General features: G+C 63.9%; 242 protein-coding genes, 3 tRNA genes, 1 pseudogene and 2 riboswitches (2 of these 248 cut by a window edge). Of the genes and pseudogenes, 133 read left to right on the top strand and 113 right to left on the bottom strand.

The features are described from left to right. Window positions 1-2409: the end of a phage tail tape measure protein gene (locus DEIPE_RS07440; RefSeq protein ID WP_015235374.1), read on the top strand. 6294 nt of this gene lie to the left of the window's left edge; the window shows 2409 of its 8703 coding nt (coding positions 6295-8703); its start codon lies off the left edge, out of view; its stop codon occupies window positions 2407-2409. A 34-nt stretch (window positions 2410-2443) separates the two neighbouring features. Here the strand turns inward: DEIPE_RS07440 and DEIPE_RS07435 are convergent, their stop codons facing one another. After that, window positions 2444-2938 (bottom strand): hypothetical protein, encoded by a 495-nt coding sequence (locus DEIPE_RS07435; RefSeq protein WP_015235373.1) that lies wholly within the window; start codon window positions 2936-2938, stop codon window positions 2444-2446. 68 nt (window positions 2939-3006) lie between these two features. Between DEIPE_RS07435 and DEIPE_RS07430 the strand changes: the two genes are divergently transcribed. From DEIPE_RS07430 to DEIPE_RS07385, 10 genes are all read left to right on the top strand, one after another. After that, on the top strand, window positions 3007-4632 hold the full coding sequence (locus DEIPE_RS07430) for a hypothetical protein (protein ID WP_015235372.1): 1626 nt from the start codon (window positions 3007-3009) through the stop codon (window positions 4630-4632). Beyond that, entirely contained in the window at window positions 4633-5181 is a 549-nt protein-coding gene (locus tag DEIPE_RS07425; RefSeq protein WP_015235371.1) for a hypothetical protein, read from the top strand. It abuts the gene before it with no gap. A 15-nt stretch (window positions 5182-5196) separates the two neighbouring features. Next, complete coding sequence (locus tag DEIPE_RS07420; protein ID WP_015235370.1) at window positions 5197-6324, top strand: hypothetical protein; 1128 nt, start codon at window positions 5197-5199, stop codon at window positions 6322-6324. Between the two features lie 58 nt (window positions 6325-6382). Continuing rightward, a complete protein-coding gene (locus DEIPE_RS07415) occupies window positions 6383-8854 on the top strand; it encodes an Ig-like domain-containing protein (RefSeq protein WP_015235369.1) in 2472 nt (823 codons plus the stop codon). A 185-nt stretch (window positions 8855-9039) separates the two neighbouring features. Beyond that, on the top strand, window positions 9040-9828 hold the full coding sequence (locus DEIPE_RS07410; protein ID WP_015235368.1) for a C1 family peptidase: 789 nt from the start codon (window positions 9040-9042) through the stop codon (window positions 9826-9828). Between the two features lie 88 nt (window positions 9829-9916). Then, on the top strand, window positions 9917-10129 hold the full coding sequence (locus DEIPE_RS07405; RefSeq protein ID WP_015235367.1) for an LPXTG cell wall anchor domain-containing protein: 213 nt from the start codon (window positions 9917-9919) through the stop codon (window positions 10127-10129). Further along, window positions 10113-10580 (top strand): hypothetical protein, encoded by a 468-nt coding sequence (locus tag DEIPE_RS07400; protein WP_015235366.1) that lies wholly within the window; start codon window positions 10113-10115, stop codon window positions 10578-10580. Before DEIPE_RS07405 ends, DEIPE_RS07400 begins: the two co-directional genes overlap by 17 nt. After that, on the top strand, window positions 10573-10866 hold the full coding sequence (locus tag DEIPE_RS07395) for a hypothetical protein (RefSeq protein WP_015235365.1): 294 nt from the start codon (window positions 10573-10575) through the stop codon (window positions 10864-10866). The genes DEIPE_RS07400 and DEIPE_RS07395 overlap by 8 nt, the downstream gene beginning before the upstream one ends. Continuing rightward, the gene (locus DEIPE_RS07390; protein ID WP_015235364.1) at window positions 10863-11498 is read left to right on the top strand and encodes an N-acetylmuramoyl-L-alanine amidase; all 636 of its coding nucleotides are present in this window, start codon (window positions 10863-10865) and stop codon (window positions 11496-11498) included. Before DEIPE_RS07395 ends, DEIPE_RS07390 begins: the two co-directional genes overlap by 4 nt. 57 nt (window positions 11499-11555) lie before the next feature. Next, a complete protein-coding gene (locus tag DEIPE_RS07385; protein WP_015235363.1) occupies window positions 11556-13319 on the top strand; it encodes a discoidin domain-containing protein in 1764 nt (587 codons plus the stop codon). A gap of 25 nt (window positions 13320-13344) precedes the next feature. Here DEIPE_RS07385 and DEIPE_RS07380 read toward each other — a convergent pair whose 3' ends face one another. Further along, complete coding sequence (locus DEIPE_RS07380; RefSeq protein ID WP_157448797.1) at window positions 13345-13593, bottom strand: hypothetical protein; 249 nt, start codon at window positions 13591-13593, stop codon at window positions 13345-13347. Between the two features lie 130 nt (window positions 13594-13723). On the opposite strand from DEIPE_RS07380, the gene DEIPE_RS07375 reads away from it, so the two are divergent. Genes DEIPE_RS07375 through DEIPE_RS07365 form a run of 3 tightly spaced genes read left to right on the top strand, consistent with a single transcriptional unit; the run spans window position 13724 to window position 14900 of the window. Then, complete coding sequence (locus DEIPE_RS07375; RefSeq protein ID WP_015235361.1) at window positions 13724-14224, top strand: hypothetical protein; 501 nt, start codon at window positions 13724-13726, stop codon at window positions 14222-14224. Continuing rightward, the gene (locus DEIPE_RS07370; protein WP_015235360.1) at window positions 14221-14421 is read left to right on the top strand and encodes a hypothetical protein; all 201 of its coding nucleotides are present in this window, start codon (window positions 14221-14223) and stop codon (window positions 14419-14421) included. Before DEIPE_RS07375 ends, DEIPE_RS07370 begins: the two co-directional genes overlap by 4 nt. Beyond that, window positions 14418-14900, top strand: coding sequence for a hypothetical protein (locus DEIPE_RS07365; RefSeq protein ID WP_015235359.1), 483 nt, complete (start codon window positions 14418-14420; stop codon window positions 14898-14900). The genes DEIPE_RS07370 and DEIPE_RS07365 overlap by 4 nt, the downstream gene beginning before the upstream one ends. 274 nt (window positions 14901-15174) lie before the next feature. On the opposite strand, the gene DEIPE_RS07360 is transcribed toward DEIPE_RS07365, so the two are convergent. Next, window positions 15175-15690: a DUF2726 domain-containing protein gene (locus DEIPE_RS07360; RefSeq protein ID WP_015235357.1), complete on the bottom strand. Its 516-nt coding sequence runs from the start codon at window positions 15688-15690 to the stop codon at window positions 15175-15177. Between the two features lie 292 nt (window positions 15691-15982). Here DEIPE_RS07360 and DEIPE_RS07355 point away from each other — a divergent pair, with 292 nt between their 5' ends. Then, entirely contained in the window at window positions 15983-16942 is a 960-nt protein-coding gene (locus DEIPE_RS07355; protein WP_015235356.1) for a hypothetical protein, read from the top strand. A 203-nt stretch (window positions 16943-17145) separates the two neighbouring features. Here the strand turns inward: DEIPE_RS07355 and DEIPE_RS23845 are convergent, their stop codons facing one another. From DEIPE_RS23845 to DEIPE_RS07345, 3 genes are read right to left on the bottom strand one after another with little or no spacing between them, the layout of a single operon-like run. Continuing rightward, a complete protein-coding gene (locus DEIPE_RS23845; protein ID WP_015235355.1) occupies window positions 17146-17787 on the bottom strand; it encodes a hypothetical protein in 642 nt (213 codons plus the stop codon). 14 nt (window positions 17788-17801) lie between these two features. After that, window positions 17802-18041, bottom strand: coding sequence for a hypothetical protein (locus DEIPE_RS07350; RefSeq protein ID WP_015235354.1), 240 nt, complete (start codon window positions 18039-18041; stop codon window positions 17802-17804). Further along, window positions 18041-18658, bottom strand: coding sequence for an SOS response-associated peptidase (locus tag DEIPE_RS07345; RefSeq protein WP_052326654.1), 618 nt, complete (start codon window positions 18656-18658; stop codon window positions 18041-18043). The genes DEIPE_RS07350 and DEIPE_RS07345 overlap by 1 nt, the downstream gene beginning before the upstream one ends. A 109-nt stretch (window positions 18659-18767) precedes the next feature. On the opposite strand from DEIPE_RS07345, the gene DEIPE_RS25255 reads away from it, so the two are divergent. After that, window positions 18768-18890, top strand: coding sequence for a hypothetical protein (locus tag DEIPE_RS25255; protein WP_015235352.1), 123 nt, complete (start codon window positions 18768-18770; stop codon window positions 18888-18890). A gap of 183 nt (window positions 18891-19073) precedes the next feature. Here the strand turns inward: DEIPE_RS25255 and DEIPE_RS07340 are convergent, their stop codons facing one another. From DEIPE_RS07340 to DEIPE_RS07325, 4 genes are all read right to left on the bottom strand, one after another. Further along, entirely contained in the window at window positions 19074-19346 is a 273-nt protein-coding gene (locus DEIPE_RS07340) for a hypothetical protein (protein ID WP_245557601.1), read from the bottom strand. Window positions 19347-19447: 101 nt separating this feature from the next. Next, complete coding sequence (locus tag DEIPE_RS07335; protein WP_015235350.1) at window positions 19448-19657, bottom strand: hypothetical protein; 210 nt, start codon at window positions 19655-19657, stop codon at window positions 19448-19450. Between the two features lie 456 nt (window positions 19658-20113). Beyond that, entirely contained in the window at window positions 20114-20788 is a 675-nt protein-coding gene (locus DEIPE_RS07330; protein WP_015235349.1) for a response regulator transcription factor, read from the bottom strand. 796 nt (window positions 20789-21584) lie between these two features. Beyond that, window positions 21585-22025: a hypothetical protein gene (locus DEIPE_RS07325; protein ID WP_015235347.1), complete on the bottom strand. Its 441-nt coding sequence runs from the start codon at window positions 22023-22025 to the stop codon at window positions 21585-21587. A gap of 430 nt (window positions 22026-22455) precedes the next feature. On the opposite strand from DEIPE_RS07325, the gene DEIPE_RS07320 reads away from it, so the two are divergent. The 3 genes from DEIPE_RS07320 to DEIPE_RS22070 all read left to right on the top strand — a co-directional run bounded on the left by DEIPE_RS07320 (window position 22456) and on the right by DEIPE_RS22070 (window position 25446). Beyond that, a complete protein-coding gene (locus DEIPE_RS07320) occupies window positions 22456-22770 on the top strand; it encodes a hypothetical protein (RefSeq protein ID WP_015235346.1) in 315 nt (104 codons plus the stop codon). Window positions 22771-22808: 38 nt separating this feature from the next. Beyond that, the gene (locus DEIPE_RS25470) at window positions 22809-23300 is read left to right on the top strand and encodes a response regulator (protein ID WP_015235345.1); all 492 of its coding nucleotides are present in this window, start codon (window positions 22809-22811) and stop codon (window positions 23298-23300) included. 730 nt (window positions 23301-24030) lie between these two features. Beyond that, complete coding sequence (locus tag DEIPE_RS22070; RefSeq protein WP_015235344.1) at window positions 24031-25446, top strand: sensor histidine kinase; 1416 nt, start codon at window positions 24031-24033, stop codon at window positions 25444-25446. A gap of 33 nt (window positions 25447-25479) precedes the next feature. Here DEIPE_RS22070 and DEIPE_RS07305 read toward each other — a convergent pair whose 3' ends face one another. The 5 genes from DEIPE_RS07305 to DEIPE_RS07285 all read right to left on the bottom strand — a co-directional run bounded on the left by DEIPE_RS07305 (window position 25480) and on the right by DEIPE_RS07285 (window position 27434). After that, the gene (locus DEIPE_RS07305) at window positions 25480-25914 is read right to left on the bottom strand and encodes a response regulator (RefSeq protein ID WP_015235343.1); all 435 of its coding nucleotides are present in this window, start codon (window positions 25912-25914) and stop codon (window positions 25480-25482) included. Window positions 25915-26064: 150 nt separating this feature from the next. Further along, a complete protein-coding gene (locus tag DEIPE_RS07300; RefSeq protein WP_015235342.1) occupies window positions 26065-26295 on the bottom strand; it encodes a hypothetical protein in 231 nt (76 codons plus the stop codon). Between the two features lie 91 nt (window positions 26296-26386). Next, window positions 26387-26749 (bottom strand): hypothetical protein, encoded by a 363-nt coding sequence (locus DEIPE_RS07295; RefSeq protein WP_015235341.1) that lies wholly within the window; start codon window positions 26747-26749, stop codon window positions 26387-26389. Beyond that, window positions 26746-27081 (bottom strand): hypothetical protein, encoded by a 336-nt coding sequence (locus tag DEIPE_RS07290; RefSeq protein ID WP_015235340.1) that lies wholly within the window; start codon window positions 27079-27081, stop codon window positions 26746-26748. Before DEIPE_RS07290 ends, DEIPE_RS07295 begins: the two co-directional genes overlap by 4 nt. 50 nt (window positions 27082-27131) lie before the next feature. Then, on the bottom strand, window positions 27132-27434 hold the full coding sequence (locus tag DEIPE_RS07285) for a hypothetical protein (protein ID WP_015235339.1): 303 nt from the start codon (window positions 27432-27434) through the stop codon (window positions 27132-27134). A 136-nt stretch (window positions 27435-27570) separates the two neighbouring features. Between DEIPE_RS07285 and DEIPE_RS07280 the strand changes: the two genes are divergently transcribed. Beyond that, complete coding sequence (locus tag DEIPE_RS07280) at window positions 27571-27789, top strand: helix-turn-helix domain-containing protein (protein ID WP_245557599.1); 219 nt, start codon at window positions 27571-27573, stop codon at window positions 27787-27789. A 507-nt stretch (window positions 27790-28296) separates the two neighbouring features. Here DEIPE_RS07280 and DEIPE_RS07275 read toward each other — a convergent pair. Together DEIPE_RS07275 and DEIPE_RS07270 are read right to left on the bottom strand one after the other, a co-directional pair. After that, the gene (locus DEIPE_RS07275; RefSeq protein WP_015235337.1) at window positions 28297-28572 is read right to left on the bottom strand and encodes a hypothetical protein; all 276 of its coding nucleotides are present in this window, start codon (window positions 28570-28572) and stop codon (window positions 28297-28299) included. 2 nt (window positions 28573-28574) lie between these two features. Beyond that, a complete protein-coding gene (locus tag DEIPE_RS07270) occupies window positions 28575-28886 on the bottom strand; it encodes a hypothetical protein (RefSeq protein WP_015235336.1) in 312 nt (103 codons plus the stop codon). Between the two features lie 84 nt (window positions 28887-28970). Here DEIPE_RS07270 and DEIPE_RS24590 point away from each other — a divergent pair, with 84 nt between their 5' ends. Further along, the gene (locus DEIPE_RS24590; RefSeq protein ID WP_015235335.1) at window positions 28971-29198 is read left to right on the top strand and encodes a helix-turn-helix domain-containing protein; all 228 of its coding nucleotides are present in this window, start codon (window positions 28971-28973) and stop codon (window positions 29196-29198) included. 197 nt (window positions 29199-29395) lie between these two features. On the opposite strand, the gene DEIPE_RS07260 is transcribed toward DEIPE_RS24590, so the two are convergent. The 4 genes from DEIPE_RS07260 to DEIPE_RS07245 are packed head-to-tail and all read right to left on the bottom strand — an operon-like array spanning window position 29396 to window position 32663. Beyond that, window positions 29396-30634: a site-specific integrase gene (locus tag DEIPE_RS07260; protein WP_015235334.1), complete on the bottom strand. Its 1239-nt coding sequence runs from the start codon at window positions 30632-30634 to the stop codon at window positions 29396-29398. A gap of 22 nt (window positions 30635-30656) precedes the next feature. Beyond that, window positions 30657-31472 (bottom strand): DUF4393 domain-containing protein, encoded by an 816-nt coding sequence (locus tag DEIPE_RS07255; protein ID WP_015235333.1) that lies wholly within the window; start codon window positions 31470-31472, stop codon window positions 30657-30659. Window positions 31473-31510: 38 nt separating this feature from the next. Next, entirely contained in the window at window positions 31511-32152 is a 642-nt protein-coding gene (locus DEIPE_RS07250) for an ImmA/IrrE family metallo-endopeptidase (protein WP_015235332.1), read from the bottom strand. 7 nt (window positions 32153-32159) lie between these two features. Beyond that, complete coding sequence (locus DEIPE_RS07245; protein ID WP_157448795.1) at window positions 32160-32663, bottom strand: helix-turn-helix domain-containing protein; 504 nt, start codon at window positions 32661-32663, stop codon at window positions 32160-32162. Between the two features lie 160 nt (window positions 32664-32823). Here DEIPE_RS07245 and DEIPE_RS07240 point away from each other — a divergent pair, with 160 nt between their 5' ends. The 15 genes from DEIPE_RS07240 (at window position 32824) to DEIPE_RS07170 (ending at window position 38752) form a co-directional block, all read left to right on the top strand. Beyond that, window positions 32824-33084 carry a helix-turn-helix transcriptional regulator gene (locus tag DEIPE_RS07240; protein WP_157448794.1) on the top strand — a complete coding sequence of 87 codons (261 nt, stop codon included), beginning with the start codon at window positions 32824-32826 and terminating at the stop codon, window positions 33082-33084. Then, the gene (locus DEIPE_RS07235) at window positions 33081-33452 is read left to right on the top strand and encodes a helix-turn-helix domain-containing protein (protein WP_015235329.1); all 372 of its coding nucleotides are present in this window, start codon (window positions 33081-33083) and stop codon (window positions 33450-33452) included. The genes DEIPE_RS07240 and DEIPE_RS07235 overlap by 4 nt, the downstream gene beginning before the upstream one ends. Before the next feature lie 170 nt (window positions 33453-33622). After that, window positions 33623-33988 (top strand): hypothetical protein, encoded by a 366-nt coding sequence (locus DEIPE_RS07230; protein WP_041230750.1) that lies wholly within the window; start codon window positions 33623-33625, stop codon window positions 33986-33988. Beyond that, on the top strand, window positions 33985-34203 hold the full coding sequence (locus DEIPE_RS07225; RefSeq protein WP_015235327.1) for a hypothetical protein: 219 nt from the start codon (window positions 33985-33987) through the stop codon (window positions 34201-34203). Before DEIPE_RS07230 ends, DEIPE_RS07225 begins: the two co-directional genes overlap by 4 nt. Continuing rightward, a complete protein-coding gene (locus DEIPE_RS07220; protein ID WP_015235326.1) occupies window positions 34203-34382 on the top strand; it encodes a hypothetical protein in 180 nt (59 codons plus the stop codon). The genes DEIPE_RS07225 and DEIPE_RS07220 overlap by 1 nt, the downstream gene beginning before the upstream one ends. After that, on the top strand, window positions 34379-34603 hold the full coding sequence (locus tag DEIPE_RS07215; protein WP_015235325.1) for a hypothetical protein: 225 nt from the start codon (window positions 34379-34381) through the stop codon (window positions 34601-34603). Before DEIPE_RS07220 ends, DEIPE_RS07215 begins: the two co-directional genes overlap by 4 nt. Beyond that, on the top strand, window positions 34596-34775 hold the full coding sequence (locus tag DEIPE_RS07210; RefSeq protein WP_015235324.1) for a hypothetical protein: 180 nt from the start codon (window positions 34596-34598) through the stop codon (window positions 34773-34775). The genes DEIPE_RS07215 and DEIPE_RS07210 overlap by 8 nt, the downstream gene beginning before the upstream one ends. Beyond that, window positions 34772-35491: a single-stranded DNA-binding protein gene (locus tag DEIPE_RS22980; protein ID WP_015235323.1), complete on the top strand. Its 720-nt coding sequence runs from the start codon at window positions 34772-34774 to the stop codon at window positions 35489-35491. The genes DEIPE_RS07210 and DEIPE_RS22980 overlap by 4 nt, the downstream gene beginning before the upstream one ends. Then, on the top strand, window positions 35488-35724 hold the full coding sequence (locus tag DEIPE_RS07200) for a hypothetical protein (RefSeq protein WP_015235322.1): 237 nt from the start codon (window positions 35488-35490) through the stop codon (window positions 35722-35724). The genes DEIPE_RS22980 and DEIPE_RS07200 overlap by 4 nt, the downstream gene beginning before the upstream one ends. Further along, window positions 35721-36332: a hypothetical protein gene (locus tag DEIPE_RS07195; RefSeq protein ID WP_015235321.1), complete on the top strand. Its 612-nt coding sequence runs from the start codon at window positions 35721-35723 to the stop codon at window positions 36330-36332. The genes DEIPE_RS07200 and DEIPE_RS07195 overlap by 4 nt, the downstream gene beginning before the upstream one ends. Then, a complete protein-coding gene (locus DEIPE_RS07190) occupies window positions 36329-36547 on the top strand; it encodes a hypothetical protein (RefSeq protein WP_015235320.1) in 219 nt (72 codons plus the stop codon). The genes DEIPE_RS07195 and DEIPE_RS07190 overlap by 4 nt, the downstream gene beginning before the upstream one ends. A 13-nt stretch (window positions 36548-36560) precedes the next feature. Further along, on the top strand, window positions 36561-37682 hold the full coding sequence (locus DEIPE_RS07185) for a hypothetical protein (RefSeq protein ID WP_015235319.1): 1122 nt from the start codon (window positions 36561-36563) through the stop codon (window positions 37680-37682). After that, window positions 37679-38110, top strand: a complete 432-nt coding sequence (locus tag DEIPE_RS07180; RefSeq protein ID WP_015235318.1) for a hypothetical protein — start codon at window positions 37679-37681, stop codon at window positions 38108-38110. Before DEIPE_RS07185 ends, DEIPE_RS07180 begins: the two co-directional genes overlap by 4 nt. Further along, window positions 38107-38439 (top strand): hypothetical protein, encoded by a 333-nt coding sequence (locus DEIPE_RS07175; protein ID WP_015235317.1) that lies wholly within the window; start codon window positions 38107-38109, stop codon window positions 38437-38439. The genes DEIPE_RS07180 and DEIPE_RS07175 overlap by 4 nt, the downstream gene beginning before the upstream one ends. A gap of 16 nt (window positions 38440-38455) precedes the next feature. Then, window positions 38456-38752 carry a helix-turn-helix domain-containing protein gene (locus DEIPE_RS07170; protein ID WP_015235316.1) on the top strand — a complete coding sequence of 99 codons (297 nt, stop codon included), beginning with the start codon at window positions 38456-38458 and terminating at the stop codon, window positions 38750-38752. Between the two features lie 58 nt (window positions 38753-38810). On the opposite strand, the gene DEIPE_RS07165 is transcribed toward DEIPE_RS07170, so the two are convergent. Next, window positions 38811-39011 (bottom strand): hypothetical protein, encoded by a 201-nt coding sequence (locus DEIPE_RS07165; protein WP_015235315.1) that lies wholly within the window; start codon window positions 39009-39011, stop codon window positions 38811-38813. A 193-nt stretch (window positions 39012-39204) separates the two neighbouring features. Here DEIPE_RS07165 and DEIPE_RS07160 point away from each other — a divergent pair, with 193 nt between their 5' ends. From DEIPE_RS07160 to DEIPE_RS06985, 36 genes are all read left to right on the top strand, one after another. Next, on the top strand, window positions 39205-39603 hold the full coding sequence (locus tag DEIPE_RS07160) for a VRR-NUC domain-containing protein (protein WP_015235314.1): 399 nt from the start codon (window positions 39205-39207) through the stop codon (window positions 39601-39603). Further along, window positions 39600-40499 (top strand): hypothetical protein, encoded by a 900-nt coding sequence (locus DEIPE_RS07155; protein ID WP_015235313.1) that lies wholly within the window; start codon window positions 39600-39602, stop codon window positions 40497-40499. Before DEIPE_RS07160 ends, DEIPE_RS07155 begins: the two co-directional genes overlap by 4 nt. Window positions 40500-40729: 230 nt before the next feature. Beyond that, entirely contained in the window at window positions 40730-40924 is a 195-nt protein-coding gene (locus tag DEIPE_RS07150; RefSeq protein WP_015235312.1) for a hypothetical protein, read from the top strand. Next, window positions 40921-41124 (top strand): hypothetical protein, encoded by a 204-nt coding sequence (locus tag DEIPE_RS23840; RefSeq protein WP_015235311.1) that lies wholly within the window; start codon window positions 40921-40923, stop codon window positions 41122-41124. The genes DEIPE_RS07150 and DEIPE_RS23840 overlap by 4 nt, the downstream gene beginning before the upstream one ends. Continuing rightward, a complete protein-coding gene (locus tag DEIPE_RS07140; protein ID WP_015235310.1) occupies window positions 41096-41413 on the top strand; it encodes a hypothetical protein in 318 nt (105 codons plus the stop codon). The genes DEIPE_RS23840 and DEIPE_RS07140 overlap by 29 nt, the downstream gene beginning before the upstream one ends. A gap of 72 nt (window positions 41414-41485) precedes the next feature. Next, a complete protein-coding gene (locus DEIPE_RS07135) occupies window positions 41486-41731 on the top strand; it encodes a hypothetical protein (protein ID WP_041230748.1) in 246 nt (81 codons plus the stop codon). Window positions 41732-41819: 88 nt separating this feature from the next. Then, window positions 41820-42548: a hypothetical protein gene (locus DEIPE_RS07130; RefSeq protein WP_015235308.1), complete on the top strand. Its 729-nt coding sequence runs from the start codon at window positions 41820-41822 to the stop codon at window positions 42546-42548. Then, the gene (locus tag DEIPE_RS07125; protein ID WP_015235307.1) at window positions 42463-44160 is read left to right on the top strand and encodes a terminase large subunit domain-containing protein; all 1698 of its coding nucleotides are present in this window, start codon (window positions 42463-42465) and stop codon (window positions 44158-44160) included. The genes DEIPE_RS07130 and DEIPE_RS07125 overlap by 86 nt, the downstream gene beginning before the upstream one ends. A gap of 74 nt (window positions 44161-44234) precedes the next feature. Next, complete coding sequence (locus DEIPE_RS07120; RefSeq protein ID WP_015235306.1) at window positions 44235-46418, top strand: phage portal protein family protein; 2184 nt, start codon at window positions 44235-44237, stop codon at window positions 46416-46418. A gap of 226 nt (window positions 46419-46644) precedes the next feature. Next, window positions 46645-47808: a HEPN domain-containing protein gene (locus DEIPE_RS07115; protein ID WP_041230747.1), complete on the top strand. Its 1164-nt coding sequence runs from the start codon at window positions 46645-46647 to the stop codon at window positions 47806-47808. 40 nt (window positions 47809-47848) lie between these two features. After that, window positions 47849-48130: a hypothetical protein gene (locus tag DEIPE_RS07110; protein ID WP_015235304.1), complete on the top strand. Its 282-nt coding sequence runs from the start codon at window positions 47849-47851 to the stop codon at window positions 48128-48130. A gap of 1 nt (window position 48131) precedes the next feature. Further along, a complete protein-coding gene (locus DEIPE_RS07105; RefSeq protein WP_015235303.1) occupies window positions 48132-48386 on the top strand; it encodes a hypothetical protein in 255 nt (84 codons plus the stop codon). A gap of 3 nt (window positions 48387-48389) precedes the next feature. Next, window positions 48390-49631, top strand: coding sequence for a hypothetical protein (locus DEIPE_RS07100; protein WP_015235302.1), 1242 nt, complete (start codon window positions 48390-48392; stop codon window positions 49629-49631). Between the two features lie 7 nt (window positions 49632-49638). Further along, window positions 49639-49986 (top strand): hypothetical protein, encoded by a 348-nt coding sequence (locus DEIPE_RS07095; RefSeq protein ID WP_015235301.1) that lies wholly within the window; start codon window positions 49639-49641, stop codon window positions 49984-49986. 173 nt (window positions 49987-50159) lie between these two features. After that, the gene (locus DEIPE_RS07090; protein ID WP_015235299.1) at window positions 50160-51971 is read left to right on the top strand and encodes a phage protease; all 1812 of its coding nucleotides are present in this window, start codon (window positions 50160-50162) and stop codon (window positions 51969-51971) included. Window positions 51972-52010: 39 nt separating this feature from the next. Next, on the top strand, window positions 52011-52382 hold the full coding sequence (locus tag DEIPE_RS07085) for a capsid cement protein (protein ID WP_015235298.1): 372 nt from the start codon (window positions 52011-52013) through the stop codon (window positions 52380-52382). A gap of 71 nt (window positions 52383-52453) precedes the next feature. Beyond that, complete coding sequence (locus DEIPE_RS07080; RefSeq protein ID WP_015235297.1) at window positions 52454-53407, top strand: hypothetical protein; 954 nt, start codon at window positions 52454-52456, stop codon at window positions 53405-53407. 90 nt (window positions 53408-53497) lie between these two features. Continuing rightward, a complete protein-coding gene (locus DEIPE_RS07075; RefSeq protein WP_015235296.1) occupies window positions 53498-53815 on the top strand; it encodes a hypothetical protein in 318 nt (105 codons plus the stop codon). A gap of 3 nt (window positions 53816-53818) precedes the next feature. Next, window positions 53819-54391 (top strand): hypothetical protein, encoded by a 573-nt coding sequence (locus DEIPE_RS07070; protein WP_015235295.1) that lies wholly within the window; start codon window positions 53819-53821, stop codon window positions 54389-54391. Beyond that, window positions 54392-54922, top strand: a complete 531-nt coding sequence (locus DEIPE_RS07065; RefSeq protein ID WP_015235294.1) for a phage virion morphogenesis protein — start codon at window positions 54392-54394, stop codon at window positions 54920-54922. Then, window positions 54919-55347: a hypothetical protein gene (locus DEIPE_RS07060; protein ID WP_015235293.1), complete on the top strand. Its 429-nt coding sequence runs from the start codon at window positions 54919-54921 to the stop codon at window positions 55345-55347. Before DEIPE_RS07065 ends, DEIPE_RS07060 begins: the two co-directional genes overlap by 4 nt. An 11-nt stretch (window positions 55348-55358) precedes the next feature. After that, window positions 55359-55613: a hypothetical protein gene (locus tag DEIPE_RS07055; RefSeq protein WP_015235292.1), complete on the top strand. Its 255-nt coding sequence runs from the start codon at window positions 55359-55361 to the stop codon at window positions 55611-55613. After that, complete coding sequence (locus tag DEIPE_RS07050) at window positions 55610-56560, top strand: phage tail tube protein (protein WP_015235291.1); 951 nt, start codon at window positions 55610-55612, stop codon at window positions 56558-56560. Before DEIPE_RS07055 ends, DEIPE_RS07050 begins: the two co-directional genes overlap by 4 nt. Window positions 56561-56621: 61 nt before the next feature. Then, complete coding sequence (locus DEIPE_RS07045; RefSeq protein WP_015235290.1) at window positions 56622-57080, top strand: hypothetical protein; 459 nt, start codon at window positions 56622-56624, stop codon at window positions 57078-57080. Beyond that, window positions 57028-57327: a hypothetical protein gene (locus tag DEIPE_RS07040; protein ID WP_015235289.1), complete on the top strand. Its 300-nt coding sequence runs from the start codon at window positions 57028-57030 to the stop codon at window positions 57325-57327. The genes DEIPE_RS07045 and DEIPE_RS07040 overlap by 53 nt, the downstream gene beginning before the upstream one ends. Window positions 57328-57336: 9 nt before the next feature. Further along, window positions 57337-60303 (top strand): phage tail protein, encoded by a 2967-nt coding sequence (locus tag DEIPE_RS07035; RefSeq protein ID WP_015235288.1) that lies wholly within the window; start codon window positions 57337-57339, stop codon window positions 60301-60303. 3 nt (window positions 60304-60306) lie between these two features. Continuing rightward, entirely contained in the window at window positions 60307-61590 is a 1284-nt protein-coding gene (locus DEIPE_RS07030; RefSeq protein WP_015235287.1) for a hypothetical protein, read from the top strand. Next, window positions 61590-62009: a hypothetical protein gene (locus tag DEIPE_RS07025; RefSeq protein WP_015235286.1), complete on the top strand. Its 420-nt coding sequence runs from the start codon at window positions 61590-61592 to the stop codon at window positions 62007-62009. Before DEIPE_RS07030 ends, DEIPE_RS07025 begins: the two co-directional genes overlap by 1 nt. Continuing rightward, the gene (locus DEIPE_RS07020) at window positions 62006-62473 is read left to right on the top strand and encodes a hypothetical protein (RefSeq protein ID WP_015235285.1); all 468 of its coding nucleotides are present in this window, start codon (window positions 62006-62008) and stop codon (window positions 62471-62473) included. Before DEIPE_RS07025 ends, DEIPE_RS07020 begins: the two co-directional genes overlap by 4 nt. A 10-nt stretch (window positions 62474-62483) precedes the next feature. Beyond that, window positions 62484-63227 carry a hypothetical protein gene (locus DEIPE_RS07015; RefSeq protein WP_015235284.1) on the top strand — a complete coding sequence of 248 codons (744 nt, stop codon included), beginning with the start codon at window positions 62484-62486 and terminating at the stop codon, window positions 63225-63227. Window positions 63228-63437: 210 nt separating this feature from the next. Then, window positions 63438-64202, top strand: coding sequence for a hypothetical protein (locus DEIPE_RS07010; RefSeq protein ID WP_041230745.1), 765 nt, complete (start codon window positions 63438-63440; stop codon window positions 64200-64202). 30 nt (window positions 64203-64232) lie between these two features. Beyond that, window positions 64233-64652, top strand: a complete 420-nt coding sequence (locus tag DEIPE_RS07005) for a hypothetical protein (RefSeq protein ID WP_015235282.1) — start codon at window positions 64233-64235, stop codon at window positions 64650-64652. 106 nt (window positions 64653-64758) lie between these two features. Then, complete coding sequence (locus DEIPE_RS07000) at window positions 64759-65280, top strand: hypothetical protein (RefSeq protein WP_015235281.1); 522 nt, start codon at window positions 64759-64761, stop codon at window positions 65278-65280. Next, on the top strand, window positions 65249-65725 hold the full coding sequence (locus tag DEIPE_RS06995; protein WP_015235280.1) for a M15 family metallopeptidase: 477 nt from the start codon (window positions 65249-65251) through the stop codon (window positions 65723-65725). The genes DEIPE_RS07000 and DEIPE_RS06995 overlap by 32 nt, the downstream gene beginning before the upstream one ends. 89 nt (window positions 65726-65814) lie before the next feature. After that, on the top strand, window positions 65815-66231 hold the full coding sequence (locus DEIPE_RS06990; protein ID WP_015235279.1) for a hypothetical protein: 417 nt from the start codon (window positions 65815-65817) through the stop codon (window positions 66229-66231). Window positions 66232-66239: 8 nt separating this feature from the next. Further along, window positions 66240-66497: a hypothetical protein gene (locus DEIPE_RS06985; RefSeq protein WP_015235278.1), complete on the top strand. Its 258-nt coding sequence runs from the start codon at window positions 66240-66242 to the stop codon at window positions 66495-66497. 209 nt (window positions 66498-66706) lie between these two features. Here DEIPE_RS06985 and DEIPE_RS22975 read toward each other — a convergent pair whose 3' ends face one another. From DEIPE_RS22975 to DEIPE_RS06965, 5 genes are all read right to left on the bottom strand, one after another. Further along, the gene (locus DEIPE_RS22975; protein WP_015235277.1) at window positions 66707-67789 is read right to left on the bottom strand and encodes a Fic family protein; all 1083 of its coding nucleotides are present in this window, start codon (window positions 67787-67789) and stop codon (window positions 66707-66709) included. A gap of 586 nt (window positions 67790-68375) precedes the next feature. After that, complete coding sequence (locus tag DEIPE_RS06980; RefSeq protein WP_157448793.1) at window positions 68376-69044, bottom strand: hypothetical protein; 669 nt, start codon at window positions 69042-69044, stop codon at window positions 68376-68378. 333 nt (window positions 69045-69377) lie between these two features. Then, the gene (locus DEIPE_RS06975; RefSeq protein WP_015235275.1) at window positions 69378-69560 is read right to left on the bottom strand and encodes a hypothetical protein; all 183 of its coding nucleotides are present in this window, start codon (window positions 69558-69560) and stop codon (window positions 69378-69380) included. An 88-nt stretch (window positions 69561-69648) separates the two neighbouring features. Further along, a complete protein-coding gene (locus DEIPE_RS06970) occupies window positions 69649-70365 on the bottom strand; it encodes a PHP-associated domain-containing protein (RefSeq protein WP_015235274.1) in 717 nt (238 codons plus the stop codon). Then, window positions 70362-71366: a diacylglycerol/lipid kinase family protein gene (locus DEIPE_RS06965; RefSeq protein WP_015235273.1), complete on the bottom strand. Its 1005-nt coding sequence runs from the start codon at window positions 71364-71366 to the stop codon at window positions 70362-70364. Before DEIPE_RS06965 ends, DEIPE_RS06970 begins: the two co-directional genes overlap by 4 nt. A 93-nt stretch (window positions 71367-71459) precedes the next feature. Here DEIPE_RS06965 and DEIPE_RS25250 point away from each other — a divergent pair, with 93 nt between their 5' ends. The 4 genes from DEIPE_RS25250 to DEIPE_RS06950 all read left to right on the top strand — a co-directional run bounded on the left by DEIPE_RS25250 (window position 71460) and on the right by DEIPE_RS06950 (window position 75793). Next, window positions 71460-71582: a hypothetical protein gene (locus tag DEIPE_RS25250; RefSeq protein ID WP_281168006.1), complete on the top strand. Its 123-nt coding sequence runs from the start codon at window positions 71460-71462 to the stop codon at window positions 71580-71582. A gap of 125 nt (window positions 71583-71707) precedes the next feature. After that, window positions 71708-73789 (top strand): molybdopterin oxidoreductase family protein, encoded by a 2082-nt coding sequence (locus DEIPE_RS06960; RefSeq protein ID WP_015235272.1) that lies wholly within the window; start codon window positions 71708-71710, stop codon window positions 73787-73789. 131 nt (window positions 73790-73920) lie between these two features. After that, on the top strand, window positions 73921-74439 hold the full coding sequence (locus DEIPE_RS06955) for a putative pterin-binding protein (RefSeq protein ID WP_157448792.1): 519 nt from the start codon (window positions 73921-73923) through the stop codon (window positions 74437-74439). A 58-nt stretch (window positions 74440-74497) separates the two neighbouring features. Further along, on the top strand, window positions 74498-75793 hold the full coding sequence (locus DEIPE_RS06950; RefSeq protein ID WP_015235270.1) for a sensor histidine kinase: 1296 nt from the start codon (window positions 74498-74500) through the stop codon (window positions 75791-75793). Window positions 75794-75843: 50 nt separating this feature from the next. On the opposite strand, the gene rsfS is transcribed toward DEIPE_RS06950, so the two are convergent. From rsfS to DEIPE_RS06900, 10 genes are all read right to left on the bottom strand, one after another. Then, entirely contained in the window at window positions 75844-76236 is a 393-nt protein-coding gene (gene rsfS / locus DEIPE_RS06945; RefSeq protein ID WP_015235269.1) for a ribosome silencing factor, read from the bottom strand. An 18-nt stretch (window positions 76237-76254) separates the two neighbouring features. After that, complete coding sequence (locus tag DEIPE_RS06940) at window positions 76255-77547, bottom strand: LCP family protein (protein ID WP_015235268.1); 1293 nt, start codon at window positions 77545-77547, stop codon at window positions 76255-76257. 101 nt (window positions 77548-77648) lie between these two features. After that, entirely contained in the window at window positions 77649-78155 is a 507-nt protein-coding gene (gene yqeK, locus DEIPE_RS06935) for a bis(5'-nucleosyl)-tetraphosphatase (symmetrical) YqeK (RefSeq protein WP_052326772.1), read from the bottom strand. Between the two features lie 213 nt (window positions 78156-78368). Continuing rightward, a complete protein-coding gene (gene obgE / locus DEIPE_RS06930; RefSeq protein WP_015235266.1) occupies window positions 78369-79688 on the bottom strand; it encodes a GTPase ObgE in 1320 nt (439 codons plus the stop codon). A 68-nt stretch (window positions 79689-79756) separates the two neighbouring features. Continuing rightward, a complete protein-coding gene (gene rpmA, locus DEIPE_RS06925; protein WP_015235265.1) occupies window positions 79757-80029 on the bottom strand; it encodes a 50S ribosomal protein L27 in 273 nt (90 codons plus the stop codon). Window positions 80030-80063: 34 nt separating this feature from the next. After that, window positions 80064-80363 carry a 50S ribosomal protein L21 gene (gene rplU, locus DEIPE_RS06920; protein ID WP_015235264.1) on the bottom strand — a complete coding sequence of 100 codons (300 nt, stop codon included), beginning with the start codon at window positions 80361-80363 and terminating at the stop codon, window positions 80064-80066. Window positions 80364-80545: 182 nt separating this feature from the next. Next, the gene (xseB, locus tag DEIPE_RS06915) at window positions 80546-80755 is read right to left on the bottom strand and encodes an exodeoxyribonuclease VII small subunit (RefSeq protein WP_015235263.1); all 210 of its coding nucleotides are present in this window, start codon (window positions 80753-80755) and stop codon (window positions 80546-80548) included. Next, window positions 80727-81935: an exodeoxyribonuclease VII large subunit gene (xseA, locus tag DEIPE_RS06910; protein ID WP_015235262.1), complete on the bottom strand. Its 1209-nt coding sequence runs from the start codon at window positions 81933-81935 to the stop codon at window positions 80727-80729. The genes xseB and xseA overlap by 29 nt, the downstream gene beginning before the upstream one ends. A gap of 43 nt (window positions 81936-81978) precedes the next feature. After that, entirely contained in the window at window positions 81979-82335 is a 357-nt protein-coding gene (locus DEIPE_RS06905) for a hypothetical protein (protein WP_015235261.1), read from the bottom strand. Window positions 82336-82424: 89 nt separating this feature from the next. Continuing rightward, window positions 82425-82631, bottom strand: coding sequence for a hypothetical protein (locus tag DEIPE_RS06900; protein ID WP_041230742.1), 207 nt, complete (start codon window positions 82629-82631; stop codon window positions 82425-82427). 112 nt (window positions 82632-82743) lie between these two features. Here DEIPE_RS06900 and DEIPE_RS25465 point away from each other — a divergent pair, with 112 nt between their 5' ends. Next, the gene (locus tag DEIPE_RS25465; RefSeq protein ID WP_425387707.1) at window positions 82744-82983 is read left to right on the top strand and encodes an IS1/IS1595 family N-terminal zinc-binding domain-containing protein; all 240 of its coding nucleotides are present in this window, start codon (window positions 82744-82746) and stop codon (window positions 82981-82983) included. On the opposite strand, the gene DEIPE_RS06895 is transcribed toward DEIPE_RS25465, so the two are convergent. Then, on the bottom strand, window positions 82970-84208 hold the full coding sequence (locus DEIPE_RS06895; protein WP_015235259.1) for an NHL repeat-containing protein: 1239 nt from the start codon (window positions 84206-84208) through the stop codon (window positions 82970-82972). The genes DEIPE_RS25465 and DEIPE_RS06895 overlap by 14 nt on opposite strands. A 197-nt stretch (window positions 84209-84405) precedes the next feature. Between DEIPE_RS06895 and DEIPE_RS06890 the strand changes: the two genes are divergently transcribed. Continuing rightward, window positions 84406-85014, top strand: coding sequence for an HD domain-containing protein (locus DEIPE_RS06890; protein ID WP_015235258.1), 609 nt, complete (start codon window positions 84406-84408; stop codon window positions 85012-85014). Window positions 85015-85309: 295 nt separating this feature from the next. On the opposite strand, the gene DEIPE_RS06885 is transcribed toward DEIPE_RS06890, so the two are convergent. Continuing rightward, window positions 85310-86401: a vWA domain-containing protein gene (locus DEIPE_RS06885; RefSeq protein WP_015235257.1), complete on the bottom strand. Its 1092-nt coding sequence runs from the start codon at window positions 86399-86401 to the stop codon at window positions 85310-85312. Further along, on the bottom strand, window positions 86398-87402 hold the full coding sequence (locus DEIPE_RS06880; RefSeq protein ID WP_041230741.1) for an ATP-binding protein: 1005 nt from the start codon (window positions 87400-87402) through the stop codon (window positions 86398-86400). The genes DEIPE_RS06885 and DEIPE_RS06880 overlap by 4 nt, the downstream gene beginning before the upstream one ends. A gap of 112 nt (window positions 87403-87514) precedes the next feature. On the opposite strand from DEIPE_RS06880, the gene DEIPE_RS06875 reads away from it, so the two are divergent. After that, window positions 87515-88177 carry a hypothetical protein gene (locus DEIPE_RS06875; protein ID WP_083865744.1) on the top strand — a complete coding sequence of 221 codons (663 nt, stop codon included), beginning with the start codon at window positions 87515-87517 and terminating at the stop codon, window positions 88175-88177. A 54-nt stretch (window positions 88178-88231) separates the two neighbouring features. On the opposite strand, the gene DEIPE_RS06870 is transcribed toward DEIPE_RS06875, so the two are convergent. Then, on the bottom strand, window positions 88232-88837 hold the full coding sequence (locus DEIPE_RS06870) for a hypothetical protein (RefSeq protein WP_015235254.1): 606 nt from the start codon (window positions 88835-88837) through the stop codon (window positions 88232-88234). 119 nt (window positions 88838-88956) lie between these two features. Between DEIPE_RS06870 and DEIPE_RS06865 the strand changes: the two genes are divergently transcribed. Continuing rightward, entirely contained in the window at window positions 88957-91260 is a 2304-nt protein-coding gene (locus DEIPE_RS06865) for a 3'-5' exonuclease (protein WP_015235253.1), read from the top strand. A gap of 344 nt (window positions 91261-91604) precedes the next feature. On the opposite strand, the gene DEIPE_RS06860 is transcribed toward DEIPE_RS06865, so the two are convergent. The 3 genes from DEIPE_RS06860 to DEIPE_RS06850 all read right to left on the bottom strand — a co-directional run bounded on the left by DEIPE_RS06860 (window position 91605) and on the right by DEIPE_RS06850 (window position 95228). Then, window positions 91605-92099, bottom strand: a complete 495-nt coding sequence (locus DEIPE_RS06860) for a hypothetical protein (RefSeq protein WP_015235252.1) — start codon at window positions 92097-92099, stop codon at window positions 91605-91607. 450 nt (window positions 92100-92549) lie between these two features. Beyond that, window positions 92550-94319 (bottom strand): discoidin domain-containing protein, encoded by a 1770-nt coding sequence (locus tag DEIPE_RS06855; protein ID WP_015235251.1) that lies wholly within the window; start codon window positions 94317-94319, stop codon window positions 92550-92552. Between the two features lie 396 nt (window positions 94320-94715). Then, a complete protein-coding gene (locus DEIPE_RS06850) occupies window positions 94716-95228 on the bottom strand; it encodes a nucleoside deaminase (RefSeq protein ID WP_015235250.1) in 513 nt (170 codons plus the stop codon). A gap of 168 nt (window positions 95229-95396) precedes the next feature. Here DEIPE_RS06850 and DEIPE_RS06845 point away from each other — a divergent pair, with 168 nt between their 5' ends. Continuing rightward, window positions 95397-97766 carry an isoamylase gene (locus tag DEIPE_RS06845; RefSeq protein WP_015235249.1) on the top strand — a complete coding sequence of 790 codons (2370 nt, stop codon included), beginning with the start codon at window positions 95397-95399 and terminating at the stop codon, window positions 97764-97766. A 117-nt stretch (window positions 97767-97883) separates the two neighbouring features. Continuing rightward, a complete protein-coding gene (locus DEIPE_RS06840; protein WP_041230737.1) occupies window positions 97884-98642 on the top strand; it encodes a sulfite exporter TauE/SafE family protein in 759 nt (252 codons plus the stop codon). A gap of 34 nt (window positions 98643-98676) precedes the next feature. On the opposite strand, the gene DEIPE_RS06835 is transcribed toward DEIPE_RS06840, so the two are convergent. From DEIPE_RS06835 to DEIPE_RS06805, 7 genes are all read right to left on the bottom strand, one after another. Continuing rightward, window positions 98677-100002 carry a VWA domain-containing protein gene (locus DEIPE_RS06835; protein WP_015235247.1) on the bottom strand — a complete coding sequence of 442 codons (1326 nt, stop codon included), beginning with the start codon at window positions 100000-100002 and terminating at the stop codon, window positions 98677-98679. A gap of 51 nt (window positions 100003-100053) precedes the next feature. Then, window positions 100054-101301, bottom strand: coding sequence for a TerD family protein (locus tag DEIPE_RS06830; RefSeq protein ID WP_015235246.1), 1248 nt, complete (start codon window positions 101299-101301; stop codon window positions 100054-100056). Between the two features lie 123 nt (window positions 101302-101424). Next, the gene (locus DEIPE_RS06825; RefSeq protein ID WP_015235245.1) at window positions 101425-102000 is read right to left on the bottom strand and encodes a TerD family protein; all 576 of its coding nucleotides are present in this window, start codon (window positions 101998-102000) and stop codon (window positions 101425-101427) included. 199 nt (window positions 102001-102199) lie between these two features. Next, complete coding sequence (locus DEIPE_RS06820) at window positions 102200-102985, bottom strand: hypothetical protein (RefSeq protein WP_015235244.1); 786 nt, start codon at window positions 102983-102985, stop codon at window positions 102200-102202. Continuing rightward, window positions 102982-103272, bottom strand: coding sequence for an MDR/zinc-dependent alcohol dehydrogenase-like family protein (locus tag DEIPE_RS22065; protein WP_052326650.1), 291 nt, complete (start codon window positions 103270-103272; stop codon window positions 102982-102984). Before DEIPE_RS22065 ends, DEIPE_RS06820 begins: the two co-directional genes overlap by 4 nt. Before the next feature lie 189 nt (window positions 103273-103461). Continuing rightward, a complete protein-coding gene (locus DEIPE_RS06810; RefSeq protein ID WP_015235243.1) occupies window positions 103462-103764 on the bottom strand; it encodes a hypothetical protein in 303 nt (100 codons plus the stop codon). Between the two features lie 35 nt (window positions 103765-103799). Beyond that, window positions 103800-104015 (bottom strand): hypothetical protein, encoded by a 216-nt coding sequence (locus DEIPE_RS06805; RefSeq protein ID WP_041230735.1) that lies wholly within the window; start codon window positions 104013-104015, stop codon window positions 103800-103802. 125 nt (window positions 104016-104140) lie between these two features. On the opposite strand from DEIPE_RS06805, the gene DEIPE_RS06800 reads away from it, so the two are divergent. Beyond that, window positions 104141-104701 carry a TetR/AcrR family transcriptional regulator gene (locus DEIPE_RS06800; protein ID WP_015235242.1) on the top strand — a complete coding sequence of 187 codons (561 nt, stop codon included), beginning with the start codon at window positions 104141-104143 and terminating at the stop codon, window positions 104699-104701. A 134-nt stretch (window positions 104702-104835) separates the two neighbouring features. Here DEIPE_RS06800 and DEIPE_RS06795 read toward each other — a convergent pair whose 3' ends face one another. Together DEIPE_RS06795 and DEIPE_RS06790 are read right to left on the bottom strand one after the other, a co-directional pair. Then, entirely contained in the window at window positions 104836-105306 is a 471-nt protein-coding gene (locus DEIPE_RS06795; RefSeq protein WP_015235241.1) for a response regulator, read from the bottom strand. Between the two features lie 655 nt (window positions 105307-105961). Next, entirely contained in the window at window positions 105962-106576 is a 615-nt protein-coding gene (locus DEIPE_RS06790; RefSeq protein WP_015235240.1) for a hypothetical protein, read from the bottom strand. Window positions 106577-107031: 455 nt separating this feature from the next. Between DEIPE_RS06790 and DEIPE_RS06785 the strand changes: the two genes are divergently transcribed. After that, window positions 107032-108735, top strand: a complete 1704-nt coding sequence (locus tag DEIPE_RS06785) for a S8 family peptidase (RefSeq protein WP_015235239.1) — start codon at window positions 107032-107034, stop codon at window positions 108733-108735. A 60-nt stretch (window positions 108736-108795) separates the two neighbouring features. Next, the gene (gene bluB / locus DEIPE_RS06780; RefSeq protein WP_015235238.1) at window positions 108796-109491 is read left to right on the top strand and encodes a 5,6-dimethylbenzimidazole synthase; all 696 of its coding nucleotides are present in this window, start codon (window positions 108796-108798) and stop codon (window positions 109489-109491) included. Window positions 109492-109594: 103 nt separating this feature from the next. Here the strand turns inward: bluB and DEIPE_RS06775 are convergent, their stop codons facing one another. After that, window positions 109595-109858, bottom strand: a complete 264-nt coding sequence (locus tag DEIPE_RS06775) for a response regulator (protein ID WP_217218465.1) — start codon at window positions 109856-109858, stop codon at window positions 109595-109597. Window positions 109859-109948: 90 nt separating this feature from the next. Between DEIPE_RS06775 and DEIPE_RS06770 the strand changes: the two genes are divergently transcribed. Beyond that, a complete protein-coding gene (locus DEIPE_RS06770; RefSeq protein ID WP_041230734.1) occupies window positions 109949-110176 on the top strand; it encodes a hypothetical protein in 228 nt (75 codons plus the stop codon). A 92-nt stretch (window positions 110177-110268) separates the two neighbouring features. Here DEIPE_RS06770 and DEIPE_RS06765 read toward each other — a convergent pair whose 3' ends face one another. The 8 genes and pseudogenes from DEIPE_RS06765 to DEIPE_RS06730 all read right to left on the bottom strand — a co-directional run bounded on the left by DEIPE_RS06765 (window position 110269) and on the right by DEIPE_RS06730 (window position 114905). After that, a complete protein-coding gene (locus tag DEIPE_RS06765) occupies window positions 110269-110532 on the bottom strand; it encodes a hypothetical protein (RefSeq protein ID WP_015235236.1) in 264 nt (87 codons plus the stop codon). Next, window positions 110529-110819 carry a hypothetical protein gene (locus DEIPE_RS06760; protein WP_015235235.1) on the bottom strand — a complete coding sequence of 97 codons (291 nt, stop codon included), beginning with the start codon at window positions 110817-110819 and terminating at the stop codon, window positions 110529-110531. The genes DEIPE_RS06765 and DEIPE_RS06760 overlap by 4 nt, the downstream gene beginning before the upstream one ends. Window positions 110820-110975: 156 nt before the next feature. Continuing rightward, window positions 110976-111272 carry a hypothetical protein gene (locus tag DEIPE_RS06755; protein ID WP_015235234.1) on the bottom strand — a complete coding sequence of 99 codons (297 nt, stop codon included), beginning with the start codon at window positions 111270-111272 and terminating at the stop codon, window positions 110976-110978. Further along, window positions 111269-111535, bottom strand: a complete 267-nt coding sequence (locus tag DEIPE_RS06750; protein ID WP_015235233.1) for a hypothetical protein — start codon at window positions 111533-111535, stop codon at window positions 111269-111271. The genes DEIPE_RS06755 and DEIPE_RS06750 overlap by 4 nt, the downstream gene beginning before the upstream one ends. Window positions 111536-111959: 424 nt before the next feature. Continuing rightward, a pseudogene (locus DEIPE_RS24850) lies at window positions 111960-112378 on the bottom strand (Tn3 family transposase); the annotation flags it as partial. 224 nt (window positions 112379-112602) lie between these two features. Next, complete coding sequence (locus DEIPE_RS06740) at window positions 112603-113664, bottom strand: chemotaxis protein CheB (RefSeq protein ID WP_015235232.1); 1062 nt, start codon at window positions 113662-113664, stop codon at window positions 112603-112605. Between the two features lie 496 nt (window positions 113665-114160). Beyond that, window positions 114161-114547: a hypothetical protein gene (locus DEIPE_RS06735; RefSeq protein ID WP_015235231.1), complete on the bottom strand. Its 387-nt coding sequence runs from the start codon at window positions 114545-114547 to the stop codon at window positions 114161-114163. Window positions 114548-114602: 55 nt separating this feature from the next. Then, the gene (locus tag DEIPE_RS06730; protein WP_015235230.1) at window positions 114603-114905 is read right to left on the bottom strand and encodes a hypothetical protein; all 303 of its coding nucleotides are present in this window, start codon (window positions 114903-114905) and stop codon (window positions 114603-114605) included. A gap of 151 nt (window positions 114906-115056) precedes the next feature. Here DEIPE_RS06730 and DEIPE_RS06725 point away from each other — a divergent pair, with 151 nt between their 5' ends. From DEIPE_RS06725 to DEIPE_RS23830, 3 genes are all read left to right on the top strand, one after another. Next, window positions 115057-115260 carry a hypothetical protein gene (locus tag DEIPE_RS06725; RefSeq protein ID WP_157448788.1) on the top strand — a complete coding sequence of 68 codons (204 nt, stop codon included), beginning with the start codon at window positions 115057-115059 and terminating at the stop codon, window positions 115258-115260. Window positions 115261-115447: 187 nt separating this feature from the next. Continuing rightward, window positions 115448-116734, top strand: coding sequence for a tyrosine-type recombinase/integrase (locus DEIPE_RS06720; RefSeq protein WP_041230733.1), 1287 nt, complete (start codon window positions 115448-115450; stop codon window positions 116732-116734). 46 nt (window positions 116735-116780) lie between these two features. Beyond that, a complete protein-coding gene (locus DEIPE_RS23830; protein ID WP_157448787.1) occupies window positions 116781-116975 on the top strand; it encodes a hypothetical protein in 195 nt (64 codons plus the stop codon). A 341-nt stretch (window positions 116976-117316) separates the two neighbouring features. On the opposite strand, the gene DEIPE_RS06715 is transcribed toward DEIPE_RS23830, so the two are convergent. From DEIPE_RS06715 to pheS, 5 genes are all read right to left on the bottom strand, one after another. Beyond that, window positions 117317-117393, bottom strand: a tRNA-Arg gene (locus tag DEIPE_RS06715). A gap of 73 nt (window positions 117394-117466) precedes the next feature. Then, window positions 117467-117540, bottom strand: a tRNA-Gly gene (locus DEIPE_RS06710). A 31-nt stretch (window positions 117541-117571) separates the two neighbouring features. Then, window positions 117572-117648, bottom strand: a tRNA-Pro gene (locus DEIPE_RS06705). Window positions 117649-117713: 65 nt separating this feature from the next. Then, on the bottom strand, window positions 117714-120047 hold the full coding sequence (pheT, locus tag DEIPE_RS06700; RefSeq protein ID WP_015235227.1) for a phenylalanine--tRNA ligase subunit beta: 2334 nt from the start codon (window positions 120045-120047) through the stop codon (window positions 117714-117716). Continuing rightward, window positions 120044-121093 (bottom strand): phenylalanine--tRNA ligase subunit alpha, encoded by a 1050-nt coding sequence (pheS, locus tag DEIPE_RS06695; protein ID WP_015235226.1) that lies wholly within the window; start codon window positions 121091-121093, stop codon window positions 120044-120046. Before pheS ends, pheT begins: the two co-directional genes overlap by 4 nt. Window positions 121094-121380: 287 nt before the next feature. On the opposite strand from pheS, the gene DEIPE_RS06690 reads away from it, so the two are divergent. From DEIPE_RS06690 to ahbA, 3 genes are all read left to right on the top strand, one after another. After that, window positions 121381-122475 (top strand): Stp1/IreP family PP2C-type Ser/Thr phosphatase, encoded by a 1095-nt coding sequence (locus DEIPE_RS06690; protein WP_015235225.1) that lies wholly within the window; start codon window positions 121381-121383, stop codon window positions 122473-122475. A gap of 24 nt (window positions 122476-122499) precedes the next feature. Next, window positions 122500-122877, top strand: coding sequence for a RidA family protein (locus DEIPE_RS06685; RefSeq protein ID WP_015235224.1), 378 nt, complete (start codon window positions 122500-122502; stop codon window positions 122875-122877). Window positions 122878-123029: 152 nt separating this feature from the next. Beyond that, window positions 123030-124073 (top strand): siroheme decarboxylase subunit alpha, encoded by a 1044-nt coding sequence (ahbA, locus tag DEIPE_RS06680; protein WP_015235223.1) that lies wholly within the window; start codon window positions 123030-123032, stop codon window positions 124071-124073. Between the two features lie 72 nt (window positions 124074-124145). On the opposite strand, the gene DEIPE_RS06675 is transcribed toward ahbA, so the two are convergent. The 11 genes from DEIPE_RS06675 to DEIPE_RS06625 all read right to left on the bottom strand — a co-directional run bounded on the left by DEIPE_RS06675 (window position 124146) and on the right by DEIPE_RS06625 (window position 138813). Next, the gene (locus DEIPE_RS06675) at window positions 124146-125993 is read right to left on the bottom strand and encodes a glycoside hydrolase family 2 protein (protein ID WP_015235222.1); all 1848 of its coding nucleotides are present in this window, start codon (window positions 125991-125993) and stop codon (window positions 124146-124148) included. Between the two features lie 91 nt (window positions 125994-126084). After that, window positions 126085-127083, bottom strand: coding sequence for a Gfo/Idh/MocA family protein (locus DEIPE_RS06670; protein WP_015235221.1), 999 nt, complete (start codon window positions 127081-127083; stop codon window positions 126085-126087). Continuing rightward, complete coding sequence (locus DEIPE_RS06665) at window positions 127083-128141, bottom strand: zinc-binding dehydrogenase (protein WP_015235220.1); 1059 nt, start codon at window positions 128139-128141, stop codon at window positions 127083-127085. Before DEIPE_RS06665 ends, DEIPE_RS06670 begins: the two co-directional genes overlap by 1 nt. A gap of 137 nt (window positions 128142-128278) precedes the next feature. After that, window positions 128279-129667: a CehA/McbA family metallohydrolase gene (locus DEIPE_RS06660; protein WP_015235219.1), complete on the bottom strand. Its 1389-nt coding sequence runs from the start codon at window positions 129665-129667 to the stop codon at window positions 128279-128281. A gap of 171 nt (window positions 129668-129838) precedes the next feature. Then, window positions 129839-131332: an FGGY-family carbohydrate kinase gene (locus DEIPE_RS06655; RefSeq protein WP_015235218.1), complete on the bottom strand. Its 1494-nt coding sequence runs from the start codon at window positions 131330-131332 to the stop codon at window positions 129839-129841. Next, window positions 131329-132960, bottom strand: coding sequence for a helicase subunit of the DNA excision repair complex (locus tag DEIPE_RS06650; protein WP_015235217.1), 1632 nt, complete (start codon window positions 132958-132960; stop codon window positions 131329-131331). Before DEIPE_RS06650 ends, DEIPE_RS06655 begins: the two co-directional genes overlap by 4 nt. A gap of 227 nt (window positions 132961-133187) precedes the next feature. Then, window positions 133188-134363: a glycoside hydrolase family 172 protein gene (locus DEIPE_RS06645; RefSeq protein ID WP_015235216.1), complete on the bottom strand. Its 1176-nt coding sequence runs from the start codon at window positions 134361-134363 to the stop codon at window positions 133188-133190. Window positions 134364-134490: 127 nt separating this feature from the next. After that, entirely contained in the window at window positions 134491-135489 is a 999-nt protein-coding gene (locus tag DEIPE_RS06640; RefSeq protein ID WP_015235215.1) for a LacI family DNA-binding transcriptional regulator, read from the bottom strand. Between the two features lie 268 nt (window positions 135490-135757). Further along, window positions 135758-136972, bottom strand: a complete 1215-nt coding sequence (locus DEIPE_RS06635; protein ID WP_015235214.1) for an ABC transporter substrate-binding protein — start codon at window positions 136970-136972, stop codon at window positions 135758-135760. A gap of 69 nt (window positions 136973-137041) precedes the next feature. Beyond that, on the bottom strand, window positions 137042-137908 hold the full coding sequence (locus tag DEIPE_RS06630) for a carbohydrate ABC transporter permease (RefSeq protein ID WP_015235213.1): 867 nt from the start codon (window positions 137906-137908) through the stop codon (window positions 137042-137044). Next, window positions 137905-138813 carry a carbohydrate ABC transporter permease gene (locus DEIPE_RS06625; protein WP_015235212.1) on the bottom strand — a complete coding sequence of 303 codons (909 nt, stop codon included), beginning with the start codon at window positions 138811-138813 and terminating at the stop codon, window positions 137905-137907. Before DEIPE_RS06625 ends, DEIPE_RS06630 begins: the two co-directional genes overlap by 4 nt. A 563-nt stretch (window positions 138814-139376) precedes the next feature. Between DEIPE_RS06625 and DEIPE_RS06620 the strand changes: the two genes are divergently transcribed. Beyond that, window positions 139377-139799, top strand: a complete 423-nt coding sequence (locus tag DEIPE_RS06620; RefSeq protein ID WP_015235211.1) for a hypothetical protein — start codon at window positions 139377-139379, stop codon at window positions 139797-139799. Window positions 139800-139846: 47 nt separating this feature from the next. On the opposite strand, the gene DEIPE_RS22060 is transcribed toward DEIPE_RS06620, so the two are convergent. Further along, window positions 139847-140479: an acetoacetate decarboxylase family protein gene (locus tag DEIPE_RS22060; RefSeq protein WP_015235210.1), complete on the bottom strand. Its 633-nt coding sequence runs from the start codon at window positions 140477-140479 to the stop codon at window positions 139847-139849. A gap of 196 nt (window positions 140480-140675) precedes the next feature. Between DEIPE_RS22060 and DEIPE_RS06610 the strand changes: the two genes are divergently transcribed. The 4 genes from DEIPE_RS06610 (at window position 140676) to DEIPE_RS06595 (ending at window position 143995) form a co-directional block, all read left to right on the top strand. Beyond that, window positions 140676-141608 carry an SDR family oxidoreductase gene (locus DEIPE_RS06610; protein ID WP_015235209.1) on the top strand — a complete coding sequence of 311 codons (933 nt, stop codon included), beginning with the start codon at window positions 140676-140678 and terminating at the stop codon, window positions 141606-141608. Window positions 141609-141711: 103 nt separating this feature from the next. Next, on the top strand, window positions 141712-142581 hold the full coding sequence (locus DEIPE_RS06605; RefSeq protein WP_015235208.1) for an SRPBCC family protein: 870 nt from the start codon (window positions 141712-141714) through the stop codon (window positions 142579-142581). 61 nt (window positions 142582-142642) lie between these two features. Further along, complete coding sequence (locus DEIPE_RS06600) at window positions 142643-143173, top strand: hypothetical protein (protein WP_015235207.1); 531 nt, start codon at window positions 142643-142645, stop codon at window positions 143171-143173. Window positions 143174-143278: 105 nt separating this feature from the next. Then, window positions 143279-143995, top strand: coding sequence for an RNase H family protein (locus DEIPE_RS06595; RefSeq protein WP_015235206.1), 717 nt, complete (start codon window positions 143279-143281; stop codon window positions 143993-143995). Between the two features lie 37 nt (window positions 143996-144032). Here the strand turns inward: DEIPE_RS06595 and DEIPE_RS06590 are convergent, their stop codons facing one another. From DEIPE_RS06590 to DEIPE_RS06580, 3 genes are all read right to left on the bottom strand, one after another. Further along, window positions 144033-144767 (bottom strand): 3-keto-5-aminohexanoate cleavage protein, encoded by a 735-nt coding sequence (locus tag DEIPE_RS06590; protein WP_015235205.1) that lies wholly within the window; start codon window positions 144765-144767, stop codon window positions 144033-144035. 12 nt (window positions 144768-144779) lie between these two features. Next, on the bottom strand, window positions 144780-145289 hold the full coding sequence (locus DEIPE_RS06585; protein ID WP_015235204.1) for a hypothetical protein: 510 nt from the start codon (window positions 145287-145289) through the stop codon (window positions 144780-144782). A gap of 228 nt (window positions 145290-145517) precedes the next feature. Beyond that, on the bottom strand, window positions 145518-146648 hold the full coding sequence (locus tag DEIPE_RS06580) for a M42 family metallopeptidase (RefSeq protein WP_015235203.1): 1131 nt from the start codon (window positions 146646-146648) through the stop codon (window positions 145518-145520). 371 nt (window positions 146649-147019) lie between these two features. On the opposite strand from DEIPE_RS06580, the gene DEIPE_RS06575 reads away from it, so the two are divergent. Further along, entirely contained in the window at window positions 147020-148009 is a 990-nt protein-coding gene (locus DEIPE_RS06575) for an aldose epimerase family protein (RefSeq protein WP_245557598.1), read from the top strand. A 104-nt stretch (window positions 148010-148113) separates the two neighbouring features. On the opposite strand, the gene melA is transcribed toward DEIPE_RS06575, so the two are convergent. After that, window positions 148114-149442, bottom strand: a complete 1329-nt coding sequence (melA, locus tag DEIPE_RS06570) for an alpha-glucosidase/alpha-galactosidase (RefSeq protein ID WP_015235201.1) — start codon at window positions 149440-149442, stop codon at window positions 148114-148116. A 32-nt stretch (window positions 149443-149474) separates the two neighbouring features. Here melA and DEIPE_RS06565 point away from each other — a divergent pair, with 32 nt between their 5' ends. Beyond that, window positions 149475-149723 (top strand): hypothetical protein, encoded by a 249-nt coding sequence (locus tag DEIPE_RS06565; RefSeq protein WP_015235200.1) that lies wholly within the window; start codon window positions 149475-149477, stop codon window positions 149721-149723. Here DEIPE_RS06565 and DEIPE_RS06560 read toward each other — a convergent pair. The 8 genes from DEIPE_RS06560 to DEIPE_RS06525 form a co-directional block, all read right to left on the bottom strand. Beyond that, on the bottom strand, window positions 149720-150709 hold the full coding sequence (locus DEIPE_RS06560; RefSeq protein WP_015235199.1) for a LacI family DNA-binding transcriptional regulator: 990 nt from the start codon (window positions 150707-150709) through the stop codon (window positions 149720-149722). The genes DEIPE_RS06565 and DEIPE_RS06560 overlap by 4 nt on opposite strands. A 179-nt stretch (window positions 150710-150888) precedes the next feature. Next, window positions 150889-152724, bottom strand: a complete 1836-nt coding sequence (locus DEIPE_RS22055) for a sensor histidine kinase (RefSeq protein ID WP_015235198.1) — start codon at window positions 152722-152724, stop codon at window positions 150889-150891. A gap of 14 nt (window positions 152725-152738) precedes the next feature. Beyond that, a complete protein-coding gene (locus DEIPE_RS06550; RefSeq protein ID WP_015235197.1) occupies window positions 152739-153197 on the bottom strand; it encodes a response regulator in 459 nt (152 codons plus the stop codon). A 1-nt stretch (window position 153198) separates the two neighbouring features. Continuing rightward, a complete protein-coding gene (locus DEIPE_RS06545) occupies window positions 153199-153633 on the bottom strand; it encodes a response regulator (RefSeq protein WP_015235196.1) in 435 nt (144 codons plus the stop codon). Window positions 153634-153781: 148 nt separating this feature from the next. Beyond that, the gene (locus DEIPE_RS06540) at window positions 153782-154564 is read right to left on the bottom strand and encodes an SDR family oxidoreductase (RefSeq protein ID WP_015235195.1); all 783 of its coding nucleotides are present in this window, start codon (window positions 154562-154564) and stop codon (window positions 153782-153784) included. Between the two features lie 110 nt (window positions 154565-154674). Then, window positions 154675-155322 (bottom strand): hypothetical protein, encoded by a 648-nt coding sequence (locus tag DEIPE_RS06535; RefSeq protein ID WP_157448786.1) that lies wholly within the window; start codon window positions 155320-155322, stop codon window positions 154675-154677. Window positions 155323-155571: 249 nt separating this feature from the next. Then, on the bottom strand, window positions 155572-156501 hold the full coding sequence (locus tag DEIPE_RS06530) for a diacylglycerol/lipid kinase family protein (RefSeq protein WP_041230731.1): 930 nt from the start codon (window positions 156499-156501) through the stop codon (window positions 155572-155574). A 114-nt stretch (window positions 156502-156615) separates the two neighbouring features. Next, window positions 156616-157848 (bottom strand): aspartate aminotransferase type Ic, encoded by a 1233-nt coding sequence (locus tag DEIPE_RS06525; RefSeq protein ID WP_015235192.1) that lies wholly within the window; start codon window positions 157846-157848, stop codon window positions 156616-156618. Window positions 157849-157958: 110 nt separating this feature from the next. On the opposite strand from DEIPE_RS06525, the gene DEIPE_RS06520 reads away from it, so the two are divergent. From DEIPE_RS06520 to DEIPE_RS06500, 5 genes are all read left to right on the top strand, one after another. Beyond that, window positions 157959-159161, top strand: a complete 1203-nt coding sequence (locus tag DEIPE_RS06520; protein WP_015235191.1) for an MFS transporter — start codon at window positions 157959-157961, stop codon at window positions 159159-159161. Between the two features lie 97 nt (window positions 159162-159258). After that, on the top strand, window positions 159259-159441 hold the full coding sequence (locus tag DEIPE_RS06515) for a hypothetical protein (protein ID WP_015235190.1): 183 nt from the start codon (window positions 159259-159261) through the stop codon (window positions 159439-159441). After that, window positions 159438-159653: a hypothetical protein gene (locus DEIPE_RS06510; protein ID WP_015235189.1), complete on the top strand. Its 216-nt coding sequence runs from the start codon at window positions 159438-159440 to the stop codon at window positions 159651-159653. Before DEIPE_RS06515 ends, DEIPE_RS06510 begins: the two co-directional genes overlap by 4 nt. A gap of 203 nt (window positions 159654-159856) precedes the next feature. Continuing rightward, window positions 159857-160177 (top strand): hypothetical protein, encoded by a 321-nt coding sequence (locus DEIPE_RS06505; RefSeq protein WP_015235188.1) that lies wholly within the window; start codon window positions 159857-159859, stop codon window positions 160175-160177. 87 nt (window positions 160178-160264) lie between these two features. Continuing rightward, window positions 160265-160603, top strand: a complete 339-nt coding sequence (locus tag DEIPE_RS06500) for a hypothetical protein (RefSeq protein ID WP_015235187.1) — start codon at window positions 160265-160267, stop codon at window positions 160601-160603. 69 nt (window positions 160604-160672) lie between these two features. Here the strand turns inward: DEIPE_RS06500 and DEIPE_RS06495 are convergent, their stop codons facing one another. The 5 genes from DEIPE_RS06495 to DEIPE_RS06475 all read right to left on the bottom strand — a co-directional run bounded on the left by DEIPE_RS06495 (window position 160673) and on the right by DEIPE_RS06475 (window position 163861). Beyond that, complete coding sequence (locus DEIPE_RS06495; protein ID WP_015235186.1) at window positions 160673-161209, bottom strand: hypothetical protein; 537 nt, start codon at window positions 161207-161209, stop codon at window positions 160673-160675. A gap of 74 nt (window positions 161210-161283) precedes the next feature. Further along, the gene (gene surE, locus DEIPE_RS06490; RefSeq protein ID WP_015235185.1) at window positions 161284-162054 is read right to left on the bottom strand and encodes a 5'/3'-nucleotidase SurE; all 771 of its coding nucleotides are present in this window, start codon (window positions 162052-162054) and stop codon (window positions 161284-161286) included. A gap of 73 nt (window positions 162055-162127) precedes the next feature. Then, entirely contained in the window at window positions 162128-163030 is a 903-nt protein-coding gene (locus DEIPE_RS06485; protein ID WP_015235184.1) for an ROK family protein, read from the bottom strand. Between the two features lie 139 nt (window positions 163031-163169). Further along, window positions 163170-163439 carry a hypothetical protein gene (locus DEIPE_RS06480; RefSeq protein WP_015235183.1) on the bottom strand — a complete coding sequence of 90 codons (270 nt, stop codon included), beginning with the start codon at window positions 163437-163439 and terminating at the stop codon, window positions 163170-163172. Next, window positions 163436-163861 (bottom strand): acyl-CoA thioesterase, encoded by a 426-nt coding sequence (locus DEIPE_RS06475; RefSeq protein WP_015235182.1) that lies wholly within the window; start codon window positions 163859-163861, stop codon window positions 163436-163438. Before DEIPE_RS06475 ends, DEIPE_RS06480 begins: the two co-directional genes overlap by 4 nt. Window positions 163862-163961: 100 nt before the next feature. Here DEIPE_RS06475 and DEIPE_RS06470 point away from each other — a divergent pair, with 100 nt between their 5' ends. After that, window positions 163962-164282 (top strand): hypothetical protein, encoded by a 321-nt coding sequence (locus tag DEIPE_RS06470; RefSeq protein ID WP_015235181.1) that lies wholly within the window; start codon window positions 163962-163964, stop codon window positions 164280-164282. A gap of 51 nt (window positions 164283-164333) precedes the next feature. Here DEIPE_RS06470 and DEIPE_RS06465 read toward each other — a convergent pair whose 3' ends face one another. Continuing rightward, entirely contained in the window at window positions 164334-165302 is a 969-nt protein-coding gene (locus tag DEIPE_RS06465; RefSeq protein ID WP_015235180.1) for a CAP domain-containing protein, read from the bottom strand. Window positions 165303-165426: 124 nt separating this feature from the next. Beyond that, window positions 165427-165517: riboswitch (adenosylcobalamin-variant (AdoCbl-variant) riboswitch) on the top strand. A 111-nt stretch (window positions 165518-165628) separates the two neighbouring features. Between DEIPE_RS06465 and DEIPE_RS06460 the strand changes: the two genes are divergently transcribed. Genes DEIPE_RS06460 through DEIPE_RS06445 form a run of 4 tightly spaced genes read left to right on the top strand, consistent with a single transcriptional unit; the run spans window position 165629 to window position 168574 of the window. Beyond that, window positions 165629-166714, top strand: coding sequence for a FecCD family ABC transporter permease (locus DEIPE_RS06460; RefSeq protein WP_015235179.1), 1086 nt, complete (start codon window positions 165629-165631; stop codon window positions 166712-166714). Beyond that, window positions 166711-167499, top strand: coding sequence for an ABC transporter ATP-binding protein (locus tag DEIPE_RS06455; RefSeq protein WP_015235178.1), 789 nt, complete (start codon window positions 166711-166713; stop codon window positions 167497-167499). Before DEIPE_RS06460 ends, DEIPE_RS06455 begins: the two co-directional genes overlap by 4 nt. An 18-nt stretch (window positions 167500-167517) precedes the next feature. Continuing rightward, the gene (locus tag DEIPE_RS06450; RefSeq protein ID WP_015235177.1) at window positions 167518-167862 is read left to right on the top strand and encodes a (2Fe-2S) ferredoxin domain-containing protein; all 345 of its coding nucleotides are present in this window, start codon (window positions 167518-167520) and stop codon (window positions 167860-167862) included. Next, window positions 167843-168574, top strand: a complete 732-nt coding sequence (locus DEIPE_RS06445; protein WP_015235176.1) for a DNA-3-methyladenine glycosylase family protein — start codon at window positions 167843-167845, stop codon at window positions 168572-168574. The genes DEIPE_RS06450 and DEIPE_RS06445 overlap by 20 nt, the downstream gene beginning before the upstream one ends. 78 nt (window positions 168575-168652) lie before the next feature. Here the strand turns inward: DEIPE_RS06445 and DEIPE_RS06440 are convergent, their stop codons facing one another. Both DEIPE_RS06440 and chrA read right to left on the bottom strand, forming a co-directional pair. Further along, the gene (locus tag DEIPE_RS06440) at window positions 168653-169657 is read right to left on the bottom strand and encodes an SDR family NAD(P)-dependent oxidoreductase (protein WP_157448785.1); all 1005 of its coding nucleotides are present in this window, start codon (window positions 169655-169657) and stop codon (window positions 168653-168655) included. Window positions 169658-169749: 92 nt separating this feature from the next. Then, on the bottom strand, window positions 169750-171153 hold the full coding sequence (gene chrA / locus DEIPE_RS06435) for a chromate efflux transporter (protein ID WP_015235174.1): 1404 nt from the start codon (window positions 171151-171153) through the stop codon (window positions 169750-169752). Between the two features lie 299 nt (window positions 171154-171452). Between chrA and DEIPE_RS06430 the strand changes: the two genes are divergently transcribed. Together DEIPE_RS06430 and DEIPE_RS06425 are read left to right on the top strand one after the other, a co-directional pair. Beyond that, a complete protein-coding gene (locus tag DEIPE_RS06430; protein WP_015235173.1) occupies window positions 171453-171767 on the top strand; it encodes a hypothetical protein in 315 nt (104 codons plus the stop codon). Between the two features lie 209 nt (window positions 171768-171976). Then, window positions 171977-173020 carry a YibE/F family protein gene (locus DEIPE_RS06425; protein WP_015235172.1) on the top strand — a complete coding sequence of 348 codons (1044 nt, stop codon included), beginning with the start codon at window positions 171977-171979 and terminating at the stop codon, window positions 173018-173020. Between the two features lie 156 nt (window positions 173021-173176). Here the strand turns inward: DEIPE_RS06425 and DEIPE_RS06420 are convergent, their stop codons facing one another. From DEIPE_RS06420 to DEIPE_RS06375, 9 genes are all read right to left on the bottom strand, one after another. After that, a complete protein-coding gene (locus tag DEIPE_RS06420) occupies window positions 173177-174010 on the bottom strand; it encodes an alpha/beta fold hydrolase (protein WP_015235171.1) in 834 nt (277 codons plus the stop codon). A 144-nt stretch (window positions 174011-174154) separates the two neighbouring features. Continuing rightward, a complete protein-coding gene (locus tag DEIPE_RS06415) occupies window positions 174155-175771 on the bottom strand; it encodes an alpha-amylase family glycosyl hydrolase (RefSeq protein ID WP_015235170.1) in 1617 nt (538 codons plus the stop codon). Between the two features lie 243 nt (window positions 175772-176014). Continuing rightward, window positions 176015-176467 carry a response regulator gene (locus DEIPE_RS06410; protein WP_015235169.1) on the bottom strand — a complete coding sequence of 151 codons (453 nt, stop codon included), beginning with the start codon at window positions 176465-176467 and terminating at the stop codon, window positions 176015-176017. Then, window positions 176464-180966, bottom strand: a complete 4503-nt coding sequence (locus DEIPE_RS22050) for a GAF domain-containing protein (RefSeq protein ID WP_015235168.1) — start codon at window positions 180964-180966, stop codon at window positions 176464-176466. Before DEIPE_RS22050 ends, DEIPE_RS06410 begins: the two co-directional genes overlap by 4 nt. 254 nt (window positions 180967-181220) lie before the next feature. Then, entirely contained in the window at window positions 181221-182117 is an 897-nt protein-coding gene (locus DEIPE_RS06395) for a TIM barrel protein (RefSeq protein ID WP_015235167.1), read from the bottom strand. 44 nt (window positions 182118-182161) lie between these two features. Continuing rightward, on the bottom strand, window positions 182162-183013 hold the full coding sequence (iolB, locus tag DEIPE_RS06390) for a 5-deoxy-glucuronate isomerase (RefSeq protein ID WP_015235166.1): 852 nt from the start codon (window positions 183011-183013) through the stop codon (window positions 182162-182164). A 45-nt stretch (window positions 183014-183058) separates the two neighbouring features. Then, a complete protein-coding gene (iolC, locus tag DEIPE_RS06385; protein WP_015235165.1) occupies window positions 183059-184153 on the bottom strand; it encodes a 5-dehydro-2-deoxygluconokinase in 1095 nt (364 codons plus the stop codon). Next, a complete protein-coding gene (iolD, locus tag DEIPE_RS06380; protein WP_015235164.1) occupies window positions 184143-186044 on the bottom strand; it encodes a 3D-(3,5/4)-trihydroxycyclohexane-1,2-dione acylhydrolase (decyclizing) in 1902 nt (633 codons plus the stop codon). Before iolD ends, iolC begins: the two co-directional genes overlap by 11 nt. Before the next feature lie 20 nt (window positions 186045-186064). Continuing rightward, entirely contained in the window at window positions 186065-187111 is a 1047-nt protein-coding gene (locus DEIPE_RS06375; RefSeq protein ID WP_015235163.1) for a Gfo/Idh/MocA family oxidoreductase, read from the bottom strand. Between the two features lie 595 nt (window positions 187112-187706). Here DEIPE_RS06375 and DEIPE_RS06370 point away from each other — a divergent pair. From DEIPE_RS06370 to DEIPE_RS06345, 6 genes are all read left to right on the top strand, one after another. Beyond that, on the top strand, window positions 187707-188480 hold the full coding sequence (locus DEIPE_RS06370) for a DUF5602 domain-containing protein (RefSeq protein WP_015235162.1): 774 nt from the start codon (window positions 187707-187709) through the stop codon (window positions 188478-188480). Between the two features lie 161 nt (window positions 188481-188641). Continuing rightward, window positions 188642-189388 (top strand): cupin domain-containing protein, encoded by a 747-nt coding sequence (locus DEIPE_RS22045; protein WP_015235161.1) that lies wholly within the window; start codon window positions 188642-188644, stop codon window positions 189386-189388. Between the two features lie 113 nt (window positions 189389-189501). Continuing rightward, window positions 189502-190446, top strand: a complete 945-nt coding sequence (locus DEIPE_RS06360) for an aldo/keto reductase (protein WP_015235160.1) — start codon at window positions 189502-189504, stop codon at window positions 190444-190446. Next, a complete protein-coding gene (locus DEIPE_RS06355) occupies window positions 190443-191219 on the top strand; it encodes an SDR family oxidoreductase (protein WP_015235159.1) in 777 nt (258 codons plus the stop codon). The genes DEIPE_RS06360 and DEIPE_RS06355 overlap by 4 nt, the downstream gene beginning before the upstream one ends. 141 nt (window positions 191220-191360) lie before the next feature. Continuing rightward, entirely contained in the window at window positions 191361-191825 is a 465-nt protein-coding gene (locus tag DEIPE_RS06350) for an ATP-binding protein (RefSeq protein WP_041230729.1), read from the top strand. A 592-nt stretch (window positions 191826-192417) separates the two neighbouring features. After that, window positions 192418-192828 (top strand): rhodanese-like domain-containing protein, encoded by a 411-nt coding sequence (locus DEIPE_RS06345; protein ID WP_015235157.1) that lies wholly within the window; start codon window positions 192418-192420, stop codon window positions 192826-192828. A gap of 125 nt (window positions 192829-192953) precedes the next feature. On the opposite strand, the gene DEIPE_RS06340 is transcribed toward DEIPE_RS06345, so the two are convergent. Further along, window positions 192954-194051: an alkene reductase gene (locus DEIPE_RS06340; RefSeq protein WP_015235156.1), complete on the bottom strand. Its 1098-nt coding sequence runs from the start codon at window positions 194049-194051 to the stop codon at window positions 192954-192956. Window positions 194052-194387: 336 nt separating this feature from the next. Between DEIPE_RS06340 and DEIPE_RS06335 the strand changes: the two genes are divergently transcribed. The 7 genes from DEIPE_RS06335 (at window position 194388) to DEIPE_RS06305 (ending at window position 201172) form a co-directional block, all read left to right on the top strand. Then, complete coding sequence (locus DEIPE_RS06335; RefSeq protein WP_015235155.1) at window positions 194388-195092, top strand: FadR/GntR family transcriptional regulator; 705 nt, start codon at window positions 194388-194390, stop codon at window positions 195090-195092. A gap of 14 nt (window positions 195093-195106) precedes the next feature. Then, a complete protein-coding gene (locus tag DEIPE_RS06330; RefSeq protein ID WP_015235154.1) occupies window positions 195107-196579 on the top strand; it encodes an ABC transporter substrate-binding protein in 1473 nt (490 codons plus the stop codon). Between the two features lie 57 nt (window positions 196580-196636). After that, complete coding sequence (locus DEIPE_RS06325; RefSeq protein ID WP_015235153.1) at window positions 196637-197581, top strand: ABC transporter permease; 945 nt, start codon at window positions 196637-196639, stop codon at window positions 197579-197581. Next, the gene (locus tag DEIPE_RS06320) at window positions 197581-198456 is read left to right on the top strand and encodes an ABC transporter permease (RefSeq protein WP_015235152.1); all 876 of its coding nucleotides are present in this window, start codon (window positions 197581-197583) and stop codon (window positions 198454-198456) included. Before DEIPE_RS06325 ends, DEIPE_RS06320 begins: the two co-directional genes overlap by 1 nt. Before the next feature lie 72 nt (window positions 198457-198528). Continuing rightward, on the top strand, window positions 198529-200157 hold the full coding sequence (locus tag DEIPE_RS06315) for a gamma-glutamyltransferase family protein (protein WP_015235151.1): 1629 nt from the start codon (window positions 198529-198531) through the stop codon (window positions 200155-200157). Beyond that, complete coding sequence (locus DEIPE_RS06310; protein ID WP_015235150.1) at window positions 200157-200909, top strand: sulfite exporter TauE/SafE family protein; 753 nt, start codon at window positions 200157-200159, stop codon at window positions 200907-200909. The genes DEIPE_RS06315 and DEIPE_RS06310 overlap by 1 nt, the downstream gene beginning before the upstream one ends. A 2-nt stretch (window positions 200910-200911) precedes the next feature. Next, the gene (locus tag DEIPE_RS06305; protein ID WP_015235149.1) at window positions 200912-201172 is read left to right on the top strand and encodes a hypothetical protein; all 261 of its coding nucleotides are present in this window, start codon (window positions 200912-200914) and stop codon (window positions 201170-201172) included. Window positions 201173-201342: 170 nt separating this feature from the next. Here DEIPE_RS06305 and DEIPE_RS06300 read toward each other — a convergent pair whose 3' ends face one another. After that, window positions 201343-202590: a carbohydrate-binding domain-containing protein gene (locus DEIPE_RS06300; protein ID WP_245557597.1), complete on the bottom strand. Its 1248-nt coding sequence runs from the start codon at window positions 202588-202590 to the stop codon at window positions 201343-201345. A gap of 344 nt (window positions 202591-202934) precedes the next feature. Between DEIPE_RS06300 and DEIPE_RS06295 the strand changes: the two genes are divergently transcribed. Then, a complete protein-coding gene (locus tag DEIPE_RS06295) occupies window positions 202935-204296 on the top strand; it encodes a cytochrome P450 (protein WP_015235147.1) in 1362 nt (453 codons plus the stop codon). A gap of 59 nt (window positions 204297-204355) precedes the next feature. On the opposite strand, the gene DEIPE_RS06290 is transcribed toward DEIPE_RS06295, so the two are convergent. Beyond that, window positions 204356-205009 (bottom strand): hypothetical protein, encoded by a 654-nt coding sequence (locus DEIPE_RS06290; RefSeq protein WP_015235146.1) that lies wholly within the window; start codon window positions 205007-205009, stop codon window positions 204356-204358. 775 nt (window positions 205010-205784) lie between these two features. Then, a riboswitch (cyclic di-GMP riboswitch) is annotated at window positions 205785-205868 on the top strand. A 3-nt stretch (window positions 205869-205871) separates the two neighbouring features. Between DEIPE_RS06290 and DEIPE_RS24585 the strand changes: the two genes are divergently transcribed. The 7 genes from DEIPE_RS24585 (at window position 205872) to DEIPE_RS06255 (ending at window position 217154) form a co-directional block, all read left to right on the top strand. Next, entirely contained in the window at window positions 205872-206516 is a 645-nt protein-coding gene (locus DEIPE_RS24585; RefSeq protein ID WP_015235145.1) for a hypothetical protein, read from the top strand. A gap of 409 nt (window positions 206517-206925) precedes the next feature. Further along, on the top strand, window positions 206926-208686 hold the full coding sequence (locus DEIPE_RS22035) for a GGDEF domain-containing protein (protein ID WP_015235144.1): 1761 nt from the start codon (window positions 206926-206928) through the stop codon (window positions 208684-208686). A 153-nt stretch (window positions 208687-208839) separates the two neighbouring features. Continuing rightward, window positions 208840-209844 carry an MDR family oxidoreductase gene (locus DEIPE_RS06275; protein WP_015235143.1) on the top strand — a complete coding sequence of 335 codons (1005 nt, stop codon included), beginning with the start codon at window positions 208840-208842 and terminating at the stop codon, window positions 209842-209844. Between the two features lie 153 nt (window positions 209845-209997). Then, complete coding sequence (locus DEIPE_RS06270) at window positions 209998-212169, top strand: S8 family serine peptidase (RefSeq protein WP_015235142.1); 2172 nt, start codon at window positions 209998-210000, stop codon at window positions 212167-212169. A 417-nt stretch (window positions 212170-212586) separates the two neighbouring features. Continuing rightward, complete coding sequence (gene cphA, locus DEIPE_RS06265) at window positions 212587-215427, top strand: cyanophycin synthetase (protein ID WP_015235141.1); 2841 nt, start codon at window positions 212587-212589, stop codon at window positions 215425-215427. Continuing rightward, window positions 215420-216334, top strand: a complete 915-nt coding sequence (locus DEIPE_RS06260) for an isoaspartyl peptidase/L-asparaginase family protein (RefSeq protein ID WP_015235140.1) — start codon at window positions 215420-215422, stop codon at window positions 216332-216334. Before cphA ends, DEIPE_RS06260 begins: the two co-directional genes overlap by 8 nt. Then, window positions 216324-217154, top strand: coding sequence for a cyanophycinase (locus DEIPE_RS06255; protein ID WP_015235139.1), 831 nt, complete (start codon window positions 216324-216326; stop codon window positions 217152-217154). Before DEIPE_RS06260 ends, DEIPE_RS06255 begins: the two co-directional genes overlap by 11 nt. Here DEIPE_RS06255 and DEIPE_RS06250 read toward each other — a convergent pair. Next, complete coding sequence (locus DEIPE_RS06250; protein ID WP_015235138.1) at window positions 217138-218301, bottom strand: M28 family metallopeptidase; 1164 nt, start codon at window positions 218299-218301, stop codon at window positions 217138-217140. The genes DEIPE_RS06255 and DEIPE_RS06250 overlap by 17 nt on opposite strands. Window positions 218302-218650: 349 nt before the next feature. On the opposite strand from DEIPE_RS06250, the gene DEIPE_RS22030 reads away from it, so the two are divergent. Further along, the gene (locus DEIPE_RS22030; RefSeq protein ID WP_015235137.1) at window positions 218651-221311 is read left to right on the top strand and encodes an ATP-binding protein; all 2661 of its coding nucleotides are present in this window, start codon (window positions 218651-218653) and stop codon (window positions 221309-221311) included. A 70-nt stretch (window positions 221312-221381) separates the two neighbouring features. Here DEIPE_RS22030 and DEIPE_RS06240 read toward each other — a convergent pair whose 3' ends face one another. Then, window positions 221382-221773, bottom strand: the 3' portion of a protein-coding gene (locus DEIPE_RS06240; RefSeq protein ID WP_015235136.1) for a tripartite tricarboxylate transporter permease. Its footprint extends 1108 nt past the window's final position; the window shows 392 of its 1500 coding nt (coding positions 1109-1500); its start codon lies beyond the right edge, outside the window; it ends in the stop codon at window positions 221382-221384.

The raw sequence follows: 221773 nt of genomic DNA, 5'->3' as shown, positions 1-221773 counted from the left end.
ACGCAACTGCGCGTCGAAGCCGAGCAGCGCTACCAGAACGAAGTGAAACGCATCACCTCGCAAGGCCTCACGGCCCGGACGGAACTGGAACGCAAGCACCAGCAGACCCTGGCGTCACTCAACCGTGAGCGGCGCAGTGACGCCCTCGAAGCCCGCTTTCGTCAGCACCTGATCTCCGAGCGTGACTACCAGGCGCAACGCGAAGCCCTCGCCCTGGAGAGCGCGAGGGCGGAATACGAAGCCGCGGTGCAAGGAGGCACCGATGAACTCGAAGCGCGCGAGAAATTCGAGAATGAACGCCTGCGGATCACCCAGGAAGGCATCGAAGCCCGGCAGGCGCTGTACCTCAATGAATTCGACAGGATCATCCAGGGCTTCACGGCCGTCGCGAACGTCCTCGACAAAATCACCGGCGGTTCCCTGTCCAAACTGGCCGGAGCGGCCAGCAGCAGCTTCGACGCCTTCAAGTCCTTCGCGTCCGGTGACATCGTCGGCGGCATCACCAGCACCCTGAATGCCGTCGAACAACTTGGGGATTTCATCACCGACTCGCTCAACCCCGGGTTGCGTGAGTACCAGGAGCGCATGCGGTCCATCGCCAGTGACCAGCGGTCAGCCGCTGGTCTGTCCGGCGGGGCATTCGAGAATCCCTTCAAGAAAGCCTTGGAGGCCGAAGCCGCGAAACGCGATACCCTTGCCAACGCCGGGTTCTGGCAGCGTCTCGGCTGGCAGGCGTTCGGTGGAGCACCCCAGGTGCTCAGCGAAGAGGCGGCCAAACTGCAGATCAAAGCCGCCGAGATTTTCGCCAACTTGGGCACGACCATCAGCAATACCCTCGACAGTGCTTTGATGGACGGCTTTCTGACGGGAGACTTCTCCAAGGCCGAAGCGGCGTTTGACAAGTCCATCAATACCTTCATTGCCAAATTGCTGATCCAGACGATGATTACCCAATCGAAGCTGGCCGCTGAGATGAAACGCTTCAGCGAATGGCTTGCTCACGCCATGCAGGACGGTGTGCTGGACGCTTCGGAGCGTGCCAACGTCAAAGCATGGGGTCGCTACTTCAAGTCGCAGGGTCGTGTCATCAGTGACGCTTCCAAGGAGGTGCTGAGCGAGCTGGACGGCTTCGGATCAGAAGTCCAGCAGCAACTGTACGACGTGCAAGGCGAAGTCAGCGGAGCGCTGCAAAGCAGCATCACCAACGCCTTCGAGACGGGAGACTGGTCCGCTGCGACGGACACCTTCAAGAAATCCATCAACACCTTGGTCGCCAAGGTCATCACCGAAACCGTCGTCGCGCAAAGCAAACTCGCCGCGCGCCTGGAGGACTTCAAACACTGGTACGCCAGCGCGATGCGTGACGGTGTGCTCGACGAAGCCGAGCAACGCCAGATGGAAGGCTGGGGGGACCACTTCCAGGACCTCGGTGAGCAAGCGCTGAAGGACGCCCGCCTCGCGGTCGGGCAACTCGAAGGTGCCAAACGCACCTGGCAGACGAAAGCAGGGGAGATCTTCAATGACCTGAGCGGCAGCATCAAGAATTCACTCGAGTCCGCCCTCGTCGACGGGTTCTTCAAAGCGGACTTCAGCGAGGTGGGTGTGGCGTTCGAGAAGACCCTCAACTCCTTCCTGGCGAAGATGGCCATTCAGGCGCTCTTGGCGCAAAGTCAGATTCAGGAACTGATGGACGGGTACGCGCAGAATTACGCGTACGCCATGCGCGACGGCTTGATCGACGCGCAGGAACAAACCAACCTGGACGCCTGGGTGGACGCCATTCGCAGTGAAGGCAAGCGGGTGCTGAACCTCGGTGGGGGCCTGCTGAGCGGCCTGCCCGGGTACGGCAGCGAGAAACAGGAAACGGCAGGCGCGGACAGCATCGCCTACTGGCGTGAACAGGCCAGCCAGGCGCAAGGTCGGTTCGAGAAAGCCACCTCGGACGCGGAGCGTGACCGGGCCCGGCGTGACCTGCAGGACGCGCAGGACCGCATCAAACGCCTGGAAGGGGAGGAGCGTGACAGCCCCACACCCACCGACCTGTTCGGGGCCATGCCGGACCTCGGCATTTCCGCCATCGACTCTTCACTGCTGCGAGGCTTCGATGCCTTCGGCTCCGAGTACGTTCCGAAAGTCATCCGCAGCGCGGAACTGATGGAACGCGCCGCGGAGTACCTCAGCGGAGGAATCCGCGTGGCCGTTCCGGACGCTCCCGGTCGGGGGGTGTCGATGATGACCAGCATCGACGCGAGCGGGATGCGTTTCGAACGCGGCTCCGAACTCATCGAGCAGGCTGCGCGGTACCTCGCGGACAGCTTGCGAGGTGGGTTGCATGTCATCCTGTCCGACGGTGAAGGCGAACGGCGTTACGACGCCCGTCCGGCGCTGTCGGATGTCTACCGTGGGTGACGCCCAAGATGAACAGCCGGGGGACATCGACCGTTCAGTACTGCAGTTCTTCGGTGATGGCGAACAGGATGTCCGACAGCCCAAACCCCGGCCAGTTGGCGAGCTGCACCCAGTACTTGCGTCCCGCGTACCCCCGCAGGACCGTCAGTGTGTTGGAGTCGAGCATCGTCTGTACACCATCGGCGTTCAGCTTCTGCTGCGTTCCGGTGGCGAACAACAGCAACTCCACGTGCGCTTTGCTGGCGAAGTAATCCTGACCGAACGCCCGGTCCCCCACCCGGATGGCTTTCCCGCCTCGCCGGAGCACGTTGAGGTAATACGTCCCGGAATCACCGGGCACGTTGACGCGGTACATCTCCTCGACGTGCCCGGGCAGTGGGGTGGTGGAGAGCAGCACGCACTTGTTCACCTTGCAGAAGCTGATTCTCGGCAGGTTCAACGTGGAACCGAGGAACGGAGCGTCGGCATACGTGGCCGCTCCTGCTTGACTGACGCACATCGTGAAGGCGAGCAGCAGGATCTGGCGCATGGCCTCAGCTTCACCCTCGGGTGACCGGCGGGCGGCCTTGACGTGCCTTGCTGTTCCAGTGGAGGTTTATGACTTTTTCCTGGCGTTTACAGGTGTTCAGTCCGAATGGTCAACCCAAAGCCACCCGCACCATGCGTGAAGTACCCATTCCGCGCAGTGGACTGCGGATGGCTCTGGAAGGCAACGCGAATTGCCTGGAAGCCACCTTCAGCGGCATCTGGGCGAAACTCGGCATCGAACCGCACGACGGCGTGACCATCCAGGAATCCCTAGATGACTTCACGACGCCGCCCCGTTCGCTCTTCAGCGGGTACGCCGAAATCAGCGGCGCTCCCAGAAAGACGCGTTCGAGCGGCTTCACCCTCGTCGGCTACAAGGAGCGCTTCAAGAAACTCGACTGCTGGGTGCTGTCCTACCCGCAAGCGGACGCGGGCGTGACGGTGCGCGCGATCCTGACGGACCTCATCAACCAGGGTCGCGTGCCGTTCCTGAATCCCGACCTCAGCCTCATTCCAGTGAATACCGGCGTGACCGTCGGGGCGGTGTTCGGGAACTTCCAGAGCGTCGCGGTGATGCTCGATGAAGTCGTGCAGCGCCTCGGGAAACCCTGGTCGTGGGGCGTGGACGCCGAACGGCGCGCGTTCCTGAAACGCACGGACGTGGGCGTCATGACCGCCGACGAGAACGGTGCATCACCCACCGCGAGCATCGAGCGGCAGGATGTCGGCAGTGCCAACCTGGTGACGTCCGCGCGTTTCTTGCTGGGGCAGATGAGCAGCGCAGTGGACTTGACGTACTACAGCCGCCACCTGATCAGCGGTGACCTGATCGCCACGAAACGCGTGACCGCCCCGGCGAAGACCATGGTGGGTTTCCGCGCGGTGTCGAACAGCACGCTCGGTGAAGCGACCGCGTGGGTGCCGATTAAAGAGGAAAACTCGCGTGACCTGCTGTACGCGTCCAATATCGTGCCGGGCGGGAACAACGTCACGGCGCCCGGCAACGCCGCGGATGACGATCGTACCTCGCGGGCCAGCAACACCACGCTCACGACCACGACCTTCGACGTGTCGTACCTCGTGCAGGACGCGGCGCTGGTGCGCGATCTCGCGGCGCTCGAAGTGTCCGGCGTGGAAGGCGCGCGCCTGCTGAGTTGCAGCCTGCAGTACGGTTACCAGAACTCCCCGACCAGCGGGGTGGTCTACGAGACTACCATCGACCTTCCCTTGCGCGAAGGCGTCAATTTCGTGATGGGTGATTTGTTTCAGGCGTTCACCCACCAGCATCCCGGTCAGAACGCACCGTACGACCGTCTCAACATCCTTTTTTCCTTCAGGACGGACGACACGGACGTGCAGGGATACGTCGCCACCGCCCGGCCGCTGTTCGTGAACCGCGAGAAGCTCCTCCGGATCGCGCAGAGTGCGTACTTCCGGGATCCCGCACAGGACCCATCGCGAGCCACGGTGCGCGGGGCGTTCCTGGAGCCTGGTGGCATCACCCACCTGATCCCCAGAGGCGCCGTACGCGAAACACACCCGACGGCGCGCGTCGAGTACGTGCTGGACGAGAAGGGCCGCACGACGATCATCAGCACCGGGCAGCGTGACGACCCCAAGGACATCGCCACCAAGACCTTCATCGAGCAGCGCAACACCAGCACGCTGCTCGACAGCATGCGCGTGGGAGGGTGAATGTACGCGCTGAACATCCCGCCGTTCCCTCCCGACGCTCCGGACACCGCGACAGGGGAAGGGTGGAATCTCGACAAGCAGGACGGCACCACCGTCGCGCTGAACGACACCTTCGAACTGCAAGGTGACGAGCTCGGCTACGACAGCAACGACGAGCTGGAGCAAGCACCTTACAGCGACGTGACGTTCGTGGAAAGCGACGAAGCGCCCGTCGTGCGGCCACTGGTGCTGCGGGGGTTGGTGTACGCCGAAAGCAAACAGGCGGCACTCATCGCCGCACGAACGTTGATTTCACACCTCAAGACCACCGTGCGACTCCGGGAAGGCACCTGGCGGTCCATCCTGGTGCACCCGCGACCCTTCCCGAAAACACCGGTCACGAAAGCCTTCAACAACCCGAATTACTGGTACGTCACCTTGACGCTGCTGCCACGCGGCGCGGAGTGGTCGTTCGTGTACACCCCACCACCCGACGGCAGCGTGACGCCGGAGACGGGCACGGGTGATTTCGGCACCTTCGACTTCGGAACGCGTGACTTCGGTGCCTGAGCACCCAGGAGGATCATGACAAAAATCATCAACGCGACCGCCCTGGCGCAACTTGTCACCAGCGGCGAATTCCCCCTCACGCCCCTCGAAGCGGACGGCCCGACACCCGCCGATACCTGGCCGGTCAAATTTCAGAAGCTCTTCGAAGACCTCTTCGGAGACATCGCGCTGATCGCCACGCAACTCAGCGGCATGTACAGCGAAGTGGCGTCCATCGCGGCCTTGCAGGCCCTGACCGGCGCCGACCGGGTGGACAAGAAGCTGTACTTCGTGCCGCATGTGGGCTTCTTCCGGTACGACGCGGCGAATACGACAGGAGCCCTCACGAACCGCGTGATTGTCCCGAGTGACAACGTCGGCCGTTACGTGAACGCCCTCAACAGCGTGATCGGTGCGACCAGCGGCCTGGCGCGTCTCAACAGCAGCGGGCAGGTGGTGGACGCGGCGGGGAACGTCGTGGGAAGTGGCAGCACCTTCGACCCCACGAAGTACCAGTACTACGACTTCAGCGGTGGGGTCGTCTCAAGCGTTGTGTCCGGTTCGATCTTCCAGGGCGGCAGCAACGGCGCCACGGGCGCGGGCGTCGCCTCGATCGACGCCCGCAACGGCACTTACGACGGCGGGGTGGTGCTCAATTCCGGCACCACCACCACCGGACGCGGCTCCATCGCGGCGGGCCCTGGCGGGTCCACGCACGCCAACGTCATCCTCGGCACGCGCCGGCGGCGGGTCGGTTGGGTGGCGCGCATCCCCACGGCCTCGGACGGCACCGATACTTTCCGTGCACGCTTCGGGTGGATGGACACCGCCGACGGCGTCACCGACGGCTTGTGGGGCGAGTACAGCACCGCCGACGGCACGGCCAACTGGCGCCTCGTGGCGAGCGCGGGCGGGGTCACCGAAACGGTCACCAGCACCACGGCGGTGGCCATCGGCACCGACCTGTTGGTGGAAGTGGAGGTGAACGCCGACGGCTCGCAGGGACTGCTGTTCGTCAACGGCGTGCAAGTCGCTTCTGTCGGAGGCACGCGCATCCCGAAGGGGGCGGCGCAGGCCACAGGCTACGTCGTTACCATCCGCAAAAGTGCGGGCACCAACAACCGCACGATCGAGCTGTACGACGCGCGGGTCATTTCGTATTGAGCACAGGAGGCAACATGGACCGACGCTTTGTCGTGCCCCTCGTTTCACGGAAGAGCACGTGAAACGCTTTTTTTCGCAGGCCGGGTTTCGCCTGACCTGGCATCTGACACTCGGCGCGGCCCTCCTGGCGGGGGCCGCGCTCGCCGTTGACCCCATCCCGCTGGAAGCGCCCGGCATCCTCAGGCCCACCTTCGGTTTCCCCGCCGGGAACATGACCGACAACAACGAGAGCACCGTCTGGTACGCCCGTGGTCTGCCGCAGGAAGTCGTGATGGACACCAAAGCCGTGCGGCCCCTCGACGGCATCTGGCTGGGCTTGTGGGGCGCGCTGGGCCGCACCTACACCTTCGACGTGGAAGTCTCCAGCGACCGCAGCAGCTGGACGAAAGTGCTGCGCAACATCGAATCCACCGCGAGCGAACAACTCACCCGCTACACGTTCGCACGCACCGACGCACGCTACGTGCGCATCATCATCCACAAACTCGTCGATCCCAACAAGGGCCCCGCCCTGATCGGCATCCGGGAAGTCAAGCTGTTCACCGCGAGCGGCACCAACTTGCAGACCGGTGACGTGCTGGCGCCCGTCGTGAGCCTCGCGGCGGCCAGCACCAGCATCACCACCTCCAGCACCACCCGCCTGACTGCCACGGCGACCGACAACATCGGAGTGCAGAAAGTAGAGTTCTACCGGGACGGCAGCTTGGTGCACACCGAGAACTTCGCGCCGTACGAGCATGACGCGTCTTTCACCAGCAGCACCCAGAACGGCTCGTACAGTTACACTGCCCGGGCGTACGACGCGGCGGGCAACAGCACCCTCAGCGCGGCGGTGGCTCTGACCGTCAATATCGCCACAACTGAGGACACCAACCAGGTGAGCCTCGCGAACGCGGGTGGCACCACCCAGCGGTATTACGTGGACGCCAGCGCGGGCAGTGACAGCAACGACGGTCGCACGCCCTCGACTGCCTGGCGGACCCTCACGCCCGTCAACAACGCCGACCTCAATGCCGGAGACGGCGTGTACCTGCGGCGTGGGTACGCCTACGCGGGACCCTTGACGCTCGCCTCTGGCGATTCGGGTAGTACCAGCAGCAACGTCGTCATCGGCGCGTACGGCGCGCCCACCACCGGACCCGTCCGGCTCGGGCCGGTCATCGCCGGAAACAACCCGGTCATCGAGAACCGCGCCCTGGGCAGCGCCAACGAAGCCACCGTGAACAGCGCCGCTTCGGACGTCACCTTCGACAACGTCAGCGCACGAATCGCGGACAGCGGCCGGCCCGGCGCGTGGCAGATGCCCAGCAACTACGTCCCGAGCGGGTACACCTACATCCGCAGCTGCCAGAACCCGACCGGCTGGAAGACCGGGTTCACCCTGACCGGCGCGCGCAACACCTTGCAGTACGTCGAAGCGTCCCGCGCCACGGCAGGCGTGTACATGGCGGGCGGAGGATACCACCGGCTGCTGCACAGCTACGTCCACCACAACGACCTCGCCAGCACCAACACCCCGGCGCTGTACGAGAACGTCGACCGAGACGGGGACGGCAACGTGTACGACTCGCTGTACGGCGGGTACAACCCGGATGGGGACGTGAACTTCAACAACAAGTCCAACAGTCCCAGCACCAGCAAGTACGACGATGACTCCGGTGGGTTCGGCGTGAATCCCCGCTCGAACAACAACGAGGTCGGCTGGAGTCTCTTCGCGGAGAACAACGTGCCCTGCAGCGAGGATTACGGGCAGGAAGGCGCGGACATCGAGATCTTCTCGTCCTCGTACGGGTACTACCACCACAACATCAGCATCAACAGCGGCACCTTCGTCGAGATGGGCGGCACGTCGGTGCACAACGTGATGGCGTACAACGCCTTCGCTCCCATCAGCGGCCTGGCCACCGGCTCCGGGGAGTTCCTGGTGATGCGTGGGTACAAGGGCGGCAGCTCGTTCGGTGGGCAGGCGGGCGCGAAAGCGTTCAACAACGTCGCGTACGGCACGCAGGTGGGCGTGAGCTGCTCGGACACCTGCGAGGATGACGTGCTGGAATTCCGCAACAACATCCTGATCGGCTGGCACACCGCGCGCCTCAACGACGGGTACGGCTGCCGCATCTACACCCGCACCGCGCCGTGCGGCGGGAAAGGACAGAAAAGTGAATTCTGGGCGGACGTCACGCCCGCGACCAGCCACAACCTCGTCGGGCGTCTCAGCCTGGACTCCTCGGGGAACATCATCACCACCGGCACGGGCCTGACCGGCAACACCACCAACCTCAGCGGCACCGGGGACAGCCGCCTGAGCAACGCCGACATGGCGTCGCTGTTCGTCGATCCGCTGAACTTCAACTTCAACCTCAAATCCACTGCCGCGAAAGCGCTGAACAACGGCTCCAGCGTGCCGCTGTCCTTCTCGCGAGTCATCAACAGCAGTGGCGGCACCGAAACCGTCACCATCGCGCAAGACCTCGCCGGGAATCCCGTGCCGGCCGGCACGGTCGACCGAGGACCGTACGAACGACCGTGACCCGCCCGATGGGCACGAAAGGAATCCAAGACGGCCAAGACGACTGCTCAGGACGGTGGGGAGCCGCAAGCGCTGCCTGCCACGAGGTATGGGGCGAGGTACCGGCTGCAGGTCTTCGACCGCTCCGTCATCATCGTGGACACCACCTACCGGGTGCTGCCCGCCACCGCCCTCTAGGAGGACGTATGCTCAATGTTCTTTTCCGGGCACGCAAACGCGACAATCCCTTCGGCTGGATCCCAGACGTACCGGACTTCCGGGATTTCCGGCAATCGCTCCCCACCCAGCTGATGACCACTGACCTGCCACCCTCTGCGGACCTGCGGGCGTTCATGCCTCCGGTGTACGACCAGGGGCAACTGGGCAGCTGCACTGCGCAGACCATGGCCGCCGCGGTGGAGTACGACCGCATCAAACGCGGCAAGGCGTCACGACGACCCTCCACGCTGTTCTTGTACTACAACAGCCGCCTGATGGAAGGCACCGTGAACGAGGACGCCGGTGCGACCTTGCGCACCGCCGCGAAAGTCGTGAATGAGTACGGTGCTCCGCCCGAGTCGTACTGGCCGTACCGCATTCCCCGGTACGCCAGAAGGCCCTACGCGAGCGCGTACCGCTCCGGGCAGGTGAATCAGGCTTTGCGGTACGCTCGCGTCGATCAGACCGAGCAGGCCCTCAAAGCGACCCTCGCGAGTGGTCTGCCCATCGCGTTCGGCTTCGCGGTGTACGACTCGCTGATGACGCAACTCGTGGCCCGCACGGGCGTGGTCCCGATGCCCAGCGCGTCCGAGCGGATGCGGGGTGGACACGCGGTGCTGATGTGCGGGTACACCGACAGCGCGCAGCGCTTCTTGTGCCGCAACTCCTGGGGCGCGGACTGGGGACTCGACGGGTACTTCTGGCTGCCGTACGCCTACGTCACCCACCCTGACCTCGCGGCGGACTTCTGGACGGTCGAGGCCGTCGAACGGTGACTCCTTGCACTATACGGACCGGTGATTCCTCACGGACGCGCGGGCGGCACGCCGCGCGTCCGCTCCCCGCCGGGTGAGGGGAGGAACCGTGGGAAGCACCTTCTGGATCTTGATCTCATTCGCCGTCTGCGTCGGCGTGGCACTGCTGGCCGTCGTGTTTCGTTACGCCGTCACCGGCACGTTCGACCGTGAGATCGGCGTGCCGCTGTTCACGCTGGCCGGCACGCTGGTCACCGCCATCGCCGGGATGGTCAACAACCGAGCCAAGAAAGAAGAGGACGACGATGGCAGTCAGCCGTGAAGAATTTCTGGCGGTGCTGGCGCTCGCGTGGTTGGTGGGCAGCATCGGCGCGCTCTCCTTTCAGGTGATCCGCTGGGCCACCCGCGCGCACAACCCCGCCTTGTACGCCTGGGCGGTCGTGATGGTGCTCTGCGGACTCCTGTACGTCCTGATGGTCTCCGCGGACGTTCCTGGCGTGCTGGAAGTGCTGGTGTTCCTGGCGCCCAGCAGCGAAAGCCTGCCGTTGTTGTCATCGATTCGCACCATGACGCTCGCCGCGTTTCTCAGTGCCGGGTCGATCACGCTCGAACTGCTCGCCCGGCAGGCTGAGCGCACTTTCCGCGCGAATGACCGCATGCGCGTGGAGTATGCGCGGCTGGAAGTGCGCGCGAGCGAACTGCGCGAGGATTTCGAGGTGATGCGCGCCGCGCTCGCCCGATACGAAACCCCTCAGGAGGACCGCGATGAATGAAGCGCTCGCGTACGTGGAACTCACGACGCTGCTGCTGGCCTTCGCTCTCGGCGCGTCGACGACGCTGATCTGGCTGTTCAGACGAGAAAACGCCTTCAAAATATCCGGGCTGCTCTCCGCGTTGATGGTCGTCGGCCTCGCCGTGTGGCTGCCCGGGATGGGTATGGCGCTGCTGGTCCTGGCGGGCGGGGTGGCGCTGCACCTGCTGTTGATCACCCTGGTGACGCTCCGGCAACGCCCACGGCGCCTGCGGAAGCACCAGACCACCCGAAGGGAAAGCGCATGAGCATCGAACAACGACCTGCCCACGGTGGAAATTACGCGCGCGGTCGCGGGGTGCCCATCGACCGGGTGGTGATTCACGTGGCGGACGGTTCGTACGACGGCACCCTCAGCTGGTTCGCCAATCCCGACTGCAACGTCAGCGCGCACTACACCGTCGCAATGAACGGCCGGGTGGGGCAGAGCGTGCGGGAGGACGACACCGCCTGGCATGCCGGGGACACCTTGATGAACCGCCGCTCGATCGGCATCGAGCACGAGGGACGCCCCAGCGTGGAACCCTGGACGCCCAGCGACGCGCAACTGCGGGCCAGCGCGAGCCTCGTGGCCGGCTTGTGCCTGCGCTACGGCATTCCCGCGGACCGCACGCACCTGATCGGGCACAACGAAGTCAACCCGAAACGCACGGCCCGCAAGAACTGCCCGGGTCCCACCTGGCCGTGGGAGCGGTACGTGACCCTGGTTCGCTCGGCGTTGGTGTTGATTCAACCACCCCCGCTGGACGCCCTCGCGGAAGTGTTCTTCGAAGAGCCTGGCGGTGGGGAAGTCCGCATGACCGGGGAAGTCACCCGTTACGGCGGTTTGACGGTCACGCGGCGTGATGACGGCACGGTGCTCGTCTCCGGCAAGAAGTGAAGCTCAATCTGCCCAGTGGACTCCTCGGAGTCCACGCTGTTTTACGGAGGTTGCCCTATGCACCGCCTGTTTCCTTTGCTCGTCCTGACGGGTTCACTCGCGCTCGCCGCACCCCTCACCATCCGGGGTGTCACTGCGTCCGCACAGAAATCCACCAATCCCGCTTCCGCCGCGATCGACCGCAACCTCAACACCTGGTGGAGTGCCGACTGGACGCCCGGCCAGCCCTACCACACCTTCACAGTGGAAGTGCCCGCGAATTCGGTCGTGCGGCGCCTGAACGTCGCCTTCTACGCGGGTGACGCGCGCCGGGCAGCGTTTCTCGTCGAGACGTCCAGTGACGGTACGACGTGGCGGCAGGTGCTGCCGCTCGGCATCAGTTCCGGCCTGTCGCGTGAATTGCAACCCTTCGACCTCACGCCGAGCACCGCGCGTTTCGTGCGCGTCACGAGTTTCGGCAACACCCAGAACACCGCCAGCGCCATCACGGAAGTCACGGTGGAAGGCGACGCGCCCGTCGTGGTGCAACCTGCCCAGGTGACGCCCGCGTGGTACGTGGACGCCGTCAGCGGCAACGACACGAATCCCGGTACGCAGGCACGACCCTGGAAGAGTTTGGCGCGCGCCAGCCGGGAGGTCCTGCCGCCCGGAGCGACCTTGCGGCTGCGCAAGGGGCAGGTGTTCAAGGAGGTGCTGAACGCCACCTGGAAAGGCACGCGTGAAAAACCCATCGTGATCAGCGCGTACGGCACGAATGGTGACTCTCCTCTCGTGAAGGGCAGCAGCAACGGGCCGGTGGTGCAGATCCGCGGGGAGTGGTTGATCTTCGAGCATCTGCAGGTCAGTGCGGACCTGCCGAGCAGCTGGAAGGCCAAGAACCCCTCCTTCAGCGGCACCCTCCGGTGTCCCAATCAGCCGCAGGGCTGGACGACGGGTTTCACCTTCACCGCTTCCGCGCGAAACAATGTCGTGCGGCAAAGCACGGCCTACGGCATGACCGCCGGCGTGCACTTCCAGGAGGGCAGCGAACACAACGAGGTGCGCGACTCGCGGCTCGTGAAGAACACCGTCATCAGTACCAACACGCCCGCGAGCGTGAAGTACGACGACGACTCCGGCGCGTGGGGCGTGCTGCTCAACGGTAAAAACAACCGGGTCATCAACAACTACTTCAGCGGCAATTCCGGCTGCAGCGAGGACTACGGTGTCGAGGGCGCGTCGTTCGAGCTGTACAAGACCAGCGGCAATCTGATCCTCGAAAACACCCTGGTGGACGAAACGACCATGGCCGAACTGGGCGGTACGCCCACTTGCCGCAGCGAGAACAACACCTTCGCCTTCAATGCCTACAGCACCAGGGTGGGAGGGCAGACGCTGATCGTGCGTGGTCACGGCGCCAAGTGGGGCGGCAATCCCGGCACGCGCTTTTACAACAACACCGCCTGGGGCGTGCGGGACGGCATCCTCTGTTCGGACGGCTGCTCACCCGAGATTCTCAGCGCGCGTAACAACATCATCGTGCAGCAGCAGAGCCTTAACGACCGCAACCACGCGCTGTGGACGGACGGCACCTTCGATGACGGTCACAACCTCTTCTGGCGCGTCGGCGGGAATCCCAGCGTGCGCTACACGAACGGTGCCACGCGCCCCACGACGAACCGCACGGTCGATCCGCGCCTCGTGAACCCGGGCGCGAACGACCTGCGTCTCTCGGCGGGCAGTCCCGCCGTGTGGACAGGCACGGGCGCCCCATTGCGCCTGCTGGGCCTGCCGGTCATAGAAGGCCGCGTGCACATCGGCGCGCAAGACGTGGCTCGGTGAACTACCGTGTCCACCAGGGTGGACACTACGGCAGGTGCAGCGACTTCGTGATCAAGTACCGGGCCAACCGGTGCACGACCTCGAACGCTTCTCGGACGTTCGGTGCGCTTTCGACGAGTAGGATGTGAGGCTTCACGATGACTTCCAGCCGGGTGTGGTTTGGTTTGACGCACACGGCTTGCACTTCGCATTGATGCGCGGTGAGCCACTGCAGCTGCTGGCGTTGGGTGGGGGTGAGTTGGTCGATCCAGGACGAAGAGAGAGAGTTCGACACCCTTGCAGTCTGCTCTTCACGCGGTGAGGTCACCGCGTGATTTTTCATGGGCCAGGTGCGCTGGGTGGCGCAGAGGCAATTCGACCAGGGTCGCTCGTCAGGGCGACCCGCCTTGTTTGGAGGCAACACCATGAACAGTTTTGTGATGGCCCTGCGGTGCTTCAGTGCACTGCGCCTGCATTTCCTGCTGACGTTCGGTTTCGCGTTGCTGCTGATGCTGTTCGTGCCGTTCGTACTCGCGCAGGACGGCATGGTGGTCGTTGGGAAGTACAGCATTCCCCCGGAGCTCTGGGCGCTGATTTCCGCTGCGGTGGGTTGGCTCGTCAAGGAGATCGCGTCACCCATCACGGCGCTCGTGAAGCGGTACGGCGCTACGCATGGCACCGTGACCCGCGTCGTGTACATCCTCCTCGTCACGCTCATCACCGCCATTTTCGGCCTTGCCACCGGCGCGTTTGGGCAAGGCGTCGAAGGCTGGACGGCGGCTGGCATCGCGTTCGTCACGGCGGTCCTGAAGGGACTCGGTGATTACGTAAAGCTGCAGCAGTCCACCAAAAGCGGGGTGGAGGCTGCGGAACCCATCCGGTCAGTGGACACGCCCACGCCGAAAACAGGACGAGGGAGGATATGAGAGCGCAACTCCTGAAGATGGTGCTGGACCTGCTGCTGCAACGCTTCGGCCAGGCGGACCGCGTACCGGACGGCGCGACCGAAGCGGCCGGCCAGGTCCTCGACGACCTCTTCGAGGGCAGCGCGTACCTCAACGCCGACACCCGCCTGGATCTGCAGGTCCGCCTGGAGCGTGCCTTGCGGGAGCGTGGACTATGAAGCGGCTGTGGATGTTGACGTTGCTGGTAATACCGCTCGTGTCGTGTGCGCCCCGGCAGGCGCTGTCGCGGGGGCTCGAACGGGTGCAGGAGGAAAGCGCGCAACTGCTGCCCGCGCTGAAATGTCCGACCGCTGAGGGCTTCTGCGCGGCGGTGGACGCGGTGACCCTCACGAACCCGTCGGACGCGCCGGTCACGGGTGATCCGACCGATCCGCAGGATGGACCGGGTGTGCTGGTGGTGGGAAGCGCGGGACTCACCCCGGACGCCGGAGCCGCGAAGCTGTGCACGGCCGTCACAGAGGAATCGAACGGGCAACCGTTGCCGGTGCCGGGCTGGTGGCGCTGCACCATTCCGAACGTCGCGGCCAGATCCTACTTCACGCTGGCCTTCACCAATGGCCGGGTGGATACCGCGAGCGCGTCGTTTTACCGACCGGCCTCTGGAGTCAGGCCAATCCTGATTTACCTGAAGCGGTAACGAAAGCCCCTGCCGGGAATCGGCAGGGGCTTTTTTCGCTTGGGTATCGTCAGGGGTTTTGCGTAGGTTCCTTTAGGCTGCCCTGAGGCGGACAGTTACTCCTCGACCCAGCCTCCGGAGCCGGAAGGCTCGAAGCGTGTGCGTACGCGATCAGCAGCAATCCGACAAAGAACACGAGGGCGGCCAGCACGCTGCCCGTCACGTAGAACGCCATGCAACCCAGGGACTTTGGTCATTCCGTTTGTCGATCGGCTTCGAAATCGTCTTTCTTGGGTTACTTCAGATACTTGCCGAGGACCTCTCGCAGGCTTGCTGCTGTATGCGGCTGCCGGGCATCTAAGCGAACGAGAGCCAAACCGCCACTCTTGAAGACCAGGTCCTTCACAACGTCGCGCTGCTGTTGTGTGGCGCGCTCGTGCGATGCGCCGTCCAGTTCGATGGCGAAGAGCGGCTTGTAGTCACGGGCACTGACGACAAGGAAATCGACGTGCTTGTCACGCAGCCGGTTGTAGACGCTTGATCGCTGCGAACTGTCAGCAGTGATCTGGAAGAGGTCATTCAGCCGGACGTTTGGGAAGACGCGGTATGGCGTACCTTCCAGCATGGCAGTGAGCGATGTGTAGAAGGCATTTTCACTGCGCGAGAAGAAGTAGGTCTTTGCTTTGACGGGCAGGTGGTCGGGCAGGGTCTTGCTCGATGGTCGTTCGTTCCTACCGATGGCGCCTTGACGGCGTGTGAGAACGAAGATGATGACAATGGCCAGCACGGCGATGACGAGCAGGAATTCCATACATCACTCTAACGCTAAATGAGTAAATGTTAAGAAGAAAGATCTTATTCCCAGCCGGGATCGATATTGACCGGTCAGATGAGGTGTCGTGTCTTCAACTCTTGGACGATCTCGCGCAACACCAAGCCGCAGTGGAGCAGCTGCGTCAGTAGTTGAGCATCAAAGTGCTGGAAAGGTGGGATCTTTTTTATATTGCAGTTAAACAGCTCCTTAAGTGATGATTTTGAACAGATAAATGTGAATACGGGAACGATGAGGCTACGCTGAGCGAGCCTTATTGAAAGGGGAATAAATGAAAAAGCAATTTGCACTGACCCTGCTGCTCGTCCCAGCCCTGGCCGCGTGTGGAGGCGGCGCCCCCACCGCCCCCACGACCAGCAGCGTCAGCATCAACAGCGCCTCACAACTCGAGATCAACGCCCCCACCAAAGCCACCGCCGCCGCCAAAGACGCCAACGGTAACACGCTCAACGGAAAAACCATCACCTGGACGTCCAGCGACCCCACCATTGTGGCCGTGGCAGCCGACGGCGCCCTCACCGCCAAGAAGCTCAGTGCTAGCCCAGTGCAAATCACTGCTACCGTCGACGGAAAAAGCGTGTCAGCCAACGTCACCACCTACGGCCTGGAGGTGACCGGTGGAACGTACAACAACACCATCAGCAAGCTCGTCGGTACCCACTTCCTGATCCGCTTCCGTGAAGCCGATCAGACGGGCCCTGACGCTGCTGCCCCGGTCACCATCCAAGGACCCGCAGCGTTCAATGGTGGTCAGGCCTTCACCGGGACGCAAACCCTCCCTCTGAAGACGAACGTGACGGAAGTACGCTTTGGGGGCGCCTACTACTCCGCGGTCACGCCAGTCGATGGCGAATACACGGCGAGCACGGTGGTGAATGGTAAGACGTTCACCAGCAAATTCTCGATCGACGCCGATATGCTTCTTCCTGCAATGCAAAATCCGGTAGTAAACTTGACGGCGAGCGGCTACACCCTCACTGGGACTGCCGGCACGGGCGTCACCTACGTGCAAGCCCTGGTCTTTCATACCGGAACCAGTACCACCACAACATTGAGCCTGCTTCCGGTGTCGAGCTTGCCTGCCAGCCGCGAATTCACAAGCCAGCAGATGCCCAGTGGGACATACAACACCTACGTCCGTTCGTACAACGTCGACCTGAACAATGCCACCGGGCTGACGCCTGCCCAAAGTAATGTGGCGATGGTCGCGGCGGGCACCGTCACCTTCTGACCTGCAGTTCGGTACCCGCCTGGGACGAAGATCAGGTGGGTACAGTGATATTTGACGTTTATTTGTGATTCATCTTGTATCGTTTGACCGTGCTCGAAGCTATCGATGCCGCAATCATTCTCGCCGCCTCCCTCGTCGTTATCTCGCTCAGGCTCGCCTGGGGTGTCGTCCCAAGGCGGAAAGAGAAGCTTGTACAACAGCCTTTAGATAAGGTAAAGGAAGTATGAGTAGCGCTGGGCGTACGCTGTCGATGTGCTTGAAGTCATTCTGGCCATCGTCGCGCTCAGCGGGGTAATCTTCCTCGCCCTCTCCTTCATCCCAAAGCGCCAGTAACAACATTCAGCCCCGCTTGTGGCTTTGTGCCGGTGAGCGGGGCGTTTTCGTTTTGCTGTCCACTTGCGTTGGCTGAACACGGTCATGCAGATGTTGGCTCCTCCAGAACCCACATCTGCTCGTTCCTGAACTTCAAGCAGGTAAGCGTACCCGGGCGTTGCTTCGGCGGCATACTGCCGGCTCATCCACTGCCCCACCTGCCACGGGTAAGGAACCTGAAAACCAGCTGGAGTGTAATCAAGCATAGTTCGTTCGGTCGTCGGACTGTTGCGTGACGTGAAGCCGAACGTGCGAACGTGCCGGTACGCAGCCTTTGGTGCTTTCGGGTAGGACACGCTGATGTTGGAAGCAGCGCGTGAAGTGCAGAACGGCGTGCTCTGCTCGGTCCAGTTGCGCTTGACTGCCAGGCCGTACACCAGCGTAGAAGGCGTATGTGCTGTGGGTGGTGGCGCAACAGGCTGAGCGGTGGCGGAGAGGCACAAGCTGCAGGCGAGGGTAAGAAGGCGCTTCATAGGTCCTCCTCAGCTTAAGTTCTGGACCACCGGTGCGGGGAGTAATTCCAGCTGGGGTCAATATCCACCGGCCGGATGAGGTTCCGCGCCCTCAGTTCCTGGCCGATCATGCGGAACACTAGGCGTGGCGTATCGCCACCTTTGGCGAGGGCATCTCCCCAAATCCTCAGCAGCTCTGCATTCTCCCGCTCGCGCTCTGGACCGCCCATCAGCTCGAACAGGCTTTTGCCGTTCATGCCGTGCTTGCCGCCCATCAGGCCACCTGCTCTATCGAGCGTTTGTGCATCGGTCGGGTGTCCTGACTGTTGACAGGGGAGATGGACAGAACGTCGGCGGAACAAGGCCGCAGCAGGGCTGTGATCTTCTCCTCCGGTGTGCGGGGATCGAGCCAGGCCCGCCAGTCCGAACGCTCGAGAATCACAGGTTGCCGGTCGTGCAGTGGTGCGATCAGGTCATTGGCCGAACAGGTCAGCAGGGTGAAGGTCTCCATCAGGCCGAACTCGCTCAGCCAGGTTTCCCACAGCCCTCCGAGAACCAGCGGGCGGCCATCAGCGCGCCCAATCTCATACGGCTGGCGCTGGCCCTGCTTGCCGCTCCACTCGTAGAAGCTCTGAACCATCACCAGGCAACGGCGTGCTTCCCGGTATGCCAGGGCGAAGGACGGACGTTGCTTCACGTCCTCGCTGCGGGCGTTGAAGGTGCTGGGTTTGAACTGGCGCAGTACCCCGTGGTACATCGCCGGTACCAGGCCCCAGCGGGCCAGAGTCACCTGCACACGCTCACCAGGAGGCAGCCTGACAATCGGGTAAGGCATGGTGGGTGCGACTGCGTACGCGCCTGGCCACTGCGGAGGGAGCAGCAGACCGAACATGCTCCGGAAGTTTGTGGGGTGGAAGTTCCCGTTCACGCGTCCGCACACGTCAGGTCACCACGCCCACTTGAATCATGACTCATGGTAAACCGAAGGGTAGAATTTCGGTATGAGCAGAACCGACACGCCCCTTCAGCCAGGCGAGCGCGTGACCGTCAGCCTGAAGCGGGACGAAGCGTCATTCTGGTACGTCGTGACCGTGCATGATACCGAGGAGTGGACAGCCGCGTGACTCACGCACTTCGTTCGAAGACCTGGCCGGGTAGTGCGTGGGGCCTCGTCTGCATTGAGTGCAGCGGCCGCCCCTGGGTGCTTGAAATATTGGCCAGTGTCGTTCAGGGATCCCTGACCCCCGACAGCGGTTATAAGTACGATCGCGTCACTGGTGAGCCCCTATTCGATGGGATACGGAAGATTATTGCGGGTCGGGAAAGGACAAGAAGAGCTTCGCAGCTTCGTACACCTGCCGGAAAAGCTCAGGAACGTTCGATCCGCGTTCCTTGATGACGATGTGATGATCCACGTGCACTTCGATCAGCAGTCCAGCGGGCAAGCCTGCGAGGGGTTCCTCGGCGGCTTCCGTGGTGGTGACGATGCACTTCTGCAAGCGCAACCACTGCAACTGCTCCCGTTGGGCTTCACTGAGCGCTTCAGCCCACGGTTCGAGTGGCGGTTCTGTTGGCGTCATTTCCTCAGTGAACCGCTTGAGGTTGAAGTGGATCAACGCCTTTCGTAAGGGTTGCTTTACCGGCATCATGGTGCGCTTGGTGTGATGGGGTGATGGACTGGTCAGTTCTTCAAACGGGCGGTGAATTCCAGCGCGATCCTGCGCACGGCGCGAAGGTAGTCAGCCCGCCATGGCGCTGTAATGAACAGCAAGCGGAGTTCTTGCACCTGCGGCATCAGGTCATCACGCTCTGCTTGCATCACGAGCACCTGCGCTTCGGCGACAGCACGCCGGGCAGCACGGTGGGTGGCGAAGACCTCTTCCACCACCACAGCGTTTCGGATACGTGGGTGCGCGTCATGTGATCCGGATGAACCCGTCGTCCGTAATTTTGGGGTCGTAACCTTGAATGGGTGAACTTATCTTCATCAGTGCTGTCACAGCTTTCTACAGCGTGCAAGACGCAATGCCAGAGTTGAGGTGCGCATTGGGCGTGAGTGCATCAGTCTACCCTTGGCCCCGAGCAGGTCGTTCCCCTGAAAAGTGTGACTTGATGACGACCAGCGACAGCGGATCGAGGCCCTGAAGGCACGATCCGGGCAACTCCGGTGGAGCGCGCACGGCGTGACGCTGAGGTGATCACGTCCTGAGGTCCAGTGGCAGCTGGCCAGCTGCTTTACTGGTCCTCGGCGGGACCAGATCCAAGGTCAATCCAAAAGGCAGTGCGCTGACCATAAAATGCCCGCCAGGATCTTTTTGTCTACTCCTGGTGTTCGCCAGGCTTCAGCTCAACTGTCGATGTACAGGGCGTACCCGAGGCCACGCACCGTGCGCACCACACGATTCGCGCCTACCGCGCGGAACTTCCCCCGCAAGTTCGCGCAGTGCACATCCACCGTGTTGCTCCCCGTTTGCAGTGAGTTGCTCCAGACATCCCGTTCGAGTTCCTCACGTGAGTACACCCGTCCTGGCTGGCGAGCCAGCGCCACCAGCAGCTCGAACTCTTTAGGTGAAAGCAAAATTTCCACGCCGTTCCAGCTGGCCTGACGCTGATCCACCGAGATGGCCAGTGGGCCGATGCGCTGCAAGGGTGGAGCCTGCCGGTGACGCAACTGTACTTTGATGCGGGCCAGCAGTTCCTCTGGAAGGAAGGGTTTGGTGAGGTAATCGTTGGCGCCATCGTCGAGCAAGTTGAGTTTGCGGTCGATGCTGTCCATGGCGGACAGCACGATGACGGGGACGTTGTCATGGTTGCTGCGCAGCCGGCGGGCGACTTCGCTGCCATCGAAGTCCGGCAGGCCCAGGTCGAGCAGGACCAGATCGGGGTGCTGTTCACGTGCGGTGATCAGGCCGCTCATGCCGTTGTCTGCCGTGAGGGTATGGTACCCGGCGTCCTGCAGGGTATAGGTGACGACGTTGCGGATATCGGGGTCGTCCTCGATCACGAGGATGGTTTTCGGCATGGGCAGGGTCCTTTGTAACCAGGAATGTGGGATTTCTCCTGATGCCTCAGTCTGCCTGTCACTTTTTTCGTACGGTCGGCTCGCCCTTCAGGCAGTCTTCCGGAGTTGTTGCATTGCCCTTTATGTCATACGGATCAGCGAAGAACGCCGGGAAAGATCGCGCCTTCGGTACAGGACACCTTTAGGTTTTGGTTGTCCTGAACGGCGTTGTCTATTTCCGGTTCTGGGGGTCACCTGGCCCAGCAGAAGAGCGACCCGGCGGCGTCACTGTTTGATGGTGCTGCGTGGGTGGCAAGCAACGGGTACCTGGACGTCAATAATGTGCCGCCCTGGGATACGTGGCTTCTGACCTTACCGCCCGATCCCGAAGGCAGCACAGGTCGATTGGTGCTGTGCTGGGTTCCCGAGTGGGCAGGAGACTTCGTTGATGACGGCATTGTTATGGAGCCCGCATCGTGCTTGTCGTGGGTAACCATGGACGCTGCGGTCGTCCAGCTGAATGGATGGGGTCAAGGTTGGCAGAAGGTTTGAATGGCCTTTACTGGACCGCCTCTAATGGGAAGAACGTCGTGGTCGACGCCGCCTACACCCGTGGTGGGGTGGTGTTCGTCAAGACGCTCGTGCCGCCCGACATGACCATTCCACAACCCAGACCTGAGTCGCCCCGCTCCTGGCGTTGTACCGGTGAGCGGGGCGTTTTTTGCGTTGTCTCCGCGTCTTGAGATCATTGGGAGCCCATTGACAGCAGCGTATCCCTTGCTGTTGAGATACCACTGCAGTCATTTCTCCCTGATGGTCAGGCCGGTGAAACGCTCCCACCAAGAATGTTTGGCTGTGGTGCCTCGGGAAGCGGACGATCAGGATCAGTGACGCCCACCGCACCCGCTCTGTGGAACGCTGCCTGAATCAGCCTCCGGTCGCTGGGGTCCTGCGGAAGGTCGATCAGTACGACCCAGCCTCCCTGCTGCAGAGTCTCAATTCCTTGCAGGTCAGCGGACGGCTGTACTCGGCTCAGCAGGAAGTTCAGCAGACGAGCCAGCAGCGTCTGCTTGCGGACATCACGTCTGCCATTCAGTGTGAGCAGGCCCGAAGCGCCGTGAAGGACGTGCATGTGGCGGCCGTTCAAGCCGAGGCCGCTGAGGGTATCGCGCAAGGCGATGACATCCTGCTTTCGGTTGAACGCGGCGGTCATGGTATGCGGCTTGAACAGGGAATCGGGGATGTTGTGGATGTGCATGCCTGCCTCCGTCCTTGGATGGACGCTGGCCACCTCGCCTGAGGAAGTGGCCGGTCCGGTGAACGGTATTTGAAGCGCCAGTGCGCGTCAAAAGAACGTATACCAATGTGTGTTGGTTTTTTTATGGTAGCGCAATCCAGCGGGGTGCATGCGTATCGCAGTTGCCTTGTGAGCCTATACGCAAGATTCCTGGTTTATGGACAATCCGCAAAGTGCTGTTTCTGCTGGGCTTTCGAGCAGGAGCAGCTACCAGCAGATCGTAATCTTGGTGACACCTTCACAAGGCAAGTGACGAACATTAGACAAAGCTCATAACCCTTAAGATGAACGTAACAAAAGAAGCCAGTAAAGTTCTTTTGACGCCTCTTCATACCAGCGGTGCCGGTGCACCAATGCCCCACCCGCTGACGCACCAAATCAGGAGGCACGCATGACAACCTTTATTCTCAAAGGCCGCTGGTCCGGCGAACCCCACGACGAGCACCGCCGCTTCGAAGGCCACGTAGAGCAAACGGGCGTGCTGAATCTGCACCCCGGTGACCCCGTGGTCGTGACCTTCGTCCAGGGCAAGCCCACCCTGGAGGGTCAGGCCTCATCGCAGCGCGGGCATTACAAGCTCGAAGGCATGCCCACCGCCTTTTTCGTGCTCACCAGCTTCACCCGCAAAGATGGCGTGATGGGACACGAAGCAGAGTGGGATGATCCCGCGCAAGTCTGGGGCGGAGAAGTCTTCAGCAGCCAGTAACCACCTGGCCAGCACCGGAAGCAGCAGGGCACCTACGAATGATGGTCCTCGGAGAGCTTCCGTACCAGCTCCCCGAGGTTCGTCCAGCATGGACACCCCGGAACGCCAGCTTTCCCACACCACCATCACCCCAGGAAAGAGGCGCCTCTATTCTCGAACTGCTGGTCATTGACGACAACGAATACGATCTCCTCCTCACCGAGCTCGCTTTCCAGGACATAGCCCAACCCTGCACGTTGCATATCGTGCACGATGGCCACGCCGGACTGACCTTCCTGCGGGATGCCAGCCAGCCACGACCAGCGGCGGTGCTCCTCGATCTGCATATGCCGCGCATGGACGGCTTCACCTTCCTGCAGCACCTCCGCGAGGATCCGCACCTCAAGAGCCTGCCGGTCTTCGTGATGACGGCCAGCACTGCTGACCAGGACATGCCGCGAGTCAGGCAACTCGACGCGGACGCGTTCCTGGTGAAACCCGTCGAACCTCAGCTGGTCTTTGACCTGCTTCGCACACCAGCTGAACGATGAAATGCAGCGTGCACGCCTCATTCTGGACGTGCCTGCCTGAGCCCTAAATGACGTCAGCGTCAATCGCGGGCGGCTGACAGGAAACATCGGAACCGGTGAGAGTAGCCGGTTTGTCTTGCGCACCGAACTGGAATACAGCGCGCCGATGTTGCCGACAGGATCTTTTGGTCTAGACCTTGCTGCGGCAGGCATTGGTTGACGCGCTCCATCAGGCGGAGTCGCGCACTCCTCCCAACCTGGCTCTGGCTGCTGGTTTGATGTGCCTGATTCAGCCTCGGAGTGAGGTGGCAGCCATACCGAACATGGCTTGTTGCGTGTGAGCGCACGCTTCGCCGAACACCTGATCGAGCTGAGACCCAGAACTTTCGGCCACCAGGTTCTCTCGGAACCGAACCGAAACGCGGATGACATCTCCATCATGGTGGGACGCTCGCACCCGACAACCCATTCTGACCAGTTCATTCAAGCGAATTTTCTCAGGTGCACTCAACGCCGCCATCCAATTGAATTCAGTCGCTCGAAATTTTGATTTCATTCCTCACAGTAGGTCAATGAACGAACGGCAATACCGGCGCTCCCTGCGAGGTGAAGCTTAAGTATGGGTGAAGTGCACCGTTGTCCCTGGTTTATGGACAAACCCGGAAGTGCTGATCCCGTTCGCTCAGCGGCTCCACGACGATGGATGGCCGTCCCGCACGGTTTTAACTCTGCTCGGTTTTATACTTCCCAGATGACCGACGACACTCTACCCTCTTCGCTCTCGCACAATGACAGCGCGAACTTCGATCGGGAAGGGGCAAGTGAGGCGCGGCGTCACATCGGCGCCGCCGGAGCGGAACAGAGTTCGGCACTGGAGCGCATCATCACCATCGGACGAGGTCAGGCGGACATCACCGTCGCCCTGCGGCAGGTGGCCGAGTCATTACGGCGGCAGGATCCCACGAGATCAACGGCAGAAGTGCAGACTTTGATGGACACCGCGCGCAGACAACTGGCCGCTGTGGCGCACCTGGAGGGCGTAGTGGGGGCAGCGCTGCGCAAAGTGACCACCACGCCCGTTGAGCACATCAGCGCGCAAGTCCTGCAAGGCATCAGCGATACCGCCCACGAACAGCTCGCCAACCTCGAACAATTGATCGCCGAGGCACAGGACAACACCAGCTCAGCCCAGCAGGTCGCGGAGCTCGAGCGCATTGGGGATAAGGTTCACACGGCCCTCCAGGACAACGAGATGGAGCAGGTGGCCGAACCCGTGGCGTCCCTCAGCCTGGCCGTGCAGCATACCGTGGAAGAGATCGCCAGGCTGGACCTCGAAAGCATGTTCAGTGACCTGACCGACGCGGCCGCTCGCCTGGCCTTGGGTCACCTGGGGGAGACCGTGCCTGAACCGCGGATGGTCGAAGGTGTCGCCCTGGCCCGCAGCTTGAACCACATCGCGGCGTCCCTGGCGAGGTCACGCGAGGAACGTCTCAGCAACAACCGCGACCTCGAAGGCTTCGCGCGGGCAGCCGCGCATGACCTGCAGGAACCGCTCAGGACCATCGGGATGTATGCTTCGCTGTTCCACCACCGTTACGCCGAAGCGCTCGATGATCAGGGACGGCAGTACCTCGAGGTGATTCAGGACGCCCTGAAACGTGAACGCGAGCTGGTCCATGACCTGCTGGAGTTCGCGCGCCTCGGGGCGGCCGAACCGCATCGGGGGGATGCGGACGCCAACTTGATCGTGACGCAGGTCATCGGTGAGTATGCCCCGTTGATCGCGGCCACCAACGCCACGGTGACCATCGCGCCGTTACCCATGGTGCATGCGGACAGTGTTGAATTTTTGCAGTTGTGGCGGCATCTGATCGGGAACGCGCTGAAGTTCCGGCGTCACGACGTCGCGCCGGTGATCGAGGTGCGGGTCACCCATGACACTGAGGCCTGGCAGTTCGTGGTCGAGGATAACGGCATTGGCTTTGATCAGCAGTACGCCGAGCGGGTCTTTGGGATGATGGAGCGGTTGCACACCACCCTGCGCTTCGAGGGCAGTGGTCTGGGACTGGCCATCTGCAAGAAAATCGTGGAGCGGGCAGGCGGTCGCTTGTGGGTGGAATCGACGTTGGGGAGCGGCAGCACGTTTCACTTCACCTGGCCCAAGTGAAGCGTGGAGCGTTGACGCTTGCGTCGCCCGTACTTACATGGCCAGGCTGTCTGACTGAAGCCAGCGGCTGGTCAGGTTCCCGACCAGGCTGACGAAATCCTGAAAGTCCCCCGGCTTGACCAGGTAATCTTCGGCGCCGAGCGCGGCACAAGCTTCACGGTCCCGCTCTGCATCTGAGGTGGTGAAAATCACGACAGGGATGTGGGCCAGGGTTTCGTCGTGCTTGATGGCTTTCAACAGCTCCAGGCCATTCATTCGAGGCATGTTCAGGTCCGTCAGGATCAGCTGGGGGAAGCCCACAGGTCGCTCGGCGTGACGGCCAGCGCGGTAAAGGAAATCGAGCGCGTCTCTTCCGTCATTGGTGATGGCCACTTCCTGATCGAGGCCGGTGGCTTCGAAGGCGAGCGTAGCCATGAAGACATCATTTGGATCGTCCTCGATGAGCAGCATCATGGGTGCGCGCTTCATGACGGCTGACCAGAGGACCAGAAAGCCAGCTGGGAGACTATGCCTGACATAAGGGAATAGTAATCTATTCTTCACCAAAGAGACGTAAGAGTTGTCAGCAGAATGAGCTGAGAAGTACAAGTTTGACGAGCAGGCTGACGGTGCGGCAGGTCAGCGGCACAAAAGCTCCTGCGCCCGCTCGCGCTCTTCTGCCGAACTCCCCACCCGTGAGGCCAGAACCACAGGCCCACACCACGGCGCGTACATCCGCAGATCCAGCTTGGCCAGCCGCGTTCCCACCACGTTGTGAGGCAGCACATCGAGGCCCTCCTCGTTCACATACACGTCCCAGTTCGTCAGTGCATGCCAGGCCGGGGAGACGTACTCGACATAACCGCCCACGGATCCTTTAACACGGCGAGCAGCGCGTCGTCCTCCTTAGGCCAGGGACGTTCCTCCCGTCGCCCATCCGGGTGCAGGATGATCAGGCGCGTCACGCTTCCACCGTCCAAACGTGCGTCAGCACCTCGTCATCCCGCACCTCGACGCTTACTATGTGACCCATCACCCGCGCGAGCATCGCCGCTTCACGCACGGCCGGCATCGCCGAAGGTTCCACCAGCACTTCCAGCACCTGAGTACCATGCACCACGACGACCTCCCAGGGTTCCACCCAAGGGTCAGGAAGGCGCAGCTGCACACCCTCCAACACCTGAGCCTGCCCCTGCCGGGCGCCCACGTCAGCGCGCCGCACGATCACGAGGCCAGCCTTTTCGAGCTTTGCGACGCGCGCCTCGCCCACGACCTCCACCGCAACTGCCCGACCTGCGGCGACCTGCTCCTTGCTGATCTTCACGCGGTTCCTTCCTTCACGGAGCTTTCGCGCAGGCGCAGGGCCAGTTTAAGCGCGTCGAGGTCAGCCACGGCGAGGTCGAAGTCGAGCCGCGCTGCGCGTGTTTCCTGCTCGGCCTCTTCGAGGGCTTCGTGATCTTCGTGCAGGTCGACCAGCAGCCGGGCCTGGCGTTCGCTCTCGTTCTTGCCAGGTACGCCTTCCAGCAGCTTCTCTGCCTCGTGGTATTCGAGCGTGAGACGCTTGTCAGCTTCGTTGTCGATCGCGGCGTGCAGGCGCACGCGGGCTTGCTTCACTTTGGCGGTGGTGTGTTCGATGGTCGTTTCGGTCAGGTTCATGGTGCGCTCCAGGTGGGGGAGAGTGGGGGCCGAAGCCCCCGCGTGGCGTCTCAGGCGGCGTAGTCGCTGCGGCAGTTGCGGGCGGCCATGATGCGCACTTCGTAGTTCTCACCCATACGCAGGCCCACTTCACCGAGCTTGATGTGGGGCGCGATGCCCACCATGGCGTCGAATGCGTCGACGGCCCAGGTGTCCCACTGCTCGAAGCTGGGGACGGTGACGCGGCTCTCGCCGTCCTTGACGATCGTGACGGTCAGGTCGCTGTTGAGGATGACCTGTTCGCCCTGGTTGCTGCGCTCGAAGATGACCCCGGGGCGGGGCTGTTTGATGTAGGGGGTGCTAAGATCGTCCATAGTTCTCTCCGGGAGAGGGGATTTCAAAGAAGGCGCGTTGATCTTTGCGGAGAGGCGCGCCTTCTTTGATGCCTGTATTGTAAACCTTTGGGGTTGACTTGTCAATCCGTGAGGTTTACTCTTGTACTGTAAGGAGGTGAGGACTATCGAACAGGAATTGCTCGAGCAAATCAAACAGGTCATGCGCCAAAGTGGGAAGACGCAAGCTGACTTCGCCGCTCATCAAGAGACAAGTAGGCAAGCGGTAAACCCGTACTTCAGTGGCAAAAAATCCTTGCTCACCGAAACCGGCAAAGACCTTTTGGACTTTCTGGGTGTCAGCATTCAACTCATTCCGAAGGGAGACAAGCAGTGACACAGGGCGTGAATCCCATGCGCGACCTGAATGTGCCCCTGCAGCAGGCTTTTCCCGAGAAGTTAACCAGCTGAAACAGCTGAAGTACTCGATGCGTTCAATCGGGAAATCATCATCCGACCCAACGAGAAGTAAACTGGGTCATGTCTTCCGAGCCAACGAAAGTCATTCGCGATTGGCGCATTGAGCGCGACCCTGAGGGCGCGAAACGTCAACGCGATTGGCTGAGGGCCATGGCGCCTCAAGCCTTCGCTGCAGCAGAGAAGCCGCAAATCACTGAAACACTTACTCCCGGATCCGAGCATCTCAGGCGCAAGGTCGAGCGCTAGTCGAAGAACAGACGTGCAGAAGTGCGGCCCCAGAATAATTGCTGGGGCCGCACTTCTGTTCGGTCAGCGGTTCCTTGCTCGCTGCCGCAACGAGTCAAGCGATCGCGCGCGTTTCAAAACCCGAGAGCTTACCACCACCACTCGTGCTGCCCCGACCAGCAGCAGCAGCATCCCGGCTTCAAGAAGCAGCATGATCACTTCTCCTGGCCAGCACTTCCCACTCGCTGAGCAAGGCAGCGAGTGAATCGAATACCGTCATGCGCGGGTCGTCCCAGCGGCCCAACATCCGCACCTGCGTCCGCGTGAGGTAGCCTGGCAGCTCCTCAAAACGCACCGTGACATGCCCGAACACCAGCTCGACCAGACCGCGCAGCTGCTCTTCAGCCTCGGCACGTTGAGCCGGTTCGAGCGCACTGCAGTCGTACTGAACCAGCAGCAAAGGCGAGAACTTCATACTCAGGGCAGCGTGAGGAACGGCTCGGCGTCGAAGTCTTCCATCAGCAGGTCAATACAGCTGTTGACGTGCGCGCGCACCTCGCTGGTTTTCATAGGCCACTGTCCGTCGACGCGCACGTCGATCGTCTTGGATTCGACGACAACCACCTCGACGCCCGGCCACTTCTTGTGGATCATCGGGGTGAGTTGCTCCTGCACACTGGCAATCATGGCGTCCGTGTCGAGCCGAGGGCCGGGCTTGGGTTTGCCTTTGCTGTCTCGCTCGGGGATGGGCTGGCTGATCATGAATTTGACAGTGATTTTTTTGCTCATAGCGTAATCGTGCGATATCGGAGGCACCCGATACAAGTAAGCAAAACGGCTTAAAGCGAGGCACTGAGGCGCGAGCCGACTGACGTGTCACCCAAAACAACGCCCCCACCAGTCGCGGGTGGGGGCGTTGTTTTGTTGGTCAGCGGCTGCTGGCGATCTGGTAGAGGGCGTTTCCGGCAGCTCGGCCTCAGCCGCACCTATCTCAACCACGTGCTCACCGGCCGCAGTCCCCTGCCGCTCGACCTGCTCGACCGCCTGGCCGAAGCGCTCGACTTGGAGCTCGAACTGCGCGAAAAACAATCCACTCCATGACGGCAACAGTGACGGCAAGCCACCCGAAAAACCCCCGGAACACGCAACAAAAAAATGTTGCCGTCCCTTGGCAACACCCCTAAAAACCCCACTCCCAGGAACACCCCGGAATAGAAAAACAGTGTCTCAGCGAGTCTCCTAAGCCCTAGGCCACAGGTTCGATTCCTGTCGAGCGCACCAGCACCAGGACGTGTTTTTTACGACGCGTCCTTTTCTTTTTTCTCCGGCGTGGGGAGATCGTGGGTAGACGAAGCAGAATTCGCTTCCCGAGTGGTCTCCTCCAGGAGGTCGAGGCCATACAGATGGTCGGCCCCTATGGCGGCCGCGCGACGCTGTTCGTCATTGGTGTGCACGTACGTCTGCAGCGTAAAGGCGATGTTCGTGTGTCCCATGCGCTCACCGATCAGCTTCACCGGCACGCCCTTCTCATAGGCGATCGAGGCGTAGGTGTGCCGCAGGTCGTAGAGACGCACCCGGGGAACCTGCGCGGCTTCCATCAGGTCCCGGAAGGCCTTAGCGAGGCGGGACTCTGCGGCGGCCGTGCCGATCGACGAGGGGAACACCAGGTCGTGGTCCTGCCACTTGCGGCTCTCGCTCTTGTCCGCCAGTTGCCGCTCGAGCGCCTGGCGTTCACGCCACGCCTGCAGGACCTGAACGGTGCCTTCGTCAAGCGCCACGTCGCGCCAGCCGGCGCGCGTCTTGGGTGGTCCGAAGTGCGCTTTGCCGGTGATGTACGTGCAGGTCTGCCGCACGTGAATCACGCCGAGTTCGCGCTCCTGCACTTTGCGCAGTTCGACGTCGCTCCAGCGCAGGCCGAGCATTTCCTCGCGCCGCAGGCCGGTCGTGAGGTTGACGTGCACGTACGCGTACAGCCGGTGGTCGGTGTCACGCGCATAGCGCAGCAGCTGCGCGGCTTCTTTGCTGGTCCACACCAGGATCAGGCCACGCTCCAGCTTGGGTGCCCGGACGGGTGCGGCCGGATTGCGGGCGAGCAACTCGAGCCGGGTGGCTTCGCCCAGGGCGGCCTTCAGCCGGCTCATGGTCTTGCGGTTCTGGTACGGCGTCCGTTCCTTGCTCCATTTGTTCAGTGCCGCCTGGATCGACACAGGCGTCAGTTCACGCAGGCGCACGTGGCCGAACCGCTCGCGCACCGGCTTGAGGGCCTTGGTGTAATCGTGGTCCGTGTTGGCGCGAATCGAGAGCGAGGCGAGATACTGGTCGAGCCACTCATCGACCGTGATCTTGGTGGGTTCGACCAGCAGCCCGGATTCGTGCGCCGTGGCCTGATCTCGCAGCCAGGCCTGCGCCTGCTTCTTCGTTTCAAAGGACTTGGAGATCCGCCGCGGCGTACCGTTGGCGTGATAACCCACGACGAAGCGCGCGCGGTACCGGCCGCTTGGCAGCTCCTCGATGTTGCCTTCACCCTTGCCGCGCACTGAATTTACCTCGCTTCCGCTTTCAGATGACGCATGCGCGCATGAATTCTCTGCCGAACTCGGTGACGAAAAAGAGTCCACGGGCAGCGACCAGCGTCCCAGGAGGTCTTGTTTCTCCAAGAGCTACCAATTCGATGGTTTCTCCCTCGACTCGTATCCTCTCCATGAGCTTCTCGTACACGCCAGGGGCCGTCAGGTGGCGAGTCATATCGATTGCTATAAGCCCCAATCGTGCGATGTTGTTGAGGTAGGTTTCGACCTTGTCGGGGAACTCGCAGCTGGCATCCAGTGCAAGGGGCGACCACACCTCCTTGATGTTGACTTGACCCCCACCTTCAGCCGAACGGCTGATTGAAACGGCGGGCATGACGGTCTTCGAACTCGAAGCTAGATGTCGAAGCAATTTGGCTTCGTCCTGGGTGAGCTGTCTGATAATTTCGACGAAAGCAGGATGAGTGTCGTTTCGAGTGTCAACATTGCTGGCGCTCGCGAGGAGATTGACAAACATCCGGCGAAGCTCATCTTGGTGAATGGTGTAACTGAGAGCCTGTAGTGCAGGACCACTGATGGTTGGGTCTGGCGCTTCAAGTTTCTCGGGGGGGGTGTCGCGAATCCGCTCTGCGTATTCCTCTTCAAATCGATCGATGTTGTGCTGTGCCTTGATACCCAGCATGATAAAAGGCTGCATGATCCACGTTAGGATGCCTCCCAACCCACGGCCCAGCGATCTGGCGCTTGGTTGTATCGCATCGTCGTAAATGGGGACTTCTCTAGCGAGCGTTGCAATTGCTGTGGCAGTCGACTGTATGGGGTTTTCGCTGTTTGTCTCTTCGGGCATGAGCCACCTTTGATCTGAACCAGAATGCTATGGGTTATTTACCTGCCAACGAAAACACCGACACTGCGCCCAGGCTTGAAGGTGCGCAGGCTGATTTCGGGAAACTCGATCGCAGGCTCGGGAATCCTGGCGCCCCGGTAGATCGGTATCAATGTGCCGAACGCGGCTGTGTCGAGGATGTAGCTGCCGGCGGTTGAGAAAGCGAAGCGGGGCTCACGGGCATCCTGGAACACCCAGCGCCGGAGGGCCGAGCCAAGGGATGCGCCACTACGCTTGGCCATGTAGAGAATGGCGGCCGGCGAGTCGCCGTGACGTTGCAGGGCCTCCTCGAGGAGCGGTGTTGGAATCTGAAGGACGGCCACGGTGAGGTGCGCGAGATTCTCCATGGCTTGCAGGGCGTAGTTTTTGTCGCTGCATTCGCTCAGGAGCTGCGCTTCGATGCCACTCCAGCGGATGAACAGGTGACCGAGTTCGTGCAGTCCGACGCGCGAGTGGGACCAGCCGTAGAGGTGAGGCTCGAGCACGATGGTGGGCGTGGGACCAGGGACAAAGCTGTTTTCCAGTCCGGGTTTGATCCGGACACCAAGGGATTCGCTGAGCAGCCGGAAGTTCAGTTCGTAGTCGTGGAGGGCGTGAAGTTTCTCGACATACGCGACGTAGGAAGCTGGCAGGTCGTCCACGGGGGCCTTAGGTGCCGATCCAACTGGCAATGGAGAGGTAGTAGGCGAGCCATTGGCTGGCACTCTGGGGACCACGACCGGTGTAGAAACGGGCAAGTGCGAGCTGCTGCTGGATCTTGGGGTCACGCAGCGGTGGGTAGTCCTCGCCGTACTTCCGAATTGCTTCTTCGAGACCGGGTGGCAAGTCGTCGAGGAGAAGCTGATCTGCAAGCTCTCCTTGATGTTTGTAGCCCTTCAAAGCATTGACGCCGCCCGGCGCACGAATCAAATTCGGCTTGAGCATCAGCATTTCGTCCTCAGTCAGACGCAGTACTTCGGCAACGATCCCGAAGTACTCACTGCGACCGATATGGTGGCGACCATTCTCAAGACTGCTGAGGTAAGTGACATTCTTGATACCGGTCCGCTCGACCATCTGCTCCTGCGTTAGCCCTATCTCCTCGCGGCGGCGCTGGATAAATGCTCCTGCTTCAGTAGAGGACAGCCACTGTGGTTTCTCTTTAATTGCCATGCGAGCGAGGACCCCCATCAGAAGCGGTTGGTGGATGGAGGCGTGGTTAGCGTGTCCCATAACCTCCAGTTACGAGACACCATAAGTTATGGTTTCCCATAAGAGAATGCTTATGTGGGAGGGCCTTTACAAATTGGTTACGGAGGTCCATAATTCGATCATGCCTCAGCTGATCGAAAATAACGTCGTTGGACAGAATATTCGGCGCTATCGTCAGGCAGCGAATCTCAACCAGGAGGAGCTTGCTGAGCGTGTCTGGGGCGATCCGCGCCGAAAAGGTGAGGTCAGTGTTCTAGAGAACGGCAAGCAAGTTCCTACACTTGCTCAATTGGACAAGATCGCTGCTGCCTTAAATATTGCTGCAGCTGACTTATTGACCTCCGTAACCAACAATGACGAATTGGCACGGGTGCCTGCGTGAGCCTGGACGAACTGATCGCTGAACAGGTGCAGACCGCAGTCGCTCGCGTCGTCGAGCGGCACCTTGAACGTCTCGCCCTGCCCGCCACACAAAGCGATCTGCAGAACGACACCGTCTTTACGGTGCCCGAACTCGCTGCCTACCTGCGCGTCGGGAAGAACGCTGCCTACGCGCTGTGCAACCAGACGCCCCCTCCATTCCCGGTTCGGCGTATTGCGGGCCGGGTCGTGATTTCCAAACGTGCCGTGGACCGATGGCTCGAAGCGGGCGATGAGCCGCTGAGCGGTGACGCTCCACGCGTCGTTTTTACCCCTGCCCAAAGCGCCCCGCGAGGCGTGAAGGCAGCGGCGCCACTGGGGCGTCGCTGAGCAAAAAACATCCGCGCATCTCGGTGTGATCGCAGGCAAGCAGATCACCGAACGCGCGGGACGGACTGGAGGTCCTGATGAACACAGTAGCAGCCTCAACCCCCCTCTCACAATTAGGAAACGCCGAGAAGTCCCTTAAGCGGCCTTCACTTGCTCGGGTCCCAAGCGCTGTGCGCTGCACTCTCTGCGGCCGCGCCCTTCGTGACGGAGGTATCGATGTCCCCGGCCTGGGCATCCTCGGCCCCGACTGCGCCACCCACGCGGCGGCCCTGCAGCTGCACCTGATCAAGCACGACCTCGCCGGTCTGATGACTGAGACCGGCATTCAGATCAGCGGCACGCTCAGCGCCGACAGGACGCTGCCCAGCTGCGCCAACGAGATGCGTGCTCTGCGCCTCAAAGCCGAACGCGCCGGGCTGACCCTCCGTTGCACCTGGCAGCCCGGCCTCGCGGGCGCCATCACCTTTACGTACCACGCCAAGCCTGGCCAGCTGCTTCACAAGCTGGCGCTGCGCGTGAGCAGGAAGGCTGCATGACCGCACTCCAGCACCACGAACACGACGCCTTCGACGATGCGCCCCTTTCTGCGTATCACACCGCTGAATTCTGGCTCGACGACGAAACCCTGCTGGAGATGCGTCTCGACCGCCTGGTGCGCGCCCTGCTGGCCGAACTGTACGGCCCGCGGTGCTGCGACTGCGGCAAGGCGAGCTTCGTGATCTGCCCCGACTGCCTGGAGCGGCGCCGTTGATGGGCCGCTTCCTGCTGGCCCTGATCGTCGTGGCTGCGGCCATCAAAGCGATGGCCGCGGGCCTCGCCGCACCCCATAATCCCCACCTACTCGTCGACGCCGCCCTGTACACCGCCCTCGCCATTGTGGGCGGCAAGGCCCTCTCACAGGCCATCGCCTGGAAAGGAGCGCGCTCGTGATCAAGCGCCAGACCATCATCATGACCCCCGAGAGCCGGGGCTGCACCATTGACCACGACCACGCGCATCGGGTGCTGTTCGAGCGTGGTGTGCTGCACGAACGCCCCTCACCAAACGCGCGTTGGCTTGCTGAGCGCGGCATCGGCAGCATCACCGTCCGCACGGGCCGCCGTGTCGTCGAGCGCCGTGAGTTCCGACTCCGGGACGTGGCGCATGAGTGACCCCACCCCGGAGCAAGACCTGAGGGACCTGCGCCATCTGCTGGCCCAGATCCGCCACAAGGAAGCGGAACTGACCGACCTGCGCGGCGATCTGTACGCCGTCCTTGGTCGCCTGGCACTCGCCATCCAGACCACGCCACTTCCGGCACCGAAAGAGAGCGTGAGCGCGTGAGTGGCCAACTGCACCTCACCGGCCCGCTCGGTGAGCAGATCACCGTGGCGTTCGAAGAGGGCGGTCAGTTCCGCGCGCTCGCCCAGTGGGGCGCGCAGGGCTATCACTCCGGAGAGATCCCTGCCGGTGGCTTCCAGCTGCCACTGGAGAACGAAAGCGACTTCCACTGGGCGCTGCTGGGCGGGCGTAAGTTCACGAGCGATGACGGCGACGCCTGCGTGTGGTGCCGTGGGCACGTCTGGAAGCGCCGGGAACTTGCTGCGGTCGATACCCGGAAGATGCGCCTGCCCGCGGCGGTGAAGTACTCGCGTGGGGCCAAGCCCACTGACCCGCCGCACCTGGTCGAGACCGGTGAAGGGGACATCGGCTATGTGGCCCTCGCAGTGTTCCGAGGTGGCCGCCGTGACGAGCGCTTCGCCCTGCCCGGCAGGGCCTCCCAGAAAGCCCCACCGGTTGAGCCGCCGTCGATCCCATCGGCCCGGCCTGTGCCCCACCTGAACCACGTCGAGGAAGGCGCCCAGTGGCAGGACCTGCAGGGCACGGCCGACGTCGAGGGAAACCGAGACGAACTCACCGAGCAGCTCCTCGACGCGCTCGGCAAGAAAGGCCTGGCGCGCGACGCGTACCGGCGCGACGTGCTGGGCAAGCTCGACATCAGCGAGCTGCAGAAACGCCACGCGCAGGCCTTGGTGGCCGGGAATGGGGGCCGCTCGTGACTCAGGCCGCGACGCACTTTCTGGTGTCGCGGGACGCGGCAGGCAAGTGGTTCGGCTGCTCGGCGGACCTGCCAGGAGTCCGTGAGACCTTCCGGTCCGTGCACGAAGCCGCTGGACGGGTCGTGACGACCCTCACCTACGACGAGGTAGTGGAGCTGATCACCCCAAAGCCACGGGCGGTCACCATGGCGACCAGCTGGCGCCAGCCGAGCCTGTTCGGGAGTCTGGCGTGAGCCTCACCGGGCTGCTCGGGCAGGCGCTGTCGGCCGCCATGGCGACCGGTGAGCGTCAGGACCGGGTGCTCGCCGGTGGGTTGTGCGTGCGGGTGTACGCCGATCCTCCGCGGGTGCTGCTGTGGCGTGACGGTGTCGTGCCGGGCATCACGGAAGCGCAGGTGATTGCCCGGGATCTCGGCTGGCCAGCGGGTCAATACGAGGTCGTGACGCACGAGTGGAGTGGCGTGTGGACGGGCCGGCCTGCCGGCATGGTCGTGCGGCAGCTGCGCACCACGCTTCACGACCAGGATCCCCGGCTGAACTGGACTCCAGAGGACCTCGAGGTGTGCGGCACTTGCGGCCGCTGGGCGCCGGAGCTGGATGGCAGCGCCCTTGGGGCCTGCGAGCTGGGCTGGGCCGCGCATGACGCGTTCGATGAACTGGTGTTCGTCAGCCTGCACGACAAGAAGCAGAAGCCGTACGGTCCACCGCACCCGAACCTGCCTCAACCCCTCACCAGCCGGGGCTGCCACTGCCGCGCCCTGCAGGGCGGTAAGCCCGGCTGGATCCCGGCCGCACCGCTCGCCGCGTCAAGCACCACGGCGCCGAAAGGACGGCCATTGTGACGCGCACTCTGCCCGGCTTCGACCGTGAGCTCGCGATGGACGAGATCGTCGCGGCGGCCGCCAACCGTGGCGCCTGCCTGACCTGGCAGGACGTGATCAGCGCCCGCCAGCGCGAAGCCCTCGCCGAACTGTCCGACTACGAGCTGCACCAGGAGCTGCTGCGCTCCCGCTTCTTCTACACCCGGCCCGCGCCGATCGTCGCCTCGCCGTCCTGAAAGGAATTTACCCGTGGGTATTCGTGCCATCGATAAAGTTTTTGAGTACAGCCGCCAGAAGGGCAGCAAGTTGCTGCTGCTTGTGGCAATCGCCGACAACGCCAAGGATGACGGCTCGGGCGCCTGGCCCGGGCGCGACACCCTGGCCCGCAAGGCCCGCGTGGGCCTCGAGTACGTCGATGTCCTGATCCAGGAGCTGGTGACCGCTGGGGAGCTGCGGGTGCACGTCCGTGGCGCGCCGAACGGCAAGACGGACATGTACGACATCCTCTACCCGGCCGTACCGTACAGCGATGAGTTGTACGTGGCCGAGCGGCAGGCCCGGGTGACACGCAAACGGGCGGCAGGCAAGACCACCGCAGGCAAGCCGCGCGCCAAGAAACGCAACAGCCATAAAAAGTTTTTACGCCTTCAGGAGGCCGTGAAAGACGGCCAGTGGGCCACCTCGGATAAAAAGTTTTTACCTTTCGATAAAAACTTTTTACGGAACGGTAAAAACTTTTTATGCCAAACGTGGCCTGAGATTGCGCCAGGAGCGGCTGGAGTGGGTGCAGAACCGTCAGTTGAACCGTTACTTGAACCGTCAGAGAGAGAGTACGTTCCTGAACTTGAATGCCAGGCGACCGACGTTCGCGCGCTCGAACTTCAGGCTGCGCCTCAGGAAACAGCAGCGCCTGACGGCGCACCCGCTGACGCGGGCAGTGCAGCAACTGCGTTGACCGTTTCGGGAGACGAACTCGAGCCACCCGTGGGCGTGAACGGAAGGCCGCCAGGTGGGGGAGAGGTTCCGCCGGCGCCGGCCGGGCCGACCAGCGAAGTGCAGCTGCGCCGCGCGTTCGGTGCGCCGTTCCTGCGAGCCCTCCTCGAGGAGTTTGCCGACCGGCCCCGGTGGCTGGAGCTCGATTCGGATTGGGTGGCCCGGCAGGTGCAGGCCAAGCGCGCCGAGTACGCCGGCAAGACCTGGCGCACGCCCCTGATTGCCGCCCTCGATGCGGCCGTGGCGCCCAAAGCCAGCCCGAAACCCGAGAGCCAGGTCACGCAGAAGCGCGTGGCGGCCGGTGATCAGGTCAAGGAAATTCTCAGCCGGGCCCGCAACGCGGGTGCGCCGGTCGGCTCGCAAGGAGGCGCGTCGTGACCCAGGAAGCCGAGTCGGTGTGGGATGTCCTGAGGCGCCACCCGGTCGCCGCGCAGGCGCTGGCCACCTCGCTGCAGCACCGCGAAGTCAAGAAGCCTCGCCCTGTCAGCCCGGCACAACAGGCCGAGTGCCCGCACTGCCGTGCCGAGGGTGTGACCGTGACGATCCGTGAGCACACCTACACCCGCCGTCGTGAGGATTGCTGTCAGATGGCCCTCTACGAAGCTGCCGAGAGCGCGCTGCGTTACTCCAGCAATCCGTCGAGCGATCCGGATGAGCGCGTGGAGGCCGCGCTGCGCTACGTCGAAATCAAGGAACGGGTGCGCCTGCCGAGCCTGCTGACGAAGCTGCACCTGCTCGAGCAGCATTACGCCACGGTCGACGAACGCCAGCAGGGCCTCAGCCGCCCGCAGGGCGGCACGCAGTGATCCTCTACAGCGCCACGCCCAGCAAGCTGTTCCTGCGCACCCTCACCGGCATCACGCTGTTCCTGTGCTGGCTGCCCATGTGCGCCGGCTTCCTGGACGCCACATCAGTCCGGCCTGGCCGCACAACTCGCCGGCGGAGCGAAATGGAGGACGGCTCTGGCGGCATCGAGAACCCAGGACAGCTCGCCGTGGCCACCCTGCTTTTCCTGGGAGGCGCCGTGGGAGGCTGGGAAGCGCTCGACCGCATCGATCGCATGAAGACACCCGTCCGGAAGCCTCGTGGTTGGAGCGCACCTGAAGAGCTCCAGCTGCTCGAAGCGGCCGACTGACTTGAGAGGAACGACGATGCTGACCGCAAAGAAGATTTCGGAACTCCGAGAGAAGCCCGCACGCGAAGGCAAAGGCGGCGAGCGAGGCGACGAGGTGCTGGGCTCGAAACTGCGTGCCCTCCGTCAGCAGCACGACCTGTCACAAGAGGAAGTCGTGGAAGCCAGCGGTGGGCTCTTCGTCCGCTCGGGACTATCGCACATCGAGAGTGGGCGTCAGAACGTCATGGCACGCCAGCTCGTGTGGTTCGCCCGGTTCTACGAGATCAGCGTAGACAGCCTGTGCGACCACCTGTACCCGGTCGAAAGCGACTGAGTAGGAGAGGTGTTAGGGCATTGGTTCAGTTGACGACGAGGGTTGGTGGCTGGCCCGTTCAGGTGCCCGTGATGCCGGGGTGCTCGGTCAGCAGTTCTTCAGCGATGTCGGCGTCACCGATCCGGCAGGTCTTGTCGCGCGAGATGCAGGTGTTTCCGCAGGGCTTGCCGATGGTGCAGTTGGGGCCGCCGCCATACGACGCGCTGGGCGCGCAGGCGGTGATCACGATCAGCAGCGGGACGAGTACGAATTTTTTCAAGGGAGCCTCCGAATTCAGTGTGACTCAGGCGCTGACGAGAGGGTTTCACGGTTCGATCACCTAAAGAATCTGACGCTGTTTATGAGCTTGTTTGTTTCCATAGAGACAACAACCTTTTTCGGCCTTAACATATGAGTATCCCTGAGAGTCCCCTCAAGCCTCGCCCGTAACTCACTTCATTTATTGAGGCCCGATGAACGAAGACCAGCTCGCCCGGTACAAGCGCAAACACCCACATCTCTTCGCTCCCGAAGAGAGCGTTGCCACGCCGGTCCCAACAGGCCCGAGCGCCACCGAGCGCGAGCTGCAGGCGGACATCGTTGCCGAGTTCGGAAACCTCGGCTGGATCTGCTGGGAGTTGTTCAAGGGCAGCACGCGCGGCGGCGCCATCTGGTGCACCACAGGAATCCCCGACCTGTACGTCTTCCGGCCCGGCCGGGCCTTCTGGCTGGAACTCAAGCAGCCCGGCAACGGGCCCACCCCGGAGCAGCTGGCGCGGCACGCTGAACTGCGCCGCGCCGGTCTGCCAATCTTCGTCGCCTGGACCGTCGAAGAAGCCCTCTTGATCGCCCAGGAAATGGAGACCCGATGACCATGGCCGCCGTGCGCCCACCCCCCAACATCCAGGCGCAACTCGTCACTCGCCAACGCCGTGTCCGCCGCCTGGCCGACTTCACGGTGGGCACAGAGTGGATCTTCGCGCCACGCGAGACCAGCCAGCACGCCGAGCGGGCCGGGCAGCGCGTCTCGATCCTGCGCGCCCCGAACCTCGAGGCGAAGAACCCCAGCGTCCGCGTGCAGTTCCCGGACGGGCACGCCCTGACGGTCGGCCAGGCGCAGCTGACCCACGTGCCACGTAACGTGTGGGGCCGCACGACGCCGTACCCCGAACGGGACCACACTCCGGTCGAGCGCGAGCTGGTGCCGCTGAGCGTCATCGCCCGGCACACCCCGGACCCCGCGGCGCCGGTCGTCACGCGCCGGCAGAAGACCCAGAGCGAGATCCTCTTCACGGTCATCGTGTACCAGCTGGCCGACAAGATCACCCAGGGCCTGTGGGAGCCGCTCGTGATGCCGAACGCCACCTATGGCCGGCCGGGAGAGTCGCGCGGGTACCCGGACCGCGGCCAGATCCGCATCAGCGTCCGCACCACCGTCATGACGGACAGCCGCGTCCTGACGATCGGCTGTCAGCGCGACATCACCACCGCCCAGTACCGCGTCGCCTTCTTCAACCTCGAGCCTCAGGACAAGGTGGCCCTGCGTCAGTACTTCCAGGACCTCGATCCCAACGCTACGGCGATGCGTGCCTGGGAGAACCTGGCGAGGCTGCTGCTGCTGGGCGTGAGCCTCCTGGCAGAGAAGCCCCGGGTGAAGCCCTTGGTCATCCTTGTCGCCCCGGACATCGACGAGGAAGAGTGCGTGCCGGTCGAGCAACTGGCACCGGCCTACTCCGGCCGAGCCCGCCGTGTCCGGCCTGTAACATGAGTCACAGTTAAAGACGCTTGAATGCTTGACTCAGAAAGCCTACATTGAGGTATCGTCCCCGAGGACACCAGCGCCCCCTGAGGGCGCTTTTTCATTGCCTCCGGCACGACCGCCAACTCCAGGCACACACCCCACGCCCGGCACCCTCCCTGCTCCCTGCAGGAAGCAGTCCGGGCGTTCCCCGCGGGGAAACACCAGAAACGCCCAATAGGGCAACCAGGAGGACCGCCATGAGCCGACGCAAACGCAAAAAGCAAGCGGCCCGGGCGCGCCTCCACGCTGGCCGCAAAGCCCGCCTCAGACCGGAAACCGAGCGAGAGTTCATCGAAACGACCAGCCTCGAGCAACTCGCCCACTCGCTGAACTTCCTGCCCATCCGCGACACCGACCCGCACTACCGTCACCACCTGGTGCGGCCACGGTGACGCGCTCCGAGCGCCTGGCAGAGCGGGAGCGGATCCTGCTCGCCTACGACCGCGGCCAACTCACTGCTGTCAACGCAGCCCTGCAGCTCGCCGACGTCGACGGCACGCCGATCCAGAACCTGATCTGGGTCCTCAACGCACCATGGGGCCGCCAGCCCCTCCGGGGAGTCCATGACGAAACGCTTCCACCTCATCCGTGATGAAGACGTCAGCGGCAGCAGCGGCACCGGCACCGTCGTCGAGGGCGTGATCTTCACGGACGGCCGCGTCGCCATGCGCTGGCTCGTCCCACCCTGCAGCAACGCCTTCTACGACTCTATCAGCGACGTCGAGCAGATCCACGGCCACAATGGCCGCACCCGCATCGTCTTCGTCGATCCCTGCCCCGACTGCGGAGAGAAGCGCACCAGCCACGGGCCCGGCACGACCGTCTGCACCAGCTGCAAAGCCCGGCGAGGCCGACCAGTCCCGAGCACACCTCTCCGATAGACTCTGTCCTGATGCGCGTTTTTGCGCTCCCTCTTGACAGCCATTCGGGGGGCTGTTGTTAAGCTGCTCGACGTGGAAAACATCATTGAGCAAACAGTCGTCGAGACCAGCACCGGTGAACTCGTCCTTCTCAACCACATCGTCTCGGTGGACATCGTTGGAAGCGAGGGCCCAGGTCATCACGTGGTGATCAGAGATACCAGTGGAGCGGAGCACCAGGTCACCACGAGCCCGCGCGCACACCACTCCGGAGCGCAGATCATCGTGGAGCGCTTGCTGTACCGCATTCACCACCGAAAGAACGCACCAGAAGAGTAAAACGCACCAGAAGAGTAAATCGACCCCCAAGAGCCCCCACTTCGGTGGGGCTTCTTCATGGGCGCGAAGCAGGTGATGTCGATACCCTATGAAGAAGAGAGAGCGCACGGAACCCTATGGAGGTTCCCCCCTCTGCGGCGCCAAGCTGCGCGGGAAGGAAGCGACGTGCCGGAACGCGGCGGGCTTCAAGACTGACCACCCCAGCCAGGGCAAATGCTACCTGCACGGCGGCAAGACCCCGGTGAAGCACGGCCGGTACAGCCTGCTCAAGCATGCCCGGCTGCGTGAACTGCTCGAGCAGGCAGAGCAGGATCCCGATCCGCTCGACCTGACGCAGGACGTGCTGCTGATGCGCGCCGTCGTGCACGACTACCTCGACCGGCACGGCCTGGTGACGGACGCGATTCTCGCGTGGCACGCCAGCTTCAACCACGCCTTCGAGAGTGACATGCGCGAGTGGCGCAAAGCCTTCGCCGAGTGGATCGAGGAATGCCAGCACCTCGGGTACGAGGAAGGCGAACCACCCGAACTGCCCCTCCCAGAGAAGTACGCCCCCAAGCCGCGCCAGGTCCCGGACATCGCCGGCGTCGTGGGCTTGCTCGGGCAGGTCGGCGCGATGGCGGACCGCATCCAGAAACACAAGCAGCAGCAATCGCTCAGCATGGCGGCCGTCAACCACCTGCTCGAGCAGTTCGCCGTCGAAGTACTCCACGCCACCCAGGAGGTGATCAGTGACCCAGCTACGCGCACCAAGCTTCTCGAAAACGTCGAGCGACGCTGGGCCACCATCCCCGTCCTCGGCAAACCCGGCAGCTGACGCCCTGAGGCGTGCACGCCTCGAAGACGCCAGCAACGAAGGCCAGGACGTTACCCTTGAGGAGTACTACCGCGCCCGGTACCCGAAGTACACCGTCGGCCGACACATCGAGCTGCTGTGCCGTGAGCTCGACCAGCTCGGTCCGAACGAGGCCTTGATCATCAACATGCCACCCCGCCACTCCAAGAGCGAGACGGTCGGCGCGTTCATCGAGCGGTACATGGGCCAGAATCCCGACCACGAAGTGATGTACACCTGCTACGGCTCCCAGCTGGCCACCGAACGCAGCCGCAAGATCCGCAACTACGTCCGGACCAGCAAGACCTTCCGGAAGTTCTTTCCCACCTTCCGTCTCGCCGCTGACCAGAAGAAAGTCACCGAGTGGAAAACCGCTGAAGACGGCGGCTTCCTCGCGTCCGGTGTGGATGGCTCCCTTACCGGAAAAGGCGCGCACCTGCTGATCGTCGATGACCCGATCAAAGGCCGCAAGCAGGCCGAGAGCGGGAAGATCCGGCAGATGGTGATCGACTGGTTCAAGGGTGACGCCTTCACGCGTCTCGCTCCGAACGCGCGCATCATCATCATCCAGACGCGCTGGCACACGGAGGACCTCACAGGGTGGCTGCTGGAGAACCGGCAGGATCCGGAGTTCGGTGCCTTCAACTGGAAGGTGGTCAGCCTGCCCGCGATTGCCGAACCGACCGCTGAGGAAGCTGACCCGCTCGGACGCCAGGAAGGCGAGGGCTTGTGGCCTGAGCGCTTCCCGAGCGAGCGGTACAACGGGATCCGCAAACTCGTCGGTGAGTACGACTGGGCCGCGCAGTTCCAGCAGCGGCCCTACCTCAAGGGCGGCAACGTCTTCAGCGACGCGCCCGCTGAGTACCCGAACGTCTACACCCCGCAGGCCCTGCGCAGCCTCGGCGCGCGCATCACCGTCGTGTGCGACCAGGGTGCGAGCGACAGCAGCACCGCCGACTTCACCACCATCGAAGTCGCCGCGCACTGGGGCACGGGCGTCGAGCACCGCATGGACATCATCGACGTCCGGCGTGGCCAGTGGGATCTCGACGAACTGCTCGAGCAGACCCTCGCCGTGCAGAAGACCTGGGGTGTCGAGGTGGCCATCGAGTGCGTCATGAACCAGGTGGCCGTCGTGAAGTACCTGGAGAAGCGCGGCCTCCGGACGAACCGACTCAACCCGCGAACCATGGGTGACAAGTACACCCGCGCCCTGCCCGCCTCGGCCGCCTGGAACCGCGGCGCCATCCGCGTTCCGAAAGCAGAGCACGTCCAGTGGGACCGCGCGGCCTTCGTGACCGAGCACGCGCGCTTCACCGGCACCGACAAGGACAAGAACGATGACCAGGTGGACACCACCGCCTACAACTGGCTGCTCGGTGAAGTGAACGAGCGACCCAAACCAAACCGGGCCGGCACGATCGGCCGGGCCAGCACCACACCCACCGGGACTTTTGGAGGAACACGACGTGCACGACCGTACACCCCTTCACCAGGCGCTGCTCGATTGGGCCAGAGAATTCGGTCGCCGCTGGCGCGAAGCGTGGGCGAAGATCGCCGCACGCTTCGCGCGTCGCCCTCGTGCCACGGGTGACACCCTCACCCGCTCCTCGTACCTCGCCTACCTTTCCAGCCTTCCCGCCAACCGAAAGGAGGTGAAGCACCACCATGACCAAAGAACTGCAGCTCTCCAGCACCGAACGCGCGGAGCTCACGCTGACGCTCGGCAGCTCCCGCGCCGCTCGACTCTTCGAAGCCGCTGACAGCCGCCTGACCCGGCCACCCAAAGGGGAACTCACCGGCCGGCAGGATCCGCAAGTGCAGACCACCGGCCGCTACTACACCCAGATCGAAGACCCGCGCAAAGGCGTCCTCACACGCCTCGATCCCGTGACACTCGAACGCCTGGCGCTCGACGGGCAGGTGAAGGCCGGGCTGGAGATCATCAAGCTGCCGATCCTCACGCTGCGCCCCGAGGTCGTGCACCCCGAGCCGGAAGTGCGCGAGTTCCTGCAGCACGAATTCGACCGCAACCGCCTGCGCCTGATGCGCAACATCCTGCGCGCCCTCGAGTTCGGCTTCGCGGCCGCCGAGAAGGTCTTCACGTACAAGGACACCACCATTCAGCGCCGTGGCCGCACTTTGTGGTCCGGGAACGCCGTGGTGTACGAGAAGCTCAAGTGGATGCACCCCGCGGCGATCGAACTGATCACCGGAGAGCGCGGCGAAGGCCTGGGTTTCAAGCAGACCAGCGGCGGTCGCGCGGACGTCCCTGAAGACAAGGCGCTGATCTATACGCACGACGAGCAGTTCGGGAACCGCTACGGCAACCCCCGCACGCGCGCGGCGTACAAGTACTGGTGGTGGCAGCAGCTGCTCTACCAGTTCAGCAACCGCTACATGGAAGACCAGGCGATCCCGCAGCGCAAAGTCTTTTACGAGCCCGACCTGCGAGTCTCCGACCCCAACAACCCCGAGAGCGCGTACGTGGACCTCGCCCTCGCTGACGCCCTACGTGTCGCCGAGGACAGCCGGGCCGGCAGTGCCATCGCCTTCCCCTTGCAGGAAGTGCAGAACGGCGAGAGCCTCAGTTACCAGAAGGGCTGGGACATGGAGTACCTCACCGGCCCGCAGAAGGCCGGCGAGTTCATCACGCTGCTCGATCACTACGACTTCAAGAAACTGCGCGCCATGTTCGTCCCCGAGAAGCTCATCGCGAGTGGCCAGGGTGGCGGCAGCTTCGCGATGGTCGAGAGCCTCGCGGACTTCTTCCTGATGTCCGAAGAGGCCCTCGCCGCCGAGATGCTGGAGTTCATCGCGGCCAGCTGGGCGCGCCCCTTGATCGACTACAACTTCGGATCCTCCGTGGTCGACGCCTCCTTCGCGCCGGTGAAGCTCAGCCAGGGCAACAAGAGCTTCCTGCAGGATTTCTTCAAGCAGTTCCTCGGTCAGGTGCTGATGTACAATCCCGGCGCCCTCAAGGTCGACACCGAGGCTCTCGCCAAGGAACTCGGCGTGCCGGTGCTCGCTTCGGAAATCGGGGACGGCGTGACGGCCCAGGGCGCCGGGAGCGACCAGCCCGGGCACGCCGCTGCAGCTCCAGCAGCGATTCAGGCCACGGCCAAGGTCCCCAAGGTTCACACCTTCGACCTCGATGTGCCCGGCGTGCGCAAAGCCACACACGGCCGCGAGTGGGAGACGCAGACGAAAGCCTTCCAGGAACTCCTCGGCGAGCTGTACGAGACCTGGTCGAAAGGGACCGCGAAAGCCCTCGCTGACGTGATCGACGTCGAGCGTCCGGCCGTGCTGGAGTCCCGACTGCGGCAACTGCAGAAGCTGGCCCTCACCGCGTACCGTGAAGCCATCCCGGCCGGTTACACCCTCGGCCTCGGCCCCACCCCCACACCAGACAGCCTGGCCACCCTCGCTGAGCGGCTCAAGCTCCTCGAGGAAGGACTGGCCCGCACGATCGCCACAGTCGGGCAGAAGATCGCCACAGACCTGCCCGGCGCCACGGCGAGCGAGCTGCACGGCCTCATCCAGGTCAGAATGGGCTACGTGACCAAGCAGGGCGGCGGTGACTACTGGGCGACCATCGTCGAAGGCTGGGTGGACAAGCGCATGCAGCGCGAAGAGGACCCGGACGTCACGCACGGCCGCATCCGCTGGGTGCTCGACAACCTCGCCAGCCACTGCCCTGACTGCCCCCGGCATGCGGGCGTCTACGCTTCCATTCGGGACCTGCCCGCCATTCCAGGCGACGGCAAGACCCAGTGCGGCATCTACTGCCGCTGCTGGCTCGAAGAGGAAGACGCGAACGGCAACTGGGTGCGTCGCATACACGATCTGTAAGCCCTAAATTGATCGAGTGACCCACCCCGACCGCAACACTGCAACCAGGCTCGCTGATCTGTACCTGCAAACTATTGTGCACGAGGTTGCGGACGCTGCTAAAAGTGGGAAGTTATTGGTCTATCGCCGAACCGAACAAGTCTGGCTTCCGTCAGAAATGCGATTTGAGCCAAGACTTCAAATCACCTCGCATCACTCGGAAGAGAGACCTCGTTTAGTTAAGGGTATGTCCTCCTTCGTCCAGATGATGGCAGAGTTCGAAGATCCTGCGCATCCTATTGCTAAAGCGAGAGAGGCCCTCTTAGGACCTCCTTACCAAGGCGAGGCGGGGCGTGAGGTAGTTATAGACACCACTCTCCGAAGAATTGTCCATGCCCTTCTCGAAGGAAAGCTCGACAACCCTCACCTATTCACCAAGGTGCGAGATGCCCTTGTTGACCGAGCGGTTGGGGAACGACCAACGTTCATAACGACCTCCTGGATAACTGGCGTCTACTTGATGGAGGAGTCGTACGGGTTAGAGCCCGGAGTAGTTCTCAGGAGGATTACTGCCGAGGATATTGCTGCGGATTTAAGGATACTCGGGGAGCGAAACTCACCACTTCGTGATTACCCATCCGCAGTCCTCGATATCCACAAGAAGTACCCCTCAGCAGATGCGTACCAAGAAGATGCTGTCAGAATGCTCCAAACCCTCTCCCTCATCGGAACAGGCAGTGTTGAGGCGGTCATGACGATCGCAGAAAACTATGTGCCGTTTAACAACGTCCATACGTCATGGTCGACTGAATCCTGGAAAGTAGACCAAGGGTTCGAGTTCAGCAGCAAGCACCTTGAGTTGTTCCGCGTGCTTCGGGAGCCTGTGTTGGCGGTGATTGACTCGGGCAAACCGAGCGGTAGTCGGGATACTTGGACTGGATACCCTGAAATCGACATAGCTCTCAGCCGCTATCACGAGTCGTTCAAAGTGGACACCATTACTGACGCGAAAATCGCTCGTCTAGTTGGTGCCCTAGAAGCTCTTTTTGGAGAGAATAAGCCGGAGTTGAAGCGACGGCTCTGCCAGCGAGCTGCCTTGCTTCTTAGTCTCGAAGGAGTCGAGCCAATAGAGGCAAGTACCATGCTCGCGAAGTGCTACGACAATCGCAGCACATATGTTCATGGAGGATTGCTCAGTGCTAAAAAGCGGGCCGAGGCCGAGAATCATCTGCCAATACTGCTCCAGTTCACTCGTGTTTTAATCCTGCTAAGCTTGCTACTCAAAAAATCAAACTCACGTAAGGATAACCTGATGGGTTTGTTAGATAGGGCTCTGCTGTCGCTACCTCACCGCAACCTACTTCTACAACTCCATCAGGAATCCGTCCCCATACCCCTCATTAAAAGCTGAAGAAACCCGCCCTTGTGGCGGGTTTCTCCTTGGAGACCCTATGCCCGCACAACAAACCCGCCAGGAACTGAACGCCGTCGGCGCCGCCAACCCTATTCCTATCCAGAACTCCCCCCTGAAGTCCTTTCAGGTGAGCGGAGTGTTCTCAGGCACCGTTGTGATCGAGATCAGTAACAACGGGGTCGACTGGCTGCCCGCCAGCACGGAGAGCGCGCCGGTACTGCGCAACATTCTCGAAGATGCCGCCTTCGCCCGGGCAAGGTGCAGTGCGTACACCAGCGGCACGATCGTCGTGGTCTGGGCGCAGTCCACCGGAGCCTGAGGTGAGCGCGGTCATCGCCCTGCGCAAGAAGCGCGCGACGGGTGGCGCGACGTTCGCTCCACAGGACAACGCACTGGGCTTCCGTACCTCGCGCGGCAGTGATTTCAGCGCCTTCATGCGCGCCAGCGCCGCCAAGTGGGACGCCGTCGGCGGGGTCTACGCGCGCCTGCCCGTCAGCCTGAACTTCACGCAGAACGAAGCGAACCCCCTCCTGTTCACCTCGACGTACACGCGCGCCTCGGGCGCCTGGGAGTAACACATGCCCCTCGTAGCAAATGACGTGCCCCGCATTTACGGCAAGAACACCGGAAGTCCCGCCGTGCTGATCGAAGGGCAGCGCACCAACCTCATCAAACGCACCGACCCCGGAGCACCCATGAGCGGCCCGATCTTCGCGGGAACAACAGGGAGCAGCGCCGCCCTTTCGACTCACTGGAGCTTCCACCGCTACGACAACGGCAACCTCAACGCGGAAGTCGTCGGGAGCGGCGTTCAGGATGGACTGAACTACCTCGATGTGCGGGTATACGGCAACATCGAAGCGACACGCGGCTTCTACTTCATTTTCCAAACGGGCGCCGTCGTGGGCGCGTACACCGCAGGGGATAACCACGCTTACTCGATCCACGCCGCGCTCCGCTCTGGGGATAAGGCGCAGCTCAACACCTTTGCGCTGTACTCGGACCTGACCAAGCAAAGCGACGGATCGTACCTGACGAGTATTTCAGTCAATGTCCACGCGCAACTTGACCGCACCTTCAAGCGCATCAGTGGGGTGGCCAGCGTCGCCGCTCCCGCCGAGCCCGCCAATGCGCTTGACCGCTTCTTCGTGACCGTCACCATTCCGTCCACCGCGGCCCTGCCCTTCGCGGTGGACCACACCTTTAGAATCGCCGCGCCACAGTTCGAGCGCAGCGCGGCCTTTTCTTCCTCGTTCATTCCCTCCACAGCGGGAACGGCGACCACGCGAGCCCACGACACATGGACGGCCAATGGGCTGGCCGGACTCCTCAAGCCGTTCCAGCCGTTCACGCTGGCCGTCGCTCACTGGAACGAGGGAGTTACGGGGTTTCAGCAACCCCCGCTCAGCTTCGGCACGGGTTCCGGGGGTGATTTGGGCGTGGCGCTCGAAGTGCGGCACGGCACCGGCTATGGCCGCCAAGTACGTTACAACGGGACAAGTAATGCAGTCGCACAGCCAAACAACGTGGCCCGCACTTGGTTAAGAACGATTGTCACTTCGGACGGTTCCAGCGTCAGCGTCTACAGCGAAGGCGCTCTTAGTGGCACGGTTGCCACACCACTTCAGGTGCAGGCGACCACCCTCGTTCTTGGAAGTCAAGAGGGGCAGGCCAAGCACACGTTTGGCCTGATCGCCCCTGGCGCTCCTGGCCTGGGCATCCCCTTCATCACGCCGCGCGCCATGACGGCACAGGAAATCGCCGACCTGGACGTGCGCTGGCTCGCCGAACTCAACCGCATCACCCTGCCCACCATCTGAGGTGACTATGCGTGAATTTACCGATTACATCATGGTCCTGCCGGAAGCCAAAGACGAGCACGGCGTCGGCCTGGGCGTGCCGGACAGCAGCGGCTTCGAGGCGTGCGCGCCCGCCCTCGGCGGCGGTGAGGCCGTTGACGCCCAAGGCAACAAAACCTTCGTGTGCCGCGTGCGGCAGACCGCCGATAAACCCGTGCCGCCCGAATCGTTCGGGACCAGCCGCGCGAACTTCAAAGCCAAGCACCTCAAAAAGTGGCAGGTCCACAAGATGGAACCCCGCACCGTGAAAGTGAAGCAAGACGACGGCACGCTGGTCGACGAGACCATCACGCCGACCGTGGCGGTGTTCCTGTGAAGTGCTGGGCGTTCTGGCTCGTCCTGCCCTGGATTCTCGGTTTCATCCTGGCCGTGCTGATCCTCGCTTACTTCGCCTGGCTCAACTGGCTGCACGCCCCCCGCCGGCGCCCCTAACCCCGCACCACAAGCCCGCCCCACCGATCGGTGGGGCTCTTTCATTGGAGGTCCACCGTGGAACTCAGCTCAGACCAGATTCGCCAGCAACTCCAAGCCCTCCTGAATCCCGGCGCCGGTGATCAGCCGGACGGTACCTACGTTCCGTGGGTCATTTGGGTGCGTGACCTGTACGGCACTTACGCCGTGTACCAGAACGAATCAGACGGCAAACTGTACCGTCAGGACTTCACCGTCACCGACCTGACCGTCAGCCTGGCCGGCAGTCCGGTGGAAGTCGTGCCGACTTACGCCACGCCCGGCGAGGCCAGCGCGACTGCAAGTGAGGGAGAAGCCATCCCGCCCGAGCAGCCCACGTCGACGCTGACGCGCCACCTGCTGACCAGCATGCTGCGCAGCGGCACCCGCGTCTTCAACGAGAACTTGCAGGCGGCCATGGTCGAAGCCGCCCAGGCAGGCGACGCGGAAACCACCGCAGCGATCGCCGGGATCCTGAAGAAGCAGGTGGCTGCCACCGAAGCGTCGATCACGGCCGTGATCGACGAGCCGCCCGCTTCGCCCGCGGCCGCTGCACCTCCCGTCGAGGAAGAGGCGCAGACGCTGGCCACACCGGACGATCGCGAAACGCAGGTGCGTGACGCGGCCACGTCGCTGCTCGGCGCGAAGTACCCGGGTCAGCTCGTCACCATCACCAAGGTCACCGTCGAAGATGCCGGTGAAGGCGAGGAATTGGTATCCGAGGTGACCTTCGATGTCCTCAACCCCGAGGATGAAACGGACGAAGGCACCCTGCACACCGTGGAACTGCGCGTCGCACCGGACGGCACGCCCACCCTCGGGGAACCCCAGGAGGCCAGCGCGACCGCCGAGCCACCCCCGGCGACCGAGGGCGCTGGCGGGGAACTGCCCGGCCTGCAGCTCAGCGACCGGCCCACGTCCCGCCGGCGGTTCTTCACGCCCCTCAAGCCCACCCTGCTCGAGGAAGGCAAGACGGCCACCTGGGTGAACGTCATCAACCTCGGCACGTACGAGCACGACGAGTACGGCACGATCACCTTCACCGAAGACGACTTCAACAGCTGGCAGAAGAACCTGCAGGCCGGTGTGTTCGGCGGCATCGGTCCGGACGGCAAGCCACGCGTCGCTGCGGATTACGGGCACGCGATGGATGACCCCAGCGCGGATCCGGCCAGCCAGAAAGCCAGCGGGTACATCTGCGACCTGAAGCTCGAAGGCGAGCGGGTGTACGCGCTGGTCGACTTCACCAAACCTGCCGCTGAGTCCATCAAGAACGGCGAGTTCTCTTGGTGGTCCGTCAGCGTTCACCCGGGCATCAATGACAAGACGGGCAACCCCACGGGGCCCGTCATGCTCGGTGGTGCACTCACCAACCGCCCCTTCGTTCCTGGCCTGGAGGCCATCCAACTCTCAGACCTCCGCCCCGCCCGGTCAGTGCAGCTGAAACGCGAACTGGCCGACGCGCAGGCTGAAGTCATCAAGCTCAGGCGCAAGAACTTCGACGGTTCCCTGGCCATCACCCTCGATCACTTCCAGCGCGCCGGCGTTCCCCCTCACGTGGTGAATCTCGCCCGCCCGCTCCTCGAGGCTGACTTCGACAGCCAGGCCACCATCAAGCTCACGCGCGGCGGCAGAACCAGCGAACACAAGCCCGGTGAGGTCATCGCCCTCGCCCTGCTGGAGTTCGCGAAAGTCGGCATCGTCAAGACGGGCGAGCAGACCTTCCACCAGACCACCAGCCACGTCACCCTCGACCAGGCGCTGGAGGAAGTCAAAGCGGAAAACCCGTCCGTCCGCCAAAAGGACGCCATCGTCCTTGCCCGTAAGAAGTACCCGCACCTGCGCGGGTAAAGCCGCTGTACCCAATCCAGTTCCTAGGAGGAACACCTCATGGCTCAACGTGGACAATCCATCGCCCTCACTGCTGCGATCGCACTCACCGGCCGCACGCTCGTCAAACTCAGCGCCAGCAAGACTGCCACGACCGCCGTGGCAGCCGCTGACCAGCCCGTCGGTGTTGTCGAGTTCGACACGCCCGCCGGGTCCGGCGCGACCGTCATGGTGTCCGGTGTCGCGAAGGTGCGCGCTGGCGCCGCCGTCGCTGCCGGTGCCCGCGTCACCGCTGACGCGCAGGGGCGCGCCGTGACCGCCGCACCCGCCGCGGGCGTGAACAACGGCATTGCCGGGATCGCCCTCGAGGCGGCCGCTGCGGCCGGTGACGAGATCGACGTCCTGCTCAGCCCTGGCGTTTTCCAGGGTTAACCCTGACCTGACTGCGCCCCGCCGTCACTGGCGGGGTTTGTCATTCCGCCCTCTCGCGAAAGGAGCCCATCGTGGCTGGCAACTCGTTCAACCCCAATGACGTCCATACCAAACAAACCCTCACTGACTTCAGCGTCAAGTACGTCAACGCCGAGGCGATCTGGCGCAAACTCGCGCCCCTGAAACAGGTCAAAAAGCGCAGTGACAAGTACACCATCTTCGACAAGGCCACCGCCTTCGAGCAGTCGGATGACACCACGGCGCCCAACGCGGACGCCAACGAGATCACCCTGAAGACCTCCGAGGACAACTACAGCGTGAAAGATCACGCCCTCGGCGCCTGGGTCCCTCAGGAAGCTGTCGACGAGGCGGACGATCCCATCAAGCCTGAGCTCGATGCGGTCGAGAGCATCAAGCAGCAGCTGGAGAACCGTCACGAGAAACGCGTGGCGGACCGTCTGTTCGTCGCTACCGCCTACCTGGCGGGCAACAAGCGCACCCTGGCCGGCACCAGCCAGTGGAGTGACTTCGTCAACAGCGACCCGATCGGCGACCTCACCAACGAGATCGAGAACATGATCGTGCGTCCCACCCTGCTGGCCATCGGCGCTGACGTGTGGAAGATCCTGCGTCGTCACCCGAAAGTGGCCGCGGCGATCTTCCCCATGGGCGGCAACGCCCAGGCGGGCGGCACGCTGACTACCCTGGCGCAGCTCGCTGAGGTGCTGGAGCTCGAGGAGGTCGTGGTAGGCCGGGCGCGCGTCAACACCGCCAACCCGGGTGCCGCGGCCACCCTGGCGCGCGCGTGGGGCAAGCACGCCCTGCTCGCCCGCGTGATCGCCAACCCTGGCCTGAATGACGTCAGCCTGGCGGTCACCTTCAGCGAGAGCCAGTCGAACATCGTGCGTGACTTCGACGGCAAGAAAGGCGTGAAGGGCAGCGTCTACGTGAAGGACGGCTGGAACGAGGACGTGAAGGTCATCGCCTCGGATGCCGGCTTTTTCTTCGAGAACGCTGTCGCCTGATTCCAACCTGAGGCTTCTCTCCTGAGGGGGTGGACACTCCCCCTCAGGGCTTTTCATTGTTTCCTTCTCGCCCTACAGGAGGGCACCAACATGGCCAAACAGCTTTTTCTGGCAGCGTGGCTGCTCAGCATCAACGGCACGGACGTTCAGCCCGGGCAGATCGTGTCGCTCGACCTCTCCAAAGAGGAAGAGAGCGCCCTCGTCGGCGAAGGTAAGGTGCTCAGCAAGGTCAAGAGCGACTTGCCGTCGAACTTCGTCGCACGCTCCAAGGTGATCGAAGCGGGCTTTCCCCTGCTCGAGCAGCTGGAGGGCAAGACCCCCGAGGACCTGGTCGAGGCCGGGCTCGACGAAGCCTCGGCGGCCAAGGTGGTCGACGCGGCCGCGAAGCTCCTGGCGAACCAGGAGTAAGCCATGCTGGTCAGCGCGCAAGCCCTCGCGACGTACCTGGAGCAGGATTACGACAGCCTCACCGCCAAACAGAAAGCCCGCTACCAGGAGCACCTCAAAACGGCCGGCAACGAAGTGCGCGGCGCGCTGGCCACCCTCTACAAGCTTCCCCGCGTCACGCGCGACGTGGCTGGCGTGATCACCGCACCGCTCCTGAACGGCGCGCCGATCGCTGACCCGGTCGAGACGGCCCTCGGGCCGATCGTGATGATGCTCGCCGGTGCGTTCCTGCTGGATCCCGCTCGCGGCATTCAGCCTCAAGAGGACCGCTCGGCCGCCGAGACGTACCGGGTGAGCGCGCGCGTGCAGCTGGCGAGCCTCGTGAAGGGTCCCTCGCTGATCGCCGCAGTCGAGGACCTGCCCGCGTACGGTATCACCGCCCTGCCGGATCTGCTGGTGCGCGTGCAGCCGAGTGGCAAGTCGAGACGCAAGGCCCGGCCGGGCCTCCGGCACCAGCGTGAAGGCCTGTTCGGCGTGTACAACGATCCCGCCACGGGCGCGCCGTTCGATGCGAGTACCGGGGAAGGGGAGGGCTGAGTGTTCAATTCCAGCTACAACTTCCAGTCCCGCCAGGCGCGCGATTTCCTGCAGGCGGTCGGGCGGGATGTCTCGGACCTGCAGCCGCTGCTGGAATCCTGGGTGAAGTACTACCGGGAAGTCGCGCAACCGGAGATCTTCCGGGCGCACGCGAACGGGAAGAACGGCACGGGTGGCCACCCCGCCTGGCGAGACCTGAGCGACCAGTACCTCGCGTCTGCCCGCAAGCAAACCTCACCCCACCCGACGGACATCCTGCAACTCACGGGGGCGTTCGCGTCGGACCTCACGACGGGCAGCGAGCACACCATCGAGGTGTACCTGATCGGTCAGACCGAAGCTTCCGTGCGGTTCGGCAGTTCGCGCGTGTACCCCCGGTACGCCGGCGCCGGTGAAGGAGGCAGTCGGCAGGCGATGTACATCACGGACGAAGCGAGCACCGGGCTGGACGCCTTGACGAACCGCTTCATCAGTGACGCCGTCGTGCGTCACCGGCAGGAAGTGCAACGCCTCGCCGGGAGTGTCCGGTGAGCACCCAGCGGATCAGCACGACCCTCGCGGCCCTGGAGGCGTACCTGCGCGGCAAGCTGGGCGCGAAGTTCGCCGATATCACCACCGCCGAGTTTCCCTTCTGCGAGGACTTCCCGGCACTGCACGTCAACGCGGGAACCACCGCAGATGACACCTCGGCGCCCGGGATGGGCCTGCGGGAACGCAAAGTGCAGGTTCGCTTGTTCGTGACGCTGCAGCGCGCTCAGGTGCGTGAGCGTGGCGTGCTGTGGGACCTCGTGGATGACGTGCGTGACGCGGTCCTCAGTGACCCGTTCCTGGGTGGCCTGACGCGTCAGCCGGTCATCAAGCTGCCGGTCTCGCCGGTACCCAGTCCAACCGGGAGCGCGTACAGCGACTGCCGGCAACTCTCGTTTGAAATCACCCTGCTTGAGCAGGTGCTGTAAAGGGGGCCCACGTGGCCAAACAGAAACCAAAAAACGTCCGCTTCGCCGGTGAGGCTGAAGCGCACCTGCCCGGCGTGGGAGTACTTCAGCCGGGCACGGTGTACGCCCGCGAGGAGCTGCCCGAGGGTCTCACGACTGAAGCGGGCGAGTTCACGAACGCCAACTTCGCATGGACCGAAGAAGCCGTCACGCCACAATCGCAACGGTTTTCGGTGGAAACAAGCCCCGAAACCGCCGGAATCCCCACGGAAAGCGGTGAGCAATGAACGTCGGCGCCCTCGGTTCCGTCGGCCTGGCCCGGGAAGTCACCTGGGGCACGGCCGTCGCTCCTACCATCTTCATTCCCTTCGCGTCCGAAGGCTTCAAGGACGGCCCCGAAGCGCTCTCTGAACTGCAGATCCGCGGGATCCTCGATCAGAGTCCCAAGTACGCCGGCACCCTGATGGTCAGCGGTTCGCTGTCCGGCGTGGTGCTGCCCGACCAGATCGGCCACCTGCTGCGCGCCGTGCTGGGCATCCCGACCGTCACGGGTGTCGGCCCGTACACGCACACCTTCAACCCCACACAGAGCGCGTGGAGTGCCCTGTCCGCCTTGCCTTCGTACACCTTCACGGTGGTGCGGCCGAGCGCGTCGAGCCTCGCCGGGCAGGTCGTGCAGTACAGCGGCATGGTCTGCCAGAGCTTGAGCTTCAAGTACGCCGCGAACGGACTGCTGATGTTCGACAGTCAGTGGATCGGTAAGGACGCCGCGAGTGTCGCCGCGCCCACCGTAACCCTACCGACATCGACGCCCTTCAACACCAACTGCGCCCTGTCACGCGGTGGCGGCTCGGACGCGACGATTCAGGACTACAACCTCAGCATCACCAACAGCCTCGAGGGCGTGAAGCTCATCGGCACGGGCAACACCATCAGCCGCGTGGCGTTCAGCGGCGCGCGCACCATCACCATCGGCGGTGCGGCGGACTTCCAGTCCCTGGCGCTTTACACCGCGTTCAAGAACTTCACGCAGGAAGCCTGGTCGATCGTGCACACGCAAGGCGCGCACACCCTGACCTTCAGCGTCCCCAAAGCGCTGATCACGGATGCCGGCGTTGCCATCGGAGGGGACGGGCGCATCACGCTGAGCTACAGCGGCGAAGCGCAGTACGACACGGGTACTTCCCGTGCCTTCCAGGCTCAGCTGGTCAACTCCGTCGCCAGCTTCAACTGAACGCCCACCACTCTGAACACCAGCAGGGCAGCTTCGGCTGCCCTGTCTTCCCGAGGGAGCCATGAGCTTAACCAAACGAATCCAAGCGACCGCCACCAAAATCTTCCAGGCCTCCGATGGCGCGATGTACATCCTGCAGATGGTCAACAGCACGACGCTGATCGTCGCGCAGGGCGCCCTGCCGGACCTGCTGCGCAGCGAAGCGCCCGCGGGCGTCGACGAGAAGGTCTACATGGAGCAGCTGCTCGCGAGCAACCCGGAGCAGGCCGCGAAGATCGTGGAGATGGGCATGAACATGCGCCCCGCCACCCTCAAGGCCGGCTTGATCGGCGAAGTGCTGCCTACCGGGGAATCGGTGTATTTCACTTTTGTCAGCAAGCCCGCACACCAGCTGCAGGACGGTGAGATCAACGTCGACCTGATTCCGCTGGAGCTCGCCAAAGAGCTCGAAGTGGAAATCAAGAAGATTGGCCAGCCTGCCGTGGAGGCGGCAGACACCGCGCGATTTCCTGACCAGTGACCTGGCGCTGGTCATCGGCCGCATGGCGACCGCCTGCGGCACCCTGCCGACCGTGGTGCTGTTCGGCCAGGCCGCGCTGACCGAACGCACCGGCTGGCACGTCGGCTTCGATTACGCCGTGCTGACGCGCTTCTGGAAGCACGAAGCGGAGGCGCGCACTGCGAACAACCCGAATGCACGCGCGGCGCTGAACCGCTCCCGTGTGCGTGGCAAACGCGGCACGGGTGACAACCTGCCGGACCTTTGAGGAGACCCCATGGCTGCAGAGAGCATCATCGAAATCATCATGCGGGCCCGGGACGAAGCGTCCAAGGTCATGCAGCAAGCAGGGAACAACGCGCAGAAGAGCGAGAAGCAGGTGAACAATGCCGGGCGGAGCATGCAGGGCGCCCTGGCGGCCGGGGCGAACATCGCCCGCGCAGCCCTGTTCGGCCTGGGTGGCGCGGCGCTGCTGGTCGGAGCGCAACTCATCGCGCTGGAGCGCGAGGTGCAGCAGGCCGCCGCGGAGCTCGGTGGGATCAGTGGCGCCACGAAAGATTCACTGCCTGAAATTGCCGGGCAGCTCAAGGACCTGGCGGCCGCGACGGGCGCCAGCATGTCCGACGTCAGCGCGGCTTTGAAGTCGGTTGCCACGGACTTTTTGATCTTCAACCCCAAAAACAAAGAAGGCATCGCCACCTACCTGATCGACTGGAAAGCCGCGACGGGCCAGGCGATCGAGGAGGCCGGCAAGAATTTCCGCCGGTTGATCCTGGTGTACTTCAAGGACCGGGACACGCTGGAGGCCCTGCGTGAATCAGGCGACAAAATCTACGCGGTCGCGCGCGCCATCGGTGTGGACCCGGGAGGCCTGGCGGCCGCCATGGCCGAGGCCGCACCCCTGCTGAAAACCGCCTTCCAGGACTTCGACGATGGCCTCTCGTTCCTGGGGCAGATCGCTTACTACGCCGGTGATGCCGAGGTGGCCAAGGACGCCCTGATTACCTTCTCCCAGGCCGTGGGGGACATCCGCAACGCCTTCAAAAAAGGCGAGGATCCGGACGAAGGGCTGCTCGACATGTTCGGGATCCTCGGCATCAACCGGGAGACCGTGCAGAATGACGCGATCCTCACGGGTGAGCTGATGATGCTCAGCCTGAAAAATGCCATGGCGGACAACAAAATCACCGCAGAAGAACAGCAGGCCCTGGGCGTGCTGTTCGGTGAAGAGGTCGGCCCGATCATGCAGGCCGCGGCGGGCTACACGGGCGACGCGATTCAACGCATCAAGCAGGCCCTGCAAGGGTACGAAGGCAGCGTCAAAAGTGCAGCGGACGTCACCCGCGCGTCCGTCGAGGGAGACATCACCAAGAGCTGGAACAAGTTCCTGGCCGACATCAGCAAAAGCAACCAGTGGGAAGGCGTCAAGAAGGCCGCGACGGGCATCATGGACGCGCTGGTCGGCTTCACGCAGACCGACTGGAGCAAGGTCGGCAAGGGCCTGCTGGACATGAAGAATGGCCTGGTGTCCACCTTGATCGGCGCGGACCGGGACGAGGTGAACGAGGCGATCATCTGGTGGTGGAATGACGTCGCCACCCCGGCCATCAAGGGCTTTTTCAGCAAGTACAGCCTGACCGCGCTGCTCGACAAGAACGAGAAGATGGTCAAAGGTCTGTGGGAGAAGCTGCTGCCCTCGCTCAACGAAGCCGGCACGTTCCTGCAGGGCTGGGGTGACACCGTCGCCACGACCCTCAGCAACCTCTGGGTGGACGGCAAAATCTTCAGCGGCAAACTCAAAGCCGCTTCAGTCGACTTCCTGCTCACCAAACTGCTGCCCACGGTCGAAGGCGCCAACGAGTTCCTGACCAGTTGGGCGCGCGACGTCGGCACCAGCCTCGCGAACCTCTGGACGGACGGCAAGGTCCTCGCGGGCAAGGTCGGCCAGGCAGGCAGCGACCTGCTGATGCGCAAACTCTTCCCGGCCCTCGAGTCGGTCAAGGAGTTCGTCACCAGTTGGAGCACGGACACCGTCACGACCCTCAGCAACCTGTGGATCGACGGCAAGATTTTCGGGTCGAAGATCAAGGATGCCGGCGCCGCGTGGTGGGAACTGACCAAAGCCAGCTGGAGTGAGGCGATCACCGGCACCAAGGGCATCGTGCCATGGGCGACGAACCGCTGGAGTGACCTGCAGGCAGGCTTCGACTTGTGGGTGACGCGCATGAAGACCGTCGGGAGCGACCTGCTGGGTGGCTTGATGATGGGCCTGAGTGCGAAGTACGAAGACACCCGCAAGAAAGTCGTCGGCATCGGCGGGGACGTCCTGACGTGGTTCAAGGACACCTTCAAGATGAAGTCGCCGTCTCGCGCGACGGCCGAGATGGGCGGCTGGCTGATGGAAGGTCTGACGCGGGGCATCGAGAGCGAGAAGGACAGCACGCTCTCCAGTGTCATGAAAGCCGGGATGGACGTCCTGACCGCCTTCCGGTCCACCCAGCACGACGGGAACAAAAGCCGCTGGGGCGCGATCATGACGCTCGGAATGGTGGCCGTGAAAGCCGCGGTCGGCGAAGGCGCCGGGCCGATCCTGAAGCAGGTGCAGGACTTCGCTGAAGCGGCCCTCGCGGCGTTCACTTCAACCGAGGGAGGCTGGACGAAATTCGGTTCGTTCCTGAAAGGCAAGTTCACCGAGTGGTCGCAAGGCATGACTGGCTGGGCTGCCGTGGGCATGCAGGTCGCCGGGCAGTTCGCCGAGTTCCTCGGGGGTCAGGCGCAAGAGGGCTTCTCGAATTTCGGTGGGGCGTTCAAGGAGTTCCTGCTGCAGATGCTCACCGGCCTCGAGGCGCAGATCATCGCGCAGCAGGTGGCCGGGATCGCCGTGGCGATCATGCAGGCTCCCGCGACGTTCGGGGCGAGCCTGCTGGCCATCCCGGGCATGGTCGCTGCGGCCGGAGCGGCCTTCCTGGCGTTCGAGGGCGCCAAGATGCTGGTGAACAGCTTCGACGTCGGAACCACCTACGTGAAAGGCGACCAGCTGGCGCAGATTCACGATGGCGAAATGATCATCCCCAAAAACTTCGCGCAAGGCCTGCGCGACGGTGAGGTGAGCCTCGGCGGAGGTGGCGAGTCGGTCATCGTGCAAGTCATTCTGGACGGCCGCACCATCGCGCAGCAGGTCGGTCAGCGCATCTATCAAGGCACGCGTGAACTCGTGCGGGCCGACCTGCCGGCCCTGAGGTGAACTGTGGCGCTCTTTATTGAGATCAACGGCGTCGATCGCGCTGCGCAGGTGGAATGGGCGTCGGTCGTGGTGGCGTACAACCTCACCAGCCAGGTCGACACCTTCAACTTCACGATGCGCCTGGCGGCGTCGCAGCTCCCCTTGATTCCTTCACCACCTCAGACGGTGGTGTTCCGGGAGGACACCGAGGTCATCTTCGCCGGCGTGATCGTTCAGGCCCCCCGGCAGAATGTCGGGAACACCGGCGAGGTGATCGTGCCCGTCACCGCGCATGACAACCAGACGCTCCTGACCCGCAAGCAGATCGCGGCGACGTACGAGAACGTCACTGCGGGCGCAATCGTGCGCGACATCGTGGCGCAGGTCGGCAACGGCTTCACGACGAATGGCGTGCAGGACGGGCCGGTCATGAAGAAGTACGCCATCAACTACCGCAATGCCGCTGACGCCATCGAGGACATCGCGCGCCTCGCCGGGTTCGACTGGTTCGTCTCCAGCACGTCGACAAGCCGGGATGTGGTCTTCCGGGCACCTGGGGAAGCGCCGGAAGCGTGGGCGCTGACCGAGGAGGCCAGCACGCCCTTCGCGGCCAGCGCGCCCTACAGCGACCTGCTCTACACCGAGGACGTGCTGCAGGTGCGGAATGTCGTCACGGTGAAGGGTGCGCGGATGGACAGTGACCTCGTGACTCAGGACGTCAAAGCAGACGGTGTGCAACGCTCGTTCGCCCTGACGCTCGGAGAAGTCACCGAAGGGTCATTCATCATGAAGATCAACGGTGTCGGCCAGCTCGTGGGTGAGGAAGGCGTCGCCGACGTGGGCACCGTCGACTGGCTGGTGAACTACAAGAACCGCGTGGTGCTCGCCGCGAAGGCGGGCACGCCCACCCCGGCGGCCGGCGCGACGGTGAGCCTGGTCTACCGGTACTTCACGCAGATCATCACGCGCGCGCGCGATGAAGCGAGCATTGCGCGGTTCGGCGAGTGGGAGCACACCGTCACCGATGAGCAGATCACCTCGAGGCCGGTAGCGAACGCCGTGGCCAAGGCGCAGCTGGTGTACTTCGCGGCGCCCGCCATGACCATCCAGTACAAAACCACCCGCCCGGGCCTCACGAGCGGTCTGCGTCAGCGTGTGAACGTACCCCGCCTGGGGGTCAGCTCGACGTTTCTACTGCAGAACGTCGAGCTGCGCCTCAGAGGCTTCACGCACAGCACCACCTTGATGCAAGGCGCGAGCGTCTACCTGCGCGAGTGGTTCGTGACGGGCAGCAAGGTGGTCGGCTGATGGCCCGCGAGCTGGAGCGCACCCTGGCGGACCTGCTGCGTCCCAAAACCCTCAGGGGTGGCAACGAGACGGTCGAGAGCTTGGTGCTGTTCTCGGACACCGTGCTGATGACCGACAGCGTGACCGCCACCCTCGGCGCGGCACGCTGCCGGTTGGGCTACATGCAGGTCGGCCGCTCGCAGGTGCTCGGGGCGGCCGACGCGACCTTCACCGGCCTGACTTCACTGGACTTCGACGAGCGCGATACCGCGTACCTCAGCGAATTCACCCGGGCCTCCGAAGCGCTGTACGAGGAGCTCGGTGAAGTTCTGGCGTTCCTGCAGGACGAGCTGACCTTCGAGTTGATCGGAGGCAGCGCGCGCCTGTTCACGAGTGCATTCACGCGCGCCTCCGAGGCGTGGCTGGAAGGAGAGACATGAAACTGAACGCTACGTTCGGTCTGACCGGTCACGTGCGGGTGTTCGAACACCCCCCCGCGTACGCGTACAGCCGAGACACCTACCAGCAGGCGCGCGTGGTGCACGACGATCACAACGCCATCGAGCGTCTGGGTCTGGTGTACATCGCGCAGATGCTGCTGGCAGATCCGCTGAACGGCGGTTTGAAGTACGGTATCACCCAGCTCGGGGTGCACAGCGGCGCGAATGAGGTGTTCCGCGCGGACCTGACCGATCAGTTCACGGTCGGTGGCAGCGTGACGAACATCCTCTACATTTCGACGCTGCAGCCCGCGCTGCAGCCCGTGACGATCAACGGAGCGCGTCTGTACCTCGGGCAGGCCGGCGCCTTCACGACGCTGGCGACCGCGAACGTCGCCGCTTTTCAAAAGACCAATCTGCTGGCGTGCACGGTTGAGTGGGTCATCAACCTCACGGCCGGGTAAGGGGGAGTGAATGCCGAGAAATAAGCTGGTCCCCGACTTCAGTGGCGGGCAGGCCGTCACGGCCCGCGTGCTGAACCTGATCAAGGAGAACGTGGTGTGCGAACTCCTGCCAGGTGAGGTGCTGTCGAGCCACACGGCCACGAGTGCCACGAAGATCCCACCCGGGTACTCGATGATGATGTACTCGACAGCGGGCAACGACGCCGGCATGCCGGCGGGTGGCACCCTGCCGGGCATGCTGCTGACGTACGCCGCCTTCAACACGAACGCGAGCCTGACGAACGCCTGGCAGCAGTTCACGGTGACGATCACCACGGCCGGCCGGCAACCCCGGGTGTTCTACCGTTCGCTCAACCCGTCGTCCGGTACGTGGCTGCCTTGGGCTGAGGTGGCACCCGGACGGTTGAAGGTCAACACTCCCGGTCAGTCCGTCGGCGGAAGTGGTGGTGGAGCGGCCATCGGGCTCGTCGGGCCACTGGCGAGCACGCAACCCTCCACGTTCGTTGCCGCCGAGCCCGTCGCGATTCGCTTCACGTTCACGGGAGTGATTGAAGCGACCACCCGCTGGTACTCGTGGGGCACGCTGCCTGCGGCGAACCTTACGCTGTCCACGGCAGACGGCACGCAACTGACCGGGGCCCAGTGGAGAAAGACGGACTCGACCAACGGGCCTGCGGTGTGGATCACGAACAATTACGGCGCGACGTTCACCGTGGCGACAGAAGTCATTTTCGATCCGATCCTGCTGCCTTGAGGCAGTCTGGAACGAATTACAGTGGGGTGCGTAGGGAACCCTGGAGGCAGGATGAGGAAAGCATTTTCGGTGGGCGTTCTGGCGTTGATCTTGGCGGCATGCTCAGGGCCAGCGGCGCCGGTCATCACGGATTCAGGTCCGGTTGTGGTCGATCCAACGCCTCAGCCGGCGAAGTACACCACGACCCTCCGGGTTGTAAAAGGGGGAGGGATGACCAGTCAATCAGTCGGCGCGCAAGCGGTCGAAGTGCCAGCGGACGAGTTCGGCGCCGCTTACGGGGATTTTCGGGTATCGGTCCAGATGGGCGCCTCGGCCGTCGTGACAGTGCAGGACAGCGAAGGCAAGGCAGTGAAAGCCAGGGTGTCTTTTGAGCCTGGCGACAAGCTGTCACTGTACTCAACCGGGGACGCGTCTGCGGATGTGATGGCGACGGCTCCTGGTCTCGCGACTTTGACGGCCACACCCGTCGAGCCGGACGCCCCTGTAGAGACGGCCACGCTGAAGGTCTACCCGGCGTTTACACTGACGGACCGGCCTGATGAGCACCCCTCGCTCGCCTCGGCGGTGCGGATCGCCGGTGAGGTGACGACGAAGGACGTGGCCGACGTGTGGCTGGAGAGTCCGAATTTCCCGGACGGGCACGCGCAGCAGGGCGATTCGTACCGGCTGCATGTGCCGGGCGGCGTCCTCGCGATCGACGAAGCGAAAATGGGAGCTCCGCTCGACCTGACCGCCCTGGACTGGAATGCAGCGCCAGCCGTGATCGAGCTGGGAAGCGAAGCCATACGAGGCTCGGCGCCGGTGACCCGTTGGGTTGGGCGGGACCGCGCTGGGCAGCTGTTCAAGCTGAGGGTGGCGACATACAGCGGCCAGTACCAGACCGATCAGAGCGGCGCCATCATTCCAGGGAGTGCCGCGTTCGAGCCTCTGCTTTGGGTGATGCCTGCAAACACGGTCGGCGAATTCGACTACTGACCCTCTGTTGATCCGCTACGCTACGGCTGTATGACCAAACTCATGGTTCTCACCGCAGTGCTTCTGTCCTCAGTTGCTGCTGCCGCCGACACGAAGCTTGCCGCCGAGTCCACGAAAGTCCTTCTGTCGGCCATCGATGCCGGCGCGAAGACAGACTTCGAGCAGTTCATGTACCTGCCTGGGTATGGCTTCTCGGCCACTGACTCCAAAATCGGCGATTTTGATAAGGAGTTCCCTTCCATCTATGCGCAGATCAAGGGCCTGACGACCGCTCTGAAATCGACGGTAAAGGGCATGGACGCCAATGATTGGGTGAGCTTCCACGTCCAGTTCGTGTCGTTCTCCAAGGACAATCAGAATGTCGTGGTCCGGCAACGATTCACTGACCTTGGCGATGCCGAGAAGTGGGAAGTCTGGCTCAACGGCCAGCCATACAACACCAAAAAGTAGCACCTTGCCAACCCATGAGCCCCCGCCGAGCGCGGGGGTTTTTCATTGCCCGCCACGGCGGAAGGAGCACCATGCACACAAATCCATCTCCGCTCGTGGGGGCACCGTGACCCTCGATCGTGCCTTCGAGATTTTTGGACCACCCGCGGTCATCATCGCGATCATCAAACTCCTCGCTGACCTGATCATCGCGTGGAACAACCGCCGGCAGAAGACCGAAGAGCTCGGCCAGTCCGGTGGGCAGTGGCTGCTGACCACCCTGCAGAAGCAGCTGGGTGAGGAACGCCAGGAGCGCATCAACCTCGGTCAGGAAGTCAGTGAAGTGCGCAGTGAGCTCGCCACCGTGCGGGGCGAGCTGGCCGCGCTCGGCGAACGCAACAAGCACCTGCACGAGGAGAACACCCGCCTGCTCACTGAGAACGCGGAGCTGCGCGCGACGGTCGGCAACCTCACTGGCGAGAACCTGCGCTACAGCGCCGAGAGCGAGTCGCTCAAGCGTGACCTGCGGATCGCCTGGCGCCGCCTCGACGAACTGGAGTTCGAGAACCAGGCGCAAGCCAACCAGCTGCTGAGAACAGCAAGAACGGAGGAAAGCCATGAAGGAACCGAAGCAAAACCGCAACCTTGACGACCTCAACCCACTCTTTCGCGCGCCGCTGGAGCGCTGGCTCGCCGCGGCGAAAAAAGCGGGATTTACGGTGCTGGTCTACGAGACCTTCCGGACCCTAGAGCGCCAGCGTTACCTGTACGCGTGCGGCCGCACCGTCGCGCCGATCGGGCGGATCCTGACGTACACCCTCGACAGCGCGCACCGTTACGGCATGGCGTGCGACCTGGTGCCCCTGCATTCGAACGGCACCGCCAACTGGAACGGGTACGCGGCGCTGTACAAGGCCGTACCGCCCAGTGACTACGGCCTGGAGACGCTGAGTTTCGAGCAGCCGCACCTGCAGCTCGCCGGCGTGAACGGACCGAAGCAGAACCAGAGCGTGAAGTTCTGGGCGGCCCGGCAGGGTGTGAAGTGCGACGTGGTCGTGGGCAGCAAGTGGCCACCCACGACCAGCAAAGCCTGACCTCGGTCCATCGCGCCTCGGCGCCCGTCAATCCGAACAGACATGGCAGGAAACCTGCCATGTCGCTTTCTTGTGCCCTGGAGGCCACCATGAAACTGAATGCGCGTACCATCGCCCTCGGCCTGCTGTTTCCGATCTTCGCTGTCCTGACGCTGCTCGTGCTGAGCATGGCGCAGGCTTCCGTCGTGGCGCCCGACGTCGCCGGCTACCAGTTGTCTGCTGAGCTTCTCGTGCTCGTCACGCCACTCGTTGCGCTCGTCATGAACGCCATCGGCTCTCCCCTCACTGCGCTCAGCAAACGCCTCTTTAACACTGAAGGGGTGCTGACCCGTGCGGTACATACCGTCATCATTGTGCTGATCACCCTCGTGGTTGGCGTGGCCACTGGGGCCCTGCAGGGAGCACCAGGTGCCCTTGCCATAGCAGCGGTGCTGGCCATCCTCAAAGGCTTTGGTGATTACGCCAGGCTCAAGGACAGCACCACCGCGGGCGTCCAGGGAAAGTAAGCGAGGCCGTGTGGGGTCAGATTATCCGGAGCTTCGATCCCACCGGCCAGAAGCAGCGCGAGTACCAGGAAGCCACGCGGCTGGATCCCGAGAGGATCGCGCACCCGGTCGAACTCACGCGCCAGGAGAAAGCCCGCCTCAATGCCCTCGCTGATCAGGCGGAGGCGGAGCTGCGCCGCATGACGAACGCACCGGATGGGTTCGGTTTCACCTTGCTGGACGAGGCGACCGGTCGCCTGCTTGACCCCGCAAAACGCAAGTTGTAAAGGGCACCCCCGCTCTGGTCCATGTGACCGGGCGGGGGTGTTTTTTGCGTTACGGAAGCCGGTGAGGCGCAACGCTGGCCATGGGATGGTTATCCCTTGTTTTCAGCAATTATTCATGGTCCGAAAATAATTTCGCTGCAACTTAGGTAGAGATGGCTAGGAATCTATATATAAACTTTGTAATATTGCATACCTCTTATCATGATAGACTACTCAGAAAGCAGATCTATAAAATTGCTATTTGCGTAATACTTGTTTTTACCATGAGTGAATTCCATCAAAACGTTATTGCCTACCAAAGTTTGGAGATACTTGAGTGCTGTTGGTCTGCTAACGCTTAAACTCTCCTCAACAAATTTGATCTTGAAAACCGGACGACGAAATATAACCTCTATGAGATCCTTACTATATATTGAATTACTTTGAGATTTTACCTGTTGCACGGTATCATTTATCAATTCTTCAATTCTATATATCTTGCTTTTAGTAATTATAGAAGTGCTCTCAACAGCTTTTAGCATATATATAATCCAATCTTCCCATTTCCCTTCTTCAGTAACAGCTTTTAGGCCCCTATAATAGTCCATTTTGTTCTCAATAATGTATTTGCTTAAGTAAAGAACGGGTATCTCCAGGAGGCCCTTGTCAATTAAATATATAATGTTTAGTATTCGCCCTGTTCTTCCATTCCCATCGGAGAAAGGGTGTATCGCTTCGAATTGATAATGAGTAATAGCCATTTTTATAAGAGGATCTAATTCTGATATAGAATCATCGTTCATAAACTTTTCTAAATCATATAACAAAGCCCTAATTAAAGGTTCTCCATCTGGGGGAGTATAAATAATTTCCCTTAGGCTATTCATTATTTTAGTACCTGGAGATTTTCTAACTCCTATGTCCACCATTTTAATAGTAGTAGCAATCTCCTCAAATAAGCTGGTGCATAGAGGACGGCCCATTTTAATTTGATCATAGGCATACCATAGGGCTTGCCCATACCGCAAGACTTCTTTAGTTGCTGGATCCGCGTTTCCGTCATCTGCGAAAGCGCGATAAAGCTCGTCATTTGTGGTAACGATGTTTTCGATTTCGGATGATAATTTTGCTTCTTGAAGTCCAATCATGCTGATCAAAACTGATTGGTCGGGGATTACTCGACCAGCGCCTTTGAGCTCGCCGAGCGCTCTAGTAGCCCTGTTGAGTTGCCTGTAGACCTCTGTGGTTATGACCTCTTCAGGAGGTGGGAGCGCCGGCAGGACGTTAAAAGCTATGTTTGGATCGTACGTCATGTTTCACCTTTGTAATACTCATCACATTTCTATCTACCTAGAAAAAATTTAGCATATTTTTTCTAGGTAGATACCATCTACAAAACTTTTTTCTAGTTAGACTTTATCTGCAAACTTTTGTATTGAATCTTTCTAGGTAGGAGGGACCTAGAAAAAGGCTTTCTAGGTCCCTCCTGGAAAGATTTCCCAATCTCCATCAGGCTTGGCAAAATCCTAAGATAAAGGGTAGATTAAGGTTTCACCTCTATCCATACCATGCCATTTATGGTCGGCACTGTGCCAAAAGGTCCGTCTAGGTGGAGCAAAACTCACTCTAGGTGCGGGAGGAGCAACCAAAAGTCTCAAGTAGTGACCAACTATGGTCTCCCTAGGTATCGGCTAATCTTAGGTTTTTGAGCATGGCTTAGACAAAGAAACTCGCGTCTAGCACCAATCAAAGCAGAACCTAAACATGTCCTCCTTCACGCAAGTAGCTGTCTAACGGTACTCTCAGCGTTAGGGTGCGCATGCTCGGGGCTCATGCCGACACTGTCGGTGTCGATCGCCCGCTCGTAGCTGTCGGGCACCAGTTTCCGCAAATGGTACATCATGCCTCTCCTTTATCAGGTGGAACTGGAGGCCCGAGCTTCAAGAATGCAGCAGCGTGAGGCTCGAGGGTGAACGCAAGTAGAATTCCTCCGCAAAGGAAGGTCCCAAAGGCTCCGGCGGCACAAAATCCATATGCTGCCAATGCGAATTTTTGTCCCCCGCTACTCGAAAGGACGCCGAGGGCCATGTCGGTTTCATACGTCTTGTTGAGCAGCCATGCCAAACCGATCACCAGGGCAGCAGCAGTACACATAGCTGACCACAGGAAAAAGGCAGCTGCTCGTTTGAAGTTCAGTTGGTCTCGCTTTCGGCGTAAGTCTGCCCTGGCGAAGTTGAGGCAGGTGGTTGTCAGGAAGATCAAAAACGCTGCCAGCACCGCGAAGAAGGTTGCCCCGCCCTGAACCAGCGCCAGAGGGCTCTGATCGGGAACTTTGGGTGGAGAACCCACAAATAAGATTGCAGCTGCCAAAGCTCCATAAAGGACGAATGGCGGCACAAGCAAATATGCCAGCAAGAGCAAGCGTCCAACTAAAACTCCAGTAACAACCAGCGCCTTAAAACCCGCCCAGAGCCACGGGAAGCGTCTCCTCCTCGTATGAACCGATTGAATCGTCGGTTCCGTCTCTGCGGAGTCTTCTCTTGGAGTTGCCAACACTTCTTCCGTCACCCTTACACTGTGCCCTGTCGTTGCTCACCTGAGCAACGACGAGCTTCTCCCCGCATGGGCAGATGCTGGGTAGAGAAGCCGGGAAGAAGTATCCCAAAGTGGGAAATTGCCTGCTGTCCAGGCCTGAACGGCCTCTGGTTTGCCGGGTTTTAACGACTACTCGGGAAGTATCGGGACAGGGTAAAAGGTGTGCGCTTGAGTCTCCTAAGCCCTAGGCCACAGGTTCGATTCCTGTCGAGCGCACCATAAAAAAGGCGCGGCGTAAATGCCGCGCCTTTTTTATGGTGGCTGTTTTTCATGGTGGCTGGCTGCCGCGCCGAGCGCGACAGGGCCTTAGGCGGGTTTGGCTACCCTCAGCGCCATGTTTCCCTCAGCAAGGGAATGCAGGGCGAGCATCAGGCGCTGGGCTTTCTCCGGGCTGTCCGTGAACGCGATATCAATGCCGTTTTCGGTCACGGCAAAGTACTGGCGTTGGATATCCCGGTGGGTGAGACGGCGAATGGCATAGGTTTTCATGTTGTCTTTATTTTGCCTTTATTCAGTTTTAATGAAGATGAGCCAGCTTGCAATCCTGAACACATTTCAAGCATGTCGTGGTGAGATCCTACCGCCCATAAGTGGCGCTGCCGCGCCGCTCCTTCCACTGCACCAGCTGCTTGTACACAAAAGCCCGCACAGGATGTGTCCATTCACCCAGCACCGATCCCAGGTGCAGCACTTCGAGCAGATCCTGCGGCGTATCGACGGATCGCCGGGGCACCTCGGTCCAGGCGTCGCCGAGCTGTCGCCAGGTGTGCGCATCCGAGCCTCCCGAAACCGGGAGGTTCCGCGCGCGCGCCCAGGTCTCGGCGGCGCGGTTCCACTTCGGGCGTGAGATCCGCGCATTAAAGCTCTCGACGATATCGATCTGATCGGCAATGCGTTCACGTGCCGCGGGGCGCAGGCGATGGCGCTTGAGTGGATCAAAGCCGTGCGGCAACAGCACCAGCCCACCCTGCGCCTTGATTTCGCGCACCGTCTCTTCCGGACTCAGGCCAGGGGGAATACGCTCCTGCAAAAACAGGCCTACGATCTCGCCTTCCCGGGTGCTCACCTCCTCGCCCACGATCACCGTGAAGCGATCGGCAAATTCGCTGTTTCGCACAAACTGCTGCAGTTGCTGCGCACCCCAGATCTGATCGTGGTCGGTCACCGCCTGCACCACGACCCCGCGAGCCAGGCAGCGGTCCGGAAAGGTCGTCAGCGGGGTCAGGCAGTCATGTGACGCTTCCGAGTGACAATGCAGATCAAGGCGCATCATTGGCCCGCTCGCGGGCGTCATGCCGACACCTCCCGGGGAAAAGCGGCCTCTTCACGTGACGAGGTCGGCTGACCTTCTGCCCTTGCCTCGGGCGGACACACTTCCGAAGCGGGCAGCAGCAGCGTCAGGGCGCCGGGCAGCACCTCGATGTCCAGCGTTCCCTCCTCGGTCAGCACCGGGGGCAACTCCTCGTGACCGCGCACCGGTCGCACTTCACCGTCCACGTGCACTGCCTGACCCTTCCACGTGACACGCAGATGACGCCCCTGCAGGGTACGCACGCTGGGCAGGGTATGCAGTTCGCCCGTGACGAGGCAGCGCAGGTACTGCAAAGTGTGGTCACGGTCTTCGGCGCTCACCAGCACCAGATCGAGCAGGCCGTCTTCCGTGCTGGCGGCGGGAGCCAGTTTGAGCCGGGGTCCGGTCGCACAGGTGTTCAGCATCTCGGCCAGTAGAAACGAACCGGACAGGAGCTGTCCGTCCAGCACGAGCTGTAAGTCGAGCGGCACATACGTACTCAGGGTATTTCCCAGGGTGCTCAGCGCCCGTGAGACACTCTTGCCTTCCTCGGGGTCGTATGCCGCCAGGACCTCGGCGTACAGCCCGCAACCCGCCGCTTCCAGAAAAAACTCCTCGCCCCAGGGCGCGGTGATCTTGCCCACGTCGAAGGCGCGCTGCTCTCCTGCTTTCAGGCGCGCGGCCAGCTCGAGGGGAGTGCCGCTGAGGTCCAGGGTTCGGGCAATGTTGTTGGCCGTGCCGAGCGGCAGGATGGCAAGCGGCACACCCTCGCCGCGCAGGCTGCGACGTATCAGCCGCTTGGCAACCGCGCGCACCGTGCCGTCACCTCCCACCGCCACAACCAGATCGCGCGCGTTGTCCAGCACTTCATCGAGGTCAGCCTCGGTGGTGGTCTCCTGGTAGACCGGGTGGAAACCGGCCTCGGTCAGGGCGCGCTGCAGCTCCTCAGGCTGGACGCGGCTCGCCCCGCCGGCCATGGGGTTGTAGACCAGGGTGGCCTGCATGTCAGGCCGCCCCCAACTTCGGTGAAACACAAGCTGGAATTCGCGTGTTCATCACAATCTCCTGAAAGGTCCGGGCGGAGGCGTTCGTGCCGAATGCCTGAAAACCAGAGGCCTGCAAAAATGGTGCTGCAAGATGAAGTGTCCGAGGGGCAGATCAACATGGGGCAGATCAACATGGGATGGCGCAGCGAGCGAAAAAAGCGTGCAAATCGTTGATTTCACTCTAAACTGCTCGAACTGACCGTGTCCGGGACTCTTCTGAAGTTCGTCTTGAGCCTTGCCGGCCTGGCAAGTGAGCTTGATCGGGTTTGGTTCGCCGGTCGCGCCGTACACTGTGCCGGATGACGCGCGCTTCGATTTCCGCTTCCGAGACTTCCCGTGAAGTCGTGCTGACCTGCCCGCTTGACTGCCCGGATGCCTGCCGGCTGAAGGTGCGCCTCGTCACCGGACAGGACGGTGTCGAGCGGGCGGTGAACATCGGTGGGGATTCGCGTCATCCCATCACCCGCGGATTCGCCTGTGCCAAAACCGTTCACTACCCCGCGCGCCAGTATCATCCCGAACGGCCGCTGTATCCGCTCAAGAAGGTGAACGGTGAGTTCGTGCGCGTGTCCTGGGAGCAGGCCCTCGATGACATCGCCGTACGTCTGCGCGAAATTCTCGATCGGTACGGGCCGCAGTCGATTCTGCGCTACAACTACGCGGGCACCATGGGGCTGCGGGAAGGCTCACATGTACACGCCTTTTTTCGCGCGCTGGGCGCACCGGAACTGGAAGAGACCATCTGTGCGACCGCTGGCAGCGCCGCCTGGGAGCTCGGGTACGGCAGTCCCCGCCTTGGCGTCGATCCCGAGGACGTGCCCCACGCCCGCCTGATTCTGCTGTGGGGCATCAACAGCCTGACGACCAACTCGCACCTGACCCCCTGGCTCACCCAGGCCCGCAAGAACGGCGCGCGAATTGTCCACATCGATCCTTACCGCAACAAAACCAGCCTGTATGCCGACTGGCACCTCAAGATCCGGCCCGGCACCGACGCGGCCCTGGTGCTGGGCCTGTCGCGCATCATCATCGCGTCCGGCTGGCATGACGAGGCTTACCTCGCGCGCGCCGGTGAGGATTTTGGGGCGTTTCGTGCCGAGTGTGAAGCCTGGTCCCTGGCGCGCACAAGTGACGTGACCGGCCTGAGCGAAAGCGAGATTCAGGACCTCGCCCGTGCCCTGGGAACCACCCGTCCTACCTACATCCGGGTGGGGTACGGCATGACCCGCCACGAGAACGGCGGCAGCAACCTGCGCGCCGTGACGCTGCTGCCCGCCCTGCTGGGCGACTGGCAGCACCGTGGCGGCGGCTGTACCCTCACCACCAGCGGCGCGTTTGCGCTCAACCGCACGCGTCTGGGTGCGGCCCACCTGATCGAAAGCGCCACGCCGCGCGTCAACATGAACGAGCTGGCAAGCGCGCTCGCGCCTGAACGGGGCGTCAAGGCGCTCTTCGTGTACAACTGCAACCCGGCGGTCGTCGCGCCCGACTCCGAACGGGTGCGTGCCGGAATGGCCCGACCGGACATGCTGACGGTGGTGCTGGAACAGGCCATGACCGAATCGGCGCGCCTGGCAGACTTCGTGCTGCCCGCCACGACCTTCCTGGAACACGCCGACCTTTACACCAGCTACGGGCACCACTATCTGTCCTACAACGACGCCACCCTGCCCCCCTCAGGTGAAGCCCGCCCGAACTCCTGGGTGTTTGGAGAGCTCGGGCGGCGCCTGGGCATCGAGGAGCCCAGCCTGTACTGGAGCATGGACGAGCTGCTCACCGAGCTGCTCGCCACAGAGCATCCGCATCTGGCCGGCATCACGCCCGAGAAACTCAGGCGCGAGGGTTCGGTGCGCCTGTCGTTGCCCGAGCGCTTTCTGCCGTACGCCAACGGAGCACACACGCCTTCCGGCAAGGTGCGTTTCTCGCCGGTGCCGCGCCACACCGAACCACGGGCGCAGCTGAACGCCAGTTATCCCCTGCGGCTCCTGACGCCGCCCGCGCACCACTTTCTCAACAGCACGTACGGCAACCTCGACCAGCTGACCCGCGCCGAAGGAGGAGAGCCGCAGGTGCTCGTCCACCCGGAAGACGCCCGGCGTGACCGTGTGACCGACGGCGCCTTGGTGCAGGTGCAGAGCGAAACCGGCTGCATCACGCGCCGGGTACGGATCAGCGACGCAGTTCAGCGGGGCGTCGCGGTGCTGGAAGGCACCTGGTGGGGACTCAGCGCCCCGGATGGCAAAAGCGTCAACGCCCTCACGGCTGAAACTTTGACTGATCTGGGCGGTGGTAGCACCTTTCACAACACCCGCGTTCGGCTGGTCCCAGTGGACCCAGACCGGCAGAATGACCTCCCGCATCACCCGAACGTGCAACCCTGAACCCGCAGTCGATGAAGACGCGGACGTGCGTTTGTCCGCGCTGCGGAGCGTGAGTTTTTCCTGCACGCAACTTTGTTCATGAGAAAAATCAGCTTGCGATAAACTGGGACTTTTGACTATGCTGATGCGTGTTGCCCCGCCCGCTTTGGTTGTGCTGCCTGGCCGCGCTGCTGCCTGCCTGCAGTACGCCGATGGCTTACCGCGAGGTGCACCCTCCGCGCGCACTGCCAGCGCGCGCGGAGGGTGAAAAAATCCTGCTGCGCGTCGACACCCCGACGGGTGAGCGCCTCTTCACCCTGCGGCAACTCGAAGCCTTGCGGGCCGTCGAGTACCGCACCGAGCATCCGCAGTTGAACAAGACCTTCGCTTACCAGGGGGTGCTGCTCTCCGACCTCGCCAAGGAAGTCGGGTTGCAGGGCCGCGACCTGCGCCTGGAAGCCGTCAACAACTACGGATCCACCATCGCCCGACGCGATTACGAGGACTACCCGGTGCTGCTGGCGTACCGTGCCGATGGAGAGCCGATTTCCATGCAGAACAAGGGACCGTTGACCGTGGTGTTTCCTACCCACGCCTATGCCCGGCGCTTTCCCGAACTCAAGTACGGCGCGCAATGGGTGTGGTACGTGAACAAGGTTCGCACGCCATGACGCACGCTGCCGATAAGGCCACCAGCCGCACATCCCACGAGGCTCCGCGGAACACGTCATGAACCCCGGGGACCGCTCGATCTCGCTCAGACGCAGCCTGCTGGTGGCCCTGCTGCCCGGGCTGCTGGTGGCCCTGCTGATCGCGCTGTCCTTTACGTCCTCGCTGCGCACGCTGACCGATGACCGGGCCAGCTGGACGGCGCACCCCTATCAGGTGCTCTCGCAGCAGATCTCGCGGGTCATTCTGGGGCGGCTTGAGCCTTCGCTCGATCTCGACCACGCTTCTGAGGAGGAGCGGATCGAGGCAATTCGCTCCAGCTTTCTGAACGAAGCCGAGGAATTCAAGGAGCTGCCGCAGGTCGAGGCGTTGGGACCGGCCCGGCTGGCGCGCGTCCGTACCCTCTTCGAGCAGGGTGTACGCCAGAACGACCTGCACGCCCTGCTGCACGCCCAGCAGGAAGCCGACACCCTGAGCCTGCAAGGGCGCGAGCGACTGCAGCAACTACGCGAAGACGTCTACGAGCAGACCCGCTGGCTGCAGATTTGGCTGGCTGCCACGGGTGCGCTGGCGGCGGTGGCCCTGGCGAGCCTGGTGACCCACCTGATTCACCTGTGGGGCCGCGAGCGGCAGTTGCGCTCGCAGCAGGCCCGCATGTCGCGCGAGCTGAGCCTGATGGCGTCGCACGAACTGCGACGCCCCCTGCAGCAGCTGGCGCTGGTGGCCGATCTGCTGCAGCACGACGAGCTGATCGGAGAAGCCGAACGCGCCCGGCTGCTGCAGCGCCTGTGCGACAGCGCCGCGCAACTGGCCGTACTGAGCGACCTTTCCCGGCTGGAAGCCGTGTACGCGCAACCCGAGCTCAACCGCTCGGCACAGGACCTGAGCGTACTGCTGCTGGAAGTGGCCGGAGCCCTTTCACGCGTCAGCATTCACGCCGGGGAGGAACTGGTGTGGAGCGTCGACCCGGTGCGGTTCAAGCAGGCCGTGGAGAACGTGCTCGAAAATGCCCTGAAGTATTCGTCCGACGACGTGCGCATCGAACTGCGGCGCGGCGAGCGAGGACCCGAGGTTCACGTCGTGGACCGCGGTCCGGGCATTCCGCCGCAGGACCGCGAGCGGATCTTCGAACCGTTTTACCGCGTGCCCGGTGCGGTGGTGGCCGGGCACGGCCTGGGCCTGGCGATCGCGCGGCGCTTCTTGCAGGCGCACGGGGGCGATATCCTGCTACAGGACGAGCCTGGCGGTACCCGCATGGTACTCGCACTCAGCGTGACCGCCGAGGAGCGTGCATCCATGACCTCGTCATGGTCACGCCGCCTGCCACGAACGGACAAGCTCGCTTCCAGGGGATAAGTCACGGCGGCAGGCCAGAGCCCGCCGCCGTGGTACTGGGTACTGACCGCTCAGGACAGTTGTGTGTCGTCGGGAAACTCCAACAGGCGCGCGTCGTTCCACAATCCTTCGAGGTCGTAGTACTCGCGGGCTTCCCTGGTCATGATGTGCACGACGATCGAGCCAAAGGACAGCAGCAGCCAGCGCTCGCTGGGGCCCTCGACGCTGGGTTGGGGCAGCCCGACTTCCCGGCTTTTCTCGCGGATGTTCTGCTGCACCGCGTTGAGCTGCAAACCGGCAGTCGCGGTGCAGATCACGAAGTAGTCGAGCGTACTGGAAATATGGGTGAGGTCGAGGACCGTAACATCCTCGGCGCGCCGTTCGCGCGCCGCCTGCACGACCGCGCGCAGCTGCGTGTGGGTGGCGGAATCAAGGGTGGAACCGGAAACAGGGGAATCAGGCATAAGTTCTCCGAGAAGGAATCAGGGGCGAAGAGAAAGGGGCAGTCGTGCGAGTTCGGCGTAGCGGGCCCGGGCGTCCGTTCCAAGGTACACCCCGACTTCACCCCGCTCGACGGGAAAACGCAGACCCTGCAGGCGGGGCAGATCGAGCCAGCGTGACACGCTTTCGGCACTGCCGACTTCGCTGAGGGTAAAGACCTGGCTGCGCTCACCGCTGATGGCCGAGTCGCTCACCTCGGTAACGCGAAAACCACGCGCCTTGAGGGCCCAGGCCACCTTCGGGCCGAGCCCGGTGCCGCTCGCGTCCACGATCCGCACCGGAACGCTCTGCTCGCTGGCAAGGGTCGTACTGGCGCCGCCCCATAATTCGGCGAGCGCTTCGCGGTCGGGCATCAGGTTGGTGGTTCCCGGAATTTCCCGCGTGGGCAATGTGGCAAACGAGAGCTTGTAGTCGCGCAGGTAAGGTACCATCTGCTGAATCAGCGCGGGATCGGCGTTGGTCTGCACGCTGCCGGAAAAACCGCGCAGGATCGCCGGCAGTGCGCCTGCCAGACCACCCGGGGTGCGCAGCTTGTCCACCAGCTGCGCGATGGCGGCCTTCTGGTGGTCCATGCGGCCGTAATCGTCTCCGACGCCCTTGCGCATACGCAGGAACGCCACGGCTTCTTTGCCGTTCAGGCGCTGCGGACCGCTTTCCAGGTGCACGTGCAGTCCGGCCGCGTAATCGTCGAAGTCGATTTTGGCCGGTACGTTCACGACCAGTCCGCCCAGCGCGCTGATGACGGCGGCCACGAAGTCGGTGCGCACGACCGCGTAGTAATCGATGCGCTCCCCGGTGATCTCCTCGATGCGTGAAACCAGCTGCTCGGGACCGCCAAAGGCGTACGCGGCGTTGATCTTCTGGGAACCGGCGTCCAGAAACGAATCGAAGCTGCCTGCCTGGGTGTCGCGCGGAACGGTCAGGATGTTCACGCGGGTGCCGTCCACCTTCATCAGCATCAGCGTGTCGGTGCGGCTCTCGCGCTGCGCCCGCTCGGAGTTCTGGTCCTGACAGGGCGTACGGTAGTAGCAGTACGCGATGTCGCGGCCCGCCAGCAGCACCGTGAAACGCGGCGGCTGCCCTTCGGGCGTGACGAGCGCCGCCCGCCGGACCTCACCGGCCGTGCTGGTGAGGGTCCAGTATCCGGCAAGCGACAGGGTGGCCAGTGCAATCGACGCCAGCTGCCACGCCCGCCAGACGGGCACGGTGCGGCCCGCTTCCGAGTAGAACTCGGTCGGCTTGGGCGCAGCGGACTGTTTGGGCTTATGGCTCATGCGGACACATTCATACGTTCACCAGCAAAAGTCTTGGAAGCAGGCCAGAGGCTGGCCGTCGAAGGTCAAAGGTCACGGGTTAAAACCGTCCGGCATGCCGTTTATTCGGCGAGATCCAGTGCCTCGAAGGCGCGCAGGGTCCGGGGATGAACCTCAATGCCCCGCCCGCGCAGGTAGCGCACCTTCGAACCGACGGCCAGCTTGAGGGCGGCTTCCAGATCCTGCAAAGCGAGGCCCCGGATGTCGTCGTTGACTCCACGTCCCGGCTCGCTCACGTCGGCCACGTACACTGCCATCGCGACACCGTTGGGACCCCGCGGCCCGGTGGTGTGATCCTCGACTGCTTCGAGCACCACCGCGTCACCGTAGCCCCAGCGCTCCAGCAGCACGCGCCCTGCCCGTCCGTGCAGCGCCAGCGGGTGCGCGCTGTCGATGGGGCATTCGGGCGGCGCGAGGCGCAGCAGTTCCCGGTCCGGCAGATCACGGGCAACGTCGTGCAGGATGCCGGCGGTGTAAGCACGCAGCGGATCGATGCCGTTGGCCAGCGCGATGTCGCTGGCCAGCTGCGCGACCCGCAGAACGTGCTCGAAGCGGCGTGGTTTGACCATCAGGCGGACGCGGTCACACCACGAATCGAGGTCTGCGCCGGGCGCATTCACGGAAACAGCAACAAGGCTCACCACAGGGTTCAAACGGCCTCCGCCGCACGGGAAGTATACCCGAGTGTGGTTCCCGAAGGCTGTGAAGCGCACAGCCTTCGGGAACGCGCGTGATCAGATTGTGCCAAGTGAAGCTGACGGAGGGCTACCCGCTCACTTGAGTCACTTTTCATCCTCGTAGTACTGAAAGCGGAAAGGCCCGATCTCGACGGTGTCCTCTTCTTTTACCCCGGCACGCTTCAGGGCGTTGGTGAGGCCCTGACGTTTGAAGTACCCGGTCAGGTACTCGGCCGCGTCGTCAAGATGCCGCTCGAAGCGGGCCAGCCGCTCCTCGAAACCACCTCCCTTGACCACCCACACCCGCTCTTCCTTTTCGGTGCCGACATTCGTGTGGGCCGGCTCGATTCGCAGGGGAGCCGGGCCTTGCAGAACGTCGGGTTCCTCTTCCAGGGCGTGCGTTTCCACCCAGGCTTCACGCGAGGGCAGCACGTCCAGAATGGTGTCACGCAACGCCAGCAGCCCTTCGCCCGTCTGGGCGCTGATTTTCAGGACCGGCAGGCCAAAGCGCGCCAGGTCTTCTTCGAGCATTCTGGCGAGGGCCTCGTCGGTGCCGCCGTCTTCCGCCTTGATCAGATCGAGTTTGTTGAGCACGATCAGCGCGGCGTTTTCCAGCAGACTCGGATCATACGAGCGCAGCTCGGCCTGCAGGTGTTCCAGCTCTCCGGCAGGATCACGGTCGGCGGCCAGCACGTAGACCAGCAGGCGCGTGCGGCTGATGTGCCGCAGAAACTCCAGGCCGAGGCCTTTTCCTTCGCTGGCGCCTTCGATGATGCCGGGAATGTCGGCCAGCGTGAAGCGGCGGTCGTGCTCCGGGTCCTCGACGACGCCCAGGATGGGGGAGAGGGTCGTAAAAGGATAATCCGCGATGGCCGGGTTGGCGCGCGAGAGTGCCGCCAGCAGACTTGACTTGCCCGCGTTGGGGTAGCCTACCAGGCCCACGTCGGCGATCAGGCGCAGTTCCAGCCGGAGGCGGCGCTTTTCGCCTTTGGTGCCCAGCTCCGCGAAGCGGGGAGCCTGACGGGTGGCGCTGACAAACACGCTGTTGCCGCGTCCGCCCAGACCACCGCGCGCCACGACCTTGACCTGCCCGATCTCGGTGAGGTCGGCGATAACCTTGCCGGTTTCGGCGTCGAAGGCCGTGGTGCCCACTGGCACGTCGATGAAGAGGTCCTGCCCGTCCGCGCCGGCCCGCAGACGGCCCTCTCCATAGCGGCCACTTTCGGCCTTGAAGCGGCGCTGACCCACCAGGGTGTCGAGGCTGGCAATGTTCTGCGTGGCGCGCAGATACACGCTGCCGCCCTTGCCGCCGTGGCCACCGTCAGGACCGCCCTTGGCCATGTACTTGGCGCGGTGGAAACTCATGGCGCCGTCGCCGCCATTGCCTGCGGTCACGTCGATCTCTAGCACATCACGAAACGCCATTCCTGCCTGCTTTCAATGAAAACGGGGGCTTGCGCCCCCGGGTCGTGTTCGTCTGGGTTGCCGGAAACTCAGTCCGCGGCGACTTGCACGAGGGGCTGCACGCTGATGAAGCGGCCCTTGTTGCCCTTGTTGGCGAAGGTCACGGTGCCTTCGACCAGTGCGAACAGGGTGTGGTCACGGCCCATGCCGACGCCCACGCCTGCCTTGAACTTGGTCCCACGCTGACGCACCAGGATGTTGCCGGCCAGGACTTTCTCGCCGCCGAACTTCTTGACGCCCAGGTACTTGGGATTGCTGTCACGACCGTTCTTGGTCGAGCCTACGCCTTTCTTGTGTGCCATTTCATTTCACCTCGCTCTTGATGCTCTTGTCGAATCAGGCGATGCCGAGGATCTTGATCGCCGTGAACTGCTGGCGGTGACCCGTGCGGCGGCGGTATTGGATACCACTCTTGTACTTGCGGATGTAGATTTTCTTGCCCAGGCCGTGCTCGACGACTTCGGCGCTGACCGTCAGCTTGCTGGCAGCGTCACCGATCAACGTCTCGGCGCCGCCCACAAAGATCGGGGTGAGGGAGAGCTTTTCGCCCGCTTCACCACTGAGTTTTTCGACGCGCAGCGTGTCGCCTTCTTGGACGCGGTACTGCTTGCCCCCGCTTTGAATGATTGCAAACATCGTTTCTTCCTTCCCGCCCCGCTTTGCTTTCCGTCTGTTCCGGTCTGGAACGGCAACTTTTCGGCGCGACACAAAGTCCCGCCAAGGCGGGTCATCAGCGAAGCAGTTTAGCATGTAGGCTGCGGAGGCTCAAGGGGCCCCGGAGGCCGCCTTCTCACAAGAACAGGCGCAGCGAACGAACCTCATACCTCAAGTTCGTCGCTGTCCGGTACTTCTGCTGGTGCGTCACCCAGCGCCCGGCGAACGGCTTCCAGGCGCTCCTGACAGGCGGCGTAGGCCGCTTTTGCTTCTTCCAGCAGCGGCAGCACCTCGTCGATGTCGGCGTCGCCTTCCTCCAGGCGGGCTGCGATGCGCGCCAGGGTCTCATAGTGGGTCTTGAATTTGATCGTCACGCGAAAAGTCCACCTTTCCATCGAAAAACTGCACGGTCAAGCGGGCATGGCGTGCGGCTTCCCGGGCGCTGGTCACCACAGGCTGTCCAGTGCTGGTTTCGCGCGCCCGGACCAGTGCATACCCCCGGCGCAGGGTGCGTTCGGGCGTGAGACCCAGCACCGCCCGCATCAGGTGATGCACTTCGGCGCTGCGGGCGTTCACAAGCGAGCGTGCCGCACGCTCAGCACGAAGATGAGTGCGCTCCAGTTCGAACTGGGCCTGTTGCAGCCGCTCCTGGCCACCCACCTGAATGGCGTGGTACGCCGCGCGCGCCTCGGCGGCAGCCGCCACAATACGTCCGGAAATAAAGGCGATGGCCTTGGACGGGGTATCACAGCGCCGCGCGGCGACTTCGTCCAGGATTGTGTCGTCACGCGCATGCCCAATGCCCGTCACGACCGGCATTGGCAGGGCGCTGACGGCCCGCGCGAGCGTGAGGTCGTTCAGCCACGCCAGGTCGGTGCTCGCGCCGCCCCCACGAATGATCACCAGTGCGTCGAAGGCCTCGGCTGCATGCGCCAGTTGTGCCTGGGCCAGCGCGGAAAGCAGCGAAGCGCTCGCCTCGCGGCCCTGAAAGGTCGCCTCAAAATACGCAAAGGTACACACCCCGGCGTGCTCCAGCCGGTCGGCTTCACGCCGAAAGTCGCCCAGTCCGGCCGCGCGTTTGGGGCTCACCACCGCGACACGCGTGAAGTCGGCAGGCAATGTCAGTGTCCGCTGGTGTTCATAGGCTCCTTCACGCTGCAGCGTTTCACGGATACCCTGCAGCTTCTGCTGCATGTCCCCTAGCGTGAATTCGGGCGACAGGTCGATCACCGTCAGCGAAAAACCGTACTGCGGATGAAAATCCGGCACCACGTGCAGCAGCACCTTGGTGTCCTGCTTGAGGCCCCCGCCGGTCGCCTTCTTGAATTTGCCTTCCAGCCGGAAACGCTCACCCGCCCACAGGTTGGCGCGTGTTTTGGCGACCTCACGTCCACTTTCGTCGTGCTGCACGAGGTCGAGATACAGATGACGACGGTCGGTGAGCGAAGCGATCTCCGCCTGTACCCACACGGCTCCCGGAATGCCGCGCGACAGCACCATCGAAACGTAATCGAGCAGCTCCACGAGCTGAAGGTACGATTGCGGGCGCGTCACTTCCGCAAGATAGCGCCGACGGGCTCCTTGACGCCCGTGAGGCTCAACTGTCGCGGTAAAGCCTGAGCGCGGTGAGCGCAATGTCCCACACCTCGTCGTCGAGGCCGTCGGCGAGTTCGGTCATGTCCACGGCACCCTCCATGCGGAACAGGTTGCTGGCCAGCCCCAACACCAGCGCTTCGCCGCGCGTGATGCCGCTGACCTGTTCCAGGTCGGCAAAATCACCTTCGAAGTCGAGGTGTGGCCGAACTGCTTCCCACAGGTAGGGCGTAAGGGTCGCGAGATACAGCAGCGCTGTCCAGCGGCGGTCGGGGTCGAACAGCCGAGCCAACCGGTAGGCCTCCTGCGCCTCACCAAAGGTCAGCAGGTGTGCCGTGTCGAGGTAGGGAACGTCGTGCATCCCTTCACTCCAGCGCACGGGCGCCACGTGAGGGTGAGGAGGGCCTCAAGGCATGCGGCCCCATCCCGGAACGCGTTCGAAGAGGGCCCTCACCCCGAACGCGGTGAGTCGGGGTTCTCGGGGTCCTGCCAGCCGCGTGCCCGCCCGGCGTCGAGAGCAAACCAGAACGCCAGTGCCAGGGGCAGGACCGTCCACCAGGAGCGGGTCGCCACGAACACCCAAACGCCGATGACCAGACACAGCAGCGCAGCGATGATGCTCAGCTGCAGGACTTTGTTGGCAGAAAGACGTCTCATTGCGCCAGTGTAAGCGCCGCGCACCCGCTTGCGTTCACAGGAAGACCATGCAAGCAGGCAATCCATCAAAAAAGCGGCCTTTTGGCCGCTGATAAAAATAAAATAGCGTGTTATGCACTGCCTGTCAAGTTATGCATTCAAACGGTCGTGCTTTCAGAGGATGACGGGTGTTGAATGGAGTATGAACACGACGCGTTGTGCCCGCTGTCAGTCGATCTGCGTCGTCAAGAACCGCCACGTCACGAGCGGCAAGCAGCGCTTTCGCTGTCGGGCCTGCGGCTGGCAATTCACGTGTGGCCCACCCGGCCAGCTGCGCAGCCACCTGAGCGTTTCATCACTCAAGGAGTCATGATGGCGACGTGGTATTCCTCGCCACTTCCGTACACCACATACAGTTTCCCATCCGGCCCGGAGGTGACATCATCAATTGTCCCTCCTCGCAGCATGGAACGCAGGTCCTTGGTCCACACGCGCGCTCCACTCGCGTCGTGTTTCGCAAGGTAGGGGGTGTCCCGGGTCGGGCTGCCGCTGTCGTAATCCACCTGAGAGCCGTACAGGTAGGCGCTCTGACCGCTCACGACCATGCCCTGAATCGGCGGGAAGCCACCGACCGTGGTCTTTCCGACTTCCTGATTGAAGTTCCAGGTGCCGTTCTGAGCGTAGTTCTTCAGGAAGGCACGGTAGGTCGTGCCTTCCTGGAGGCTCCGCCACAAGGTGTATACGTTTCCGTCACTGCTCAATCCCAGCGCTTCGGGAACGCTGAATACGCCAAGTCCCCAGTCACGCGAGAATTGGATCTGCCCCCCAGCATCGAGCTTTGTCAGAAACACCATCTGCCGGTTTGTTTCAGTATCGTTCGAACGAACGAAGTACACGTTGTTCTGAGAATCTACGGTGAGTTTCGGATGGAAGTTGCTGCCTTGCAGGACTGTTTTCCAGACCGCCTTCCCGGCGTCGTCAAACTGTTGCGCCAGCCCGTGCCCGTAGGTGTACACGCCGCCCGCTTCACCGATGGCCACGGCAGTGAAAGAGGGATTGTCGAAGGTCCGCCCGGAGGGACGCTCGACAGAGAAGACCACGTTCCCATGCGTGTCGAATTTGTGGGTGATGCCCGTGTAATCGCACAGGTACAGGTGTTTGAGCGGGTTGTCGCAGGGGGTATCTTCCAACCGGTTGCCGATGAATGCGACCGCTCCCTGCCGATTGACGGCGAAGTCGATGGGGGAGATTTGCGCGAAGGTTTTTTCCCATTCCAGACTTCCCTGAGGGGTATGCTTGCGGAGAATGCTTTCGTAGCGTCCGTCATTGCCTTCTCCCTCCTCGAGAATTCGGGTGAGGAGGGTGTAGAGGTTGCCCTGTCCATCCACACGCAGCTTCATGCCGAAGCCGTCGGTGGGGGGCAGGGCAAGGGTGCGTTCGATGTCACCGGAAGCTGCCGGCTTTGCGGTGCTGGTCGGAGTCGGACTCGTGCTCTGCGGGGCTTGCGATGTGGAGCTGATGGGTTGCTGACCGCAAGCGGCAAGGGCCAGCGCCAGCGAAGTACCAATCAACGGACGGAATGAATGTTTGAAATGCATAGGTCCTCCTGGGGACGCACTGTACTGCTGGCGCCCTCCGCGCTCCATCGTGACTTTTTGTTCAGGCACTTGTATGCAGCTGTTATTCATGCGCAGTTATGCCAGGGGTTACCATTGTTTGAGCCAGATCTAAGCTTTGGGTAAGAAATCTGTGACTCCACAGGTCTGCTCGGAGTCTTCTGGTCCTACACTCGGTCATGGAGCACCTGGATACCCAAGTCGATTTCTTGCTGACGTGCGACAAACTGAAAACAGTTCTCCGAAGCACCCTGCTGCATGATGGCAGCCGAACGGAAAATAGCGCGGAACACTCGTGGCACCTCGCTCTAACAGCCCTGACGCTTGGCGAGTACGCGCCACCAGGAACAAATATCGGGCGTGTCGTGGAGTTGCTGATTGTTCATGATCTCGTGGAAATCTACGCAGGCGACACGCATTTTGATACGCCTGATCAACACCTGATCCAGGTCGCGGAAAAAGAACGGGAAGCGGCCGAAAAGCTCTTCGGAATACTTTCCAGTACGCAGGAGCGGTATTTCCGGAGTTTGTGGGATGAGTTCGAAGCCTGGCAGACCGTTGAAGCCCGTTTTGCCAGAGCCCTGGACGCGCTTCAACCCATGCTTCTGACGTGGGGCAAAGGGGGGCGAGGCTCGGCAGCACATCCTGAACTGACGGCCAGACGGGTATTGCAGCTCAAGCACAAATACCTGCGAGAATTTCCGGAGTTCTGGCAGCTGGCACAACGGATTATTGGTGAAGCCGTGCAAGCTGGAATCATGCAGCGGGACGCCGCAGCAATTCCGTAGCGGACCTTCGTTCCCAGGATGGCGAATGCTGTTGAGGGTGGCTGGGGAGCCTGCATGGCGGCGAGGCTCGTGGAACAGGTCGTGGTAGCCCTCCGCGTAACTGCTCAGCAGACTCACGTCTGGAACAGCCTTTCCCATCCCTTCTGTATACCCCTAACCACTTTTGTCCGCTTTTCGGGCGCATAACTTGACGCGGAATGCATATGACGCTATATTGTTTTTATCAGCGGCCAGGATTGGCCGCTTTCGTCATTTATGACCGGTCGCTCCGGGGCGCGCCCCGTTGCTGACTGCTTCAGAGAAGGCGCAGCACCTGCCCGAACGGAAACCGCTCGTCGGGCAGTCCACCCGGTGGCACGGCCCACAGCGTGTCGCCGGGCGGTTCCGTTTCCGGAAAACGGCCGTGTCCGTCGGTAAGGTAGACCCTCAACGTGGCGTCCTCCGTCGCCCGGAAGAACGCCCGGAAGTCTGTGCCACCTCCGCCTTTCGGTGTCATCAAGGTGCCGCTCTCTTGCACATCGTACGGACCGTGCAGCGCCACATCCGAGAAGTACAGCCGCGCGCAGAGGTGCGGGAAGCTGCGGAGAATGCCGCGTACTTCTCCCATGAAGGCGCTCAACTGCCGCTCTGAGACACTGCCCGAGGTGTCGACACAGAGCGCGACGTGCAAGTCGAGGCTGATCAGTTCCTCCAGATACAGTCCGCGGTGCAAGTGACGGCGGTCGAGGTCGCCGAAATCCGTGCGGCTCGGCGTCAGATAACGCCACAGCACTCCGCGCCAGTCGATTTGTGGTTCGGCCCACTGCAAGGCACGCTCGGCGACGGCAGGCAGGCGGCCCTGGAGCCGCGCCGTCACTGCCGCATTCTGCAGGGCCGCCTGCCAGAAGCGGTCCAGCTCTGCCACATCACCTGCGTTCTCCTTGCCCGGCCAGAACAGATCCCGATGTGCCTCGGGCAATTCCGGGGGCGTTTGCTGCGAGAGCAATCCGTAGACCTCCTCGACGCTGAGGTGTTCGAGCGTCGTCCGCCTCACCGCTCCCGGGGGCAGCTGGTGCCCGTCCTGAACTGCCAGGCCGTTCACGACAATGTCGGCTGCGACGTTCCAGCGCGCCGCGTCACGCCCCGCGCTTCTCGGAACGTGACGCAGCGCGGCGTGCAGCACCTCGTGCACCAGCAGGCCGCTGAGTTGGTCATCGGAGAGCCGCGCCGCGAAGTCGGGATTGACGTACACCCGCCGACCGTCGGTGCAGGCCGTACGCACGGGTCGCCCGTGCAGCTCCTCTGCCTCCTGCGCTTCGGCATGCAAGGCCAGCACCCCGAAGAAAGGATGCCGGGCACGCAGTTGAATCACTGCCCGCTGCAAACGTGCCTGCAGCGTCCGTGTCACGAGAGCACGTCGGTGTACTGGTCCATCAGCTGCTCCAGGGCGCTGTCGGTGGTGAGCAGCAGCGCAAACGCAGTGAGGAGTCCTTCGGCGCGCAGGCGCGGCATGATCAGGCTGGCGGTCAGCTGCATCCACTCCAGGTGCGCTGCCCCAATCCACTTCAGCGCGTTCCCGGCCTCTTCGGGCGTGCGGGTCCGCAGTGCCAGGGCTGTGGTGATCGCCCAGCGCTCGTCGCTGGCACGCGGAAAGGGTATCCCGGACGCCGCGCCGCGCGCCAGGATCAGCGCCGCGTCGGGCAGGTGGCCGTACACCCGCAGGAAGCTCTCGAACTCACCCGCCGCACCTTCCCCCACCGCCGCACCCACCGGCAGTCCTGCCGCGTGAAGCTGCCCGGCCATTTCCCAGCTGCGTGGGCTCGGAAAGGCGAGGCCAGGTCCGCTCATGTCGTGCAGCAGGGCGGGGCGGTATCCCAGAAACGCGATGATCTGCTCGGGAACGGCGGCCCGCATGGCGTACGCACGAAAATCGTCGAGCTGCTCCTCGAGGTGATAATGAATCATGCGGTTCGCGACGGGTCGCGTCATGTCGAACACTGCCGCGCGGTCTTCCTTGCGGTTCCCGGCAGCCCAGATGAACACGCCCTCGGGTACCTCGTAATCACCCACGCGGCGGTCGAGGATCAGCTGCTGCGCGATGCCCTGCATGACGGGCGGGGCCAGATTGAGTTCGTCGAGAAACAGGATGCAGTTCTGCTCGCGGGGCAGAAACTGCGGCGCGAGCCAGCGCGCCACGCCCCGCTCGAGGTCGGGCACGGGCAGACCGCGCAAATCGGTGGGGGCGAGCTGGCTGATGCGGGTATCGACGACCTGCAGCCCCTGCGTCCGGGCGACCTGATGCACGATGGCGCTTTTGCCGATGCCGGGTTTGCCCCACAGCATGACGGTCAGGAGCAGGCGTCGATCGATGAGGGTGTGCAGGGTGTCTTGCAGTTCACTGGGCTTCATGCGGCTCCCAAGGCGCCCTGTGGGCACTCGGACCTCACCATACGGGAGGACGCCCCGCGTGAGGGGAAACACGTCACCATAGAACGCTCCCGGATGCGGGATGATGCACGGCATGCATTTTCTGCGAGAGGAGGAGCGTGTGTTCGCCGTGACACCGCGAGGGGAGCGCGAAGTCACGATGCAAGACGTTCGTGACGCTGCGGCGTTCGTGGTGCGCGCATCTCTTTCCGGCGGTGAGCTGCACGAACTGCAGGCAGGAGCGCTGCACCTGAAACGCGAAGCCGAACACTTCTCCGTGCGTCTCGCGGGTCACACGGCGCTGCCTGCGGACGTGGGCAGCGCGGCGCACTGGCTGCGTGGGGCAGGGGAGACGCCGCTTCACTGGGATGTGCGCGAACAGCTGGTCACCTTGCAGGTGTGCGGAGTGACGGTCTGGAACGGCGGACCACAGACGGCCGCCACGCTCGGGATGGCGCTCGCACTGACCCTGGAACACCCCGGAGTATTCTTCGGCGCGGGTGCTCCGTTTCCCGGAGCGCAGCGTACGGCCCTCCTGCCCGGCGCCCGTCCGGACGAGAAGGGCCTGCGCGTCGCGGCGTATACCTCGCGGCGTTTCGGGCTGCACTTGCAGGACGTCGGTCGGGTGGCGCTGCCGAACACGGAGTACCGGACATTGCAGCGTGAACTGCTGGGCCTGTTGCGCGCCATGACGCTGGAACAGCCTGGCGCGGTGCCCGCCCTGCGAATCCTCGAGGCGCTCGTGGTGGGCGGCTGAAGCCCGGCCTGTGTCGTTTTCGGGTGAGCCTCCCCTGACGGGCAAAAAAACGCCTCACATAAGACGCCGGACCCGGCGTCTTATGTGCATGCCGGGTTGTTCCCCGGGAGGCTCGGGCACCTCACCCGATGTCCGGAGAACGGCGTCGGGCACCTGCAGCAACAAAGGACGCAGCAGGGCGCGCAGGGCGGCGTCATCCGCAGCGTAGGCCAGCAGCCTGCCTTGGTAGGCCAGGACGCGCACGCCCCGAAAGCGCCACTCGGCGTCGTCCCGGCGCGCAAAGGCGTCCAGCGCGGCGCGGACGTCCGGACCGTCTTGCAGGGGTTGCACGAGCGGAAAGGCGGCGAGCAGCGTGACCTGCGCGCTCCAGGCACCTCCACCGGCCAGGTCGCGCTTCAGCAGGGGAACGTGCGGGTCATCCTGCCAGGACAGAAAAGCGGCGCTGATATCGGCACTTTTGGCCCGCCGCACGCTGGCGACGACCGCTCCGTCGGCTTCCAGCAACGCACGCGCCACCACCACGTTCTCGACCCCGTCACCTGCGTGGTAGGTCACCTGCCACAGTTGCCCGGGAAGCCGACCGGTCACGATGAACAGCGGCCGACCGGCCTGAGCGCTGCCCAGCAGTTCGCGCAGCGAGTGCAGGCCGTCGAGCTTCACCGGGGTGTCCTGACGACGTGCGGCTTCATGCCTTTCAGGGTAGCGGGAAGCGCGCCTCGGCGCTTGATCGCGTACGGTCGGCAGGCAGAAAGCATGATGAAAGAAGGCATGATGAAAGGGTGTTCTCAGACCGCGCTTCGTCTCACCTTGACCCCTGGCTGCACGGCGCCGACCCCACCCCGGGCATTGTCAGCGTTCATTGTGACTGGAGTGGCCTGGCGCTGGTGTGGCGCCGCGACGGGACGCGCGTGCGGCTGGAACGTACGCGCTTTCGTCCTTTCGTGTTCGCGCGCGATTTGCGCGACGTCGAACACCTGGAAGAACAGCTCGTGGCAGACGATCCGCGCGCCCCGGTGTCCTTCCGGCAACTGCGCGGTCCGGCGGGTTCGCTGCGTTTTCTGATCGACGCACACGACGGCCGGAGGCTGCGCCGGGAGCTGTTGCGCGGGGCCTCCAGACGCCTGGGGCGGGCGGTGGTGAGTTTGCACGACCTGTCGGGGTATTCCGTGCTGGGACCCATCGAGCAGTACCTTGTCCGCACGGGACGCACGTACTTCAAGGCCATGGCCTTTGATGATGTGCACCGCCTGCAATTCGATCTGGAAACCACCAGCCTCAGTCCGCACGACGGGCGGATCTTCATGGTTTCCGTGCTCGACAACCGTGGCTGCGAGGTGGTGCTGGAAGCCCCGCATGGGCAGGACGAAGCCCCGCTGATCCGCGAGTTCGTGCGTCTCATCCGCGAGCGCGACCCCGACGTGATCGAGAACCACAACATCATGAATTTCGATCTGCCTTTTTTGATGCAGCGTGCCGAAATGCACCGTATTCCGCTCGACATTGGCCGGGCGGGTGGGCCCAGGGGCGTGTGGCGCGTGCAGGACGGTCGCAGCCGCGCGCACTGGACCTGCGCGGGACGTGAGATCGTCGATACCCTGGACGCCGCGCGCGGCCACGACACCGACGCAGCGGGCCGTGGCCTGAAAGCCCTCGCGCGCGCGTACGGTCTGGCAAGCGAGGACCGCGTGTACCTGGACGGCGCCCAGATCGCCGAGACTTACCGGCGCGACCCGGACGCCGTGCGCCGATACGCGCTGCAGGACGTTCAGGAAGTGTCCCGGCTGGCCGAGCGGCTGCTGGCGCCGTACTTCGCGCTGGCGCAGATGACGCCGCGGCCCTACCACCGCCTGCCGTACGCGGGCACGGCCACGGGAATCCTCGAACCGATGCTGGTGCGCGCTTACCTGCACGAAGGGCACGCCCTGCCCGGCGCGCAGGCCTCCTCGGGCGCCGCCCATCAGGGCGGCGCGACGTATCTGTTTGCCGAAGGGGTGCTGCCGCGCGTGGTGAAAGCCGACATCGCCAGCCTGTATCCCTCGCTGATTCGCACGCACGGCATCAAACCGAAGTCTGATTCGCTGGGTGTCTTCTCGCACCTTGTCGAGTGCCTCACCCGCCTGCGGCTGGAACACAAGCAGGCCGCCCGGGACGCACCGGCAGGCTCGCGGGCCGCCGGAGAGCACCTGGCTTCGCAGATCGCCATGAAAGTCGTCATCAATTCCGCTTACGGGTACCTCGGGGCGGGCGCGATGTCGATTTTTGGTGACCCCGATGCGGCCAACGAAGTCACCCGCCTGGGTCGGGAGACCCTTTCGTGTGTTCTGGCTGCCCTGCAAAGCGCGGGCGTCACCCTGATCGAAGCCGACACCGACGGCGTGTACTTCAGCGTTCCGCCTGACTGGGACGAAACGCGAGAACGTCAGCTCGTGCAGGACGTCAGCGCCCTGCTGCCCCCCCTGGTGAACCTGGAGTACGAAGGGCGTTACCGCGCCATGCTCAGTCACCAGATCAAGAACTACGCGCTGCTGACCGAGGACGGCCAGCTGATCCTGCGCGGCGCCTCGCTGCGCTCCAGCCGCGCGGAAGCCTACGCGGAGCGTTTCCTGGAAGGCGCCGTGCGTCACCTGCTGGAAGGAAACGTCGAAGGGGTGCGCCGCGAATTCGACCGCACGGTGCAGCGGCTGCGTGCGCGTTCCCTGACCTGCGCCGACGTCACGACCACCGTACGCGTCACGAAGACCCCGGCCGACTACCTGAAATTGCGTGACGTTCGCAAGGAAGCGCCCTACGAGGCGCTGCTGAACTCCGGGCGGCGACAGTGGGAAGTGGGGGACCGCGTGCGTTTCTATCGCCGCGAGGACGGGCTGACCGTCACGCTGAGCGATCAGGATGTCCGGGACTACAGCGTGGCGCATTACCTGAACGTCCTGAATTCCTACGCCGAGCGGCTGGCCACTGCCTTTGAACCGGAAGTATTCGAGCAGCTGTTTCGCACCGCACCTCAGGCAGGCCTGTTCGACCGTCCACTCACGGGCCTCCTGCCCGCGTGGCGGGCGGTGCACTGTGCGAAGCCGCACGCCTGATCGGGCAGAATGGACGGTAACGGCCCACGGTCGCTCGTGGCGCACGACCTTCTGGACCTGAACGTGGAAAGGCAGCTGACAGCGCTCTAAAGCGGTTGTCATAGACATTGATCGGTTTTTGATCAATGTCTATGACCGAGCGGAACCGCGCAGCGTCCAGAGCCGCCCAACGGGTCGCGCGAAGCGTCGCCCCTCGAGCTCTGGACGCGCCTTTAGCGCGGGGAGCGAGCAGACCCTGTGCTGGAGCGGATGGAAGCGGGCAGGCGTCCAGGGGGGCGTCCGTTCTGCCCAAGACAGTGGAATTGATGGAGTGTTGTTCTCCATCAGTGGAACGGACAAACGCTCTAGGGCCGGATGTCCTTCAGCACAAGGGACACCCGGTAGGTTCCCCGCTGCCCTGCGATGAGAAGCTCCACCCGACCCTGTTGCCGGTGGTAAGCAACCTGGGCCTGTTGGCCCTCGACCTGTCGATTCCGAGCTTGAAAGCCCTGCTGTTGCAGCTGACGGTCGTGAACTTCCAGCGCCTCGGTCAGTGTGGCGCTGCTGCGGTAAGACAGCACGACCGTTTCGTCCTGAGCCTGATATTTCGCGCCGATCACCTGCGCGTTGCCCGGTGGGGCCAGGAACAGCGTGCCGCTTTCGGTCTCGTCATGACCGGGGGCAAAAAGGGCCCAGCGAACACCATGCAGGCGGCCCGACAGCAGTGGCTTTTGGGTCAACTGCTGTGGCTCTGCCGGTTGCGCCGGAAGCGCCGACTGCGCGCTCACAGGAGCAGGAGTGGTCATGCACAGGGCACCGAGCAGCAGGACGAGCTGGGAAACAGTTCGGGCTTGCCTCATATCCACCTCGCAAGAGCAGCGTAGAACGCGAGCATGCCGGAATTTGCAGGATCGCTTGAGGGTGGCCTGGGGCTTTCTTGAGAAACGGCAGTTGAGCTCTGAACATGTCAGCAACGCGGGTAAGTTCGCCGGAGTCCTTCCGGACCGAGGGTGGGTCGGGCGCCCTGACCCACCCCAGAACCAGCCTGCCTTCGGGATCATGTTGAGCGGGTGAGGCGCGCAGGAGAACGGCGGGCCGCCTGCTCAGCAGACGATCAGGTCACTGCCCGAGAATTCAGCGTACCTGGCGCCCTTTCCACTTCCCGAGTCAAGCTGCCCGCCAGTCCGAATGCCCGTCCCAGCACTGCCAAGGTGCTGGTTCTTTCTGCTCTGGCAGCCTTGCGGTGACTTGACCGTAGGGCGCTGCGACAACCGGGACAGTGAGCCGGGATCTCGCCATAGGGGCGAAGTTCAGGGCAGGGGCAGGGCGCCCGCACGGCGGTTGGGTGCTTCAGGGCTCGGCTCGAACTTGCGCTGCCGGGGATCGGTCAGCTTTGGGTCACCCCACGTCGAGGAAGCCGTCAGTTGCTGGCCCTCGATAAACACCCTGCGCTCCCCGTCGAGCTGCCAGAAGACATTGCCGCTCTCGTCGATGGGACCATCGGTCCACAGGGTGTCTTTGGTGGCCCCGGCGCGGGTCACGATGATGTTGTTTTTCAGGGTCAGGATGCTCCGGTTGCACCCGTCGCCGCAGTAAACGCCGACATTGCTGTTGTAGACGGTGTTGTGATTGAAGACTGTCCCGGGATTGCCTCCCCAGTCGCTTTTGTGACCGCGAATCACCAGTGCCTCGCCGCGCCCGTTCGTGTCCAGGGGCGCGTAGAGGTTGTACTCGAAGCGGTTGTGTTCGCTGCGGTCACGGCGGGACCCACCCAGCTCCGCGAAGGTGGTGTCGTTGATCGAGGTGTTGTGGTGGAAATAGTTGCGCTTGGCATAGTACAGCTCCAGGGACGCACCTTCGACCCCGTAATCCTCGCTGCAGGCGGTGTTGCCCTCAAAGTAGTTGTAGGCCACCTCGTTGTCGTCGCCGTTGATCAGCACACCCCAGGCGCCGCTGTCGTTGTTGCCGTTGTCGCGGTTGTTCTTGCTCATGACGTCGTTGTTCGTCAGCTGGTTGCGCAGCACCCTGTTGTGGGTGCTGCCGCTTTCGAGGTGCACGCCGGCGGTCAGGCCGGATGCCTGGCTGTTCTGCAGGGTGTTGTGGCGGCTGCCACTCGTGAAAGCGAAACCGGCATGCCAGCCCAGCGGTCCGTTGCAGCGCCCGGTGTCACGCCGGGGTGGCCGGTCGGCCGTGACGCGCAGGTTCTGGATGATCTGATGTGAGCCTGCAATGACGACCGCGCCGGGTCGGCCATTGCGGATCAGGGGTGCTTCACCCTGCCCATAGACGTCGATGACGATCGGGGCGTCACTGCGCCCGCTCCAGCGGGCATGGAGTGGCCCCTCCCAGCTGCAGCCCCGCTTGAGCAGCAGCCGGTCGCCGGGTTTCAGGGCACTCGCATTGACCTTGCTCAGGCTCTTCCAGGCCTGCTCGCTGGTGGTACCGGCGTGGCTGTCCTTGCCGGTATGGCAATCCACGAAGTAGGTCCGCTCTTCTGTGCCGGAGACGTTGCCCGCTGCTCCGCGGACGCTGTGAATTCGCACCTCGGTGATGCCAATCGAGGAGTCTTCGGAGTTGCCGCGGTTGGTGACGCGGAGAAAGCGGGCGTGCTGTCCGCCGATTTCGTACCGCTCCAGGCTCGGCGTGGTGCCACTGCTGTACAGACGACGCGCCGGGGTCCAGCGATCGCCGTCGGTGGACAGTTCAAGGTCGAAGTGGGCGACGCGCTGGTCACCGTGCTGCCAGGCCAGCGAAAGAGCCTCGATGGTCTTCTCGGTGCCGAGATCGAAACGAATCCACTCGTCGGCCGTTTCAGTGCCCCAGCCAGTGCCCAGATCGTCGTCCCAGGCATTGCTTTCACTGAAGCCACGGTCCCGCGGAACGTTCGCACTGGTCGCCCGGACAGGGCGCAAGTCGGATGCCTGCCCCGGCGTTCCGGCAGCTGGGCTAGGCGCCACGGGGGAAGGCGCCGGGGGGCCCTGAACACCCTGAACACCGGGAGGCTGACCGGCGCTTGTGCAACTGGCAAGCAGGGCGGTGAGACCGATCATGGCCAGGGTCGTGCGAATCGGGTACGGCATGAATTCTCCTCAGCGGGCAAAGCGTCCTGCTGTGGGCAATGAAAAGCTGTTGGGAAAGTCTGCACAGGCAAGCAGAGAAGCGCGCCGCTCAACTGAGCTTCTCGTCGTTGTTAAGAATCTCACAATACGAAATGAAAATGATTTGCGACGTCGCGGCCATTGACCATCCCGAAAAGAAACTCATGCTTGCGGTGTATTGTGTTGTTTCCCTGTCTGCTGGATGAATGCTTTTGGTTCTCGGGAAGGCTGCCTGGCGGCATCTTTTGCGCCGGGCGTCTTACAGATCGGGCAGTTCTTCAACCATGAAGCCGCGTTCATCTTCAGCTTGCGCGTGAAATTCTCATCCACCGACATCGCCGCGAATTTTCGCCCCGTACGACTGAACCGCACGCCTTCCTATCGCCCAATCCAGAATTCCCGGTGCATCTCGGCGGCTTCGTCCTGCAGCGCAGGGCCCAGCACCCGGACGGCGCGTTGGCCATGCGCGAACACCTCCCGGCAGGGCAACGCGAACGTCGGATTTTCCGGGTGGTCCCCTGTGAGGCCAAGCAGCCGCTCCTCGGACAGGGCGTACACCACCCGTCCGACGTTGCACCAGTAGATGGCCCCGGCACACATGCAACACGGCTCCGCGCTGCTGTAGAGCGTCGAAGACTGCAACTGCGCCGGGGTGCGCAGGCGTGCCGCCTGCGCCACCGCGAGCATTTCGGCATGCCGTGTCGGATCACCTGCGGGGGGCAGCGAGTCGTTCACCGCCTCCGAGACGATTCGACCCTCCGCGTCCACGACCAGCGCCCCAAAAGGATGCTTCCCGGCAGCCCTGGCCCTGGCGCTCAGGGCGATGGCGCGTCTCAGAAATTGCAGGTCGTTTGCGCTGAGGTCGCTTTCCGTTCCAGCCGCTGCGCCCATACCACCTCACATTCAAGCGTACCAGGCACGGAGGGGGCGCCGAACGGGGCGAGCTGTATTGACGAACGCTCAAGGTCAGGGCAGAGGGCGCGGAATGTTAAGCTACCCCGAACAGACAAGAAACACCGTGCGGCAGCCAGTATTTGTCCGCACAGCACAGGAGCGTGTATGCGGACACCCGGCCTCGGTCTGACCCTTGTTTTCCTTCTCGCGGCGTGCGGAACCCAGGACACCACGCCCACCTCACCGGACACGCTCACCGCCCAGGCGCTCAGTCCAACCTCGCTCGGTGCGCGGTACACCGACTCCAGTGGCACGGCCACCGGCACGTCACACATCACCTTCCGGGTGTATTCCTCGCGCGCTTCGCGCATCGAGGTCTACCTGTACGCCGCCGCCAGCGGGCAACAGGAAAAAGTCCGCTACGTGCTGACAAAAAACACCACCACCAACGTCTGGAGCTCCACCGTCTCGGTCGATACCCTCAAGAACACCTACGGCATCACCGGCCCGGTGTATTACGGCTACCGGGCCTGGGGGCCCAACTGGACCTATTCCAGCTCCTGGACCAAGGGCAGCAGCGCCGGTTTCGTAACGGACGTGGACGCAAACGGCAACCGCTTCAATCCCAACAAGCTGCTGCTCGATCCTTACGCGCTGGAAATCAGCCACGACCCCATCAGCCCCAGCAGCGGAAACTACTCTGGCACCGTGTACGCCTCCGGCGCGGATCACCGGCTCAAGGACAGCGGTGTGGTGGCCTCCAAAGGCATCGTACTGGCCAGCGACACCAGCAGTTACGGCACCAAACCAAGCCGCGCCCTCAAGGACGACGTGATCTACGAAGTCCACCTGCGCGGCCTCAGCAAGGGTGACAGCAGCGTCAGCTGCGCCGGTACCTACGCGGGCGCGGGCGCGAAAGCCGCCGCCCTGCAGTCGCTTGGTGTGACTGCCGTGGAATTCCTGCCGGTGCAGGAAACCGACAACGACGCCAACGACGCGAACGACAGCGCGACCGGGCGCTCATCGACCAGCACCAGCGGTGACAATTACTGGGGGTACATGACCCTCAACTACTTCGCGCCCGACCGTCGCTACAGCTGCGACAAAAGCGCCGGTGGGCCCACCAGGGAATTCAAGGCCATGGTCAAAGCCTTCCACGACCGGGGCATCAAGGTCTTCATCGACGTGGTGTACAACCACACCGGTGAGGGCGGTACCTATACCAGCACCGACCCCAGCGTCGCGAACATCATCTCCTGGCGCGGGCTGGACAACCCCACCTATTACGAACTCACGAGCGACAACCAGTACTACTACGACAACACCGGCGTCGGCGGAAACTACAACACCTACAACCCGGTGGCGCAGAACCTGATCGTCGATTCGCTGAAGTACTGGCGTGACGAGCTCGGCGTCGACGGTTACCGCTTCGACCTGGCCAGCGTTCTCGGAAATACCTGTACCAAGGGCTGCTTCAATTACGACAAGCTCGATTCCAACACGGCCCTCAACCGCATCGTGCGTGACGTTCCCCCCCGCCCGGCGGGAGGAGGCAGCGGCGTGGACCTGATCGCCGAACCCTGGGCAATTGGCGGCAACTCCTATCAGGTGGGCAACTTCCCGAGTGGCTGGAGCGAATGGAACGGCTATTACCGCGATCTGCTGCGCAAAGACCAGAACAAACTCGGCTCCGAAAGTGTCACGCCCGCCCAGCTCGCCACGCGCTTCGCGGGCTCGAGCGACCTGTACGGGGATGATGGCCGCAAGCCCTGGAACAGCGTGAACTTCATGGTCGCGCACGACGGCTTCACCCTCAAGGATCTGTATTCCTGCAACAACAAGAACAACTCTCAGGCCTGGCCGTACGGCCCCAGCGACGGCGGGGAGGACCACAACAACAGCTGGGATCAGGCGGGTGTCGCGAGTGACCAGCGCAAAGCCGCCCGCAACGGCCTGGCCTTCCTGATGCTGAATGCCGGCACGCCCATGCTGACCGGCGGTGACGAATTCCTGCGTGGCGTGAACTGCAACAACAATCCCTACAACCTCGATTCGGGCGCCAACTGGCTGAATTATTCCCTCAATACCGACCAGACGAACTTCAAGTCTTACGCGCAGAACATGATCGCCTTCCGCAAAGCCCACCCGGCCCTGCGTCCGGCCAGCTTCTACTCGAGCGCGGACACCAACGGCAACGTCATGGAGCAGCTGCGCTGGTTCAAGCCTGACGGTCAGGTGCCCGACAGCACCTACTGGAATGACGCCGCCAACCACGCCCTCGCTTACCGCATCGACGGTACCGAGTTCGGTGATTCTGCCAGTGCGATCTACGTGGCCTACAACGGCTGGTCGGGCAGCGTCAATTTCACCCTGCCGTGGCCGGGCGCCGGCAAGAGCTGGTACCGCGTGACCGACACCTGCCCCTGGGCGGAAGGCAGCAGTCAGGTGGACCTGAATGCCGCCTCCAACGTCGGGGGAGAGTACGCGACGTACGGCCTGTGCGGCCGCAGTGTGCTGGTGCTGATCGCCAAATAGGCCGAGTCACCGAGAACAGTACGGTACCTTTATCCGGAAGAGGAGGTCGGGATACCCGACCTCCTCTTTCACTTCTGTGCCCGGCAAAATGCTTCGCAAAGCTGCTAACGTACCCCGGTGCCAGACCCGAGCGTGCTCCTGTTTGCCCTGCCGCTGGCCTTCCTGGCTGGTTTTGTCGACGCCATTGCCGGTGGAGGCGGCATCATCACCATTCCAACCCTGTACTTCATGGGCCTCTCTCCGGCGCAGGTCGTCGCGACCAACAAACTGCTGGCAATTTTTGGCGGTGCCACCGCGTCTGTGCAGTTCTGGCGCAAAGGCCACGTCGACCGGGCACTCATCTTGCGAATCGCGCCCGTCGCCCTGCTCGGCAGCACCCTCGGAGCGCGGCTGGTGCTGGGATTTGACGATGACGAGCTGTTTCGCAACATCATCGCCGCGCTTATCCTGCTGGTCGGCGTGCTGGTCGTGACGAACCGGAAACTCGGCCTCTCAGGCCGCTACGAGGGCCTGACCCACCGCACCTTCTTGATTGCCCTGCCGGCCATGTTCGCCATCGGCGTCTACGACGGTTTCTTTGGCCCCGGCACCGGAACTTTTCTGATGTTCGTGTTCGTGCGTTTTCTGTACTTCGATTTCGTCACCGGCAGCGGCAACGCCCGCGTCATCAATTTCCTCACCAACCTCGCGGCCTTCCTGGCGTTCCTGCTGTCCGGAGCGATGGTGTGGTGGATCGGTTTGCCCATGGGAATTGCCAACGCCCTCGGCGCCGCCCTGGGCGCCCGCATGGCCATCTTGCGGGGCAGCACGTTCGTGCGGGTGGTGTACCTGGGAATCGTTTTGCTGGTGGTGGTCCGGCTGCTGACGGCCGGTTGAAACCGGCCGTCGGTTTGTCACTCAGCGGGGGCGCTCAGCGCAGCCCCTGAGGCAGCATGCGGTGCGCCTTGGCGCTGCGCAGAAACTCCGGGTATTCCTGCACGAGACGGTCGTACAGTTCGGCGTCGCCAACGCGGTCGATATCGTTGACCGCAACGAAGTCGGCGTTGTCGATCAGGCGGCCCCGCAGGTCGTCGAGGCGCTGCAGAAACTGAAAGCGCTCGTGGCCCACCCCGAGGAACTTGTAGAACAGCGGTTCGTAGCTGCCGTCCATCAGTTGCTGCACGGCCACGTCCTGACCTTGGGTCTCGCCGTCCGTCACGAACATCACGTACACCGGCAGGCTTTGCTCGAAGGGCTGCTTGCGCTTCACGGCGTCACCGAAGTAATGCCGGCGCAGCAGCTGCATCGCCTTGCCGTACTGGGTCCCGCCTTCCAGACGGGTGGTACGCATCAGGCGATTCACGTAGCCGGTGACGTCACGCACGCTCACTTCACCGGCGTACTGCGCGTTCACGCCGAACAGAAAGACGTCGATGCGGCCGTCATCGTCAAAGCGGCTGCCAAGCGCGAGGGCTTTTTCGACCACACGCTGCACGGTGCCGTTGGCGTACAGGCCCTGCATACTGCCGCTGATGTCCAGCACCAGGGCCATGCGGGCGGTGTGCTCGTCGAGCCCTTTCTTCTGCAAGCTCACCTGCGCCTGCTTGACAAGACTCACCAGCTGCGGCGCACTGTGCTGAATTTCCTTGTCGAGCCTTACCCGGGCCTGCTTCTTGAGGTCGACGGGCGCCGTCGGTGCAGGCGCGGGCGTGGGCGGCGCGGGCGCGTCGGCGGCCACCTCACCGCCGAACGAGACGAGCAGCGCGTCCAGACCACCGTTGAAACCCTGCCCGACCGCCGCGACACGCCACTCGCCGGCGTGCTGATACACCTCGGCGACCATCACGGCTTTCTCCGCCTGAAAGTCCGCGCCCTGGTAAGCGTACCGCGCGAGTTCCTGGCCATTCGAGCGAAGTGACCAGGTGCCAGTGCCCGCCCTGGAAAAGGGGGTGTCGTCGTGCGTGGCGACGAACATCAGACGTGTGACCGTCGGGGGAAGCTGCGCGAGGTCCAGCGTGAAGGAGGCGTGCGCACTGCTGGGCTGGGCGTCGGTGGTAATTTCGCCGTGCGGACTGCGCGGCTGGTTGTAGAACACGAAGTACGTGTCGTTTCGGAGCTTCCGGTCGCCGTCGAGGCCAAAGACGCTGACATCCGCGCCCGGGAGTCCGGCGTCGAAGGTGACACTCAGGGTCTGGCTGGCCCCGAGGTCGGTCAGTTTGCGCTTTTCGCCGCGTGAAAGTTGCACTGGAGTTGTCACAGCATGATCCTCCCGATGAGAAACCGCTCGCGGCAGCGGGCGGCCAGATGCTTATTTGCTGCCCCGCGTCCACTGAAAGCCGAAGACGTAGTGCTCGTCGCACTGCTTGTGGCCCGCGAAGTAGCGCTCTTCCTTGCGCACCATGAGCTGGTTGCCCTGTTTTTCGAGCAGTGCCACCGCGCAGAAGGTGGCGCTGCTCGACGGATTGTCGAGGTTCAGCTTCACTTCGTTCCCGGCGGTGTCCTTCAGGGTCATGTGCGCGTTCACGTCGCGGAAGTTGCTGGTGCCTTCGTAGATGAAGGCAAAGATCAGCACCCGGCGAATCAGGTCCGGTTTTTCGACGTAGAGATTCTCGCCGTTCGCACTGACGCCACTGCGGTCGTCCTGGTCGATGTAGATGTAAGGAAAGGTGCCGCTGCACCCCAGGTTGCGCCCCAGGGCCTGCATCACGCCGCTGCTGCCGTCCTCCATCTCGAACATGCAGCCGAGGTCGAGGTCCGCGCTGCCTGAGGCGCGGCCGAAAAAGCCGCCGCGCGCGGCCTGCTGCGTCCAGTTGAGGTTGACGTGTACCACCTGCTGGCCCTTGCTGAGGCTGATGCGTGCGCTGTCACCCTGCTTGTGCAGGGTGACCTTGGTGAGCGACACGGGTGGCCCCGACGAGGGGGGGCGCTCCGGTCTGCGCGTGTCGATGCTTCCGGCGGGGTTGTTTTTCTGGGCAGACGCGGGACGGTTCACGTCGACCATGGGCGGGTTCGCTGAAGGAACAGGCGGTGTCGGCGGAGCGCTGACGCTGCTGCCGAAGTGCGCGACGAGCGCCGCGAGCCCGCCGCTGAAACCCTGCCCGACCGCCGCGGCGCGCCACTCGCCGTTGCGTTTGTACAGCTCCAGCACCATGATCGCGCGTTCCGTCGGAAAGTCAGTTCCGCTGAACGTGTACGAAGCGCGCGCCTCGCTGCCCTGCAGGATGCTGACTTCACCCCGTCGGACACCGCGCAGTTCTCCACCGTCCGGCGTGACCGTCAGAACCATTTTGTGCACGCGGTGGTTCACCCGTTTCAGGTCGACCGTGAAGCGCGTCTCACCCTGAAAGTTCGCGTAACGCACCGAGCCGTCCGGGCTGGCGTCCTGGTTGTAAAACACGATGTGTTCGTCGCCGGGAACCTTGTCGTGCTCGTCGAGCAGGAAGCAGGCGACGTCGTACTCGTGCGCGTCGCCGGTGATGCTCGCGCGCAACTCGAAGGTGGAGGAGGTGATCAGCGCACTGAGGGGCACACGCTGACCGCGTTGCAGCTGGGTCATCAAGTCACCTGTCAATAACGAGAAGGGCGGGCGCGATCACGCGCCATCAGGTCCGCGGAGTGCGACAGTGCGGGCTGCGAAAAAGGGAGGAACTTGCGCTCCTCCCCTGATGTGGCCGCCCGATCAGACGTTGACGCCGTAACTCTTTACCAGCGCCTGAAAGCCTGCGTCGTATCCTTCGCCGCGCGCCTTGAACTTCCACTCGCCATTGTGGCGGTACAGCTCACCGAAGATCATGGCGGTGACGGTGCCGCCGTCCTCGGTCAGGTCATAGCGGGCGACTTCCGTGCCGCCGTCGGCATTCACCACGCGGATGTAGGCCTTGTCGACCATGCCGAAGTTCTGGTTGTTCGCCTGGCCTTCGTAAATCACCACACTTGCCACGATCTTGTCGACGTCCGACGGAACTTTTTCGAGGTTGATTTCGATGGTTTCGTCGTCACCCTCTCCTTCGCCGGAGCGGTTGTCGCCCGCGTGAACGACGCTGCCGTCAGTGCTCTGGGTGTTGTTGAAGAAGATGAAGTCGGCATCCGAGCGCACCTGCCCGTTGGCGCCGAGCAGAAACACCATCGCGTCGAGGTCGAACTTCTGACCGTCGGTCTTGCGTGGGTCCCAGCCGAGCCCGAGGGTGAGCCTCTTCATGGTGGGGGCTTCTTTGGTGAGACTGACGTTCCCGCCTTTTTTCAGTGAAACTGCCATGTTGTCCTCCTGGAATCGAGTGCGTTGTCAGGTGACCTTGCCGTAAAACGGCTCAGGAGCATTCTAACCTGCCCTGGCCGCCTGGCGGCACCTGCACCGGCGCCGGGTCCGCTGTCGTCGGGCCCTGTGCCTCCTGTTGAGCTGTGCCTCCTGTCGAGAGGTGTCACGCTCCCTTCAGTTGCCCGACAGGAATCCACTGTCAGGCAGAGTGACCGCGCCGTTCTTCACACGCCGCAGTGAACACTGCCCGGGTCTCCGTGGCGCTCAACCCGTTGGGCCACGACTCGATCAAGGCCCGCGCGAGCGCGTGCGCGCCGGATTTGAAGTCCGGGTGTTCCCGAAGTCGGCCCTCAATCCGGCTTACCACTGCTTCCGGGCTTTCTCCTCTGGCTGCACTGCGCAGATACTGCTCGACTTGCCGCTCATCGTGCGCGCTGAGTGAAAGTGGCGTGCCGCCTGGCAAGGCCAGCAGGCGCGGCGCCAGGCCGAAGGCCACCAGTCGCTCTGGAAGGTCCAGACCCAGCTCACCGCCGTTCACCACGACGCGCCGTTCCTGACCCTTCCAGGTCCAGCGCAGCGTGGCACTGGGTCCCGGATGCCGGGTGGGCCGTGCTACGCCGCCCGGATAACTGCGCCTGGCAGTCGTCCATGACAAAGCCGGCTCGAAACCGGCGAGCAAACCGGCCGCGCCGTGCCCGGCTTCGTGCAGCGCCACTTCCGTTTTCCAAAGCAGGGCGTGCGCGCGCGTAAAAGCCCGCAGCATGGCCGGGCGCCGGGTGAGCCACCCGAATGGCACCTCCAGCAATGCCTCGAGCTCTGATACGGCGTGAAATTCGTGCTGCCACCAGAGTGCCCGTGGCGCCCAGCTCACCTCCACCCGGCGGAGTTGCCCGGTGACCCGGCGAGCCTGCGTAACAAGCGGGTCTTCGGGCACTCTGGCGTCCAGTGAGTGCAGCAGCTTGCCCAGCAGACCGGCAGTGCTCACAGGCCCGGAACGGGTCCGACTTTCAGCCCGCCGCTCTGCCGCTCATCGAAGGCTTTGTAGGCCGCGAGGGCGTGACTCTTTTGCTCGACGTGCGAGAGCGGCTTGGTGGGATCGAGGGTAAGCTGCTGAATGAGGTCGGGCAGCATCGGAATGTACTTGCGGTGATTGCAGTTGCCCATCTGCACCGTGAGGTTCTTGTTCATCGCCCGGCCGATCGGAAAGCTCTGCATGGTCTGCGGGTAGACACCGGCGATCGGCAGCGCGGCAGCTTTGGACAGCGACTTCACTGCCCACTCCAGCGCCAGGCTGGGCGCGTTCCCGGCATTTCAGACGGTTCCTTGTGGGGCCACCTGCTGCACTTCCTGCTCGAACTACTCACGCTCTTCTCGCGTCTGAGGCGCGGTGGGGCCGCCGTGGGCATGCTGGGCGTCCACGCCGACCGCATTATCGCGCGGTCCAGCCCGATGCCACATTGTTCAGGCACACTCGCCTTCCTTGAGGCAAGTGCAGAAGTAACGTGCGGCCAGGCCGATCAGCCAGCTGTGGGCGTCGAGAGACGATTTCTTGTGGCATGACGCGCACTCCTGAATCAACACGAAGACGTCCTCGACGGCCTGCAGCGGCCGCGCGAGCCGCTGGTGGCGCGCGAGGGCGAGCAGGCAACCCGCGTGACGGCGGTGCAGTTCTCGCAGGGCCTGCTCATCATGCAGAGCGACGGCGCACAGAATGTCCGCGTCGCTCCGCTTTTCCCAGCCTGATCGTAGTGAGGTTGAAGACATGTCCGATTCAAAGAAGTAAAGATCAGCGTGCGTGTTCAGTGGAGGTCGTTGCTGCGCGCCCAGTCGAGGACAAACGGCTCACCGCTGAGAGGATAGCCGTGCAGCAGCAGGGGAGTTTTCCGTCCCTGGCTGACGTAATGAATTTGTGCGCCGTTTACGTTCAGCGTCCCTTCCTGGCGGGCTCCACCTTCCGTGCCTCCTGCCATGACAGGACCGAAGAGGGCGAGGGCAAACGAGTGGCAGTTGAGCATGATGGTCTGTCTCTCTTTCAGGGGCAGGCGGAGGCGAAGTTGCGAACTCAGTTGTATTGCTGACTTAGCGTACGGTGGAGGTACGTCAACAAAATTCGATTGCACTTCATGGCATCTTGAGGCCCATGACCGGCCGCTCTGCCCGCAACAAACGAAACCAGATCGTCACCGCGGCGCTACAGCTCTACCGTACCAGGAGCGTGTGCGACAGCACCCTCAAAGATGTTGCCCAGGCCGCCGGCATTCCCCTGGGAAATCTCTATTACTACTTCAAGACGCGTGACGAGCTGATCTATGCCGTTCTCGACGGATGCGAACGGGAACTGCTCGAACTGCTCGCAAGCCTGCCCAGCGAGCCAGCACCAGCCTGGTTCGCCGCCTACTTCGACTGGCTGCTCGAAGACCCCGACGAAGCGGCGCGCAATGGTTGTCCTTTCGGAACGCTCGCCACTGAACTGCGCGCGATGGGCAGCCCCGCGGCTGTGCGCGCGGTCCAGGTAGTGCAGGTGTACCTTGACGCTTTTCGTGAGCGTGTGCGTACGTTTCAGGTTCCCACAGAAGAGGCAGACGAGATTTTCCTGACCGTACAGGGTGCCTACGTCATCGCCCGGACCCTCAACGACCCCGCCCTGTTCGAACAGGGTGTCCGGCGCTTGCGTGAGCGCATGGAAGTCAGGCTGTCCTGACGCCTGCCCCGGTGTAATGGCACGAAAGGCACAAGCCGCACCAGCAAAGGGCACCGCAGGACGGTCGTGTGTTCCCGACGCTGTGAGGCCAACCGTTTCGGTGCCTCCAGGCGGCCACGAACGGCGTCTGGCGATCAGTGGGTCACGGGCTCGTGCGGCGGAAGCAGCACGTCGCCCAGGTAAAACTGCGCGAGGCGACGCAGGGCCACGAGAAAGTCGGCAACCCGCTCGGGTTTCACCATGTAGGCGTTGGCGTGCTGATGGTAGCTGCGCCACACGTCCCCCTGCTCTTTGGACTGCGTCAGGATCACCACCGGGATGCTTCTCATCAGCGGATCGCCCTTGACGCGTTCGAGCACCTCGAATCCGCCACATTTTGGCAACCCGAGGTCCAGCACGATCAGGTCCGGTCGGGGTGCCCGCTCAAACCCACCGCGCCGCGTCAGATAATCCAGTGCGGCCGCGCCATCCGCGACGATGTGCAGGTCGTGGCGCCGGTCGACTTGTCCGAAAGCTTCCTGGACCAGGCTGACGTCAGTCGGGTTGTCCTCGACCAGCAGAACCTGGGGAAGGCGATTGTAAACAGAAGACCTGGAATTACGCATATGTCGCCCGACAGGTGTTCAGTTTCCCAGCCACCTGTCCGGCCAGGGTGTAAGCAACGTTCAGCCGCCTTGAAGTCTGAAGGTCAGCGGAAGGTGCGCTCGTGCCGAGCCCATCCGTACGTGCCTCAAGTTCCATCGTGGACCGCAAGGCACTGCAAGACGTACGGTGCCTGCTGAAAGCTCAGCCGGACCGCGCTGAGGACGTCGAGCGTGAATTCATTGCTGATCCGTGCACGGTGACGATCTCAGGGGATGACCAGAAGATAACGCGCAGCGATTACGGATCGTTATGCGAGTCACGCCAGCACAGCAAAAACACCGGCCAAAACAGCAACGGGGATCACTACGTGAATCGCGCGAGGAGACAACGTTATAGGCTTCCCCTGCAAGCAGCATCACCCTCGTCCACGCGCGGTGTGCTCCCCAGGGTGAGCAGAAGTGCCTCGCTGCCGTGAAGTTGTGACGACACAGAAGAGGAACAATCTGGTCTCAGTGACGTGCTTCGTGAACAGCGCTGACCCCTGTGATGGCATTGGGTACCGAGCACGATGAAAAGGATGTTTTCAGCGAAACTTCCCCTTGACGGATCACGTCCCAGAACAAGTAAACGTCCCGGTCAGGATTGACCGGGACGAGAGTAAGGGGTTCGTTGTGCTTAAGGCCGGCCTGCGCCCGTGCGCGGAGCAGGAGGCGTAGGAACAGTGGGCGTAGCAGGCTGCTCGGTGGAGACGGTGGCGTTTCCGGAACCGCTGGTGGCGTGGTCCATGCCTCCGGCGGAGTGCTCTGTACCCGTTGCGGCGTTGGTGTTGCTCAGGCCGCTGGTGGCAGCGTCGGCTCCCGCGGTCGTGGGCTTGCCGGCGCCGCTGGGTTTCGCGCTGGCGGCTTTCGCTTTTGCTTCAGCGGCCTTCGCTTCGGCAGCGGCCTTGGCGGCCGTGGAGCGTTGCGCGGCGGCCTCGCGGTTCACCACCGCAATCAGCGGGAGGGTGAGGCCCTTGTACGTCACGAAAACCATGCCGCTCTCCGCGTTGACCTTGGTGATGTCGTACGTTTGAGTGTTGTTCTCGCCGTACGTGACGCTCACCTGTTTGGCAAGGCTCAGGTCGGTGGTTTCCGCGCCGCTCTCGTCGAGGAGGGTGACGGTGGCGCCGGAAGCGACGAGCGCTTTGAGGTAGCTGGACAGGGCAGTGCTGGTGCTGGTTTCGGTGGTCTGCGCGCTGGCAGCGCCGAAAGCAAGGACGAGGGCGGCAGTGATGGTAACGAGTTTTTTCATGTGGTTCTCCTGGTCGGTCTCACCATTGGCTCGCTGTCTTCCGGGTGACCGGGTATGGAAGGCAGGTCATTGCGCATCAGGAGGGAGGGCGGTACGGGATAGGGAAGGTGGAGTTGTCTTGTCCCGTGTGGTGGGGTGGCCTGCAGAGGTGACGGCTTGTGTGCTTCGCTTCCTTCTGCGCCCTCAGTATTTACTCATGAAGCTGACACATTTCTGACAAAGAACATGAAAAAGATCACACCCCCCTAAGAGGGGGTATAAGGCAAAAATAACGACTGCGGCGAGATCGTTTTCTCGATGAAGAATTCAAGTCAGAAAAGTGTCATGCCCCCAGCTTTATCTTCTTCTCAAGAGGAACACACCAGTACGACCCTCGGAGGCGCAGACCTTCACCCACCTAACCGGTCACCTGGGGTGAAGCGAGCCAATGGTGAGACCGCACGAGGAGCACAACCATGCCTACCCGCCTGAGCCAAATCGCTCTCCTGACCTTCACCCTCACCGCTTGCGGCACCACCCAGACCAGCCCAACAGCCCCTCCAACCACCAGCCCAGGCAGTATCTCCGGCGTGGTCACCCTCACCAGTGCGGCCAACATTGCCGCTCACCCCACGCCACAAGCGCTCGACCTCACCCAAGTCATCCCCGGTGAGTTCATCATCCGCATCCGGAACTCCGGTGGCTCTGCACCAGCGTCCATCAACGTCGAAGGCTACACCCTCCACGCTCAACGTGAGCTCACGCTGGATGACACCTGGCTGTTCAGCTCGCCCACCGCCAGCATCGAGCGCACCGAGGCGATCCTGGCGTCCCTGCGCGCCCGACCCGACGTGCTCTTCGCCGACCCGAACGTCCGGGTCAGCCTCACGGCGACGCCCAACGACACGTACTACAAAAACCAGTGGCATTACCCCGCCATCAACCTCCCACAGGCCTGGGACATCACCACCGGCACCAGCACCACCGTCGCCGTGATCGACACCGGCATCCTGTACAGCGACACCACGAGCGGCAAACGTCATCCCGATCTGGTCAACAAGGTCCTGCCCGGCTACGACTTCATCAGCGACACCACCACCGCCAACGACGGTGATGGACGCGACGCGGACGCGTACGACAGCGGTGACGAAACCAGTGGCCAATCCTCCTACCACGGCAGTCACGTGGCCGGCACCATCGCCGCTGCGACGAACAACAGCAAAGGCGTCGCGGGAGTGAGCTGGAACGCCAAGATCCTGCCCGTCCGCGTGTTGGGCGTGAATGGCGGGGACATGACGGACGTCATTGACGGCATCCTCTGGTCCGTCGGAAAGGCGGTGAAGGACGTCCCGGCCAACCCCAACCCGGCGGCCATCATCAATCTCAGCCTGGGCGCTACCGGCAGCTGCCCCACCTCCCTGCAAGCCGCCCTTGACGCCGTGAACAGCACTGGCGCTATTTCCGTCGTTGCCGCTGGAAATGAGAACACAGACGCCTCGAAGGTGTTCCCTGCCAACTGCAAGAACGTCCTGACCGTCGGTGCCACCAACGCCAGCACCAGCCGCGCCAGTTACTCCAATTACGGCAGCCCCATTGATGTGATGGCCCCCGGCGGCGAATCCACCAAGGGTATTCTCAGCACCTGGTACGATGACACCAACAAGACCTACGCCTACGCCGCCATGGCGGGCACGAGCATGGCCACTCCACACGTCGCCGGGCTGGTGTCCTTGCTGAAGGCACAGCGACCGGCGCTGACCCTGGCGGACGCGGAAGAAGTGCTGCGAGCCACCGCCACTCCACTGACCGCGACGGCCTGCAACCGCCCATCGGGTTCAGACTGCGGCGCGGGGCTGGTGGACGCCGCCAAAGCGTTGACGGCGGCTGAGTCCACACCAACACCCCCCACCACGACCGCAGCAAAAACCTTCGTGCAAGCGGTGTACATGAACGGCACTTCGCCTGATCCTGTGCGGTCGAAGATCCTGGATCTGGGTACGGTCAGCAGCAGCACTCCGTATGTTGTGCCGGAACTGCCAGCCGGTCGGTACGCCGTGAATGTATTCACGGACCTCAACGGCAATGCTCAGCTGGACGCTGGAGAACCCAATGCGAAGTACCCGGATCTGGTGACTGTCGAATCCGGGCAGCAGGAGCAAGGCATCGACCTGAGCTTGTAAGCGGAGTGGGACGGACCGCTCCTTTCAGGCTCTGGCAGCGGGTAATGCTAGACTTCCGACATGCCCCGACCGCCCGATTTCAGCGTCGAGGAGCGTCGCGGCGTCTACCGAGCCATTTCAGAGCGGCGTGACGTGCGCTCGCAATTCATGCCAGATCCCATTCCCGCACCGATCCTCCGGCGCCTGCTGCAAGCCGCACATCACGCTCCCTCAGTTGGATTCATGCAGCCCTGGGACTTCATCCTGATTGATGACCTGCACGTCAGGCAGCGCGTGAAGCGGCTCTATGAACAGGAAAACGAGCGGGCTGCGCAGCACTATCAGGGCGAACAGGCCGAACTGTACCGTCGCCTGAAGTTGGAAGGCATCCTGGAAAGCCCGCTGAACATTGTCGTGACCTGCTCCAGGTCGCGTGGCGGTCCGCACGTCCTGGGAAGAAACACGGTCCTGGACGCCGATTTGTTCAGCGCCTGCCTGGCCGTGCAGAATTTATGGCTCGCCGCTCGCGCGGAAGGCATCGGGGTCGGCTGGGTCAGCATTCTGGATGAGCGATGCCTTGCTGACGTCTTGCACTTGCCCGCAGACGTGTACCCACTCGCCTATCTGTGTGTCGGGTACGTCAGCGAATTTTTGACCGAACCGGAACTTCAGACACGTGGTTGGCGCTCCCGGCTCCCTCTGGAGGACCTGCTGCACCATAACTTCTGGGGTGAGTCCGACAATATCGGGGCATTGATCGATCAGCAGGTGAAGTGAGCCCTCCGGAAGAGTGATCGCCATACAGGTCGCTTCGCCCGTTCCGTTTGTCTGCTTGCCGTGCGCTACACCCTCCTGACCTTCTCGTACCACGATCTTGCGATTAAGCTTCCGGGCGGGTCGGGAGGGCGGCGAGCTTCAGCCAGAATTTGAGCAGCTCAGCCACGAGCGCCAGGAACTGAGGGAGATCCACTGGCTTCGTGACATAAGCGTTCGCTCCCAAATCATAAGTGCGGTCGATGTCCCGCTCATCCTGTGATGTCGACAGCATCACAACTGGTACGCGCCGCATCACCGGATCGGCCTTGAGCCGCGCGAGCAGCTCAAAGCCATTTATCCTGGGCATGTCCACGTCCAGCAAAATCAAGCTCGGGGGTACGCTGCCCTGGCCTGCAGTTGATCGTCAGCATCCAGAATCCTCCAGAGTGGTCTGGGGCTGATCAACCTGGCGCTCCTGTTGTTCTTCATGGTACCAAACGGCATCTGGTGGTTTGCCCTGACCTCGGTCACCTTGTGGGTGCATGGCTTTTGCGACATGGTGCTGTCAATGAATGGCCTTCATGGCGAGGCACGCAGGGCAGAGAACGTTCCTCCACACGCAGCCATGGCGTTCATCGGGTGGAACAATTCCATCATGGTCCTGGCCATGAATATCGTTGCCGTGTTCTTGTCCTGGATCGTCTGAACCGGCTGTATATGTTGCTTCTCATTTAATAAGTCGCGATCTTGTCCTTATCAGCGCTCGAAAGAGCGCTTTTTTCGTTCCTTCGCCTGCTGCTAGGGCTTTGGAAATTTGAGAAACAACCGCGCCGCCTCGAACAATTGCCGGAAGAGTTCAGAAATGTCAGTACCCCGCTCCTTGATGACGATGTGCTTGTCCACGGCCACGGTCAGCAGCAGCCCAGCGGGGAGTTCAGCCAGCAGGTCTGGAGGAACGTCTGTCGCTTCCACCACGCACTTGTTCTCCTGCAACCAGTGCAACTGTTCACGCTGCTCGTCGCTGAGTTGTTCCGTCCACGTTTTAGCCAGGCTTTTGCTCATGGCTCCTCAGTTGTCTCTGGTCGGTTCACGTACATGAACAGCGCCTGCGCCCCCTGGTACGCCTTCTCGAATATTTCGGGAAGCTCTTCCGCCGTACCGCGAATCTTCACGACCGCGTGCTTGTCCACGAGGACTTCGATAATCAGCCCCTCAGGCATATCGTGCAGCGGGTCGGCTGGGGCGGCTTGCGCTTCGACAGTGCATTTCGCGGCTCTCAGGACTCGAAGGCGCTCACGCTGCTCTTCGGTGAGATAGTTCGTCCAGGTAATGGCAATATCCTCGTCCATAAGTCACGGTACGCCTCGACCTTCGTGTGAACTGGACGCTGATACTCAACCCGTCTTAAGTGTCTGTCGAATCCCGTACTGCTTACCCGATTACTGCTGCTAAGTACGATTAGTGGCAGTAAAAACAGGGTGGTCTCGGCTCTTTGACTGAGGTCTTCAGCTCCGCAGCCAGGCCACCAGTCGAGACCACCATCCCGGTGACGCGGCGGGGGTTGATGGAATGACCGGTGAGTGTTCCTGCGCGGAGTGAAAAACTATCCGCAGTCTCTCCGGATTCATCGCGGCCAGCACCTCGGTACGCAGGATTTCACGCACTTGGTCGGCATCCAGGGGGGCGCTCGGGGGTGGCAGAGCGCCCTGTGCGCCCTCCTTTATGGCGGCGAGTTCTTCCCGCAGCACCACGCGCAGCTCCTCGCGGATAAGGGCGCGCAGGTCATCCGGCAGGCTCCTCACGACCGGAGGGGCGACTGCGGCTGCAGTTGCGCCCTGAGCGCGTCACCCACACTGGTGAACTCCTGCCGGTGAACGCACGCCAGCGCGGTTCTGAGCGCCTCGACCGACGCTTCAGGCCACAGGCGCTCCAGGTGCTCACCCCTGGGGAGCACCTGGCCGGTGACGTCCTCCAGCGTGGCGGCGTGACGGCGCAGGGCAGGCATCGAGAGGCCCAGCAGCTCCGCGACCTGGCGGGGCGTGCGAACGAGCGCGGGGGAGTCCATGTCACACCAGCGTGCCACAGGGGGCGCTCGGGGTGCTCGGGTCACGAGTCGCTCGGGGTGATCGAGCGCCTGGAGCGCCTGAGAGTGATACGAAAGCTCTCTCCTATGAGGCTTGCAAGCCGTGCTGGTGGAGGTCATGGGCCCATCAGGACTGAGCACCAAAAGTCTGCCTGGCTGGACCCCCCGGATGACACGATAAAGTCTCGCTGTGACGGCCATTGCATGTCGTGCTGGCGCACCTTGAGCAGGATAGGCACCCACATGAATAAAGGCTGCCAGGAGGCCCCAGGAGACGCGGGAATCTGAGAGACCCCGGTCGTGCCTGCAGCCTCCTCACGGGTCTCCTGCAGGTCTCAGGCATTACAGGCCTGACGTTACTGTCGGCGGGATAAGTCACGTTAGAAAGGCAAAGCACAATTAGCAGTTATGCTGTCCAAGCCATCCCCAACTCCTCCACGGCATTTGGATCACGCAAGGAGCGCATGACCCCTGCCGCAACGTCATCGGGCACCTCGAAACGATACCGGCCCAGCATGTTGACGTGCGCGAACTTCAGCGGCGATAAGCGCGCGATATCCTCCTTGATCACGTCCTCGCCGAGGCCCTCCAGCCACTCCAGAATCGCTGCGGTGTACCGGGTGTTCCACAGGACAACGCGTTCACTATGAAACCCAGCGCGCCCAGTACGTCTTCCTGCCCGTCGCGATACCGTTCCCGCACCTCATCCCGCCGGCCATGAAAGACCGCGCGGGCCAGGCTGTGTCGGCTCTCTCCCCGGTTAAGCTGCGTCTGAATGCGGCGCCGGTACCCTTCGTCGTTCAGGTAATTCAGCAAGTGCAGCGTCAGAAGGGGCACGTTCAGAAGTTTGTGTGCGGGAGGAGTGCTCAGGCACGCAGGGGCAGGGTGCCACCTTCGGCTTCAGTTTGCCGAAGCCGCGCTGACTGCCGCGCATCGTTCGATCGTCGTGCGGGTCCGCAAGCCGCTTTTTCGTTTCCTGACCTCGGTTAAAGGTAACTGCGGCCTGGCTTGCTCACGCCACCTCCTGTTCCACCTCTTGTCGGGAGCCCTCAATCCCCATTCTTTGTCACCGTTGCGTCGTTCTCACCTTGCAGGAGGCCCGTTTCGCTCAAGCGACGGTTGCTCAGCGCCAAGTCACGCGCGCCTTGGCCCCATGCTTCCAACTCGTCAATCGGACCGAGGAGCACCTGCGCGCGGCGCTCGTCCCCCAGTTCCTGGGAGTGCCGCGCGAGGCGGCGCAACAACACCTCGGTCTCTTCCAGCGAGCGCAACAACTGATACGCCTGCGTCTCGCTGTTCTTCGACAAAGCGCTCAGCAGGCTGTCGGAGTTGAACGCGTGCCCGGTGTGGCAGCGAAAGCGGATAATGCTGCCTTCACGCAGCTCCACCATCGTCCCGTGGCACTCCGGACACGAGATGAACGACGCCTGTCCGAGGTCGAGGACACCCCGCTGGTACGCGCGTTCATCCCGCGCCACCTTGGTCTCTACCTGCAGGCGCCGCAGTTCCTGTTCATCCATCGCTTGCACTTCCTCTTCCCGCCGGTCCTGCGTGACGAGGCTCACCAGCAGCGCCGCGAGTTCCTGCAGCGGCACGACGTGTTGCACGTCCACATGTGACAAGGCGCTTCGGGGCATGGAGTCGTACTCGGCGTCCTGGGGGTCTTGTACCACCGTGATGCCCCCGCGTTGACGGATGGCCCAGAAGCCGGACGTGCCGTCGCTCAGCAGCCCGGTGAGAATGACGCCGATCACGTCGCTTCCCCGCGTGTACGCAGCGGAGCGGAACAGCACGTCCACAGCAGGCCGGTGGCGGTTCTCCGTGGGGCCTTTGGTCGCTTCTACGTGATCGCCGTCCACGTGCAGGTGATGGTCGGGTGGCGCGAGGTAGATGCGGCCGGCCTGAAGGCGTTCGCGGCCCTGAGGCTGCTGGGCGGGCAGCGGCCCGCAGCGGCTGAGAATCTCGGGAAGAAGGGACGGCGCGTCCGCTGAAATGTGGAGCACGATGCCGAGGGCAGCGGGGAAGTCCGGCGGCAGCTGACTCACGAGGTGCTTCAGGGCGGCCACTCCGCCTGCGGACGTGCCGATGACGACAAGTGGGAGACGGGTCATCCCTTACAGTACACAGATGTGACTTCTGGGAACGGTGCAGGAATTCAGGGTTTCTTGACAGACGGAAGTCGAGCGACCTGCTGCCGTTCGGAAACACAGCACCACCAGCCCCTCGCTCTCCAGCATTGGGAAGGGGCGCCAGATCGACCACAGGCACCCCTGACGCTTGGCGGGTCTATGAGCTGCAGATTCCAGGCATAAGTCACAAGAATTCGCCGACAAAATCGACTGCTTGTCGGTACCCTGGCAAGGACGCCGTGAAGCGAGAAGTGTGCCGTGGCTGGCTCACGCGACTTCCTGTTCCAACTCTGATTCCGTTGGCGAAGTTCCAGAGGCAAGTGGCTGCCTCGCCAGTTGCGGCAATGTAGACGAATTATTTAGCGCTTCCTGCTGATTCGACTTTGCCAACGGAGATCAACTCTTGTTGAGGCCAAATGACCGTAATTGTGCTTTGCCTTTCTAACGTGACTTATCCCGCCAACAGTGACGTCAAGCCTTACAGCTTGAAGTGCAGCACGAGAGCGCTGCGGCCAGTTGCGCGGCAGTCCTCGATCAGGTCGAGCAGCACGGTGCTGGAAGCGTCACAGGCTCGCACCAGGCTCTGCTCGAAGTCACTGCCGGCGCTCAGCTCGGCCTGCAGGTCATCGAGCAGAAAGCGCGGATCGAAGGCTAGCAGGCTGGCGAGCCACTCCAGCACCGGCAGCTCCTGCACCTCGGTCAAGGTGGCGCGCAGGGTCGTCGGGTTGTTGCGCGCACCGAACTGCATGGTGAGGGTCTGGCCTGGCCTGGCGGTCCTCAGGCGGTCGTCGAAGCGGATGGTGGCGGTCTTCTGGCCGGACTGGACCAGGTCGAGCGCGGCGAGCGGGAAAGTCACGAGCGGCATGTGTCCTCCAGCAGAAAGAGGAGGCTGGTCATGCCTCCTCTTTCCTGTGGCTTTTTCAGGCGGCGTAGAAGGAGCGCATCGCGCGGCAGGCGGCGATCTCGGCTTCGTAGTTCTCGGCCATGCGGATGCCGACCGCGCCGAGCTTCACGCCTGGGAGGAAGTTCACCAGCGCGTCGAAGGCATCCACCTGCCATTCGAGCCAAGTGTCATAACTCGGGATGACGGTCGTGCTCACGGTGTCCTTGGTGATCGTCACGGTCAGGTCGGGGTTCAGGACGATCACCTCGCCGCTGGTGTACCGCTCGAAGATCACGCCTGGACGTGGATTCCCTGGCTTGCCGGTGGCAAAATCCTGCATAGTCCTACACCTCTGTCTGGGATTCCTGAGTGAGCGCTTCTTGCCGGTCGCTTCTCGCTCAGGTGATCTTATTTTCAACCCTAGAGTTGATAATTGCAACTCTAGGGTTTATGATGTGAGCATGTCAGTTGAAAGGGGTAGGCTCATGACCGTGAACGAACAAATCAAAGAGGCCGTCCGCGAGCAGATGTTCCGAAAACGCCTTAACCAAAGCGAAGTCGCCCGACAGCTCAACCTGACACCTCAAGCGCTTAGCAAGACACTCAGACGCGGTGAGATGCCCGAAACCTGGGGTAGGCTCCTGGAACTGCTCGACCTCGAACTGATTGCCGTGCCCAAAGAGCGTCAGCAGTGACCCATGCGCCCCTGACCGGAGGAGTTCCCCCTAGCAGGCGCTTACAGCATCAACAGGAGCGCGATCAATCTCGTGCGAAAGGCAATCTGAGATGTCGAAGAGTGACGACAAGAAGACCAGAACTCGAGGGAACGGTCAAGGCACTATTCATGAATACCGGCCAGGCAAGTACCGTTGGGCAATCACCATGGGCTACACGGTGGACCCCACGACCGGGAAGAAGAAGCGCCAGGAGCTATCTGGTGTAGCGAACAGCAAAAGAGAAGCGCAGAAGGCATTGCGTGATCGGCTGACTGACCGGGATCGTGGCCTGCTCGCCTCCGCCGACAGCATCACTGTCGCGGACTTCGCGGAGCGCTGGCTGAGCCGTCAGACTCAAGCCCGAGCGCGAAGCGTGGCGCTCTACCGACAGGAGTTGGGGTACGCGCTGGCCCTCATCGGTTCCATGAAGGTAAAGGACGTGCGCGCTCGACACCTGAAAGATGCGCTTACGGTGCTCTCAAAACAGGAGATGACGAAAGACAAAGGCGTGGGTCTCGGCAAAGGCCAGTCGATGAGCGGTCGGACGCTCGCTAAGGTCGCTACTCGATTACGCACCGTGTTTCGAGAGGCTGTACAGGATCAAATCATCTACGCGAATCCGATGGACGGTGTGAAGACGCCCAAGACACAGGCAACCGAGCGTACTGGCCGAGTGCTGGACTTCGAGCAAATCGCGCGTCTCCACGAGGTCGGCGCGGCGTTGCATGCAGCAAGGCTTGCGCGTCTCTGGCCTGCACTCTTCACGGCGGTCAGCGTCGGGATGAGGCGCGGCGAGGTGATGGGACTCACCTGGGACAACGTTGACCTTGAGCGTGGTGTGCTGAAGGTCCGTCAGCAAATGGTGATTGTGGAACGCGAGGCGAAAGGTGGAGGAAAGAAGAGCGAGGTGCTGCTCGCTGACCTCAAGACCACGTACTCCCGGCGTGACATTCCTATGCCTGCGAGTCTGACGGCGGCGCTCAAGGCACATAGAGAGCTCCAAGCGTGGGAGCACGAGGTGATGGGGGAAACCTGGCGTGACACCGGCGCAGTCTTCGCCACCGAGGAAGGCGAGTTCACCCACCTGGACAATTTGAACCGCGCCTTAGCCGTGCTGCTTGAATGGAGTGACCCTGAAACGTTTGAGGAGCGCGCCAAGTACGTGCGGAAGATCGTGGAGCCTGACAAGCTGGCGCACCTTGAGGCGGTCGTGCGGAGCGGCAAGAAGCTGCCTATGATCTCACCGCATGACCTCAGGCACACTTACGCGACCCTCGCGCTGCGGCGCAAGGTGCCAGTGAAAGTCGTGAGTAAAATCCTCGGCCATGCGCGGGTCCCGATCACGCTGGACGTATACCGGCATGTTCTGGACAACGAGAAGCGGGAGCAGACGGTGGACTTGTTCGCAGAGCCGCTAACAATACGAGCCTCTTCCCAAGGACTAACGAATTGAAAAGGTCTTCCGGCTGATGGAAAAGCATTTAACCTTATCTTAAGGTATGACGAACGACGACCAACGCCGCACAGGAATCACCATGCGTGGGAGTGATATCGAAGACTCAATTATCTCGGACAACGTGGTTAGTAGCGATTTCCATGATGGAATCATTATCAGAGCTGATGGAAAAATCGTCGCGTTCGAGCCGAGAGGAACATTGTTGCGTCTGGCAGTCCAGACTTCATCGAAGCTTTAAGCAGGCTTAAAGGCATGATCAAAACGTCGGGTGAGGATGAAGCGATCAGAACCGAGGCGCTTAGGTTGGCAGCCGAGCTCGAGGCTGCAAGCGAAATTGCTCAGCCGGACAGCACAGCTCAAAAGAGCCTTCTTCAGCGTCTACGGACTACCTTAACGCCTATGATCGCTTCTTCAGCGGTGGGAGCGTCCGTTGAAAGAGGTATTGAATACTTGTGGAGCTTGCTCGAATAGCGCCAACTACACGATTTGCGTTACGCACGCATTACGCACAAGAGAGCCTGTGGCGAATTGCTCCACCCACAGGCTCTCTCGTTTTGCCGTCCTAAACGGCTTTTGTTTTGGCGCGCCCTGAAGGATTCGAACCCTCGACCGACCGCTTAGAAGGCGGTTGCTCTATCCGGCTGAGCTAAGGGCGCAAAGCGCTGAGGGCGGGGCGACGTGTCACCCCGCCCTCAGCAGAGCGAGCACCAACGAGGTCAGTGCCGTATTTGGAGCGGGATCACGGATTCGAACCGAGGCCAGAAGCTTGGAAGGCTGCTGTGCTACCACTACACCAATCCCGCAGATCACGTGGGCTTTCCTGACCGTTGGTCCTGGTCGAGGCGACTGGATTCGAACCAGCGACCCCTTGGTCCCAAACCAAGTGCGCTACCAGCCTGCGCTACGCCTCGGCGTCCCACGCGCCCCGAAATAATAGCAGGAAAAGAGGGCGCGAGCAACGCGCCCTCTTTTGCATTTACTTGCCCCGCACCGTCCAGCCCTGTGCTTGCGCGGTGGCGATCAAATGGTCGAACACCGGATCGACGTCGGCGTCCTGCAGCGTGCGCTCACCCCGAAAGGACAGGTTGATGGCCAGCGAGCGGTGACCTGACGGAATCGACTCGCCGCTGAACACGTCGAACACCTGGATGCTTTCGAGCAGCGCTCCACCCTCACGTGCCAGCAGGTCGCGCAGTTCGCCGTAACTGACGCTGTCGGGAGCGATGATCGACAAATCACGCAGGTTGGCGGGAGTGCGGCGCGGATCACGGAACGACCAGGCTCGCCTGGGAAGCGGAAAGCGCACTTCAAGCAGGAAAGTTTCGCCCTTGAGACCCAACTCACTGGCCAGCGCCGGATGCAGCGCACCCAGCCAGCCGACCGGTACGCCGTTCCAGAGCACCTCGCCGGCAATACCCGGATGCAGCGCACCTGGGACTTCTTCTCCGCGCAGTGCCCGTACTTCAAGTTGCGCGCCCAACTCTGATGCAGCCGCTTCGAGCAGCCCCTTGAAGGTGTAAAAGCCCCCGGCAATCGGGCCCTGCCAGTTGCGCGGTGCGAGCGGACCGCGCATCAGGGCGCCGAAGCGCTCCACTTCGCCGCTGACCGGGAAGACCCGTCCCACTTCGAACAGCAGCAGCTGCTCACGTGCATTGGCTTGCACGGTTTTCAGCAGGCTGGGGTACAGTGCCGTGCGCATGGCCGTACGCTCGCTCGTGAGGGGATTGCGCAGGTGCAGGTGAGGTCGCTCGGCGCGCGCCTTGTGAGCCTCCTCGTCATTCGTGAAGGTGTAGGTCACGACTTCCTGAAACCCCAGGCCCGCCATGACCATTTTCAGATCACGCCGGGCCCGCGCTTCCTCACCACTGGCGAGGTTGCTTTCATGCACCTTGACTTCCGGCAGGGTTTCGGGCAGTTCCCCATATCCGTGCAGACGAATCACCTCTTCGGTGAGGTCCTCGGGGATGTTCAGGTCCGCGCGCCAGGAGGGCGGGGTGACCCGCCAGACCTCGCTGACCTGGCAGCCAAGCTTTTCCAGGGTGGCGCGCATCTCGTCGTCGCTGATGAAGAGGCCCAGCAGGTCGCGCGCTGCCTGCGGATCGAACGCGATAGGGGAGGGCAGGTGGGAATTGCCCGCGTCGGTGACACCCGGGTGAACTTCGGCCCCACCGTGTTGTGCGAGCAGTTCCATGATGCGGTTGGCCGCCCACGGCGCGAGGTTGGGATCGACGCCCCGCTCGAAACGGTATACCGCGTCGGTCTTCAGGCCCAGTCGGCGCGCCGTGAGACGCAGGCTCACCGGATCGAAGTGCGCGGCTTCCAGGACCACGTCACTGGTATCGCTGCGAATGCCGCCGAAGTTGGCGCCGATCACACCGGCCACACCGACGATCTCGCCGCCGCCATTGCGAATCACCAGGTCATGTTCATTCAGTTCGATCTCGTCGCCGTACAGGGTCTGGGTCCGCTCGCCCTGCACCGCGCGCTCCACCCGCAGGGCGAGCGCAACATCGCGGGCATCGTAGAACGCCGTCGGCTGTCCCAGTTCGAGCATCACGTAATTGCTGGCGTCCACAATCAGATCGATGGGCCGCAAGCCCGAGGCGAGCAGTCGGCGTTGCACCAGCAGCGGGCTCGGACCGTTGCGCACCCCGCTGGCCACGCGCGCGACGAAGCGGTCACAACCTTCGGTGAGCGTCACCGGCAGTGGCTGGGGTGCACCTTGCTGCGGTGGCACTCCAGCACTGGGAAGGCGCAGCTCGATGTCCAGCGCGGCGGCCAGGTCGCGTGCCACGCCCAGAACGGACAACGCGTCGGCCCTGTTCGGGGTGACTTCGATATCAATCACGGCGTCTGCCGGCCAGAGTTCCGCCAGGGGTGTGCCAGTTTTCGCGCTTCCCAGGGGCAACTGCAGCAAGCCACCCGCGTAGTCGCCCACGCCCAGCTCTTTGGGTGAGCACAGCATGCCCCACGACGCCACACCCTGCACTGCCCGAACGCCGATTTCGCTGCCCTCGATGGTCGTGCCAGGTCTGGCCACCGCGACACCGACGTTGGCGCGGGTATTGGGCGCGCCGGTCACGATGGTCACCGGCGCCGGTTCGCCCGCCTCGACGGTCACGCGAAACAGGTGGGTGCCTTCCAGTGGGGTGCATTCCAGCACTTCCCCGTAAACCACGCCCACCGGAGGTGCGCTGAGCAACACGATTTCCTCGACTGGCAAACCGAGGTTCGCCAGGATGGGCTCCAGATCCGGTGCCTGTGGCAATTCGGGCAGCAGCGCTTTGAGCCATGAATAAGGCAGCTTCACATCGTCTCCTTCGGCGCTCGTGCGTGCGGCGCCGTCGAATTCAGGTCGCCACGAAACTGCGTCAGGACCCGCAGGTCGTTGGCGTAGAAATACCGGATATCAGGAATGCCGTAGCGCAGCATGGCGATACGGTTGGGCCCCAGGCCGAAGGCGAAGCCGGTCTTGCCTTCGTAGATGCGCGTGAGACCACGCGCTTCACGCAGATCGTCCACTGCACGAAAGACATTCGGATGTACCATGCCGCTGCCACCCAGTTCCAGCCAGCGCTGCTCCTGATCCCACCAGATCGCAAAGTCGGCGCCGGGCTCCACGAAGGGGTAGTAGCTCGGCTGAAAGCGCACCCGGGCATTTTTGCCGAACATCGCGCGCCCCATCTCGGCAATGGCGCCCTTGAGGTCTGCCATGGTGATGCCCTCGCCGACCACCAGGCCTTCGAACTGATGAAACATGCTTTCGTGTGTCGCGTCGGTTGCTTCGTAGCGGTACACCCGCCCGGGCACCACGATCTTGAGGGGAGGCTCGTGCGTTTCCATGTACCGGATCTGCATGTTGCTGGTGTGCGTGCGCAGCACCTGACCGTTCTCCAGCCAGAAGGTGTCCTGCAAATCACGCGCGGGGTGCCAGGCGGGCATGTTCAGGGCGTCGAAGTTGTGGGTCTCATCCTCGACCTCCTGCCCTTCCACCACCGCGTACCCCAGGGAGGTGAAGATGTCCGAAAGCTCGTACAGAATGCGCGTGATGACGTGCAGTCCACCAGCCGGAAGCGCCAGGCCGGGCAGCGTCACGTCAATGGCTTCCGAGGCGAGCCTGGCTTCCAGCGCGGCCTGACGCAGTTCGTTCTCGCGTGCCTGAGTGGCTGCTTCCAGGATCTGCTTGAGCAGGTTGATGGCCGCCCCCCGCTCGCGGCGCTCGTCGGGCGTCAGGGTTCCGAGCGTTTTGAGTTGGGCGGTCACCAGACCATTCTTTCCCAGGTATTGGGTCTTCACGCTTTGCAGCGCTTCCAGCGTGTCGGCGCCGCGAATGGCGTTCAGGGCTTCTTCTTGCATACTCCTCCAGGGGTATTGGAAAGGCCGGGTTCAATCAAAAAAGCCCCGCCACACGGGCGGGGCGAGCAGCACTGAATCAGCCTGCTAAACCCCGCACCTCAGAAAAGGCGAACGTGACCGCTGGGTCCGGGGTAAAGACATACCTTCACCTTACGAGGGAGCGTCGAACAGGTCAAGCGGGAGTCAAGACGTTCTGGTTTGCATCAGGGGTCGGTCCTGCAAGCTCTCCTTCGATCAATTATAAAAACCGCCCCCAATTTCCTTCATATCTCCCTTATATTGAAGCCATGCGGCAAGGCGGGAATTCCAGCGCTCCCGAAAACGGATCGAGCGACAACTCGCGCTTGTCCGGCCCCATCCTGCGCACCACGCGCCAGTTCACCGCCGCCATGCTCACCGATCCCGGCCGCGAGCGAAGCCTCAACGAGGACGCCGCCCTGCTCGCCGACGGACAAGGTGGGGGCCTCTTCGCCGTAGCCGACGGCATGGGTGGACACGCGGCAGGAGATGTCGCTTCACGCATCGCCATCGAGGAATTGCGCGAGGTGTACCTGCGCTCCGCAGAAGCCGCTCCCGACCGACTCGTCGATGCGGTGCAGGCAGCCAACCTCGCCGTTTACCGCCACGCGGTCGGCAGTGAGGCCGGCATGGGAACGACCCTGACTGCCGTGGCCATCGATGGGGGCGCGGCATTGATCGCCAACGTCGGCGATTCTCGTGCCTACCTGATGCGTGGCGGCAAGCTCGCCCGCCTCACCCGCGATCACTCCTGGGTGGCCGAGCAGGTTCGTCGGGGCTTTCTCAGCGAGCAGGAAGCGCGCGGTCACCATTGGCGCAACGTCGTCAGTAACGCCCTGGGCAGCGACGAACGGGTCCGTCTCGACCTGCTGGGCGTACCGCTCGAGCGCGGTGACCGGCTGCTGGTGTGCAGCGACGGCCTCACCGCCGTTGTTGACGACGCCGAAATCGCGCAGCTCCTCACCCAGATTCCTGATGCGCCAGAGCTGCTCGCCCGGCTGATCGCGACGGCCAATGCGCGCGGTGGACCTGACAACATCACGGTGCTGGTCATCGACGTCCGCGTGAATGCCCCGAGGCCCCGTTACCCGTTGCCTGCCCTGAGCGACGAAGGTCCGATCGACATCGAAGCGTTACGCACACCCTCGCCGCGTCGCCCGGTGACTTACCTGACCCTGGCCGTGCTTTACCTGACCCTGCTCGGCATGATCATCCTGCCCGAACACAACGTCACGGTCGCTGCGCTGGGTGTGCTCGCCCTCGCCGCCCTGCTGCTCACGCCACGCCTGTTGCAACGCGAGCCCCGTGCCGCGCGCTCCAAAGAGCACAAACGCGATGTCACCCACAAGGGCTCCTCCAAATAAGCTGCGGGACCGTAAAGTAAAGGCATGACCCAGTCCATCAGCACGCCTCACGCGCCCGCCGCCATCGGCCCCTACAGCCAGGCCATCCGTCACGGTCAGCTCGTGTACACCAGCGGCCAGATTCCCCTGCGGCCCGACGGCACCCTGGTTGAAGGCAGCATCGAAGAGCAGGCACGGCAGGTTTTTGCCAATTTGCAGGCCGTGCTGGAAGCGGCGGGCACCTCCTTGTCGCGCGTCATCAAGGCCACGGTGTTCGTGACGGACCTCGGGCAGTTTGCAGAACTCAACGCAGTGTACGCCGAGCACTTCTCAGAGCCTTTTCCGGCACGGAGCACGGTGGAGGTTTCGCGTCTTCCGCGCGATGTGCTGGTGGAGATTGAAGTGGTCGCGGTGGTCGATTGAGCTTTTGGGATGAAGACTCTTTGGGGTGGTTTTTGACGTTTGACTGTATTTGCCCTCGCCAAGCCCCTGGCAAACCCTAAACCACCTCACAGACACCCTCTGCCGTGACGGGCAGGGACCTTTGCCCACGCGCCGCGTGCTAGCGTGACCCCATGACCGCCGTGACCGAAACGACGCCGCGTGAGCTGCTGCTCAATCGCGTGCAGAAGGACATTCCGATCGTGGCGCGGCCGTATCGTGTGCTCGCTCAGGAGGTCGGCCTGACCGAGGAGGCGGCCCTGGCCATCTTGCGCGAAGAGAAGGACAAGGGCGTGCTGCGTCAGATCAGCGCGATTTTTGATACCCGCACGCTGGGTTACCAGTCGAGCCTGGTGGCGGTGAAAGCCGATCCGGACAAACTCGACGCAGTGGCTGAGGTGATCAACGCGCACCCGGGCGTGAGCCACAACTACAAGCGCAACCACGACTTCAATTTGTGGTACACCATCGCCGTGCCGCCCGAGAGTGACCTCGAAGCGCACGTGCAGAAGCTGCACGAGGTGTCAGGCGCCGACCTGACGCGCCTGATGCCGACGCTGCACCTGTACAAGATCGGTGTGGAGTTCGACATGACCGGCACCGAGGACTGGAACGCCAAGAGCAAGCCGCAGTACACCAACGAGAACCGCAACATCGGGTATCAGGTGAGCGGGATCGATCGGCAGTTTGTCTTGGAGTTTCAGAAGGACCTGCCGCTCGTCGAGGAGCCTTACGCGTCGGCGTGTGCGGCCCTGGGCATGACCATCGAGGAGCTGTCCGCGCATGCTGCGCAGATGAAGGCCGCCGGGGCGCTGCGGCGGGTCAGTGCCGTGTTTCGCCACCAGAAGGCGGGATTCACCTTTAATGCCATGGGTGTCTGGGCGGTGCCTCAGTCGGACGTGGCCCGGGTGGGGCAGCGCATGGCGGAGTTCAAGGCAGTCTCACATTGCTACCTGCGGCCCACGTATCCGGAGTGGCCCTACACCATCTTCACCATGGTGCACGGGCGCAGCAAGGAAGAGGCTTTTGGGAAAATTCAGGCCATTGCAGACGAGGTCGCTCAGGGAATCGACCACGCCATTCTGTATTCCACCAAGGAATACAAGAAAGTCCGTCTGGAGTTCTACAAGCCTGAATTCTACGAGTGGGCGCGCGAGCACCTCGGCACCGAGGCGTAACGTCCTGGAGCGTTTGTTAGTGGAATTGATGGAGAAGCTCACTCCATCAATTCCAGTGTGCCGGCCTGCCGTTTACTTGAGCCGTGAATCGTGGCGGGCTTGGGCGTCATGATGAATGTCCTTGAGCACGTCGCCAGGCATCGATTGTGATGACCGGGTATTGATGGCCCGCAACACGTCGATGTCCAGCTTGGGTTGCCGTTCGGCCGTGAGCAGCCCGTTGGTTTCCTGTTCGGTATCCGTCAGCTGCGTGTAGCAGAAGCCCATCAGCACTTCCGAGTGCAGCACGGCCGTTACCAGTTCCCGGTAACGCTCGAGCAGTCCTTCGCTGCTGGTGACGGTGCCGTACCCAAACCAGGCCTGGTCGGCGCCCGGCGCAAAACTGAGCCCGCCGAATTCACTCAGGATCATCGCTTCGTCAGCGCGCGCTTCTCCGTGGGTCAGGAGGTTGCGGAAGTACGGTTGCACGTACTGCAAGGTGCGTTCCATGGCTTCATGTGTGCCGTAACGTTCCCGCAGTGTGGCGCCCTGCGTCGCGTAATCGTGCACACCGATCATTTCTCCACCCACAAACTGCCAGCCGTCGTTGGCGATCACCGGCCGGGTTGGGTCGAACGCTTTGGTGAGCTGGTAGAGTCCCCTCGCGAAAGCCCGTTGCGCGCTGTCACCTTCCAAGTCCGGTACGCCCCAGGATTCATTGAGGGGAACCCACGCGACGACACAGGGATGACTGTAATCCCGCCGGATGAATTCAAGCCATTCGCGCGTCAGGCGTTCACACATCTGCTCGGTGAAGACGTACGCGCTGGGCATTTCGCCCCACACCAGCAATCCGAGGGTGTCGCACCAATACAGAAACCGGGGATCTTCGATCTTCTGATGAATGCGGACACCGTTGAACCCGAGGTCCTTGACGAGGCGTACCTCACGCTCCAGGGCCTGCGGGTCCGGAGCGGCGAGGTGCGACTGGGGCCAGTAATTCTGAGCCAGCACGAGCCGCTGGTAATACGACAGGCCGTTGAGCAGGAAGCGACCGCCTTTGACGGCGACGCTGCGCATGCCCGCATATGAGGCCACCTGATCGAGGAGCGACCCGTTTTGCAGCAGGCTCAGTTCGGCATCGATCAGGTTGGGCCGTCTGGGAGACCACAGCAGGTCGTCACGTTCAGGATTGACCGGCAGGTGTTGAAGCGACAGCGTGCAGGCCACTTGACGGCCAATCACGCGCACCACCTGTTCCGCGAGAAACTGCCCACGTAACGTCAGACGTACGCGCAGGTCGCAGGGTTCTGCCGGAGCGTCGTTCAGCTGCGCTTGCAGGTGCAGTTCCATCCGGTTGAGGTTGGGGGTCCAGCGGAGGTGCTGAAGGTACGTCCACGGCACGCATTCCAGCCAGACCGTCTGCCAGATGCCCGTCGTTCGGTGGTACCAGATGGCGTGGGGTTCCAAAAGCCAGTCCTGCTTGCCCCGTGGTTGCGCGAGGTCCCGGGGATCGTCCTCGGCGCGCACCACCAGCACCTGTTCGCCGTCGTCAGTCAAGGCGTCGCTCAGGTCGGCTGTGAAGGGCGTGTGGCCTCCTTCGTGTTCGGCGACCAGGCGACCGTTGAGCCACACCCGCGCGCGGTAATCGACTGCCCCGAAGTGCAGCAGCAGGCGGCCCGAGCGTTCTGCCGGGCCGACCTGGAACGTCCGGCGATACCAGACGACCGGATGAAAACCCGTCTCTCGCAAGCCACTCGCGTGTGATTCAGGTGGAAACGGCACCAGGATCTGCCGGTCGAAGTGCTGGGGGGACTCAAACCAGCGCTGTCGCAGGCCGACATTCTGGTCGTCGAATGCGAATGCCCAAGGGCCCGACAGATCCTGCCATTGCTCGCGGGTGAGTTGCGGACGAGGATGATGGTCTCTCAAGTGTTTCAAGGAATCCTCCACGAGAAAATGGTGTTGTTCGTCAGTATGACGCTGCTGTGGCTGCGCGTCCTCCTTCAGCGTGACCGGTGACGGTGAGGCGTCAGTCAAGGCGCACTTCGCGGGCTTCTTCGGCGGATCGGCGGGCGGCCAGCACCAGCTCGAGGGTGCGCGCACCCTCACGAAGCGGCGTGCGCGTTTCACTGCCCGTGCGGATCGCTCGCACAAGATCTGACATCTGACGCACGAACACGTCATCGCCTGAGTCAATCGTGTGCACGGGCGTGTTCGGCTGTGATGTGAAGTGGAAGGTTGCGTGGCTGTGGCTGGCGAACTCGGCGGTCAGGTGCTGCGCGACCACCTGAAACTCCGACAGCCAGCGTTGCGGAACCGCGCCGTTGGTGGCCTGCACCACACCGATCGCGCCACTGGCGAAATTCAGGAGGGTGGCGCTGGTGTCCTCGGCAGTATATCCGGGCACGTCGCGGTGAAAGAAATTCGCCTGACGGCTGTACACGCTGACCGGGTCTCCCATCAGGAAGCGCAGGACGTCGAAGAGGTGAATCGCCTGCTCGACGAGCTGCCCGCCGGACTTCTCGCGGTCGCGCCACCAGGGGGCGTGCAGGGCATTGCAGAAGTAGCGGGCGCTGAACAGCCCGACCGCGCCGGCCTCACCGGAGTCCACACGCTGCTTGAACTGCTCGACGGCTTCTCCGAAGCGGGACATGAACCCCACCTGTGTTCGGATGCCGGCCTGCTCTGCCGCGCGCACCATCCGTGACGCGTGAGGCATGTCAAGCGCGATGGGCTTCTCGATGAACACGTGCACGCCACGCTCGGCGGCGCGTTCCACCTCGTCGCTGTGCCCGAACGGCGGGAGGCACACCACCAGCAGATCAAGGCTCATTTCCTCCAGCAGCGCGTGGTGATGCGTGAAGACGCGCGCCTGACCGCCGCTGAACTCATCCGAGAAGGCGCGTGCCTTCCACTCGTTGCGGTCGGAAAAGGCCACGAGTTGCACTTCATCCCCCAGCGTGCCGAGGACCTGGGTGTGGCGGCGTGCGAAACTTCCACAGCCGAGGAGGGCGGCTTTCAGGCGCATCAGGCGTCCTGGAAGTCCAGCACGGCCTGCATCGCGTCCTGAGGATGCCGGTCGAGCGTGTCGAAAAGGGCGGCGGCTTCACGGTAAGGCTGAACGTGGGAAATCAGGGGTTTGAGGTCCCACCATCCCTGCGCTTGCAGGTGCATGGCGGTCTGCGCGAGCCGCAAGTCATCCCAGCGGTATTTGAGTTCCGGGTCCGGACCGTAAATCTGTGATGAGACGACGTTGATGCGGTTGTGGTGAAACTCCTCACCCAAAAAGAGACCGCGGGCTTCCCCGGGAATAAAGCCCATCGCGACCACCCGCGCGGAGTACGCGGCAGCGCGGATGGCTTCGTTCAGGGCGCTGGGCGCGCCGGTGACTTCAAAGCACACGTCCGCGCCGCGTCCACCGGTCAGATCCTTGATGGCCTCCGCGGCTTGGGCGGTGCTGGCGTCGATCACTTGGTCGATGCCGAGCTTGAGTGCCAGGTCCAGCCGGGAGGCATGCAGGTCCACGCCGATGACCGTTGCGCCGGACCGCTTCGCGCTTTGCGCTACGATCTGCCCGAGGACCCCCAGTCCGAACACCGCCACGCTTTCCCCGAGGCGGATGCGCCCGTCATGAATGCCGTTGAGGGCGATCGAGCCGATGCGCGAGAAAATCCCCAGGATCGGCTCGAGGGTGCCGGGCATCTGCCGGGGAATGGCGGTGCCGGCGGGCAGGACGGCGTGCGTGCGGTGACCCCAGGTGCCGAACACGTGTGTGCCGACCTGCAGGTCACGAACGGCCGAGCCGAGTTCGGTGACCTCACCGACTTCCTCGTACCCCCAGCCGCGCAGGGGGTAGGTGTGGGTGGGTTCCGCGCCAGGACGGAACAGCCGGTATTCGGGGTCCCAGCGTTTGTGCAGGTATGGGTTGCTGCCCCGGTACGCGGTGATTTCGGTGCCGGCGCTGATGCCGGAGAACAGGGTGCGCACGCGCACTTCGTTGGGTTTCAGGGGCGCGAGAGGCTCGGGTTCGAAGGCAATTTCGCGTGGAGCGCGAAAAACCATCGTTTCAGAGGAAAGGGTGGTCATAACCATGCTCCTGTCTTGGGAGTCACCTGACACGCTCTTCAAGGCTGGCGCCTGTGCTGCGGTGTCGACGCGGGATGCCGGACCTCCTCGGGCATGGCGGAGCGGTCTGTTCTCCACCGCACGCGGGCTGGTCCTGATCAACCTCGAACGTAGATGGGGTTGCTGAGCAGCAGGGTGTTCTGCCATTCGCGTCCTGCGACAGAGTCACTTTGGGGGGCCAGGGCGTACGCTTCGGCCCGGTAGTAACCGGGCAAAGGGTCCGGGTCGTGGATTTCGAGTTCAGTGACCGCTGAATTGGCCGGCAGATCCTGGTGCGTGTGGTAAAGCCCGTTTTTCAGGACGAACAGCCGCGTCGGGTACTGCAGGTTGGTCAGCTGAAGCTGCAGGCGGACGGGCGCGCAAGGCAGCTCCCCTCCCATACCGGCCCGATCACCGCCCGCATGCCCCTCGAACATCAACGTGGGACCCAGGGAAACATAAGCCCGTCCGGCTTTCAGGCCGGCGAGCAGTCCGGACGGCGTGAGGCTGTCCGCCCCGATGACCGTGACGGCCTGCCCCAGGCGGTGCCGACCGGCGTGCGGATCGTGTGAGTCCGTTCCGGCCACGCCCGTGATGCGCTGCCCGGCGCGCAATAGACCGTCCCAGAACGTCAGCTGCGCCGCGTTGTTGGGACCTTCGAGCTGGTGATAAATTTCGTACGCGTCACACAAGGACCAGTCGAACTCGTGGTAGCGCCAGCCGAGGTGGTTGGAGAAAGCGTGATTGACACAGAAGAGCCCACCCTGCGACCGCACGGCACGCGCGACATCGTTGACGTTCCAGGGCTCGTCAGGATCATCGACGAACACGTCGACCCATTCTTGCAGGCCGTGCAGGTTGGCGTGACCACGGTGACCGGTCAGTTCCAGCGAACGAATCACCGCCAGCTTCTCATCGGCGAGCGCCTGGATTTCGGGCCAGCCGGCGGGCGTGAAATGGTCGGTCAGGGCGAGAAAATCGAGCTGGTACTGCCGCGCGGCCGCCGCCAGTTGGGTTGGCGTGGGCTTGCCATCACTGTGGTGCGTGTGGGCGTGCAGTTCGCCCCGGTACCAGCCTTGGCCCGCACGGCCGTTCTGCGTCGCCGGTTTCGGTGTGGTGTGCGCTGTCGGGTCCTCGGTGTGCGCGCCTACGGTGAGGCTGTACGGCGTGGTTTCGTCAGTACTTTCGACGTCGATCTGCACGCGCCATTCCCCGGCCTCAATGGGCCCTGGCAAAGCCCCCGGCGAGGCGAAATCCGTTCCGAAGCGCAGCTCGAGTTCGATTTCCCCGACTGCGGCGGGATTCATGCGTGTCCCGCGGTATCCGGCGGGTCCGAACACCGACAGGAACAACTGGCAGCGGCGCTCCTTGTGAAAACGCAGCGTCACTTTCAGCCCGTGGAGTTCCTCTGCCACCCTGAATTCATGTTGCAGATAGTGCACACGTGGATGGGGTGACACTTCTCCACGCAGGTCGAGCAGGCGCTTGTCGTGTTCCCCGTTGGTCATGATGTGTTCCTCGTGTCGCAAGGAGCGTTCGGGCAGCCCTCAGGCGTGGTATGCGGCGCCGCCTGTCCGAGTTTCCGGCGGGGGAAGGTTCGAACTGAAAGGCGTTCCAATCGCCGACCAGGAACAGGCTTGACGTCAGCGTGGCGAGGCGTGACACCAGGGGAGCCGCGTTCAGAGGCTATGAATGACGCTGCGAGTCTGGAGGTACAGCTGCCGATACGCTTGGTACTGGTGATCATACACCTCGGTGGTCGTGGGATTTGGCGTGACTTCCTGTGCTTCTCCCACCCAATGCATGAGTGCATCACGCGTGACGTTCCCCGTGACGAGACCGGCCAGGAACGCGTCCCCGTAACTCGCTCCGATCGTTTTGGCCGGCACGAGCTGCGTCACCCCGGCAATATCCGACACGATCTGCAACCACGTCTGGCTCTTCGTCCCCCCACCCACCGCAATGACGCGTTTGATGTCGGCTCCGAGCGCCCGGAAGGTCTCCAGGTTGTGCCGGATGCCAAACCCGACGCTTTCCAGCACCGCGCGAAAGACATGCTCACGGGAGTGTGACAGCGTCAATCCCGCAATGATTCCTTTGGCTTTGGTGTCATTGATGGGCGTCCGTTCCCCACTGAAGTAGGGCAGCACCAGCAGCCCGCCTGCTCCCGGGGGAATGTTCTGTGCGGCCTGAAAGAGTTCATCGTACGCGCGCTCCTCGGGCAAGTCCCGCGCGAATTCGTCCCGGAACCAGCGCGTCAGGCTGCCGGTGGTACTCATGCCTGCCGCGAGGTTGTACTGCCCTTCGAACGCGCCGGACACCGTCCACACCCGCGTGTCCGGTGTCGGCACGTCCTGCACCAGAATGAAAAAAGTGGTGCTGCCGTACATGATCATCAAGTCGCCGCTGCGCACCGCGCCGACGCTGATCGCTTCGCTGAGGGCGTCCACGGCGCCGACTGCCACAGGCGTGCCTTCGCGCAACCCGGTCTGTGCGGCCGCGCGGGATGTGACAGTGCCCAGGGGCGAATCACTCCAGCCAAGCCGTGGAAGTCGGACGTTTCCGAGGAACTCGTCGGCGAGTGCCTCGTTCCAACCGTGCTTTCTCGGGTCATACAGCGGCATGTAATGACTCGCGGTATGGCGGTCCATCACGTGCTCTCCCGTCAAGCGAAACGCCAGGTAGCTGCTGGCCGTGGTGAGCGTGCGGGTCTGCTGCCAAACCGATCCTTCGTGGCGTTGCAGCCAGCGGATTTTCGGACCGATCGCCTGGCTGGTGAAGCTCATCAGCGACCGCTCGAGAATACCTGCTTCGCCGTACTCGCGTTCGAGTTCCGCAACTTCCGCGTGCGCGCGGGTGTCCACGCCGTACAGAATGCCCGGCCGTAGGGGCCGGCCATGTTCATCGAGCGCCAAAAGGCAGGGACCGATGGCGCTCACGGCGATGCCCGCCACGTCCGCGCCGGAATACGGTTCACCGTTCAGCAATTCGCGGATGATCTGCACGACGTCCTGCCACCACACGTTGTCTGCGTCCTGTTCGACATGCCCGGGCTGCGGCATGTCGATGCCGTGCGGAACGACGTGACTCTTGAGAATCTGCCCTGCAGGAGTGACGAGGACACCTTTGCTGCTGTACGTGCCGACGTCAATGCCGAGCAGCAGATCGCTCATTGCACGGCCTCGTTCACGTGCCCTGCATACGTGACCTCCCGCGCGTCTCCACAGAGGTTCACGTGAATTCCGAGCGCACCGAGCATCGCGGCCTTCACGCCCAGCGCGTGACGGGCCGTCTCCCGGTCGGGGGCGTACGCGACGTTGATGTGGTTCGCCTGGTGTTTCGCCATCATCTGGTTTCGACTGACGCCATCGAGCACCGCGTTCATGATGGGCCACTCGGGGGTGGTGGCCTGCCAGCGGCGCTGCACTTCTTCATCGGGCAGGTCGAGGGCGCGTCCCAGACCGAGGTCGGCGCAGAGCTGCCCGCCCTGAACGTACACGCGTGACCAGACCAGCTCGCCGGGTTTGCTGACGCCTTTGAGCGTTCCGCCGCCCAGACGGAAGTACATGGCCGGTTGACGTTCGCTGCTCGCGCCCGCGTACCCACCTTTGAAGTGCGATGCGGGCGCGGCACCGCTGATCAAAAAGACCCACACGAACTGCCCGTCGTACTCTTCACCCCAGCGTAAATCGTGCAGGGTGGTGGAGGGCTCGAGGCCGAGTGCCTGCCAGATGCGGTTGGTGACAAGCGCGTCCATGCCGGCGCCTTCGTCAACTTCGTTGAAGTGTGGCAGGGCCTGAGCGGCGTAGAGTTCCTCACCCGTGTCGGGATGGTAGACCGGGGGCCGCTCGGGGTTGTTGAGCAGACCTTCGGCGAGGTCACTGGCGGGCGCCATGTCCTTGAGGCCCTGCTGGTACTGAATGCCAATCGCGTCGCACCCGAACCGGTGCGCGATGCGCACGGCGGCGATGTACATCTTGAGTTGCTCGAGCGTCTGGCGCAGGGTGAGTTCGGTGGCTTCGTCCTCACCGAAACGAAAGGTCATGCCACGCGACGTCAGCCAGTCAAGCGCCGTCCGGGCTTCTTCGTCGGTGACGAGGCGCATTTCGGCGACCAGGCCGGACTGGCTGAGGCGTTCTTTGTACATGCCGGTGGGATTCATCAGTTCGTCGTCGATGATGGCGTTGTACATGCCCATGCAGCCCTCGTCGAACACCCCGAGGATGGCCTTGTCGTGCTGCAGTCGCGCGGCGAGTGTTTCACCGAGTGCTCGCGCGTCGCCGGGTAGCCTGTGGGCGTCGAGGGGTTGTGCGTGGCTGGTGTCGTGCGTGACCTGACCGTGCTGCAGCCATTCTTGAATTTTTTCGGTGAAGTACCCGTCGCTGAAGTCTTCGCTCCACAGTGAGCTGTACCGGACATTCATCTTGGTGAGGCTGCCGTTGAGGTTGAGCAGCCCCACCAGGCCGGGCCACTCACCACTCCAGTTTCCCACCGTGAGGATCGGGCCCCGATGGTCACGCAAACCGGCAAGCACGTGGTAGCTGTACTGCCAGACGGCTTCGGCGACGATGACGGGAGCGTCTTTGGGAATGTCGCGGAAGACGTTCATGCCCATGCGCTGACTGGAGATGAAGCCGTGCCGTTCGGTGGGGTCGTAGGGATGGGCACGCGTGACACGCACGCCGTGTCGGGCGAGGGCCCCCGTGAGTTGTTCTTCCATGCGTTGCTGGGCGGGCCAGCAGTTCTGGTTGGCGGCGAGACGTAAATCTCCACTTGCCACCAGGTAGGCGTGCTGAATCATGATTCACCTCGGGTAGACAGCGCGGTTTGCGCCGTGGACAGCTTGTTTCCGCAGTGCTGATGGTGCGGTGCCCTGACAGCACTTCCGGGAATTTCGGCAAAGGAACCCGGAGCCAGGCGTGGTCCTGCGACGCTGCAGTCTGAGATTGGTTGAGGGTTGCGCGATGGCCGGGTTGTACCGGGCGCCTGAAGGTGTAGTGTCTGATCCTGGTGTGGTCCGCCCATCATTTACTCGCGGTGTTCGTGAATGTTGCGAAACGCGGGCAGACGGTCTTTCACGGAAGGTAATTCCGGGAAGGGCGCGTGAGGCTCGGCCTGGTACCAGAAAGCGACGCTGGTCATCTCATCACCGCGCCGGTTGGCGTGTCCATGCTCGATGGTGACGCGCAGGTCACGCTTGAAGATCACCGGGTCCTCGATGTGAAAGCGGTACAGCGTGATGGGGTCTGTCCAGTTCGGTCCGCCCCCGGCGATGACGCCGTGATACGGAGCGGCGTACTCCTGATTGGGACACCAGGCCGTGTTGAAGTAATCTTCCGTGCCGGTGCCGTGCAGGGTGGGAGGCCAGGCGTCGTTGGCGCCCGGGCTGGACTCGGCACGCGCGTCGATTTCCGGGTACACCGGTTCGTGTGGAACCTGTTTTCGCCGTCCGGCGTCAGGCACGCTGAGGCCCGCTTCACCGTCGATGAAAATCATGTCGTCACCTTCTCCGTACCAATCCCAGTCCTTGGAGCGCCGCAAGGAATAAAAGGACAGCAGGCAGCCCACGTAATGCCCGTGGCCTTTGGCCTGCACGATGGTGTAGTTGTCTGCGCCGTCAACGTTGACGCCCCCGAACTGGTATTCCTCGTTGGTGAGACCCTCGTCGCTGATCCCTTGAGGAGTGGACTTGCGCCACTGGGCGTGAAAGCGGCCCAGGCCAGCTTCGAGCTGCTCGTGGAGTTCAAGGTCGACGTAGTAGTAAAAGCGGACTTCATCCTCGCATTCACTGGTGACCGTGAAGCGCATGCTGCGCTCAAAGGGCATGGGGAAGTAGCAGTTGAGGGCCTTGCCGTCTTGCGGGCTCATCTGTAAAGGGAGGCTGGCATAGTTGCGCGTCTGCGCGTGCCCCATTCCGAAGAAATCCCCGATCGGGCACTCGATGCTGGGGGTATCCTCACCGTCCCAGTAGGCGCGCAGAATGATCTTGCGGTGGTAGTGCGGTGAATCGCAGGCAATGGTGACCCACAGGTGCGTGACGATGCCGGCACCGTCCGTCTGGGCAATGGTGACCGTCTCTCCGCTTTGGATGTGCAGTCGGTCGTCGTTTCCTCCGGTGCGGTCGTAACTGGAGAAACGCCGCGTTCGGACGTCACGGAGTTTGGCAAGCCCACGAAGAGGAGAAAGACCGGCATTCGAATTCATAGGACTCCTGAGCAGGCGGCCCGCAGTTGTCGGGCGGGTCGTGTGAAAGGGTCTCCCGGCGAAGCGCGAGAGGTTTCCGGGAAGTCAATGGGGGAGTGCGCAGATGTCCGGTCAGACAGGTGCCCGGTCAGGGCGTGAGGGACCGGGTGGAAGCGCGGATGATCAGGTGTGGATCGAGCACGTGGTGTGAGGGCGCGTTGGCGTCCCGAAGGCGCCGCAGCAGCAGTTTGGCGGCCAGGGTGCCCATGGCGTCGATGGGCTGCGCGATGACCGTGAGGGGTGGATCGGTGTACTGCGCCCAGCGCGCGTCATCGAAGGACACCAGCGACAGGTCGCGGGGTACGCGCACGCCTTGATCGCGCAGGGCCGCCAGGGCGCCCGCCAGCATTTCGTTGTTCGCAACAAAGAGCGCGGAGGGAGGCTGCGCAAGACCCAGCAGACGCTGCGTGGCCGCGTAACCGGAGGCTTCGCGGAAATCACCGACTTCGATCAGTTCCCACGGCAGGGCCAGCCCGGCTTCTTCCAGGGCCAGGCGGAACCCCTCCAGCCGTTCGCGTCCGGGCGTGAGGTGCAGGGGACCGGCGATGGTCGCGAGGCGGGTGTGTCCGAGTTCGAGCAGATGTCGAGCGGCGAGTGCTGCCCCCAGGCGGTTGTTGACGAGGACCTGATCGACGTCATCGAGCCCGGACGCGCGGTCAAGATCGAGGATCAGGACTCCTCGCTCCTGCATCGCCCTCAGGATTTCGAGGTTGGCGCCCGTGGAGCAGTGAATGATGGCACTGACCTGCTTTTCTTCCAGAAGACGCAGCGCGTTTTCTTCCTGCCGCGGGTCTTCGTTGGCATTGCTGATGATGACGCTGAAGTCGTTCTTGCGCGCGACGTCCTCAATCGCTTTGGCCAGCGAGGCGTAAAAGGGATTGCGGATGTCGGAGACGATCAAGCCGAGCGTGCTGGTCTGACGGGTGCGCAGGGAGCGGGCCAGGCCGTTGGGACGGTAACCATAGGTCTGTGCAGCAATGATCACGCGCTGACGCGTGGCTTCTGCGACGCTTTCGGGCCGGTTGAGGGCGCGCGAGACGGTGGACGCGTGAAGGTTGAGTTTTTCGGCGAGTTCACTGATGTTCACGGATCCCCCAGCGGCTTTGGAAATCAATTGTAAAAGAGTGATGCCCGCATTGGCGTCAAACTGCCCAATTGTGCCTCCTCATGGACCGCAAACGATTTCCGGATGTTCACTCCGGCAGACGAGCATGAAAGCGCGGAGCCCCGTTTTGCTGTCTGCTGCCTCAGTCGTGTCTTGCCACGAGGACAGCCGACGAAAGGACACCCGCACCGACCTTGAACGATGCGGGCCGCCTCGAGTGAAACTGAGGCGGCCACACATTCGTTCCGCCTTACTTCACGTCTTTGAACAGGGGCGCCGTGCGGTCCGCGAGGTTCTTCATGGTCGCCTCCACGGGGGCATTACGCAGGTAGAGTTCCTGCAACGCCTTGACAATATCCGCCTGAACCTGGGGGTAGTTGGGGGCCGTCGGCCGTGGTTTGGCGTTCGGCAGCTGACGGTACCCCGCGTCCAGTCCTTTACCGCTCTTGAGGAAAGTCTGGAAGGCAGGCGTTGAGACCGTGGTCCGGCTGACGGGCAGGTAGAACGTCTTGTCAATCCAGGTCGCTTGCTGGGCAGGTTGATTGAGCCAGGAAATGAATTTCCAGGCAGCTTGCTGACGCGCGGTCGGAACGGCCTTGGGAATGGCCAGGACCGCGCCGCCGGTGGTGACGCCCGGCGTCTTGAAGTAAGGCACGGGGCCTGCAGTGAATGGGAATTTGACGGTCTGGTTGAGCTCGGTGCGCGTGGCAACAGACCCGAAGCGCATGGCCAGACGTCCTGAGGCGAACTCCGCAGCGACGTTCGGGCCGTCCATCATCACGTTGCCCTCACGCATCATATCCTGCCAGAACGTCAGCACCTCGATAGCGCCCGGCTGGTCGAGTTGCAGGCGTCCGTTTTTGATCAGCTCGACACCATTGGACAGCAACCCCGCCTCCAGCAGCCAGGTATCTGCGGGCATGTTGATGGCCGGCACTCCCGTCGCGGCTTTGATTTTCCGGGCGGCGTCGCGTACCTCAGCCCAGGTCTTTGGAATGGCCCGTACTCCGGCTTTGGCGAGCAGTTCCTGGTTGGCGTAGAGCACTGGCACGGAGTTGTTCCAGGGGCTGGCAAAGTACCCGCTGGGACGTTTCGCCTGGTTTTTGAACACGCCCCACAGGCCGTTGTACTGATCCATGAAGCCGGGCATCTTGCTGAGGTCGGCCAGCTGTCCCGCGTCGGCGAGGCGGGTGTACAGTGACACCTCAAGTTGCAGCACGTCACCTGCGGGCTGCCCGGCGGCAATGCCCGCCAGGGCTTTTTGCAGCACGAGATCGTAGTTGCCGGCGTGCTCGGCACGTACGACCACGTCATTCTGGCTTCTGTTGAAGGCGTTGACCATTTCGACGACGCGCTCACCAAGTGGACCGCCCAGGCCGTACAGGAAGGTGATTTCCGTGGCGGCGAACGCTTGTGAACCGAGACCGAGGGCGAGGGACAGCGCAAGTAAGGTACGTTTTTTCATAACATCTCCTTCAGCACGAAAAACCAGATGGGCGAGAACTTTCCGGGAATCTGAACGGGTTGATTCAAGTCATCCTTTCAGGCCGCTGCTGGCGGCGCTTTCGATGAACCACTTCTGAGCAAAGGCGTAAACGATCAGGACCGGCGCCACGACAATGGTGGTGGCGGCGAGGATGACGGGGAGATTGAGCACTTCGAGGTTGTTGAAGCTGGCCAGTCCGACTTGCACTGTTCGGACTTCCTCTCGGGACGCGGCAATGAACGGCCACACTAGGGCGTTGTACGTGCCGAGGAAGGTCAGGACGCCCAGGGCGCTGAGCGAGGGCCCGTTGAGCGGCATCAGGATGCGAAAGAGGAACTGCGCGGGCTTTGCGCCGTCAATGCGGGCGGCGTCTTCGAGTTCGACAGGAGTGCGCATAAAGGCCTGGCGCATCAGGAACACCCCAAAGCCGCTGGCGAGAAAGGGAACGATGAGCGCCTGGTAGCTGTTCACCCAGCCGAACTCGCGCATGGTGATGAAGTTCGGGATGAGCAGCACGTCCCCGGGAATCATCAGGGTGCCCAGCGCGATCAGAAAGAGCCACTGGCGACCCGGAAAGTGGAGTCGGGAGAAGGCAAAGCCGGCCATGCTGGAGGTCAGCAGCACCACGAAGGTGACCGTACCCGAAACGAAAAGCGAATTCAGCAGGTACCGTGCGAAAGGCGCGGTGTTCCAGGCTTTCACGAAGTTCTGCCACATCCACTTCTCGGGAAGGAGTGTGCCGGTGAACACCTCACTCGGATCCTTGAGGGCGGCGAGCAGCATCCACACCAGCGGAATGAGGAACAGCCCGGCAACGACCACACCAAGGATTTCCTGCGCCCATTGCGACACGCGGCGCCGTTGACGGAAATTCCGTGTGCTGTGACTGGTATTGGCATCCAATGCACGGCTCATTGGTAGTGCACCCGCCTTTCTGCGATTCTGAGCTGAACGTACCCGACCACCAGCAGAATCACGAACAGCGTGACGGACAGCGCGCTCGCGAAGCCCATCTGAAAGTACTGGAAGGCATTTTGGTAGATGTAATACCCGAGCAGGTTGGTCGCGCCCACAGGCCCGCCCTGCGTCATCAGCAGCACGAGGCCGTACGACTGGAACGTTCCGGCAAGTGAGATGAAAAACACCAGCGCGGTGGTGGGTGCGAGCATGGGAACAATGATCTTCCAGGCGATTTCCCAACGGTTCGCGCCGTCCACGACCGCGGCTTCTTCGAGTTCACGGGGAATTCCCTGCAGGCCCGCGAGGTACAGCACGGCCGGCAAGCCGACACCCTTCCAGACCGCGATGAGGATCAGGCTGGCGAGTGCCGTGGACGGGTCGGCGAGCCAGCCCGGTGCGGGCAGACCGACCGAACGGATCGCGTCATTGACGGGGCCACCAGTCGGGTTGAGCAGATAATTCCAGATCAGCGCCGTGGCGGCGATAGAGACGACGACTGGCGTGAAGACGGCACCTCGCACCAGGCCCTGCACGCGTGTTTTGGCGTTCATCAGGAAAGCGAGGCTCATGCCAAGGACGACTTCGATCAACGTGACGCCAATTCCGAAGATGGCCGTGTTGCGAAAAATTGCCCAGAAGTCGGCACTGAGCAGCATTGCTTTGTAGTTGGCCAGACCGACGAAGTTCGGGGTAGGCCTGAGCAGGTCCGCGTCCGTGAAGCTCATGTAGATGACGCGTCCCAGAGGGTAGTACGTAAAGATGACAAAGACCAGCAGCGCTGGCAGAAGATACGGCGCGGCGCTGAAGAACTGCCAGATTGCCGCAGGAGAGCGGTGTAGCGCAGAACCGGGCGCACTCATCCGCTGGCCCTGTTGCCCGACGACCCTGCGGAAAAGGGCCGCCCCCTGTCCCTGAAGAGGTCGCGTAGTCCGACGTGAAAGGTTGTTCGTTGCATGACGCTCCTCTGAAGATTTCATCTCCGGAACCACTCGCGCAGCACCACGCTCCTCGGCTTCTTGCGCCGAAAAGGCACCGCGACCAGCATGACTCGCACCTGCTGCACTGCAATCGTTTGCTGTTGACAATTTCAGTGTGGCATAGGAGACCAGTGCCGTCAAGACTTGTCAGACACAGAAATCAGCCCTTCACGACACCGGACCGCTCTCGCGGTCGTGTCTCCGGGACGGCCAAGCATTCCGCACCCACATGAAGGGCCGGTCCGGGTGTTCGTACTCCACTGAGGCACACAGGAAGGTACGCCCGCAGTTCTATGCTCCGGAATTCATGACCGGGAAAGTGCATATCACTGTATCGGACGTGGTACAGGCCTGATTTCCGTGTTTTTGCTGGCTTTTTGTCTTTCGCCGGTGATCAATGACGTCCCGTAGCATCGGTCTTTCAGGGCTGACATGATGGAGTCGGCATGAAAGACGAGCTTGTTCGCGCCTCACCCGCTTCACGGCGCAAACGGCTGCTGTTTGTGGTAGGGATCGGCGTGATGGCACTGGCCTGCTGGAAACTTCCCGGGTTGCTGGCGCTTCCCACCGATTTATCGCAAGACGGGGCGTTGGCGCTCGCCCGTGACCTGTTTGGAAAGTTGTGTTTTTTCATGGCCTCGGTCGCGGGAATCGCGGCTGCATGGAGCGCTGTCACGGCATGGAGAATTCTTCGGACACCGCAGTGGCCGCTGCCGGGCGCGCTGGTGGGGCAAGATACGCTGATTCGGCGGGGTCGGCCGGTTTATTTCCGGGCGTACGGGCTGCTCGTCTGTGCTGCCGTGCTGGCAGCGTTGGCGGTGTGGGCCGCCCTGCTGCCCGGCCGTTTTGTCGCCGTGTTGTTTCCTTGAGACACCTGGAACGGAGCGGGCCAGAATTTCAAGTGGTCCTCAGCGCTTCAGGCGGGGGCAGGATTGCGTCGGCGTGCTGTCGGAAACTGCAGGTGAAAGGCCGTGACGCTCAGGGACAGCAGGGGTGAAGCGCCCGCCACATCCGGAAAGCGCTCGGGGTGAACGAGCACGTGGTCGAGGCGGGCACGGCGGACTTGGCCCTGGGCGCGCGGGGTGGTCAGCAGGACCTGGGAGGCCCACGGCTGAGCGAGCGTGTGAAGCGCACTTGGAATAAACGACGTCGTCACGGGCAACGTCACCGGCCAGGCCAGGGCATGCCAGGCGAACTGTGCGACGAGCTGCCCTTGTTGCTCGACACGCACGAAGTGTTCCTCCCAATGAAAGTCCGCCCGTTCCTTGGGAAGTCCCCACAAGCGCCGGCCCAGCTCGACGCTGGCGTCGCTGTCGACCAGGATGCGGGTAACCGAGGGCCGCAGCAAACCGGCTTCGCGGAAAAAGCCGCCGACATACAGCAGTTCCCGGTAGGCGCCGACGGGGGAGTCATGGTAGTCAAGCAGCATCACGGCGCTCAGGCCGCCCCGGAAGTGTGAGCGGCGTTCGGGCGCAACGAGGTCGGCGCGGGCACGGTAAAAGGCAAGCAGGCCACGGCCGTGAAACGACCAGCGCCGGTCAGTCGACATGCCTTATCGTGCCGCCTCGGGCCGGCAAGTCGATGACGTTTGGTCCATGCAAGTTTCACGGACCTCAAGTTGGGATGCCTCGTCTTGGGCTGCTCCTCACAACCCGTTGGGGCTTTGCTGACCTTGTGAGGTATGCAACGTCCTCTTGGGCGGGGCGTTGTTGTGATGGTGGCGACTGTTTTGATCCGGAGGCAACATGACACAGGAAAAACGACCGCAGGAAGGCCAGCAACCGCAAAGCCAGCAGCAGCAGGAAATGCAAAAGCAGCAGTCCAACGACGGGAAGACGCTGCCGCCGCAACATCAGGACCGCCAGCCCGGTCTCGAGACCGAGATGACCCCCCGCCCGATCTACATCAAGGACAGTTACAAGGCAGCCGGCAAGCTGGAGGGCAAGGTCGCACTGATCACCGGCGGGGACAGCGGCATCGGTCGCGCCGTGGCCGTGCATTTTGCGCGTGAGGGTGCGGATGTCTGCATCATGTACCTCAACGAAAATCAGGACGCCGAGGAAACCAAACGTCTGGTGGAAGCCGAGGGTCGGCGCTGTCTGGCAATTGCCGGGGACGTGGGAGATGAGCAGTTCTGCCAGTCGGCAGTAGAGCGTACGGTCTCCGAGCTGGGGCGCCTGGACTGCCTGGTGAACAACGCCGCCGAGCAGCATCCACAAGAATCCCTGACCGACATTTCGAGCGAGCAGCTCGAGAAGACGTTCCGCACCAACATCTTCGGGTACTTCTACATGGCCAAGGCTGCGCTGCCGCACCTGCAGGCGGGCTCGACCATCATCAACACCTCGTCGGTCACGGATTACAAGGGCAGCCCACAGCTGCTGGATTATTCCAGCACCAAGGGCGCCATCGTCGCCTTTACCCGCTCGCTTTCGATGAACCTGGTGGAAAAAGGCATTCGCGTGAACGGGGTAGCGCCCGGTCCCATCTGGACGCCGCTGATTCCCGCCACTTTCTCCGAGGACAAAGTGGCCGAATTCGGCGCGAGCGTTCCCATGAAGCGCCCCGGTCAGCCCGCCGAAGTCGCGCCCTGTTTCGTGTTCCTGGCCTCGGACGACAGCAGTTACATCAGCGGCCAGATGCTGCACCCCAACGGCGGCGAGGTCGTGAACAGCTGAGCTGACCCACGGGACTGGGGCCGTACAGGAGGAGGTGGCACGTATCGCGGGCCGCTTCCTCTTTCCGCTGGTTTCGAAGGTCGGCGTGCATTGGGAGGTGGGTATGACACAGCAAAAAGCACAACGGGCCGGACAGCAATTCACGGACAGCCCGCAGAACATGAGTGGTGTCGAGCGCAGCGTGTTTGGAGCCCTCGGCCTGGGACTGCTGGTGCTGGGCGTGCGTCAGCGCAGCGCGTTGGGGGCCGGTCTGGGGCTGCTGGGTGCGGTCGTGACGGCGGGGGCAGCCTTGGGGAGAAGTCCTTACAACGCCGCCATCCGCTTGCGCCGCACGAACGAAGCGGGCGGTATTCACGTGCAGCAGGCCATCACCATCGGTCGGCCGGTGGATGAACTCTACGCTTTCTGGCGCTCGCTGGAGAATCTGCCGCGCTTTATGAGCCACCTGGAAAGCGTGCATCAGCGCGAGGACGGCAGCTCGCACTGGGTGGCCAAAGCGCCCGCGGGATCGTCGGTTTCGTGGGATGCGCAGATCACCGAGGAAGTTCCCGGGCGCCTGATCGCCTGGAAGGCCACCGAGGACGCTCAGGTTCCCAACGAAGGCCGGGTCGAATTTCGTGCCGCGCCCGGGGGACGCGGCACCGAGGTGCGCGTGGAACTGCAGTACTTTCCGCCCGGGGGCACGTTGGGTGCAGGCATCGCGCGGCTGTTCGGCCAGGAAAGCGGACAGCAGATTCACGATGACCTGATGAGGCTCAAGCGCCTGATGGAAGTGGGTTTCGAACCGACCACCGAAGGGCAATCTTCGGGCCGGGCAAAAACGCAGGGGCACGTTCCCAGCGATGCGGCCTTGTCGGTGACGCGCCTGCCCTCCAACGCCGAGGACCAGAACAACGTCCGCTTGCTGGGCGCTTCAATCGGGCCAGAAAAGGACCAGGGCGCAGGGGACAGTGAGGCGGGCGGTACGGCCTGAGCACGGGAGGATGCCGCGTGATTTGCGGCTCATATGATGCTGGTAGGCTGAACGCGTCGCCATGAAACGATTTCTGCTGAAGCTCACGTTGTGCGTCTCGCCGTTTGCCTTGTCGCTGGGTGGTGTTTCGCATGCGCAAGATCCGGCGCCGCGCGAGCTGCTCGACGTGCCTCCCTGTTCGTACGCCGCTGACGCGGTGCGCCGTCTGACCCGTCTGGGCATTCTGCAGGGCTTTCCGAGCAGCCCGAGCGAGCTGGCGCAGAACGCCGTGCGGCAGGTGTTCGAGGGCCTGCGGTGCGGTGACGTGGCCTGGACCGCGCGTTTTATCGCGGGCCTGCCCCAGGGATACGCGGCCGGCATCGGGCAACTGGGCGCTCCGCTGCGTCCGAACTTCGAGTTCACGGTGCTGGGGACCCAGGTCTCGCAGGCGAACGCGACGGTGCGTTACCGGTTGCGTTACCGTGAGACGCCCACGACACTGACCGAGCGCACGGGCGTGGCGGAACTGATTCCCGACGACCAGACCGGCTGGCGGGTGCAGTTTACGAGCTTGCAGACTGCCGGACTGCCGTTCTTTCCGCCCGCGCGGTGACCTGAGCAGGATGTAGTGAATCGCTCTGCGCTTGGTCAAGGCGGAGAACACCGCTGCGTCACCTGATTCACCTTGCACGCCTGCCCGATACGCCACCCTGGGAAGGTGAACCACGCATACGCGGACGGCAGTCAGCAGGGCGAGATGGGTGGTTGGGGGGTGGTGCTGCTTGTGCCCGGGCAGGCCGACGCGCACCACAGTGGTCAGGTCGCCGTGAACGACAACGGCGCGTGCGAACTGTTTGCGGTGCTCGAAGCGGTGCGTCTGGCGCCCGCCGGTGAGCCGCTCACCGTTCATACCGACGCGACCTGCGTCAGGCAGGCGATCCGGCGCGGCACGCTGCATCCCCAGCAGGATGAACTCGGTGCGCAGGTCCGCCGGCTGGCGCACGAGCGTGGGGTGACGCTTCGCGTGACGCTCGATTCACGCGAAGCGCGCCGCATGCAGGAAGCCCATGATCTGGCGACCAGAGCGCGTCTCGGTGTACTTCCCGAGCCTCCCGGACGCCCTCAGGTGCGGGTGCGGGTACACAGGCTGGCTTGGGGCGCCGAGGTGACGCTGGCTTTCCGGCGCGGCGGGGCCACACAGCGTCTGCTGCTGTCACTGCCCACGCGCGAGGGCGTACCGCCCGCACTGCTCGCCCTGGCAGCGCTGGTAGAGCAGGCGCGTGACGGAGAGCACCTGAACGTCCGGATCGATTCGGCACTCGCGCCTGGCGTCTGGACTGACCCGACGCTGCTGGTGCATCCCGCGGCGCGCGGTGTGGTGACCGAAGCGCGCGAGGAAGCCCAGCGGCGTGAAGTCACCCTCGACTTCGTGTAAACGTGTAAAGAAGTCTCCTCGCTGCGTATGGAAGGTGTCAAGATGTCCAGGGTGGTTCGCCCGGTGCGTAGGCCGCGCGAATCTGATCAGCGTTGCTGGGAGCCAGCTGCCCGCCAGGCAGCAACAAGGTATCTTCGAACCCGATGCGGGCCTGAAAATTCCAGGCGAGCGCGGTGTGCAGCAGCGGCCAGGCGGTGGCGTTGACGCCATGCAGCAAACGCGGCACCTGCGGCCAGGCTTCACCCAGTACGTCTTGCATTTCACGGGTGACCCGGAGTGCTTCGGGCAGGTCCGTCTGCTCCTCGAGTTCCAGCATCACCCGCAGGCAGCCCTGAAAAAGCCCGCTCTGTAGGAGTGCCCGGGCGTCCGGTGCCGAGGACAGGCCCGCCTCGACGCCCACGCCCATCGTGAGCAGCGTGCGTGAGAGCTCTACGGCGCCCGGCTCCCAGAAGTTGACAGACGCGAAGTCCGGTCTGACGGTCCAGCCGCGCACGAGCGTCAGGCGCCGTACCGGGTCGCGTTCGATGCCGAGCGTGGTGCTGACGCCCAGCGGTGTTCCGGGACAGGCGGCCCGCAGGGCGTCCAGGGCCGCGCCGATGTCGACAGCGTCCAGGGAAGGCCTGCCAAGCGCATTGCGAGGATGCACATGCAGGGCGTGTGCGCAGGCCTGGACTGCCTCCAGGCCTGCGCGGGCGAGTTCCCGGGGCGAGCACGGAAGATGTGGATGCTCCTGCCGGGTGCGGTTTCCGTTGAGGCACGCTATGAGGTACATCACCCGGTGCGGTCAGCCGCGTCGGTCGCGGCCTGCGCGTCCGGCGCGCTGCTCACGCTGATTCTGGTCCTCCAGGGCCTTGAATGCCAGTACAGCGGCCAGCACGGCCAGCTCTACCGGACCTTCGAAGCGGGCACGGACGTCTTTGCCGTCGAGGCGTCCGCCGATTCGCCCGGAGAGCTGCCCTGCCCCGAGGGTGAGGTCCACGTCCTTGCCGCTCAGGCGACCGCTGAAGCGGCCACGGGCACGCTGAGCGCCGATCTCTACACGTACGCTGTCACCGTTGACCGTGCCGCCCAGACGGGCATCGACGCCCTGCGCGTTCACCTCACCCGAAACGCTGAAGCCGACCACCACGCCGCCCACGCGACCGTTCGTCTGCGAGGTGCGGCGCTGCAGCTTCACGCTCTTGCCGCGCAGCAAGCCGCCGATCCGGCCGCTCAGTCCTGCTTCGTTTCCCTGCAGGCGAAAGTCGTATCCGTTTGTCACGCCTCCCAGGCGTCCTTCGATGCGTACGGTCATGTCCTGACCTCCCCACCGAGTATGGGGCAGCCCCGTGCCCGTTGTCGCAAAATTGCATGAAACCGCTTGCACCTCTCGCCGTCACGGGCGCACCGTTCGGTTGTGTCCAGGCATGACCAGCGCAGGCAACGCACGGGCTGCCTGAATCCGGGTCGCATTGAACGACTACAAAATCCTGAGTGAAATCAACAGCCCAGCTTGATCGGCCGTAAAAGAATCCTGCCGAGCTCAGCCTCCCACTGCTTCGGGGAGGTCCACAAAACGCAGGTCGAGGTCGGGAAGTCGTGCGGCGAACGCGTCGAGCAGGTCCAGCGCGCCCTGCAGGTCCTGCACGTCGAGCACCTCGACCGGGCTGTGCGTGTACCGGTTGGCCACCGAAACGGCGCCTGTCGGGATGCCTTGACCGCCGAACTGCAGCGCCCCGGCGTCGGTGCCGATGCCGCGCATCAGTTCGTGCTGCACGTTCAATCCTGCCTGGTCGGCTGCCTGCTGAAGACCGCGGCGCACCGCCGGATGCGCGAGCGTGGAGAAATCCATGACTTTCAGGGCGGCGCCCGCACCGAGCGTCAAATGGCCGCCGCCCGTGTCGGGTGTGTCGTCGGCGGCGGTCATGTCGAGCGCCAGGGCCACGTCGGCCTCGATGCGGCGAGCGACGCCCTGGGCGCCGCGTAAACCGACTTCTTCTTGCACGGTAAAGGCGGCGATGATGGTGACGGGCGGCGCGTTGTCCCGGTAGCGCTCCAGCAGCGAGAGCAGCACCGCGCAGCCGGCCCGGTCGTCCAGGGCGTGCCCGGTGAAGCGGCCACTTCCCGCGCCCAGTTCGGTCAGCTCACCCACGAACCCCACCGGGTCACCCGGACGCACGCCCATGGCACTCGCCGCCTCGGCATCCCGCGCGCCGATGTCCACGTACAGTTCGGGGTACGGCACGACCTTGGCCCGGTCCGGGTCCGTGAGCAGGTGCGCGCTCTTGGTGCCGATCACGCCCAGCAGGCGCGCGCTGTCCGTGCGGATCCACACGCGCTGGGCGGGCAGGATGCGGTCGTCGGTGCCCCCGACTTTCTCGAGACGCAAGAATCCCTCACGGGTGACCTGACGCACCCGGAAACCCACCTCGTCCATGTGCGTTGCGATGATCAGACGACGCGCGCCGTCCTGCGCGGCGCGGCGGGTCACGATGACGTTCCCGGGGGCGTCGACTTCGACCGTGTCGGCCAGGGGCCGCGCGAGCTGCGCGACGGCGCGGACCACGTCTTCTTCACTGCCGCTGGGACCCGTGAGGTTCACCAGGTGACGCAGGTACGCGAGCAGCGGGGGCTCGTCTTGTGGACGAAGCGGAGCGGGTTCTGAAGCGGGCATGCCGTTACTATAAAAGGCTGTCCCGTTATAGAGCGCGGCTGGTCACGGCAGGCCGTTCGGGCGTGGGGCAGAAGATGGCGCGGGACGGCCGCCCGAGGGCCGAACGGGCGGCACGAAAGGCGTGCGTGAACAACATCAGAAGTCCCTTCCGGTGCTTTCGTGCATCAAAGTGCAGGGAGCGTGCGCGTAAAGTGGGTTTGTTCCCGCCACGCCGACACGTTCGAGGTCAGAAATCCGGCGGAAAGACACGAGGTCGACCTGTCATGAGTGAACTGCAACCAAACACCGGCGCGACAGCGATACAGCAACCCTGGGGTACGGCGCAGGGTGGACAAGCCCTTTTCCTGTGTACGCTGCAGCTTCTTGGAGGCATGCGTGCGGAGCTTACCAATTACGGTGCGCTTCTCGTGAGGCTGCTGGCCCCGGACCGGAAAGGCACCCTGGAGGACGTGGTGCTGGGTCACGACCGGCCCGAGCCGTATTTTGACCATGCACAGTCTCCTTTTTTCGGCGCCACCGTGGGCCGCTGCGCCAACCGCATCGCGGGAGGTCAGTTCAGCTTGCTGGGCCACAACTACTCTCTCGCCCGGAACAACGGTCCCAACGCCCTGCACGGTGGTGAACAGGGTTTTGACCAGCAGGTTTGGGACGTGCGGACCTACCTCGGACCGGACGGCCCCTGCGCCGAGTTCTCGCGTCTCAGCCCGGACGGCGAGGAAGGTTATCCGGGTAACCTGGCGGTCCAGGTGACTTATACGCTGACCCAGGACCAGGCGCTGCGCATCGATTACGAGGCCACCACCGACGCGCCCACACCGGTCAACCTCACCCATCACTCGTACTGGAACCTGAGCGGTGACGTTCGCGAGGATATCCTCGGACACCAGTTGACCGTATTCGCTGACGGCATCACCCCGGTGGACGCTTCTCTTATTCCGACGGGCAGCATTCAGCCGGTCGAGGGAACGCCGTTTGACTTCCGCGAGCCCCACCCGATCGGGGAAGCCATCGACCGGGAGAACGAGCAGCTGCGCTTCGCCGGAGGCTACGACCACAATTTTGTCCTGCGGGGAGGGCCAGAGTTGAAACCTGCCGCCACCTTGTATCACGCTACGACCGGGCGGGAATTGCAGGTGCTGACGACCGAGCCGGGTCTGCAGGTGTACTCTGGCAACTTTCTTGATGGGCAGATCAGCGGCAAAGGTGGACGGCGTTACGGCTACCGTTCGGCCATCTGTCTGGAACCCCAGCACTTTCCGGACTCCCCCAATCAGCCGCACTTTCCCAGTGTCATTCTGGAGCCAGGGCAGCGTTTCACGTCTCGCACGGTGTACGCCTTCAAGACCCGCGGAGCAGGCTGAGGCACAACAAGGGTGTAAGGATGTCAGCGTGATGCAGTGCATCCAAGGAAGAAGTGGGCCGCGGCCCACTTCTTCTCTTTTGTTCTCTTTTGTTCTCTTTTGACTTAGACGCCGACGGGTTTGCGCCGGTGAAACTGTTCGGGTATCCACTCGCCGTGGGCTTCCAGCAGGTCGTCCACCAAAGCCCAGATCTGGTCGAGGGTGAGTTCGGAGCTGGTGTGCGGATCAAGCATGGCAGCGTGATACACGTGTTCGCGCTTGCCGGTCACCAGGGCCTCGACAGTCAGCGCCTGCACGTTGATGTTGGTCTGCATCAGGGCCGCCAGTTGGGGTGGCAGGCCGCCGACGCGGGTGGGCTGCAAACCGTTGCGGTCGACCAGGCAGGGCACCTCCACGCAGCAGCCTTCCGGCAGGTTGTCGATCAGGGCGTCGTTGCGGACGTTGCCGTACACCACGCGTGGAAGGCCGGTTTCCATCGAGTGGATGATCAGGGAGCCGTATTCGACGCTGCGCTTGACCTCCACCTTCTCCGTGTCGTCTTCCAGACGGGCGCGCAGGGTTTCCCAGCTGGCAATCTGCGATTCACAGCGGCGTGGGTACTCGTCGAGGGGAATGCCGAACTGCTCGATCAGCTCCGGGCGGCGCTCCTTGATGAAGTACGGCACGTACTCGCTGAAGTGCTCGCTGGACTCGGTCACGAAGTACCCCAGGCGTCGCAGCATTTCGTAACGCACGCGGTTCCATTTGGGCGCGCGGCCTTCCTCAGCGATCTGCAGCAGCTTCGGATACAGATCCTCACCCTGATGCTCGAACTTCAGGTAAAACGCCATGTGGTTGATCCCGGCGCAGAGGTAGTCGATTTCCGCGACCGGAATGCCCAGGTCGCTGGCGAGTTCCCCGGCGGTGTGCTGCACGCTGTGGCACAGGCCGACGGTCTTGATGGGCGACTGGCGGTAGAGCGCCCAGATGTTCATCGCCATCGGATTGACGTAATTCAGGTGCAGGGTGTCCGGACACAGCCGCTCCATGTCGCGGCTCATGTCGAGCAGCACGGGCACGGTGCGCAGCGCCCGCATGATGCCGCCGATGCCGAGGGTGTCGGCAATGGTCTGACGCAGACCGTACTTTTTTGGCACCTCGAAGTCGGTGACCGTGGCGGGTTTGTAGCCGCCGACCTGAATCATGTTGATGACGTAGTCGGCACCGTCCAATGCGCGCTCCCGGTCGGTGGTGACGCTGATGCCGGGCGTGGCGCCAAGTTCACGCGCCACGCGCCGCGCGACCGTGTCGGTGGTCGCCAGACGCACCGGGTCGATGTCCAGCAGGCGGATGTCGGCACCGCGCAGCTCGGGGTAAGAGAGGATGTCACCGAGCAGGTTTTGGGCGAAGACCGTGCTGCCCGCACCGATGAAGGCAATTTTGGGTTGACGCATGGGCAAGACCTTTCTGAGGGCGGAGGAGAGGAGTGGACCTGGGCACCGCGTTCTTCACGCTGACACATCGCTGGAGTTTCAAGGTGACGCCCGTGACGAGAGTGCGCCAGGAGCCTGAAAGCGTGCCGTTTTGGATGGTCTCGAAGTTGAACACCGCTGCGCAAGAGGAGCCGCTCACGTTCCACGACGGGCCGTGCAGCGCGGGATACCGGCTGAAGAGCCCGAGGCGGGTGGTGCTCATGGCGGGCGGTGTACGCATTGGCGTTCCCATTGGCGTTTAGGCGGACTGCCGACCTGCCAGCGTGACCGGCAGGCAGTGGGTGACGGGCTGCCGCTCGGGCTGGTCGATCAGTTCGGTCAACGTGCGGACCGCGTGTGCGGCCATCTCGGCGTAAGGCACGTGAATGGTCGTGAGGGTCGGGGCCGTGTACCGGGCGAACTCGAAGTCGTCAAAGCCGGTGATGGCGACTTCTTTGGGCACCCGTACGCCCAGGGTGCGCGCGGCGGCCAGGCAGCCGGCGGCCATGCGGTCGTTGCCGGCCAGGATCGCGTCCGGACGTGGTTTGTGTGCCCACAGCTGCTGAAAGGCCCGCTCGCCCGCCGCGAAGGACCACTCGCCCGGGTGAACGCGGCCCGGCAGTTTGTGGCGCGCGAGCGCTTCGTGAAAGCCCCGGTGGCGCTCGGCGGCCGTGGTGCCCTGGTCAGGCGCGATGATCAGGGCCAGTCGGCGTCTGCCTTGCGCGACCAGGTGATCGACCAGCTGGTGCACGCCGCCCGCGTAGTCGGCTGTTACCGTGGAAAAAGCGGTTTCCGGCCCGCTGTAATCGAGCAGCACGGTCGGCATGCGCCAGTGTCGGGTGCCGGCGGCGAATTCAGGATCGATGGATGGTCCGACGATGATGGCGCCATCACTGCGTTTTTGCTGAAACAGCCGGCGCAGCTGCTGGTGGGTGGTGGGCTGCTCGCGGAACACGAAGCTGATGAGGGTGCTGTACCCGCGCTTGTCGGCTTCGTGGGCGACCGCCGCCTGAATCAGGCTGCGGTACGGATCACCCAATTCTTCGGTCGGATGCTCGAAAAAGGCGCAGGTGAGGGTCATGGACCGCGCGGCACGCAGCGCCTTGGCGGCAAAGTTGGGCTGGTAGTCGAGTTCCCGGATCGCCTGCAAGACCCGTTCCCGGGTTGCCGGGCGCACGAGCGGGTGGTCGTTGAGGACATTCGAGACGGTCTGGTAGGACACGCCCGCCCGGGCAGCGACTTCTTTCATGGTGGCCTGCGCGATGTCGTCTCCTTTCAGCTCTGGTGCCTTTCGGGAATTGATCGATCAAGTCAGGTCTACCAGGCTCGGTTCTTGTCTGCCGGAACTGTTCGACTTATTTGATCGATCAAATGAACGCTATCCCACCGCCGCCGTGTCCGTCAAGAACGCTGAGCGCCGAGAAGCAGTCACTTGACGCTGGGCAGGATGATCCAGAAGCAGCTTCCCTGGCCGGGTTCCGATTTGACCCCCACCTGGCCGTTCATGCGCTTGACGCTCTGGCTGACGATGGCGAGGCCAATGCCAGTGCCCGGATACTCACTGGGCAGGTGCAGGCGGGTAAACACCCCGAAGATGCGCTCGTGGTGGCCTGCCTCGACGCCGATGCCTTGGTCCTGCACGCTGATGCGCACCATTGAGTCGTGGTGAGTTGCCGTGACCGAAACCCGGGGTACCTGACCGGGAATGGAGAACTTGAGGGCGTTGCCGATCAGGTTGAGCAGCACCTGACGCAGCAGCGTGGTGTTTCCCACCACCGGCGGCAGGTTGGGTGCGACCTCCACCAGGGCGTTCGTGCGTGTGATCTCACCGTGCAGTTCGCGCAGCACCTCGCAAACCACGGGACTCAGCTCCAGGGCGTGCAGTTCCACTTCGGCGCGCGTCAGCTGGCTGTAGGCCAGCAGGTCCCGGATCAGGTCGTCCATGCGCTCCACGGCCGCCAGCACCCGCTGCAAATCGGCGCGCGAGGACGCCTGCAGCTCGGGCACGCGGGATACGGCAGAGGTGAAGCCGTGAATGGTCCGCAGTGGCGTGCGCAGATCGTGTGCCACCGTGTATGCGAAGGACTCCAGCGTCTCGTTGGCGGACTGAAGCTGCGCGGTGCGTTCCTGCACGCGCAGCTCCAGATCGCGGGTCAGCTGCTCGACTTCCTTGATGCGCGATTCCAGCGAAGCGGCCATCAGGTTGAAGCTGCCCGCCAGTCCCTGAAACTCCAGCGGAGCACGCGTCAACTGGGCGCGGGTGTGCAGGTCACCTCGCGCCAGCTGCCGTGAGGCGCGGCGCAGCGTGTCGAGTGGCTGCAGAATCCGACGTGATCCCCAGCGCAGCGTGAGGGTGAACACCGTGAGGCTGAGCAGCAGTCCTGCCAGCAGGTACAGCCGCAGGCTGGCGTTGGCGCCCTGATACACCACCCGGGTGTCGATACCGGCCGTGGCGTACAGCAGGGATTCGCCCTGCCGGATCAGGGGAGTGAACGAATACAGGCGCAGGGTGCCGTCAAGTCCGCGCAGTTCGGCGGTGTCCGTGCGCCCCATCAACACTCCACGGGTTACTTCGGCTTCCGGGTAGCGCCGCCCCACGTAGGCTTGCGGCTCGGGAAAGCGCGCCAGTATGGTGCCGCTGCGGTCGAAAAGCGTGAGGGCCGTGCCGGGAGGCAGCTGCGGGACCTGCGAAAGTCGGTTCAGCAGCGACAGGTCGAGCGAGGCGAACACCACCGCAGGCGCCGCGACGTGTTGCTGCGCAAACTGACGTGCCGGTACGGGCAGGGCCAGGGTAAGGGCAGGGCGTGATGACACCACGCTGACCTCGTAGTTTCCTACGCTGAACTGCCCCCGGGCGCGGGCCTGACGAAACCAGGGACGTGCGGTCACGCGCTGAACTTCGCCCAAGGGTTGCGACGCGCAGACCACCCGGCCCTCACGGGTGGCGACCCCGAAAGTGTACCCGGCCTGAAAACGGCGGGCGAGGGCGCGCAGCTGCTCGCTGCAGGTGGGAAGCGTCGGCGTCTGGACTTCGGGCAGGATTGCCAGTACGTTCAACGCCTGCTCCAGGCCGAAGAGGTCGGTTTCGAGGTCGCGCAGGGACAGCCGGGTCAGCAGCCGGGTTTCGCGCCTGGCCTGCTCCAGGGCGAGATTTCGGTTGCGCAGGCCTTCAACCACCAGCAGCGAGAGGACCCCGAGCAGCACCAGCAGCAGCAAGACCAGCAACTGCGCACGCAGGCTTTTTTGGGACAGCAGATGGCGCATGGACTCGTCGTTCCTCAGGAGGAGCGCCCCGCGCCGTTTTTGGGTGTGACCGTGTTGTTGAGCATGGTCCAGAACGCGGCCAGCGTCCGCATGGCCTCGACGGTTCCGTCGAAACTGACCGGCTTGACGACGTAAGCGTTGCTTCCCCGTTCGTAGCTGGCGTCGATGTCCTGCTGCTCGGCCGAGGTGGTGAGCATCACCACCGGAATGCGGCGCAGCGAGGCGTCGGCGCGAATGATGCTCAGCACCTCCAGACCGTTCATGCGCGGCATGTTCAGGTCGAGCAGCACCACGCTGGGATCATTGTCCGGGCGATTGGCGTGCCGTCCGCTGCGGCGCAGAAACTCCAGGGCTTCCTCGCCGTCGCGGGCAATGCAGACATCGGCTTTCAGGCTCGACAGCTCGATGGCGGCCAGCGCGAGCATCAGGTCTGCCTCGTTGTCATCGACGAGCAGCACGAGGGGCGTGGTCATGTCACGCGGGCCGCCCGGGCGTGCTGGCCACGCGCGACCAGAAGGTGCCAATCAATTCCACGGTTGTTTCGAATTCCTCGTGCCGGAGGGGCTTGCGCACAAAAAAGTTCGCGCCGCGCTCGGCTGCCGCTGCCTGATCGCCCGGCTGATCGCTGACGGTCAGGACCACCACGGGCACCACACGAAGGGCCTCGTCGGACTTGAGCTCTGCCAGAATCTCCAGACCGGGCAGGTCAGGCAGGCCCAGGTCGAGAATGATAAGGGCCGGGTCCTGAGGCGCGCGTTCCTGATAAGGCCCCCGGCAGCGCAGGAAATCGAGGGCCTCGCGCCCCCGCTGAAACGCCACGACCTCGAAGCGGCCCTGCTGCACGAAAGCACGACGGGTGAGTTCGATGGCGTTTTCGTCATCTTCGATCAGCAGCACGTAGGGCGACATGATTTCCTTTCTGCCGGGGCCGGCCGAGGGACTGTAGCCACACCCTAGCGCCCGTTGCCGAGGTGAAAATGAAGCGGGCCAGAAGGGACATTGAGCGCACTTTGGCGTCCAGCGGCCCCTCGCCCCTCACTTTTGCATGGCCCGCCTGTCAGCGCAGCAGGGACGCTCCGCCGTCGACGTACAGTTCCACGCCCGAGACATGCCGGCTGAGGTCGCAGGCCAGAAACAAGCAGGTGTCGGCCACGTCGGCTGGATCGCCCTCGCCCTCGTGCAGGGCGGGACTGCCCTGGGGCAGTTCGACTTCGATGCCGATGTCCTCGGTGTGGCGCTGCTGGGTGCGCTGTCCGATGTTGGTGTGAATGAGGCCCGGGCAGATGGCGTTGCAGCGGATGTTGTCACGGCCCAGCTCCAGCGCGATCATTTTCATGAAGGCGACCTGTCCGGCCTTGGTGGTGCTGTACGCACTCGCGCCCGGCGTCGAGAAGGTACGGTTGCCGTTGACGCTGCTGGTGATGATAATGCTGCCCCCACCGGCGCGCCGAAGGTGCGGGACCGTGAAGTGCACGGTCAGGTAAGTGCCGGTCAGGTTGATGGCGAGGGTGGTGTTCCACTCGTCGGGCTGCAGTTCGTCGATGGGTGCCCAGACGCCGTTGACGCCCGCGTTGGCGAAGACGATGTCCAGGCGCCCGAAGGCCTGAACGCCCGCCTCGACAGCCTGACGCACCGAGTCGGGCGAGGACACGTCACAATGCACGAACAATGCCTCGCCACCCGCCTGAGTGATTTCCTGCTGAGCGCGCTGGCCTTCTTCGTCTTGCATGTCGGCCAGGATGACGCGCGCGCCTTCCTGCGCCAGGCGTTTGGCGCTGGCCAGCCCGATGCCGCTCGCAGCGCCCGTAATAAACGCGACCTTGTCGGTGAGCATATTCATGTGAACCTCGCGGAGAAAGCCGGAATTGCCTGATTGGCAAATGCCGGGGAACGAAGAACCTGTGATACACGACGGGCGCGTGAGACACGCGCCCGTCCTGGCGGTGCTGCTCAGCGGGTCTGCTGTGACGGCCCGTCTTCGTTCGCCGTCTCAGGCGCCGGGAGAGTGGGCGCACCGTTCTGGGCGCCCTCCGAGTGGTCCTGCCCCGTGTCTCCCTGCCGGATGCGCTGCGCTGCCGTCTGCAGCGCCGCCAGGGGCGTTTCGCCGTTCTTCACGCTCTTGACGCCTTCTTGCACGGCTTCCTGCAGGGCGCTGCCTCCACGGCTGAGGGTCTCCATGGCCGTCGGGCTGAGGCGTTGTCCGTACTGCATGACCTGCTCGCGTGCCTGCGGTGTGCGCCACAGGTAATACCCGGCGGCGCCCATCAGCAGCAGACCCAGCGGAAAGCCGCCACGGTCCGCGCGGCGCTCCAACACACGCACCTGCTCGGACAGGTCACCCAGGTGAGCGCGCTGCTGCTGCAGGCGTTCTTCTACGTTCACCTGCGGCGTCACACGCACGAGTAGGTCCATGACGCCCTCCTGCACGGCGGCGCGGCGCTCGGGAATCAGGAGTTGCCCCAGCAGCACCGTGCCCAGTCCGGCCAGCGTCATCCGGCCGGTGCGGCGGGTCACCAGCTGCCGCCGGGCGCGCCGGGTTTCCTTCCCGTAGAGGTCCTTGATGACGCTGTTGGTCACCTGATCCACTTGGGAAGGCATGGCAGGAGAAGAATCCTGTTCCTGTTGCGGGGAATTGTTTACCGTGCGTTGCTGTTCGTCCACGTTGGTCACCTCGTTACCGTTGGGCGGGCCTTCCGGATGTCCTCCCGTCAGAGGACGTGAGGGTCACGGAGCGTTCACCTGCCCGGCTCCTTACAAGTGTGGGTCGGCCTACAAGGAGCCGTGCGAGGAAGTGGTGAAGAATCCTTTACGCGGGCCAGAAAGCACCTTACGAACGCCCCACCCCGGTCAGGTCTTGAGGTCATCCGGCGTGCCAGGCGTCAGGAAGTCCACGACGCCCGGCAGAACCCGCACCTGGGCCGGCAAGGCGGCGTCGATCACCTCGCCGTCGTACTGCAGCGGAAGCTGCTGGTCGGCTTCCAGCGTGGCCTCCGTGCACTCGTAGGTTTCGAGGTTGCCCTCGAACATCGGATCACCCAGGTTGAGGCGGCTGCGAATGCTGTCGATCAGGTTGGGCAGCAGGCTGAGGGCCGTGCGCCCTTTCATCACGATGACGGTGAGGCGCCCGTCGGAAGGATCGACTCCTGACGCGACCGGCAGCCGGAAGTTGGCCATGCCGAAATTGGCGAACATCACCGACATGCCCTGGGTCTCGATGATGCGACCGTCGAGGTTGAGGCGGAAATTGACCTGGGTGGGCGCGATCTCCTTGAGGGCGCTGACCAGGTAAGCCGCGACACCCAGCTTGGGTTTGAGCTCCTCGCTTTCCTGAATCATCTTGGCGTCGGCGCCCGCGCCCGCAATCAGGGTAAAGCCCCACTTGACGTCTCCGGCGCGCAGTTCGGCCAGGTCGGTACGGATCGTGTGCCTGTTTTCGAGAATCTCAACCAGGGCTGCCGGGTCGGTGGGTAAATTGAGGTTCTGCGCAATCAGGTTGGCCGTTCCCGCCGGAAAGGCCAGAATGGGCACGTCCATACCGCGCGCTTCGTAAGCGATGGAGCTGACCGTTCCGTCACCGCCCGCAGCGATCAGCGCGCCGAACTCGCGGGCGTCACGCACGTGCTCGGGATTGCGCTCCGGGTCGTCGAGCAGCCGCTCGACGACCTCGTACTGATGATCGCGGAGCAGGGCCTTGAATTCCTCGACTTTGGAGTTGCCCTGCCCGGACTTGGGATTTTCCAGCAACAACACGCGGCGAGAGCGTTCGGAAGTCGTCATTCCTGAGGTTATGCCACCGCCAGCGTTACGGAGCAAGGCTCGCTGCTCCTTGAGCGAGCCTTGAGCTTGGGAAAACGGGTGTTCTGCTAGGTGCTGTCCTGGCGAAAACGCTGTTCAGCGCGCCTGATGTTCTTCGCTGGCCACCCGGATGCAGGTGGCCACCACGGTCATGGCCTCGCGCACTTCGTTCAGCGGCGGGCGGGTGGGGGCCAGACGAATGTTGGCATTGTTGGGGTCACGCCCACCCGGATACGTCGCGCCGGCCGGGGTCAGGCTCACGCCCGCCGCCTCGGCGAGCTTCACCACGCGATCGGCCACCGGCAGCGCGGTGTTCAGACTGATGAAGTACCCGCCCTTCGGCAATTTCCATGAAGCCAGGCCGAGGCTGCCCAGTTCGCGCTGCAAGACCTCATCCACTGCCGCGAACTTCGGGGCGATCAATCGGGCGTGCTCGCGCATCAGGCCTTTCAGTCCGCCCGGGTACGCTTCCAGAAACTTCACGTGACGGTACTGCTCGAGCTTGTTGGGCCCAATGCTCAGCGCGTTCAGCCAGCTGCCCAGGGCCTGCACGTTGGCGGTGCTGCTCGCCAGAAAGCCCAGGCCCGCGCCCGCGAAGGTGATCTTGCTGGTCGAAGCGAACACGAAAGCGCGGTCCGGATTTCCGGCTTCCTCGCACAGCGCTACGAAGTTGACCGCTTCGTCCCGGTCGTGCTCGTGCAGGTGGTGCACCCGGTAGGCGTCGTCGGCAAAGATGGTGAAGTCCGGCGCGGCACTCTGCAGGCGTGCCAGGCGCGCGGCTTTCTCCGGCGAAATGCTTTCGCCGCCCGGATTGGAGTAAGTCGGCACGAACAGCATGCCCTTCACGCTGGGGTCCTGGGCGAGCTTCTCGATGGCGTCCACGTCGGGACCGTCTTCTTGCATGTTTACGCCCAGCACCTCGAAGCCCAGCGTCTGAAGCAGCAGGAAGTGCCGGTCGTAGCCGGGCAGCGTCACGATGATCTTGGGCCGCCCGGTGATCCAGGGACCCGAACTGCCCCGCACGCCCCGCAGCAGCGCCCAGGTCAGCACGTGGCCTTGCAGCTCCAGGCTGGCGTTGTTCCAGACAATGACCTGTTCACTCCTCACGCCCAGCAGGGCGCCGAAGAGCGCGCGCGCTTCGGGAATGCCGGTCACGCCGCCCGGGTAATTGCGCAGATCCAGCGTGCCGGCCATGTAGTCCCGCTCGGTCAGAACGCTCAGGAGGCCGTTGGACAGGTCGAAGTCCGCGTCGCTGGGCTGGCCGCGTTGCATGTTCAGCTTCAGGCCCTTGGCCTTGAAGGCTTCGTACTGTTCTTTCGCGCTGCTCACCCCTGCACACTACCCTTCGCGGCGGCCGTTGTGAAACGCGCGGTCAGACAAGGCCGCTGCCAACGATAATGCACGGACCCCCACCCCTGCCCTGATACAATCCGGAGAGCGTGCCTTGGCGTCAGGGTTCACTTATTTTGCGTTTGCTCGCGCTGCTCGCGCTGAGCGAATTTGTGCGTACCGGTTTTTTCGTGGTCTACCTGCCCCTCAAGGGCGGCGAGGTCGGTCTGAGCGTCGCTGCTGTCGGCCTGATTCTCAGCGTGCACTACCTGGCCGACGGCGTCGCCAAAGGTCCGGCTGGGGCGCTGGCCGACCGTCGGGGCATGGGGCGGCTGGCAGTGGCGGGCGCCGCGCTCGGGACGCTCGCCCTGCTGGTGCTGCCCAACGTACCTTCTCTGGCGCTCAGCCTGCTGGTGTCGCTGGCCTGGGGACTTACGCTCACCAGCCTGTGGCCCAGCGTGATGGCGGCCATCAGTCACTACGCCAAGCCCGGCAAGCAGAGCCGCGCGCTCAGCTTCGCGTCGGTGGCCACCGCGCCCGCCATCGGCCTGGGCTTTCTGGGGGTGGGCCTGCTGATGCAGCGCGCTTCGGGGGTGGGCTATCCGTTGCTGCTGGGCGCGCAGATCGCGGCGCTGCTGCTGGCCCTCAGCGTCGTGAAGCTGAAACTGCCGCGCCCACGTGAATCGGTGCGCGCCTACCGCTGGAAGCGCGTGGCCGTGCTCATTCCGGCGGCTTTTGCGCAGACGCTGGCGCCCGGTCTGCTGGTGCCGATCTTCTTTCCGTACCTGCGTGAACTGGGGCTCGACGTCACCGCCCTGCTGTTGCCCGGTCTGCTGGCGGTGAGCGTCGGGCTGGCCCTGCTGCCCTTCACGTCCCGGCTGGCCGACCGGCGTCACCCACGCTGGGCCCTGCTGCCCGGTCTCGCCTTGCTCGCGCTCACCTTCGCGCTGCTGGGCTCGCCGGGCGTGAGCGGCAAACTGTGGGTGGTGGCGCCCATCGCGGGTCTGGCTTACTCGCTGTTTCTGACCGGCTGGAACGGTCTGGTGGCCCGCACGCTGCCCAAAGAGCACCGCACGGCCGCCTGGGGTACCATCATGGCCGTCGAGGCGCTGGGGTACGCGGTCGGCCCTGCCCTGGGCGGCATGATGTGGCTGCGTTACGGCGCCACCGGACCCTTCTGGCTGGGCGCGCTGGTGTTCGCGCTGGTGCAGGTGTACTACTGGCTGCCCTGGCGTGGGCGCGCTTCCCGGCAGGACAGCGCCTCGTCCGAGGCCGCACCGGAAGCCGCGCGTTCGTTGTCGTCCATCAAGTGAACCCCGACTGGCGTGCCTCGTGTCCCTGCCGCTTGCATGAACGTCCATTTAGGTCCTGCTGTGCATCCCCACGCGGCCTCGCGGAAGGCTGAAAAGCATGACCCATCCTGACGAGCGCCCAGCGGAGCAGCACGATCCCGCCGACACCTCACCTGCCGACGGCGGCAACGACCGCAACATCTCGCCGAACGAGCGGGGACAGTCACCGCACATCGACCCGGCCGACAAGGACCAGCCCGCCGAGGGCGGTCGCAGCGAGGGTGCGGCGGCGGGTTCATGACCGACGACCCCAGACGGGATGAACAGCCCGACGAGCAGACTCCCACGCCCGAACTCGCAGACCTGCCAGTTGATCGGGACCATCCGATCTACCATCCGCCGGCCCGCGCGGAAGCGACCGACCGGCTGGACGCGGCAGTGGACGGCACCAGCGTCGCGCACTACGGCACCAACGATCCGGAAAAATTCGAGGAGTCGGGCGAGCAGCCTTGACGTTGCCTGAATCTGGCCGGTCGAGATCGCTCGACCGGCCAGTTGTGTTGCGCCTGCCCTGCAGGGCGCGGCAGGCAGGACTCAGCGGCGCTTGACGCTTCATCCACACTGTGACCCAGATCAGTTTGAGGGCTCCGGTGCGTTCGTACGGTGCGAATCAAAGCGGGACCGGTCGGCTCAGCCCGGCCGCAGGGAGGAAGACAGTGGACAGCGACCTCGGAGATACCATCATCGCGCTGGAAGGCGGACTGGTGAACAACAACCTGCAAGACGCCCTGCGGGACGTGGAAGGATGGCGCGCGCGGCTCGAGAACGCCGGTTTCCCGCACGCGGCCGAGTTGCGCCAGGACCTGTCCGAACTCGCCCTGCGCCTGTCGCGTGGTGACGTGCACGACATCGGCGAGCTGCTCGCGCGCCTTGGCCAGTGGACGCACGCGACCGTGAACCACGCTCCGGCGCAGTACCGGGAAGATCTGCAGCGCCTGGGTGACGTGCTGCACCTGGCCGCTACCCAGGCCATCTGAACGAGGCTAAGATGAAACGCGCTGCCGGCAGCGAATGAACTTCGGCAGGCCGGGCAGACAGACCAGGACCCGGATCAGGAGAGCGACATGCCACACCGTGCTGAAAAGCAACTCGACGACACCATCGCCGCCCTGCAAAGCGACGTCACCGCCCTGGACGCGCCGAGCGCCATCGACATGCTGGAAACCTGGCAGTCCATTCTCGTCAAGGCGGATTTCGAAGGAGCCGAGGACATCGGCAGCCTGCTCGTGCAGCTGCAGTCACAACTGGAACTGGAAGAACCCGAAGGCAGCACGGTGGCCGAACTGCTCTCGGAGCTGGCCCGGCTGACCCAGAGCGTCGCCGACGAAGCCGATGACGAGACGGCCGGCAAGGTTCAGCTGCTCTCGGACGCCCTGAGCGAGGCCAGCGAAAGTCTGGAGTAGCGGCCGGAAATCCCCCGGGAGTTCGAACTCCCGGGGGAGGTGTTGGGAAAGGTGTCCGGCGCCGGGTCCTTAACGGTGGCGGTGGGGCGCGAAGCGCAGGTCGCGCGGACCGACGCCCCGCTGGAACTTCACGCCGTCTGCGCGCCCGCCACGCACGGCGCCCGCACGGCGATCCTGCACGCCCAGGCCGGGCGCCAGCCGGGGGTACCTGGTGGCCTGCTCACGTGCGGTGGTGCGCAGCCTGGTGGCCTGCTCCTCCAGCGCCCGCCGGTCGTTCAGAACGGCGGCTTCGGCGTCGGCGCGCGCTGCCGTGGGGGTTTTGCCGCCTCGCAGGGCTTCCATGTAGGCGCGCAGTTCGCGCGTCTGCAGTTCGCGTGCCCGGGTGAGGTAGGCTTCGCGCTCGCGCTGCCACGCCTCGAAGGTCGCGCGGTCCTGGGCGCTCAGGCCACTGAGCAGCTCAAGCTGCCGGGCTTCACGTTGCAGGTTGCGCAGTTCCTCGGTGGCAGTCGGGGAGGCGGGCGTCGCGGGTGGGGTGGCCTGCTGGGCCTGCGCCGCGCCGAAAGTCAGAACCGAAAGGGTCATCAGGAGAGAGAGGTGTCTGGTCATACACCTCTTGGAGGCGCGCTGCCGTCCTGAAGTCCCCTTGCCTCAAAGTCCCTTGCCTCAAAGTCTCCTGAGGTTCAGAGCGCCGGAATAAAATCCTCGACTTCTCGGATGAAATCGTGGTAGGTCAGCTCCAGACGCACCGGGCCGACGCTGACAAAGCCGTCCTGCACGGCGCCGTAGTCGCTGTCGCCGGCGTATTCTGCGCGCGGGGTGCCGGCCACCCAGTAATAGTCACGGCCTTCGGGGTCCTGACGGTGAACGAGTTCGTCTTCGTAGCGGTGGTCGGAGAGTGTCGTGACGCGCACGCCTTTGGGCTGACCCACCGGAAAGTTCACGTTGAGCAGCGTGCGTGGAGGCAAGCCGCGCGCCAGCACTTCTGCGGTGAGCTTGGCGGCGTACGCTGCGCCGTACGAGAAATCGAATTCTCCACTGGCGACACTCAGCTGCGAGAAAGCAATGGCGGGTACCCCGAACGCCAGTCCTTCGATGGCGGCGGCGACCGTGCCGGAATGGGTCAGGTCGTTGCCCAGGTTGGCGCCCAGGTTGATGCCCGACACCAGGATGTCCGGTCGCCCGACCAGGTGCACGCCCATCACCACGCAATCGGCGGGCGTACCGTCCACCCGGTACGCCGGGATGTCACCGAAGCCCGCCGAGGCCGTGTGCTTGAAGCGCAGCGGACGACGAATGGTGATGCCGTGACCCACTGCCGACTGTTCGACGTCTGGAGCGACGACGGTCACGTCGCCCAGGTCCCGCAGGGCCAGCGCGAGGGCCTTGATGCCCGGCGAAAAGATACCGTCGTCGTTGGCGACGAGAATGCGTTTGCGCTCAGAGGAAGTCACGCAGGCGATTCTACCGCCCAGGCTGCGCCTGTGCGCGTTGAGCGCTGGGCGGTCGGTGGGACGCCCAGCGCTCTCAGCTGCGCGCCGCGAGGGCCGCGCCGATCACACCGGCGTCCGTGCCCAGCAGCGCCTTGCGAATCTGCACCTGCGCGAAACCCGAGACGTACTCGTCGGCGTAGCGCTGCACGCTTTCGAGCAAGTACGGCCCCACCTCGGAGACACCGCCGCCCAGCACGAACATTTCGGGATCGAGGAATTTCTGCACGTCAGCGATTGCCATGCCGATGTAGCGCAGCGCTCCCTGCACGATCTTTTCGGCTTTGGTGTCCCCGAGTTGCGCCAGATCGAACACCTCTGCCGTCGTCATGGGAGTGCCGAAGGCGAACGTGGCGTCGCGAGCCATGGCCGTTCCGCTCGCCACGGCTTCCAGTGCGCCCGCCACGTTGCTGCCCGCCACCGGGCCGCCTGGCAGCGCCACGATGTGACCGATCTCGCCGGCCACGCCGTTGAAACCGCGCCAGACTTTGCCGTTCAGTACGATCCCGCTGCCGATGCCCGTCGAGATGGTGATGTACACGCTGCTCGACGCCTCGCGCGCCGCTCCCAGGGTGTCCTCGGCCAGCGCGGCGGCTTTGGCGTCGTTTTCCAGCACGACCTTCTGACCGAGCTTCTCGCTCAGGTAGGCGACCAGCGGCACGTTCTGAAAGCCGTAGATGTTGGGCGCGAACTTCACTTCGGTGTTGTCGTGATTGAGGGGACCGGGCACGCCGATCCCCACGGCGGCCTCATCGGGAAACTCGGCGCGCAGTTCCTCGACGACACGGGCGATGGCGTCCAGCACGCTGTGCCAGCCTTCACGCGGGGTAGGCACCGAGCGTTTGGTCAGCAGGGTTTCGCCGCGCAGCACGCCGTAAGCGATTTTGGTGCCGCCGACGTCGACGCCGAGGGTGGTGATGGGATGGATCGGATGAGTCATGATTCTCCTTTGCATAAGGTACGAAAAATTCCATGCGGCGTTGGCAGTTCACCTGGGGCACCGCGGGACAGCGGCACCAGAATCAGGCCGTGGGTCTGATCAGCCTTTTTCGCGCGGTGACCGCCGGGTGCCAGGGGAATTAGCCGTCGCCTTCCAATAATTGCAGGGCGCGCGCTTCGAGCACTTTTGGTACGTATAGCCCCACCGAACCCTGGTAGCCGCCGGTTTCGATCTCGATGACCGGCGAGTAGATCACCCACTGAAAAGGTGTACGCAGCACGCTCACGACGCCGTCCTCGGCCAGCAGGCGACGAAAGGACTCGGCGACGATGCGTGGAAACTCACCCACGAACACCCAGCGGTCACCTTGCAGTGTCACCTCGTGTGGACTGGTGTCCGGCGTACTCACAGCGTGCCCGTTTCCAGCCCGGTCATGGCCAGCCGCTCCAGCAGCGCCGCGCGCACGTGGCCTTCCAGCGGCTGGGGTCGCCGGGCGGCGCGGTCGACGTTGACCTGCACACTGCGGGCCTCGGCGGCCAGTACCCCGTTGGCCAGCACCCGGTAGGCACACTCGAAGGAAGTGCGTCCGACCCGGGTGACCAGCAGCTGCACGGTCACGTGTTGCCCCAGCGTGACCTCGTGGCGGTAATCGACCTCCAGGCGCGCGATGACGAGGTGAAAGTCCACGCCGCGCCGCGCCAGGTCATTCAGAAAGCCGATGCGCGCCGTTTCGAGGTACTGGGCGTAAGCGACGTTGTTGACGTGCCCAAGCGAGTCCACGTCGCCAAAGCGCATCTGGATGTCGGTTGCGTGCGCGTGACTCCAGTTCATGCGCCCCAGTGTAGCGTTCAAGGCCACTTTTTCAGGAGCACGCCGAGTGGCGTGAATTGAGGCCACGAACGGCCAGGATTCTTTCGCTACACTGACCGTCGTGAGGCGTATTCCGCTGCTCATGGTCATCACCAGCGTGCTCGCCGGCCTGGGCATCATTCAGATGGCTTTTCTGATCGGTCAGGGGGCGTACCGTGCCGTCAACTGGCAGGGCGAAGCCGGGCGAATCCGCCTGGAGAACGCCCAATTGAGGCAGGACATCGCCGTGCTGGAGTCGGTGCGTGACCGGGCGGCCATGCCGGAATACCTGGCCGAACTGGCGCGCTGTCAGGGATTTGTAGGCGCGCGCGAGCAGGTGGTGGTCGACGAACAGGCCAGCGTGACCGACGACGGCAATTGCGAGCACGTGGCCTTGCCCTGAGCGGACCTGACTGGGTGGACCTGACTGGGTGGACCTGCCCCGGACCTTCCCTCAGCGTTTGGCGAACACCTGGGTCCAGTAGGTTCGCAGCTCGCTGTTCGGTCGGGCGCCGTAGCTGAGTCCGATCTCCTGAAATTCCCCCATGATGTTCTTGCAGTGTCCTGGGCTTTTCAGCCAGCCGGTCACCACTTCCTGCGGTGTCGTCTGACCTCCCGCGATGTTTTCGGCCACGCCCGTCCAGGCATAACCGGCCGCGCGGGCGCGTTCTCCGGCCGAGCTGCCGTCGATGGGGTTGACGTGTGCGAAGTAGCCGTGCAGCGCCATGGCGTTCGTCTGCGCGCGCGCTGCGGCGTCGAGTTGCGCGTTGCGCGCGAGCGGAGGCTTGCCGGCCGCGCCGAAACGCAGCAGCGTGCAGTCCCAGCCGCGGGCGCGGGCGTCGTTGGTGAGGCGCAGCACCTCGGCGTCGAACGCGACGCTGGCGGAAACGCTGCCCACCACAAAGCGCACTTCCTTGCTGACAGGGCCGGCGCGTCCCTGCAGGTCGACGCGCACCACGTGCGCTCCTTCCCGCAAGGTCACCGTCGCCGTCTGCAGCGGAGCGCCGTTCAGCGTCCAGCGCGGCGAGAAGGGTGCGTAGATGCGGCTGCCCTCGGCGCTGAACGAGACGGCGTTTTCGCCGTGCAGCACCGTGATGCGCGCGCTTTCCGGACCACCGTCGCGCACCTGCACGTTCAGCACGCCGTTCATGGTGCGTCCGCCATCACGGACCTGCACGTTCACCTGGTAGGTGCCGGGCAGGTAAAAGGTATGCAGGGGGGCGACGCCGGTCGCGCGCTGTCCGTCCCCGAAATCCCACTCCACCTGTGCACTGCCCGGGACGCGGGCGTCAAAGGTGACGGCCAGCGGGGCCAGCCCGTCCTGCGCTGAGCGGTACGTCACGCCGTACGTCGCACCCTGCGAATGTCCGACGGTGAGGATCAGCCCGCATGACAGGGCGAGCGTCAGGAGGAGGCGGGTCATGCGGCTTAGTTTAATCGGACCTTAAGCTGCGCGGGCATGAAATTTTACGCGTGTCCGGCTCAGGCACCGCTTCCGGCTCAGGCAGCGCGTCCGGCTCAAGCACTGCGGCGTGCTACAGTGGCCCTGACGGCGTCAGGGAAAGTCCGGTGAAACTCCGGCACTGTCGCGCAACGGTTACGCCCCCTGGGGCAGAAAGTCCGAATGCCTGCCCGTCGCGCCTCGACGGCGTGTTGCCTGACCTCTCGCGGAAAGAGGGACGCCCCATTCCTGGTCTGCGTTCACGCTCCGCCGTTCTGGACGGAGCGTGCTTTTGTCGTGCTTTTGTGATGGGCGTTCGTGGAGATGATTTTGACCGACCCAACCCTGCTCACTTGCCGGTACCCCACGTGAAGGCCGCACCGGCCGCAGCGGCGCGGTCAGGTGAACGCCCGGCCGCGTTCACCTTCAAGCTGCTGGCGCTGTTTGCCGCGCTGGGCCTGACCATTCTGCTGGCAGTCGGTCTTGGCAGCATTCCCATCACGCCGGCCGAGACCCTCACGGCCCTCTGGAAAGGCGTCAGCGGACAGGAACTGGCCGGGAGTGACGTGATCGTCTGGCAGCTGCGCCTGCCCCGCGTGGTGCTGGGGTTGCTGGTGGGTGCCAGCCTCGCGGTGTGCGGTGGCGCTTTTCAGGGCCTGTTTCGCAATCCCTTGGCCGATCCTTACCTGATGGGCGTGGCGAGTGGCGCTTACCTCGGCGTGACGGTCGCCATCGTGCTGGGACTGTCAGGCGCGCTGATGCCGCTGTCGGCGATGGGTGCCGCCCTGCTGAGCGTACTGGTGACGCTGGTGCTGGCCAGACAGGGCAACACGTTTCCCACCACCCGCCTGATTCTCTCGGGCGTGGTGGTGGGCAGCGTGCTGACTGCGGTCAGTACGTACCTGCTGCTCAGCGGTCAGGACCGCATCCGGCAGGTGTTCACCAGCACCCTGGGCAACCTCGCTTACGGCGGCTGGGCGGAAATCCGCACGGTCGCCCTGTACGAATTCTTCGCCCTGGGCGTGCTGCTGCTGCTTTCGCGTGCCCTCAACACCCTCTCGCTGGGCGACGCGACCGCCCGCAGCCTCGGCGTGCCCGTCGAGCGCCTGCGCCTGCTGGCGATCGTGGCGGCCAGCGTCGCCACCGCCGTGGCCGTGAGTTACGCGGGCATCATCGGTTTTGTCGGGCTGATCACCCCGCACGTCGTGCGCCGTCTGTGGGGCAGCGACCACCGGGTGCTGCTGCCCGTCAGCGCCCTGGCCGGAGGCACCCTACTGGTGCTCGCCGACCTGCTCGCCCGCACGCTCACCAGGCCAGCAGAACTGCCCGTCGGTATTGTCACCACCCTGCTGGGCGGCCCGTTCTTTCTGTACCTGCTGCGGAGAACCCGGTGACGGGCGCGCCGACGCTGGAAGCGCGCGAGCTGCACGTGCAGCTCGGCACCACCGCCGTGCTGCGTGGAGCCAGTGTGCGTTTCCGGGCCGGGCAGCTCAGTGTCGTCGTCGGACCGAACGGGGCGGGGAAAAGCACCCTGCTGCGCGCCCTGCTGGGCCTGGAGACGGCGCAACAGGGCGAGGTGCGGCTGATGGACCGTCCGCTGAAGGTCTGGCGCCGCGCCGACAAAGCCCGCACGCTCGCGTATCTGGCGCAGGGTGAAGGATTGCCCGAAGAAGCCTGCGCCCGGGACATCGTGACCCTCGGGCGAGGCGCGGGCGGCTGGCTGTGGGGCCTGCTGCCCTTGCAAGGCGAGAGTGATGCCGACCGCCGCGCCGTCGAGGAGGCCATGCGCAGAACTGACACCCTCAAGTTCGCCGAGCGGCGGGTCTCGGAACTTTCGGGAGGAGAGCGTCAACGTGTCGCCCTGGCGCGGGCACTGGCCAGCGAACCGAAATTCCTGCTGCTCGACGAACCCACCAATCACCTCGACCTGAAGTACCAGCTCGAACTGCTGCGTTATCTGCGCTGCGAGGTGGCAGGGGGCCTCGGCGCCGTGCTGGTGGTTCATGACCTGAACCTCGCCGCCCGCGCCGACCATGTCGTGCTGATGCACGGCGGGGAGGTCCTCGCGCAGGGCGCGCCCCACGAGGTCCTCAGCGCGACCGCCATCGAGCGCGCTTATGGTGTGCGGGTACACATCGAACACGTTCGGAGCCGTATGCTGATCGTTCCCGTCGAATGACGGCGCTTTGTCAATCCTATGCCCGCTAAATACTTCAAAACCAACGGACACCTGCTCGCCTGCGGCGGCTCCAGCTGCCAGCAACGCGGCGCCGACCTGCTGTACCTGGCCCTGCAACGCGCGCTCGACAACCAGAAGCTGCTGTACTACAAGACCGGCGGCAGCGTGCGCCTCACCCGCAGCGGCTGTCTGGGCGCCTGCAGCTATGGGCCCACCCTGGCCTGCTACCGTGAACGCGCCGGGCAGCTGGAGCAGGCCTGGTACGAAGCCGTGGATTTTCCGCTGGCCCTGCGCGTGGCGCAGGCCGTGCACGAGGAAGCGGAGTTACCCCAGGAGCGCCGCTATGGACCTGCCGACAGCTGAGCGGGTCACCGAATCCGCCGAGGGCCAGGCAGGCAGCGCGCCGGGTGCGGTCTGCTCCTGCGGCCCGTGCCGGAGCGTGCATGAGATGCTGACCCCCGCGCGTCAGGCCGAGGGACTGGCGGAGCTGGCCGGGCGGGACCCGGTGTTACGCGCCCTGCTGGCCCAATTCGGAGCGCCGCCCCTGTGGAGCCGTCCACCAGGATTTGCCGCCCTGGTGCTGATCATCCTGGAGCAACAGGTTTCGCTGGCTTCCGCGCGCGCCGCGTTCACCCGACTGCAGGCAAGGGTCGGAGAGGTGACGCCCGAAGTGATTCTGGCGAGTGCGGACAACTTGCGCGGGGCGGGCCTGACCCGGCAGAAGAGCGCGTATCTGCTCGCCCTTGCCGAGGCGGTGGTCAATGGCCGGGTAGACCTGGACGGGCTCGAAAGGCAGGATGACGCGGGCGTGCGCGAGGCGCTGAGCGGCATCAAAGGAGTCGGACCGTGGACGGTGGACGTCTACCTGCTGCTCGCCCTGCTGCGTCCCGACATCCTGCCGGTGGGAGATCTGGCGCTGGTGTCGTCCGTGCGGCGTGTTTACGGACTGGCAGAGCGGCCGACGCGAGCACAGCTGCTCGTCATGGGACAGTCCTGGCGACCGTGGCGTTCTGTGGCGACGCGCCTGCTCTGGCACGCTTACCTGCAAGAGAGGGGCCGGTCATTTCAGGGTTGAGTCGTCCCTTGTCAGGACCCGCTCGGTGGCGTGACAACACCGCCGGGCGGCGACGAACGCCAGACCGCGCCAACGCTCTTATGAGCGGAGGATCGGCGTGGCCGGGGAGATGGGGCGCTCGTCGCGGTGACTGCCCCGCCGGGCGTGGCTGAGAGGCGAGGCCGCTTTGTCCACCCGGACGAGCGTCATCAATCGGTCGGTCAGACCGGGCAGCAGGTCGTACAGCGCCATCAGGCCGAAAATGGGCCGAAACGGCAAGATCACCGGCCGGTAGACTTCCACGGCGTCCAGTACGGCCCGCGCGACCTGGGTCGGTTCCTGCACGGGGATGTTCATGTGGGCGCCCTGCCCGCCTCGGTGTACATTGGCGACCTTGTCGAAAATCGGGGTGCGCACCGTGACCGGCAGCACGGCGCTTACCCTCACACCGGTTTGTTCGACGTGCATCAATTCCTGGCGCAGCGACTGCGTCATGAGCTCCACGAAGGCCTTTGTTCCGGCGTACACGCCCGTGAAGGGAAAGCCGATGCGGCCCTCCACCGAGGAAGTATTGATGATGTGCCCAAAGCCCTGGCGGCGCATGACCGGCACGGCAGCCTGAACGCCATACAGCACGCCCATGATGTTGAGGTCGATCAAGTCACGCATGTGGCGCTCTTCGCTGTGCTCGACCGTGTCGATGAACCAGGCGCCGGCATGGTTGAACATCACGTCCAGCCGTCCGAAGTGCTGCACGGTCTGATCGACGAGGTGCTGCACCTGCGCCCGGTCACGCACGTCAGTGGGCACGGCCAGTGCTTCGGCGCCCAGTGCCCGCACTTCGCCCGCCACCCGTTCCAGGTCCGAGGCGTGACGCGCGGCGAGCACCAGGCGGGCGCCGCGCCGCGCGCCTTCCAGCGCCACGGCCCGGCCGATGCCGCTCGACGCGCCCGTGATCACCATGACCTTCCCGGTGAGGGCTTGTCGTAAACGCGTCTTTCGCAGGGTGTGGGCCACCAGCAACGCGACGGGCAGCACGGTCCATCCAAGCGCCCGGAAGTGTCGTGGTGCCCGAAAGTGCAGGCCGCAGTGCGCCTCGCTCATTTCTGCAGGCTAGGCATCACGGTTCGGGAGTATTGAAGAGCGGCGTGAAGACCGATTGAGGTCCCGTTTTTGCGGCGCGCGAGGGTGCGCGGTCAACTGGCCCGGAGGAGCACGAAGGCCGCGCCAAGCAGTGTCGTGAGGGCCAGGGTGGTCAGGGTGCCGAGCCTGAAGCGCAAGAGCGCAATCGCCGCGATGACGGTCAGGACCAGTGAGGCCACGCTGAGGGTGCTCCACTCCGGCGTGTACAGCCGCAGGGGCCCGGCACGCACTTCGCCCACCCGCGCGAACAGGGTATTCAGCGCGAACCACACGCTCAGGTTGAGAATCACCCCCACCACCGCGGCCGTGATGGCCGTCAGCGCTCCGGAGAGGGCCTTGTTGCCGCGCAGCTGCTCGATGTAGGGAGCGCCCAGGAAGATCCACAGGAAGCACGGCGCGAAGGTGGCCCAGGTAACCACGACCGACGCGAGTACACCGGCGGCGAGCGGGCTGAGCGCTCCCGGATCACGAAAGGCGCCCAGAAAGCCCACGTACTGCACCACCTGAATGAGCGGACCAGGCGTGGTTTCGGCCAGGCCCAGGCCGTTGAGCATCTCGCCGGGCCGGAGCCAGCCGTAGCCCTGCACAGCCTGCTGCGCGACGTAGGCCAGCACGGCGTAGGCGCCCCCAAAGGTCACCACGGCCATCTGGCTGAAGAACTTGGACATCTGCCAGTAGACGCTCGAAAAGCCCAGCAGGTTGCCCAGCAGCAGCAGGGGGCCAAACCAGGCGGCGAGACCGACCGCGCCGACCCGCACGGCGTGCGCCCAGGTGGGCTGCACGCGCGGCACAGTGCGTTCGTTGATGACCGCCTCGTCTTCCCCCACCACCGCGCCGGAGTGCGAGGGGCCGTGTCCACCGCTCGCCTGAAACACCTCTGGCCGGGCGCGGCTGCCGAAATACCCGAACACACCCGCGCCCAGCACGACGAGCGGAAAGGGAACGTTGAAAAAGAAGATCGCGCTGAAGGCCAGGGCGGCAATGGCGATCAGCAGGGGATGCCTCAGCGTACGCCTGCCGATGCGGATCACCGCGTCGAGCACGATCACCAGCACCGCGGCCTTCAGGCCGAAGAACAGCGCCTGCACGAGCGTCGTCTGCTGGTAGAGGGCGTAGATGACGCTGAGCGCCAGAATGGCAAAAAAGCCCGGCAGGATAAACAAGGTCCCGGCGACGATGCCTCCGCGGGTGCCGTGCAGCAGCCAGCCGATGTAAATGGTCAGCTGCTGCGCTTCCGGACCCGGCAGCAGCATGCAGTAATTCAGGGCGTGTAAAAAGCGCTCCTCGCTGATCCAGCGCTTCTCCTCGACCAGGATGCGGTGCATCAGGGCGATCTGCCCGGCGGGGCCGCCAAAGCTTTGCACGGCAATTCTGGCCCACACGCCGACCGCCTCACCGAAGGGGACATGCCGGGGCGCGGGAGGAGCGAGGTGGGCGGGCTCGTTTCGGGTGGACATGGGCAACTCCGTGAAGTTCGTGGACAGGAGGGCAGCAGGGCGATGGGAAACGTCCCTGGCCGTGGCGCCTGTTCATGGTACGGGATGCGGGGTGGCGCCGGGTTCACGGTGGGGTAACCGAACGGGGATAACCGGTACGGGTGGGATGGTCCGCGCGACCCGGCCCGCTGCTCCGGGCGCTATGCTGAAGCCCCGCCCTGCTTGCTTCCGCTTCCTCAGCCCATACGCCCCGACATCGCCGGGCGAGACCGAGCGTTGACCGCACGCCCCGCGCGTGCCGGCCGGAATACAGGAGCAGCATGGAAAGTGACGCGGCACTTCACTGGGCGAAGCAGCTGTCAAGCGAACAGCACAAGCAACTCGACGGGCTCAACGCACGACGCTGCAAAGTCGAGGTGGCCTGGGCGCCCCCGGACCCCCTGCACGACCTGCCGGCCGGCCTGGTGATGGAAGCCATGGTCGACAAGCACGCGGTGATGAAGGTGCGCGGCACCGACGTGGGCGCCATGTTCGACTACATCTATCAGGGCGCCGTGAACCTGCTGAACTACGTGCAGGAAGTGTCGCCGGAATGGCATGGCGCCCTGGCGCCACCAGGAGACAAGTCGGCGTAAGCCGCGGCGCCCGATGGGCCGTATCTGAAGATGCTGTATCCCGGCCCTCCTCGGCACTTCCCTGAAGACGCGGCGCTGCTCAGCGAACACGAGATGAGCGCCGGACCAGAGGCCTGGACCCGCCTTCCCCATCCTTTTCCGGAGTGGTAGGAACGGACCTCTCCAGGGTGGGGAGCCTGGCGCGAACCAGACTCCCGTAGCATGACCGTATGCGCCTGCCCGCCCTGCTGCTCGCCCTGCTCCTGACGTCGTGTGCCGCGGCGCAGAACGCCCTGCCGGACAAGGCCATCCCGCTGGGCACCTACCTGCGCGGCACCTTCGAGCAGATGTACGGCCCGGAAGAAGCCGTCGTCACGCTCGACAACGGTGACATCGTCAACGTAACGATCTTTCAGGACGCGTCCCGCTTTGAGCCCAAACAGCGCGTGGTCGTGTGGAAGACCGGCAACGACTACCTGCTCGACGCCCCGATTCGCTACCCGCAGCTGCTCGTGCAGCTCGGACTCTTTCTGGGACTCGCCACACTGATCGGGCGGGCCAAGGGGGTGCGGGCAGTGCTGGGCACCCTCGCGAGCCTGGGGGTACTGATGACCTTCGTGGTGCCGCGCCTCGCGCAGGGCGAGAACATCATCACCACCATGCTGCTCGCGGTGCCGGGCATCCTGATCTTCACGCTCTACTTCGTCCACGGTGTGAACCGCAAGACGAGCGCTGCCCTGCTCGGCACGCTGTGCGCGGCGGGCACCGGGTTTTTCCTCACGCTCTACTTCAGCCGCGCCATGCACTTCACCGGTCTGAGCACCACCGGCGGGTACGCCGCGCAGAGCCTGTTCGGTCTGGACGCCCTGGGGCTGTTTCTGGTGAGCGTCGTGCTCGGGGCAGTCGGCGCCCTCAACGATGTGACCGTCACCCAGGCCTCGGTGGTGGAGACCCTGCACGAGGAGGACCCGCGGCGCAACGTGCGCGAGCTCTACACCCGCGCGATGCGGGTGGGCTTCGATCACATGGGCAGCATGGTGAACGTGCTGGTCCTCGCTTACGCGGCAGGAACCATACCGAGCCTGCTGCTCTTTTACCGCGATCCCAACCCGGTGTGGCAGAAGGTGAACGGCGAAGGTTTTGCCGCCGAGATCACCAACGTGCTGGTGGGCGCGTCGTGCCTGCTGCTGGCCGTACCGCTCACCACCTACCTGGCGGCGCTGCTGATCAAGCGGGGACGGCGCCCGAGCGGCGAGGCCGTGGCCGCCGACTGACCAAAGGCCGACGGACCGAAAGAACGGACCGCGCTGTGCAAGCGCGGTCCGTTCTGGGGCAACGGTCAGGCAACATCGATCATGACCTTCTTGCGGCGCTTCTCCAGATCGACGACGAAAAGGTCGAGGACACTGAGCAGTCGGCCTGCGGTGTCCTCACTTCTGCAAGAAGGTCAGCAGCGCCGCGTTGACTTCCTCGGCAAAGGTCCACAGGACGTTGTGCGGACCGTTCGCAATCACCACCAGCTCGCTGCCGGCGATCAGCTCGGGCAGGCGTTTGGCAGTGGCGTCAAAGGGCAGGATGCGGTCGGCGTCACCGTGGATGATCAGGGTGGGCACGTCGATTTTGGCGATGTCCGCGCGGAAGTCGGTCAGCCAGGTGTCCACGCAGGCCAGCGTGGCGCGCGCTGAGGCACGCGCCGCGACGTTCCAGCTCAGGCGCAGCACTTCCTGGCTGACGCGGCTGCCGAGCAGTGCGTCGGTGTTGTAGAAATTCTCGAAGAACTGGGTCAGGTACGCGGCGCGGTCTTTTCTGATGGCGTCCTTGATGCCCTCGAAGACCTGCTGATCGACGCCTTCGGGATTGTCGGCGGTCTTGAGCAGGTAAGGCGGGATAGGGCCGATCAAGACGGCCTTGCTGACCCGCTCGCTGCCGTACTGCCCCAGGTAGCGCGAGACCTCACCGGTGCCCATCGAAAAGCCGACCAGCACCACCTCGCGCAGATCAAGGTGTGAAAGCAAGGCGTCCAGGTCACGCGTGAAGGTATCGTAGTCGTAGCCGGTCGAAGGCTTGCTCGACGCTCCGAAACCGCGGCGGTCGTAGGTGATGACGCGGTACCCGGCGTCCAGCAGCGCCGCTTCCTGGCGCTCCCAGGAGTGACCGTTGAGCGGAAAGCCGTGAATCAGCACGACCGCCTGGCCGCTGCCGTGATCCTCGAAGTACAGCTCGATGGATTGCCCGTTTTCCTGACCGACGGTGACGTACGACATCTGACTCCTCCTGTTGATCCCGGTGAAACGCCCAATTCTGTGCCGTGGCCGCTGAGCAGGGCGTGAGGGCAGGCTGGAGAGCCGCGCATTCAGTGTGCGGGCCCGCACACTGAATGCCACGTGTTGAATGCCAGTGCCCGCTGCTCAGCGGGCTTTGTAAATGGCGAAGGACTTGGTGGGCAGACTGACCGTGAGCGAGCCGTTGCTGCTGCTCACCGTCGCGGGCGCGCCCTGTCCGGCCTGATCGTCGAAGGTGCGGCTGGCCAGGTAGCTGCGGTCGGCGCTGCTGATGGCGGTGTTGGCACCGATGTTGAGCGTCACGCTGGCACTCGAGGCGTTGTTGTTGAACACCATGATCAGGCGGCTGCCGACCGTGCTGTCACTGTAGCCCCGGTAAAAGGCAAACAGGTTGCTGCCGCCGTTGGGACGCCACATTTCGGCGTAGTAGCCTTTCCAGAGGCCGGGGTTGTTGGTGCGGACGCCCGCGAGCTTCTGCACGAGGTTGTAGGTCAGGCCCGGGTTCGGCAGAAAGCCGCTGTAGGTGCCGCTGCGGCCGCTGCTGGTCCAGGCCCAGGAAGGCATGTCGCGCCGGTTGTCGGGGTCATTGCCGCCGTACATGGCGATTTCGTTGCCGTAATAGAGCTGCGGAATGCCCGGCAGGGTCATGAGCGCGCCGAGGGCCATGTGGTAGCGGCGGCGGATCTCGTCTTCGGATACGCCGAAGCCGCTTTCGTTCAGGAAGCGGGGCACGTCGTGGTTGTCGAGCAGATTGACCGTCAACAGGGCGCGGCTCAGCCCCAGGGTACCCATGTAGTCCTGCACGCTGCTGGCGAGGGTGTCCATGCTGCCGGCCTTGGCCACGCTGCTCACCAGTGCGCTGCGCAGTGGGAAGTTGAAGGTGCTGTCGAAACCCGCGTCATAGTAAGGCTTGAGCTGCGAGGCTCCACCGGTCAAAAAGGCTTCGGCCAGCAGGAAGGTGTTCGGCCGGGCGTTCAGGACACCGGGAATCCAGCTGTTCTGCCAATAGCTCATCGGTACGTGTTTGGCGGTATCCATGCGGATGGCGTCGATGGCGTAGGTGCTGGTCCAGTTTTTGCTGAGGTTGGTCAGGTAGGTGGCGACCGTTCCGTCCTCCTGACGAAAGTCGGGCAGTCCGGCGAGTGGGCAGTTGATGTCATCGCCCGTGCAGTCACCGTGAAACCACCCCGGGTTGGTTTTGGTGACGCTGGCGCCGTAGCCGGCATGGTTGGCGACCATGTCCATCATGTACTTCATGCCGTTGTTGTGCAGGTCGGTGATGAGACCGTGCAAGTCGCTGCTGCTGCCCAGCTTGGGCTCGACGGCCAAATCCGCCGGGTTCTTGAAGTTGGGCCAGTAGCCGTGGTAGCCGCACGAGGCGTTGGAGGTGTTGGGATTGACTTCCGGCACCTGGGCGTACACCGGGGTGGTCCACAGGGTGAGGGCTCCGGTGCTCTTGATGTAGGAAAGCTTCTGACGCAAGCCGGCCAGATCGCCGCCGTGAAACTTGTAAGGCCAGCTCGGATCGAAGCAGTAGGGTTGTCCCGCGTTGTCGTTGGCGGTGCTGCCGTTGAAAAAGCGGTCCGGCAGCGTGAGGTAGATGATCTGTCGTCGCCAGGAATCAATGTTGCTGCCGCTGATGGCCTGCGGCGTGAGGCTAGGAGCTTCACTGCCGGAATTGCTTCCACAGGCAGTCAGTACAAGGGCAAGGGTCAGCAGAGCCGCGGAGGTTCGCTTGATCATGATTCTCCTGCGCGCAGCACTCTGCGCGCCTATGATTTTCCGACCCGCCGATCATACGTTTCCCACGTTGATTGAGATGTAAAAGTTGTCTAGATCTTTCGTTCACGCTCGCTTTATTTTGTGCGTGAGAAAGAGCACACGGCCGGGCCACCGTGTTCGGACGTCATGCTGGAATGGCAGGGGCGGCGAGAGCCTGGCCGCTTCAAGGGCCCTCGCCTGCCCCGGAAGGGGTGTGAGTTCGTTTCAGCAGGGTTCGGGCAGTTCGGGTGCGGACTGGGGCAGCAGCGCAGTGCTGGCCCAGAAGCGCAGGGTGTTCTCGATGGCCGACAAAAATTCATCGAGGTTGAGCGGCTTGGTGATGTAGGCGTTCGCTCCTGCTTCGTAGCAGCGCATGACATCCCGGGGGCTGGCCGAGGTGCTGAACACCACCACGGGAAGACCCTGAAACGAAGGCTCGGCACGCAGCTCTCCCAGCACTTCCAGGGCATTTTTCTTGGGGGTGTTGGCGTCGAGCAGCACGAAGTGCGGACGCGGACAATCGGCAAAAGGGCCAAGCCGGCGCAAAAACGCCAGGGCTTCCTCACCGTCGTGGACGATGTGCAGTGTCACACCTTCCTGAAGGCCTGCCAGCGCTTCCTGAATGAGCAGCACGTCGGCGTCGTTGTCTTCGACCAGCAGCAGGTGCATGCTCCTCATGACGCCCCCTCGGAAACGGGTAGGGTAAGGTGAAACACGCTGCCTGATCCCTCCTTCGACTCGGCCCAGACCCGTCCCCCGTGGTGTTCGACGATCTTGCGCACGATGGCCAGGCCCATGCCGCTTCCCTCGTACTGCTCGCGCAGGTGCAGACGCTGGAAAATCTGAAAAATCCGCTCGGCGTAGCGGGCATCGAAGCCCAGCCCGTTGTCACGCACCTGCAGGTGCCAGAAGTCGCCTTCCCGCTCGGCCTCCACGCTGACCAGCGGCGTTACGCCCTCACGGCGGAACTTGATGGCGTTGCCGATCAAATTCTGAAACAGCTGCACCAGCTCGGAGGGCACGCCCTGCACGTCCGGCAGTTCACCGCAGCGAACCTGGGCGCCCGCAGCCTCGATGGATCCTTGCAGGCGCGACAGGGCCTCGTGAAGCACTTCTGGCAGCGAAACGTGCCCGGGCGTTTCACGCACCGCGTTCAGGCGCGAGAACACCAGCAGGTCGTCGATCAGGCCCTTCATGCGCTCGGCACCCCGGGTCACGAGCTGCAGGTACCTGAGTCCCTGCTGATCGAGCCCGGCGCCGTAGCGGCGCGCCAGCAGCTCGGTAAAGCTGGCGATGGTGCGCAGCGGCTCTTGCAGATCGTGGCTGGCGACGTAGGCGAAGCGCTCGAGTTCGACGTTGCTGCGCTCCAGTTCCTGGGTTCGCTGCTGCAGCGCGTGTGCGCCTCTGGCGCCTTCCAGCGTCAGACTCAAACTGCGCATGACCGTATCGAGCAGCGCACGGTCGGTGGGCGTCCAGCCCCGCTGCCCGAACAGGCCCACCACGATCACCCCCTGCACGGCGTCGCCGACCCGGATGGGCAGCGACGCCGTGGTGCCGATGTGCCCGACCGTGCTTTCCAGGTTGTCGTGGTGCTTGTCGTAGGTATCCTGGTACAGCGGTTCGCCGGTCTCGAAGGGAATGCGCACGGTGCGGGTCTCGAAGTAAGGCAGTCCCGCGTCGAGCTGACGCTGCAGTTCGGCGTTGCGCAAGTCGCCCACCTGCGACTTCTGGCGCCAGGTGTCGCCTTCAAGCTCCCAGTACAGCGCGTACCCTTCGGGCAGCAGTGACAGCACGATCTGCTGCGCACGACGAATGAGCGCGTAGGGATCAGTGTCGAAGGTCAGCTCGCGCGTCAGCTCCGCAAAGGCTTCCAGCGCCCGCGTGCGTGCCTGCAGGGTGTCACGCTGCGTTTCGAGCTGCGCGGCGATGTCGGCCCGTTCCAGCGACAGGTTGAGACTGCGTCCGGCCGAGCGCACGACGGCCCGGTCGCGCTCGGTCCATTGTTGAGCGTCCTTGAGCCCCACGGCCAGCACGCCGACCACCCGCTCATTCACCAGCAGGGGATACAGGGCGGCGGTGCCGTATTCCTCGGTGTCCGCGATCTGTTCACGCTCGGGATTCCAGCCGTCCACAAAGACAGGTGCCTGGCTTCGGGCAACCTGCGCGAAGGCGGGCGCGTCGACGGACACCCCGGAGGTGATGCTCGCCACGACCTCGGGGATGATGTCCTGCGTCCAGACCCGCGCCCGCCACATCTTACCGTCGCGTTCGTAATACGCCGCGCTGCACTGCGCGAAAAAGCTGCGAAATACCTCCAGCGCCTCACGCGCCAGGGTGTACACGTCAGTGCTGGTGCCGACTGCCTCCGTGAAGCGCACGAAGGCCCCCAGTGCCACTGCCTGCTCCTCGAGTTCACGGGTGCGCTGCGCCACGCGCAGCTCAAGCTGCGCGTGGCTGTCCTGAAGCTGCTGGTAGAGCCGGCCGTTGTCAAGCGCCACGGCCGTCTGGCCGGCGACGCCGACCGCGAGTTGTTCGGCGCGTTCGCTAAAGACGTCCGCCTGCTCGTGTCCGAAGAACAGACCGCCCAGCACCTCACCGGACCGCGAGATGACCGGCACGGCCAGGTAGCTGCGCACCGGCAGGTGACCCTCTGGCATGCCCTGGTACGGCGCGTTCTGTCCGTAGCGTGGGTCGCGCGTGATGTCCGCGACCCGCACGACGCCTTCTCCACGCAAAGTCGGGCCAAAGACGTGGGTGCTGCGGGGCAGGGGAAACGACGTAAAATTTTCCAATCTGGCGCCGGACAGCGTGTAGAGCATCATCTTCCCGCTCTGCGCGTCGGGCACACTATAAAAGAGCGCCCCGAACTGGGCGCCCGTCAACTCCACCCCGGCGTCCGTCACGGCCTGTGTGAGGGTCGGCAGGTCAAGCTCGGCCGAGATCAGCTGGTTGTTGCGGTTGAGCGTGGAGAGAATTTCGGTCTGCTCCTGCAGCGCGGCCTCGTTGCGTTTGCGCTGGCGGATGTCGCGCGACACGCTCGCGATGTTCTGCGCTTCTCCTGTGACGGGATCGGTGATCAGAAAGACATTGAAATCGATGTCGATGCTTTCCCCGCTTCTGACATGCCGAAAGCGGAAGTCGCCCTGCCACGAGCCCTTTTCAAAGACTGCCGGCAGGATCTGCTCCTGCACGAAGGCGCGATCCTCGGGGAAGAAGCACTCCAGAATATGGGTGCCGCGCACTTCCCCCAGGTCACGAAAGCCGATCAGCTTGCGCCCTGCCGGATTCACATACACCCCCTGCCCCTGAAGGTCACCGATGGCGATGTAATCGGCACTTTCCTCGATGAGGTGTTCGAAGCGTGCCCGCTCCTGCTCGGCCAGCTTGCGGTCGCTGATGTTCTCGAGCACCGCGACGGCGTTTTGCATGCGGCCCTGTTCGTCGCGCACGGCGGAGACCGTGACGTTGGCCCACACCACGTGCCCTGCCTTGTGCAGATAGCGTTTCTCCAGCGTAAACGCGTCGATCTCGCCTGCCACGAGGCGCCGGAAGGGCCGTGTGCCTGCTTCGCCCCGATCGGCCGGGTGGGTCACGTCGAGAAAGGTCATGCCGAGCAGCTCCTCGCGCGAGTACCCCAGCAACTGCTCGGTGGCCGGGTTGAGGTCCAGCCAGTGGCCTTGGGGCGAGACGCGGCTGACTCCCACCGCGGCGTTCTCGACGAGGGCGCGGTAACTGGCTTCACGCTCACGCAGGGTCGCTTCGAGCCTTTCACGCTCACGCAGCTCGCTTTGCGCCTGGGCGTGAAGCTGAGCGTTGTCGAGCGCGATGGCGGCTCGGTGGGCAAACTCCTGGGCAAATTCCAGTTCCTGCGCCGTGTAGGTTCGCCCGACGTCGGTGCTGAGCAGCTCCAGCACGCCCATGGTGCGGCCACGGGCGATCAGCGGCACGATGATCACCGAGCGCAGCCCCATGCGACGTATCATTTCGACTTGCTCGTCAGGCAGGAGGTTGTGGGACCCGTTGAGATCCAGCACCGGAATGAGCTGGGGCCGCTGTGTCCGGAAGGTCAGTACACCACCTGACTGGCTGTCCTGCTGCAACGGAAAACGCCGGAAGTATTCACGGACGTAATCCACCATGTCCGGCTGCGAATGCGCGATGATGCTCGGCTCCAGGTCTCCGGCGGCGTTCGGCAAGAAAATGTTGCACCAGTCGGCCAGCTCCGGCACCGTCAGCTGCGCGACGGTTTCCAGCACCGTCCGGGGATCGAGCGACGCGGAGAGCAGTTCGCCTGCGCGGGACAGCAGCAGCTCGCGTGCGCGGGCCGTGCGTTCGGCTTCCAGCGCGCGGGCCCGTTCCAGTGCCTGTACGCACTGCTGAACCAGGCTGCATACGAACTCCCGTTCGGTGTCATCGAAATGCCGGGCCTGCTCGAAGCTCAGTGCCAGCACGCCCCACAGCTCTCCTTCCACCAGAAGGGGCACTGACGCCAGCGCGCGCGTGCGCTCCGAGCGCACCCCCAGCGACTCCGGGTAGCGCCGGTCGAAGTCCTCGCCACTGACGAACACTGCCTCACGCTGCCGGGCCGCGTCGGAAGGCGGAATGCCCAGCGACAGCGGAAAGCGCTCGAAGCGCGCGCGCAGCTCGGGCGTGTACCCCACTTCCCCCCGCAGTTCCAGGTGGGTGGCGTCGGTGGACGGCGCCACCAGCGCCACCATGTACGCCCCGGCTGCCTGCGTGGCTTGCTCCAGCAGCACCTCGATGACTTGTGACGAGGCGCGCGCCTCGCTCAACGCTTTGGTGAGCTGCTGCAAGGCTTCTTTGCGTTTTGCTGCCGTGACGTCGCGGATTTGTACGGCCACGCCTTCCTCGGAAGGAACCACCTGTACCCGGACCCAACCTCCGATCGAGGGATTGAAGGCGTCATACTCGACTGCGCGCCCTTCACGAAGCGCGCGCCCTTTCTCGCTGAGCCAGCGGTCGCTGAAGGCGTGGCTGAATTCACGCTCCAGGTGCCGGCCCAGCAGTTCGGCGGGCGTGAGATGCACCATGGCGGCGGTGGTGGCGTTGGCATATGTAAAGTAGCCCTGCCGGTCGAGCGTAAAGGTCGCGTCGCTTGACGCGTCCAGCAGGGCACGCAGTGCAGGAAGAAGGGGCAGGTCGTGTGTGGAGGTCATGCGTCTGGCCGTGCCCTTTCAGAACGGTTCCTTAAACCGCTCACGTGAACAGAACCTGATTTTACCCTGAGCGCAGGTCGATTCGTGAAGCGGACCCAGGGCGGTTTCTCATCCGAATCCAGTCATTGGGAGGATCGTGATGCGCGGCGCAGTGCATCCTGCGGGCCACGCCTCCGGGTGTTCGGTGGGTCACTCACTGGAGACGGACCGTCCGGATTTCAAGAGACCGCTGGCGACCGGCCATCGAGCTCGCGTTACACGCCCAGCCCCCGCAGGTACTCGCGGTTGCGCCGCGCGCTTTCGCGCGGGCTGCCCATGCCGGGCAGGACGTCCTGCTCCACCACGATCCAGCCCCTGAAGTCCAGCTGCTGCAACTCGCGCAGCACGCCCGGAAAGTCGATGCTGCCCTGACCGAGCTCGCAGAACACGCCCTGCGCCACCGAGGTCACGCCGTCCCAGCCCTGCTCGCGCGAGCGCTCGGCCACGCGCGGCTCGTGGTCCTTGAAGTGAACGTGCCAGACGCGCTCGGCGTGGCGCCGGAGGCCCTCTACGGCGTCCCCACCCCCGAAGGTGTAGTGCCCGGTGTCAAAGCACAGGCCCATCACCTCGGGATCGGTGAGGCTCAGAAAGCGCTCGATTTCGGCCGGGGTTTCCACCCAGGTGCCAATGTGGTGGTGAAAGACCGTGCGCAGACCGCTTTCACGCCGCACGGCGCGCGCGACGCGCTCGGCGCCCTGAGCGAACACGGTCCAGCCCTCGTCGCTCAGGCCGTGCTCGGGCCGGATGCGCCCGGCGTGCCGGGTGCGCACCGGGTCGGTGTACGGGTCGTTGCCCAGCACCACGACGCTGTGCGGCCCGCCGACCTGCGCGAGCAGCTGCGCGGTGCGCACGGCGTCACGTTCACTTTCGGCGTGACGGTTGCGGTCGTGCAGCGCCACGCTCACCCACGAGCCCAGCAGCGCGAGCTTCCGCCGGGCGAGTTCCCCCGAGAGCGCGTGGGGATCGGTGGGCATGAAGCCCCAGTCACCCAGTTCGGTGCCCTCGTAGCCAGTCTGCTGCATCTCGTTGAGGACGGTCGCATAAGTGCCACGCTCCCCATCGATGTTTTCGATCACGCCCCACGAGCAGGGGGCATTGGCAACTCTGATCATGCTGATCTTCCTCTCAGGTGCTGAACGGACTTCAGGAACGCGCCTCACTCCGCGCTCCTGCCAAAGGGCAGTTTCATGACGCGGCCTTCCCAGTCCTGGCGCATCCAGCCCCAGGCGGCCTCGTCGACGGGCGCTTGGCGTCTCGCCTCGCCCTGCGCCTCGCCCGCCATGTAGTTCAGGTAATACACGTTGCTGCCCGGCGCCGCCGCGACCGGATGGTAACCGCGCCGCGACAGGATCAGGTCGCCGTCCTGGGCGAGCAGCAGTTCGTCCTCGCCGTCCTCGGGGCTGTAGTTGCGGTGCACGGCCCAGCCGTGCGGCGGGCTGACGCGGTAATAGTAGGTTTCCTCGATGTAGAGTGAACCCAGCTGACCGTCGTGCCGGTGCGGGGGCCAGCCGCTCCAGTTGCCGCTGGGCGTGTACACCTCGTAGAGCAGCAGCCGTTCGGCGGGCAGGTCAGGCCCCAGGATGTGGTTCACCTGCCGCGTGGCATTGGCGCCGCCGCGCAGCTCCACGCGCATCTCGTCCGGGCGCAGCAGCCGCACCGGAAGCTGCCCTTCGGCGGGCGCTCCCCCCAGGGCCAGCACCGATTTCGCGTGGGCCTCCAGACGGTAAGAAGTGCCCGGCGGCAGGTACAGCACGTGCGGCAGCTGCGTGAACACACTCTCACGCTGCAGGCGGAAGGTCTCGCCGTTCACCGTCTCGCCGTGCACCGTGACGCTCAAATCGGCTTCCTGTGGCACCAGGGCGACTTCCCGGTCGCCCGTGTTGCCGGCGTGGGTTTCGCCCGCTTGCAGGTGCAGCACCCCAAAGGACAGGAAGGTCCAGCCGGCGCTTTCGGGGGTGACCTCCACGAGGGTGCCCGTGCGGGTGTCGGGTGAGATTTTGCTCATCATGTCAAAGCCTCCGGGAAAAGGGGTCGTTCAGCTGGGCTTGCCTGGTCATGCCTGACCTGCCTGCGCGCTCATGAAGGCGTCCACCTCGGCCTGGGTGGGCGTGAAGTCCGCGCAGCCGATGCGCGTGACGACGATGGCCCCGCAGGCGTTGCCCAGCCGGGCACTCTCGGCCCAACTCAGGCCGCGCAGCTGCCCGGTGACGAGCCCGGCGGCAAAGGCGTCCCCGGCCCCCAGGACGCTGACCACCTCGACCGGAAAGCCCGGGACGCTCAGGGGTGTCTGGCCACGTCGGTGCACCGTGCAGCCACGCGCGCCTTCCTTCACCACGACCACTGGCGCGCGCGCGAGCAGCGCCTGCGTGTTGCGCTCCAGGTCCCCGCGAATTGCGGGCGCGGTGACCTGACCGTGGGTGATGGTGATGTCGGCGGGGTCGGTCAGCAGCGCCGCGTTGATTTCCTCTTCGGTGCCGATCACCACGTCCACGCTGGAGAGCAGCGCGCGGACGTTGACCCCGAAGGCGCGCACGTCGTGCCACTGGTTGGCGCGAAAGTCGAGGTCGAGGTACACCGTCACGCCTGCCGAGCGTGCCCGCTCGCAGGCGAGGAAGATGGCACTGCGCAGCGGGTCGAGCGCGAGCGCCGTCCCGTTCACGACCAGTGCGCGTGCCCGTTCGATTGAGACGGCGTTCAGGTCGTCGATGCCGATCTGCACGTCGGCGGCGTTGTCGCGGTAAAAGGTGATGGGAAAGCGGTCGGGTGGCAAGATGGCCAGCAGCACGGCACTCGTGCGGGCGCCGGGTTTGCGGGTCACGAAGCGGGTCTGTACGCCCTCGCGCGCGAGGCCCGCCAGGATGAAGTCGCCCACCTGATCTTCGCCCACCGCCGACACCAGCGCCGCGCGCACGCCGAGCCGAGAGGCGCCCACCGCGATGTTCAGCGGGCTGCCGCCCAGATAGGCGCCCAGGCGGCGCACTTCGGGCAGCGCCTTGCCGAGGTCCTGCGAATACAGGTCGATGCTGCTGCGGCCGATGGTGATCAGCTCGGGCAGGTCGCTCGTGCCCGCGCTGTTCATGGCCGTACCGCTTTCGGGGTCCGTCGTTTCGGGACACGGGTGGCCCTGAAGCGCGCCATCACGCGTCATCCCGGTCTGCCCGGGTGGGCGCAAAGAAGCGGACCTGTTGCTTGAGGCGTGCCTCGTACTCCTGACGCCGGGCCCTGACGCCTTCCTGCCCCGAGGTGGCGGCAATGGGCACGTCCCACCAGCTTTCAAAGCCCGGCACGCGCTCGCGCAAGTTGACCGGCACCACGATGACCTGCACCCCACGCTCACGCCCGGCCACCGTGAGCGCCTCGCGCAGCTCATTCAGGCTTTCTGCGCGCACCGCCCGCGCGCCCAGGCCCTGGGCGTGCTTCACGAAGTCCAGCTTCACGACCTCGCCGTCAGTGCGATTCGTGGTCGGATTGCGGTGGCGCAGCTCGTTGTTGAAGCTGGGGCTGCCAGACTCCAGCTGCAGCCCGCGAATGCTCATGAAGGCCCGGTTGTCGACCAGCACCACGGTCAGATCGACGTTCTCGGCGACGGCGGTGACCAGCTCGCTGTTCATCATCAGGTACGAGCCGTCTCCCACCATCACCACGACGCGCCGCCCCCTCTCGGCGAGGGCCACGCCCAGCCCGCCGGGAATTTCATAGCCCATGCAGGAAAAGCCGTACTCGACGTGGTACGCCTTGGGGTCTTCGGGGCGCCAGAGCCTCAGCAGGTCGCCCGGCAGACTGCCCGCCGCGCACACGACGGTGGCGTGTGGGCCCACCGCGTCGTTCACCGTGCCGATCACGGCGCCCTGCGCGGGTGGAACGCTGCCGGTGTCCTGGCGGGCCGCACTGACGGCGGCGTCCCACTCGGCTTTCAGGGCAAGGGTTTCCGCGCGGTAGGCGGCGTCCGTGCCATTCCAGCCCGAGAGTGCGCCCTGGAGCGCGTCCAGGCCTGCGCGGGCGTCGGCCACCATTGACAGCGCGCCGAGCTTGGCGGCGTCCATTGGCACGACGTTCAGGCCCACGAAACGCGCGCCCGCAGCGAAGGCGGTTTTGCTGGCCGTCACGAAGTCGCCCAGCCGGGTCCCGACGGCCACGATCAGGTCGGCTTCCCGCACCAGGCGGTTGGCGGCCAGCCCGCCGATACCACCCACTGGCCCGGCGTTCATGGGGTGATTCCAGGGCAACGCGCCCTTGCCGGCCTGGGTTTCCACGACGGGCACGCCCAGGCGTTCGGCGAGTTGTCCCAAAGCCGCTTCGGCCCCGCTGTAGATGACCCCGCCACCGCAGTAGATGAGCGGGCGCCGCGCGCCGCGCAGCAGGCCTGCCACCTGCTGCACCACGTCCGGTTCGGGTGGGGGCCGCCGCACGCGCCAGGTGCGCTGCTCGAAGAAGGCGGCGGGCCAGTCGTACGCCTCGGCCTGCACGTCCTCGGGCAGGCTGAGCGTGACGGCGCCGGTCTCGGCGGGGTCGGTCAGCACCCGCATCGCCTCGGGCAGCGCCGCGAGCAGCTGCTCCGGTCGCGAGACGCGCGCGTAGAAGCGGCTGACGGGCCGGAAGCAGTCGTTGACGCTCAGGTCGTGCTCGCTGGGGTGTTCGAGCTGCTGCAGCACGGGGTCGGGAATGCGGTTGGCAAAAAAGTCGCTGGGCAGCAGCAGCACCGGCACCCGGTTGACCGTCGCGAGGGCCGCGCCGGTGAGCATGTTGGTGCTGCCGGGCCCCACGCTGGCCGTGCAGGCAAAAGTGGCCAGGCGGTTTTTGTGTTTGGCGTAGGCGGCCGCGACGTGCACCATGCCCTGCTCGTTTTGCGGGCGGTAGGTGGGCATCTCAAGCGAGTCGCCGAGTTCTTCGAGGGCCTGGCCGAGCCCGGTGACATTGCCGTGCCCGAAGATGCCCCACACGCCGGGAATGAGCCGCTGGCGCACGCCGTCGCGTTCGCTGTACTGCACGGCCAGGTACTTCACGAGGGCTTGCGCGACCGTCAGGTGAAAGGTGTTCACGTGGCTCCTTAAAGCGGTGGTCAGAGTGATGGCACTTCGGGCGAAACAGCCCGGTCGTACAGGGCGGGCCGCTCGGGCGTGGGTACGGCCACAGCGGCGGCGCTTTTGAGCGCCAGGATGCAGGCGTCGGTCACGACGAGCGCCTGGTAACCGTCCCAGGCGCTGGCGCCCGAAAAAGCCTGGCCGCTGCGGACACTGTGGGTCCACGCGGCAAGCTCGTCGATGTAGGCCTCCTGAAAGCGCTCCAGCCAGTCTGCCGGAACGTCCGTGAAAGTCTTGCGCCCCGAGCGGATCACCGCGTCCATGGGCAGGCCGGTGGTGACGGTGCCGCTTACACCCACGATCTCGGCGCTGACCTCGTAGCCGTAGTCGGCGGCCACCGTGACCTCGATGGTGGCGAGGCAGCCACCGGTGAGCTGCAGCTGCAACAGCAGCATGTCGCGGGTGTCCGCGCTGAGGGTGTCGCGGGTGCGCACGGCGCTCACGAAGACCTGGGTGACTTCCTGGCCCAGCAGCCAGCGGGCTGAGTCGATGTCGTGCACGGCGGAGTTGGTGATCACGACCTCTCCGGGCAGGTGCTGGGGGACCTTGGCGTTGCGGTGCACGCCCTTGAAGAGCAACCCCCGACCGACCGCACCGGAAGCGAGCGCACGCTCGACGGCGAGGTGCTGGGGATCAAAGCGGCGCATCAGGCCCACGCCGACAAGCCGACGTCCGATCTCCTGTTCGGCCTGAACGATCTTCAGGGCGCCTTCGGCGGTGACGGCCAGCGGTTTCTCGCACAGTACCGGCTTGCCGTGCTGCAGACAGGCGTGCACGAGCTCCGCGTGGGTGGCGTCAGGAGACGCGATCAGAACGGCGTCGATGGAGGAGTCCGCGATCAGGGCCAGGGGATCGCCGAACACGGTGGCCTCACCGCAGGAAGCCGCCACTTCGCGCGCGCGACCGGAATCGGGGTCATAGAGGCCCGCGATTTGCGCTCCCGCGACGTACTGGTGAAGGTTGCGGGCGTGCCGCGCACCCATGCTCCCGGCACCGATCACGCCCACTGCAAGAGTTCTCTCCATGGCTGTTTTCCTTTCGGGCGCCATGCCCCACTGCGCAGTGGGGCATGGCGGGTTGATTCTGAGAACCGGTCGATTGAGCGCTGAACGATCAGAAGCGTATTTTACGCGTGCACGGGCTGTCAAACGCCTGCTATGCGCGCCAGACGGTGAAGACAATCAGGCAGAGAATGGTGATGAAGACTGCATGAAACTTTATGCTCTTCTTTAGCTTGTGACCGGCAAAGTGAGAAAGTACACTGATTTTACTGTTCACCTTCGAACGCTTTTGCTGAAAAAGAGTATGACGCCAAGCTGACCGCTTCACCGGTAGCCGGACCGCAGCCGCGCGGCGCCGCAGGCACACTCACCCGAAGACCACCGCCCTCAGTCTCAGGGCCACGAGAAAATCAGGGGTCACGCCCCATAGACCGGCACCCTTCAACAAGGCGCCCTCCTTTCCCGAGGTGCGTCCTGATCGCCTGCCGTGGGGCACGCTCAGCGCGCCGAAGACCGACCCGGCGCAGACAGGTTCGGCGGACAGACGCACGACTCTCTTTTCCGGCGTGATCGGCGCCCTGGGCGTGTCCGGCACGGCGGAGCCTTTCGGGAGGAACCTATGAAGCTTCACCGCCATCTCGTGATCGGCACGGTCCTGCTCCTGGCTGCCTGCGCGCAGAACAACCCCGACTCGGGCGTCGTTCAAGGTGAAAGCCAGACCCTGAACGGCGCGAGCGTGAATTCCTGGGCAAAAGTGGGCCAGGACGGACAGGTCATCCAGGCCGGGGTGACCATCCCGATGGCCAGCATTCAGAACGGCCCGACCACCGGGGACCCGGTCGTGGCCCATCTGGATTTCCCGGTTCAGGCGCAGCAGACGACTTTTCTCAACCACCTCAGCGTGGACTGGAATCCGCAGGGCCACCCGCCGATGGAACGCTATGGCACCCCACACTTCGATTTCCACGTTCATGGCGGCAGCCAGGCGGACGTGCAGGCCATCAACTGCGCCGACCTGACGCAGATCGATCCGGCGAACGTGCCGCAGGGATGGCTCCCCCCGGTTCCTCCGGGCGACGCACCACAGGACCACTGTGTGCCGACGATGGGCTTTCACAGCCTGCCCACCACGGAATTCGCCTCGCCGGGCGTGCTGAAACCGGGTCTGTTCGACAAGGTGATGATCGTCGGTTCGTACAAGCAGCAGTTTGTCTTCCTGGAGCCCATGGTCACCCGCGAGCAGCTCCTCAGGAAGGAGAGCTTCACGCTGCCCGTTCCGATGCCGCGCAACCTGGGGCGCACGACGCGTTACCCCACCAAGTTCGAAGCCGTATGGGATAACGCCAAGGACGCTTATCACTTCATCCTCAGCGACTTCCAGCAGGTGCAGTAAAGACCTCAGACAACCAGAGCAAGGAAACCCGAGCGCATAAACGCAGCGGAGGCCACACCGGCCCAAGCCCGGAATGACCTTCCACTTCAAAGTGACGGTCTTCAAGCCTCCCCATGTCAAGTAACCAGAACTCAACGGCCGAAAGGCAGATGGAGGTTCTTATGAAGCGTCACGCCACCGTAGTCTGCACGTCCGCCCTACTCACCGTGGCCCTGTCGTGCGGCGTCCTGTTCGCGACCGCCCAGACACCTCAGGGTGCCAACGTCATCCTCAATACCAAACTCGACGCTGCTGCCAGCACGGAACTCGTACAGCTGGTCCTCGACTTCGCGCCGGGCGCCTTCACGCCCTCACACACCCACGGTGGCCTGGGGTACGTCTCGGTGCTCGAAGGTGAGATCACCGTGCGCGAGGCGGGCAAGGAACAGAAGTACAAGGTCGGGGAGTCATGGAAGGAGCTGCCCGGCGTGTACGCCGAGGTGGGCAATGCCGCCGCGACGCCCGCGCGGGTGATGGCGACCTTCCTGCTGCCCAAGGGTGCGGCACTCACGACCACCCACACGGGCACCACCAACGCGCAGCTTCCGCCGGGACCGACCACCGTGGCACGGTCCAACTTCGATCTGGCGTCCCTGCCGTCGTCTTTCAACCTGCACCAGCTGGTCATGGAATTCCCGGCGAATTCCTTCACCCCCGAGCATACGCACGGTGGGGTGGGCTTCGTGACGGTGCTGTCCGGGCAGATGCTCGTGCGCGACAAGAACGGGGAGAAGACCTTCAAGACCGGAGAGACCTGGCGCGAGATGCCCGGCGAGTACGCGGTGGTGGGCAATGCCGGCACGACGCCCGCGCGCGTGGCCGTCACCTTCCTGGTGCCCGCAGGCTCGGCCCTCACCACCAACCGCTGACCGAGCGGTGCTGCCCGTTTCGGGTGCCCAAGCCCCAAGGGTAAGGCCTTCTTCATCTGGCATGCAGCACCGCCCTCCCTGCCCGCCGTACGCTGCGCGCGAACGGAGGCAGCATGCACCACCGGACGTTGGGACGAAGTGGCATTCAGGTCTCGGAAATCGGGTTTGGCGCCTGGGCGATCGGCGGAGACGCCTGGGGACCGGTCGAGGACGCCGCGTCCATCCGCGCGATGGAGCGCGCCCTGGAACTCGGCGTGAACTTCATCGACACCGCCGATGTGTACGGCAACGGCCACAGCGAGGAACTGGTCGCCCAGGTGATCCGTGACCGGCGCGATCAGGTCGTGGTGGCCACCAAGGGCGGCTTGATGGGACACCACCGCGACCCCAAGGGTGAGCCCGTCTACGACCGCCCCGAAAAGATCATCCGGGCCTTCGAGGACAGCCTGCGGCGCCTGGGAACGGATTACATCGACGTGTACTTCGACCACATCTGGTGGAACGATCCGCGCGAGACCGAAGCCTTCATGACGGCCCTGGCGCAGCTCAAGCAGCAGGGCCGCCTGCGCGCCGCCGGGGTCTCCACCGATGACTTCTCGTACGTCCAGCACTTCAACCGTGACGGCACGCTCGACGTGGTGCAGCTCGACTACAGCCTGCTGAGACGCGGGACCGAGCAGCACATGCTGCCCTACTGCCAGCAGCACGCCGTCGGCGTGGTGGTGCGCGGTCCCCTGCGCATGGGCATGCTCACCGGCAAGTTCACCAGCGAGACGCAGTTTCCCGAAGGGGACGTGCGTCACTCCTGGCCGCAGGAGGACTGGTTCAAGACGCAGCTGGAACAGGTCGAGCAACTGCGCCCGCTGACCTCCCCCGACAGAACCATGGGGCAGCTCGCCTTGCAGTTCGTGCTGAACCATCCGGCCGTCTCGGTCGCCATTCCGGGTGCCAAGACCCCTGAGCAGGTCGAGCAGAACGTCGCCGCGTCCCGGCGCCCCCTGCTGAGTCAAGAGGACCTTTCGCTGATCGAGCGGGTGACGGCCGGGGGAGCGGCGTGACAACCGGGGGCGGAGTGGCCCCGGGCGCGCTCTCGGGGCGGGTGGCACTCGTGACGGGAGCGAGTAGCGGCCTGGGACGCGCGGCTGCCGTGGGTCTGGCCCAGGCCGGTGCTGACGTGATCCTGCTCGCGCGCAGTGAGGCGGGCCTGCGAGGTGTGGCCGCCGAGATTCAGGCGCTGGGGCGGCGTGCCGACGTGCGCGCCGTCGACCTCGCGGGCGGGGAAGAGGCCGCGCAGGCACTGGAAAGCGCAGTGCGCGAGCTCGGGCGGCTGGACATCCTGGTGAACAACGCCGCCACCGACGTTCCAGGTCCGGTCGTCGATCTCGCGCCCGAGGACTGGGACCGGGTGCTGGGGGTGAACTTGCGCGCGCCCTTCCTGCTGGCCCGCGCGGCGTTTCCCCTGATGCGCCGCGTGGGCGGAGGGACCATCATCAACGTCTCCTCGGTGGCGGGCAAGCGCGGCTGGGCGAACGCCAGCGCCTACTGCGCCTCCAAGTTCGCCCTGACCGGTTTCACCCAGGCCCTGGCCGCCGAGGGCAAGTCCTACGGGATCCGGGCCTGCGTGGTGTATCCCGGGGCCATGGCCACCCACTGGGGCACCTTCGATTCCGACGCCCGAAAGGAAGAGGACGCGCAGCCCTCACAGGCCCCCTCCGACGCCCTGCCCCCGGAACGTGTGGCGCAGCTGCTGGTGTGGATCTGCGCCTCGCCACCGGAAATGGTGCTCAACGAGGTGATCGTCACCCCGCTCAACGAGGGCGGCTGGCCGTAACGCCGCCTCTCGGGCTGGACGCGCCTTTTCATGAGCGGCACAGTTTATGAGCGGAACAGTCAGTTCTTCCCGGTTTCCGGCTTCTTTCGTGGCGCTCGCCACGCCCCGCACCCCGCTTTCTGAGGGCCGGGCGGGGTGGCTGTGGAGCTGGTGATTTTTGTCGGGGTGCAGGGGAGCGGCAAGACCTCTTTCTACCGCGAGCACTTCGCCCTTTCGCACGTGCACGTCAGCAAGGACAATTTTCCGCATAACCGCAACAAGGCCCGGCGTCAGCGAGAGTTGATCGAGCAGGCCCTGCAAGGTGGCCAGAGCGTGGTGGTCGACAACACCAACAGCACCCCCGACGAGCGCGCCGAAATCATCGCGCTGGGTCAGGCCTACGGCGCGCGGGTGGTGGGCTACGTGTTTGTCACGCCTTTCGCCGACTCCCTGAGGCGAAACCGGGACCGTGAAGGCAAGGCGCGTGTGCCGGATGTGGCGCTCTACGTCACCCGCAAACGCCTGCGCCCGCCCACAGCGGATGAGGGATTCGACGTGATGCACGCCGTTCTGCTCACCCCACAGGACACCTTCGAGGTCACCCCTTATCCGTATGACGAGGCTTGACAGGATTGAATCACGACCGATGATGGGCACTCCGGAACGTACCGTAGGCTGGTTCGCGTAGCCAGCTCGCCCCAAGGTGTGGCGGTGCAACAAGGCAGTGCAACAAAAAAGCGCCCTTGGGGCGCTGATGGAGATAAATATAGCGTCATATGCATTCGGCGTCAACTTATGCGCCTGAAAGAGTACCTTCCCCTCGTGTCTATCAAATACTCCGACGTTCGTCCGGATATCCACTGCGTTCGGACGCGTATGAATTGCGCCTGGGGCGTTGCCGACGGCGCTGATTTGCTGCGCTTCTGGCCGCTGTGGCGGGAGGGAGCGGTGACCTCTTCTGCCACACCGGGGAACCAGGGTGTGCCGATCCTGACATGTTATGTTCAGGGTGCAAGCTGTCGACGCTGTGCCGAGGAAACTGAAAGAAGACGGCTCCCTGCGCCTCTCTGAAAAAGCTTCTGCCTGGCAGCATAGGCTGCTGATCAGATACAAGGAGGTGGATACGTGATTCTCTGGCTGCCGCGTCAGTTCACCTGCTCTTTCCCACCCGATGAACGCCGATTCATCGGTGATGCCTGCGTGAGCGCATGGAGGTCGTATGACACCGAAAACTGCTGCCCAGTTGGTACAGGAAGCCAAACAGCGCGTCGAGAATCTGTCGGTCGATCAGGTCGCGGCGGAACTCGACTCCGGCGAGGCCGTGCTGATCGACGTGCGTGAACCGGGTGAGCAGGTCCAGAGCGGGGTCATTCCGGGGGCGGTCAGTGCTCCCCGTGGAATGCTGGAATTCTTTGCCGACCCGGCAAGCCCGTATCACCGTGCTGAGTTCGATCCCAAGCGGCGCATCATCGTGCATTGCGCTGCCGGAGGACGCTCGGCGCTTGCGGCCGACACCCTGCAGCAGATGGGTTATACGAACGTGGCCCACCTTGAGGGAGGCATCAAGGCCTGGTCTGAGGCGGGCCGGCCGGTCGTGAAGGATGAGGCCGGGCCTGGGCAGGGTGGGTAATATCTGAGCGCCTGTTGAGCCTTTCCAGGGACGTCACGCCGGATGGGCCCCATCCGGCGTGACGCTCTGACCAGGCTTTGAAATCAGTTGCCCGGCCAAGCTGCCACCTCAGCGGGCAGACGGACTCAAATGCCCGTGCCGGTGGCTTTCTGCGCTTCGAGCGTCGGGTAGCTGGTGTAGCCCTGCTCGCCCCCGCCGTACATGGTCTGCGCTTCAGGCTCGGCAATTGGCGCGCCCCGCCTGAAACGCTCGACCAGATCGGGGTTGGCGATGTAGGCGCGGGCGAAGGCCACCAGGTCCGCCTGACCGGCCTTCAGGGCACGCTCGGCGGAATCCCGTTCGTAGCCTCCGGCGGTGATCAGGGTGCCCTGGAAGTGCTCGCGCAGCAGCGCGGTCGGGCTGTGGCCCCGCATGCCCTGCGGCGCGTTGCTCTGTGAAGTCTCCACCACGTGCAGGTACGCCAGCCCGAACGAATTCAAGGCGCGCGCGACATAACTGAACGTCTCAGCCGGATCGGCGTCGCTCATGTCGTTGAAGGTGCCGCCCGGGGAGAGGCGCAGGCCGACGCGGTCCGCGCCGATGGCCCCGGAGACGGCCTCGGTCACTTCGAGCAGCAGCCGTGCGCGGTTTTCCACGCTGCCGCCATACTGGTCGCTGCGCTGGTTGGTGCCGCTTTCCAGGAACTGATCGAGCAGGTAGCCGTTGGCGCCGTGAATCTCCACGCCGTCAAAGCCGGCTTGAAGGGCGTTTTTTGCAGCCTGACGAAAGTCCTCGATCAGGCCCGCGATTTCAGCTGTCTCCAGGGCGCGCGGAGTTTCGAAGTCCACCAGTCCTCCGTGCGTGTAGAGCTGCCCCACCGGGCGAACGGCCGAGGGAGCGATCGGCGCCTGACCGTTCTGGTAGGAGGAGTGCGAGATGCGCCCCACGTGCCACAGCTGCGCGAAAATGCGCCCACCAGCGGCGTGGACCGCGTCGGTGACGGCGCGCCAGGCCTCGATCTGCTCTCGCGTGTGAAGGCCGGGAGTATCCGGATAGCCCTGGGCGCTGGGGGAGACCTGGGTCGCTTCGGTGATGATCAGCCCGGCCGTGGCGCGCTGGGCGTAGTACTCGGCCATCAGCGGGGTGGGAACGGTTCCGGGAGCGCGGCTGCGGGTCATGGGGGCCATGACGACGCGATTGGGAAGCGTGAGTGTGCCGAGTTGTGCAGGTTCGAGTAGTTTCATGGTTTGCTCCGTGGCGTGGTCGGGTTGGGCCCCTGTGGTGTTGATGAACTGCCTCCTGCGCACGATAGATGCAGCGACACCTTGACTCCGAGAAACAAATCACTTTATAAAACATACCCATAAGCCATACCCATGGCCGCCTTGACTGGCCCATTCCAGCTGAAAGACACCCGAGATGAGCGTGCTATGCGGAGCCGACCGTGCTCGCCACAGGACGCAATACGCATTCACCGAGCGCTCGTCCACTTGTCTTGACAAGAACTTGATCTTCACCCATCCCAGGGCTAAATTCAGGACAAGCTCAAAGGACAGATGGTCAGACCAATCGGAGGGAACGTGCCAGAAGCAGTTCGACCCATCAAAGCTGCCGACGCCGTGGCAGACCGGCTGCTGCAGCTGATTCGCAGCGGTGAGTACCAGACGGGCGGACGCCTGCCACCCGAGCGGGAACTCGCTGCCCGATTCGGGGTTTCCCGGCCCACCCTTCGTGACGCCATCCGCCGCCTGGAAATGCTGGGCTACCTGAGTGTTCGTCAGGGAGACGGAACCACCGTACGCGCGCCCGATGGTGACACCATCGCGCGTCCCTTTCAGGGACTGCTGAGCGGGCAGATGCAATCGGCGCAGGACCTGATGGAGTTTCGCCGAATCATCGAACCCGCCGTCGCAGCCTTCGCGGCCAGACGCGCTACTCCCGAACTCGCCGCCTCATTCGAGCAGGCGCTGGAACGCCAGAAACGACTGGCGGAACGCGGCGTGCGGCTCACCAGTGAGGATCTGCACTTTCACCACCTCATTGCGCAGACCGCCGGGAACGCCATCATTCTGCAAGTGCTCACCACCCTGCGCTCCCTGCTGAGCGAACTGCGCACCGACACCCTGACCGGGCACCTGCCGGAAGCCACCATCGCCCACCACGAACGCATCACCCGGGCCATTCTCAGCAACAACCCCGATGCGGCGCACGCCGCCATGCTCGAGCACCTCAACGCCGTCGTCGAAACCTCGCCCCTCAGTTTCATTCCACACGCACAGTCGTGAACAAGGAGATGCAGATGCAACACGTCAAGACGCTCGGGCTGCTCGCCCTGCTGTCCCTCGGTGCCGCCGGTGCCCAGACCGTCACGGTCGGCCTCGACGCCGACCCGCCCCGCCTCGACCCGGCCCTTTCCAGCGCCCTGGTGGACCGTCAGGTGCTCAACCAGATCTTTGACAAGCTGGTCGACGTCGACGAGAACCTCAAGATCGTCCCGATGCTCGCCAAATCCTGGAAGATCACCAACAAGGGCCTCACCTACACCTTCACCCTGCAGCCGGGCGTGAAGTTCCACGACGGCAACCCCCTCGACGCGGCCGCCGTCAAGTACAGCCTCGAGCGCGCCATGAACATCGAAGGCAGTGCCCGCAAAAGCGAACTCTCGAGCGTCAAAGAGATCAAGGCTGTCAACCCGACCACCGTGCAGATCGATCTGAAAGAGCCTTACGGTCCCTTGCTCGCCGTCCTCACCGACCGCGCCGGCATGATCGTCTCACCGAAAGCCGCTGAGAAGGCCGGCAAGGACTTCCAGAACGAGCCCATCGGCAGCGGCGCCTTCCGCTACGTCAGCCGCAAGCGTCAGGACAACATCACCCTGGAAGCCAACAAGGCCTACTGGGGCGGCGCGCCCAAAATCGAGAAGCTCGTCTACCGCCCCTTTCCGGACGGCGACGTGCGTTACGCCAACCTGCTTTCGGGCGCCGCGCAGGTCATTTATCCCATCGACCCCAAGGACATCTCCAAACTCGAGAAGAACGACAAGTACGAGGTGCTCAACATTCCGGGGCTGGGCTTTCAGGGGATCTACCTCAACCTGACCCGCGCGCCCTTCAACAACAAGGCCGCGCGTCAGGCCTTCGCGGCGACCATTGACCGCGAAGCGATCGCCAAGGTCGTTTTCTACAACACCGTCACCCCGGCCACTGGCCCTTTCCCGCCGGGCACACCCGCCTACATCAACACCGCCGTGCCCAAGGCCGACATCGCGCTTGCCAAGAAGAAGCTGCAGGAAAGCGGCAAGCCGCTCAGCTTCACCCTGCTTACCTCCCCCGGCGCCGTCAACACGCAGCTCGCCCAGCTTTACCAGGCAATGGCCGCCCAGGCCGGCATCACCGTCAAGATCGAGCAGGTCGAGTTCGGCACCCTGCTCGACCGCTCCGACACCAAGGATTACGAGGCCCTGATGCTCGGCTGGAGCGGACGCCCCGACCCCGACGGCAACGTCTACGACTACTTCGTGACGGGTGCTGCCAAGAACGACTTCGGGTACAGCAACAAGAAAGTCGACGAGCTGCTGAACAAGGCCCGCCGCGAAAGCGCCATGTCCGCGCGCAAGACGACCTACAACGTCGCGCTGACCACCGTGCGTGAGGACGTGCCCTACATCTGGGTGTACCACCAGAGCAACCCGGTCGGAACGACCAAGACCCTCAGCGGTCTGAGGAAGATTCCCGACGGCATCATGCGCTTCAAGGACGTCACCCTGAAGTAACCCACGCCCAGCGGGCGCCAGGTGCAAGCCTGGCGCCCGCTCACTTCGGAGGAACCCGTGATTCAATTTGCTTTGCGTCGCTTTCTCTCGACCCTGCCGACCCTGCTCGTGGTGACGGTGCTGGTGTTCGCCATGGTCCACCTGCTGCCCGGCGATCCGGCGCGTCTGCTGCTTGGAGAGGAGTCGACGCCCCAGGCGCTCGCGGAACTGCGCCGCAGCCTGGGCCTTGACCGGCCCCTTCCCGTGCAGTACGCCAGCTGGCTGCTTGACGCGCTGCGTTTTGATTTCGGCGTCAGCGTCAAGGACAACACCAGCGTCGCTTCCCTGATCGCCGAGAAACTGCCCACCACCGCGCAGCTCGCGCTGCTGTCGATGCTGCTCGCGCTGCTGATCGCGCTGCCTGCCGGGCTGATCAGCGCCCTGCGGCCCGGAGGCAAAACCGACCGCCTGGTGACGCTCTTCTCACTCGCGGGAATCAGCGTTCCGAATTTCTTTCTGGGCATCATGCTGATCTACGTGTTCAGCGTGCGCCTCGCGTGGGTACCCGCCAGCGGTTACGTCTCCTTTTTCGAGAATCCAGCGCGAAACCTGACCCTGCTGGTACTGCCCGCCATCACCCTGGGCACGGCAGCGGCGGCCGTGCTGACGCGCTACCTGCGGGCCAGCATGACCGAGGCGCTCGCCCAGGACTACGTCCGGACCGCGCGTGCCAAGGGCATCGCGGGTTATACCGTGATCATGAAACACGGCCTGCGCAACGCCCTGATTCCCGTCATCACCGCCTTCGGACTGCAATTGGGCGGTCTGCTGGGCGGCGCGGTCATCACCGAGCAGATCTTCAGCATTCCCGGTTTCGGGCGCCTGCTGGTCGACGCGGTCTTTACGCGTGATCTGCCCGTCATTCAGGGCGTGGTGATCACCTCGGCCATCGCGGTCTTCGCCGTCAGCTTTCTGGTGGACCTCGCCTACGCCGCAGTCGACCCAAGGATCAGGTACCAGTGATGCAGGCCACCGAAACCCTCCGCCCGAGCAAGAGCAGCTGGCGCAAAAGCAAGGCCCTCAAGCGCTTCCTGGCCAACAAACTCGCGGTCTTCGGATTTGTGATCCTGCTGCTGGTCAGCGTGCTGGCCCTGCTGGCCCCGGTGATCAGTCCCTACGACCCCGCGCAGATCTTCTTTACCGACCTGCGCGCCGCGCCCAGCGCCAACCACTGGTTTGGCACCGACGAACTTGGCCGCGACATCCTGACACGGGTGCTGTACGGCGCGCGGGTCTCGCTCAGCGCGGGCCTGGTCTCGGTCACGATGGCCATGCTGAGCGGCACCTTCTTCGGCCTGATCGCCGGCTTCTTCCGCGGCTGGGTGGACGAGCTGATCATGCGCGTCGTGGACGCCATGCTCGCCTTGCCGTTCCTGGTGCTGGCCATCACCCTGGCGGCCATTCTGGGCCCCAGTTTGCAGAACACCATGCTGGCGATCGCCATCGTGTCGGCCCCGGCTTTTGCGCGGGTCGCGCGCGGTGAAGTGCTGGCGCAGCGCGAACGCGAGTACGTGCAGGCCGCCCAGGCCCTCGGCGCCAGCAACGCGCGCACGGTCTTTCGGCATCTGCTGCCTAACATCAGCGGGCCCCTGATCGTGCAGACCTCGCTGGCCATTGCCACGGCCGTGCTGGCCGAGGCCAGTTTGTCCTTTCTGGGACTGGGCGTGCAGCCACCCACGCCCAGTTGGGGCTCGATGCTCAACACCGCGCGCGGCTACCTGGCCGAGGGGCCCTGGATGGCGGTGTTTCCCGGCATCGCGATCTTTGCGACCGTGCTGGCCTTTAATCTGGTGGGTGACGGCCTGCGCGAAGCCCTCGATCCCCGCGGGCGCCGGTAAACAGTGGTGGGGCGCCCGTAGGTGCCCCACCAGACTTTTAAAGACCCAGATCTGCTCCCTCGTTTCTGTTGTATGCTCCGCCTGCGGCCCGGGCGGCAGTTCAGTGAGGTTTTTTTGACACACTCTCCTTATTCCTCGACGCGCGAAACCATTTATGCCAAGAGCGGCATGGTCGCCACCTCACAACCCCTCGCCGCGCAGGCCGGCCTGTTCATCCTGAAAGAAGGCGGCAACGCCGTCGACGCGGCCATCGCCACCGCCGCCGCCCTCACGGTGGTAGAGCCCACCAGCAACGGCATCGGCGGGGACGCCTTCGCCCTGGTCTGGGCCGAGGGCAGGCTGCACGGTCTGAACGGCTCGGGGAACTCGCCCGCGCTGCTGGGCCGTGACGCGCTGCCGGGCGGAGAGCTTCCCGCTCACGGCTGGCTGCCCGTGACGGTGCCAGGGGCGCCGCGCGCCTGGGCAGACCTGCACGCGCGCTTCGGACGCCTGCCCTTCGAGCAGGTCCTGGCGCCCGCCATCCGCTACGCCCGCGAAGGCTACCCACTGTCGCCGGTGCTGGCGCGCAACTGGGCGCGCGCGGCGCGCATCTACGGCGCGCGCGGCGGGGATTACCTGGGGCCGTGGTTCGAGACCTTTATGCCTTCAGGCTTCACACCGCGTGCGGGCGCGCTGTGGGCCTCCGAGGGGCACGCCCGCACCCTGGAGAGCATCGCGGCCTCGGGCGCGAAGTCCTTTTACGACGGCGAGCTGGCCGCGCAGATCGACGCACACGCCCGCGCCACGGGCGGCCTGCTGCGCGCGGGTGACCTCGCCGCGCACGAGAGTGAGTGGGTCGAGCCCATCAAGGTCAGCTACCGCGACCACGACGTCTGGGAGATTCCGCCCAACGGGCACGGCATCGCGGCCCTGATCGGCCTGGGCATTCTGGAAGGCCTGGAGCTGCCGGGCACGCGCGACGAGGTGGAGGGCCTGCACCGCCAGATCGAGGCGACGAAGCTCGGTTTCGCCGACGCGCACCGCTACGTGGCCGATCCCCGGCATGCGGACGTGCCGGTCCGGGAGCTGCTGTGCCCGTCCTATCACGCCCGCCGCCGCGCCCTGATCGGCGAACAGGCCCTCACGCCCGAAGCGGGCGATCCGCACGGCGGCGGCACGGTGTACCTCTCCACCGCCGACGGTGAAGGCAACATGGTGAGCTTCATCCAGAGCAACTACATGGGCTTTGGCAGCGGCGTCGTGGTGCCCGGCACCGGCATCAGCCTGCAGAACCGCGGGCACAACTTCAATCTGGAAGCCGGTCACCCCAACGAAATCGCGCCGGGCAAGCGCCCGTACCACACCATCATTCCAGGCTTTCTCACGCGTGGCGACGAGCCGGTGGGGCCGTTCGGGGTGATGGGTGGCTTCATGCAGCCGCAGGGACACCTGCAGGTCGTGGTGAACACCCTCGATTACGGCATGGACCCGCAGATGGCCCTTGACGCGCCGCGCTGGCAGTGGACCGGTGGCAAGACCATCGAAGTCGAGCACGGCCTGCCGGTGCACGTCGCGCGTGAGCTGGCCGCGCGCGGACACGACATCAAGGTGCAGCACGAAAGCGGCTCTTTCGGGCGTGGGCAGATCATCTGGCGTGACGAGCACGGCGTGCTGCGCGGCGGCACCGAAAGCCGCACGGACGGTCAGGTGGCGGCCTACTGATGATTCTGGCGATCCTGGCGGTGGGGCTGCTTGCGGGCGTGCTGGGCGCCATTCTCGGTCTCGGCGGTGGTGTGGTGGTGGTGCCCGCGCTGGAGTTCGTGCTGCCGCTTTTTGGCCGCGACATCACCATCCAGCAGGCCGTGGCGGCCAGTCAGGTCGGGGTGCTGGCGGTGGGCCTCTCGGGCGCGGCGGCCTACCTGCAGCGCGGCCTGGTGCGCGCCCGCGTCGGGTACCTGCTCTCGCCCTATACGGTGGTCGGCGGCGCGATGGGCAGCCTGCTGGGTCTGGTGCTACCCGCCCGCTGGGTGGCACTGGTGTTCGCGCTGCTGCTGCTTTACAGCGCCTACACCCTGCTGCGCGGCATGAAGCGCATCGAGGTGGAGCTCGACACGCCTTCGCCGCTGGTGCCTCCTGCCATGACTTTTGCGGGGGTCATGAGCGGCCTGCTCGGCATCGGCGGCGGCACCGTGCAGGTGCCGGTCATGAACCTGCTGGCCGGTATTCCCATTCGTGAAGCCATCGCCACCAGCACCTTCATCATGGGCCTCACCGCCGTCGGCAACGCCATGGTGTACCACGCGGGCGGCCTGCTCGACGTGCAGCTGGCCGGCACGGTCGCGCTGGGCGTGCTGATCGGCGCGCGTGCGGGTGCCAGCCTGCAGCAGCGCATCCCGGCAGCGCGCCTGAAACTCTTCTTCTCGATCCTGCTGATCTTCACGGCAGGGCAACTGCTGTTCAAGTACTGGGTGTGACGATGCCGAAACCCATCCTGCCTTTCTGGCTGTTTCCCGCGGCGTTCTGGGTGACCCTCACGCTGCTCCTGATCGGACTGTTCGTGCCGGTCTTCGTTTCCCTGGGGGTGCTGGCGCTGCTGGTGGCGCCGGTGCTGGCCGCCGTGGTCGTGGTTGTCAGACATGTCCGCCGCGACCGGTCCCTGGCGTTCGCGGCCTTGCTTGCCCTGCTGGGTCTCGTGGTCGTGGCGCTGCTGCGCGGTCTCATCAGCAGCGCGTCCTGACGCCACACTGCCTGCAGGGCCGGTCGTCGGTACGAGGAGGAGTACCCGTGCTCTCCGCGTGGGCGGCAACGGACACGCGGCCTTGCGCACAGAAAAGGCCCTCCGGTGACTACCGGAGGGCCTTTTCTTGTGAAGCGGACAGGCTGGGTGTCCGGCAGGGTCAGTCGGGCTCAGGGCGCACCGGAGAAGCGGACGTTGTCGAGGTACATCTTTCCGGCGTAGTTGCTGTTGATGTCCGCCACGACCAGGGTGATCTTGCCAAGCTGGGTATCCGGGGCCAGCACTTTGGCGTCGTTGATCTTGGTCAGATCGAAGGTCGCCTTGACGTGGTAGAGCCCGTCCGGCGTTCTGGGCAGGCTACCCAGGGTGGTCAGGTCGAGTTGGACGGTTTCACTGGCTTGGGCCCAGTAGCCCAGGCTGGGCGGCCCGAACGCCAGGTTCACCTGCAGGGCCCCGGCACTCGCGCGTTCCGGCTGGAGGTACAGATCAAAGGTCAGGTGTGAATTCACACCGCGCGTGAGGTCGGATTTATTCAGGACCAGCCGCGGGGCCGACGCCCAGCCACCCGCGGGTTTCACGTCCGGGTAGATGACTTCCCAGGACAGGGCGTTCGAGCCATTGGCCTGCTGTACTCTCAGGGCGCTTTTCACGCCGGACTCTCCGTCCCAGTCCCAGCCTTGTCGGGTGCCGTTTTCGAACGAAGAAGGCAGGGTGGCTGTGCCCAGTGGATCATGAATCACGGGCGCCGCGACACGGTGGCCGTGGAAGGTGATGTTGTCCAGCCACACGGTGTCGTTGCTGGCCGTGCTGGCGGTGCCGACAAAGAAGATGATGTTCGACAGGACGTTGTTGGTTTCGTCTTCGGCGATCTTTTGTAGATTCGGGGCGTCGGCGTCCGTGAGGATCAGGGTGGCCTTGTAACGCTGATCAGGCTGCAGGGTGAACTGATCCGCCGTGAGGACAACTGCCCGCGCCGGGCTGGTCCAGCCGTTGTTCGAGCTCTGCGGAACTGCGGCAATGGAGACGGTGGTGGGGGCAGGAACGAAGACATCCATGCTGATCGACTTGGCGCCCAGGATGTTGGGTTTGACGCTGCTGCCGTCGGCGGAAATGCGCAGGTTGCTCCAGAAGCCGCCTGTCGAGACATCATTGCTGGCCCCCAGGCTGGAGAGTTTCAGGGCGCCACGATCGTGCGTGACCGTCACGGTTTTGTCGGGGCTGTCGCTGTTGACGCCAAAGCCCTGGGTGTCGTTCTCGAAGCTCCAGGCCAGTTCGGCGTAGGCAGTGCGGTCGATTGGCCGGTAGGGGACTCCCTTGATGCGGGCGCGGACGTACTCGCCGGAAACGACTGCCGTGGTCGAGAGTCGTTTTTCTTTGAACTTGCGACGAGTATAAGCAGCACCTGAAAACGCTGTCAATCCTGAAACGTTTTTGCTGAACACTTTCTCGCCTGCTTCGGGGTCGGAAGTTGTTTGTTGACTCTGTTTTGGGGCTTTTCCGGCAGCCTTATGAAAACGCTTTCAGAATGACTGCAGGTCGCAGCTCGCTTGCCCGGGCACGTTGACCTTGCCGGCTGATGGGGGCGTTTTCGCTGCCAAAAGCGATGACCGGAGCCGCCGCGCTTTGTTCACGGGCGGGGTGCGTAACTTTTCGAATGCATCTGACACAGATACCCGGGTAACCCGCGCCCCATCCCGGAAAGACGCTCTGCCCGCCGCTCTGCCCGCCAGAAAGCGGACGGCGCGGCCCGTATGATGGTGGCATGACCGCCGTGTCCGGGACTCTGCGCGAACCGCCCATGCCGCGAGGTTTTCCACGTCTGGGGCACGCGCCCATGATGGCGCGTGACGTGCTGAACTACTTTCGATTCGTGGCCCGCACCCGCGGAGACGTCGCCCGACTGCAGGCAGGAAAATTCACGATGTATTTCGTGTTTCACCCGCGCGACATCGAGTTCGCGCACGTGCAGACCGGTCGGTTGTTCGACAAAGGCCTGCGTGTCGACCGTGTGCTCGGACCGCTGCTCGGCAACGGTCTGCTGTCCAGTGAAGGTGACTTCTGGCTGCGTCAGCGCCGTCTCGCCCAGCCCGCCTTTCACCGTTCGCGCATCGAAGGTTACGCCCACACGATGGTCGAGTTCGCCGCGCTCGAAAAACACGCCTGGAAAGCCGGCCAGGTCCGCGACATTCACGACGACATGATGCGCCTCACCCTCGACATCGTGAACAAGACGTTGTTCAGCGCCGAACGCGGCGCACAGGCGACCCGAACCATCAGTGCCTCCGTCGACACGGTCCTGCGCGAATACGAACGAATGCTGCGCGGCCTGCCGCGCTTTGTGCCGCCCCTGTCGCGGCGTTCCTTTGCGCGCGCCACCGGAGCCATCCACGACCTCGATCAGGTGATCGGGCAGGTCATCACCGAACGCCGCGACAGTGACCTGACGCCTCCGGACAGCGGCGACCTGCTCTCGATGCTGCTCGCCGCCCGCGACGACGCGGGCCTTCCCATGCCCCACGGGCAGCTTCTCGACGAAGTCAAGACCCTGATCTCAGCCGGGCACGAAACGACGGCCAACACCCTGTCCTGGGCGTTCACGCTGCTCGCCTCGCATCCGGGCGCCGAATCCCGCTTACAGGCCGAACTCCATGACGTGCTGCGTGGAGCCTTGCCTTGCCTGGGAGATTTGCCGCGCCTGCCTTACCTCTCGGCAGTCATCAAGGAAACGCTGCGCCTGTATCCGCCTGCCTGGTCGGTACGCCGTGTGGCCCGCGAAGCCTGGGAAGTGGGTGGCTACAGGCTGCCCGCCGGCGCGCCCATCATCATGAGCCAGTACGTCACGCACCGCGACGCGCGTTTCTGGGAGCGGCCTGACGATTTTCTCCCGGAGCGCTGGCTGCCGCGTGATTTCGAGCGTTCGCTGCCCCGCTACGCCTACTTCCCGTTTGGTGGGGGGCCACGGGTGTGCATCGGTCAGGCCTTCGCGCAGATGGAAGCGGCGTTGCTGCTGGCCACCCTGGCCCCCGGTTTCCGTCTGCGGCTGCTCGCGCCCCCACGCTTTGAGCCCTCGATCACCCTGCGGCCCAAGGGCGGTCTGAGGATGCGCCTGTCCGAGTGGCGCTGAGCTGAAACGAAACACTGCGGGCTGTGCCCGCAGTGTTTCGTTTCAGTCTTACCGCCTGTTCAGGAGAAATTGGACAGCGTGATCGAGGTTCCGCCAAGCGTGAATTGAATCGAGCAACCGGCCAGCTCGTCCTTGTCGGCCAGAATCTGCGCGCCTGCGCTGGCATGGTTCTGGCCGCCGGACGTCAAGATGTTGATGGCCTGATCGGTGGCGGCGCGGTCCGCACTGACTGACAGGGTGTGCTGGCTGACAGCGTAGGAGGCCGAAGCCAGCCCCGAGGACGTTTTGGTGAGGGTCACCGTCAGGTTCGGCTGGCCGCTCAGAATGGCCTGGCCGGAAGCGTCAGAAACGGCCGCGCTGAAGCTCTGCACGGTCAGCTTGACGTTCTCGGGAAAGGCGCAGGTGCCTGTCACGATGGCCCTGGTCAGGCTGACCTGCAGCTTCATGGCGTGCGGCCGCATCCCGAAGGGAACGTCACTCGGGTACTTCAGGTCGGCAAAAGGAGAAGGCGGGCTGGTTTTGCTGGTGTCATACTCGATGCTGCCCCGCACGGCTGCCGGCTGCAGGGCGCTGGAGCTGCTCAGCTGTGCCCCGTCGAGGTTGGCAGGATTGCTCACCGTCTGTGGGGGAACAAACGATCCGACGATCGCGCCGCAGCTGGCGAGTAGGGGAAGGGCGGCCCAAAGCAGGCTGGTTTTGTGAAAAGTGATCATGTTGTCTCCTCGTGCGGTCTCACCATTGGCTCGCTTCACCCCAGGTGACCGGATAAGTGGGTGAAGGTCCTCGCCTCCGAGGTGCGGTTACACGCGTTCAGGCATGAGATGCCTGAAGGAAACATTAACATTCCGACACGCCGGACTGGATGAGTCTAAAGCGGTTGTCCGCCGAAGCCTGCCCTGACAGCAAGCTCAGGCGACGTCTGGACCGGGAGGGTCAGGTTGACGCCGCTCACGGTCTGAACGAGGTCGGGAGCGCTCACCTACGCCCCAACTGACCATGAGACGGCGGCAGGGCTCGCAGTGTTGGTCAGGTACACCCTGCTGTAGATGTTTCTAGACGACAGAGAGGACGTACCGCGGACGTCCCTCCACTGCAGGCGGTCAGGGCAGCGGTCCGCAGGAGAGCAGCGTGTGGGTGGATTTGGGCATGGTTGTCCTTATCGATTTCGCCGTTGAATTGCGTAAGAAAATGGAGTTATCAGCTGCCTGCCGTGGTGTCTCAAGTCAGGACTTGTCACCTACCATGAAGGCCGCCATAAGACTTTACGTTTCACGTCTTTCTGACATGGGAAAGGGGTGGTGGCCATCCCTGCGCCTGAATAGCGTTTTCACGACATCGCCGTCACATGGGTGATTAAGTTCCCTTGGGCTCCCGTCAGAAAGATGTCAGACGAGTGAGAGCATACTGAGAGCGTTCGTGGATGGGCTGGCAGCTCAGCACGACTGCAACCCACACCCGCGCAGGCTCATTTTTTCACTCCGCCTGCCCCGCCCTCCTGAACGCAACGACCTGTCTTCCTTACCCGGTCACCCGGAAGACGGCGAGCGAATGGTGAGACCGACCAGGAGAATCAACATGCGTAAACTCGTTACGATTACCGCCGCCCTCGTCCTTGCTTTCGGCGCTGCCAGCGCGCAGACTACCGAAACGGCGACCAGCACCAACAGCAGCCTCGCGCACCTTGTGGCGTCCGGCAGCGTTATCACCCTTGTTGACGCAGAGGGCAACCTGGTCGGCACCGTCAACGTGGATGGCACCATCACCCTCGAAGAAGGCGCGGAGCTCAGCAGCGCCACCAGCGTTGTCGTGGGTGAAACCACCTACGCCCTGGCCGGCAAAGTCACCAGCAGCGGCATGATCTTCGTCGCCCAGACCAATGCGCAAGGCCAGACGCTGAAGCTGCCCCTGGTGGCAGCCGTGAACCGTGCCGCCGCCGCGGTGCGCGCTGCAGACGCCAAGGCCAAGCAGGAAGCCGCCGCCAAGGCAAAGGCTGAGGCCGAAGTCAAAGCGGCGAGCGTGAAGCCCAGCACCACCGGCAAGCCCGAAACCACCGGCAAGCCGACCGTGACCGGTGCGGGCGCTTCAGCGAACGGCCTGACCAACGAGAACGCGGCAACCGGCGCGGACAAGTCCAGCGCCGGAATCAGCACCGCGACCGAAGCGGCCGGCAAAGCAAAGGGTCCTGCCGGCGCTGCGCCCGTGACCGCTCCTCGTCGTTAAACTCCTCTTCTGCGCTCTTCCTCGGGTACCGAGGAAGAGCGTTTTTATATCCCGTTTACATCTCGAAAAGTTCCGCTTGGCATCCCACGGGCCGCCCGCTCCTTTGCCCACCAGGCTGAGAATAGGAGCTTTTGGCGCGGTGGTTTCGTGGCGGCCATAAGCCGACGCTGCTACGGCCCTGGGGCTGGCAGGTTGATTTTCCGGGGCAACAGGCTCCCGCAGCGACCTGCAGTGTGCCGGGCGTTACGCGCCGACCTCAGGCGCCTCGATTCTCGTCGTAATTTGAGAGACCTCGCTGTGGGAACCTCGGACTATATCAAGCGAGAATGTAAGTATTCTGTGAGAAGCTCCGTTGCAGAATGCGGCGCATGAGCCAGGGCGCCAACATCCGGGACAGGAACTGTCTGCGATGACCGGCTGCCAGACCGAGCTGGAGACCTTGCGCCTGGAACTCGCGCAGCGCAATCAACTGATTCGTGATCTGCACGACGAACTGAGCCGTGAACGTCAGCGGGGACAGGTGCTGTATCAACTCAGCCGCACGTTGGACCTGCAGCGGCTGCTCAGCCTGCTCGACGACACACTCCAGCGTCTTGGCCTGTTCGACGCTTATCTGATCACCTTTCATGACGTCAAAAGCGGCGGGCTGATTTGCCGCCAAGTTTACTTGCCGGCCAGTTTTGCCGGAATGCAGGCTTTGCTCAAAGATCACCGTTTCAGCGTGGAGGAACCAACGCCCATCGCCCGGGCCTACCGTGAAGCGCAAACCGTAGTGATTCACCTCGAAGACATCGATCAGAGTGACTCCCGTTTGCGTCAGGGTTTCGAGTGGTGGCAGGCGACTTCCCTGGCGGCCATTCCAATTCCCTACGCCGACGGGGTGATCGGTGTGATCAACGGTTTCAGACAGCACGGCCGCATCGAACGACAGCAGCTGCAGGTGCTTGAAGAGCATCTGGAGCTGTACAACGCGCCGTTGCGGCACGCCCTGCTGCTCGGTGAACTCAAGCAGGACCAGGCCGCCGTGGAAGCCGCGTTGGAAAAACACGCCTATTTGCTGCGCTTCATTACGGAAATCAATGCGCTGACGTCCGTGCAGCGCATCTTCGAAGTGACCCTGGAGCAGCTGCTGCCTGCCTATCACTTTGATCTCGCGGTCCTGGGGCTCGTCGAGGACGGGGTGGGTCTGGTCATCCGGCAGGTCAGTATCCGTGACCCTGGTCACGAGGAACTGCGGCAACGCCTGCTCGGCCTGATCCGTGAACCCGCACCACTCGACATCACGTACGGCGCCAGCGTGTACGCCTTGTTGCAGAATACCCCCCTGCTGATCGCCGACGCTGACGCGGTGCGCCACCTCCCCATGACCCCCGCCGATCGGGCAGTGCTTGAGGCTGTGCCCGAAATCCGGACGATCCTGCACACGCCGATTCGCGAACATGGTCGGGCCGTCGGAATCCTGTCGTTGATGAGCCTGTCTCGAGTGCAGGTGCCGGATGCCAAGGACCAGGAGCTGATCGAACTGCTGGCATCTTTCGTGGGGACGGTGATTACCAGCGCGCAGTTGTATGAGGTCGTCGAAGGCCAGAAAAGCCAGATCGAGGCGTTGAACCGCGAATTGCAGAAAGACATCAGTACGCTGGATGAAGCGGTGCGGCGCGACGCCCTGACAGGCCTCCTGAACTTCGGAGCGTTTGGCAGTGAACTTCAACGGCGTATCGACGAAGCCCAGCATGATCCGGAGCAGGCAGCACTGTCGGTCGTGCTGCTCGACATTGATCACTTCAAGGTGCTCAACGACACGTATGGTCATCTGGCCGGCAACATGGTGTTGCAGGAGCTGGCGCAGCGCCTCGGGCAGGCCCTGCGGTCAGTGGACGTGGCCTGCCGTTTTGGTGGAGAGGAATTCGCGGTGATCCTGCCGCAATGTGATCTGGACGGTGCGCTGATGATCGCGGAGCGTTTGCGGCAGCGGGTGAGCGGGCAGCCTTTTCAGGTGGATGGACGCTCGCTTGTGCTGACAATCAGTCTTGGCGTGGCGAAGCGTCAGCCTGGAGAGGGCGGAGAAGCTTTGCTCGCTCGGGCCGACGAGGTCTTGTACCGCGCCAAGACTTTGGGACGCAACCGGGTAGAGTTGAGTGTCTCTGGGGAAGATGAAGCAGAGAACTGAGGCTGAGCCTCAGCGCGTGTGCGTTCTGCCCTCATACCAAACACGAACGTGAGCAGCAGGCCATCGAGGCTGGGAGCAACGCCACGTGTGCAGGCCCGAAAACTTCATGGGTACCTTTGGCGGCGCCTGTGCAGATGTGGTTTGATCAGCCTTATGACAACTGCTGTTCCAGATGCGTTTCGGGCACTGATTCTCTCGCAGCAGGACGGTACCGTTCAGGCCAGCCTGCGTGATGACCTTCCCACTTCTGAGCTGCCCGAAGGTGACGTGCTCGTGGCCGTGGAGGCTTCCAGCCTGAACTACAAGGACGGCCTGGCAGTGCTGGGCCGCCCCGGCGTGGTCCGCAGCTATCCGATGGTTCCTGGTATCGATCTGGCCGGCACGGTGCTGGAGTCGAGCGACGAACGCCATCAGCAGGGCGAGCGGGTGCTGGTAACCGGCTGGGGCATGGGCGAGCGCCATTGGGGCGGTTATGCCGAACTGGCCCGCGTGCCTGCCGACTGGCTGATTCGCATTCCGGAGCGCTTCAGTGCTCGTGACGCCATGGCCGTCGGTACAGCCGGGCTGACCGCCATGCTGTGCGTGATGGCCCTTGAGGAGCGCGGCCTGACACCCGGTGCGGGAGAAGTGGTCGTGACCGGCGCCGCAGGCGGGGTGGGCAGCGTCGCGGTGGCCCTGCTGGCAGCGCGCGGTTACACGGTCGTGGCGTCCACGGGCCGCGCCCAGGAACAGGATTATCTGCGGCGCCTCGGTGCCCACACGGTGATCGGCCGCGAGGAACTGCTCGCGCGGCGCCCGCTGGAACGCGAACGCTGGGCCGGGGCCGTGGACAGCGTGGGCGGCGACGTGCTCGCCGGGGTGCTGGCGAGCCTTCGGTACGGCGCGAGCGCCACGGCCTGCGGCCTGGCGCGTTCCAGCGAATTGCCGACCAGCGTGCTGCCATTCATTCTGCGTGGCGCGAGTCTGCTGGGCATCGACAGCGTGATGTGCCCCGCCGAGAAGCGTCAGGAAGCCTGGCACCGCCTGGCCGGTGAACTGCCGGGCGTGCTGCTTCAAGAAGGCGTAACCGAGCAACCACTGAGCGAGGTGCCACGACTGGCGCGCGAGATTCTGGAGGGTCGGGTGCGGGGACGCACGGTCATTTTGCCACGCGCCTGAAGGCAGGCAGGACAAAGAACCCAACGGTAGATTAACTTTTTCATTGCCTCAGCACACGCTGTCTCCAGCGGACTTTCATATAGTTCATATCAAAGCACAATGCGACGGCGCTTTCCGCAATGTCGGAAGGTGGTCCGGGAGTAAGGAGTTTGCATGAAGAACTGGTCCTACTCGGCCGTCCTCAGCCTTTCCCTGCTGCTTGCCGCTTGCGGCAACACCAACCAGAACGCTTCACAGGAGCGGGTATCCGCTGCGGGCGCGGCGGGTTCGGCGTCTGCCTCGCATGACTTCACCGAGGTGATGCGTGGCCCGGAAGTCAGCCGTGATTACGCCATCATCACCTTCAAGAGCCCTCCGGCTGCCCAGTACGAAGGTGGCCAGGGCAATCTGGAACGCACCAAACCCGAGCGCGGCCGCAAGCTCGACCCGAACAGCGGAGCGGTGCGTGCCTACGAGAACTTCCTGCGCAACGAGCATGCCGCTTTCCGTGCCTATCTCTCGCGGGTCGCGCCCGGCGCGTCGGTGGTGCGCGACTACACCCTCACCCTCAACGGTGTGGCGGTTCGCACGAACGGCGCTTCGCTCAGCACGCTGCGGTCGGGACCGAACGTGCAGGACGCCGCCTACGTGACGCTCTACCGGCCCATGATGAACCGCAGTCTCTCGCAGATCGGGGTGATGAGCACCGAAGGTGTCCGCACGGTTCGGGAGGACGGAAGGGGCGTGAAGGTCGGCGTGATCGACTCGGGCATCGACGACAGGCACGAGTTCTTCAACTGTAAGGGCGATATCCAGCACAAGGTCTACGCCTCGGGTGTTGCGGGCGGCGGCACCGCCATCGTGGACGACCACGGCACGCACGTGGCGGGCACCGTCGCGGGATGCGAAACGGTGATCGGCTCGGGACCGCTCCAGGGCAAGAAGCTCAGCGGTGTCGCGCCTGCCGCGCAACTCTTTGACTACAACGTGTTCCCGGGTTTCGGCGGTGGTTACGTGGCCTTTGGCGGCAGCGCCTTCAGCCACGACATCGCCCGGGCCGTCGAGGACGCGGTGCGCGACGGCATGGACGTCGTGAACATGAGTCTCGGCGGCTCGGTGCAGGGCCCCCGTGACTTCCTTGCCGAAGCGGTAAACGCTGCCGTGGACGCCGGGGTGGTCTTCACGGTGTCCGCCGGAAATTCCGGCCCCAACGGGTACACCATCGGGTCTCCCGGTTCAGCTGCCAACGCCCTGACGGTCGGGGCGGTCACCAATTCGCACTACGTCGGCGTAAACGTCAACCTCGGCAGCGGCACGACACTTGGCGGGGCGGTGGGGGACTTCGATCCTTTTGCCGAGAAAACCGTGTCGAATGTGGGCCTCGCGGTGGCCTCGCCGATTCTGGCCTGCACAGCTATCGAAGGCAACGTGGCCGGCAAGATCGCGATCGTCGGGCGTGGAAGTTGTGCCTTCAGCACCAAGATCCGCAACGCACAGGCTGCCGGTGCGGTGGGTGTGCTGGTCGTCAACAACCAGCCCGGAGATCCCAGCGCCATGGGCACGGACGGTACTGCCAACCAGCCCACCATCCCAGCCCTGATGGTCGCGCAGTCCGACGGTGACACCCTGAAAACTGCTGCGAGCAGCGGTGTGGCGGCGTCCATCGACGGTCGCGACCCTGTGGAGGTGGTCACGCAGAATGACGGCATGCTGGCGGGCTTCAGCTCACGTGGCCCGACGCCCTCCACCGGCATCATCAAACCCGACGTGGTGGCGCCGGGTGTCAACATCTACTCCAGCATCCTCGGGAACAAGTACGCGATGTTCCAGGGCACCAGCATGGCTGCGCCGCACGTGGCGGGCGCTGCTGCGCTTGTTCGTCAGGCCAATCCCGATTGGTCCGCCCTGGAAGTCAAGGCGGCCCTGGCCACCACGGCGGTGCGCTCTGCCAAGCTCAAGGCCAGCATCACTTCGACGCTCGAGGTGGCAGCGCGCGGCAGTGGGCTGATCAACGTGCCGAACGCGCTGAACGTGCCCGCGCTGGTCACGCCGTCCAACGTGTCATTCGGCTACCACAATCTGGGCGGCTACTCCAAGACCCAGAGCGTCGCGCTGACCGTCCGCGCGGCCAGCGGAGGTTCGGTGAGCTGCAGCGTCACGGCCACCGGTGGTGTCAAGGTCAGCAGCTCCACCGTGAACGCCAGCCCTACGGCGACCCTGACCGTGACACTCGACAGCGCGGCCGCCCGTTCGGGCAACGAGGAAGGCGCTGTTCTTCTCAACTGCGCGGGGACGGAGCTCTACGTGCCCTGGGCCTCCTATCTCAACCCTCCCGGCGGGCGCTGAAACTTCACCCTGAATTGGCGGACCATGCCTCGAGCATGGTCCGTTTTATCGCGTGGGCGCCCCGGGCCCGGCCCGCATGCACGACTTTGGCCTTTTCGGCGGCGGCAATTACAAGAGCACGGAGCCCCCGCCTGCAGCGCAAAATCCGCAGGCACGGCTTTGCCCACCGAGCACATCGGCAGTGCGCTGCACACCGTGGAGGGCACGGAGACACCCCATAGCGTGGTGGTCGCGCGCAACACCGAAGCACACGGCGGGTCTGCCAAACTCCCGCACTTTTGTAGGCGTTTCTTCACCCAACTCGCGCCTGACAGCAGAAAGGGCGCAAGAGGCCCTTAACTTGTTGCGTATCTTGCAGATCAATGGATCGGTACCCTTAAGTGTGGCATTACTGTCTTCACCCAAGGAGTCCAATTCATGATTACCAACACTTCGGCAGCGCAAGCTGCCGACGAATCCTCTATTTCCTTCTCCGGTCTGCGGGTCACTGAAAAACAGGTGTACCGTGGGCCGAATATCTACGGCTACGAGCCCATGATCCGCTTTCAGCTTGACCTGGGTGAGCTGGAACATCACCCCAGCAACGCGCTGCCCGATTTCTCCGAGCGGCTGGTCGAACTGCTGCCTTCCCTGCACAACCACGGCTGCTCGTACCGGGAACCAGGGGGATTCATCCGCCGCCTGCACGAGGGCACCTGGCTGGGGCACGTTACCGAGCACGTTGCGCTGGAGCTGCAGACTTTGGCCGGAACGCGGGTCACGTACGGCAAAACCCGTTCGGTCAAAGGGCAGACGGGCGTGTACAACGTCCTGTACACCTATAAGGAAGAGCGGGTGGGCCTCCTCGCGGGCCTGGTGGCGCTGCGCCTGGTAAATAGCCTGCTTCCGGGCGAAATGCAGGGCGTGGTGGGCCTGTCGAAGCTCATGCCGCGCGAAGTCGACAGCCGCATCGACCTCGATGTGGCCTTCGACTTTGAAGCGGAACTCGGTGAACTGCGCCGGCTGGTCAAGCGCTACGCGTTCGGACCGACCACCCGCTCGCTCGTGGAGGAAGCCGAGCGGCGGGGTATCCCATTTTTGCGTCTCGACGACGCCAGCCTCGTGCAGATGGGTTACGGCAAATACCAGCGGCAGATTCGCGCCAGCATTACCAGCAATACCTCATTTATTGCGACGCAGACGGCCAGCGACAAGGCGCTCACCAAGAAACTGCTGGACCGCGCCGGGTTGCCGGTGCCCCAAGGAGCGGTGGTGCGCAGTGCCGAGGACGCCATCCGGGCTGCGCAGCGGGTCGGCTACCCGGTGGTGACCAAGCCGCTCGACGGAAACCACGGCCGGGGTGTTTCGCTGAACCTGAATTCTCCGGAGGAAGTGCGTTGGGGTTTCGAGCAGGCGCGGGCGCACAGCCGTGATGTGGTGGTCGAGCAGCAATATCAGGGCAACGACCACCGTGTGCTGGTGATCAATGGCGAGGTCGTCGCGGTGGCCGAACGCATACCGGCGCACGTGGTCGGAGACGGGCGGCGCACCATCCAGGAACTTGTCGAGGAAATCAACCAGGACCCCCGGCGCGGTGACGGGCACGAGAACGTCATGACCCGCATCGTGATCGATCAGCACGTGATTGATTTACTCGCCCGCTCGGGCCTGTCTCCCGTGAGCGTGCCCTTGGAAGGTCAGACCGTCTTTCTGCGCGACACGGCCAATTTATCCACGGGCGGTACGGCCGTCGACCGCACCAACGTGGCGCACCCCATGAACATCACCATCGCCCGGCGGGCGGCGCAGGTGATCGGCCTCGACGTGGCAGGCATCGACATGATCAGCCCGGACATCTCTCGTTCCCTGTACGAGAGCGGCGGCGGCATCGTCGAGGTGAACGCCGCTCCTGGCTTTCGCATGCACCTGGAACCCTCGCAGGGCACGCCGCGCAACGTGGCGTCGGCCGTGATCGATTCGCTGTTTCCCAAAGGCACGCCGTGCCGGATGCCGATCATCGCGATCACCGGCACCAACGGCAAAACCACCACCACCCGCATGGTGGCGCACATCCTCAGGCACGCCGGCAAGGTGGTCGGCTTCACCACCTCCAACGGCATCTACGTGGACGGCGAACTCGTGATGTCCGGTGACACCACCGGCCCCAGAAGTGCCAAGGTGATCCTGGGGGACCCGACGGTGGACGTGGCGGTGCTGGAAACCGCGCGCGGCGGCATTCTGCGCGAAGGGCTCGCGTTCGAGCGTTGTGACGTGGGCGCCGTGCTGAACATCCAGCCGGATCACCTGGGCCTCAAGGGCATCGAGACGGTCGAGGACCTCGCGTGGGTCAAGTCCCTCATCGTGGAGGTCGTGACGGACACCGGAACCAGCGTGCTGAACGCCGACGATCCGCTTACCCTGAAAATGCAGAAGAAGGCGCGTGGCAAAGTCATACTGTTCTCGATGCAAGGTGGGCGCGACGCGCCGGCGCACCTCGCCCGCCACATCGCGCAGGGTGGCACGGCCCTTGTGCGCGAGCCCACCCTGATGGGTGACGAACTGGTGCTCTACGACAGCGGGCAACGCCTGCCGATCATCCGGGCCCGCGAAATTCCCGCCACGCTGGGCGGTTTCGCGCAGGTGAACATCGCCAACGCCCTGGCTGCCGCCGCCATCGCCTTTGCCCAGGACGTGTCCTTGCCCGTGTTGCGCACGGCCCTAAGCAGCTTCTCGACTTCGTTCGAGCAGAATCCGGGGCGGCTCAACCTCTACGACGGTCATCCCTTCCGGGTGCTGCTGGATTACGCCCACAACCCCGACGGGCTGGGTTACCTGGGCGAACTCGTCAAGCACCTGCGTCCCGAGCGTGGCCGGGTGATCGGGGTGATCGGCGTGGCCGGTGACCGCCGCGATCAGGACATCCGCCTGATGGGTGAACTGGCCGCCACCGCTTTCGACGAGATCATCGTGCGCGAGGATGAGCTGCGCCGTGGACGCAAGGTCGGGCAAGGTGCCCGGCTGGTCGCCGAAGGGGCCCTGTCGACCGGCTTCGATGCCAGCAGGCTGCAGACGATTCTGTCGGAGCCCGAGGCCGTGCAGGCGGCCCTGCGAAGCGCACGCGCTGGAGACCTGGTGGTGCTGCTCGCCACCGAAGTAGAAGGCGTCTGGCAGCAGATGCGTGACTTTGACAGCACGCAGACGCCCCCGCGAATCTACGATGACACCCTCCGGCAAGCTTCTTCTACATCAGAGGTGCCCCAGCAGGAGCACCGTGCCTGACCGCATAAATGAAGCAGGCGGCCACTGGGCCATCATCGTGCATGGGGGCGCTCACGAAGTGCCCCCGGAGAAAGCCTCGGCCAGCCGGGCGGGTTGCCTGGCGGCCCAGCAGGCCGGGCGAAAAGTTCTCGAAGGCGGCGGCAGCGCCGTGGAAGCCGTCGAGGCGGCGCTGCGATTGCTGGAAGACGACCCGACCTTCAACGCGGGTTTCGGCTCGGCGCCCAACTCGGTGGGCGAGGTCGAGATGGACTCGGGCCTGATGGACGGCAGGACCCTGGATGTCGGTGCGGTGGCGGGCCTTCGCGGGGTGCGTCATCCGGCGTCGGTGGCGCGGGCCCTGCTGCGGGAAACGCCGGTGATGCTCATCGGTGACGCGGCCCGGCAGTTCGCGCGTGAGCAGGGTGCAGAATTGTGCGAAGTCGAAGCGCTGATCAGCCCGGCGCAACGTGAAGCCTACGAGGAACACGACACCGTCGGGTGCGTGGCGCTCGACGCTCAGGGAAACCTCGCCGCAGGTACCTCCACCGGGGGACTCAGCGGGCAAAGGCCGGGCCGGGTCGGAGATTCACCTTTGCCCGGGTGCGGTTTTTATGCGGACAACGAGCTGGGCGCGGTGGCCCTGACCGGAGAAGGCGAAAGCATCGCCCGCATGATGGTCGCCGCGCGGATCCTTCACCTGCTCGCGCGCCCCTCGCCTGAAGCCACTTCGCCTGACGGGGCCCTGCAAGAAGCCTTGCAGACCATGCAGCAGCGCGTGGGCGGCGAAGCCGGCGCAATTGTCATCACACCGGACGGGCAGGTGGGCTGGTGGCACAACAGCCCCAACATGCCCGTCGCCTATCAGACTTCCCGCATGGCGCAGGCGGGCGTTTTTCTGAGCAAAACAGAGGAGCAGGATGTCCAATAAATCCCACGACCGCCCGGATGCAGGCGTCTCCCAGGGCACCCTGGTCATCATCGGTGGGCACGAAGCCAAAGGCGGTGAGCGTCCGATTCTGCAGGAGGTGGCGCGCCGGGTAAGAGGCGGCAAGCTGGTCGTCGCGACCGTGGCGTCCCACAAACCCGAAGGCTACTTCGAAAGTTACCAGGAGGGCTTTAAAGACCTGAACGTCGGTGAGCTGGTCGAGCTGTACGTGGAGGAACGCGCTCAGGCCTCGCTCCCCGAGACGCTCAAGCTGCTGGAAGGCGCATCGGGCGTCTTTTTCTCCGGAGGGGACCAGCTGCGCATCACCAGCCAGATCGGCGACACGCCCGTGGAGAGCTGCATTCGCGAGATCCTTGAGAAAGGCGGCGTCATCGCGGGTACCTCGGCGGGCGCCTCGGCCATGTGCGAAACCATGCTGGTCAAAGGTACCAGCGAAGAGTCCCACCACATCGGGGATTTACGCATGGCGCCAGGGCTGGGGCTCATTCGTGACGTCATCATCGACCAGCATTTCGCCGAGCGTGGGCGCATCGGGCGGCTGCTGGGCGCCGTGGCACAAAATCCCCGGGTGCTGGGCATCGGCATCGACGAGGACACTGCCATCGTGGTGGAAGGCGAGCAGCTGCGGGTGGTGGGCAGTGGCGCGGTCTACGTCGCCGACGCTTCCGGCGTGACCTCATCCAACATCGCCGAAGCCCGCCGTGACGCTCCCCTGTCCCTGCACGACGTGAAGCTGCACCTGCTGAGCGCCGGGAACGGTTTCGACCTGCGCGCCCGGCGCCCGCTCAGCGCGCGGTCATAAGGGCGCGCGCGACATTCAGGGCAGCCCGGGCGGTTTCACGAATCAGCGTGGCGTCGGCCCCCGTGTCACTCGGGAGGTGGTAGTTGGGGTCAAGGCCACGAAAAAAGAACAGGCCCGGCACGCCAGCGGCCATAAAACTTTCGTGGTCGCTCAGGCCGCTGTCGGAAAACGAGCGCAGGCCCGGCACCACCCTCTGGGCGAGGCGCACGAGGGTGGCGCTGCCGTTCACTGCGAGGGGCTCGGCGTTCACGCCGATCATGTCGAGGTTCAGCATGCCGCGCAGGCGGGGCAGCAGCGCCGCGTGCGTCTTCACGAAAGACCGTGAGCCCTGAAAGCGGTCTTCTTCACCGTCGAAGAGTGCGAACATGACCCGCCGGGCCTGATCGCTGCCGCGCAGCTCGCGTGCGAGTTCCAGCACGCCCAGCACCCCGGACGCGTTGTCATTGATGCCCGGAGAGAAGATGAAGCTGTCATGGTGCGCCCCGAACAGCACTTCGGGCCGGGCGCCGGGAAGCTGCGCGATCACGTTGGCGCCGCGTACGGTCTCGAATTTCAGGTCGACCTTCAGGAACAGGCGTGCCGCGCCGCGCAGCGCGGTGCGCGCATCGGGTGCGACACTGAGGACCGGAATGCCCACCGCTTCCCCGATGGCGCCCCGGTAGACGCCGCGCTCGCTGTTGATGATGACCAGCGCCACGGCGCCCGCCGTTCGGGCATTTCTGGCCTTGTCACGAAACAGCATGCCGCCGCGCGCAATCACGGCCACCTTACCCCGGACGCCTGCCTTGTGGAAGTCGGCGCCCGTGCCCACGCCGCTCACCCACACGGCAGGGGCGTCGAGCTGCATGCCCGGCCCGCCCTGCAGGGCGCGGGCCGCAAACCGGACGCTTCCTACGCGCACCTCCGAGCCGTAATCCTGAAAGCGGGTGTAGCTGAACGGTTCCTGACGGGTGTCGTAACCCAGCGTGCGGAATTGCTCTTCCAGATAAGCCCGGGCCTGCGCGTTGCCCATGGTGCCCGTTTCGCGCGAGCCGATCTGCTGCAGGACGAGCAGGTCGTCGGTCAGCGAGGCGAACGCGAAGCCAAACGAAAAGACGAGCGGGCAGATCAACCGGGAAGCCTGGAGCATGCCCTCAGGAAACCACATCACGCCTCCGGGCAGGCCCGGCGAGCTGAGCGCTTCCTGATCCTCATCTGACGTGAGAATAAAATTTGAGCGAAGGCGCTCCTCACCCAGCTGGCGTGAGAATCGTGTGGAATAAGGGCAGCCAGAAGTCCTCCTCCTACCGCTGGCGAAAACAGTCCCGGAACGAGCGCAAGCACCTGATCAAGTGCTTGCGCTCGTTCCGGAAGGTGCTGTGAACTCGTTGTTATCCGGATGATTACCTGCTGCTGTGACATTGACCTGTTCGGGCTGGCCTTCATGGACCCTTCAGGCGAGAAAGTTCAGCGTCACGGATCAGGGGTGGGCAGTAAGCTCAGGAGAGGGTCCGTTCATGTCCGCTCCCAATTCTGAGGAACCTGCCACGTCACTCCACGCGTTCACGTCCTTTCTTGACAGCCTGCCCGACGCCTTCTGTCTGCTCGATGCCAGTTGGCGTCTGCGCTTTATGAACACGCAGATGGCCGCGCGCCTGCAGACCGACCGTGCAGGCGCACGTGGGCAGGACGTGTGGATCCTCGTTCCCGAAATCGTCGGCACCCGCATCGAGGAGTGTCTGCGCCGGGCCATGCAGGAGCGTGTCGTCGAGGAGCTGGTGGGCGAGGACCCGTCCAGCGGCGAGTGGTTCGAGGTGCAGGCCTTTCCGTATGAGGACGGCCTGGCGGTGCGCTACCGCGACGTGACGCGCCGGGTGCGTGAGCTGAACCGTGCCAGCGCCCTGCACGCCATCGTGCAGCAGCTCGCGAGTGCCCTGACCCGCGCCGACGCCTGCCGGATCATCCTGCAGGAGGTCCCACCGTTGCTCGGAGCGCGCTGGGCCGGGTTGTATCTGCTGTCCGGTGACCAGTCCCACCTGACGCTGCTGGACAGCATCAGCCTCACCCACGCCCTGCCGCCCACCGCCCTGAGCGTGCCCGTGACGGCGCCGTTGCCTCTGGCAGATGCTTGGCGCACCGGAAAGGCGCGCTATCAGGACCGCGCGACCCTGGAGCGCGAGTATCCCGCGATACTGGCGCGCCTTTCCGAGCGCACCAAGAGTCTCGCCGACGTTCCACTTTTCGCTGAGGAGCGCGTGATCGGAGTGCTGGGGCTCAGTTTCGAACACGGCAGCCTCAACTCGGCCGAGCGGCAATTTCTGGAGTCGGTCTGCGCCTACTGCGCCCAGGCGCTCGTGCGCACCCAGTACCTCGACGAGATTCACGCCCTCAACGCCGAACTCGAACGACGCGTGAACGAACGCACCACCGAACTGCAGGACGCCAACGCCCGGCTGCAGGCCGAAACGAACGCGCTGCAGGCCTTTGTGGCTTTTGCCGAGGCGGCCAGCACCACCAGCGATCCCCTGGGGCTCGCGAAGCGGGGTGTGCGCGTCCTGGCCGATACTTTCCGGGACGGCGTCGCAGTGTACTTCGAACTGAACGGTGAAGTCTGGCAGGCCACCACCTGGGAAGGCGCCATTTCCGAGGAAGCCCTGGCTTTGATCGTGTCGGGCGTGCCACGCGACATTTCTTACGCGGTCGAGGCCCTGAAAAGCCGTGACGCGGTGTTCTTCGACCACTGGCGCGACCGGGAGGAGCCGGTGGCGCAGCAGACCGCCGAGTTTCGCAAGTTGGCGGTTGCGCCCGTCATGAGCCGTGGCGAGGTGAGCGGGCTGCTGGTGGCGGGCCTGACGGAAAACGAGCGCTGGAGCGAAGCCGAGCAGGCCACCCTGCGCGCCGTGAGCCGCAGCCTGAACCTGGCCGTCGAACGGGGTGTCGCGACCCGGCAGCTCGGAGAGTTCGCCGCCGAGCTGTCCCGCCGCCGCCGCGCCCTGGAGGGATTCGCGGTCCTGGCACGCGATCTGGCCTTCGAGACCGATACCGTCAAACTGGTGCGCCGCGCGCAGGAAATCGTGCTGCCCCTGCTGCCCCCCGGGTGCGCCACCTACTTTGAGCCCGAGGGCGAGACCTGGCTGCTCAAATCCCAGGAAGGTGACATGGGCAATCCGGACCTGCAGCAGGTCATCGAAACCGGATTGCCCATGGAACAGGCGGTCAAACTGACGCGGCCCTGGCAGACCCTGCAGCCTGAATACCACAGTACCTACGACACCCAGATCGACGGCCTCAACGCCCTGACCTCCCACATTCAGGCCACCGCCTGTCTGCCGATTCGGGTGCACGGTCAGCCGAGGGGAATTTTTGCCGTGGTGCTGTTTGCGCGCCACCGCTGGTCGCGCTCGGACCGCGCGGTGCTGCAGACGGCCGCGCACGGCCTGGAGCTCGCGCTCGAACGCGCGCAGGCTGCCCGGGAAGCCAGAAGCCATCAGGAAGAACTGGAGCTCGCCAACGCCGAGCTCGAGGCCTTCTCGTATTCGGTCTCGCACGACCTGCGCGCGCCGGTGCGGCACATCTCGGCGTTCAGCGACATGGCGCTGCGGGCACTGGACGCCGGAGACAGTGCGGGCGCTGGGCGCCACCTGAGCCGCGTCAAGACCTCCGCGGCGCACATGGACGTGCTGATCGAGCGCCTGCTCGAACTCGCGCACCTCACACTGCGGCCCTTGCAGATGCAGGAAGTCGACTTGCAGGCTTTGGTCGAAGTCCTGCAGGAAGAACTGTCTCCCGACGCGGCCGGTCGTGCCGTGGAGTGGTGCGTGGAGAATCTTCCGGTCGTGCGTGGCGACGAGGTGCTGCTGCGGCAGGTGCTGGTCAACTTACTGCGCAACGCCCTCAAGTTCAGCCGTGAGCGCGATCCGGCGCGCATCGAGGTGTGCGCCGAGCACGCCGGGGACGCCTGGGCCGTCTCGGTGCGCGACAATGGTGCGGGCTTCGATCCACGCTACCAGGACCGCCTGTTCGGGGCCTTTCAGCGTCTGCACCGCGCCGATCAGTTCGAAGGCACCGGGGTGGGGCTCGCGACCGTGCGCCGCATCGTCACGCGCCACGGTGGGCGGGTCTGGGCCGAAAGCCAGCCGGGGGAAGGCGCAACCTTCACCTTCACCTTGCCGAAGTAAGCAGCGCCCGCCGTACCGACCAAAAACGCGGTCCCACCGCCGGACCGCGCTCACGATGTTGTCGCCCGGCTCAGCCGCGTGCTCGGGAGTGCGCCTTCCACCAGCGCAGCAGGAGCGGAACCACCAGGATCAGCACGACGACGCTCAGAATGCTGGCGCTGAGCGGGCGGGTCAGGAACACGCTGTATTCACCTTGCGAGATGGCCAGCGCGCGCCGGAACTGCTGCTCGGCGATCGGCCCGAGGATCATGCCCACGATGGCGGGGGCCACCGGAAAGTCGAAGCGGCGCATCGCGAAACCGATCAGGCCGATCAGGAAGAGCAGGACCAAATCGAAGACCGAGTTGTTGACGCTGTACACTCCAAGGGTCGCAAACACCAGAATGCCGCCGTAAAGCAGGGGACGTGGAATTTCCAGCAGCCTTGCCCACACCTTGGCCAGCGGCAGGTTCAGCACCAGCA

The organism is Deinococcus peraridilitoris DSM 19664, assembly GCF_000317835.1.
Lineage (GTDB): Bacteria > Deinococcota > Deinococci > Deinococcales > Deinococcaceae > Deinococcus_A > Deinococcus_A peraridilitoris.
This window is presented reverse-complemented; position numbering and strand designations above follow the sequence as displayed.

What these genes read in the sequence shown, in the direction of transcription:
- DEIPE_RS07435 (WP_015235373.1), bottom strand. Translation starts at nt 2,938, where the DNA reads ATGCGCCAGATCCTGCTGCTCGCCTTCACGATGTGCGTCAGTCAAGCA.
- DEIPE_RS07430 (WP_015235372.1), top strand. Translation starts at nt 3,007, where the DNA reads ATGACTTTTTCCTGGCGTTTACAGGTGTTCAGTCCGAATGGTCAACCC.
- DEIPE_RS07425 (WP_015235371.1), top strand. Translation starts at nt 4,633, where the DNA reads ATGTACGCGCTGAACATCCCGCCGTTCCCTCCCGACGCTCCGGACACC.
- DEIPE_RS07420 (WP_015235370.1), top strand. Translation starts at nt 5,197, where the DNA reads ATGACAAAAATCATCAACGCGACCGCCCTGGCGCAACTTGTCACCAGC.
- DEIPE_RS07410 (WP_015235368.1), top strand. Translation starts at nt 9,040, where the DNA reads ATGCTCAATGTTCTTTTCCGGGCACGCAAACGCGACAATCCCTTCGGC.
- DEIPE_RS07400 (WP_015235366.1), top strand. Translation starts at nt 10,113, where the DNA reads ATGGCAGTCAGCCGTGAAGAATTTCTGGCGGTGCTGGCGCTCGCGTGG.
- DEIPE_RS07395 (WP_015235365.1), top strand. Translation starts at nt 10,573, where the DNA reads ATGAATGAAGCGCTCGCGTACGTGGAACTCACGACGCTGCTGCTGGCC.
- DEIPE_RS07390 (WP_015235364.1), top strand. Translation starts at nt 10,863, where the DNA reads ATGAGCATCGAACAACGACCTGCCCACGGTGGAAATTACGCGCGCGGT.
- DEIPE_RS07385 (WP_015235363.1), top strand. Translation starts at nt 11,556, where the DNA reads ATGCACCGCCTGTTTCCTTTGCTCGTCCTGACGGGTTCACTCGCGCTC.
- DEIPE_RS07375 (WP_015235361.1), top strand. Translation starts at nt 13,724, where the DNA reads ATGAACAGTTTTGTGATGGCCCTGCGGTGCTTCAGTGCACTGCGCCTG.
- DEIPE_RS07370 (WP_015235360.1), top strand. Translation starts at nt 14,221, where the DNA reads ATGAGAGCGCAACTCCTGAAGATGGTGCTGGACCTGCTGCTGCAACGC.
- DEIPE_RS07365 (WP_015235359.1), top strand. Translation starts at nt 14,418, where the DNA reads ATGAAGCGGCTGTGGATGTTGACGTTGCTGGTAATACCGCTCGTGTCG.
- DEIPE_RS07360 (WP_015235357.1), bottom strand. Translation starts at nt 15,690, where the DNA reads ATGGAATTCCTGCTCGTCATCGCCGTGCTGGCCATTGTCATCATCTTC.
- DEIPE_RS07355 (WP_015235356.1), top strand. Translation starts at nt 15,983, where the DNA reads ATGAAAAAGCAATTTGCACTGACCCTGCTGCTCGTCCCAGCCCTGGCC.
- DEIPE_RS23845 (WP_015235355.1), bottom strand. Translation starts at nt 17,787, where the DNA reads ATGAAGCGCCTTCTTACCCTCGCCTGCAGCTTGTGCCTCTCCGCCACC.
- DEIPE_RS07350 (WP_015235354.1), bottom strand. Translation starts at nt 18,041, where the DNA reads ATGGGCGGCAAGCACGGCATGAACGGCAAAAGCCTGTTCGAGCTGATG.
- DEIPE_RS07345 (WP_052326654.1), bottom strand. Translation starts at nt 18,658, where the DNA reads ATGTTCGGTCTGCTGCTCCCTCCGCAGTGGCCAGGCGCGTACGCAGTC.
- DEIPE_RS25255 (WP_015235352.1), top strand. Translation starts at nt 18,768, where the DNA reads ATGAGCAGAACCGACACGCCCCTTCAGCCAGGCGAGCGCGTGACCGTC.
- DEIPE_RS07340 (WP_245557601.1), bottom strand. Translation starts at nt 19,346, where the DNA reads ATGACGCCAACAGAACCGCCACTCGAACCGTGGGCTGAAGCGCTCAGT.
- DEIPE_RS07330 (WP_015235349.1), bottom strand. Translation starts at nt 20,788, where the DNA reads ATGCCGAAAACCATCCTCGTGATCGAGGACGACCCCGATATCCGCAAC.
- DEIPE_RS07325 (WP_015235347.1), bottom strand. Translation starts at nt 22,025, where the DNA reads ATGCACATCCACAACATCCCCGATTCCCTGTTCAAGCCGCATACCATG.
- DEIPE_RS07320 (WP_015235346.1), top strand. Translation starts at nt 22,456, where the DNA reads ATGACAACCTTTATTCTCAAAGGCCGCTGGTCCGGCGAACCCCACGAC.
- DEIPE_RS25470 (WP_015235345.1), top strand. Translation starts at nt 22,809, where the DNA reads ATGATGGTCCTCGGAGAGCTTCCGTACCAGCTCCCCGAGGTTCGTCCA.
- DEIPE_RS22070 (WP_015235344.1), top strand. Translation starts at nt 24,031, where the DNA reads ATGACCGACGACACTCTACCCTCTTCGCTCTCGCACAATGACAGCGCG.
- DEIPE_RS07305 (WP_015235343.1), bottom strand. Translation starts at nt 25,914, where the DNA reads ATGAAGCGCGCACCCATGATGCTGCTCATCGAGGACGATCCAAATGAT.
- DEIPE_RS07290 (WP_015235340.1), bottom strand. Translation starts at nt 27,081, where the DNA reads ATGAACCTGACCGAAACGACCATCGAACACACCACCGCCAAAGTGAAG.
- DEIPE_RS07285 (WP_015235339.1), bottom strand. Translation starts at nt 27,434, where the DNA reads ATGGACGATCTTAGCACCCCCTACATCAAACAGCCCCGCCCCGGGGTC.
- DEIPE_RS07275 (WP_015235337.1), bottom strand. Translation starts at nt 28,572, where the DNA reads ATGAAGTTCTCGCCTTTGCTGCTGGTTCAGTACGACTGCAGTGCGCTC.
- DEIPE_RS07270 (WP_015235336.1), bottom strand. Translation starts at nt 28,886, where the DNA reads ATGAGCAAAAAAATCACTGTCAAATTCATGATCAGCCAGCCCATCCCC.
- DEIPE_RS07255 (WP_015235333.1), bottom strand. Translation starts at nt 31,472, where the DNA reads ATGCCCGAAGAGACAAACAGCGAAAACCCCATACAGTCGACTGCCACA.
- DEIPE_RS07245 (WP_157448795.1), bottom strand. Translation starts at nt 32,663, where the DNA reads ATGGCAATTAAAGAGAAACCACAGTGGCTGTCCTCTACTGAAGCAGGA.
- DEIPE_RS07240 (WP_157448794.1), top strand. Translation starts at nt 32,824, where the DNA reads ATGCCTCAGCTGATCGAAAATAACGTCGTTGGACAGAATATTCGGCGC.
- DEIPE_RS07225 (WP_015235327.1), top strand. Translation starts at nt 33,985, where the DNA reads ATGACCGCACTCCAGCACCACGAACACGACGCCTTCGACGATGCGCCC.
- DEIPE_RS07220 (WP_015235326.1), top strand. Translation starts at nt 34,203, where the DNA reads ATGGGCCGCTTCCTGCTGGCCCTGATCGTCGTGGCTGCGGCCATCAAA.
- DEIPE_RS07210 (WP_015235324.1), top strand. Translation starts at nt 34,596, where the DNA reads ATGAGTGACCCCACCCCGGAGCAAGACCTGAGGGACCTGCGCCATCTG.
- DEIPE_RS07170 (WP_015235316.1), top strand. Translation starts at nt 38,456, where the DNA reads ATGCTGACCGCAAAGAAGATTTCGGAACTCCGAGAGAAGCCCGCACGC.
- DEIPE_RS07160 (WP_015235314.1), top strand. Translation starts at nt 39,205, where the DNA reads ATGAACGAAGACCAGCTCGCCCGGTACAAGCGCAAACACCCACATCTC.
- DEIPE_RS07155 (WP_015235313.1), top strand. Translation starts at nt 39,600, where the DNA reads ATGACCATGGCCGCCGTGCGCCCACCCCCCAACATCCAGGCGCAACTC.
- DEIPE_RS07150 (WP_015235312.1), top strand. Translation starts at nt 40,730, where the DNA reads ATGAGCCGACGCAAACGCAAAAAGCAAGCGGCCCGGGCGCGCCTCCAC.
- DEIPE_RS07140 (WP_015235310.1), top strand. Translation starts at nt 41,096, where the DNA reads ATGACGAAACGCTTCCACCTCATCCGTGATGAAGACGTCAGCGGCAGC.
- DEIPE_RS07130 (WP_015235308.1), top strand. Translation starts at nt 41,820, where the DNA reads ATGAAGAAGAGAGAGCGCACGGAACCCTATGGAGGTTCCCCCCTCTGC.
- DEIPE_RS07120 (WP_015235306.1), top strand. Translation starts at nt 44,235, where the DNA reads ATGACCAAAGAACTGCAGCTCTCCAGCACCGAACGCGCGGAGCTCACG.
- DEIPE_RS07115 (WP_041230747.1), top strand. Translation starts at nt 46,645, where the DNA reads ATGTCCTCCTTCGTCCAGATGATGGCAGAGTTCGAAGATCCTGCGCAT.
- DEIPE_RS07110 (WP_015235304.1), top strand. Translation starts at nt 47,849, where the DNA reads ATGCCCGCACAACAAACCCGCCAGGAACTGAACGCCGTCGGCGCCGCC.
- DEIPE_RS07100 (WP_015235302.1), top strand. Translation starts at nt 48,390, where the DNA reads ATGCCCCTCGTAGCAAATGACGTGCCCCGCATTTACGGCAAGAACACC.
- DEIPE_RS07095 (WP_015235301.1), top strand. Translation starts at nt 49,639, where the DNA reads ATGCGTGAATTTACCGATTACATCATGGTCCTGCCGGAAGCCAAAGAC.
- DEIPE_RS07085 (WP_015235298.1), top strand. Translation starts at nt 52,011, where the DNA reads ATGGCTCAACGTGGACAATCCATCGCCCTCACTGCTGCGATCGCACTC.
- DEIPE_RS07075 (WP_015235296.1), top strand. Translation starts at nt 53,498, where the DNA reads ATGGCCAAACAGCTTTTTCTGGCAGCGTGGCTGCTCAGCATCAACGGC.
- DEIPE_RS07070 (WP_015235295.1), top strand. Translation starts at nt 53,819, where the DNA reads ATGCTGGTCAGCGCGCAAGCCCTCGCGACGTACCTGGAGCAGGATTAC.
- DEIPE_RS07050 (WP_015235291.1), top strand. Translation starts at nt 55,610, where the DNA reads ATGAACGTCGGCGCCCTCGGTTCCGTCGGCCTGGCCCGGGAAGTCACC.
- DEIPE_RS07045 (WP_015235290.1), top strand. Translation starts at nt 56,622, where the DNA reads ATGAGCTTAACCAAACGAATCCAAGCGACCGCCACCAAAATCTTCCAG.
- DEIPE_RS07035 (WP_015235288.1), top strand. Translation starts at nt 57,337, where the DNA reads ATGGCTGCAGAGAGCATCATCGAAATCATCATGCGGGCCCGGGACGAA.
- DEIPE_RS07025 (WP_015235286.1), top strand. Translation starts at nt 61,590, where the DNA reads ATGGCCCGCGAGCTGGAGCGCACCCTGGCGGACCTGCTGCGTCCCAAA.
- DEIPE_RS07020 (WP_015235285.1), top strand. Translation starts at nt 62,006, where the DNA reads ATGAAACTGAACGCTACGTTCGGTCTGACCGGTCACGTGCGGGTGTTC.
- DEIPE_RS07015 (WP_015235284.1), top strand. Translation starts at nt 62,484, where the DNA reads ATGCCGAGAAATAAGCTGGTCCCCGACTTCAGTGGCGGGCAGGCCGTC.
- DEIPE_RS07010 (WP_041230745.1), top strand. Translation starts at nt 63,438, where the DNA reads ATGACCAGTCAATCAGTCGGCGCGCAAGCGGTCGAAGTGCCAGCGGAC.
- DEIPE_RS07005 (WP_015235282.1), top strand. Translation starts at nt 64,233, where the DNA reads ATGACCAAACTCATGGTTCTCACCGCAGTGCTTCTGTCCTCAGTTGCT.
- DEIPE_RS06995 (WP_015235280.1), top strand. Translation starts at nt 65,249, where the DNA reads ATGAAGGAACCGAAGCAAAACCGCAACCTTGACGACCTCAACCCACTC.
- DEIPE_RS06990 (WP_015235279.1), top strand. Translation starts at nt 65,815, where the DNA reads ATGAAACTGAATGCGCGTACCATCGCCCTCGGCCTGCTGTTTCCGATC.
- DEIPE_RS22975 (WP_015235277.1), bottom strand. Translation starts at nt 67,789, where the DNA reads ATGACGTACGATCCAAACATAGCTTTTAACGTCCTGCCGGCGCTCCCA.
- DEIPE_RS06975 (WP_015235275.1), bottom strand. Translation starts at nt 69,560, where the DNA reads ATGAAAACCTATGCCATTCGCCGTCTCACCCACCGGGATATCCAACGC.
- DEIPE_RS06970 (WP_015235274.1), bottom strand. Translation starts at nt 70,365, where the DNA reads ATGACGCCCGCGAGCGGGCCAATGATGCGCCTTGATCTGCATTGTCAC.
- DEIPE_RS06965 (WP_015235273.1), bottom strand. Translation starts at nt 71,366, where the DNA reads ATGCAGGCCACCCTGGTCTACAACCCCATGGCCGGCGGGGCGAGCCGC.
- DEIPE_RS25250 (WP_281168006.1), top strand. Translation starts at nt 71,460, where the DNA reads ATGCCTGAAAACCAGAGGCCTGCAAAAATGGTGCTGCAAGATGAAGTG.
- DEIPE_RS06960 (WP_015235272.1), top strand. Translation starts at nt 71,708, where the DNA reads ATGACGCGCGCTTCGATTTCCGCTTCCGAGACTTCCCGTGAAGTCGTG.
- DEIPE_RS06950 (WP_015235270.1), top strand. Translation starts at nt 74,498, where the DNA reads ATGAACCCCGGGGACCGCTCGATCTCGCTCAGACGCAGCCTGCTGGTG.
- rsfS (WP_015235269.1), bottom strand. Translation starts at nt 76,236, where the DNA reads ATGCCTGATTCCCCTGTTTCCGGTTCCACCCTTGATTCCGCCACCCAC.
- DEIPE_RS06940 (WP_015235268.1), bottom strand. Translation starts at nt 77,547, where the DNA reads ATGAGCCATAAGCCCAAACAGTCCGCTGCGCCCAAGCCGACCGAGTTC.
- yqeK (WP_052326772.1), bottom strand. Translation starts at nt 78,155, where the DNA reads ATGGTCAAACCACGCCGCTTCGAGCACGTTCTGCGGGTCGCGCAGCTG.
- obgE (WP_015235266.1), bottom strand. Translation starts at nt 79,688, where the DNA reads ATGGCGTTTCGTGATGTGCTAGAGATCGACGTGACCGCAGGCAATGGC.
- rpmA (WP_015235265.1), bottom strand. Translation starts at nt 80,029, where the DNA reads ATGGCACACAAGAAAGGCGTAGGCTCGACCAAGAACGGTCGTGACAGC.
- rplU (WP_015235264.1), bottom strand. Translation starts at nt 80,363, where the DNA reads ATGTTTGCAATCATTCAAAGCGGGGGCAAGCAGTACCGCGTCCAAGAA.
- DEIPE_RS06905 (WP_015235261.1), bottom strand. Translation starts at nt 82,335, where the DNA reads ATGCACGACGTTCCCTACCTCGACACGGCACACCTGCTGACCTTTGGT.
- DEIPE_RS06900 (WP_041230742.1), bottom strand. Translation starts at nt 82,631, where the DNA reads ATGAGACGTCTTTCTGCCAACAAAGTCCTGCAGCTGAGCATCATCGCT.
- DEIPE_RS25465 (WP_425387707.1), top strand. Translation starts at nt 82,744, where the DNA reads ATGCACTGCCTGTCAAGTTATGCATTCAAACGGTCGTGCTTTCAGAGG.
- DEIPE_RS06895 (WP_015235259.1), bottom strand. Translation starts at nt 84,208, where the DNA reads ATGCATTTCAAACATTCATTCCGTCCGTTGATTGGTACTTCGCTGGCG.
- DEIPE_RS06890 (WP_015235258.1), top strand. Translation starts at nt 84,406, where the DNA reads ATGGAGCACCTGGATACCCAAGTCGATTTCTTGCTGACGTGCGACAAA.
- DEIPE_RS06880 (WP_041230741.1), bottom strand. Translation starts at nt 87,402, where the DNA reads ATGAAGCCCAGTGAACTGCAAGACACCCTGCACACCCTCATCGATCGA.
- DEIPE_RS06875 (WP_083865744.1), top strand. Translation starts at nt 87,515, where the DNA reads ATGCATTTTCTGCGAGAGGAGGAGCGTGTGTTCGCCGTGACACCGCGA.
- DEIPE_RS06860 (WP_015235252.1), bottom strand. Translation starts at nt 92,099, where the DNA reads ATGAGGCAAGCCCGAACTGTTTCCCAGCTCGTCCTGCTGCTCGGTGCC.
- DEIPE_RS06855 (WP_015235251.1), bottom strand. Translation starts at nt 94,319, where the DNA reads ATGCCGTACCCGATTCGCACGACCCTGGCCATGATCGGTCTCACCGCC.
- DEIPE_RS06850 (WP_015235250.1), bottom strand. Translation starts at nt 95,228, where the DNA reads ATGGGCGCAGCGGCTGGAACGGAAAGCGACCTCAGCGCAAACGACCTG.
- DEIPE_RS06845 (WP_015235249.1), top strand. Translation starts at nt 95,397, where the DNA reads ATGCGGACACCCGGCCTCGGTCTGACCCTTGTTTTCCTTCTCGCGGCG.
- DEIPE_RS06830 (WP_015235246.1), bottom strand. Translation starts at nt 101,301, where the DNA reads ATGACCCAGCTGCAACGCGGTCAGCGTGTGCCCCTCAGTGCGCTGATC.
- DEIPE_RS06825 (WP_015235245.1), bottom strand. Translation starts at nt 102,000, where the DNA reads ATGGCAGTTTCACTGAAAAAAGGCGGGAACGTCAGTCTCACCAAAGAA.
- DEIPE_RS06810 (WP_015235243.1), bottom strand. Translation starts at nt 103,764, where the DNA reads ATGTCTTCAACCTCACTACGATCAGGCTGGGAAAAGCGGAGCGACGCG.
- DEIPE_RS06805 (WP_041230735.1), bottom strand. Translation starts at nt 104,015, where the DNA reads ATGCTCAACTGCCACTCGTTTGCCCTCGCCCTCTTCGGTCCTGTCATG.
- DEIPE_RS06800 (WP_015235242.1), top strand. Translation starts at nt 104,141, where the DNA reads ATGACCGGCCGCTCTGCCCGCAACAAACGAAACCAGATCGTCACCGCG.
- DEIPE_RS06795 (WP_015235241.1), bottom strand. Translation starts at nt 105,306, where the DNA reads ATGCGTAATTCCAGGTCTTCTGTTTACAATCGCCTTCCCCAGGTTCTG.
- DEIPE_RS06790 (WP_015235240.1), bottom strand. Translation starts at nt 106,576, where the DNA reads ATGAAAAAACTCGTTACCATCACTGCCGCCCTCGTCCTTGCTTTCGGC.
- DEIPE_RS06785 (WP_015235239.1), top strand. Translation starts at nt 107,032, where the DNA reads ATGCCTACCCGCCTGAGCCAAATCGCTCTCCTGACCTTCACCCTCACC.
- bluB (WP_015235238.1), top strand. Translation starts at nt 108,796, where the DNA reads ATGCCCCGACCGCCCGATTTCAGCGTCGAGGAGCGTCGCGGCGTCTAC.
- DEIPE_RS06765 (WP_015235236.1), bottom strand. Translation starts at nt 110,532, where the DNA reads ATGAGCAAAAGCCTGGCTAAAACGTGGACGGAACAACTCAGCGACGAG.
- DEIPE_RS06760 (WP_015235235.1), bottom strand. Translation starts at nt 110,819, where the DNA reads ATGGACGAGGATATTGCCATTACCTGGACGAACTATCTCACCGAAGAG.
- DEIPE_RS06750 (WP_015235233.1), bottom strand. Translation starts at nt 111,535, where the DNA reads ATGGACTCCCCCGCGCTCGTTCGCACGCCCCGCCAGGTCGCGGAGCTG.
- DEIPE_RS06740 (WP_015235232.1), bottom strand. Translation starts at nt 113,664, where the DNA reads ATGACCCGTCTCCCACTTGTCGTCATCGGCACGTCCGCAGGCGGAGTG.
- DEIPE_RS06735 (WP_015235231.1), bottom strand. Translation starts at nt 114,547, where the DNA reads ATGCCGCTCGTGACTTTCCCGCTCGCCGCGCTCGACCTGGTCCAGTCC.
- DEIPE_RS06730 (WP_015235230.1), bottom strand. Translation starts at nt 114,905, where the DNA reads ATGCAGGATTTTGCCACCGGCAAGCCAGGGAATCCACGTCCAGGCGTG.
- DEIPE_RS06720 (WP_041230733.1), top strand. Translation starts at nt 115,448, where the DNA reads ATGGGCTACACGGTGGACCCCACGACCGGGAAGAAGAAGCGCCAGGAG.
- DEIPE_RS23830 (WP_157448787.1), top strand. Translation starts at nt 116,781, where the DNA reads ATGACGAACGACGACCAACGCCGCACAGGAATCACCATGCGTGGGAGT.
- pheS (WP_015235226.1), bottom strand. Translation starts at nt 121,093, where the DNA reads ATGCAAGAAGAAGCCCTGAACGCCATTCGCGGCGCCGACACGCTGGAA.
- DEIPE_RS06690 (WP_015235225.1), top strand. Translation starts at nt 121,381, where the DNA reads ATGCGGCAAGGCGGGAATTCCAGCGCTCCCGAAAACGGATCGAGCGAC.
- DEIPE_RS06685 (WP_015235224.1), top strand. Translation starts at nt 122,500, where the DNA reads ATGACCCAGTCCATCAGCACGCCTCACGCGCCCGCCGCCATCGGCCCC.
- ahbA (WP_015235223.1), top strand. Translation starts at nt 123,030, where the DNA reads ATGACCGCCGTGACCGAAACGACGCCGCGTGAGCTGCTGCTCAATCGC.
- DEIPE_RS06670 (WP_015235221.1), bottom strand. Translation starts at nt 127,083, where the DNA reads ATGCGCCTGAAAGCCGCCCTCCTCGGCTGTGGAAGTTTCGCACGCCGC.
- DEIPE_RS06665 (WP_015235220.1), bottom strand. Translation starts at nt 128,141, where the DNA reads ATGACCACCCTTTCCTCTGAAACGATGGTTTTTCGCGCTCCACGCGAA.
- DEIPE_RS06660 (WP_015235219.1), bottom strand. Translation starts at nt 129,667, where the DNA reads ATGACCAACGGGGAACACGACAAGCGCCTGCTCGACCTGCGTGGAGAA.
- DEIPE_RS06655 (WP_015235218.1), bottom strand. Translation starts at nt 131,332, where the DNA reads ATGAGCGATCTGCTGCTCGGCATTGACGTCGGCACGTACAGCAGCAAA.
- DEIPE_RS06650 (WP_015235217.1), bottom strand. Translation starts at nt 132,960, where the DNA reads ATGATTCAGCACGCCTACCTGGTGGCAAGTGGAGATTTACGTCTCGCC.
- DEIPE_RS06645 (WP_015235216.1), bottom strand. Translation starts at nt 134,363, where the DNA reads ATGAATTCGAATGCCGGTCTTTCTCCTCTTCGTGGGCTTGCCAAACTC.
- DEIPE_RS06635 (WP_015235214.1), bottom strand. Translation starts at nt 136,972, where the DNA reads ATGAAAAAACGTACCTTACTTGCGCTGTCCCTCGCCCTCGGTCTCGGT.
- DEIPE_RS06630 (WP_015235213.1), bottom strand. Translation starts at nt 137,908, where the DNA reads ATGAGCCGTGCATTGGATGCCAATACCAGTCACAGCACACGGAATTTC.
- DEIPE_RS06625 (WP_015235212.1), bottom strand. Translation starts at nt 138,813, where the DNA reads ATGAGTGCGCCCGGTTCTGCGCTACACCGCTCTCCTGCGGCAATCTGG.
- DEIPE_RS06620 (WP_015235211.1), top strand. Translation starts at nt 139,377, where the DNA reads ATGAAAGACGAGCTTGTTCGCGCCTCACCCGCTTCACGGCGCAAACGG.
- DEIPE_RS22060 (WP_015235210.1), bottom strand. Translation starts at nt 140,479, where the DNA reads ATGTCGACTGACCGGCGCTGGTCGTTTCACGGCCGTGGCCTGCTTGCC.
- DEIPE_RS06610 (WP_015235209.1), top strand. Translation starts at nt 140,676, where the DNA reads ATGACACAGGAAAAACGACCGCAGGAAGGCCAGCAACCGCAAAGCCAG.
- DEIPE_RS06605 (WP_015235208.1), top strand. Translation starts at nt 141,712, where the DNA reads ATGACACAGCAAAAAGCACAACGGGCCGGACAGCAATTCACGGACAGC.
- DEIPE_RS06600 (WP_015235207.1), top strand. Translation starts at nt 142,643, where the DNA reads ATGAAACGATTTCTGCTGAAGCTCACGTTGTGCGTCTCGCCGTTTGCC.
- DEIPE_RS06590 (WP_015235205.1), bottom strand. Translation starts at nt 144,767, where the DNA reads ATGTACCTCATAGCGTGCCTCAACGGAAACCGCACCCGGCAGGAGCAT.
- DEIPE_RS06585 (WP_015235204.1), bottom strand. Translation starts at nt 145,289, where the DNA reads ATGACCGTACGCATCGAAGGACGCCTGGGAGGCGTGACAAACGGATAC.
- DEIPE_RS06580 (WP_015235203.1), bottom strand. Translation starts at nt 146,648, where the DNA reads ATGCCCGCTTCAGAACCCGCTCCGCTTCGTCCACAAGACGAGCCCCCG.
- DEIPE_RS06575 (WP_245557598.1), top strand. Translation starts at nt 147,020, where the DNA reads ATGCGTGCGGAGCTTACCAATTACGGTGCGCTTCTCGTGAGGCTGCTG.
- melA (WP_015235201.1), bottom strand. Translation starts at nt 149,442, where the DNA reads ATGCGTCAACCCAAAATTGCCTTCATCGGTGCGGGCAGCACGGTCTTC.
- DEIPE_RS06560 (WP_015235199.1), bottom strand. Translation starts at nt 150,709, where the DNA reads ATGAAAGAAGTCGCTGCCCGGGCGGGCGTGTCCTACCAGACCGTCTCG.
- DEIPE_RS22055 (WP_015235198.1), bottom strand. Translation starts at nt 152,724, where the DNA reads ATGCGCCATCTGCTGTCCCAAAAAAGCCTGCGTGCGCAGTTGCTGGTC.
- DEIPE_RS06550 (WP_015235197.1), bottom strand. Translation starts at nt 153,197, where the DNA reads ATGACCACGCCCCTCGTGCTGCTCGTCGATGACAACGAGGCAGACCTG.
- DEIPE_RS06545 (WP_015235196.1), bottom strand. Translation starts at nt 153,633, where the DNA reads ATGTCGCCCTACGTGCTGCTGATCGAAGATGACGAAAACGCCATCGAA.
- DEIPE_RS06540 (WP_015235195.1), bottom strand. Translation starts at nt 154,564, where the DNA reads ATGAATATGCTCACCGACAAGGTCGCGTTTATTACGGGCGCTGCGAGC.
- DEIPE_RS06535 (WP_157448786.1), bottom strand. Translation starts at nt 155,322, where the DNA reads ATGCCTTCCCAAGTGGATCAGGTGACCAACAGCGTCATCAAGGACCTC.
- DEIPE_RS06530 (WP_041230731.1), bottom strand. Translation starts at nt 156,501, where the DNA reads ATGACGACTTCCGAACGCTCTCGCCGCGTGTTGTTGCTGGAAAATCCC.
- DEIPE_RS06515 (WP_015235190.1), top strand. Translation starts at nt 159,259, where the DNA reads ATGACCCATCCTGACGAGCGCCCAGCGGAGCAGCACGATCCCGCCGAC.
- DEIPE_RS06510 (WP_015235189.1), top strand. Translation starts at nt 159,438, where the DNA reads ATGACCGACGACCCCAGACGGGATGAACAGCCCGACGAGCAGACTCCC.
- DEIPE_RS06500 (WP_015235187.1), top strand. Translation starts at nt 160,265, where the DNA reads ATGCCACACCGTGCTGAAAAGCAACTCGACGACACCATCGCCGCCCTG.
- DEIPE_RS06495 (WP_015235186.1), bottom strand. Translation starts at nt 161,209, where the DNA reads ATGACCAGACACCTCTCTCTCCTGATGACCCTTTCGGTTCTGACTTTC.
- DEIPE_RS06485 (WP_015235184.1), bottom strand. Translation starts at nt 163,030, where the DNA reads ATGACTCATCCGATCCATCCCATCACCACCCTCGGCGTCGACGTCGGC.
- DEIPE_RS06475 (WP_015235182.1), bottom strand. Translation starts at nt 163,861, where the DNA reads ATGAACTGGAGTCACGCGCACGCAACCGACATCCAGATGCGCTTTGGC.
- DEIPE_RS06465 (WP_015235180.1), bottom strand. Translation starts at nt 165,302, where the DNA reads ATGACCCGCCTCCTCCTGACGCTCGCCCTGTCATGCGGGCTGATCCTC.
- DEIPE_RS06460 (WP_015235179.1), top strand. Translation starts at nt 165,629, where the DNA reads ATGGGCGTTCGTGGAGATGATTTTGACCGACCCAACCCTGCTCACTTG.
- DEIPE_RS06450 (WP_015235177.1), top strand. Translation starts at nt 167,518, where the DNA reads ATGCCCGCTAAATACTTCAAAACCAACGGACACCTGCTCGCCTGCGGC.
- DEIPE_RS06445 (WP_015235176.1), top strand. Translation starts at nt 167,843, where the DNA reads ATGGACCTGCCGACAGCTGAGCGGGTCACCGAATCCGCCGAGGGCCAG.
- DEIPE_RS06440 (WP_157448785.1), bottom strand. Translation starts at nt 169,657, where the DNA reads ATGAGCGAGGCGCACTGCGGCCTGCACTTTCGGGCACCACGACACTTC.
- chrA (WP_015235174.1), bottom strand. Translation starts at nt 171,153, where the DNA reads ATGTCCACCCGAAACGAGCCCGCCCACCTCGCTCCTCCCGCGCCCCGG.
- DEIPE_RS06430 (WP_015235173.1), top strand. Translation starts at nt 171,453, where the DNA reads ATGGAAAGTGACGCGGCACTTCACTGGGCGAAGCAGCTGTCAAGCGAA.
- DEIPE_RS06425 (WP_015235172.1), top strand. Translation starts at nt 171,977, where the DNA reads ATGCGCCTGCCCGCCCTGCTGCTCGCCCTGCTCCTGACGTCGTGTGCC.
- DEIPE_RS06420 (WP_015235171.1), bottom strand. Translation starts at nt 174,010, where the DNA reads ATGTCGTACGTCACCGTCGGTCAGGAAAACGGGCAATCCATCGAGCTG.
- DEIPE_RS06415 (WP_015235170.1), bottom strand. Translation starts at nt 175,771, where the DNA reads ATGATCAAGCGAACCTCCGCGGCTCTGCTGACCCTTGCCCTTGTACTG.
- DEIPE_RS06410 (WP_015235169.1), bottom strand. Translation starts at nt 176,467, where the DNA reads ATGAGGAGCATGCACCTGCTGCTGGTCGAAGACAACGACGCCGACGTG.
- DEIPE_RS22050 (WP_015235168.1), bottom strand. Translation starts at nt 180,966, where the DNA reads ATGACCTCCACACACGACCTGCCCCTTCTTCCTGCACTGCGTGCCCTG.
- DEIPE_RS06395 (WP_015235167.1), bottom strand. Translation starts at nt 182,117, where the DNA reads ATGATCAGAGTTGCCAATGCCCCCTGCTCGTGGGGCGTGATCGAAAAC.
- iolB (WP_015235166.1), bottom strand. Translation starts at nt 183,013, where the DNA reads ATGATGAGCAAAATCTCACCCGACACCCGCACGGGCACCCTCGTGGAG.
- iolC (WP_015235165.1), bottom strand. Translation starts at nt 184,153, where the DNA reads ATGACGCGTGATGGCGCGCTTCAGGGCCACCCGTGTCCCGAAACGACG.
- DEIPE_RS06375 (WP_015235163.1), bottom strand. Translation starts at nt 187,111, where the DNA reads ATGGAGAGAACTCTTGCAGTGGGCGTGATCGGTGCCGGGAGCATGGGT.
- DEIPE_RS06370 (WP_015235162.1), top strand. Translation starts at nt 187,707, where the DNA reads ATGAAGCTTCACCGCCATCTCGTGATCGGCACGGTCCTGCTCCTGGCT.
- DEIPE_RS22045 (WP_015235161.1), top strand. Translation starts at nt 188,642, where the DNA reads ATGAAGCGTCACGCCACCGTAGTCTGCACGTCCGCCCTACTCACCGTG.
- DEIPE_RS06360 (WP_015235160.1), top strand. Translation starts at nt 189,502, where the DNA reads ATGCACCACCGGACGTTGGGACGAAGTGGCATTCAGGTCTCGGAAATC.
- DEIPE_RS06345 (WP_015235157.1), top strand. Translation starts at nt 192,418, where the DNA reads ATGACACCGAAAACTGCTGCCCAGTTGGTACAGGAAGCCAAACAGCGC.
- DEIPE_RS06340 (WP_015235156.1), bottom strand. Translation starts at nt 194,051, where the DNA reads ATGAAACTACTCGAACCTGCACAACTCGGCACACTCACGCTTCCCAAT.
- DEIPE_RS06330 (WP_015235154.1), top strand. Translation starts at nt 195,107, where the DNA reads ATGCAACACGTCAAGACGCTCGGGCTGCTCGCCCTGCTGTCCCTCGGT.
- DEIPE_RS06320 (WP_015235152.1), top strand. Translation starts at nt 197,581, where the DNA reads ATGCAGGCCACCGAAACCCTCCGCCCGAGCAAGAGCAGCTGGCGCAAA.
- DEIPE_RS06315 (WP_015235151.1), top strand. Translation starts at nt 198,529, where the DNA reads ATGCTCCGCCTGCGGCCCGGGCGGCAGTTCAGTGAGGTTTTTTTGACA.
- DEIPE_RS06310 (WP_015235150.1), top strand. Translation starts at nt 200,157, where the DNA reads ATGATTCTGGCGATCCTGGCGGTGGGGCTGCTTGCGGGCGTGCTGGGC.
- DEIPE_RS06305 (WP_015235149.1), top strand. Translation starts at nt 200,912, where the DNA reads ATGCCGAAACCCATCCTGCCTTTCTGGCTGTTTCCCGCGGCGTTCTGG.
- DEIPE_RS06295 (WP_015235147.1), top strand. Translation starts at nt 202,935, where the DNA reads ATGACCGCCGTGTCCGGGACTCTGCGCGAACCGCCCATGCCGCGAGGT.
- DEIPE_RS06290 (WP_015235146.1), bottom strand. Translation starts at nt 205,009, where the DNA reads ATGATCACTTTTCACAAAACCAGCCTGCTTTGGGCCGCCCTTCCCCTA.
- DEIPE_RS24585 (WP_015235145.1), top strand. Translation starts at nt 205,872, where the DNA reads ATGCGTAAACTCGTTACGATTACCGCCGCCCTCGTCCTTGCTTTCGGC.
- DEIPE_RS22035 (WP_015235144.1), top strand. Translation starts at nt 206,926, where the DNA reads ATGACCGGCTGCCAGACCGAGCTGGAGACCTTGCGCCTGGAACTCGCG.
- DEIPE_RS06275 (WP_015235143.1), top strand. Translation starts at nt 208,840, where the DNA reads ATGACAACTGCTGTTCCAGATGCGTTTCGGGCACTGATTCTCTCGCAG.
- DEIPE_RS06270 (WP_015235142.1), top strand. Translation starts at nt 209,998, where the DNA reads ATGAAGAACTGGTCCTACTCGGCCGTCCTCAGCCTTTCCCTGCTGCTT.
- cphA (WP_015235141.1), top strand. Translation starts at nt 212,587, where the DNA reads ATGATTACCAACACTTCGGCAGCGCAAGCTGCCGACGAATCCTCTATT.
- DEIPE_RS06255 (WP_015235139.1), top strand. Translation starts at nt 216,324, where the DNA reads ATGTCCAATAAATCCCACGACCGCCCGGATGCAGGCGTCTCCCAGGGC.
- DEIPE_RS06250 (WP_015235138.1), bottom strand. Translation starts at nt 218,301, where the DNA reads ATGTGGTTTCCTGAGGGCATGCTCCAGGCTTCCCGGTTGATCTGCCCG.
- DEIPE_RS22030 (WP_015235137.1), top strand. Translation starts at nt 218,651, where the DNA reads ATGTCCGCTCCCAATTCTGAGGAACCTGCCACGTCACTCCACGCGTTC.